This is a genomic window from Pseudomonas sp. C2.3V (assembly GCF_058536325.1).
Genome location: NZ_JBZUBN010000001.1, coordinates 3,101,008 through 3,331,693 on the forward strand (window position 1 = coordinate 3,101,008; position 230,686 = coordinate 3,331,693).

At 55.8% G+C, this 230,686-nt stretch carries 217 protein-coding genes, 2 tRNA genes, 3 rRNA genes and 3 pseudogenes (2 of these 225 running past the window's edge); 121 read left to right on the top strand and 104 right to left on the bottom strand.

Annotation, left to right across the window (positions count from 1 at the left end):
* From AC4LF3_RS14805 to yejK, 5 genes and pseudogenes are all read left to right on the top strand, one after another.
* On the top strand, positions 1–101 hold the 3' portion of the coding sequence (locus AC4LF3_RS14805) for a hypothetical protein (RefSeq protein ID WP_010795345.1). The gene continues 268 nt to the left of window position 1, outside the view; only the last 101 of its 369 coding nucleotides appear in the window; its start codon lies beyond the left edge, outside the window; it ends in the stop codon at positions 99–101.
* 94 nt (positions 102–195) lie between these two features.
* Positions 196–3,027, top strand: a complete 2,832-nt coding sequence (locus AC4LF3_RS14810; protein WP_313551212.1) for a valine--tRNA ligase — start codon at positions 196–198, stop codon at positions 3,025–3,027.
* Between the two features lie 74 nt (positions 3,028–3,101).
* Complete coding sequence (locus AC4LF3_RS14815; protein WP_010795347.1) at positions 3,102–3,398, top strand: winged helix-turn-helix domain-containing protein; 297 nt, start codon at positions 3,102–3,104, stop codon at positions 3,396–3,398.
* 112 nt (positions 3,399–3,510) lie between these two features.
* Positions 3,511–4,403 (top strand): annotated as a pseudogene (gene rlmF, locus AC4LF3_RS14820) (23S rRNA (adenine(1618)-N(6))-methyltransferase RlmF).
* Positions 4,404–4,487: 84 nt separating this feature from the next.
* Positions 4,488–5,495, top strand: coding sequence for a nucleoid-associated protein YejK (gene yejK / locus AC4LF3_RS14825; RefSeq protein ID WP_019364196.1), 1,008 nt, complete (start codon positions 4,488–4,490; stop codon positions 5,493–5,495).
* 43 nt (positions 5,496–5,538) lie between these two features.
* Here yejK and AC4LF3_RS14830 read toward each other — a convergent pair whose 3' ends face one another.
* The 6 genes from AC4LF3_RS14830 to AC4LF3_RS14855 form a co-directional block, all read right to left on the bottom strand.
* The gene (locus tag AC4LF3_RS14830; RefSeq protein WP_312508825.1) at positions 5,539–6,474 is read right to left on the bottom strand and encodes a glutathione S-transferase family protein; all 936 of its coding nucleotides are present in this window, start codon (positions 6,472–6,474) and stop codon (positions 5,539–5,541) included.
* 53 nt (positions 6,475–6,527) lie between these two features.
* Entirely contained in the window at positions 6,528–6,794 is a 267-nt protein-coding gene (locus AC4LF3_RS14835) for a GIY-YIG nuclease family protein (protein ID WP_239381564.1), read from the bottom strand.
* Positions 6,795–6,925: 131 nt separating this feature from the next.
* The gene (locus AC4LF3_RS14840; protein ID WP_010795352.1) at positions 6,926–7,693 is read right to left on the bottom strand and encodes an amino acid ABC transporter ATP-binding protein; all 768 of its coding nucleotides are present in this window, start codon (positions 7,691–7,693) and stop codon (positions 6,926–6,928) included.
* A gap of 13 nt (positions 7,694–7,706) precedes the next feature.
* Complete coding sequence (locus AC4LF3_RS14845) at positions 7,707–8,804, bottom strand: amino acid ABC transporter permease (RefSeq protein WP_491835610.1); 1,098 nt, start codon at positions 8,802–8,804, stop codon at positions 7,707–7,709.
* Positions 8,805–8,813: 9 nt separating this feature from the next.
* Positions 8,814–9,989: an amino acid ABC transporter permease gene (locus AC4LF3_RS14850; protein ID WP_010795354.1), complete on the bottom strand. Its 1,176-nt coding sequence runs from the start codon at positions 9,987–9,989 to the stop codon at positions 8,814–8,816.
* A gap of 71 nt (positions 9,990–10,060) precedes the next feature.
* Positions 10,061–11,089, bottom strand: coding sequence for an amino acid ABC transporter substrate-binding protein (locus AC4LF3_RS14855; RefSeq protein WP_491835613.1), 1,029 nt, complete (start codon positions 11,087–11,089; stop codon positions 10,061–10,063).
* Positions 11,090–11,491: 402 nt separating this feature from the next.
* On the opposite strand from AC4LF3_RS14855, the gene AC4LF3_RS14860 reads away from it, so the two are divergent.
* The 3 genes from AC4LF3_RS14860 to rhlB all read left to right on the top strand — a co-directional run bounded on the left by AC4LF3_RS14860 (position 11,492) and on the right by rhlB (position 14,852).
* Positions 11,492–12,151, top strand: coding sequence for an alpha/beta hydrolase (locus AC4LF3_RS14860; RefSeq protein ID WP_434134680.1), 660 nt, complete (start codon positions 11,492–11,494; stop codon positions 12,149–12,151).
* A gap of 205 nt (positions 12,152–12,356) precedes the next feature.
* The gene (locus tag AC4LF3_RS14865; protein ID WP_037030444.1) at positions 12,357–13,295 is read left to right on the top strand and encodes a GGDEF domain-containing protein; all 939 of its coding nucleotides are present in this window, start codon (positions 12,357–12,359) and stop codon (positions 13,293–13,295) included.
* 105 nt (positions 13,296–13,400) lie between these two features.
* Positions 13,401–14,852, top strand: a complete 1,452-nt coding sequence (rhlB, locus tag AC4LF3_RS14870) for an ATP-dependent RNA helicase RhlB (protein ID WP_010795358.1) — start codon at positions 13,401–13,403, stop codon at positions 14,850–14,852.
* A 44-nt stretch (positions 14,853–14,896) separates the two neighbouring features.
* Here rhlB and AC4LF3_RS14875 read toward each other — a convergent pair whose 3' ends face one another.
* The 5 genes from AC4LF3_RS14875 to AC4LF3_RS14895 form a co-directional block, all read right to left on the bottom strand.
* On the bottom strand, positions 14,897–15,286 hold the full coding sequence (locus AC4LF3_RS14875) for a DUF3592 domain-containing protein (protein ID WP_434154431.1): 390 nt from the start codon (positions 15,284–15,286) through the stop codon (positions 14,897–14,899).
* Between the two features lie 36 nt (positions 15,287–15,322).
* A complete protein-coding gene (gene moaE, locus AC4LF3_RS14880; RefSeq protein ID WP_150346832.1) occupies positions 15,323–15,772 on the bottom strand; it encodes a molybdopterin synthase catalytic subunit MoaE in 450 nt (149 codons plus the stop codon).
* A 2-nt stretch (positions 15,773–15,774) separates the two neighbouring features.
* Positions 15,775–16,026 carry a MoaD/ThiS family protein gene (locus tag AC4LF3_RS14885; protein ID WP_019364206.1) on the bottom strand — a complete coding sequence of 84 codons (252 nt, stop codon included), beginning with the start codon at positions 16,024–16,026 and terminating at the stop codon, positions 15,775–15,777.
* Positions 16,023–16,499, bottom strand: a complete 477-nt coding sequence (gene moaC, locus AC4LF3_RS14890; protein ID WP_010795362.1) for a cyclic pyranopterin monophosphate synthase MoaC — start codon at positions 16,497–16,499, stop codon at positions 16,023–16,025. Before moaC ends, AC4LF3_RS14885 begins: the two co-directional genes overlap by 4 nt.
* A gap of 101 nt (positions 16,500–16,600) precedes the next feature.
* Positions 16,601–17,992, bottom strand: coding sequence for a PhoH family protein (locus AC4LF3_RS14895; RefSeq protein ID WP_491835616.1), 1,392 nt, complete (start codon positions 17,990–17,992; stop codon positions 16,601–16,603).
* Positions 17,993–18,370: 378 nt separating this feature from the next.
* Here AC4LF3_RS14895 and yaaA point away from each other — a divergent pair, with 378 nt between their 5' ends.
* Both yaaA and AC4LF3_RS14905 read left to right on the top strand, forming a co-directional pair.
* The gene (gene yaaA / locus AC4LF3_RS14900; protein ID WP_010795364.1) at positions 18,371–19,147 is read left to right on the top strand and encodes a peroxide stress protein YaaA; all 777 of its coding nucleotides are present in this window, start codon (positions 18,371–18,373) and stop codon (positions 19,145–19,147) included.
* A 106-nt stretch (positions 19,148–19,253) separates the two neighbouring features.
* Complete coding sequence (locus AC4LF3_RS14905) at positions 19,254–19,928, top strand: PilZ domain-containing protein (protein ID WP_286787439.1); 675 nt, start codon at positions 19,254–19,256, stop codon at positions 19,926–19,928.
* Between the two features lie 401 nt (positions 19,929–20,329).
* Here AC4LF3_RS14905 and AC4LF3_RS14910 read toward each other — a convergent pair whose 3' ends face one another.
* A complete protein-coding gene (locus AC4LF3_RS14910; RefSeq protein WP_112297562.1) occupies positions 20,330–21,310 on the bottom strand; it encodes an IS5-like element ISPa16 family transposase in 981 nt (326 codons plus the stop codon).
* Positions 21,311–21,621: 311 nt separating this feature from the next.
* Between AC4LF3_RS14910 and AC4LF3_RS14915 the strand changes: the two genes are divergently transcribed.
* The 7 genes and pseudogenes from AC4LF3_RS14915 (at position 21,622) to AC4LF3_RS14945 (ending at position 30,626) form a co-directional block, all read left to right on the top strand.
* On the top strand, positions 21,622–23,073 hold the full coding sequence (locus tag AC4LF3_RS14915) for a mannose-1-phosphate guanylyltransferase/mannose-6-phosphate isomerase (RefSeq protein WP_074824873.1): 1,452 nt from the start codon (positions 21,622–21,624) through the stop codon (positions 23,071–23,073).
* Positions 23,074–23,247: 174 nt separating this feature from the next.
* Positions 23,248–24,123 (top strand): TIGR01459 family HAD-type hydrolase, encoded by an 876-nt coding sequence (locus AC4LF3_RS14920; RefSeq protein WP_139208748.1) that lies wholly within the window; start codon positions 23,248–23,250, stop codon positions 24,121–24,123.
* A 32-nt stretch (positions 24,124–24,155) separates the two neighbouring features.
* On the top strand, positions 24,156–25,127 hold the full coding sequence (locus AC4LF3_RS14925) for a 2-hydroxyacid dehydrogenase (protein ID WP_491835618.1): 972 nt from the start codon (positions 24,156–24,158) through the stop codon (positions 25,125–25,127).
* A 162-nt stretch (positions 25,128–25,289) separates the two neighbouring features.
* Entirely contained in the window at positions 25,290–27,908 is a 2,619-nt protein-coding gene (locus AC4LF3_RS14930) for a DEAD/DEAH box helicase (RefSeq protein WP_491835619.1), read from the top strand.
* Positions 27,909–28,065: 157 nt separating this feature from the next.
* Positions 28,066–28,875: a SirB1 family protein gene (locus tag AC4LF3_RS14935; protein WP_239381416.1), complete on the top strand. Its 810-nt coding sequence runs from the start codon at positions 28,066–28,068 to the stop codon at positions 28,873–28,875.
* A gap of 125 nt (positions 28,876–29,000) precedes the next feature.
* Positions 29,001–29,768: pseudogene (locus AC4LF3_RS14940) on the top strand (MCP four helix bundle domain-containing protein); the annotation flags it as partial.
* A gap of 129 nt (positions 29,769–29,897) precedes the next feature.
* The gene (locus AC4LF3_RS14945; RefSeq protein WP_376738960.1) at positions 29,898–30,626 is read left to right on the top strand and encodes a methyl-accepting chemotaxis protein; all 729 of its coding nucleotides are present in this window, start codon (positions 29,898–29,900) and stop codon (positions 30,624–30,626) included.
* 33 nt (positions 30,627–30,659) lie between these two features.
* Here AC4LF3_RS14945 and AC4LF3_RS14950 read toward each other — a convergent pair whose 3' ends face one another.
* Positions 30,660–31,343 carry an LrgB family protein gene (locus tag AC4LF3_RS14950; RefSeq protein ID WP_491835621.1) on the bottom strand — a complete coding sequence of 228 codons (684 nt, stop codon included), beginning with the start codon at positions 31,341–31,343 and terminating at the stop codon, positions 30,660–30,662.
* Positions 31,336–31,710 carry a CidA/LrgA family protein gene (locus AC4LF3_RS14955; RefSeq protein ID WP_010795374.1) on the bottom strand — a complete coding sequence of 125 codons (375 nt, stop codon included), beginning with the start codon at positions 31,708–31,710 and terminating at the stop codon, positions 31,336–31,338. Before AC4LF3_RS14955 ends, AC4LF3_RS14950 begins: the two co-directional genes overlap by 8 nt.
* Before the next feature lie 88 nt (positions 31,711–31,798).
* Here AC4LF3_RS14955 and AC4LF3_RS14960 point away from each other — a divergent pair, with 88 nt between their 5' ends.
* The gene (locus tag AC4LF3_RS14960; RefSeq protein ID WP_219652553.1) at positions 31,799–32,701 is read left to right on the top strand and encodes a LysR family transcriptional regulator; all 903 of its coding nucleotides are present in this window, start codon (positions 31,799–31,801) and stop codon (positions 32,699–32,701) included.
* Between the two features lie 86 nt (positions 32,702–32,787).
* On the opposite strand, the gene AC4LF3_RS14965 is transcribed toward AC4LF3_RS14960, so the two are convergent.
* A complete protein-coding gene (locus AC4LF3_RS14965; protein WP_491835624.1) occupies positions 32,788–33,240 on the bottom strand; it encodes a flavodoxin in 453 nt (150 codons plus the stop codon).
* A gap of 280 nt (positions 33,241–33,520) precedes the next feature.
* On the opposite strand from AC4LF3_RS14965, the gene AC4LF3_RS14970 reads away from it, so the two are divergent.
* From AC4LF3_RS14970 to AC4LF3_RS14990, 5 genes are all read left to right on the top strand, one after another.
* A complete protein-coding gene (locus tag AC4LF3_RS14970; protein ID WP_219652658.1) occupies positions 33,521–34,093 on the top strand; it encodes a putative antibiotic biosynthesis monooxygenase in 573 nt (190 codons plus the stop codon).
* A 95-nt stretch (positions 34,094–34,188) separates the two neighbouring features.
* Entirely contained in the window at positions 34,189–34,899 is a 711-nt protein-coding gene (folM, locus tag AC4LF3_RS14975) for a dihydromonapterin reductase (protein WP_491835626.1), read from the top strand.
* Positions 34,900–34,934: 35 nt separating this feature from the next.
* A complete protein-coding gene (locus AC4LF3_RS14980) occupies positions 34,935–35,228 on the top strand; it encodes a DUF1244 domain-containing protein (protein WP_491835627.1) in 294 nt (97 codons plus the stop codon).
* Positions 35,225–35,572 carry a HopJ type III effector protein gene (locus AC4LF3_RS14985; protein WP_404625092.1) on the top strand — a complete coding sequence of 116 codons (348 nt, stop codon included), beginning with the start codon at positions 35,225–35,227 and terminating at the stop codon, positions 35,570–35,572. The genes AC4LF3_RS14980 and AC4LF3_RS14985 overlap by 4 nt, the downstream gene beginning before the upstream one ends.
* Positions 35,573–35,739: 167 nt before the next feature.
* Entirely contained in the window at positions 35,740–36,459 is a 720-nt protein-coding gene (locus AC4LF3_RS14990; protein ID WP_010795381.1) for a 16S rRNA (uracil(1498)-N(3))-methyltransferase, read from the top strand.
* 36 nt (positions 36,460–36,495) lie between these two features.
* Here the strand turns inward: AC4LF3_RS14990 and AC4LF3_RS14995 are convergent, their stop codons facing one another.
* The 8 genes from AC4LF3_RS14995 to pilG all read right to left on the bottom strand — a co-directional run bounded on the left by AC4LF3_RS14995 (position 36,496) and on the right by pilG (position 49,621).
* Positions 36,496–36,975 (bottom strand): chemotaxis protein CheW, encoded by a 480-nt coding sequence (locus AC4LF3_RS14995; protein ID WP_010795382.1) that lies wholly within the window; start codon positions 36,973–36,975, stop codon positions 36,496–36,498.
* An 11-nt stretch (positions 36,976–36,986) separates the two neighbouring features.
* The gene (locus AC4LF3_RS15000; RefSeq protein ID WP_312508850.1) at positions 36,987–38,009 is read right to left on the bottom strand and encodes a chemotaxis protein CheB; all 1,023 of its coding nucleotides are present in this window, start codon (positions 38,007–38,009) and stop codon (positions 36,987–36,989) included.
* Positions 38,002–45,099 (bottom strand): hybrid sensor histidine kinase/response regulator, encoded by a 7,098-nt coding sequence (locus tag AC4LF3_RS15005; RefSeq protein WP_491835631.1) that lies wholly within the window; start codon positions 45,097–45,099, stop codon positions 38,002–38,004. Before AC4LF3_RS15005 ends, AC4LF3_RS15000 begins: the two co-directional genes overlap by 8 nt.
* A gap of 19 nt (positions 45,100–45,118) precedes the next feature.
* The gene (locus AC4LF3_RS15010) at positions 45,119–46,003 is read right to left on the bottom strand and encodes a CheR family methyltransferase (RefSeq protein WP_010795385.1); all 885 of its coding nucleotides are present in this window, start codon (positions 46,001–46,003) and stop codon (positions 45,119–45,121) included.
* A 30-nt stretch (positions 46,004–46,033) separates the two neighbouring features.
* Positions 46,034–48,064: a methyl-accepting chemotaxis protein gene (locus tag AC4LF3_RS15015; protein ID WP_010795386.1), complete on the bottom strand. Its 2,031-nt coding sequence runs from the start codon at positions 48,062–48,064 to the stop codon at positions 46,034–46,036.
* A gap of 183 nt (positions 48,065–48,247) precedes the next feature.
* Positions 48,248–48,784: a chemotaxis protein CheW gene (locus AC4LF3_RS15020; protein ID WP_074824906.1), complete on the bottom strand. Its 537-nt coding sequence runs from the start codon at positions 48,782–48,784 to the stop codon at positions 48,248–48,250.
* Between the two features lie 24 nt (positions 48,785–48,808).
* Entirely contained in the window at positions 48,809–49,174 is a 366-nt protein-coding gene (pilH, locus tag AC4LF3_RS15025) for a twitching motility response regulator PilH (protein ID WP_010795388.1), read from the bottom strand.
* Positions 49,175–49,213: 39 nt separating this feature from the next.
* Positions 49,214–49,621, bottom strand: coding sequence for a twitching motility response regulator PilG (gene pilG, locus AC4LF3_RS15030; protein ID WP_010795389.1), 408 nt, complete (start codon positions 49,619–49,621; stop codon positions 49,214–49,216).
* Between the two features lie 229 nt (positions 49,622–49,850).
* On the opposite strand from pilG, the gene gshB reads away from it, so the two are divergent.
* The 7 genes from gshB to AC4LF3_RS15065 all read left to right on the top strand — a co-directional run bounded on the left by gshB (position 49,851) and on the right by AC4LF3_RS15065 (position 55,696).
* Positions 49,851–50,813, top strand: a complete 963-nt coding sequence (gene gshB / locus AC4LF3_RS15035; RefSeq protein ID WP_491835635.1) for a glutathione synthase — start codon at positions 49,851–49,853, stop codon at positions 50,811–50,813.
* 108 nt (positions 50,814–50,921) lie between these two features.
* The gene (locus AC4LF3_RS15040; RefSeq protein ID WP_074824910.1) at positions 50,922–51,815 is read left to right on the top strand and encodes an energy transducer TonB; all 894 of its coding nucleotides are present in this window, start codon (positions 50,922–50,924) and stop codon (positions 51,813–51,815) included.
* 51 nt (positions 51,816–51,866) lie between these two features.
* Positions 51,867–52,436, top strand: a complete 570-nt coding sequence (locus AC4LF3_RS15045) for a YqgE/AlgH family protein (protein ID WP_010795392.1) — start codon at positions 51,867–51,869, stop codon at positions 52,434–52,436.
* A complete protein-coding gene (gene ruvX / locus AC4LF3_RS15050; RefSeq protein ID WP_491835638.1) occupies positions 52,437–52,898 on the top strand; it encodes a Holliday junction resolvase RuvX in 462 nt (153 codons plus the stop codon).
* Positions 52,895–53,407, top strand: a complete 513-nt coding sequence (pyrR, locus tag AC4LF3_RS15055; RefSeq protein ID WP_010795394.1) for a bifunctional pyr operon transcriptional regulator/uracil phosphoribosyltransferase PyrR — start codon at positions 52,895–52,897, stop codon at positions 53,405–53,407. The genes ruvX and pyrR overlap by 4 nt, the downstream gene beginning before the upstream one ends.
* Before the next feature lie 18 nt (positions 53,408–53,425).
* Positions 53,426–54,424 (top strand): aspartate carbamoyltransferase catalytic subunit, encoded by a 999-nt coding sequence (locus AC4LF3_RS15060; RefSeq protein WP_019364347.1) that lies wholly within the window; start codon positions 53,426–53,428, stop codon positions 54,422–54,424.
* Entirely contained in the window at positions 54,425–55,696 is a 1,272-nt protein-coding gene (locus AC4LF3_RS15065; protein ID WP_434140082.1) for a dihydroorotase, read from the top strand.
* A gap of 39 nt (positions 55,697–55,735) precedes the next feature.
* Here AC4LF3_RS15065 and AC4LF3_RS15070 read toward each other — a convergent pair whose 3' ends face one another.
* Positions 55,736–56,152, bottom strand: coding sequence for an NINE protein (locus tag AC4LF3_RS15070; RefSeq protein ID WP_010795397.1), 417 nt, complete (start codon positions 56,150–56,152; stop codon positions 55,736–55,738).
* A 208-nt stretch (positions 56,153–56,360) separates the two neighbouring features.
* Here AC4LF3_RS15070 and AC4LF3_RS15075 point away from each other — a divergent pair, with 208 nt between their 5' ends.
* The 3 genes from AC4LF3_RS15075 (at position 56,361) to AC4LF3_RS15085 (ending at position 59,759) form a co-directional block, all read left to right on the top strand.
* Positions 56,361–57,029 (top strand): C40 family peptidase, encoded by a 669-nt coding sequence (locus tag AC4LF3_RS15075; protein WP_491835641.1) that lies wholly within the window; start codon positions 56,361–56,363, stop codon positions 57,027–57,029.
* Between the two features lie 97 nt (positions 57,030–57,126).
* Positions 57,127–58,338, top strand: a complete 1,212-nt coding sequence (locus AC4LF3_RS15080) for a putative DNA modification/repair radical SAM protein (protein WP_491835643.1) — start codon at positions 57,127–57,129, stop codon at positions 58,336–58,338.
* Between the two features lie 2 nt (positions 58,339–58,340).
* Positions 58,341–59,759 (top strand): UdgX family uracil-DNA binding protein, encoded by a 1,419-nt coding sequence (locus tag AC4LF3_RS15085; protein ID WP_491836300.1) that lies wholly within the window; start codon positions 58,341–58,343, stop codon positions 59,757–59,759.
* A gap of 3 nt (positions 59,760–59,762) precedes the next feature.
* Here the strand turns inward: AC4LF3_RS15085 and AC4LF3_RS15090 are convergent, their stop codons facing one another.
* Positions 59,763–60,902 (bottom strand): PilT/PilU family type 4a pilus ATPase, encoded by a 1,140-nt coding sequence (locus AC4LF3_RS15090; protein WP_491835645.1) that lies wholly within the window; start codon positions 60,900–60,902, stop codon positions 59,763–59,765.
* On the bottom strand, positions 60,902–61,936 hold the full coding sequence (locus AC4LF3_RS15095) for a type IV pilus twitching motility protein PilT (RefSeq protein WP_010795402.1): 1,035 nt from the start codon (positions 61,934–61,936) through the stop codon (positions 60,902–60,904). Before AC4LF3_RS15095 ends, AC4LF3_RS15090 begins: the two co-directional genes overlap by 1 nt.
* A gap of 73 nt (positions 61,937–62,009) precedes the next feature.
* On the opposite strand from AC4LF3_RS15095, the gene AC4LF3_RS15100 reads away from it, so the two are divergent.
* The 9 genes from AC4LF3_RS15100 to AC4LF3_RS15140 all read left to right on the top strand — a co-directional run bounded on the left by AC4LF3_RS15100 (position 62,010) and on the right by AC4LF3_RS15140 (position 70,371).
* On the top strand, positions 62,010–62,714 hold the full coding sequence (locus tag AC4LF3_RS15100; protein WP_434140083.1) for a YggS family pyridoxal phosphate-dependent enzyme: 705 nt from the start codon (positions 62,010–62,012) through the stop codon (positions 62,712–62,714).
* Between the two features lie 11 nt (positions 62,715–62,725).
* Complete coding sequence (gene proC / locus AC4LF3_RS15105; RefSeq protein WP_074824936.1) at positions 62,726–63,544, top strand: pyrroline-5-carboxylate reductase; 819 nt, start codon at positions 62,726–62,728, stop codon at positions 63,542–63,544.
* Between the two features lie 9 nt (positions 63,545–63,553).
* The gene (locus AC4LF3_RS15110) at positions 63,554–64,186 is read left to right on the top strand and encodes a YggT family protein (protein ID WP_010795405.1); all 633 of its coding nucleotides are present in this window, start codon (positions 63,554–63,556) and stop codon (positions 64,184–64,186) included.
* Positions 64,187–64,344: 158 nt separating this feature from the next.
* Positions 64,345–66,300 carry a dynamin family protein gene (locus AC4LF3_RS15115; protein WP_491835648.1) on the top strand — a complete coding sequence of 652 codons (1,956 nt, stop codon included), beginning with the start codon at positions 64,345–64,347 and terminating at the stop codon, positions 66,298–66,300.
* A gap of 106 nt (positions 66,301–66,406) precedes the next feature.
* The gene (gene metX, locus AC4LF3_RS15120) at positions 66,407–67,546 is read left to right on the top strand and encodes a homoserine O-succinyltransferase MetX (protein ID WP_491835650.1); all 1,140 of its coding nucleotides are present in this window, start codon (positions 66,407–66,409) and stop codon (positions 67,544–67,546) included.
* 10 nt (positions 67,547–67,556) lie between these two features.
* Positions 67,557–68,156 carry a methionine biosynthesis protein MetW gene (gene metW / locus AC4LF3_RS15125; RefSeq protein WP_491835652.1) on the top strand — a complete coding sequence of 200 codons (600 nt, stop codon included), beginning with the start codon at positions 67,557–67,559 and terminating at the stop codon, positions 68,154–68,156.
* A gap of 130 nt (positions 68,157–68,286) precedes the next feature.
* The gene (rdgB, locus tag AC4LF3_RS15130) at positions 68,287–68,880 is read left to right on the top strand and encodes an RdgB/HAM1 family non-canonical purine NTP pyrophosphatase (protein WP_491835654.1); all 594 of its coding nucleotides are present in this window, start codon (positions 68,287–68,289) and stop codon (positions 68,878–68,880) included.
* Positions 68,877–70,034 (top strand): radical SAM family heme chaperone HemW, encoded by a 1,158-nt coding sequence (hemW, locus tag AC4LF3_RS15135; protein ID WP_491835656.1) that lies wholly within the window; start codon positions 68,877–68,879, stop codon positions 70,032–70,034. Before rdgB ends, hemW begins: the two co-directional genes overlap by 4 nt.
* Positions 70,035–70,047: 13 nt before the next feature.
* Positions 70,048–70,371: a DUF3392 family protein gene (locus tag AC4LF3_RS15140; RefSeq protein ID WP_010795411.1), complete on the top strand. Its 324-nt coding sequence runs from the start codon at positions 70,048–70,050 to the stop codon at positions 70,369–70,371.
* Positions 70,372–70,413: 42 nt separating this feature from the next.
* On the opposite strand, the gene trmB is transcribed toward AC4LF3_RS15140, so the two are convergent.
* The 4 genes from trmB to AC4LF3_RS15160 all read right to left on the bottom strand — a co-directional run bounded on the left by trmB (position 70,414) and on the right by AC4LF3_RS15160 (position 72,660).
* Entirely contained in the window at positions 70,414–71,085 is a 672-nt protein-coding gene (gene trmB, locus AC4LF3_RS15145) for a tRNA (guanosine(46)-N7)-methyltransferase TrmB (protein WP_218567940.1), read from the bottom strand.
* Between the two features lie 113 nt (positions 71,086–71,198).
* Complete coding sequence (locus AC4LF3_RS15150; protein WP_074824958.1) at positions 71,199–71,993, bottom strand: thiazole synthase; 795 nt, start codon at positions 71,991–71,993, stop codon at positions 71,199–71,201.
* Positions 71,994–72,011: 18 nt separating this feature from the next.
* Entirely contained in the window at positions 72,012–72,212 is a 201-nt protein-coding gene (gene thiS, locus AC4LF3_RS15155) for a sulfur carrier protein ThiS (protein ID WP_010795414.1), read from the bottom strand.
* Between the two features lie 76 nt (positions 72,213–72,288).
* A complete protein-coding gene (locus AC4LF3_RS15160) occupies positions 72,289–72,660 on the bottom strand; it encodes a DUF423 domain-containing protein (RefSeq protein WP_019364334.1) in 372 nt (123 codons plus the stop codon).
* A 67-nt stretch (positions 72,661–72,727) separates the two neighbouring features.
* On the opposite strand from AC4LF3_RS15160, the gene mtgA reads away from it, so the two are divergent.
* A complete protein-coding gene (mtgA, locus tag AC4LF3_RS15165) occupies positions 72,728–73,423 on the top strand; it encodes a monofunctional biosynthetic peptidoglycan transglycosylase (RefSeq protein ID WP_491835659.1) in 696 nt (231 codons plus the stop codon).
* Positions 73,424–73,458: 35 nt separating this feature from the next.
* On the opposite strand, the gene speA is transcribed toward mtgA, so the two are convergent.
* From speA to AC4LF3_RS15185, 4 genes are all read right to left on the bottom strand, one after another.
* Complete coding sequence (speA, locus tag AC4LF3_RS15170) at positions 73,459–75,372, bottom strand: arginine decarboxylase (RefSeq protein ID WP_010795417.1); 1,914 nt, start codon at positions 75,370–75,372, stop codon at positions 73,459–73,461.
* A gap of 94 nt (positions 75,373–75,466) precedes the next feature.
* Positions 75,467–75,838 (bottom strand): translation initiation factor Sui1, encoded by a 372-nt coding sequence (locus tag AC4LF3_RS15175; protein ID WP_010795418.1) that lies wholly within the window; start codon positions 75,836–75,838, stop codon positions 75,467–75,469.
* Positions 75,839–76,026: 188 nt separating this feature from the next.
* On the bottom strand, positions 76,027–77,016 hold the full coding sequence (locus AC4LF3_RS15180) for an aldo/keto reductase (RefSeq protein ID WP_019364332.1): 990 nt from the start codon (positions 77,014–77,016) through the stop codon (positions 76,027–76,029).
* 137 nt (positions 77,017–77,153) lie between these two features.
* Positions 77,154–78,209, bottom strand: coding sequence for a DUF2333 family protein (locus tag AC4LF3_RS15185; RefSeq protein WP_010795420.1), 1,056 nt, complete (start codon positions 78,207–78,209; stop codon positions 77,154–77,156).
* Between the two features lie 208 nt (positions 78,210–78,417).
* Here AC4LF3_RS15185 and AC4LF3_RS15190 point away from each other — a divergent pair, with 208 nt between their 5' ends.
* From AC4LF3_RS15190 to ureC, 23 genes are all read left to right on the top strand, one after another.
* The gene (locus tag AC4LF3_RS15190; protein ID WP_010795421.1) at positions 78,418–80,046 is read left to right on the top strand and encodes a response regulator; all 1,629 of its coding nucleotides are present in this window, start codon (positions 78,418–78,420) and stop codon (positions 80,044–80,046) included.
* Positions 80,047–80,136: 90 nt separating this feature from the next.
* On the top strand, positions 80,137–81,918 hold the full coding sequence (locus AC4LF3_RS15195; protein WP_491835661.1) for a protein-disulfide reductase DsbD: 1,782 nt from the start codon (positions 80,137–80,139) through the stop codon (positions 81,916–81,918).
* Positions 81,919–82,042: 124 nt separating this feature from the next.
* Positions 82,043–82,495, top strand: coding sequence for a type II 3-dehydroquinate dehydratase (aroQ, locus tag AC4LF3_RS15200; protein ID WP_019364328.1), 453 nt, complete (start codon positions 82,043–82,045; stop codon positions 82,493–82,495).
* A gap of 87 nt (positions 82,496–82,582) precedes the next feature.
* Positions 82,583–83,038 (top strand): acetyl-CoA carboxylase biotin carboxyl carrier protein, encoded by a 456-nt coding sequence (gene accB, locus AC4LF3_RS15205; RefSeq protein WP_010795424.1) that lies wholly within the window; start codon positions 82,583–82,585, stop codon positions 83,036–83,038.
* Positions 83,039–83,054: 16 nt separating this feature from the next.
* Positions 83,055–84,401 (top strand): acetyl-CoA carboxylase biotin carboxylase subunit, encoded by a 1,347-nt coding sequence (accC, locus tag AC4LF3_RS15210; RefSeq protein WP_019364327.1) that lies wholly within the window; start codon positions 83,055–83,057, stop codon positions 84,399–84,401.
* Positions 84,402–84,481: 80 nt separating this feature from the next.
* Entirely contained in the window at positions 84,482–85,357 is an 876-nt protein-coding gene (gene prmA / locus AC4LF3_RS15215) for a 50S ribosomal protein L11 methyltransferase (RefSeq protein ID WP_074824975.1), read from the top strand.
* Between the two features lie 105 nt (positions 85,358–85,462).
* Positions 85,463–86,740: a DUF3426 domain-containing protein gene (locus tag AC4LF3_RS15220; RefSeq protein ID WP_313551268.1), complete on the top strand. Its 1,278-nt coding sequence runs from the start codon at positions 85,463–85,465 to the stop codon at positions 86,738–86,740.
* Between the two features lie 178 nt (positions 86,741–86,918).
* Positions 86,919–87,914 carry a tRNA dihydrouridine synthase DusB gene (gene dusB / locus AC4LF3_RS15225; protein WP_122041869.1) on the top strand — a complete coding sequence of 332 codons (996 nt, stop codon included), beginning with the start codon at positions 86,919–86,921 and terminating at the stop codon, positions 87,912–87,914.
* Entirely contained in the window at positions 87,911–88,231 is a 321-nt protein-coding gene (fis, locus tag AC4LF3_RS15230; protein WP_010795429.1) for a DNA-binding transcriptional regulator Fis, read from the top strand. Before dusB ends, fis begins: the two co-directional genes overlap by 4 nt.
* Before the next feature lie 79 nt (positions 88,232–88,310).
* Complete coding sequence (gene purH, locus AC4LF3_RS15235; RefSeq protein WP_491835665.1) at positions 88,311–89,918, top strand: bifunctional phosphoribosylaminoimidazolecarboxamide formyltransferase/IMP cyclohydrolase; 1,608 nt, start codon at positions 88,311–88,313, stop codon at positions 89,916–89,918.
* Between the two features lie 123 nt (positions 89,919–90,041).
* Entirely contained in the window at positions 90,042–91,325 is a 1,284-nt protein-coding gene (purD, locus tag AC4LF3_RS15240; RefSeq protein ID WP_019364322.1) for a phosphoribosylamine--glycine ligase, read from the top strand.
* A gap of 93 nt (positions 91,326–91,418) precedes the next feature.
* Positions 91,419–94,172, top strand: coding sequence for a hybrid sensor histidine kinase/response regulator (locus tag AC4LF3_RS15245; RefSeq protein ID WP_221740647.1), 2,754 nt, complete (start codon positions 91,419–91,421; stop codon positions 94,170–94,172).
* 291 nt (positions 94,173–94,463) lie between these two features.
* Positions 94,464–95,738, top strand: a complete 1,275-nt coding sequence (gene urtA / locus AC4LF3_RS15250) for an urea ABC transporter substrate-binding protein (protein ID WP_491835668.1) — start codon at positions 94,464–94,466, stop codon at positions 95,736–95,738.
* Positions 95,739–95,846: 108 nt separating this feature from the next.
* Positions 95,847–97,421, top strand: coding sequence for an urea ABC transporter permease subunit UrtB (urtB, locus tag AC4LF3_RS15255; protein WP_491835670.1), 1,575 nt, complete (start codon positions 95,847–95,849; stop codon positions 97,419–97,421).
* On the top strand, positions 97,418–98,497 hold the full coding sequence (gene urtC / locus AC4LF3_RS15260) for an urea ABC transporter permease subunit UrtC (protein ID WP_125887781.1): 1,080 nt from the start codon (positions 97,418–97,420) through the stop codon (positions 98,495–98,497). The genes urtB and urtC overlap by 4 nt, the downstream gene beginning before the upstream one ends.
* A complete protein-coding gene (gene urtD, locus AC4LF3_RS15265) occupies positions 98,494–99,327 on the top strand; it encodes an urea ABC transporter ATP-binding protein UrtD (RefSeq protein ID WP_312271439.1) in 834 nt (277 codons plus the stop codon). The genes urtC and urtD overlap by 4 nt, the downstream gene beginning before the upstream one ends.
* Before the next feature lie 99 nt (positions 99,328–99,426).
* Positions 99,427–100,125: an urea ABC transporter ATP-binding subunit UrtE gene (gene urtE / locus AC4LF3_RS15270; protein ID WP_312271438.1), complete on the top strand. Its 699-nt coding sequence runs from the start codon at positions 99,427–99,429 to the stop codon at positions 100,123–100,125.
* Between the two features lie 90 nt (positions 100,126–100,215).
* Positions 100,216–101,055 carry an urease accessory protein UreD gene (locus AC4LF3_RS15275; protein ID WP_312271437.1) on the top strand — a complete coding sequence of 280 codons (840 nt, stop codon included), beginning with the start codon at positions 100,216–100,218 and terminating at the stop codon, positions 101,053–101,055.
* The gene (locus AC4LF3_RS15280) at positions 101,055–101,357 is read left to right on the top strand and encodes an urease subunit gamma (protein WP_010795439.1); all 303 of its coding nucleotides are present in this window, start codon (positions 101,055–101,057) and stop codon (positions 101,355–101,357) included. The genes AC4LF3_RS15275 and AC4LF3_RS15280 overlap by 1 nt, the downstream gene beginning before the upstream one ends.
* A 7-nt stretch (positions 101,358–101,364) precedes the next feature.
* Positions 101,365–101,877, top strand: a complete 513-nt coding sequence (locus AC4LF3_RS15285) for a GNAT family N-acetyltransferase (RefSeq protein WP_286787401.1) — start codon at positions 101,365–101,367, stop codon at positions 101,875–101,877.
* Positions 101,870–102,406 carry a GNAT family N-acetyltransferase gene (locus AC4LF3_RS15290; protein ID WP_491835674.1) on the top strand — a complete coding sequence of 179 codons (537 nt, stop codon included), beginning with the start codon at positions 101,870–101,872 and terminating at the stop codon, positions 102,404–102,406. Before AC4LF3_RS15285 ends, AC4LF3_RS15290 begins: the two co-directional genes overlap by 8 nt.
* Positions 102,403–102,708 carry an urease subunit beta gene (locus tag AC4LF3_RS15295; protein ID WP_010795442.1) on the top strand — a complete coding sequence of 102 codons (306 nt, stop codon included), beginning with the start codon at positions 102,403–102,405 and terminating at the stop codon, positions 102,706–102,708. The genes AC4LF3_RS15290 and AC4LF3_RS15295 overlap by 4 nt, the downstream gene beginning before the upstream one ends.
* 185 nt (positions 102,709–102,893) lie before the next feature.
* Positions 102,894–104,594 carry an urease subunit alpha gene (gene ureC / locus AC4LF3_RS15300; protein ID WP_312271436.1) on the top strand — a complete coding sequence of 567 codons (1,701 nt, stop codon included), beginning with the start codon at positions 102,894–102,896 and terminating at the stop codon, positions 104,592–104,594.
* A 71-nt stretch (positions 104,595–104,665) separates the two neighbouring features.
* Here ureC and AC4LF3_RS15305 read toward each other — a convergent pair whose 3' ends face one another.
* On the bottom strand, positions 104,666–105,475 hold the full coding sequence (locus tag AC4LF3_RS15305) for a DsbA family protein (protein WP_312271435.1): 810 nt from the start codon (positions 105,473–105,475) through the stop codon (positions 104,666–104,668).
* A gap of 235 nt (positions 105,476–105,710) precedes the next feature.
* On the opposite strand from AC4LF3_RS15305, the gene AC4LF3_RS15310 reads away from it, so the two are divergent.
* On the top strand, positions 105,711–106,307 hold the full coding sequence (locus tag AC4LF3_RS15310; RefSeq protein WP_491835677.1) for an NUDIX domain-containing protein: 597 nt from the start codon (positions 105,711–105,713) through the stop codon (positions 106,305–106,307).
* A gap of 29 nt (positions 106,308–106,336) precedes the next feature.
* On the opposite strand, the gene AC4LF3_RS15315 is transcribed toward AC4LF3_RS15310, so the two are convergent.
* Both AC4LF3_RS15315 and AC4LF3_RS15320 read right to left on the bottom strand, forming a co-directional pair.
* Positions 106,337–106,603 (bottom strand): DksA/TraR family C4-type zinc finger protein, encoded by a 267-nt coding sequence (locus tag AC4LF3_RS15315; protein ID WP_074825024.1) that lies wholly within the window; start codon positions 106,601–106,603, stop codon positions 106,337–106,339.
* A 115-nt stretch (positions 106,604–106,718) separates the two neighbouring features.
* On the bottom strand, positions 106,719–107,729 hold the full coding sequence (locus AC4LF3_RS15320; RefSeq protein ID WP_219653256.1) for an AI-2E family transporter: 1,011 nt from the start codon (positions 107,727–107,729) through the stop codon (positions 106,719–106,721).
* Positions 107,730–107,964: 235 nt separating this feature from the next.
* Here AC4LF3_RS15320 and yedE point away from each other — a divergent pair, with 235 nt between their 5' ends.
* Positions 107,965–109,200, top strand: coding sequence for a selenium metabolism membrane protein YedE/FdhT (gene yedE / locus AC4LF3_RS15325; protein WP_491835679.1), 1,236 nt, complete (start codon positions 107,965–107,967; stop codon positions 109,198–109,200).
* The gene (gene yedF / locus AC4LF3_RS15330) at positions 109,145–109,417 is read left to right on the top strand and encodes a sulfurtransferase-like selenium metabolism protein YedF (RefSeq protein ID WP_197870829.1); all 273 of its coding nucleotides are present in this window, start codon (positions 109,145–109,147) and stop codon (positions 109,415–109,417) included. Before yedE ends, yedF begins: the two co-directional genes overlap by 56 nt.
* Positions 109,418–109,448: 31 nt before the next feature.
* Here yedF and AC4LF3_RS15335 read toward each other — a convergent pair whose 3' ends face one another.
* Positions 109,449–110,249, bottom strand: coding sequence for a glycosyltransferase family 9 protein (locus AC4LF3_RS15335; RefSeq protein WP_219653254.1), 801 nt, complete (start codon positions 110,247–110,249; stop codon positions 109,449–109,451).
* Between the two features lie 251 nt (positions 110,250–110,500).
* Between AC4LF3_RS15335 and AC4LF3_RS15340 the strand changes: the two genes are divergently transcribed.
* From AC4LF3_RS15340 to AC4LF3_RS15355, 4 genes are all read left to right on the top strand, one after another.
* A complete protein-coding gene (locus AC4LF3_RS15340; RefSeq protein ID WP_010795453.1) occupies positions 110,501–110,725 on the top strand; it encodes a hypothetical protein in 225 nt (74 codons plus the stop codon).
* 135 nt (positions 110,726–110,860) lie between these two features.
* The gene (locus tag AC4LF3_RS15345; RefSeq protein ID WP_491835681.1) at positions 110,861–111,223 is read left to right on the top strand and encodes a COG4315 family predicted lipoprotein; all 363 of its coding nucleotides are present in this window, start codon (positions 110,861–110,863) and stop codon (positions 111,221–111,223) included.
* Positions 111,224–111,357: 134 nt separating this feature from the next.
* Positions 111,358–111,948, top strand: coding sequence for an NUDIX domain-containing protein (locus AC4LF3_RS15350; protein WP_491836302.1), 591 nt, complete (start codon positions 111,358–111,360; stop codon positions 111,946–111,948).
* Between the two features lie 487 nt (positions 111,949–112,435).
* Complete coding sequence (locus AC4LF3_RS15355; protein ID WP_372238907.1) at positions 112,436–113,128, top strand: TIGR04211 family SH3 domain-containing protein; 693 nt, start codon at positions 112,436–112,438, stop codon at positions 113,126–113,128.
* Positions 113,129–113,170: 42 nt separating this feature from the next.
* Here AC4LF3_RS15355 and AC4LF3_RS15360 read toward each other — a convergent pair whose 3' ends face one another.
* The 3 genes from AC4LF3_RS15360 to AC4LF3_RS15370 form a co-directional block, all read right to left on the bottom strand.
* Positions 113,171–113,476 (bottom strand): chaperone modulator CbpM, encoded by a 306-nt coding sequence (locus AC4LF3_RS15360; protein WP_125887792.1) that lies wholly within the window; start codon positions 113,474–113,476, stop codon positions 113,171–113,173.
* A gap of 1 nt (position 113,477) precedes the next feature.
* Entirely contained in the window at positions 113,478–114,428 is a 951-nt protein-coding gene (gene cbpA, locus AC4LF3_RS15365; RefSeq protein WP_312508921.1) for a curved DNA-binding protein, read from the bottom strand.
* A gap of 280 nt (positions 114,429–114,708) precedes the next feature.
* Positions 114,709–115,851 carry a hypothetical protein gene (locus AC4LF3_RS15370; protein WP_491835682.1) on the bottom strand — a complete coding sequence of 381 codons (1,143 nt, stop codon included), beginning with the start codon at positions 115,849–115,851 and terminating at the stop codon, positions 114,709–114,711.
* Positions 115,852–116,145: 294 nt separating this feature from the next.
* On the opposite strand from AC4LF3_RS15370, the gene AC4LF3_RS15375 reads away from it, so the two are divergent.
* On the top strand, positions 116,146–116,277 hold the full coding sequence (locus tag AC4LF3_RS15375) for a hypothetical protein (RefSeq protein ID WP_010795460.1): 132 nt from the start codon (positions 116,146–116,148) through the stop codon (positions 116,275–116,277).
* Positions 116,278–116,567: 290 nt separating this feature from the next.
* Here the strand turns inward: AC4LF3_RS15375 and epsC are convergent, their stop codons facing one another.
* Positions 116,568–117,515, bottom strand: a complete 948-nt coding sequence (gene epsC / locus AC4LF3_RS15380) for a serine O-acetyltransferase EpsC (RefSeq protein ID WP_010795461.1) — start codon at positions 117,513–117,515, stop codon at positions 116,568–116,570.
* 204 nt (positions 117,516–117,719) lie between these two features.
* On the opposite strand from epsC, the gene sseA reads away from it, so the two are divergent.
* Together sseA and AC4LF3_RS15390 are read left to right on the top strand one after the other, a co-directional pair.
* Complete coding sequence (gene sseA, locus AC4LF3_RS15385) at positions 117,720–118,571, top strand: 3-mercaptopyruvate sulfurtransferase (protein ID WP_312271428.1); 852 nt, start codon at positions 117,720–117,722, stop codon at positions 118,569–118,571.
* Between the two features lie 569 nt (positions 118,572–119,140).
* Complete coding sequence (locus tag AC4LF3_RS15390) at positions 119,141–120,424, top strand: OprD family porin (RefSeq protein ID WP_286787394.1); 1,284 nt, start codon at positions 119,141–119,143, stop codon at positions 120,422–120,424.
* A 56-nt stretch (positions 120,425–120,480) separates the two neighbouring features.
* Here the strand turns inward: AC4LF3_RS15390 and pcaC are convergent, their stop codons facing one another.
* The 7 genes from pcaC to AC4LF3_RS15425 all read right to left on the bottom strand — a co-directional run bounded on the left by pcaC (position 120,481) and on the right by AC4LF3_RS15425 (position 128,488).
* Positions 120,481–120,891, bottom strand: a complete 411-nt coding sequence (gene pcaC, locus AC4LF3_RS15395; RefSeq protein WP_010795464.1) for a 4-carboxymuconolactone decarboxylase — start codon at positions 120,889–120,891, stop codon at positions 120,481–120,483.
* Between the two features lie 11 nt (positions 120,892–120,902).
* Positions 120,903–121,691, bottom strand: coding sequence for a 3-oxoadipate enol-lactonase (gene pcaD, locus AC4LF3_RS15400; RefSeq protein ID WP_491835685.1), 789 nt, complete (start codon positions 121,689–121,691; stop codon positions 120,903–120,905).
* Positions 121,692–121,701: 10 nt separating this feature from the next.
* The gene (locus tag AC4LF3_RS15405) at positions 121,702–123,072 is read right to left on the bottom strand and encodes a 3-carboxy-cis,cis-muconate cycloisomerase (protein WP_491835687.1); all 1,371 of its coding nucleotides are present in this window, start codon (positions 123,070–123,072) and stop codon (positions 121,702–121,704) included.
* Positions 123,073–123,087: 15 nt separating this feature from the next.
* Positions 123,088–124,377 carry an MFS family transporter gene (locus tag AC4LF3_RS15410; protein WP_010795467.1) on the bottom strand — a complete coding sequence of 430 codons (1,290 nt, stop codon included), beginning with the start codon at positions 124,375–124,377 and terminating at the stop codon, positions 123,088–123,090.
* A 256-nt stretch (positions 124,378–124,633) separates the two neighbouring features.
* Positions 124,634–125,839, bottom strand: coding sequence for a 3-oxoadipyl-CoA thiolase (gene pcaF / locus AC4LF3_RS15415; RefSeq protein ID WP_491836304.1), 1,206 nt, complete (start codon positions 125,837–125,839; stop codon positions 124,634–124,636).
* 254 nt (positions 125,840–126,093) lie between these two features.
* Positions 126,094–127,434, bottom strand: a complete 1,341-nt coding sequence (gene pcaK, locus AC4LF3_RS15420) for a 4-hydroxybenzoate transporter PcaK (protein ID WP_475256757.1) — start codon at positions 127,432–127,434, stop codon at positions 126,094–126,096.
* A 208-nt stretch (positions 127,435–127,642) separates the two neighbouring features.
* A complete protein-coding gene (locus AC4LF3_RS15425) occupies positions 127,643–128,488 on the bottom strand; it encodes an IclR family transcriptional regulator (protein ID WP_010795470.1) in 846 nt (281 codons plus the stop codon).
* Positions 128,489–128,700: 212 nt separating this feature from the next.
* Between AC4LF3_RS15425 and AC4LF3_RS15430 the strand changes: the two genes are divergently transcribed.
* Positions 128,701–129,621, top strand: coding sequence for a dihydrodipicolinate synthase family protein (locus tag AC4LF3_RS15430; protein ID WP_404625151.1), 921 nt, complete (start codon positions 128,701–128,703; stop codon positions 129,619–129,621).
* Here the strand turns inward: AC4LF3_RS15430 and AC4LF3_RS15435 are convergent.
* The 10 genes from AC4LF3_RS15435 to pcaQ all read right to left on the bottom strand — a co-directional run bounded on the left by AC4LF3_RS15435 (position 129,618) and on the right by pcaQ (position 139,772).
* Entirely contained in the window at positions 129,618–130,379 is a 762-nt protein-coding gene (locus tag AC4LF3_RS15435) for a PAS domain-containing protein (RefSeq protein WP_491836306.1), read from the bottom strand. The two genes, AC4LF3_RS15430 and AC4LF3_RS15435, sit on opposite strands and share 4 nt — an antisense overlap.
* Before the next feature lie 99 nt (positions 130,380–130,478).
* Complete coding sequence (locus tag AC4LF3_RS15440) at positions 130,479–131,744, bottom strand: FAD-dependent oxidoreductase (RefSeq protein WP_491835690.1); 1,266 nt, start codon at positions 131,742–131,744, stop codon at positions 130,479–130,481.
* The gene (locus AC4LF3_RS15445) at positions 131,741–131,977 is read right to left on the bottom strand and encodes a (2Fe-2S)-binding protein (RefSeq protein WP_239381520.1); all 237 of its coding nucleotides are present in this window, start codon (positions 131,975–131,977) and stop codon (positions 131,741–131,743) included. The genes AC4LF3_RS15440 and AC4LF3_RS15445 overlap by 4 nt, the downstream gene beginning before the upstream one ends.
* Entirely contained in the window at positions 131,974–133,110 is a 1,137-nt protein-coding gene (locus tag AC4LF3_RS15450) for an NAD(P)/FAD-dependent oxidoreductase (RefSeq protein WP_491836307.1), read from the bottom strand. Before AC4LF3_RS15450 ends, AC4LF3_RS15445 begins: the two co-directional genes overlap by 4 nt.
* A 5-nt stretch (positions 133,111–133,115) precedes the next feature.
* Positions 133,116–134,048 (bottom strand): 4-hydroxyproline epimerase, encoded by a 933-nt coding sequence (locus AC4LF3_RS15455; RefSeq protein WP_312271421.1) that lies wholly within the window; start codon positions 134,046–134,048, stop codon positions 133,116–133,118.
* A 256-nt stretch (positions 134,049–134,304) separates the two neighbouring features.
* The gene (locus tag AC4LF3_RS15460) at positions 134,305–136,014 is read right to left on the bottom strand and encodes a subtype B tannase (RefSeq protein WP_491835693.1); all 1,710 of its coding nucleotides are present in this window, start codon (positions 136,012–136,014) and stop codon (positions 134,305–134,307) included.
* A 321-nt stretch (positions 136,015–136,335) separates the two neighbouring features.
* On the bottom strand, positions 136,336–137,394 hold the full coding sequence (zapE, locus tag AC4LF3_RS15465) for a cell division protein ZapE (RefSeq protein ID WP_312272487.1): 1,059 nt from the start codon (positions 137,392–137,394) through the stop codon (positions 136,336–136,338).
* On the bottom strand, positions 137,394–137,996 hold the full coding sequence (pcaG, locus tag AC4LF3_RS15470) for a protocatechuate 3,4-dioxygenase subunit alpha (protein WP_122041837.1): 603 nt from the start codon (positions 137,994–137,996) through the stop codon (positions 137,394–137,396). The genes zapE and pcaG overlap by 1 nt, the downstream gene beginning before the upstream one ends.
* A 10-nt stretch (positions 137,997–138,006) precedes the next feature.
* Entirely contained in the window at positions 138,007–138,729 is a 723-nt protein-coding gene (gene pcaH, locus AC4LF3_RS15475) for a protocatechuate 3,4-dioxygenase subunit beta (protein ID WP_010795480.1), read from the bottom strand.
* Between the two features lie 107 nt (positions 138,730–138,836).
* Positions 138,837–139,772, bottom strand: coding sequence for a pca operon transcription factor PcaQ (gene pcaQ, locus AC4LF3_RS15480; protein ID WP_074825094.1), 936 nt, complete (start codon positions 139,770–139,772; stop codon positions 138,837–138,839).
* 126 nt (positions 139,773–139,898) lie between these two features.
* Here pcaQ and yidD point away from each other — a divergent pair, with 126 nt between their 5' ends.
* From yidD to AC4LF3_RS15510, 6 genes are all read left to right on the top strand, one after another.
* A complete protein-coding gene (yidD, locus tag AC4LF3_RS15485; protein WP_010795482.1) occupies positions 139,899–140,153 on the top strand; it encodes a membrane protein insertion efficiency factor YidD in 255 nt (84 codons plus the stop codon).
* A 120-nt stretch (positions 140,154–140,273) separates the two neighbouring features.
* Positions 140,274–140,771: a hypothetical protein gene (locus tag AC4LF3_RS15490; protein ID WP_074825097.1), complete on the top strand. Its 498-nt coding sequence runs from the start codon at positions 140,274–140,276 to the stop codon at positions 140,769–140,771.
* Positions 140,772–141,495: 724 nt separating this feature from the next.
* On the top strand, positions 141,496–141,993 hold the full coding sequence (locus AC4LF3_RS15495) for a hypothetical protein (RefSeq protein WP_074825107.1): 498 nt from the start codon (positions 141,496–141,498) through the stop codon (positions 141,991–141,993).
* Positions 141,994–142,225: 232 nt separating this feature from the next.
* Complete coding sequence (locus tag AC4LF3_RS15500) at positions 142,226–142,729, top strand: hypothetical protein (RefSeq protein WP_434134752.1); 504 nt, start codon at positions 142,226–142,228, stop codon at positions 142,727–142,729.
* Positions 142,730–142,812: 83 nt separating this feature from the next.
* A complete protein-coding gene (locus tag AC4LF3_RS15505) occupies positions 142,813–143,955 on the top strand; it encodes a hypothetical protein (protein ID WP_491835698.1) in 1,143 nt (380 codons plus the stop codon).
* Between the two features lie 141 nt (positions 143,956–144,096).
* On the top strand, positions 144,097–144,450 hold the full coding sequence (locus tag AC4LF3_RS15510) for a hypothetical protein (RefSeq protein WP_233432137.1): 354 nt from the start codon (positions 144,097–144,099) through the stop codon (positions 144,448–144,450).
* A 14-nt stretch (positions 144,451–144,464) separates the two neighbouring features.
* Here AC4LF3_RS15510 and AC4LF3_RS15515 read toward each other — a convergent pair whose 3' ends face one another.
* The 15 genes from AC4LF3_RS15515 to AC4LF3_RS15585 all read right to left on the bottom strand — a co-directional run bounded on the left by AC4LF3_RS15515 (position 144,465) and on the right by AC4LF3_RS15585 (position 156,804).
* Positions 144,465–144,890, bottom strand: coding sequence for a DUF1810 domain-containing protein (locus tag AC4LF3_RS15515; protein ID WP_491835700.1), 426 nt, complete (start codon positions 144,888–144,890; stop codon positions 144,465–144,467).
* Positions 144,891–144,895: 5 nt separating this feature from the next.
* Positions 144,896–145,051 (bottom strand): hypothetical protein, encoded by a 156-nt coding sequence (locus tag AC4LF3_RS15520; protein ID WP_019364271.1) that lies wholly within the window; start codon positions 145,049–145,051, stop codon positions 144,896–144,898.
* 77 nt (positions 145,052–145,128) lie between these two features.
* The gene (locus tag AC4LF3_RS15525; protein WP_491835702.1) at positions 145,129–146,025 is read right to left on the bottom strand and encodes a MurR/RpiR family transcriptional regulator; all 897 of its coding nucleotides are present in this window, start codon (positions 146,023–146,025) and stop codon (positions 145,129–145,131) included.
* Between the two features lie 219 nt (positions 146,026–146,244).
* Entirely contained in the window at positions 146,245–146,778 is a 534-nt protein-coding gene (locus AC4LF3_RS15530; protein ID WP_491835704.1) for a hypothetical protein, read from the bottom strand.
* Entirely contained in the window at positions 146,744–147,538 is a 795-nt protein-coding gene (locus tag AC4LF3_RS15535) for an SDR family NAD(P)-dependent oxidoreductase (RefSeq protein WP_074825128.1), read from the bottom strand. The genes AC4LF3_RS15530 and AC4LF3_RS15535 overlap by 35 nt, the downstream gene beginning before the upstream one ends.
* A gap of 97 nt (positions 147,539–147,635) precedes the next feature.
* Positions 147,636–148,025 (bottom strand): hypothetical protein, encoded by a 390-nt coding sequence (locus AC4LF3_RS15540; protein WP_037029747.1) that lies wholly within the window; start codon positions 148,023–148,025, stop codon positions 147,636–147,638.
* A 286-nt stretch (positions 148,026–148,311) separates the two neighbouring features.
* Entirely contained in the window at positions 148,312–148,719 is a 408-nt protein-coding gene (locus AC4LF3_RS15545; RefSeq protein WP_010795495.1) for a DUF3301 domain-containing protein, read from the bottom strand.
* 253 nt (positions 148,720–148,972) lie between these two features.
* A complete protein-coding gene (locus AC4LF3_RS15550; RefSeq protein WP_491835708.1) occupies positions 148,973–149,722 on the bottom strand; it encodes a type III pantothenate kinase in 750 nt (249 codons plus the stop codon).
* Positions 149,712–150,668, bottom strand: coding sequence for a bifunctional biotin--[acetyl-CoA-carboxylase] ligase/biotin operon repressor BirA (gene birA / locus AC4LF3_RS15555; protein WP_491835710.1), 957 nt, complete (start codon positions 150,666–150,668; stop codon positions 149,712–149,714). The genes AC4LF3_RS15550 and birA overlap by 11 nt, the downstream gene beginning before the upstream one ends.
* A gap of 62 nt (positions 150,669–150,730) precedes the next feature.
* A 5S ribosomal RNA gene (rrf, locus tag AC4LF3_RS15560) occupies positions 150,731–150,846 on the bottom strand.
* Positions 150,847–150,965: 119 nt separating this feature from the next.
* Positions 150,966–153,856 (bottom strand): 23S ribosomal RNA (locus AC4LF3_RS15565).
* Positions 153,857–154,102: 246 nt separating this feature from the next.
* A tRNA-Ala gene (locus AC4LF3_RS15570) sits at positions 154,103–154,178 on the bottom strand.
* 6 nt (positions 154,179–154,184) lie between these two features.
* Positions 154,185–154,261: transfer RNA gene (locus tag AC4LF3_RS15575), tRNA-Ile, on the bottom strand.
* Positions 154,262–154,359: 98 nt separating this feature from the next.
* Positions 154,360–155,896, bottom strand: a 16S ribosomal RNA gene (locus AC4LF3_RS15580).
* The 16S, 23S and 5S rRNA genes sit together here with 2 tRNA genes alongside, the layout of an rRNA operon.
* 506 nt (positions 155,897–156,402) lie before the next feature.
* A complete protein-coding gene (locus AC4LF3_RS15585; RefSeq protein ID WP_074822575.1) occupies positions 156,403–156,804 on the bottom strand; it encodes a hypothetical protein in 402 nt (133 codons plus the stop codon).
* Between the two features lie 317 nt (positions 156,805–157,121).
* On the opposite strand from AC4LF3_RS15585, the gene AC4LF3_RS15590 reads away from it, so the two are divergent.
* The 4 genes and pseudogenes from AC4LF3_RS15590 (at position 157,122) to AC4LF3_RS15605 (ending at position 160,611) form a co-directional block, all read left to right on the top strand.
* Entirely contained in the window at positions 157,122–157,919 is a 798-nt protein-coding gene (locus tag AC4LF3_RS15590) for an outer membrane protein OmpK (RefSeq protein WP_074822572.1), read from the top strand.
* A 105-nt stretch (positions 157,920–158,024) separates the two neighbouring features.
* Positions 158,025–158,554: pseudogene (locus AC4LF3_RS15595) on the top strand (TetR family transcriptional regulator C-terminal domain-containing protein); the annotation flags it as partial.
* A complete protein-coding gene (locus AC4LF3_RS15600; protein ID WP_407362220.1) occupies positions 158,551–159,141 on the top strand; it encodes an IMPACT family protein in 591 nt (196 codons plus the stop codon). The pseudogene AC4LF3_RS15595 and the gene AC4LF3_RS15600, both read left to right, overlap by 4 nt.
* 261 nt (positions 159,142–159,402) lie before the next feature.
* Positions 159,403–160,611, top strand: coding sequence for an ammonium transporter (locus tag AC4LF3_RS15605; RefSeq protein ID WP_491835713.1), 1,209 nt, complete (start codon positions 159,403–159,405; stop codon positions 160,609–160,611).
* A gap of 381 nt (positions 160,612–160,992) precedes the next feature.
* Here the strand turns inward: AC4LF3_RS15605 and AC4LF3_RS15610 are convergent, their stop codons facing one another.
* Entirely contained in the window at positions 160,993–162,096 is a 1,104-nt protein-coding gene (locus AC4LF3_RS15610) for a calcium:cation antiporter (RefSeq protein ID WP_010795504.1), read from the bottom strand.
* 331 nt (positions 162,097–162,427) lie between these two features.
* Between AC4LF3_RS15610 and AC4LF3_RS15615 the strand changes: the two genes are divergently transcribed.
* Together AC4LF3_RS15615 and hisN are read left to right on the top strand one after the other, a co-directional pair.
* Positions 162,428–163,375, top strand: a complete 948-nt coding sequence (locus tag AC4LF3_RS15615; RefSeq protein ID WP_074822673.1) for an adenosine deaminase — start codon at positions 162,428–162,430, stop codon at positions 163,373–163,375.
* A 70-nt stretch (positions 163,376–163,445) separates the two neighbouring features.
* Positions 163,446–164,237, top strand: a complete 792-nt coding sequence (hisN, locus tag AC4LF3_RS15620; protein ID WP_404627266.1) for a histidinol-phosphatase — start codon at positions 163,446–163,448, stop codon at positions 164,235–164,237.
* A 7-nt stretch (positions 164,238–164,244) separates the two neighbouring features.
* Here hisN and AC4LF3_RS15625 read toward each other — a convergent pair whose 3' ends face one another.
* On the bottom strand, positions 164,245–165,165 hold the full coding sequence (locus AC4LF3_RS15625) for a LysR family transcriptional regulator (RefSeq protein WP_037029754.1): 921 nt from the start codon (positions 165,163–165,165) through the stop codon (positions 164,245–164,247).
* A gap of 93 nt (positions 165,166–165,258) precedes the next feature.
* Between AC4LF3_RS15625 and AC4LF3_RS15630 the strand changes: the two genes are divergently transcribed.
* The 4 genes from AC4LF3_RS15630 to AC4LF3_RS15645 all read left to right on the top strand — a co-directional run bounded on the left by AC4LF3_RS15630 (position 165,259) and on the right by AC4LF3_RS15645 (position 170,213).
* Positions 165,259–165,552, top strand: coding sequence for a putative quinol monooxygenase (locus AC4LF3_RS15630; protein WP_010795508.1), 294 nt, complete (start codon positions 165,259–165,261; stop codon positions 165,550–165,552).
* Positions 165,553–165,562: 10 nt separating this feature from the next.
* Positions 165,563–166,582: a zinc-binding alcohol dehydrogenase family protein gene (locus AC4LF3_RS15635; RefSeq protein WP_312509552.1), complete on the top strand. Its 1,020-nt coding sequence runs from the start codon at positions 165,563–165,565 to the stop codon at positions 166,580–166,582.
* A 149-nt stretch (positions 166,583–166,731) separates the two neighbouring features.
* On the top strand, positions 166,732–169,965 hold the full coding sequence (locus AC4LF3_RS15640; RefSeq protein ID WP_491835718.1) for a bifunctional diguanylate cyclase/phosphodiesterase: 3,234 nt from the start codon (positions 166,732–166,734) through the stop codon (positions 169,963–169,965).
* A 77-nt stretch (positions 169,966–170,042) separates the two neighbouring features.
* Positions 170,043–170,213 carry a hypothetical protein gene (locus AC4LF3_RS15645; RefSeq protein ID WP_010795511.1) on the top strand — a complete coding sequence of 57 codons (171 nt, stop codon included), beginning with the start codon at positions 170,043–170,045 and terminating at the stop codon, positions 170,211–170,213.
* 5 nt (positions 170,214–170,218) lie between these two features.
* On the opposite strand, the gene AC4LF3_RS15650 is transcribed toward AC4LF3_RS15645, so the two are convergent.
* Entirely contained in the window at positions 170,219–171,397 is a 1,179-nt protein-coding gene (locus tag AC4LF3_RS15650) for a Bcr/CflA family multidrug efflux MFS transporter (protein ID WP_491835721.1), read from the bottom strand.
* Between the two features lie 129 nt (positions 171,398–171,526).
* Here AC4LF3_RS15650 and AC4LF3_RS15655 point away from each other — a divergent pair, with 129 nt between their 5' ends.
* Positions 171,527–172,159: a TetR family transcriptional regulator gene (locus AC4LF3_RS15655; RefSeq protein ID WP_010795513.1), complete on the top strand. Its 633-nt coding sequence runs from the start codon at positions 171,527–171,529 to the stop codon at positions 172,157–172,159.
* On the opposite strand, the gene AC4LF3_RS15660 is transcribed toward AC4LF3_RS15655, so the two are convergent.
* Complete coding sequence (locus AC4LF3_RS15660; RefSeq protein ID WP_010795514.1) at positions 172,138–172,335, bottom strand: heavy-metal-associated domain-containing protein; 198 nt, start codon at positions 172,333–172,335, stop codon at positions 172,138–172,140. The two genes, AC4LF3_RS15655 and AC4LF3_RS15660, sit on opposite strands and share 22 nt — an antisense overlap.
* 167 nt (positions 172,336–172,502) lie before the next feature.
* Here AC4LF3_RS15660 and AC4LF3_RS15665 point away from each other — a divergent pair, with 167 nt between their 5' ends.
* The 4 genes from AC4LF3_RS15665 to cyoB all read left to right on the top strand — a co-directional run bounded on the left by AC4LF3_RS15665 (position 172,503) and on the right by cyoB (position 178,106).
* Positions 172,503–173,036, top strand: a complete 534-nt coding sequence (locus AC4LF3_RS15665; RefSeq protein ID WP_150346755.1) for a cytochrome b — start codon at positions 172,503–172,505, stop codon at positions 173,034–173,036.
* Between the two features lie 51 nt (positions 173,037–173,087).
* On the top strand, positions 173,088–175,487 hold the full coding sequence (locus AC4LF3_RS15670) for a heavy metal translocating P-type ATPase (RefSeq protein WP_491836308.1): 2,400 nt from the start codon (positions 173,088–173,090) through the stop codon (positions 175,485–175,487).
* The gene (gene cueR, locus AC4LF3_RS15675) at positions 175,484–175,894 is read left to right on the top strand and encodes a Cu(I)-responsive transcriptional regulator (protein WP_491835724.1); all 411 of its coding nucleotides are present in this window, start codon (positions 175,484–175,486) and stop codon (positions 175,892–175,894) included. The genes AC4LF3_RS15670 and cueR overlap by 4 nt, the downstream gene beginning before the upstream one ends.
* 187 nt (positions 175,895–176,081) lie before the next feature.
* A complete protein-coding gene (cyoB, locus tag AC4LF3_RS15680) occupies positions 176,082–178,106 on the top strand; it encodes a cytochrome o ubiquinol oxidase subunit I (RefSeq protein WP_074822539.1) in 2,025 nt (674 codons plus the stop codon).
* Positions 178,107–178,183: 77 nt separating this feature from the next.
* Here the strand turns inward: cyoB and AC4LF3_RS15685 are convergent, their stop codons facing one another.
* From AC4LF3_RS15685 to AC4LF3_RS15705, 5 genes are all read right to left on the bottom strand, one after another.
* Positions 178,184–179,047, bottom strand: coding sequence for an isocitrate lyase/PEP mutase family protein (locus AC4LF3_RS15685; protein WP_010795519.1), 864 nt, complete (start codon positions 179,045–179,047; stop codon positions 178,184–178,186).
* A 146-nt stretch (positions 179,048–179,193) separates the two neighbouring features.
* The gene (locus tag AC4LF3_RS15690; RefSeq protein WP_073449899.1) at positions 179,194–179,823 is read right to left on the bottom strand and encodes a phosphatase PAP2 family protein; all 630 of its coding nucleotides are present in this window, start codon (positions 179,821–179,823) and stop codon (positions 179,194–179,196) included.
* A gap of 166 nt (positions 179,824–179,989) precedes the next feature.
* Entirely contained in the window at positions 179,990–180,727 is a 738-nt protein-coding gene (locus AC4LF3_RS15695; RefSeq protein WP_491835727.1) for a substrate-binding periplasmic protein, read from the bottom strand.
* Positions 180,724–182,640: a GGDEF domain-containing protein gene (locus AC4LF3_RS15700; protein ID WP_286788183.1), complete on the bottom strand. Its 1,917-nt coding sequence runs from the start codon at positions 182,638–182,640 to the stop codon at positions 180,724–180,726. Before AC4LF3_RS15700 ends, AC4LF3_RS15695 begins: the two co-directional genes overlap by 4 nt.
* Positions 182,631–183,389, bottom strand: coding sequence for a substrate-binding periplasmic protein (locus tag AC4LF3_RS15705; RefSeq protein WP_475256792.1), 759 nt, complete (start codon positions 183,387–183,389; stop codon positions 182,631–182,633). The genes AC4LF3_RS15700 and AC4LF3_RS15705 overlap by 10 nt, the downstream gene beginning before the upstream one ends.
* Before the next feature lie 186 nt (positions 183,390–183,575).
* Between AC4LF3_RS15705 and ada the strand changes: the two genes are divergently transcribed.
* Both ada and AC4LF3_RS15715 read left to right on the top strand, forming a co-directional pair.
* Complete coding sequence (ada, locus tag AC4LF3_RS15710) at positions 183,576–184,637, top strand: bifunctional DNA-binding transcriptional regulator/O6-methylguanine-DNA methyltransferase Ada (protein ID WP_286788181.1); 1,062 nt, start codon at positions 183,576–183,578, stop codon at positions 184,635–184,637.
* 25 nt (positions 184,638–184,662) lie between these two features.
* Positions 184,663–184,902 carry a hypothetical protein gene (locus tag AC4LF3_RS15715; protein WP_010795525.1) on the top strand — a complete coding sequence of 80 codons (240 nt, stop codon included), beginning with the start codon at positions 184,663–184,665 and terminating at the stop codon, positions 184,900–184,902.
* Between the two features lie 31 nt (positions 184,903–184,933).
* Here AC4LF3_RS15715 and bfr read toward each other — a convergent pair whose 3' ends face one another.
* The 6 genes from bfr to AC4LF3_RS15745 form a co-directional block, all read right to left on the bottom strand.
* Complete coding sequence (gene bfr, locus AC4LF3_RS15720; RefSeq protein ID WP_010795526.1) at positions 184,934–185,425, bottom strand: bacterioferritin; 492 nt, start codon at positions 185,423–185,425, stop codon at positions 184,934–184,936.
* A gap of 44 nt (positions 185,426–185,469) precedes the next feature.
* Positions 185,470–186,363, bottom strand: a complete 894-nt coding sequence (locus AC4LF3_RS15725) for a PA4780 family RIO1-like protein kinase (RefSeq protein ID WP_491835729.1) — start codon at positions 186,361–186,363, stop codon at positions 185,470–185,472.
* Positions 186,364–186,457: 94 nt separating this feature from the next.
* Positions 186,458–187,411 (bottom strand): 5-oxoprolinase subunit C family protein, encoded by a 954-nt coding sequence (locus AC4LF3_RS15730; protein ID WP_491835731.1) that lies wholly within the window; start codon positions 187,409–187,411, stop codon positions 186,458–186,460.
* Positions 187,408–188,088 carry a 5-oxoprolinase subunit B family protein gene (locus AC4LF3_RS15735; RefSeq protein WP_074822518.1) on the bottom strand — a complete coding sequence of 227 codons (681 nt, stop codon included), beginning with the start codon at positions 188,086–188,088 and terminating at the stop codon, positions 187,408–187,410. The genes AC4LF3_RS15730 and AC4LF3_RS15735 overlap by 4 nt, the downstream gene beginning before the upstream one ends.
* Positions 188,085–188,831, bottom strand: a complete 747-nt coding sequence (locus AC4LF3_RS15740) for a 5-oxoprolinase subunit PxpA (RefSeq protein ID WP_074822516.1) — start codon at positions 188,829–188,831, stop codon at positions 188,085–188,087. The genes AC4LF3_RS15735 and AC4LF3_RS15740 overlap by 4 nt, the downstream gene beginning before the upstream one ends.
* A gap of 97 nt (positions 188,832–188,928) precedes the next feature.
* Complete coding sequence (locus AC4LF3_RS15745; protein ID WP_074822512.1) at positions 188,929–189,843, bottom strand: LysR family transcriptional regulator; 915 nt, start codon at positions 189,841–189,843, stop codon at positions 188,929–188,931.
* 359 nt (positions 189,844–190,202) lie between these two features.
* Between AC4LF3_RS15745 and AC4LF3_RS15750 the strand changes: the two genes are divergently transcribed.
* Genes AC4LF3_RS15750 through pcp form a run of 3 tightly spaced genes read left to right on the top strand, consistent with a single transcriptional unit; the run spans position 190,203 to position 192,539 of the window.
* The gene (locus AC4LF3_RS15750; protein ID WP_491835734.1) at positions 190,203–190,934 is read left to right on the top strand and encodes a DUF969 domain-containing protein; all 732 of its coding nucleotides are present in this window, start codon (positions 190,203–190,205) and stop codon (positions 190,932–190,934) included.
* A gap of 4 nt (positions 190,935–190,938) precedes the next feature.
* A complete protein-coding gene (locus AC4LF3_RS15755) occupies positions 190,939–191,889 on the top strand; it encodes a DUF979 domain-containing protein (RefSeq protein ID WP_074822504.1) in 951 nt (316 codons plus the stop codon).
* Positions 191,890–191,897: 8 nt separating this feature from the next.
* On the top strand, positions 191,898–192,539 hold the full coding sequence (pcp, locus tag AC4LF3_RS15760) for a pyroglutamyl-peptidase I (RefSeq protein WP_074822501.1): 642 nt from the start codon (positions 191,898–191,900) through the stop codon (positions 192,537–192,539).
* A gap of 56 nt (positions 192,540–192,595) precedes the next feature.
* On the opposite strand, the gene AC4LF3_RS15765 is transcribed toward pcp, so the two are convergent.
* Positions 192,596–193,447: an urea carboxylase-associated family protein gene (locus tag AC4LF3_RS15765; protein WP_074822498.1), complete on the bottom strand. Its 852-nt coding sequence runs from the start codon at positions 193,445–193,447 to the stop codon at positions 192,596–192,598.
* A gap of 168 nt (positions 193,448–193,615) precedes the next feature.
* Between AC4LF3_RS15765 and AC4LF3_RS15770 the strand changes: the two genes are divergently transcribed.
* From AC4LF3_RS15770 to AC4LF3_RS15795, 6 genes are all read left to right on the top strand, one after another.
* On the top strand, positions 193,616–194,977 hold the full coding sequence (locus tag AC4LF3_RS15770) for an MATE family efflux transporter (protein ID WP_074822494.1): 1,362 nt from the start codon (positions 193,616–193,618) through the stop codon (positions 194,975–194,977).
* Positions 194,978–195,151: 174 nt separating this feature from the next.
* Positions 195,152–196,204 carry a GGDEF domain-containing protein gene (locus AC4LF3_RS15775; protein WP_491835738.1) on the top strand — a complete coding sequence of 351 codons (1,053 nt, stop codon included), beginning with the start codon at positions 195,152–195,154 and terminating at the stop codon, positions 196,202–196,204.
* 53 nt (positions 196,205–196,257) lie between these two features.
* On the top strand, positions 196,258–196,398 hold the full coding sequence (locus AC4LF3_RS15780) for a hypothetical protein (RefSeq protein ID WP_162997549.1): 141 nt from the start codon (positions 196,258–196,260) through the stop codon (positions 196,396–196,398).
* Positions 196,399–196,529: 131 nt separating this feature from the next.
* Positions 196,530–197,057, top strand: coding sequence for a hypothetical protein (locus AC4LF3_RS15785; RefSeq protein WP_150346741.1), 528 nt, complete (start codon positions 196,530–196,532; stop codon positions 197,055–197,057).
* Positions 197,058–197,531: 474 nt separating this feature from the next.
* Positions 197,532–198,581: an acyltransferase family protein gene (locus AC4LF3_RS15790; protein WP_491835740.1), complete on the top strand. Its 1,050-nt coding sequence runs from the start codon at positions 197,532–197,534 to the stop codon at positions 198,579–198,581.
* Between the two features lie 114 nt (positions 198,582–198,695).
* On the top strand, positions 198,696–199,283 hold the full coding sequence (locus AC4LF3_RS15795; protein WP_491835742.1) for an O-methyltransferase: 588 nt from the start codon (positions 198,696–198,698) through the stop codon (positions 199,281–199,283).
* A gap of 47 nt (positions 199,284–199,330) precedes the next feature.
* Here AC4LF3_RS15795 and AC4LF3_RS15800 read toward each other — a convergent pair whose 3' ends face one another.
* From AC4LF3_RS15800 to AC4LF3_RS15830, 7 genes are all read right to left on the bottom strand, one after another.
* Positions 199,331–199,738 carry a hypothetical protein gene (locus AC4LF3_RS15800; protein WP_491835744.1) on the bottom strand — a complete coding sequence of 136 codons (408 nt, stop codon included), beginning with the start codon at positions 199,736–199,738 and terminating at the stop codon, positions 199,331–199,333.
* Between the two features lie 158 nt (positions 199,739–199,896).
* Complete coding sequence (locus AC4LF3_RS15805) at positions 199,897–200,907, bottom strand: class 1 fructose-bisphosphatase (protein ID WP_010795543.1); 1,011 nt, start codon at positions 200,905–200,907, stop codon at positions 199,897–199,899.
* Positions 200,908–201,030: 123 nt separating this feature from the next.
* The gene (gene glgX, locus AC4LF3_RS15810; RefSeq protein WP_491835747.1) at positions 201,031–203,130 is read right to left on the bottom strand and encodes a glycogen debranching protein GlgX; all 2,100 of its coding nucleotides are present in this window, start codon (positions 203,128–203,130) and stop codon (positions 201,031–201,033) included.
* A gap of 58 nt (positions 203,131–203,188) precedes the next feature.
* The gene (locus tag AC4LF3_RS15815) at positions 203,189–205,627 is read right to left on the bottom strand and encodes a glycogen/starch/alpha-glucan phosphorylase (RefSeq protein WP_491835749.1); all 2,439 of its coding nucleotides are present in this window, start codon (positions 205,625–205,627) and stop codon (positions 203,189–203,191) included.
* Positions 205,628–205,813: 186 nt separating this feature from the next.
* Positions 205,814–207,748, bottom strand: coding sequence for an esterase EstP (estP, locus tag AC4LF3_RS15820; protein ID WP_491835751.1), 1,935 nt, complete (start codon positions 207,746–207,748; stop codon positions 205,814–205,816).
* A 133-nt stretch (positions 207,749–207,881) separates the two neighbouring features.
* The gene (gene mutM / locus AC4LF3_RS15825; protein ID WP_491835753.1) at positions 207,882–208,694 is read right to left on the bottom strand and encodes a bifunctional DNA-formamidopyrimidine glycosylase/DNA-(apurinic or apyrimidinic site) lyase; all 813 of its coding nucleotides are present in this window, start codon (positions 208,692–208,694) and stop codon (positions 207,882–207,884) included.
* Between the two features lie 30 nt (positions 208,695–208,724).
* Positions 208,725–209,549 (bottom strand): HDOD domain-containing protein, encoded by an 825-nt coding sequence (locus AC4LF3_RS15830; RefSeq protein WP_407363404.1) that lies wholly within the window; start codon positions 209,547–209,549, stop codon positions 208,725–208,727.
* A 214-nt stretch (positions 209,550–209,763) separates the two neighbouring features.
* Between AC4LF3_RS15830 and AC4LF3_RS15835 the strand changes: the two genes are divergently transcribed.
* Together AC4LF3_RS15835 and AC4LF3_RS15840 are read left to right on the top strand one after the other, a co-directional pair.
* Entirely contained in the window at positions 209,764–210,303 is a 540-nt protein-coding gene (locus AC4LF3_RS15835) for a type 1 glutamine amidotransferase domain-containing protein (protein ID WP_010795549.1), read from the top strand.
* Between the two features lie 158 nt (positions 210,304–210,461).
* On the top strand, positions 210,462–211,655 hold the full coding sequence (locus AC4LF3_RS15840; RefSeq protein WP_491835755.1) for a class I SAM-dependent rRNA methyltransferase: 1,194 nt from the start codon (positions 210,462–210,464) through the stop codon (positions 211,653–211,655).
* Positions 211,656–211,694: 39 nt separating this feature from the next.
* On the opposite strand, the gene AC4LF3_RS15845 is transcribed toward AC4LF3_RS15840, so the two are convergent.
* Positions 211,695–212,600 carry an AEC family transporter gene (locus AC4LF3_RS15845; RefSeq protein WP_491835757.1) on the bottom strand — a complete coding sequence of 302 codons (906 nt, stop codon included), beginning with the start codon at positions 212,598–212,600 and terminating at the stop codon, positions 211,695–211,697.
* Positions 212,601–212,678: 78 nt separating this feature from the next.
* Positions 212,679–213,449 carry a CPBP family intramembrane glutamic endopeptidase gene (locus AC4LF3_RS15850; RefSeq protein WP_019364902.1) on the bottom strand — a complete coding sequence of 257 codons (771 nt, stop codon included), beginning with the start codon at positions 213,447–213,449 and terminating at the stop codon, positions 212,679–212,681.
* 129 nt (positions 213,450–213,578) lie between these two features.
* On the opposite strand from AC4LF3_RS15850, the gene AC4LF3_RS15855 reads away from it, so the two are divergent.
* Together AC4LF3_RS15855 and AC4LF3_RS15860 are read left to right on the top strand one after the other, a co-directional pair.
* Positions 213,579–214,844, top strand: a complete 1,266-nt coding sequence (locus AC4LF3_RS15855) for an Hsp70 family protein (protein ID WP_491835759.1) — start codon at positions 213,579–213,581, stop codon at positions 214,842–214,844.
* Between the two features lie 119 nt (positions 214,845–214,963).
* Positions 214,964–215,419: a GyrI-like domain-containing protein gene (locus AC4LF3_RS15860; protein WP_491835761.1), complete on the top strand. Its 456-nt coding sequence runs from the start codon at positions 214,964–214,966 to the stop codon at positions 215,417–215,419.
* Between the two features lie 9 nt (positions 215,420–215,428).
* Here the strand turns inward: AC4LF3_RS15860 and AC4LF3_RS15865 are convergent, their stop codons facing one another.
* The 3 genes from AC4LF3_RS15865 to AC4LF3_RS15875 form a co-directional block, all read right to left on the bottom strand.
* Positions 215,429–215,695, bottom strand: coding sequence for a PAAR domain-containing protein (locus tag AC4LF3_RS15865; protein ID WP_010795556.1), 267 nt, complete (start codon positions 215,693–215,695; stop codon positions 215,429–215,431).
* Between the two features lie 92 nt (positions 215,696–215,787).
* Positions 215,788–216,999 carry an N-acetylmuramoyl-L-alanine amidase gene (locus tag AC4LF3_RS15870; protein WP_010795557.1) on the bottom strand — a complete coding sequence of 404 codons (1,212 nt, stop codon included), beginning with the start codon at positions 216,997–216,999 and terminating at the stop codon, positions 215,788–215,790.
* A gap of 318 nt (positions 217,000–217,317) precedes the next feature.
* A complete protein-coding gene (locus AC4LF3_RS15875; RefSeq protein ID WP_491835763.1) occupies positions 217,318–218,202 on the bottom strand; it encodes an esterase/lipase family protein in 885 nt (294 codons plus the stop codon).
* A 183-nt stretch (positions 218,203–218,385) separates the two neighbouring features.
* Between AC4LF3_RS15875 and osmE the strand changes: the two genes are divergently transcribed.
* The 6 genes from osmE to AC4LF3_RS15905 all read left to right on the top strand — a co-directional run bounded on the left by osmE (position 218,386) and on the right by AC4LF3_RS15905 (position 226,675).
* Positions 218,386–218,718 carry an osmotically-inducible lipoprotein OsmE gene (osmE, locus tag AC4LF3_RS15880; protein ID WP_074822447.1) on the top strand — a complete coding sequence of 111 codons (333 nt, stop codon included), beginning with the start codon at positions 218,386–218,388 and terminating at the stop codon, positions 218,716–218,718.
* A gap of 70 nt (positions 218,719–218,788) precedes the next feature.
* Entirely contained in the window at positions 218,789–219,538 is a 750-nt protein-coding gene (locus AC4LF3_RS15885) for a Mut7-C RNAse domain-containing protein (protein WP_491835764.1), read from the top strand.
* Positions 219,539–219,551: 13 nt separating this feature from the next.
* Positions 219,552–220,838, top strand: a complete 1,287-nt coding sequence (locus AC4LF3_RS15890; protein WP_491835766.1) for a GDSL-type esterase/lipase family protein — start codon at positions 219,552–219,554, stop codon at positions 220,836–220,838.
* Between the two features lie 350 nt (positions 220,839–221,188).
* Complete coding sequence (gene ilvD, locus AC4LF3_RS15895) at positions 221,189–223,027, top strand: dihydroxy-acid dehydratase (protein WP_491835768.1); 1,839 nt, start codon at positions 221,189–221,191, stop codon at positions 223,025–223,027.
* 343 nt (positions 223,028–223,370) lie between these two features.
* Positions 223,371–226,022: a bifunctional diguanylate cyclase/phosphodiesterase gene (locus AC4LF3_RS15900; protein ID WP_491836310.1), complete on the top strand. Its 2,652-nt coding sequence runs from the start codon at positions 223,371–223,373 to the stop codon at positions 226,020–226,022.
* Between the two features lie 86 nt (positions 226,023–226,108).
* Positions 226,109–226,675 (top strand): hypothetical protein, encoded by a 567-nt coding sequence (locus AC4LF3_RS15905; protein WP_491835769.1) that lies wholly within the window; start codon positions 226,109–226,111, stop codon positions 226,673–226,675.
* A gap of 29 nt (positions 226,676–226,704) precedes the next feature.
* On the opposite strand, the gene AC4LF3_RS15910 is transcribed toward AC4LF3_RS15905, so the two are convergent.
* Positions 226,705–227,319, bottom strand: coding sequence for a DedA family protein (locus tag AC4LF3_RS15910; RefSeq protein ID WP_150346722.1), 615 nt, complete (start codon positions 227,317–227,319; stop codon positions 226,705–226,707).
* A 317-nt stretch (positions 227,320–227,636) separates the two neighbouring features.
* On the opposite strand from AC4LF3_RS15910, the gene AC4LF3_RS15915 reads away from it, so the two are divergent.
* Both AC4LF3_RS15915 and AC4LF3_RS15920 read left to right on the top strand, forming a co-directional pair.
* Positions 227,637–229,013: a nucleobase:cation symporter-2 family protein gene (locus tag AC4LF3_RS15915; protein ID WP_312270366.1), complete on the top strand. Its 1,377-nt coding sequence runs from the start codon at positions 227,637–227,639 to the stop codon at positions 229,011–229,013.
* A 108-nt stretch (positions 229,014–229,121) separates the two neighbouring features.
* Positions 229,122–229,604, top strand: coding sequence for a metallophosphoesterase family protein (locus tag AC4LF3_RS15920; RefSeq protein WP_010795569.1), 483 nt, complete (start codon positions 229,122–229,124; stop codon positions 229,602–229,604).
* A 9-nt stretch (positions 229,605–229,613) separates the two neighbouring features.
* Here the strand turns inward: AC4LF3_RS15920 and AC4LF3_RS15925 are convergent, their stop codons facing one another.
* Positions 229,614–230,686, bottom strand: partial view of an NCS1 family nucleobase:cation symporter-1 gene (locus AC4LF3_RS15925; RefSeq protein ID WP_312270368.1) — the 3' portion only. It continues 418 nt past the right edge of the window; 1,073 of the gene's 1,491 nt are visible here — the last part of the coding sequence; the start codon falls outside the window, past its right edge; its stop codon occupies positions 229,614–229,616.

The following is a 230,686-nucleotide window of genomic DNA, read 5'->3' on the forward strand; positions in this document are numbered from 1 at the left end:
AGGAGGTCATTGCCGAATTCGCACCTAAAGTTGAAGCCGAACTGCAAAAACGCCTGGATGCCCGCCTCGATGAACTGATCAGGCAGCGCGAGCAGGTCTGATTACAAGACGGTCAGTGTTGCGATCAATCGCACCTGACCGTTATCCCCGTTATACTCAAAGGCTTTCCCTCTTCAGACGCCTTTGCCAACGTACATGGACAAGACTTACCAGCCACACGACATCGAAACCTCTTGGTACCAGACCTGGGAATCCAAGGGATACTTCGCGCCTCAGGGCTCCGGCGAGCCCTATACCATTATGATTCCGCCGCCCAACGTCACCGGCAGCCTGCACATGGGCCATGGCTTTAACAATGCCATCATGGACGCCCTGATCCGCTTCCGCCGCATGCAGGGCCGCAATACCCTGTGGCAGCCCGGCACGGACCACGCAGGCATTGCCACCCAGATGGTGGTGGAGCGCCAATTGAGTGCGCAGGGCGTCAGCCGTCATGATCTGGGTCGCGAGAAGTTTCTAGAGAAAGTCTGGGAATGGAAAAACGAGTCTGGCGGCAACATCACTCGCCAGATTCGTCGCCTGGGCTCTTCCGTAGACTGGTCACGCGAACGCTTCACGATGGATGACGGTCTGTCTGAAGCAGTCAAGGAGGCCTTTGTCCGTCTACACGAGGACGGCCTGATTTATCGCGGCAAGCGCCTGGTCAACTGGGATACCAAGCTGCATACGGCTATCTCCGATCTGGAAGTCGAGAACCATGATGAGAAAGGCTCATTGTGGAACCTGCGCTATCCCCTGGCTGATGGTGCCAAGACGGCAGAGGGCAAGGATTACCTGATCGTTGCCACGACCCGCCCGGAAACCATGTTGGGCGACTCCGCCGTAGCGGTACATCCTGAAGATGAGCGCTACAAGGCACTGATCGGCAAATTCATCGAGCTGCCGCTGGTAGGCCGTCGCATCCCGATCGTGGGCGACGACTATTGTGATCCAGAATTTGGCACAGGTTGCGTCAAGATCACCCCTGCTCACGACTTCAATGACTATGAGGTCGGCAAGCGCCATAACCTGCCCCTGATCAATATTTTCGATAAAAACGCAGCGGTACTTGCTACAGCACAAGTATTCAACCTGGATGGCAGCGTAAACACTGAAGTCGATACAGGGATTCCGTCCGCATACGCGGGCCTGGATCGTTTCGAAGCCCGCAAGCAGATCGTAGCGGCCTTCGACTCTGCCGGTCTTCTAGAGAAAATTGAAGACCATGCGCTGAAAGTACCCAAGGGCGATCGCTCCGGCACTGTTATTGAGCCTTGGCTGACCGATCAATGGTACGTCTCCACCAAGCCTCTGGCTGAAAAAGCCATTGAGGTCGTGGAAAACGGCTCTATTCAGTTCGTACCCAAACAGTACGAGAACATGTACTTTTCCTGGATGCGTGATATTCAGGATTGGTGCATCAGCCGTCAGCTCTGGTGGGGCCACCGTATTCCGGCGTGGTATGACGAGGCTGGCAACGTCTATGTTGGTCGCGATGAAGCGGAAGTCCGCAGCAAGCACAATCTGGGCGAGATCGCGCTGCGCCAGGACGACGACGTACTCGACACCTGGTTCAGCTCGGGTCTGTGGACATTCTCTACCCTCGGCTGGCCGGAACAGACCGAATTTTTAAAGACGTTCCACCCCACCGACGTTCTGGTAACCGGCTTTGACATCATCTTCTTCTGGGTCGCCCGGATGATCATGCTGTCTACTCACCTGACTGGGCAGATTCCGTTCAAAACCGTCTACGTTCACGGTCTTGTACGCGACGGTCAGGGCCAGAAGATGTCCAAATCCAAGGGCAACGTGCTTGACCCGCTGGATATCGTTGATGGCATTGATCTGGAGAGCCTGCTGCAGAAGCGCACCAGCGGCATGATGCAGCCCAAGCTGGCGGAAAAGATTGCCAAGCAGACCCGTGCTGAATTCCCGGAAGGCATTGCCAGCTACGGTACTGATGCCCTGCGTTTCACATTCTGCTCCCTGGCCTCCACCGGCCGCGATATCAAATTCGATATGGGCCGTGTCGAAGGCTTCCGCAATTTCTGCAACAAGATCTGGAATGCGGCCAACTTCGTGCTGGAAAACACCGAAGGCAAGGACTGTGGCGTCAATGACGAACCGGTCGAATTGTCTTCTGTGGATCGCTGGATCATCTCTCAACTGCAGCGTACAGAAGCTGAAGTGACTCGCCAGCTGGAACAGTTCCGCTTCGACCTGGCTACTCAGGCACTCTATGAATTCATCTGGGATGAATACTGCGCTTGGTATCTGGAGCTAGTGAAGCCGGTATTGTGGGATGAAAACGCTTCTATCGAACGTCAGCGCGGCACACGCCGTACCTTGGTACGTGTGCTGGAAGTTGCACTGCGTCTGGCGCATCCGTTCATGCCTTTCATCACGGAAGAAATCTGGCATCGCATCGCACCGCTTGCCGGCCAACAGGGCGAAACCCTCATGCTGCAGACTTGGCCCATTGCCAATGAGGCCCGTATCGATAGCGCGGCTGAGGGTGATATCGAGTGGATCAAGGCGCTGATGCTAGGAGTGCGTCAGATTCGTGGTGAGATGAACATCTCCATGGCCAAGCGCATCGACATTCTGCTCAAGCATGCCAGCGCTGAAGATCAGCGACGCATGAGCGAAAACGAGCCCCTGCTCAAGAAGCTGGCCAAGTTCGAGTCGATCCGCATTCTGGCTGCCGATGAAGAGGCACCGCTTTCTGCTACAGCGCTTGTTGGCGAGATGGAAGTGTTGGTACCGATGGCAGGTCTGATCGACAAGGCTGCTGAACTGGGTCGTCTGGATAAGGAAATCCAGCGTCTGGAAGGCGAGGTAAAGCGCGTCGGAGGCAAGCTGAACAACGCCGGCTTCGTGGACAAGGCGCCAGCCGAGGTTATTGCCAAAGAACGCGCCAAGCTGGCCGAAGCCGAGCAGGCGCTCGCCAAGCTGGCCGAACAGCGTGGACGAATCGCCAGCCTGTAACGGTTGAATGCCACCATAGGCCCGCTTAGGCGGGCCTTTTGATTTGTTATCGATGGATGCTCAAGGATTGGACAATGGACGTAAGCAAAACCAAGACAAGCTTCTACCGCCGCCTGTACGTCGCCTGGCTGGTCGACTCTGGAGTCGCAACGAGTGTACCGGCCCTGATGGAAGCGACAGGCATGCCCAGACGTACTGCACAGGACACCCTTTCGGCGTTGAGCGATCTGGATATCGACTGTGCATTTGAGCAGACCGAAGGCGCTCGCAACCATGCAGGACATTATGTCATCCGTGATTGGGGCGCTATCGATAAGCGCTGGATCCGCTCCAACCTCCCCACCATAAAAGCCCTGCTGGGCTACCCCTAATCGTTCGAGCCTTTTCATGACTCAGCCACCCAAGCGCCCCGCTGCCCCCAACCTGAATAAAGGGGTTCTGCATCCCCGCAACCGTCACCAGGGGCGCTATGATTTTGCCAAGATGATCAAGGCCTGCCCTGAACTGGCGCCCTTCGTCATCATCAACCCCTACGGCAAGCAAAGTATCGACTTTGCCGATCCTGCCGCTGTCAAAGTCTTCAATCGCGCCCTGCTCCGGCAATATTATGGAATTGCCCACTGGGATATCCCGGAAGGCTATTTATGCCCCCCATTCCAGGCCGCGCCGACTATGTTCATTCCCTGGCAGACCTGCTGGCTGAGCGTAATGACGGTATTATTCCTCGTGGCGCTATGATCAGGGCGCTGGATATAGGGGTTGGCGCCAACTGCATCTATCCGCTGATTGGCCATCATGAGTACGGCTGGCATTTCGTTGGGGCCGATATCGACGCAACGGCGCTGGCCTCCGCCAAGACCATCCTGCAAGGCAATCAGCTGACCAAGGCCATATCGTTACGGCAGCAGACCGAGCCGAACCGCACGTTTCGAAACATCATCGCCCCAGATGATCGTTTCGATATAACCCTCTGCAATCCGCCCTTTCACACCTCTCTGGAAGAGGCGCGCAGCGGCAGTCAGCGCAAGTGGAAAAACCTTGGCAAACTGGACCCGAAGCGCAAATTGCCCGTACTCAACTTCGGCGGTCAGGGCGCTGAGCTATGGTGCAAGGGCGGTGAAGCCCGCTTTGTACGCATCTTGGCAGAAGACAGTGCCTGCTATGGTCCGCAGGTGTTCTGGTTTAGTACTCTGGTGTCCAAGGTCTCTAATGTCGACAGTCTGGTGGCTGCTCTAAAGCAGGTCCATGCGGTAGATATACGTACGATCGACATGTCCCAAGGTCAGAAACGCAGCCGGCTGGTGGCCTGGACTTTTCTTTCACCGGATGCTCAAGACCAATGGCGCCGCACACGCTGGATCAAGAATGCCGATTAAGCCCGTCGCACGGGTGCGGTACACTATCAGGCCACATCTGATTTTCGCGGCAATGTCGCCTGCGCTTCATTGATAGAGAGTCCCATGCCCATTCGCCACGCTATCGTTCACCTGATCGACAAGAAACCCGACGGTCAGCCCGCTACGCTGCATGCCCGTGAAGCCGAGCTCGAGGCATCCCAGGCCATCGAAAACCTGATGGCCGATCTCAACGAAAGCTATAACGCCAAACCCAACAAGGCCTGGGGGCTGTTCCACGAGGAGTCTGGTGCCTATCCCTTCAGTGGCTGGCTCAATGAGTATCTGGACGGCGGCAAGAACTTTGTTGCATTCAGCCAGCAGGCCGTCGAGCACCTCAAGCAGCTTATGGAAGGCTCAAACCTTTCAACAGGCGGCCATGTTCTCTTTGCCCATTATCAGCAAGGCATGACGGATTACCTTGCCATTGCCCTGCTGCATCATAGTGAAGGCGTAACCGTAACCGACACCCTGGACGTAGCGCCCGCCAAACACCTGGACCTCGGGCAGCTTCATTTGGCGGCACGCATCAATATTTCCGAATGGCGTAATAACAAGCAGTCCAAGCAATACATCTCCTTTATCAAGGGCAAGGGCGGCAAGAAGGTCTCGGATTATTTTCGTGACTTCATTGGCTGCCAGGAAGGTGTCGATGCGCCCAGCGAGACGCGCACCCTGCTCAAGGCCTTTAGCGACTATGTAGAAAGCGAAGACCTGCCTGAGGAGAAAGCCAAGGAAAAAACCGACACCCTGGTCGACTATGCCAGCACCCAGGCCCGTATTGGCGAGCCCATTGCCCTGGATGAACTGTCGGAGCTGATGAGTGAAGAGCAGCCCAAGGCCTTCTATGATTACATCCGCAACAAGGACTACGGACTTGCGCCTGAAATCCCTGCAGACAAGCGCACCCTCAACCAATTCCGCCGCTTTACGGGGCGCGCCGAGGGACTATCCATCAGCTTCGAGGCTCATCTGCTTGGCTCCAAGGTAGAGTACGACGAGTCTCAGGACGTATTGATCATCCGACAAGTCCCTACCCAGCTAAAAGATCAGATCAAGCGCCGCAAGGACTGACCGCCAGGCAGAGTGACAGCCCTGATCGCTCTGCCTGTCAGCCTCATCGCGTTTCGATATTGAATCCTATCCTGGGAAAGTGAACATGGACAATGCCGGCACGCTCGTCCTCACGTCTTAGAATTACTTCCTCTGTCCCGGCATAGAGCAATTCACCTTCTACCTCCTCCAGTCCATAATCCTGAGCTGAAACCGCTACACGATCGCCTTGAGCAAGGCCCGCCGGCAAGAACATTTCCCCTTCTGGAATAGGGGCAGGATCGGAATCATACGCAATGCGTATGGCCTCCTCTGCGCTCAGGTCGGAATAAGTGCCATGACCGAATCCCAGCACTCGGCCTAGCCAGGTGGATACTTCAGGATAAGTGTCCACCAGAGGCGCAGTCTGGCGAGCTGACTGCAAAAACCAGAGGCAATGCGCCAGCGAGAAATCTGCGATAGAGGGAGCATTGAAGAGGTATTCGCCACTGCTGCGCGCCAATTGCTCATCAAGTCGTGCCATCAGGGTAGGCCAATGTTGCGCCGCCTGCCTTGCTGTAACCCGAGGAGCATTTCCCTTTTCGAAAAGCGCCTTACGGTCCGCCATGAACGCTTGAGCCTGCTCAGGCGGAACATTGGCCATGCGCTCGGCGATGACGTCGGGCTGGAAAATCAGTGCCACGGCGTGCTGGAACACTACACTATCGGCCCAGGCTGCAAAGGCGCGACAGGCAAACTCCTGGCCCTCTGGAAAGAGCGTGGGCGTGGCCTTAGCCTGCTCCAGGCGCTGCGCGATCAGCGCCGTATCACAATAGATATCTGCCCCAACCTGAAGCACAGGCGTCTTACGATAGCCGCCGGTCAATGCGGTGAGATCCGGCTTTGGCATGACACGGGGAATAATGACGGAGCGCCAGGACAGCTGCTTGAAACCCATCAGCAGATGAACTTTTTCGGCAAACGGAGAGGTCCAGTAGTGATGCAGGATGAGATCGGTCATGCGCACGTCCTCTTATTGTAGAAGCTCAGAGTAACCGCCCCACCCTTTGAAGACTATCCTCCCTGAGCCATTGCCATGGCTTCCTTGATGCTCTTCTTCAGCTTTTTGATGGCGCGTTCACGGCGAAGCGCTGCAGATTTGTCTACACACGGCTCCGTATAGACCAGTGCCTTGGCAGGACTTGAATGAAAAAAGCGAGCCCCCTTGCCTTGCTGGTGAGCCTTGAAACGGCGTTGAGGGTCATCGCTGATGCCGCAGTAGAGTGAGCCATTTTCAGCTCTGACCAGGTAGACGAACCATGGCCGCAGCGGATGAGTCATGGTCAAGGATAAGGGTAAAGCGTCCACGTACAGCAAGCCATTCAACCAGAGAGCGTAGCTGTATTCTCCCGCCTGGCCCGGTAAAAGAACAGCCTATAAGAAAGGCGCCTTAAGGCGCCTTTCTTGATGGATCAATGAAGGATCTGACCCAGGAAGAGCTTGGTACGCTCGTTTTGAGGATTATCGAAGAACTGATCCGGCGGAGCCTGCTCCACGATTTCACCCTTGTCCATGAAAATCACACGGTTTGCTACCGTTCGGGCAAAACCCATTTCGTGAGTCACGCACAGCATGGTCATGCCATCCTGAGCAAGACCTATCATGGTATCGAGCACCTCCTTTACCATTTCCGGGTCAAGCGCTGAAGTAGGCTCGTCAAACAGCATGATCTTGGGCTTCATGCACAACGCACGGGCTATGGCCACACGCTGTTGCTGACCACCGGAGAGCTGTCCCGGATACTTGTGAGCCTGATCTGGAATGCGTACGCGCTTCAGATAATGCATCGCGACTTCTTCGGCTTCCTTCTTCGGTAGCTTACGTACCCAGATAGGGGCCAGCGTACAGTTTTCCAGTACCGTTAAATGAGGGAACAGATTGAAATGCTGGAAAACCATACCGACTTCACGGCGAATGGCCTCGATGTTTTTCAGGTCCCCATTAAGCTCTACATCATCAACGACAATATTGCCCTTCTGATGCTCTTCCAGGCGATTGATACAGCGGATCGTGGTCGACTTGCCCGACCCTGACGGGCCGCAGAGCACGATACGCTCGCCCTGTCGGACCGTCAGGTTGATGTCCTTAAGTACGTGGAACTGACCGTACCATTTGTTCACGTCTTGCATCTGGATCATGATCTTGTCACCGATGCCCAGAGTCTTGGCATTTTCACTCATGCTGATTCGCTCCTTAGCGGCGATGGCCGGTGTCGAGACGGCGTTCCAGACGCTGACTGTACTGCGACATACCGAAACAGAAAGCCCAATAAATCAATGCGCCAAAGACATAGCCTTCGGTCGACATACCCAGCCAGGCTGGATCAACGGTAGCTTGGTGCAGGCTGTTCAAGAGATCGAACAGACCAATGATGATCACCAGACTGGTATCCTTGAACAGCGCGATAAACGTGTTCACGATTCCCGGGATCACCAGCTTCAATGCCTGAGGCAATATGACCAGCCACATGGCGCGCCAGTAGCCCAGTCCCATGGCTGACGCCGCTTCGTACTGCCCTTTCGGGATCGCCTGCAAACCACCACGCACGACTTCGGCAATGTAAGCTGACTGGAACAGGATGACGCCAATCAATGCCCGCAAGAGTTTGTCGAAGCTCATACCTTCAGGCAGGAACAACGGCAGCATGACGGATGACATGAACAACACCGTGATCAACGGAATACCCCGCCAGAACTCGATAAAGGTCACGCACAACACGCGTACGGCCGGCATCTCCGAACGACGTCCCAATGCCAGGAATATACCCAGCGGTAGCGCACCGGCAATACCTACAGAGGCAATGACCAGTGTCAGCATCAGGCCGCCCCAACGGCTGGTAGGCACCGCGTCGAGCCCCAGCACGCCGCCATGCAGCAACACCCAGGCAACAACGGGATAAACGATCAGAAAAACGATGCCATAAACTACCTTTCGGGGCATCGCTTTGATGAACAGCGGTGCAGCACCCAGAACCGCGAGAACCAGCGCCACATCCACACGCCAGCGCAGTTCCGGCGGGTAAAACCCGTACATGAACTGACCAAAGCGCATCTTGATGAATACCCAGCATGCGCCTCCTGGCGTGCAGTCGGAACGCTCGGTCCCGCTGAACGTTGCATCCAGAAAAGCCCATTTGATCATGGGCGGAACCAACAGCCAGACCAGATACAGAGCAAGTAACGTAAGCAGCGTGTTGTAAACGCTGGAAAACAGATTGGCCCGCATCCAGGCCCACGCACCGATCGAGCGATTCGGCGGCGGCAGATCAGGTTTGAACGTATGTGTAGTCATGATCGCCTCTTATCGCTCACGCAAAGCCATTCGCTTGTTGTACACGTTCATTAACAGCGAAATGCTCAGGCTGATAACCAGATAGACTGACATCGTGATAGCAATGGTCTCGATCGCCTGCCCGGTCTGGTTCAGTACCGTACCGGCAAACAGCGACACCATGTCTGGATAGCCAATACCGGCAGCTAATGATGAGTTCTTGGTCAGGTTAAGGTATTGGCTGGTCAGTGGCGGGATGATGACCCGCATGGACTGGGGAATGATGACCAGGCGTAGCGTCCGACTAGGCTTCAGCCCCAGGGAATTGGCTGCCTCGGTCTGGCCATGGCTCACCGACTGGATACCCGAACGAACCGTTTCAGCAATGAATGCTGCGGTATAAACGGAGAGTGCCACCAGCAAGGCGAACAGCTCAGGAATCACCACCCAGCCGCCCTGAAAGTTAAAGCCTTTGAGCTGCGGAACGGTCCAATGGAACGGTGCACCAAATATCAGGGCTGCCAAACCTGGCAGAACGATCAGCAAAGCGATAATCGAGATCAGCAGCGGAAAGCCTCTTCCGGTCCTGTCACGCCGAACCTTTACCCAGCGCGCCAGGGCAATACTGGCCACAACAGCTAGCGCAATCGCCACCAGGAACGGTACGACACCTTCTGCCGACACGGGTGCTGGAACGTACAGTCCTCGGTTGTTCAGAAACAACGTGTCGAAGAAGCTGAGACTCTGTCGGGGTCCAGGCACCAGACGCAACACAGCGAAATACCAGAAGAATATCTGGAGCAGTGGCGGAATGTTGCGAAAGGTCTCGATATAGATCGCGGCGAGTTTACGTACCAGCCAGTTCGGCGAAAGACGAGCAATACCGATGATAAAGCCCAGCACAGTGGCCAGGATGATACCCAGGATGGATACCAGAAGCGTATTCGCCAGGCCGACCAGAAAGAGTCGGCCATAAGAATCCGATTCCTTGTAGTCGATCAGACTCTGGCTAACGCCAAAGCCTGCGCTATGCTCAAGAAAAGCAAAACCGGAGGTAATCCCCCGGTGTTCCAGGTTGGTTTGTGTGTTGTTGAATAAGTACCAGCCAAGTGCAGCGACCGCCACAATAGCCAGTATCTGAAACGCCCAGGCGCGAGCGCGCGGATCGTTGATCAACGACCCAGACGTGCCTATTGATTTAGACATGATGTTTTCCGAGATGCGATGAAACAAAACGCCGCGACCTGGCTATTAACCAGGCCGCGGCGATAGGCAAATCAGCGCACGGGAGGTGCGTACAGGATGCCGCCTTTGTTCCATTGAGCATTCAGGCCGCGCTTGATCTTGAGCGCGCTACCCATGCCGACGTTACGCTCGAAGACCTCGCCATAGTTACCAACCTGCTTGACAATCTGAACCGCCCAATCTTTGGGCAGCTTCAGGTCGTTACCAAAGTTGCCTTCGGCACCCAGCATACGAGCCACATCAGGATTCTTGGCGTTCTTGGCCATATCTTCCACGTTGGCAGAGGTAATACCTAGTTCCTCAGCGCCGATCATGGCGAATAGCGACCATTTTGCAATGGCAAACCATTCATCATCACCTCGGCGTACAGCAGGACCGAGAGGCTCCTTGGAGATCACTTCCGGCAGAACCACGTAATCGTCCGGGTTCGCCAGCTTGATACGCTGGGCATAGAGTTGAGACTGATCGGACGTCAGTACGTCACAACGTCCGGCTTCGAGGGACTTGGCGCTTTCGTCAGAACGATCATAAGTGATCGGGGTGTACTTCATGCCATTGGCACGGAAGTAGTCAGATACGTTCAGTTCGGTCGTGGTACCCGCCTGAATGCAGATCGTTGCACCATCGAGCTCTTTAGCGTTGGAAACACCTAGCTTCTTATTGACCAAAAAACCAACGCCGTCGTAGTACGTTACGCCCGTGAAATTCATACCCATGCCAGCGTCCCGTGAACTGGTCCAGGTAGTATTACGGGAGAGAATATCGATTTCGCCAGACTGCAACGCCGTGAAACGCTCCTTGGCAGTCAATGGTGAATAGCGGACTTTCTCGGCGTCACCGAATACGGCAGCAGCCACTGCCCGGCATACATCAACATCAAGACCTGCATACTTGCCACCCGCCTCTGCATAGGAGAAGCCAGGCAGACCATCACTGATACCGCACTGCACGAAGCCCTTTTTCTTCACGGCATCCAAGGTCGCACCTGCATGGGCGAAGCCACTGACACCCAATACAGCCGCAGTGGTCAGAATCGCCAGGGTGGATTTCACCATTTTCATCGATAACCTCCAGTTGTTATAAAAGTCAGCATCCGGTCCCGCTTGCCCTTTAGGGCTTGTACGCAGCCATGAGAGCAACGTATACATCGCAAGAACCATCGAGGAATTGAGAGGTTCAACCCCTTCGCTCTCGGCTCGCTGCTGGAAATATTTGTTTTTATTTGCTTGACCGAGTGGCCTTTAATACACCAGACAACATGACAACGTTGTGTTACCTGTCGGTGCATCAAAAAGCACACATTGCAGATACAGCAAAAGGCGGACCACTTATAGCGACATGGCAGAATCGAAGCGGCTTAGTAAACTTCACTGAGACTGCAAAAGAATTTATATAAATGCGACATCCTCTTAACGCACCATTTGTTACCGCTGCCGATCAGAACGCACTTTTATGGAGCACACATGCCTGAAATAACTCCGCTGATCATCGAATCCCCCCAACCCGCAGACTCATGCGTGATCTGGCTACACGGCCTGGGCGCAGATCGTTATGATTTTCAGCCGGTGGCCGAAATAGTGCAGCGCGTGCTCACGACGACCCGTTTTGTACTGCCTCAGGCCCCTTCACGCCCAGTCAGTATCAACGGCGGATGGGCCATGCCGTCCTGGTACGACATCCTGGCCATGTCACCTGCGCGCGCCATTGATCATTCACAACTGGATGAGTCGGCCCGCTATGTCGATGAGTTGATCACGCAGCAGATGGACATGGGCATTGATGCCCGACGCATTGTGCTAGCAGGCTTTTCACAAGGCGGAGCAGTCGTGTTTCATACTGCTTTCGCCATTGCCCACAAACCTCTGGGTGGCGTACTGGCTCTTTCGACCTATGCACCCGGCTTCCAGGAAACGCTTGCCAGTGAGGCTCAGCGAGACATTCCGGTGCTATGCATTCATGGCACGCTTGATGATGTCGTACCGCTGGGGTTGGGACGTGAAGCCTATGATTTTCTCGCCAAGGAGCAGGTGCCTGTTCAATGGCAGGACTACCCCATGGGCCATGAAGTAACACAGGAAGAAATCGCCTTGATCGCTAAGTGGTTACAGGACCGTTTGGCTTGAGAGTGACGGCTCAACGTCTGTTGTCGTTGAGCCTTTGTACCAGTTCATATACAAAACAAGATAACGCTCACAGTACTGAACAATGGATGAAGAACTTTCTTTACTTATCTCAGTCAAGAAGTGATCTCTATACGTCCGCTTTCTGTAGTTTTGGAGCGACCATGCCTTCTGGCGCCGTTTTCACTCTTGTAATGCCATGCTGATGATGGCTATTCCTCAGTGGCAGGAAAACCTTCAGCATATACGCCATCTACGGTTGTTCCGGGATGTTGATCTGTCGCACCTTGAAAAACTGGCCCGCACGCTGACCAAGCGTGTTCTGAATCCAGGCGAGATGCTTCTGTCACCCAGCGAACATAATCACTACCTTTATATGATTGTCCAGGGCCGCTTCAGGGTTCATCTGGAGTCGCTGGATAATCAACCTGTATCCGTTCTGAGTGAGGGCGACTGTGCAGGTGAGGTCAGCTTTCTCGACAATCACAAGCCAACGGCGTACGTGATCGCCGATGAAGTCTGCGAAGTCATAGGCCTGCATCGCAAGGATCTGTTCCAACTGATGGAGCATTCTCCTAAAACTACTCAGAACCTGCTTGAAATCCTGTGTGAGCGTGTCCGCCAGAACAATCGAATCATTCTGGATACCGAGCGCAACGCGAATGTCGACACGCTTACCGGCCTGTTCAATCGCAGGCGCCTTGAACAACTCTATGAGCGCGAAAGTACCCGCTGCGCATTCAACCAGCAGCCGCTTTGCCTGTTGATGCTCGATGTGGATCATTTCAAACGCTATAACGATACGTATGGGCATCTGGCAGGCGACTACGCACTTTGCATGGTAGCCAATACCCTGCGCTCCCAGTTAAGGCCTAAGGACAGCATGTCGCGCTACGGTGGAGAAGAATTTGTCATTCTGCTTCCTGAGCTGGATAAGCCTGAAGCTCGAATGATTGGCGAGCGTTTGCGGGAAAGCCTTGCCAGTATCGCCGACTTTTACTCTCCTGCCGGCAAATTACCAGGCGTTACCATTTCAATCGGCTTGGCTGAAATGCATAAACAGGATACGCTCGAGACTCACATAGAGCGTGCAGATAAAGCGCTTTATGAAGCCAAGCGCAACGGAAGAAATTGCCTGTTTGGCTAAAACAGGCAACACTCCCCTCCCTCCTCTCGATCAAGCCTCATTTGCCAGGCCCGTAACTTGCTTTACACTCCTGGCTTAATTTCTATTCAAATTACGAGATAAACCGTGCTCAAGGCACTAAAAAAACTATTTGGCAAAGGAGATGCGCAAGCACCTCAGCCCACCCCTGAAAAGGTTGCGCCCCTTCAGCGCGACGAAACCCCGTCACAGCCTGAACAGGCACAACCCACGACTCAGGCGAAAGCCGAGCGTCAGCCCAGGCCACCGAAGAAAGAAAGCGGGAAACCTGCAGCGACCAGATCACCAAAGCCACGACGCGAGCGCAAGGCGCCTGTCAGCAACTGGACGCTTAATGACTTTGCAGTAGAGCCTCAGGAAGGCAAGGTCCGCTTCCACGACTTTAACCTTGCACCCAGCCTGATGCATGCCATCCATGACCTGGGTTTTCCTTATTGCACGCCCATCCAGGCACAAGTGCTGGGATTTACACTGAAAGGCCAAGATGCCATAGGTCGAGCTCAAACCGGGACAGGCAAGACAGCCGCGTTTTTGATTTCGACCATTACCCAGCTGCTTACCACCCCGCCGCCTGAAGAGCGCTACATGGGTGAGCCACGTGCACTTATTATTGCGCCGACTCGAGAGCTGGTTGTACAGATTGCCAAGGATGCAGAAAATCTGACCAAGTACACGGGCCTCAATGTGATGACCTTCGTAGGCGGAATGGATTTCGACAAACAGCTCAAGCAGCTGGAGTCGCGGTTCTGCGATATCCTTGTCGCAACACCAGGGCGTTTGCTGGACTTCAACCAGCGTGGCGAGGTTCATCTGGATATGGTGGAGGTCTTGGTTCTGGACGAGGCGGATCGCATGCTCGACATGGGCTTTATCCCCCAGGTCCGCCAGATTATTCGCCAGACTCCCCACAAGAACGAACGTCAGACCTTGCTGTTCTCGGCTACCTTTACCGAGGACGTCATGAACCTTGCCAAGCAGTGGACAGTCGATCCAGCCATTGTGGAAATCGAGCCTGAAAACGTAGCCAGCGAGACCGTTGACCAACGCGTATATGCAGTGTCTTCAGATGACAAGTATCGTTTGCTATACAACCTCATCAGCCAGAACAACTGGGAACGTGTGATGGTTTTCGCCAACCGCAAGGATGAGGTGCGTCGCATTGAGGAACGTCTGACTAAAGACGGCATCAGTGCAGCGCAGATGTCAGGCGATGTTCCGCAGCATAAACGGATCCGAACGCTGGAAGGCTTCCGTGAGGGCAAGATTCGTGTCCTGGTCGCTACAGATGTCGCGGGTCGTGGCATTCATATCGACGGCATTAGCCACGTTATCAATTTCACGCTACCGGAAGATCCAGATGACTATGTACACCGGATAGGACGTACAGGTCGTGCAGGTACCAGCGGAATATCAATCAGTTTTGCAGGCGAGGACGACGCATTTGCCCTACCGCCAATCGAGACATTGCTAGGCCGCAAAATCGCATGTGATATGCCTCCGGCAGAGCTACTCAAGCCAGTCCCACGCAAGCATTCCTGACGACTCGGGGGCGGAGTCGAACACTCTGCTCCCCTTTGCGCGCCTCAAAAGCCAAAAGGTGCCAGCGGTGCCAACAGGTTCAATAACCAGACCTTAACGATACTCCTGTGTGTTGGTTTAAAGCCCACACAACAGAACGAAGGGTCGCTGGTGCAATAGTAAACCTTGATCCTATCGCCTACTGCTACCTGCTCCGCCAAGGCTTTTAGACTGGAAGACGAATACCCCATTAGCGTATCCAGGAAGTTCAGGCTGTAGCGCTGCTCTTGGACCTGATAGCTGAATGTCAGCCGATAGAGTGGGGCCTTTTCCAGAGAAACGATATACCCGTCTGTCAATGCGCTGTCTGTCAGCTTCAGCCATTGCCACAGCTGACAGAGGCTTATGACAAGTACCAGCCCAAGAACGGCTCCCATCGCACACAGCCAAACCATACCTGCCCTCCGGTTTTACGCTGTCAGAGCATGGGCCTACGTCCAGCGCTGGGCAGCGCTGACATCGCTGCTCTTGCCTTCAACCCAGCGTGGGCCTTGGGGAGTGTCTTCCTTCTTCCAGAAAGGCGCCCTTGTTTTCAAATAGTCCATGATAAATGCACAGGCTTCGAACGCCGCCTGACGATGTGCGCTTGCCGTACCTACGAAAACGATAGGCTCACCAGGCTCCAGACGCCCTACCCGATGGATGATATCCACCTTGAGTAGCGGCCAACGCGAGTTTGCCTCATGAGCGATCTTCGCCAGCGACTTTTCAGTCATGCCAGGAAAATGCTCCAGATAAAGACCAGATACATCCAGTCCGTCATTGAAATCGCGTACATAGCCTATGAAGGTTACGACAGCACCTACGCCTACATTGGCCGCATGCATTGCGCTGGTTTCGACGCCAGGATCGAACGCCTCGGCCTGCACTCGTATGGTCATGTCTAACCTCCCGTTACAGTCGGGAAGAAAGCCACTTGATCACCGTCAACCAACGGCTCATCCAATGTGCACAGCTCTTCGTTACGTGCGCACATCAGGTTTCGCTCGCTTAACACATCCGCCCACACACCACCTCTGGAGACCAGGTGAGCACGAAGATCGTTTAGTTGAGTAAATTCATCCTGCCATTGGATGCGCTCGTGCTCGCATTGCAATGCTTCACGGTAACGCGCGAAATAATGCACTTCGATCATGCGTCGTGCTCCACTTTGAAATGGCCGCTCTTGCCACCCTTTTTTTCCAGCAGACGAACCGCTTCGATACTCATACCCCGATCCACAGCCTTACACATGTCATAGATCGTCAAGGCCGCCACGCTGGCAGCAGTCAAGGCTTCCATTTCCACGCCCGTCTGGCCTGACAATTTGCACGTTGCCTGAATATGAACGCTATCGGGCTCGCAGGCAGTGAGCTCAACTTTCACGCCTGTCAGCAGAAGCGGATGACACAAGGGAATCAATTCATGGGTTTTCTTGGCCGCCTGAATACCGGCTATACGCGCCACCGCAAAGACGTCACCTTTCGGGTGGCCGCCCTGCTGAATCATTTGCAGCGTTTCAGGGAGCATGCGCACTTGTGCTTCAGCAACAGCCTCACGAAACGTTACCTGCTTGTCGGTAACGTCCACCATGTTGGCGCGGCCCTGGGAATCAAGATGGGTCAGCATGTTTGGCCTTCCGTTATACAGAGGCCCTTGATTCTACTATGGACGAACAGGATAAGCAGGAAACTGGCAATATCCTTTGCCGGTTTCCTGCCAGGAGGTCATTACATATGCGCTTCGGCGTACTCGGCCAGCACCGAGCGAGGCACGCCTTGCAACGTAATATGCACCCCGTGGGGGAAGCCCTTGAAACGCTCGCTCAGATACGTCAATCCTGAACTGGTTGCTGACAGATACGGCGTATCGATCTGCGCCAGGTTACCCAGACAGATGACTTTTGAGCCGGCACCGGCGCGGGTAATAATGGTTTTCATCTGATGCGGCGTAAGGTTTTGGCACTCATCAATAAGGATCAGACTCTGCTGGAAACTACGCCCACGAATGTAATTCAAGGATTTGAACTGAAGCGGCACCTTACTCAGGATGTAGTCGACGCTGCTATGAGGACTTTCATCATCCATATGCAGCGCTTCCAGGTTGTCGGTAATGGCGCCTAGCCATGGCTCCATCTTTTCCGCCTCGGTGCCGGGTAGGAAGCCAATATCCTCATCCAGCCCCTGAACGCTACGCGTCGCGATGATTCGACGATAACGCTTGGTAACCATGGTTTGTTCAATGGCTGCGGCCAGCGCAAGAATGGTTTTCCCCGACCCGGCGGCCCCGGTCAGGTTTACCAGGTGGATGTCAGGATCCAACAGAGCGAACAACGCTAGGCCCTGGTAAATGTCTCGAGGCCGAAGGCCCCAGGCCTCTTGATGCAGCAGAGGCTCCTGATGCATATCGAGAATGATGAGTTCATCATCTCGAACAGCCTTGACCCAACCAACGAACCCCTGCTCGTCGATAATGAAGTCATTGAGGTGCATTGGCGGCAAACTCTCAGACAGCTGTACCCGATGCCAGACGCGCCCTACATCCTGCCGTGAATCGACCTTGCTGACGCGATCCCAGAAAGAACCTTCAAGGGTGTGATAGCCACGCGACAACAGTGCAATATCATCTACCAGCTGATCGGTATGGTAATCCTCCGCATCAATCCCGCATCCCCGCGCCTTTAAACGCATGTTGATGTCTTTGGTTACCAGTACTACGCGCTCACCGGGATGGTGAGTACACAGTTCAACCAGCTGATTGATGATGCGGTTATCGTTGTGATTATCAGGCAGCCAGGTAACAGGGGCCGCCCGCTTGTTCATCAGAATGGAGAGATACCCTTTCGTCTCCCCTTTGCCGCGCGGTATGGGCACACCTTTTTCGACATCCTGAGGAGAGGCCTCAGCAAGAACGGTATCAATCAGCCGAATCGCCTGACGGCACTCGGCAGCCACGCTATGTTTCCCGGTTTTTAACTTATCGAGCTCCTCCAACACCGTCATCGGAATAGCAACGTGATGTTCTTCGAAGTTCAGTAGTGCATTAGGATCGTGAATCAGTACGTTGGTGTCGAGCACATAGAGGGTGGGCTGGGTGGGGCGGGAGCGTCCATGATCATCCATACTCGTTCACCTCATCGAGAATCCCAACGGGACTCTTGTGGCCAGTCGACGGAGGCCAATACGGCGCTCCGCAGCGAAAGGTGCCACCACACCTCGGGGCTTCAGGGCCAAGCCTGCAACTCAAGGGCAACCCCGTTCGTGCAGCGGACATCTTGGTAATACCCTAATCTTTGAGCAGGCAAAACCCCTTTTTTCTAACTGGACACCATTTTTTTCTTATTGGCTAATACCACTGGCAACGTTGCCGATGTGGTACTAAAGTTTTTACCCGCTGTTTACAGAGCCTCCTACCTTCATATGCCATATAGCTTTTTCCAACTGGAGCTACGTTTTGTGCACGGCCTACAATAAGCCGTTAATCGAAAGGAGCTCCATACTATGCTGATGGTGATTTCACCCGCCAAAACCCTTGACTACGAAACACCGCCAGCCACTCGGCGCTATACACAGCCTGAATGCCTCGACGACGCTCAAGCGTTGATCAATCAGCTCGTTACGCTTTCGCCTGCCGATATCGCAAAACTCATGGGAGTTTCAGACAAGATCGCCGGCCTTAACGCTGCACGCTTTGCCAGCTGGTCTCCAGACTTTACGCCTGAAAACGCCAAACAGGCTCTACTGGCCTTCAAGGGTGACGTCTATACCGGCTTAGCGGCTGAGGATTTCGACGACGCTGACTTTGACTTTGCCCAGACGCACTTGCGCATGCTGTCCGGCCTTTATGGCATCTTGCGTCCTCTGGACCTTATGCAGCCCTACCGGCTGGAGATGGGAACCAAGCTGGTCAACTCACGCGGCAAGGACCTTTACGCCTTCTGGGACACGCACATCACACAGCGATTAAATGATGCGTTGGAAAATCAGGGCGACGATATTCTCATCAACCTGGCCTCGAACGAATATTTCGGCTCCGTCAAACGTGCACAACTCAAGGGCCGCGTTATCGATATCGAGTTTCGGGATCTTAAAGGCGGTCAATACAAGATCATCAGCTTCTATGCAAAAAAAGCCCGCGGACTCATGACGCGTTACATTATAAAAAACCGGTTACGAGACCTTGCCGATTTAAAGTCATTTGATGTTGAAGGGTATGTTTTTAGTGAACAATCTTCTACTCAGGAAAAATTGATCTTCCTGCGAGACAATATTGTTTAAATGAACAGATAATTTCTTCATATAAGCCTTCCCTATTAATCATGCTTAGTTTCGCCTGCCTGCTTTTGTTAAAGCAGATGAAAATTTTACAATGGAGATAGATCCAATGAGCGCACCCGACACCAGTTCTACACAAAGGCAACACCTACGCGTTCAGCTACCAGCCAGGATCCGGTATCAAGGCGCCCACCGTGAAGGCATGGAGCATCAATTGCTTGAGCTTTCCATAGGCGGATTTAGCTTTATCTCAAAATCGATTACCGCCCGTACTGGCGATAACCTCAAGGGCAAACTGTTTTTTTCAATCAACTCCCTTAGTCTTGCTATTGACGTAACATTTGAAATCAAATCAGTTGACCGGGATACAGGTCGGGTGGGTTGCGCCTTTTATAACCTCGCCCCCAAAGAACTTTCTGCGCTTCAATATCTGATTGAGGCTTATCGCTTTAATGATGACGTTACCGTCAGTCATATGATCGACTCGGCATTTGCCCAGAAACGGCTAAGCAGAGGAGCCGCCGGGCTTATAAAAGAAAGCGGAACAGTACCACTCATCGAAGGGCGGTTTGAATTCGATGAGTATCGCCTTGTTCTGCCAGGCTCGTCAGTCGACTTTTATCTGTTCGATGAGCAACAGCCAAGGTCAGGGATCATTACCTCCTTAACGCTTGAGGCAGCTGGCGCCACTTACGTAGTCATTGCGACCATTGAGCCTAGAACACAAATTCCCGCGGCCTATACAGGTACCCCTGTAAAGATCTTCGCTGCCTCTCACGCCTAGCCGTACCTCCTCTCTTGCAGCTCTAAACAAGGGCTGCTTTTCTCCTTCGTGGCTTGACCCAGATCACAAAAAGAAAAGAAGCCACTTTTTTCGGTGAACGATTCACAGAAAAGAAGTCTCAGAGGAACTAGCGTTACTACAGTTGATTCCTGCCCTGGCATTTTGGAGTGCTTAGGCTTTAATGAACTTTTTTAAGAGCACTATGTCAATGAAGACCTTGATGGCACAAAGGAATCATTCGAGCCATCTTCCTAAGGAAGGTCTGAAGTAGCCCTGTATTTCCGGTCGACTTCAGCCCTCGCTGCTTTTGAAAGCGGGCCGTCGATCAAAATCGACCAGGTAACCCGCTCAGTTCTCCGTTTTTGGCCGCCGCGAGCACCTCGCAGCAGCCATTTCCCGCATTACAGGCGTACCTCTCCTGCGGTAGTCAGCAAATGTCGGCGCGCCATCCATAGGTTTGACAGCGCGAACAGCGTCACCAGCTGAGCGGTGTTCTTGGCCAGGCCACGGAAGCGCACCTTCACGTAACCGAACTGGCGCTTGATCACTCGAAACGGGTGCTCGACCTTCGCTCGCACTTGTGCCTTGGCCTTCTCGATCTTGCGCTTGGCTTTGTACAGGGCGCTGCGTTTATCGAGCTTCTTGTAGGTGCTGCGGCGTGCTGCGACCTGCCAGATCACTTCGCGGCCAGCATGTTCGGGGCGCTTTTCGACGCCGGTGTAGCCGGCATCGGCGCAGACGACGTTCTCTTCACCATGCAGTAGTTTGTCGACCTGGGTGACATCCGCCACGTTGGCTGCCGTGCCGACCACGCTGTGCACCAGCCCCGACTCGTCATCCACACCGATGTGCGCCTTCATGCCAAAGTAATACTGGTTCCCTTTCTTGCTCTGGTGCATTTCCGGGTCACGCTTGCCGTCCTGGTTCTTGGTCGAGCTGGGCGCGTGGATCAGTGTGGCATCGACGATAGTGCCCTGGCGCAGCGACAGGCCGCGATCCCCCAGGTAGCCATTGATTACGCCGAGGATGCCGGCTGCCAGCTCATGTTTCTCCAGCAAGCGACGGAAGTTGAGGATGGTGGTTTCGTCGGGAATGCGCTCCAGGCTCAGCCCGGCGAACTGACGCAGGATGGTCGTCTCGTAGAGCGCTTCTTCCATGGCCGGGTCGCTGTAGCCGAACCAGTTCTGCATCAGATGGATACGTAACATGGCCATCAGCGGATAGGCTGGACGACCACCTTCACCCTTTGGGTAGTGTGGCTCGATCAGGGCAATCAATCCCTTCCACGGCACCACCTGATCCATCTCGATCAGGAACAATTCCTTACGGGTCTGCTTGCGCTTGCTGGCGTACTCGGCGTCGGCGAAGGTCATCTGCTTCATGGAAAAACTCGGCTGGCGGGATCGGCGTATTTCACCAGATTCGGGAAGTCTTTTTCAGACCTTCCCTAAATTATCATTCTAATCAGCGGTAACGATCATCGTTTGGGTGGAGCAATTCAATGCTTATTAGCCTGGGGATGATGTACTGCCTATAAGCTGTAATTAATTTGTAACTAAAAAAGCTAACTAATTAGCCTGGCTTTTATTTTTTATTTCATAACCCTGCTCAAGCAGGAACTAGAAGCACGGACGCTTCGTCCCGCCCGAAGGGACTGCGACCTACAACTCAGCAAGCGCTGAAGGAGAATGCCATGATTCCAGTGATTCTTTCCGGGGGAAGCGGTTCACGACTCTGGCCGCTATCTCGAAAAATGTATCCAAAGCAGTTCCTAGCTTTGGCAAGCGAAAAGACCCTATTCCAGGAAACCATATCAAGACTGGCCTGCGAAGAACGCATGCAGCAGCCCTTGATTGTTTGCAATATCGAGCACCGCTATATTGTTGAGGAGCAGCTCAAGGCTGTTAAGTGCCAGCCTCAGTCCTTGATCATGGAACCGTTTGGTCGCAATACGGCTCCTGCCGTAGCGATTGCTGCCATGAAGTTGTTGGCCGATGGCAAAGATGAACTGATGCTGGTTCTGCCAGCAGACCATGTCATCGAAGATATCGATGCGTTTAAAGCATCCTTGAATTCGGCCACCGAAGCCGCTGAAAAAGGCGAAATGGTGCTGTTCGGCATTCCTGCACTGCGCCCGGAAACCGGCTACGGCTATATCAAGGCAACCCACTCAGCCAACCTGCCTGAAGGGGTCAATCGCGTCGAGCGCTTCGTAGAGAAGCCAGACGCCATTCGCGCGACCCAATACGTAGAATCTGGGGATTACTACTGGAACAGCGGTATGTTCATCTTCCGCGCCAGCCGCTTCCTGGAAGAGCTGAAGCTGCACGATCCTGATATTTACGATACCTGCCTGCTTGCGCTTGAGCGCAGCCAGGTTGATGGCGATCACATCATTATCGACCGCAACTCGTTTGCCGTCTGCCCGGACAACTCCATTGACTATGCTGTCATGGAAAAGACCACTCGCGCTTGTGTGGTTCCAATGTCTGCCGGTTGGAACGATGTAGGCTCCTGGTCAGCCATCTGGGATGTGCATGACAAGGATAGCGATGGCAACGTTACTAAAGGTGACGTGGTTCTGCACGAAGCCCGTAACTGCCTCGTTCACAGCACCAACAAGCTGGTCTCCTTGATCGGTATCGAAGATGTCGTGGTTGTAGAGACCAAAGATGCGGTCATGATCGCACACAAGGACAAGGTCCAGGACGTCAAGAAGGTGGTCAACAAGCTCGAAGCGCAAGGCCGCCAAGAGGTCAAGAGCCATCTGGAAGTGTTCCGTCCTTGGGGCTCTTACGATTCCGTCGACATGGGTCAGCGCTTCCAGGTCAAGCGCATCACTGTCAAACCAGGCGCTCAGCTGTCTCTGCAGATGCACCACCACCGCGCCGAGCACTGGATCGTGGTCTCTGGCACAGCGCAGGTCACGTGCGATGACAAGACCTTCCTGCTGACCGAAAACCAGTCCACTTACTTGCCGATGACGTCTGTACATCGCTTGGCCAATCCTGGCAAGGTACCGCTGGAAATCATTGAAGTACAATCAGGTGGCTACCTGGGCGAAGATGATATCGTTCGCTACGAAGACGTTTACGGTCGCGTCGACGCACCACAGACCAAGAGCACTAACGCTGTAGCGCGTTAATCGCTCTGAGCTGAGCCAAGAGAAAAAATAAAAATAAGAGTCCTCTTGTCTCCAGATTCAACAACACCGGCCCAGCGCCGGTGTTGTGCTTTCTAGGCCGAAGTGATCTCAATCGCTAAAGCAGGTACCCTGGCTCCTTTCAGCTTTTGCAACCTTATCAGGACGTTATTTTCCATGACGCCATCCACGCCCCTTCCTCACCTTGTCTCCCATTCTGATCTGGATGCTGTATGCGATCAGTACGATGGATTTATTCTCGACCTATGGGGGGTACTGATTGACGGCTACGACGCCTTTCCCGGTGCGCAGAACTGGCTGGCACGGCGTGCAACCGAAGGCAAACCTGTCTGGTTCCTGAGCAACGCATCCCGTGATGCCGCTTCCATGACGGATCACCTGGTTGAACTGGGTATCGCTCGAGAGCAATTTGCCGGTATAACGACCTCAGGGCAGCTGGCCATCGACGCCATTAGCCAGGAACCAGCACTGGCACAGGGGGGTATCTATCTGACCGGACCTGGCGAAGGTCAGACTGGCTGGCCCGAGCACATACGCAGCCGATTCGTGACCGACATCCAACAGGCATCCCTCATCCTAGGCGTAGGGAGCTTCCCTCAAGATGAGCTGGCGCTTCGTCAGGCCCCGCTTAAGGACTTCACACATTTACCGTTTCTCTGCGCCAACCCTGATCGCACAGTAGTCTCTGGCGGCCTACCCTACTACGCCGCCGGTAAGCTGGCCGACTACTTCGCTTCGCTGGGCGGAAGTGTGCGCTGGTACGGAAAGCCTGATCCCTATGCGTTTCTTTGTGCTCAACGAGAACTGGCAACCTTGGGCGCCACCAGGCTGCTGTTTGTGGGTGACTCACTGGTCACCGACGTACCGGGTGCAGTTTCGGCCAACATTGATTGCTTATGGCTGGCGTCAACTGGAATCCACCGCGAGGCATTGGGTGCGGAGTTCAATGAGCAACCGGAGCAAGAGCAACTTGAGCGCTTCCTGATGGATTATTCGATACGCCCTCAATATGTCGCTGCTGGTCTAGTCTAAAGAGACTAAACCCTAACGGAGATCCGTTGCCCGTGAGAAAGAATGTCGTTATCTATAATCGTCTTCCCGCTCCACTGGTTCAACAGTTGAGCGAAGCCTTTAACGTTACCGTCATTGATACTCAGGGCAATGTCGATGAGCAGTTCCAGCATGCCCTCCTTCACGCACACGGCCTGATTGGTGCCAGCAAGACACTAGGCCGCCATGAGTTGCAACATGCAGAAAACCTGGAAGTAATTTCCAGCGTTTCGGTTGGATATGACAGCTATGACGTGCCCTACCTGTCCGAGCAGGGCATTCTACTGACCAACACCCCCGATGTACTGACCCAGACCACAGCAGACCTTGGATTTGCTCTGCTGATGAGTACCGCTCGCCGCCTGCCTGAGCTGGATGCCTACACCAAGGCAGGGCAATGGACAAAAGGCGTAACGGAAGAGCATTTCGGTACGGACGTTTATGGAAAGACGCTGGGAATCGTAGGTATGGGTCGCATAGGTGCAGCCATTGCAAAGCGCGGCCACTTCGGCTTCGACATGCGGATTCTTTATCATGCAGGCAGCTGCAAGCCCGAGCTGGAGAAAGAATTCAAGGCAGAGTATCGAGACCTTGAATCTCTGCTTCAGGAATCCGATTTTGTTTGCCTGGTAGTCCCTCTGACAGAGTCCACTCGCCAGATGATCGGCGCACGTGAACTAAGGCTCATGAAGCCCAGCGGTATTCTGATCAATATTGCGCGCGGGCCAGTGGTTGATGAAGCGGCTCTAATCGAGGCGCTTTCCAACCAGCAAATTCGTGGCGCAGGCCTGGATGTTTTTGAGCAGGAACCGCTTTCATCATCGCCCCTGTTTTCGCTGAAGAATGTCGTCACCTTACCGCATATCGGTTCAGCGACTCACGAGACACGGTATGCCATGGCAGAGCGCGCTGTCTCCAATCTGACAGCCGCCTTAAGCGGCAATCGACCACAGGATTTGGTTAATCCTGAAGTATGGAAGGGTTAAATCAAGCCAATCTGAAACCAGCGCTTAACAGCAGACTCTTTAGATAAGCCATGCTGTCGTAATTAAGTGATATCTATTTGAGCAACCTGAGCGACTTCAGTACGGGGACGCTTTCGGTCTGTGGCACAATTACCCGTTTGTGCTTCGTGTTACAGGCTTCATATGCGTCTACGTTTCGACCATCTGCACTGGCAAGACTGGAAAGGCTCCTTTACTGAGCGCAACTATGAGCGTGGCCGGCGCTATGCTCAAGAAGGTTACGCCACGGTCCGGTCAGCCGCCGATGGGCTGGTCTATGCCATATGCAGCAGTCCTTCAGGATTGGATTACCGCCAATCCATCACGCTCAAGCCTGGTCCAAGAGGTTGGTTTGTTGATGGCCGATGCACATGTGGTGCTGGCAGAAACTGCAAGCATACTGCTGCCGTTCTGTTCGAGCTGGAGCGCCTTCAGCGGGCCGGCAGCCCTCCTCCACGCCGAGAAGCAGCCGAGACAGCCATCAATCTGGTCAAGCCGCCCAAGCCATTGTTGGTATTGGGTAGCCACACACAGGTTGACTATGATCGGCAAACCGCACGCATGCGCCCCGTCACCCGCCACAGGGCTGCCCTGGCGTTTCTTTATGACGGCAAAAAAGTGTTCGGCAAGCCTGTACCGGGTCGTAGTAGCGCGGCAACGCTGCCAACACGCCACAGTGAAGCCGAGCAGCGCCTGCGACAAGTCTTACAGGACGCAGGCCTCCGAGTAGCGACACGGCGAAGCGCAGCCTTGCCCGAAGATGCGGGCGAGATGTTTGAAATGCCTGATGACTCCAGTTGGCTGCGCTTTATCGAAGTCACACTTCCGCAGCTGCGTGAAGCGGGCTGGCAGATAGATATGCGTCCAGAATTCGCCTTTGAGCTGACCGAAGTGGAGAATTGGTACGGCGAAATTGAGGAGGCGCCTGATCATGAATGGTTTGATCTGGAGCTCGGCATCGTCGTACAAGGGCGGCGCGTCAGTCTGCTGCCTATCCTGATCGTTCTTATCCGGCGGGACCCCCAATTATTTGAACCAGGAGCACTGGCCAGACGCTCTGACGATGAGCGCCTGCTGCTCCGCGTGGAAAGCCCTGCTGCACGCAAGCAAGGACGCCCCGCACGTATCGCCCTGTCTCTAGGTAGACTAAAGCCCTTGCTTGCCGCACTCATGGAACTGCATGGGCATTCGTTACCTGCTAATACCAAGCAGATACGCCTGTCTCATCTGGACGCCGCACGGCTGGCTGAACTTGAAGAAAATATCCCACTGACATGGCAGGGCGGTGAGCAGCTCAGAAACTTCGCCCATCGACTACGCCATTACTCAGCTTCGCCACCGCACGTTCCGGAAAGCCTGCGTGCCGAGTTAAGACCGTATCAGCGCGATGGCCTGGCTTGGTTGCAGGCACTTCGCGAGCTGGATGTGGGCGGGATCCTGGCCGATGACATGGGTCTTGGTAAGACCTTGCAAACCCTGGCTCATATCCTGGTCGAGAAAACGGCTGGCCGGTTGACCAGCCCTGCCATGATCGTCATGCCTACCAGCCTGATACCCAACTGGCAGGACGAAGCAGCCAAGTTCACACCTGAGCTGAAAGTACTGGCCCTCCACGGTACTCAACGGCGTAACCTGTTCGAGCGGATACCTGAGCACGATATCATCCTGACTACCTACGCCCTGCTACCGCGCGATGCAGAGCAGTTGGCCAGCTTCTCCTTTCACCTCCTGGTATTGGATGAAGCACAATCCATTAAGAATGCGGCAACCAAAGCGGCGCAAGCGGCGCGGGGACTCAATACGCGACACCGTTTATGCCTGACGGGCACCCCGCTGGAAAATCATCTGGGTGAGCTTTGGTCTCAGTTCCACTTCCTGATGCCAGGCTGGTTAGGCGATATAAAAGACTTCAAGCGCGACTACCGAACGCCGATCGAAAAAAATGGCGATACCCAACGCCTCGCCCAATTAAAGGGACGAGTAAAGCCTTTCATTCTGCGTCGTACCAAACAGCGAGTAGCCAGCGAGCTGCCACCCAAGACGGAAATTGTCCAGTTGGTCGAGCTGACTCAGCCACAGCGCGATCTTTATGAAACGGTACGTGTTGCACTTGATGAGAAGGTCCGTAGCGAAATCTCCAAGAAAGGCTTGGCCAGAAGCCAAATTATCATTCTTGATGCACTGCTGAAACTCCGCCAGGTCTGCTGCGATATCCGACTGGTCAACGGCAACGAAACATCCGCCAAGTCGTCTGGAAAGCTACTCGGCTTGCTGGAACTGCTCGAAGGCCTATTGGCCAATGGTAGTCGTGTCCTGCTGTTCTCGCAGTTCACTTCCATGCTGGCGCTGATCCAGCAGGCACTGGATGAAAGACGGATCGACTACGTCACCCTTACCGGTGAAACCCAGGATCGCCGTACGCCTGTCGAACAGTTTCAGTCCGGTGAGGCTCCGGTTTTCCTGCTAAGCCTTAAAGCAGGCGGTACGGGACTCAACCTGACTGCGGCCGATACGGTGATTCACTTCGACCCCTGGTGGAACCCTGCGGCGGAGAGCCAGGCCACAGACCGTGCCTATCGCATAGGGCAAGATAAGCCGGTTTTTGTGTACAAGCTCATTGCAAGAGGCACCCTAGAAGAGAAAATCCAGCAATTGCAGCATGAGAAATCTCGCATTGCCGCAGGGATTCTTGAGGAGAACACAGCCGACTGGCGAATGTCGGAAGCGGATATCGAAGCGCTTTTCACCCCATTGGGTAAATAGACTTTCCTCCTTGGCCGTTCTGCTTGCCTGAGCAGAGCGGTGCATCACTCGAGAAGCGGTCTAAACTTGTCAAACATAATAAAGTCCATATTCCTTATGATCTGGATGCTGTTTGCCTGCGCTTACCCTACTGTGGCATGGGGTTTGGGAGATTGCGATGGAGTTACCGCGCCAAGCCTGCCTGGATGCGCTCAACCGTGAGCCACCTGCTATATTTGAGGCAGCACTCTGGATAGCCGCCGAACATGACCTGACCTTTCAGCCTGAAATGGCTCAGCATCTTCTGACGGATCTCATTCCTTCTGTCGAGGCAGCTATTGATCATCAAGGCTCGTCCGCCGAGCGCGCGCAGCAGCTCGTACGCCGGATGATCGAGCTGGGTTTTCACGCTGATGACTGGCCGCTGAAGCCTCAGGCAGCGTTGCTGCACAAGGTGCTGGCTCGTCGAAGGGGGCAGCCACTTTCCTTATCACTGATCGCGATGGAGCTGGCCCGCAGACTGGACATTCCTCTGGTTGGCGTCAACTTTCCAGGCCATTTCCTGCTACGTGTCCCTGAGGCGGATCACCTGCTTGACCCTACCAGTGGAAGACGACTTTATTCCAAGGATTGCCGCGGACTGCTCGCCTATCAGTTTGGTCCACATGCCCAGCTGCAAGCGCAGCACCTACGCACTGCTCAGCCTCGCGAACTGCTCCAGAGACTGTCTCGAAATCTTCGTCAGTTGCATGAATTTGATAACCAACTATTGGCAGCCCTGAAAGATGCGCAGCGGGTATTGGAAGTAGGGCCGCCCAGCGTCTCGGATCATCTGGCTCGTGCAGAACTGTATAGCCGGCTGGACTGCCCTCAGGCCCAGCGTTATGACCTTGAGCATGCCCTATTGTTAAGCGATGACCCAGCCGAGCAACTGCACCTAAGCCATCGCCTGGCCGCGCTGAGTGATAGTAGTCGCCGTCTTCACTGATAGGCATGGAAATATGCCTTAACAGCCAGAACCTTCTGTCTCCAGCCAGGCGGATATCAAGTCCTGCCAAGCACAGCCGATAGCCAAGCAACCTCCTTTACGCTGTACTTAGCAGGACCTAAGCAATGACCCTTCGTAACTTGAATATCGCACCTCGTGCTTTTCTGGGGTTTGCGTTCATAGCTGTACTCACACTTTTTCTAGGCATTTTCTCGCTCTATCAGATGCGTGATATCCGCCAGAACAGTATTAACTTTGAACAAAATGTGCTCCCCAGCATAACCAGCCTGGATGAAATTACATCGCTAACCCTGCGCCTGCGCGTGCTCTCCTATCGTCTGCTTATCAACCGCGAACCGGAAAATCTGCAAAAGACGTTGGCATTGTTCGATCAGCGGATCAGTCAGGTTGAAGCTGCGCGGACACGCTATGAGAAGCTGATTGCATCGGAGGCGGAGCGCGGCTTTTATAACGATTTCCAAAAGTTGTGGGGTGATTATCTTCAGCTGAAGAACCGCATGATGCAGCTCTCTTCAGCAAATCAACTTGATGAGCTTAAGGCTGTACTTAACGATGAGCTTCTGAAGAACTCTGACGCAATCAATGCGGTGTTAGGCAAACTTGTCGATATCAATGCAGACTCAACGACAAAGTCTAATCAGAGTGCTGCCCAGAGCTATTCCACCTCTGTTGCTACCGCTATTACTTTGTTGGTCATCGTTGCATTACTGACCGTACTCCTGGCCTGGCTGCTGACGCGTAGCATCGTGCAGCCGGTTGATCAGGCCCTGCGTGCGGCTGAAGAAATTGCCAGCGGTGACCTGACCAAGCACATTCAGGTTACCGGCAAGGATGAGCCCGCTCGTCTCTTGATGGCCATGCGTACCATGCAGGAAAAACTGCGTCATACGTTAGAGCGCATCTCAGGCTCCTCGAGCCAGTTGGCTGCCGCCTCTGAAGAGCTCAGCAGCATCACTGACGAGAGTGCACGTGGCCTGAATCGCCAGAATGACGAAATCCAGATGGCTGCAACGGCCGTAACGGAAATGAGCTCGGCAGTAGAAGAAGTGGCCCGCAATGCCATGACAACGTCCGAAGCCTCCAAGCACTCTGCCAGTGCGGCTCAGGAGGGTCAGGGTCGCGTACTGGAGACCGTTTCGTCCATTGAGCACATGACCTCGGAGGTTCAGACGACCGCATGTCTGGTCGGTGAACTTGCCAGTCAATCGCGCGATATTGGCAAGGTGCTTGATGTGATTCGTGGCCTGGCTGACCAGACCAACCTGCTGGCACTCAACGCCGCGATTGAAGCGGCCCGTGCGGGAGAGGCAGGTCGCGGCTTCGCTGTCGTCGCCGATGAGGTACGAGCTCTGGCGCATCGTACCCAGGAGTCGACTCGTGAAATTGAGCAAATGATCATGAGTATCCAGAATGGCACTGAGCAGGCCGTGAACTCAATGGAGTCCAGCACGACCCGAGCAGGTTCTACGCTGGAAGTGGCTCGTCGTGCCGGCGAAGCGCTGGAAGAAATCACCCGCGCCATCAGCGAGATTAACGAGCGCAACCTGGTCATTGCCAGCGCAGCCGAAGAGCAGGCCCAGGTAGCCCGCGAAGTAGACCACAATCTGGTCAATATTCGGGATCTGTCAGTCCAGAGCTCGGAAGGTGCTCGTGATACCACGGCAGCCAGCCAAGAGCTGTCGCGCCTGGCTGTTGAGCTGAATACCTTGGTATCTCATTTCAAGGTTTAAGGATGAACGTGGTGCAAGGATGCACCCCCTCCATCAAAGCACCCAGATCAGCAGTTGGGCGCCCAACAGATTGAACAAGCCGGTCAGTACCATCGTCAGTCCGGCCACTGTCCCCTCCTCAATGCCTACTTCGTAAGCGCGGCTTGTACCGGCACCATGGGCACCTACACCGAACATCGCACCTCGCGCCAGAGCAGAGCGCAACGGAAGAAAGCGCAGAAGAAGGCTACCCACCACAGCGCCAAAAACACCTGTGACCAGTACGAAAGCAGCGGTCAATTCAGGTGCCCCCCCCAGGTCCTTGGACATAGGCATGGCAAACGGTGTCGTAATCGAGCGTGGCAGCAGGGATAACATGACAGGCGCTTCCAGAGCCAGCAAATGGGCCAATAGCCAAGAGCTGAAAATTGACACAAAGCTGCCTACTACAATGCCGGCCATAAGTGCTCGCCAATAACGGACCAGAAGTCGACGCTGCTGCCAGATCGGTACGGCAAACGCGACGGTAGCCGGCCCAAGCAGGCCGATCAGCCAACCGGTGTAGTGGGAATACTGCGCATAGCTCGTGCCTGTCGGAATGGCAATTAGATAAAGAATAGTCGGCACAAAGACAATAGGAGCCAGCACATACCACTTGATGCGCTTGTAAATCATCCGGCTCAGAATATACCCACCCAACGTCAGAAGCAACCAGAACACGCCAGTCCAATCAAGCATCCTGGCGGCTCCTGCGACGAAACATCCATTCCACCGTCAAAGCGGTACTGATCATGACCAGAAGCGTGCTGAAGCACACCGCCATAAGAATACGGATGCCCTCTTCCCGGACGAGAGGCCCATAATCAAGCAAACTCATCAGCGCTGGGATGAAAAACAGCAGCATCTCACCGACCAGCACACGGGCACCGCTTTCAAGCCACTCTGGCTTTATCACTCGCAGCGCAAGAGACAGCAGAAGGATCGCCAGACCTAGAACACCTGCTGGGATAGGCAAACCGAAATACTGCCCAAGCCATCCGCCTAGCCACCAGATACCTAACAACACAGCCAACTCAACCAGCGTCCGCATGTAACGGGGAACCATAAGACATCCATTACGTTTAACTGGCTTCAAGGATACGCCCGGCCTTACTATCCCAGAAGCGAATTATTAGAATCAGAGCCATTCCAAAATGGAATTCAAACAACTCCGCATGTTTGTCGAGGTTGTACGCCAGGGCGGTTTTACTGCCAGTACACGCGTGCTTCACGCGACTCAATCGACCGTCAGCAAGCAGATTGCCCATCTGGAGCAAAGTCTGGGGTTGCGTCTGCTGGATCGGACAGGCCCCGCCCTACAATTGACCGATGCAGGACATGTTGTGCTCAAACATGCTGAGCACATATTGCGCCAACACCGCGAAATGCTGACGGAGCTGGATGATCTGGCCCGCCTGGGTCAAGGACAACTGCGCGTTGGGCTACCCATTCTGGGTGCAGAAACATTGTTTGCAGCCCCCTTTTCCCTCTACCGTAAGCGCTATCCGCAAATTACGGTTCACTTGGTGGAAGGTGGCAGCAAGCTCATGGAGGAGTTGGTCATCAAGGGTGATATAGAGATTGGTGGCTGTCTTACCCCTAATGATCCTTCTTTTGATTATCAACCTTTTTGCAATGAGCCTTTGGATGCCGTGCTGTCATGTATTCATCCATTGGCCAATAGGCCCCGACTGGCATTAGCGGAGCTGGCCGCTACGCCCTTCTTGCTATATCAGCAGAGCTATACCTTGAACGATCGACTGTTACAGGCGTGCCGCGAAGCGGGCTTTACGCCCCAAGAAGGTGGCAGAAGTGGACAGGCGGACTTTCTGATAGCATTGGCAGCAGCAGGACAAGGCGTTGTTCTCCTACCCCGAATCGTGGCCCAAAAGCTGATACGTCCCGATGTCGTACGCATTCCTCTGACCCAACCTGACCTCCGGTGGGACGCCTCCTTTATCTGGCGGCGTGGTGCATACCTTTCCCGGGCGGCAAGAGCCTGGCTCGATCTCATGCGGGAAGTCAGCCTGGAACAATTCGGCAAAATGGATACTTGAGTCTGAATATCCTGAATTAAAGTCTGCCATGACAACATAGTCATCAAGCCATTAGCGCCTGATGACTTAGCAGACTGCCGTTCCCCTCAGCGGATCAAGGCTGTTATCAGAAGATCCAGCCACGGCTCCGCGTCTGTTTCGGGAGTAACGGTTTCACTGGCATCGAGCTTTAATATAGGCAGCACTTCCTGCAGTCCAAGCTCGGCAAATAGCTCCTGCATTTGCATACAACCACCACAGTAAGTATCGCCGTAGCTGGCGTCCCCCAAACCGATCACGGCTGCGGGCCTGCCACGCCAATCCGGAAGCGTATCGCGCAGCGCATAGTAAAGCGGCTGTACGTTGTCCGGCAGCTCTCCCATTCCGGTTGTCGATGTCACGGCAAGAAACGCATCGGCATCGAAAGCCAGCAAATCGTCCAGTCCTCCACGCAAATTGAGCCAGACCTCATGCCCACCTGCCTCCAGAATCTGCTTGGCGTGCCTGGCGACCTCCTCGGCCGTGCCGTAAACGGAGCCACATAAAATGGCGACTTTCATGACACCTCCTTAATCACTGGTATGCCTAACCTTACCATGCTGCCCTTTGGTTCACACACAGCGCTTCTTGCACTGACATGACGCCTACTACTTAGGTCTAGCCAGCGCTCATCGGCATTTAACGCAAATGGAATGAACCTTGTATATGCTTGCACAGCCTGATACTCAGGCGATCGAAGCACTCCAAACCGATTCGCTTCCTGTTCTCGACCGCAGTGCCTACCCGGCGCTGTGTGATCAGACCGTCCTATCCGGATAGTTGCATGTGGAGAGTTCTATGATGCATCCCGTCACCCTGATGGTGGCTCGCCGTGTCGCCGATGGCTGTTACGATAATTTTCTCGAATGGCTCCGCGAAGGTGAGCGCTTGGCGACCTGCTATGAAGGCTATCTTGGATCGGGCGTCCTCTCCCCACCGCCAGGCGATAATGAAGTCCAGATCGTGTTTCGTTTTTCTAATGAGCAGACATTAGGTGCGTGGGAGCACTCCTCGACGCGTCAGCACTGGCTTGAGCGGGGCAAGGATCTCTTCGAGCAGCCGCAGGAGCTTCGTGCACAGGGCCTTGATACCTGGTTTGGCGATGCCCGCCGCACACCTCCTCGCTGGAAGCAAAGCATTGCTGTCTGGCTTGCGTTCTTTCCTGTATCGCTGCTATTCAATGCCTTGTTAGGCGACAGGTTGGCTGGGTTGCCACTGGTACCCAGAATATTGCTCAGCACCCTGATCCTGACCCCTACCATGGTGTGCTTCTTTATCCCCTGGGTAACTCGCCTGCTTTCCGGCTGGCTCAACAGTGATGCCTCGCAGGCTCGCCGGAGAACACTCCGGCCTGCTACGACTCGTCATTCATGATGTCACGATGGTGAAGGGTTTGCGATAATCGAAAGCTGTCTGCAGAGTATCGAATCTCTAACAGACAGCCCTTTCGTCTGTCGGAGCCCCACCCCATGCATCACACGTTTGCTGCCCCGCTGATTATCACGGGCGCCAATAAACGAGTCGGCCTTGCCTTGACCAAAACATTGAGCAGTCAGGGGTATGAGATCGTAGCCACGTACCGCAACGATCCTGGCGAGCTGGTGACGCTGGAAAATGTTTACCCTTTTCAGGTAGACCTGACCTCCGTTGAAGACAGGCAACAGTTTATCGACTATGTACTCACTTACGCCAAAAGCCTGCGCGGCATCATTCATAATGCATCGCTTTGGCTGGACGACTCGCTTCATCATTTCCAGACCATGTATCAGGTGCATCTCGAAGCGCCGTATCACCTGAACCTGGCTCTGGAGCCGCTCCTGCTTGCCAGTATGCGCGCCGATATCATCCACATTTGTGACGACAGTGCCTCCCGAGGCAGCAAGAATCACATCGCCTATGCAGCGACCAAGGCGGGGTTGAGTAACATGACACTGTCGTTCGCTGAAAAGCTCGCACCTACTGTCAGAGTGAATACCATTGCTCCCGGTCTCCTCATTTTCAAAGAAGACAGCAGTGCTGATTATCAGGAGGCTACGCTGAAAAAGGCTCTACTTCCGTATGAGCCTGGAGCCGCGCCGATCATCGAGGCTGTGACCTATCTGTTGCAGTCCACCTATACAACAGGCAGTACGGTTACGGCCAATGGTGGCCGCCACCTGCGTCATTCAAAGAATGCCTGATTGTCCCAGGCATTCATTTCTGGAGGAATCGATCCATGACCGAACAAGAGCGCATCGAGCTGGAGGCTGCGGCCTTTCGTACATTAGTAAAACATTTGCGCAAGCGTACCGATGTACAAAACATCGACCTGATGAATCTGTCAGGCTTTTGCCGGAACTGCCTATCGAAATGGTATAAGGCGGCGGCAGATGAAAAGGGCGTGGAACTGAGCATGGACGATGCACGTGAAGCCGTCTATGGAATGCCGTATGCCGAGTGGAAATCGCGTTACCAGAAGGAAGCCACACCTGAACAGGCTGCTGCTTTCAAGGAGAGTGCCAAGCCATGACTCCCCTCGAGACCTTTCGCGCTCGGCTTCGTAGTGATGAGCATCTGTTCGCCGATACTTTGGCTTTCATTGCAGAGCACTATGATTACACGCCTCAAGCCTTTGTAAATGGTTCGGTAGAAAACGCAGCTGGCCAAAATGAAGGCTCCTGCAAAACTCTAGGCCTTGCGCTGCTGGAGGGCTTCGAGACACAGGAAGCCCTGTTGGCCTTTGGGGAGCATTACCGTAGCGTTATTGCGACTCCTGAAGGTGCTGATCACGCTAACATCCGCTCGCTGATCACCCATGGTCTGGCAGGCGTCCGCTTCGCCCAGCTGCCATTGGCAGCAAAACAGTCGGTTTGATCTGTCGCTTGCGCCTTGTTCCGAAACGATCAAGGCGCAACAGTGTTGCTCATAACTTGTTCGCGTTCAGTGGCTAGGTCCTACTTACCTAATTGAATCAAGCCGTGCCTTCAGCTCATGGGTCAGTAATAATAGGCAGCGACTGCTTTCTAAACCTGTGACTGCCAATGCGCCTATCTCGCTTTTACGTCGACCTTCCCCTTTCGCTCGGGCAACAGATCCTCCCTGAAGCACAGGCTCATTATATGGGGCGTGTATTACGTCTTACCTCGGGTACAGCCGTACAACTATTCGATGGGTCTGGCTATGAATACAAGGGAGTGCTAACCGAGATCGGGAAAAAGTCGGCGCACGTGGACATACAGGAGCGCTTTTCCGGAATGGAGGAATCAACGCTTCGTGTCCATTTAGGGCAAGGTCTTTCCCGAGGGGAAAGAATGGATTGGGCTATACAAAAAGCGACAGAACTGGGCGCCGCCGAAATCACTCCTGTCATGACGGAGCGCTGCGAGGTGCGCCTGAAAGATGAGCGGGCCGACAAGCGTCTTCTACATTGGAAGCAGGTCGCTATTAGCGCCTGTGAGCAGTGCGGACGTTCAACCCTCCCTATCATCCATGCCCCCGTCACGCTAGCCGAGTGGCTTGGAAAGGTCGAGGCCGATTTGAAGCTTGTACTTCATCCCGTTGCGGAGCCGCTTACCAGCCACACGCCACCCTCTAGTCTCGCCTTTCTGATAGGCCCAGAAGGTGGTCTTACTGATAACGAGGTGGCAGAGTCCCAGAAGGCCGGTTTTGTTTCTGCACGTCTGGGACCGCGTGTACTCAGGACTGAAACAGCGCCGGTTGTGGCGCTGGCTGTAGCACAGCAGCTCTGGGGAGACTTCTAGAAGGTTAGAAAGCCTGGTCTCAACCGGGCTTTCTGATTAGATCACTCCGATTTCAGCCAGCTTTTCTTCCAGCGCAATCAGATCGGGAATCTTCACTACACTACCCTGATGCTTCACAGCTGCCAGCTCCAGAGGATCCAGAGGAACATCAGCCGACTCAAGGTCAGGTGTAACTCTCATGGAACGTGGAATACCTTGCACGAGGATGGCCAGGAAACGCACATGAGCACGCCCTCCCAAGGCGTTGATGATCGCGACCCGGGCTGACGTACTGTTACGGTCAAACTGCAACGGCGCTCCCGAGGCGGCTTCGAAGCTGAGCAGCGGGAGCCGAAGGTCTCGCCACGCTACCTGCCCCAAACACCAGTCAGGCTGATCGGCCAGCTTGGCAACCGGTCGATACGGTATCAACTCAGCCACAGCAACGTTAGGCAGCAAAAGCGTGCGGTCCGTAAGGGAAAGCAGCAGTCCTGTCAGGTTTTCAGGTGTGCTTGTGAGTGCTGGTGTTTGGCTCATAGGAACTCCTTTCAATGAGCATGCTGCTTGGCTAGGCGGTTGACCAGCGCTTCGGCCAGCCCCCGCGGATCACTCGTGAACGAAGAGAATCCTGCCTCTCGAAGTGTCTCTGGCATACTGGCGCAACTACAACTGTCGGCGCTTTGAGTCCATATCTCCGCACCTCTTCGGCGCATATAGGCTGCCGAGCTGCTACCGTCATTACCCATGCCACTAAAAATGATCATGCCGCAACGCGAACCGAAATGTTGAGCCAGATTGAGCATCATTTGGTCGACCGAAGGCGTATAGGGCTCCGGCCATTTGCGGCTCAGGACATCCAGCTTGGAATCATTACGAAAGCTCAGCTCGTTCTGTGTTGGAACGACTATGACCTCACCACACCTGACCTCAAGTCCCGGCTGCGCAATTTGTACATGCCATTGACTGTGGCGACCTACCGCCATTGGAAGTGTTGCCTCGAAATTGGCATCGATATGCTGCGCATAAAGAAAGCCAATCGGGAGTCCGCCTGGCAAAGCGTCAAGAAAAGTCTTTACTGCATCCGGTCCGCCCAGCGATGCGGCCAACAGCCATACCTCTTTGGCAGACTCCCCCATCTGCAAGGGTGTTGAGGCCAGAGACGCTGGCAAACTCAGTCGCTCCGGACGCTCGGTATCAGCCAGAAGCGCCTGAAGGCTCGGACCAACTGCCTCGGTCGTATCACCCACCAAATGCTTCAGCTTGGTAATAAGACGGCGCTCCCAGCGCGGGAAAAGATCCGAGCTGAACTCAGGTGCCTGGCCTTCTCCAAAGAGGACAGGCGTAGAGGTATGTTCAAGCAGATCCTCCAGCACGTTGGAGTCTTCCGACTCAGCCAGATCCACCAGCCAAAGATCCGTCTCACAGGCTCGCAAGGCTTCCACATCAAGCCGCATCGGATCGCTGTTGAATACCACCTGATAGCCGTTGCCAGCCAATACCTGTTGCAACACATACCGTTGCAACGAGGTATCAGCCAGAATGGCAACTCGAACTATTGCTTTCTCAGTCATTTACCTTGACCAACTGTTGGATGTGATTGAGAAGCTCATTTTCCTGGTACGGCTTGCCTAGGTAATGATTTACGCCAATAGTGAAAGCACGATCACGGTGCTTCTCGCCTGTGCGTGACGTAATCATGATGATAGGCAGGTCCTTGAGATGCTCATCGTGACGCACGAGTGAAGCCACCTCGAAGCCATCCATCCGCGGCATCTCGATATCAAGCAACAGGATATCGGGCTTGCGCTCCTGAAGTAGAGCAATCGCATCCACGCCATCCTTAGCGGTAATCACGTCCATCCCGCTCCGTTCAAGCAGACGGCTAGTCACCTTGCGAACCGTAACCGAGTCGTCAACCACCATAACCAGTGTCGGCCGCTCAACTTCGGTCTCCACGGCATAGTCGATCGCAATAGACAGGTCGGCCGGCGCGCCAACGGCACGAGCATAGCGGCTGCGAATCAAGGCCAGCAGGTCAAGAATCACGACTACTCGACCATCCCCTAGAATCGTAGCGCCAGAGATACCATGCACGCCGGTAAACTGTGGGCCCAGGCTCTTTACTACGATCTCTCGCGAACCGGCCAGGCTGTCGATCTGTATAGCCACGGCATGGTCATTCGAGCGCACCAAAATAACCGGCAAGGGAAGCGGCTGGTTGATCAGTTTAGGCCGCTGCCCATTTTCCAGCAGCTCACCCAAGTATTTCAGCTCATACGTCTGGCCTGCATACTCGAAGGAACGAGCACCGGCCTGATAGTAAGCTTCCAGCTCCGTCGCCGACACACGAACGATACCTTCGATTGTGTTCAGCGGAACTGCATACAGGTCCTCGCCAGAGTGCACCATCAGTGCCCGGTTGACCGACACCGTAAAGGGCAAACGGATCGAAAAGGTCGTTCCCTCTCCTGCAACCGAGTGAATACCCATGGTTCCACCCAATTGTTTAACCTCGGAGTGGACCACGTCCATACCAACGCCGCGTCCGGAAATCTGAGTCACCTGTGCAGCGGTGGAGAAGCCCGACTCCAGGATGAACTGCATGACTTCCTGCTCGGAAAGCTCACTGCCCTCATCCATCAGGCCGCGCTCTATGGCTTTGCGACGTACCGCAGACAAATCGATACCACGGCCATCGTCAGAAAGCGTCAGCAGAATATCACCGCCCTCACGACTCAAGGAGAGGTGGATATTGCCCGTTTCGGGCTTGCCTGTTTCCTTACGTGCTTCACTGTTTTCGATACCATGGTCTACCGCGTTACGCAGCATGTGCTCGAGCGGAGCGACAATACGCTCCAGCACATTGCGATCCATTTCGCCTTCGGGGTTGTTTACCTCAAACTCAACCTGCTTTCCCAGCTCACCCGCCACCTGCCGAACAACACGGCGCAGACGTGGAACCATACGGTCGAAAGGCACCATGCGCGTACGCATCAGGCCCTCCTGAAGTTCCGTGTTGACGCGAGCCTGCTGTAATAGCAGGGTCTCCGCATCACGGTTACGGGATGCCAGTGTGTTTTTCAGATCGAGCAAGTCAGACGCCGACTCGAACAAGGAGCGGGACAGCTGTTGCAGTTGCGAGTATCGGTCCATTTCCAATGGATCGAACTCTTCATAGCCCGCACGCTCATGCTCATCCTGGTGACGGCTGAGGATCTGGGCCTGCGTTTCGGTATCCAAGCGACGTAACTGATCGCGGACCCGCTCAATGGTCGCCTCCATCTCACTGAGCGTGGCACCGATATCACTAACCTGCTGCTCGACACGACCTCGGAAAATGGAAGTCTCACCGGCCAGATTAACCAGGTTTTCAAGCAGATCAGCCGGAACGCGTACCAATTCCTGAGGAGCTCGACGGTTACTGTCTTTGCGCGCCGCTTCCTGCGCCCGTTGTACGAAAGGCAGCACCTGAACCTGATCATTGGACTCTTGCGGTGCGGCGGCCATGACAGGGGCAAGCACCTCCAGAGGTTGCTCGGGCTCGCTCACTGGTTCAGGTTCAATCGCTACAGCCAATGCAGGCATGGGCGCTGCGGTGAAATGTTCACGCAGGTCCGCAATTCGTGCCCCTAGATCAGCCAAGCCGTCACGGGCTTTGCCTTTCAACTCAACAATACGGTCCGAGGCAACGGGCCCGTTCAATGGGCTGGCGTCCCCCAGCTCCTGTTCAAGCAAGTGGGCCTGGTCACCCAGTGCGAACTGGCCTGCGAGACGAGCACCACCTTTCAAGGTATGCAGGCAGCGCAGCAGATCATCAACGGCCTCATTCGAGCCTTCGACTTCCTCCCAACGATGGAGCGCCAACTCCATATTGGTGAGCAAGTCCTCAGCCTCCTCGATAAAGATCTCCAGAATTTCGTCTTCATCGGAGTCTTCTACTTGAGCAGGCGGCAATGTAATGCTGACAGGCTGCTCCAACTGCTGATCCGTGCTGGTACGGAAAGCATGAATGGCCTCTACCAGACGCTGGCCAGACGGTACAGGTTGGCGATTACGGACACTTTCCAGCATCTCAAGCAACAGATCGTGGCTTTGATGTAGAAGGCCAAACAAGTGCTCACTCGAACGGAGGCGTCCTGCACTCAATCCTTCGTATAGGAACTCAAGCTCATGGGCCAAATCGCTGACGGGTGTGATGTCAGCCATACGGGCACCGCCCTTGAGCGTATGCAGGTCACGCTGCAAGGCTTCCAGCTCAAAGCTGTTATGCGTATCCATCTGCCAACGTTGCAGAGAACCTGCCGCGCTTTGAAGAATATCGAAACCTTCCTCAAGGAAAATATCGATCAGTTCCTCGTCAGCCTCGTCCAGAGGCTCGAAAGGTTGTACCTCTGACGTTGACGTGTCCTCGGAATACGCAGCGTCTTCATCCTGCTCGACCTGCTGCGTCCGCTGTATACCCTGCCGATAGGCCTGAATCGCATCGACCAGGTCATCAGGCTGACTAAGCGCTTGATGATTCTGCAACTGGTCAAGCTGCTGAGCCAAGCGGTCATGACAGCGCTGGAGCAGCGGTTTTAAGTCGTCACTTGGTTGGTAACGACCGTCAACAAGCCCCTCGTATAACGTCTCAAGTTCATGGGCCAAAAGGCTGATGGGCTCGATATCAGCCATCCGCGCCCCGCCCTTGAGGGTATGTAGGTCGCGCTGCAGAATCCAGAGATTGTTATGGTTGGTCGGCTCCTTGAACCAACGCTCAAGTGCCTGCCCAGCGCTATCAAGAAGGTCGACCGCCTCTTCCAGGAAGATGGCCACCATCTCGCTGTCAAGCTCATCGTCAACTGGAATAGCAGGAGCCTGTGCAACGGGCTCGGCCGTACTGATCGCAGAGGACTCGACTACCGGATCGACATCATCAGCCGACACTGCCTCAGCCTCAGTCTCAGTCTCAGTCTCAGTCTCAGTCTCAGTCTCAGTCTCAGTCTCAGTCTCAGTCTCAGGAGCATCCAGTTCAGCAAGAAGCAATTGCAAGGCATTGATGCGCTCACCCTGAGGTGTGGCTCTAAGCCCCACGGCCAGTTGGTTAAGCATGCTGACCAAGGCTTCCTGGGAAGCCAGCACTTCCTCGAAGAACACGTCACGATGAGGAATATGCGCACTAATGCAGGATTGATAGACCTCGCAAAGAGCTGAACTCAATGCCTCCACGTCTGAAAGCCCCGCGTTAGCGGCCCGATCAGAGAAATGAGTGAACTCAGCGGACAGCGAGGCAGCATGATGAGCATCGTCACCCGTTGCTTGCCAGCCCTCTAGCAGACCATCGGCCTTGAGCAGGATATCCATGCTCTCGATAAGAAAATCGGAGAGGCGTTGACGATTGTGATGCGTATTCGACTCTGCCGCATCGATCGAAGCGGTCTGCTCGGATCTTTGCTCCAGCAGATCCTGCAATCGAGCCAACAAGGCATCATTATCGATAAGCTGAATATCAATATGGTCGTCACTCAATTGTCTGAGGCCGTCCTCTATCGAATACGCTGCATCCGCCAGTACCTGCTGCTCTTCAGAGCCAAACGGTGTATGGCTTGCCTTGTATTCCTTAACAACACGCTCCAACAACGAAGCAAGGTCAGCAATCGCTGAAATACCTGCCATATGAGCGCTACCCTTGAGGGTATGCAAGGCACGCAGCAGATTATCAGTAACCTGTTGAGGTACCTCAGGGTCCGCCTGTTCGAGGTATTCTGCAATTGTTGCAAGATGAGCCTCCGCCTCATTACGGAAGATATCCAGTAGCAACGGATCAACATTTTCACGCTCAGGCAGCTCTTCAAACACAGGCTCGCTTGTAACCTGTGCATCCAGCGACTTTTCGTCATCAGCTTCAAGGCTAAGCTCTGGCTCTGGCTCTGGCTCTGGCTCTGGCTCTGGCTCTGGCTCTGGCTCTTCAGCATGGTCTACAGACGTAACCGGAGCCTCGACGTCAGCATTTTCATCCTGAGAACTGGGCTCAACCTCAGAGGCAGGCTCTACCTGTTCAGAAGACTCAAACGCGTCTGGAATCGGAAGCCCGCGGGCCAGCGCATGAGCCGCCGCTGCAAGGTAATCGACATCGTTACGCTGACGCTGAGCATTCAGCTCGTACTCATCAATCAGCTGCGGCAGTAGCTGTAGGACCTCGTTTACTACATGCTGAATATCAGCAGAGGTTTCTACACTGTGGTCGATGACACGGTTGAGAAGGTTTTCAACCGCCCATGAGAGTTCGCCAATGATCAAGGCGCGCACCATGCGCCCGCTACCCTTCAGGGTATGGAAGGCTCGACGGCTCTCAGATAACGCTTCACGATCCGAGGCATTAGCCAACCAGCGGGGAATATACGTGTTAAGCGTTTCGAGCACTTCTTCTGCCTCTTCGATGAAGACTTCTCTCAAATCTTCATCGACAGGCTCCTCATCAACAGGAGGAGGAAGAATAGAGGGAGGAACTTCTTTTGCAGGCGGATTGATAGCCTGCACAGGGGAGGCCATGACATCCCCCAGATCCATATCAGTCTCTTCGCCATGACTGGGTGCAGGAGAGGTGTCAGTTGCTGTATCGATGTGTTCAGGCAACGCCTCAGCCTCAGCCTCAGTCGGCTGCGACGCATCCAGAGACGCGGTGGCTTCCTGCTTGTCATCCCTGGCTTCCAAGGCACCGATAGCTGCGTCGGCAGGCAGTTCTGGCTCTGTCGAGGGCTCGTGAGAAAGCGCCTCCTCCGCTGTCGGCTCAAGTGATGTAGCGTCCTGCTGTTGGCCGTCAACACCAGAAGCGGTGCTGGCTTCAGGAGAGCTGCTTTCGAGCGAATCAACCGCTCCAGCGTGGGCAGGCTCTTCAACCTCTGCATCAGCATCGCTCATAGCGCTGTCAGCGCTTGCGTCCGGCGTCGGCTCTGTAGCGATTTCCTCTATAACCAGAGGCACATCAGTCGAACTGGATACCAAGGGATAGCCCAAGGTTTCCATGCTCTCCTCTGCTACATCAAGAATCAGCTCCTGCTGTGCATTGGAGTCGTCAGCGAGACGTTCAAGGTAATATTCGACACTGGTAATAGCATCTGCCAGCGTGTCCAAGCTCTGCCAGTCTGGAACGACCTGGCGAGCCAGGAGCTCTTGCTGAATATAGCGATTACATGCCTCAACCAAGCCTGCTGCACGCTCCAGAGGAATCATGCCCAGGCCGCCTCGAACCTGGGTCAGCAACTGGGGAATCGGCAACAAATGCTCATGATTCCATTGAGAGGCTATGAATTCGATAATGGCATCTTTGGTCTGCTCAAGACCGTTACGCGCCTCTCTAATGACAAGCTGATGTACCTGGGCAACGTCTGTCGTGGGAAGATGAGACTCCTCATCATCGCCATGATCCGTCACGCCAATCATGCCCGCCAGTGTTGCCTCGACATAAAGCAACGCACCTGCGATATCCATGAGCGCAGAATCGGTACTGGGCACATCCCCAGCGGCCAGCGCCGAGACCTGATCGATCTGATCCAGAATAACGCGACGCGGCTGGCCAAAGCCCAGGACAGCCAACGTGTCTGCAATTTGCTTCAAGGGAAGCAGCAGTGCGCCCAGCTCGCTAGACTGCTGACGGTCGCTACGTACATACAAATCAAGGCTGTCCTTGATGCGCACCAGCTCTTCGCATAGAGCTGTCACCACGGAGCGCATCGCATCGCGATCCGGACCAATGCTTCCATTGTTTCCAGTATAACCCTGCCCTGAAATCTGCAGCGCTTCTTCGAGCTTGTAGAGAGCCTTTATTTCCTTGATTCGGGGCGTATCGCTTGTAGCTTGGCCCAGATAGAAAAGCAGATCGCGTGTCAGATCATAAGAAGCTGGCACATTGAGTGCCGCTGTTCCGCTTGCCAGCAGCCGCTTCAGCTCATTATCGATGCGACGCAGAAATACACGTACGCGGCTATCGTTCTCGAAGACGCCAGCGCTGAGTCCTTCAATCAGAGCAGAAGCCATCGGCCACAACTCGCCAAGCGGACTGCCTGCGCATAAATGCTCAAGACGCTCGAACACCTTCGTCAGATAATTGAGGTGACTGGCAACACCTTGGTTACGGAACAGGCTGACTTGTGCAACCTGTAAAACCTGACGGAGTTTGCGTACGACTACCGGCCAATCGGTTGCTTGTCTGCGAGCCAGCTCTTCGGGCTCGAGAAGCGGTACAAGGGGCGGAGAAGCTGGCGAGAAGAAGTTAACCTCGGATAAAGGCTTCTCGCCTCTGACTGCACGCAGTTCATTCAGAAGCGGCAGCACCATCATCGGCAGGTCGCGACGGGCACCGAGAATGCGATCCAGATAGGATGGAAGTTGCAAGATGGCTCGCATCAGAACTTCAAGCGCATCACTCTGGGCTGCTGCCGGATCGTTCTGAAGCACCTCGGCCAGCCGCTCCATTTCTTCGGCAAGCAGCGCAGCGCCATAGAATTCGACCATCTGCAGGGTGCCGTGGACCTGGTGAATGTAGGTCAGGCAGAAGCGAATCCGGGTAGTGTCCTGAGGATTCTCAACGAAAGCTTCAAGTGCATGCTGGGCTTGCTTCAGCGTTTCGGCAATCTCACCCTTCACCCACTCCAGAGCGACATAATCGTGCCGATCTGCCATATTCACTCCATTCATACCGTTAAGCTACCCTGCGGGTAAAAGCCAAAACACGCTCATCAGCGACCGGGATCAGGTCTGGATGACTCCAGCCAGTGACCTCTCCCACGCCAATTACTAAAAGTCCGCCGGGGTTCAGCTTGCTGACAAGCTGATTGAGGATGTCCTTACGAAGCCACCGACGAAAATAAATGAGCAGGTTTTGACAGAAGATGACATCCATGCCAGATATGGGTGTTCTACCAAGCTCGAGCACATTCAATCGCGCGCAACACAGGCGAGCTTTCAAAGCGGAAGCTATGGAAAACGTTCCATCTGCATGATTTGAAAAATAGCGATCAAGCAGCGAACTATCTAAATGCTTAACTTTCTCAGAGGCATATATTCCAAGACGAGCGTTGCTCAAGGCATGTGAGCTAATGTCTGTAGCAAAGACACCGTAGCGCTCGGATAAACCCGCCTTGCGGAAGGTCTCTGAGGCCGTTATTGCCATTGAGTAAGCTTCTTCTCCACTGGAGCAACCCACACTCCACAAAGACAAGGTTGCCTCGCTGTCCAATTGGATACGCTGACTCAAATAAGCCTCCAACGTCTCGAAGGAAGGAAGGTGGCGAAAAAACTGAGTGAACTGCGTGGTTAAGTGATTCAGCAGATCAGCCCATTCCCTTGCGCCCGTCACTCCCCGTGTTACATATCGATAGTAGTCTGCGTAATCGTTGATACCCAGCGCTCGCATACGGCTCGTCAAATGGGTCTGAAAAAATGGGCGCCTCGCGATGTCGATAACAATCCCGACACGACTCTCAAGCAAATGCTGCCAAGCGATGAATTCGCTTGGCAGCATTTCCATCGAGGGCTGGAAACTCCAGCCCTGGGGATGCTCGACATTCGTTGCGATAGCGTCCATACCTCTCGCCGCTCCGTACGAGCTGTGCACTTAGCTAGGAGACTGATCTTCTGGCAGCTTGAAGCCCGAAACCGAACGTCTCATTTCATTCGCCATCTTCGCCAGGTCTCCAATGCTACGAGCGGTAGCGGTAGTACCGGCAGAGGTTTGCGAAGTAATTTCCTGAATGACGTTCATAGTGTTTGAGATGTGACCTGCAGATGACGCCTGCTGACGCGCAGCATTGGAGATGTTCTGGATCAGACCTGCCAACGCTCTGGAAACCTTTTCAATTTCCTCGAGCGCCACACCCGCGTCCTGGGCCAGAGAGGCACCGCGAACTACTTCGGAGGTCGTTTGCTCCATGGAAATAACAGCCTCGTTGGTATCGGTCTGAATCGCTTTTACAAGGGCTTCGATCTGCTTGGTTGCGCCAGAGGAACGCTCAGCAAGACGTTGAACTTCATCGGCTACCACGGCGAAGCCGCGACCCGCATCACCGGCCATCGAAGCCTGGATGGCCGCATTAAGGGCCAGAATGTTTGTCTGGTCGGCAATGTCGTTAATCAAGCTAACGATGTCACCGATCTCTTGGGAGGATTCACCCAGTCGCTTGATCCGCTTGGAGGTATCCTGAATCTGCTCACGGATGTTATCCATGCCCACGATCGTATTATGTACGACCTGGTTGCCCTTGTTTGCAATGGATACAGAGCGCTCTGCTACCGCAGTCGACTCGGAGGCGTTGGCCGATACCTGGTCAATAGAAACTGCCATTTCGTTAACAGCGGCAGAAGCCCCGGCGATTTCCTGCGCCTGGTGCTCGGAAGCCTCCGCCAGATGAATAGCGGTTGACTGAGTTTCCTGAGCAGCTGCCGATACCTGAACCGCTGTCTGGTTAATGGTTTTAACCAGGTCACGCAACTGGTCGATCGAGTAGTTGATCGAGTCAGCAATCGCCCCTGTAAAGTCTTCGGTAACGGTTGCCTCTACGGTCAGGTCACCGTCGGCAAGGTCTGCAATTTCGTCAAGCAAGCGAAGAATCGCAGCCTGGTTACGCTGGTTCTTTTCATTGGTTTCAGCCAGACGCTGACGTGCTTCTTTTACAATGATAAGACCGATTGAAATAATCGATACCAACGCGATAAGGCCCAGAACGTAGTTACCGAGGACGTTGATACGTCGCTCAGCCGTTACGTTGCCATAACCTTGCGCCAGATCCGACGCTTTGGTCAAAAGCTGCTGTGAACTGGCAAAAATCTGGTTGGCTGCTTCACGCACGACAAGCAGTTCAGAAGACGTACCGAGAATTTCGTCCACGTTGCCGGAAACGAATTCAAACAGCTCGTTAACCTCATTCAAACGGCTAACAGCTTCGGGGTCAGTCACTTTTGCGATGTTCATCGAAGCGTTGCCTTCAAGCATCGCGTTCAAGACACGGCCAAACATACTGGCATCACGACCGAAACTATCGGCGGCCTGAACAGCAGACTGATCGCCAGCCAGCACCTTGTTAACCGAACCCAGAATACGCTCAGCCAGGAGTGACTGACGTTGCGCGACCGCTACTTGTTCAGCGGGTGCCTTACGCTCCAGCAGGATGTTAACGATCTCATCGTACTCTACCTGCAACTGGGGAATCGTCTGGGCAAGCGTAGTCGCAAGCTGATGCAATGATAGTACGGTCTGCTCACTGGCCGTAATGTCATCCGCACTTTTCCGGACACGATCCCATTCAGCCTGTACCGCTTCCATTTGTGGGGCAACAGACAATGAAGAAGGCGGCAAACCTGCTAGCTCATTACCGTTACGCAAGATATCCCAGCGTCTTTCGAACTCGTTACGAGCCGCCTTAAGCTGATTGAATGCCTCGGGCTTACCTGTTGCAGCCTCACTCGCGTTGGTGGAAATACGCTGTGAGAGAACACGCAACTCACCCGCATGCTCAAGATATTGCTTATCGTGGTTGGCTTGCGTACTGAGATACGCGAAGTTTGCGAAAAGCAGAACAATTGAAATGATCAGCGCGACAAAAAGGCCGGCGACCAAAGGACTCGTTTTCCCCGTACTCGTTTTCTTCATTGCTGGCCCCCGCCTGGACCGGTTTATTGCATATTCCTTTGTGATAAAGCCAATTCATTTGGCCCCACAATCCATTGCCCATGCAATTAGATGGCCAGCTTGACTGGCTCTCGTTCAGCATGGATGTGTCCGCCTGCATGTCTTATACAGAGAAGCGTGGCGATACTGATGTTACGTTGTGCGCTAAGCGGCAACGTTTAAAAACTGCTGGTGTTGAACCAGTGCGTGTGGACTGAAAACCAACCACTCCGATTCCCGGATAAAAACCCCGTGAATGAAAGCCTCTAGCTTTTCTATCGGCGCAGCGGACTTTTCACTGAAGGAAGTGATTGAAAAATGTTGCATACCAAACACTTCATCGACGATCAGTCCAGCATAAATGTCCTGGTGATCAACAACCAGAACACGGCGCTGAGCACGAACAGACGATGACTCGCCGCCCAGAAATCCATTGAGATCCATCAAGGGAAGCAAGCGTCCGCGAACATTGGCTACACCCTTCACCCAGCTTTTTACGCCAGGTAAAAGGGTATAACGAGGCTCATGGAGAATTTCGCTCACCTCCCCCATTGGAGCAACAAACAGACGGCCTCCCATACGGAACCCGACCCCGCTCCATGAGCGCACCACCTCCTGCTGAGCAGGCAATCCCGCCGCCAAGTCCCGGCATCGCTGATCGATCTGAGCGAAAAGGGTATAAGGAGTATGGCTTCCATTCATATGAAGATCCTGCCTTGAATGACCTTAAGCGCTGAGTACACCAGCCAAGGTTTTCAACAATGTGTCTTCATCAATCGGCTTCGTCAGATAATCACGCGCACCTTGACGCTTGCCCCAGACCTTGTCGGTCTCCTGATCCTTGGTCGTCACGATAACGACAGGGATCTGGCTGGTTTCGCTGTCTTTGGTTAACTGACGGGTTGCCTGAAAACCGTTCAGACCGGGCATCACGATGTCCATCAGAACGACATCGGGCTTTTCCTGACGAGCCAAGGCAACGCCATCAGCACCGTTTTCAGCCTTGAGAACCTGATGGCCGTGCTTTTCCAGCATGGCGGTCAGCTTGTACATTTCAGTCGGTGAATCATCGACTATCAAAATTCTAGCCATTTTCGAATCCTACTTGGTCAGTACCACGAACCAGACGCCTCAGGACGTATGCTCGACTGGGGTAAAATTAGGCACATGGTTTTTTATTGCGCCGATCAGCTCTTCTTTGCTGAACGGTTTGGTCAGGTATTGATCGGACCCAACGATCCGACCCTTAGCCTTGTCAAAGAGGCCGTCACGCGAAGAAAGCATGATGACCGGCGTCGATTTGAATGCGCTATTGTTCTTGATAAGCGCACAGGTCTGATAACCGTCCAAACGAGGCATCATGATATCAACGAAAATGATGTTGGGATGGTTATCCGCAATTTTTGCGAGCGCATCGAATCCATCGACGGCAGTAATAACTTCGCAGCCTACTTTCTTGAGAAGCGTCTCGGCGGTTCGACGAATCGTTTTCGAATCATCGATTACCATTACCTTCAGACCTTCGGAGTACTGTTCCATGTTTGCTTTACCACCACATAGGCGAGTTATGACGCCTTTATCAATGCATTCCAGCCCTTTTAAGCTATCGGCTGGAAATCGAATCTTTTTAGCACAGTCTACAGGGTCTATCTATTAACCACCGGACTACCGGTTTTTCTTGATAACTAAGCGCGCTATCGCCACTCTGAGCATTCATCAGTGTCGGCCGATCAGAGCCGTCAAACCGTTTGCTTTGGAGAATCGATCAATGAGCATACGCATCGGGATAGTTATGGATCCCATTGCCCATATTGCCTACAAAAAAGACAGTTCCCTTGCCATGTTGTGGGCTGCTCAGGCGCGTGGATGGACACTACATTACATGGAGATGCAGGACCTGTACCACCTTGACGGCAAATCTCGTGCGCACTGCCGTTTATTGAAGGTACATCAAAATTCTGAACACTGGTACGACCTGCATGATGAGCTGGACATTCCTCTTGCAGACTTAGACGTCATTCTGATGCGCAAGGATCCACCCTTCGACAATGAGTATGTCTATGCTACTTATATGTTGGAACAGGCAGAGCGGGAAGGATCGTTGATTGTTAACAAGCCCTCCAGCCTTCGCGACTGCAATGAGAAATTTTTTGCCACTTTATTCCCAGAATTGACACCCCCTACACTGGTCAGTCGCCGTGCCGACTTGATTCGGGAATTTGCCCAAACCCATCAGGACGTCATCCTCAAGCCGCTCGATGGAATGGGTGGCTCGTCCATCTTCAGACACCGCGAAGGCGACCCGAACCTGTCGGTCATACTGGAAACGCTGACACAGCACGGAACACAACAGATCATTGCGCAGCGCTACCTACCGGCTATCAAGAGTGGCGACAAGCGTGTACTCATGATCGATGGCGAACCCGTGGAGTACTGCCTTGCCAGAATACCGGCTCAAGGCGAAACCCGAGGCAATCTGGCGGCGGGTGGCCGGGGTGTCGCGCAGCCCTTGTCTGACAGGGACAGAGAGATCGCGGCTAAGGTAGGACCTGAGCTTCGCAAGCGTGGCCTACTATTTGTAGGACTGGATGTAATTGGCGAGCATCTGACGGAAATCAACGTGACCAGCCCTACCTGTATTCGGGAAATTGATAACGCCTACGATACCCGCATCGCTGAGCGGTTGATGGATGTCATCGAAAAGAAGGTGGCGATGAGACCTGGACGATAGACATTTGTCCCAACTCTCTTCAGACTTCCTCAAATAGTCATCAACCGGCACGACAGGATCGTCCTGCCGGTTAGCAGTTTTCTCATAGCGTAATCTCAACTACTCATCATGAATGCCGCTATCCCAAATACGCTGCCTGCCGCCTCTGCCGTTCGCCCTGCAGACCGTCTTGGCTTTACCCTCTTTATAGCGGCACTGGTTCATGTCGTTCTGATTTTGGGCTTGGGCTTTTCCATGCCGGAACCTAGTGAAGTCAGCAAGTCCCTTGAGATTACACTCGCCTCATTCAAGAGCGACAAGGCGCCGGAGAAAGCGGATTTTCTGGCCCAGGAAAATCAGCAGGGCAGCGGCACGCTTGATAAGGCACTGGCCCCCAGCACTACAGAAGAGGTGCCATTCAAGGACAGCGAGATAAAGCCTGCCGTCAAGCCGACTTCCCCTCGGCAAACCACTGAACCCAAGACCCCCAAGGCCGCCGTCACGACCAAGTCGGCACGTCAGGACAAAGCACCTACTCGGAAAGAAAAACCCGAGCCAGAAGCTGTCGCCCGAGAAACACCTCACTTTGATAACTCTCAGATCTCAAGCGAAATAGCCAGCCTTGAGGCCCAGCTTTCCCAGGAGCGTCAGCAGTATGCCAAGCGGCCAAAGATCTACCGGATCAATGCAGCCTCTACCATGAAGGACAAAGGCGCCTGGTACAAGGAAGACTGGCGCAAGAAGATCGAGCGAGTCGGCAACCTGAACTATCCAGAACAAGCCCGCCGCGAACGACTTTACGGAAGTCTTCGCCTGCTGGTTTCTATCAACCGAGACGGCTCGCTTTACGAGGTTCAAATCCTCGAGTCCTCTGGACAGACCGTGCTTGATCAGGCCGCCCTGCGCATTGTGCGCCTGGCTGCGCCATTTGCACCGTTTAGCGGAGACCTTAGCGATATCGACAGGCTTGAAATCATACGGACATGGCGCTTTGAGCGTGGAGACCGACTCGCCAGCCAATAATGTTGTTGAGTTAGGCTTGAAGCTTCCTACGTGAAGCTAGAAACTAGCAGCATGAACGCTAGCACTCCGCAATACCTCAAAAACCATCTTTTGATCGCCATGCCGCACATGGCGGACTCCAACTTTGCCCAGACGCTCATCTATCTGGTTGAGCACGGCGAGGATGGTGCTATGGGCATTATCATCAACAAGCCCAGCGCATTAAATCTGGAAGATGTTCTGGAACAGCTGCGCCCTGATGAAGCGCCGCCGCTTTCCTCGAGAAGCACTGCCATTTATAACGGCGGACCAGTGCAAGTCGAGCGCGGCTTTGTTCTTCATCCATCCGGCCCGCAATTCCAGGCAACACTGGAGCTGGGTGAGCTGGCACTTTCCACCTCTCAGGACATCTTGTTTTCCATAGCCGATGGCCACGGGCCCGAGCAGCACCTGATTGCCCTGGGCTACGCCGGGTGGGAAGCAGGCCAGCTTGAAGTCGAGCTGGCTGAAAATGCCTGGCTTACCTGCGAGGCCGATCCATCCATTCTGTTCGATGTTCCCAGTGAGCTTCGTTTGAAAGCAGCAGCGGCCCAGCTAGGTATCAACCTATCCTTATTGACCAGCCAATCGGGTCATGCCTGAATGATTTCCTCATTTAAGCTGGTACTGGGATTTGACTACGGCACGCGCCAGATAGGCGTTGCGGTGGGCCAGCCTGTAACAGGCCAAGCTCGAGAGCTATGCCTTCTCAAAGCACAAAATGGTGTGCCGGACTGGTCGAAGGTTGAGAGCCTGCTTAAAGAGTGGCAACCCGATGCGCTGGTAGTGGGCCTTCCATTGAATATGGACGGTACGTCTAGCGAGATGAGTACACGTGCGGAGAAATTCGCACGACGCCTCAATGGTCGATTCAATCTACCTGTTTACACCCACGATGAGCGCCTGACCACATACGAAGCCAAGGGTGTACGTCTTGCCCAAGGCCAGCGTGATGGTTACCGTGAACGCCCTGTCGACGCCTTGGCCGCTGCCATGCTCCTTGAAGGCTGGCTTACTGCCCAAGCCGAGACGGTCAAACCCGAGCCTCCGCAGGAGAATGCATGAGCACCCCGAATCCTACCGATCTAATTCCGCAAATGGCGGATCAATTGACTCGCCACCTTGAGCGCAAGGGTATTAGCGAACCCTGCTTGGTGGGAATCCGAACCGGAGGTGTCTGGGTTGCTCAAGCGCTACTGGATGCTCTTCAAAATGAATGGCCTCTAGGCACCCTGGATGTTTCATTCTATCGGGATGACTTTACTCAGAATGGGTTGCATCCACAGGTACAACCCTCTGCCCTCCCCTTTGAAATAGAAGGCAGGCACCTTGTTCTGGTTGACGATGTGCTTATGACCGGGCGCACCATTCGTGCGGCATTGAATGAATTGTTCGATTATGGCCGCCCAGCCAGCGTGACCCTCGTCTGCCTATTGGATCTGGAGGCGCGCGAACTTCCTATTCGCCCCGACATCGTTGGTCAAACGCTTCCCTTGGGTCCGGATGAGCGCATCAAGCTGACAGGGCCTACTCCCCTGGCCTTTGAACGAAAAGCCCTTTCTTCTGCTATTTGACACTCAAGGCTTACCGCCATGACCAACGCTACGCGTTCCTTGCAACTGAATGCCAATGGTCAGTTGCGCCATTTTCTTTCCCTGGATGACTTACCTCGCCCTCTGCTGACCGAACTGCTTGATACGGCAGATTCCTTTCTTGAGGTAGGCGCACGCGCAGTCAAGAAAGTACCCTTGTTGCGCGGCAAAACGGTATGCAATGTTTTCTTTGAAAACTCAACCCGGACTCGAACCACTTTCGAGCTGGCGGCCAAGCGGCTTTCTGCTGATGTCATCACACTGAACGTTTCGACTTCCTCGACCAGCAAAGGCGAAACACTGTTCGATACCTTACGAAACCTGGAAGCTATGGCGGCGGACATGTTCGTAGTCAGACATGCCGACTCCGGCGCTGCACATTTTATTGCTGAGCATGTTTGTCCACAGGTAGCAATCATCAATGGCGGTGACGGCCGTCATGCACACCCCACACAGGGCATGCTCGATATGCTCACCATTCGCCGTCACAAAGGTGATTTCGAAAAACTGTCTGTAGCGATTGTTGGCGACATCCTGCACTCTCGCGTGGCGCGCTCGAATATGCTGGCGCTACGGACTCTGGGATGCCAGGACATCCGCGTCGTCGCACCACGCACACTCCTGCCCATCGGCCTTGAAGATAGTTATGGCGTAAAAACATTTACGGACATGACGGCCGGACTGAAAGATGTGGATGTAGTCATCATGCTGCGTCTTCAACGCGAACGGATGCAGGGTGGGCTACTGCCCAGCGAAGGCGAGTATTACAAGCTATTCGGACTGACCACACAACGCCTGGCTCAGGCTAAACCAGACGCAATTGTCATGCACCCCGGACCGATCAACCGTGGAGTGGAAATAGAGTCGGCCGTCGCTGACGGGAGTCAATCTGTGATTCTCAATCAGGTGACCTACGGCATTGCCGTACGTATGGCTGTTCTATCCATGGCAATGAGCGGGCAAACGGCCCAGCGTCAACTTGAGCAGGAGAATATCTAAGTGACTCTGAGCATTATCAAGGCACGAGTAATAGATCCCGCCACCCGCCTCGATCAAATAACCGATATTCACGTTTCCCAAGGCAATATCATTGCCTTGGGTGAAGCCCCTGTTGGTTTCAAGGCAGAAACTGTAATTGATGCCTCTGGACTGATAGCAGCTCCCGGCCTTGTTGATCTGAATGTGTCGCTCCGCGAACCAGGCCATACCCGAAAAGGCACTATAGAAAGCGAAACGCAGGCAGCGGCAGCAGGTGGTACAACCAGCCTGTGTTGTCCGCCGTCTACCAAGCCCGTACTGGATACTACTGCGGTCACCGAACTCATTTTGGATCGTGCGCAAGCGGCAGGCAAAGCGCGTGTCTTTCCTGTTGGTGCCCTGACAAAAGGGTTGGCCGGAGAGCAACTTGCCGAACTCGTTACCTTGCACAGTGCAGGCTGTGTAGCCTTTACCAATGGGCTGGCCCCCATGGCAGGCATGCGCACGCTTCGGCGAGCACTGGAGTACGCAGCGACCTTTGATTTGAAGGTTATCTTTACGTCTCAGGATGCTGATCTAGCAGAAGGCGGGCTGGCTCATGAGGGCCCTACCGCTAGCTTCCTAGGTCTTGCTGGCATACCAGAGACAGCTGAAACCGTTGCCCTATCCCAAAACCTTCTTCTGGTTGAGCAAAGCGGCGTACGAGCACACTTTAGCCAGCTGACCAGCGCCCGTGGAATCGAGATGATCGCTGAAGCGCAGGCACGGGGGCTCCCTGTCACCGCCGATGTAGCGTTGTATCAACTGTTTCTTACTGATGAACGGCTTGAAGGGTTTTCCAGTTTTTACCATGTGCAGCCGCCTCTTCGCACTGAGCGAGACAGGCAGGCGTTGCGTGAAGCAGTACGAAGCGGCGTAGTACAGGCCATTGCCAGTCATCACCAGCCGCATGAAGAAGATGCGAAGCTTGCGCCTTTCGCAGCCACCGAGCCCGGTATCAGCAGTGCAGAATTGTTGTTACCTCTGACCTTGAAGCTTGTAGAAGAAGGGTTAGTGGATTTATCGACTGCCCTTCACAGGCTAACAAGTGGCCCTGCCTCTGTATTGGATCTGCCTGCCGGTCAGTTATCAGTAGGTACCCCAGCCGATATCGTCCTTTTCTCGCTCGAAGAGCGTACCACCGTAGGCAAGCCCTGGCTTTCACGCGGGCGCAATACGCCATTCATGGACGTAGAGCTGCCAGGAAGGGTTCGCCACACACTGGTTGCAGGCAAGACAACGTATCAGGCCTGAAACCAGCGAACCCGCTGTGTACAGCGGGTTCGCTCATCCCTACCCTAGAATACCGCCTCCTTTCTGCCGATTCTCGATGGAGACCTGATCGTTCAGCGTCCAGAAATCGTACAGCACACCCAACAGGAAAAATCCGCCGGTAAAGAAGTACAGAATGGCCGTAATCCATTTACCCATGTACAACCGATGGACGCCAAAAATGCCTAGAAACGTCAACAGTATCCACGCAATGCTGTAATTGACGCGACCGCCCTGGAACCGCATATCTGCCTCACGATCCATGCTGGGGATCAGGAACAGGTCGATCAGCCAACCAACCCCTAGAAGGCCTAGCGTAAAAAACCAAATGGTGCCGGTAACCGGCTTTCCGTAATAAAAGCGATGAGCACCCAGAAAGCCAAAAATCCACAACAGGTATCCAAGCACTTTGCTATGCGTATCGTTTTGGTACTTCATGACAACCTCAGTCACAGAGCGGTAATGTCTGCTTCATAAGCAAGATTTTTTGATTTCACTGGTCATTCTGCCAGTGATTCCAACTGGTATAGAAACCTTTTGCGACATGAACCGCTGATTTTTGATAAATATCTCGACCGGCGGAGCGGAAATAAAACTATCGATCTGATATAAAGTTGCGCGATTTTGATTATCAGGTCCGTCGACAATGCGCTCTTTACTCATTACCTGGCTATCAGCCTGTTTGGTACTGCCTGTGACGGCAGTCCAGGCCAAAGAAGCCATTAGTGCTCGCGCTGCCGCTCCGGCTCATGCCAAGTCAGCACCACGTGCCAATAAACCCAAGGCACGTACACAACATGTTTATGCTCCTGCCAAGCCCAAGGCGGGAACCATTGTGCAAGCACATGCTGCCGCTCAGCATGCTGCGGCCAAGGAAAGCACCAAAGTAGTCAACCGCGCAATCGATGTACTAGGGACACCCTACCGTTGGGGCGGCACAACACCTAAGCATGGTTTTGACTGCAGCGGACTCGTGAATTATGTATACCGTGACGTCCAGAATCTTGAGCTACCTCGTACCTCTCAGGAGCTGGCTCGCATGGATGGCATGAAGGTTGGAAAAAAGGATCTAAAACCTGGCGATTTGATCTTTTTCAAGATCCACGGCCGTAACGTTGATCACGTTGCAATCTATATGGGCCATGACCGCTTTATCCATGCACCACGTCGCGGAGAAAGCGTACGGATTGATCATCTTAGCCGCCCCTACTGGAAAACGCGTTTCGCCTCAGCCAAGCGTGTTCTTCCCCAGATGGTCGCCACGAGTGAACAGCAGGTCCGCCCACGTAGTGCGCCTAATCCCCACAAGTCCTAACGATAGCGCTACCGTAAGCCCACCGTTGAGCAGAAGCGGTTGAAGACTTTCTGCAGCCCTTTATACTGTGCACATATACAGTAAAAAGGGCTGCTTCATGGAGTTGACCGACAAACTCATCGTTTTGGCTGACGCCGCCAAATATGACGTGTCATGTGCCAGTAGTGGAGCACCCAAGCGCTCATCCAAGGGTAAGGATGGTCTAGGCGCCACAGATGGCATGGGTATTTGCCACAGCTTTACGCCCGATGGCCGTTGCGTCTCCCTGCTTAAAATCTTACTGACCAACTTTTGCCTCTACGACTGCCAATACTGTGTCAATCGTAGGTCCAGCAATGTCCCCCGCGCCCGTTTCACGCCGGAAGAAGTTGTAAAACTTACGCTCGATTTTTATCGGCGCAATACCATCAGCGGTCTCTTCTTGAGCTCAGGAATTATCCGCTCGGCAGACTATACGATGGAGCAGCTGATCCGAGTGGCTCAGTTACTGCGCGAGGAGCATCAGTTTCGAGGTTATATTCATCTAAAGACCATTCCTGATGCAGATCCCTTACTAATCGCCAAGGCAGGGCTTTATGCCGATCGTCTTTCAGTCAATATCGAACTGCCTACCGAATCGGGCCTGACATGTCTTGCTCCTGAAAAGGAGGTTCGCAGCATCAAAAAAGCCATGGGCACGATCCGTCTTGGTCTGGAGGAAACCGCCGCTGAAAAGAATGCGCCACGCTTTGCACCGGCTGGGCAGAGTACGCAGATGATCGTAGGCGCTGATGCTACTGATGACCGGACCATACTGGATACCGCGCAAACCCTGTACGGCGCCTATCAGCTGAAACGCGTGTACTATTCGGCGTTCAGCCCCATCCCGGATAGTCCGAACTCCGTACCTCTCATACCTCCGCCTTTATTGCGCGAACATCGACTTTATCAAGCAGATTTTCTTATTAGAGGTTACGGTTTTACGGCCACGGAATTACCAACGGAAGGTGGAAATCTCCCGCTGGATATTGATCCTAAGCTTGCTTGGGCTCTGAGTAACCGTGACACTTTTCCCCTCGATCTCAATCAGGCGGAGCCTGCGTTAATTGCTCGGGTTCCAGGCATTGGGATGCTGTCAGCCAAGCGCCTCGTGACATTAAGACAGCAACGGCGTATCCGCTATGCAGATCTCATTCGTCTTCGTTGCAGCCTGGAAAAAGTCAGGCCGTTCATCATTGTTCACGATTACCGTCCCAGCTCCATGCTTGCTGAGTCCTTGCACCTTCGTACTCAGCTCAGTGAAAAGCCTGCCCAATTGGCGCTCTGGTGACTATGCGCACTGTTTTCTTTGACGGCTCGTTTGCAGGCTGGCGGCGCGTAGCCAGAAAGTTGCTAGAGCAGGACATAGCGCCCCATGAAATCAGTTGGCAAACCGAGCCTCTATCAAATGATTTGTTTGCTACCGCAGATGCACAGCCATTGGAAACGGCCTCATCAACTATCCGAGTACCCAGGCAACTTGCAGACTTATTGAACTTGGCAGCCTGTTATCGACATTCCCAGCGTTGGGCACTGCTATACCGTGTCCTGTGGCGAGTCATACGGGGTGATCAAGCAGCGATGCTGGCCGGTGACGAGGATGGTAGCGAATTGCACCGTTGGGCCAAGGCAGTCAGGCGAGAAATTCATCATTTACATGCTTTCCTACGCTTTAAACAGCGGGGCGAGCATGCGGGTAACCCCCACTACGTTGCGTGGCATGAGCCGGCTCATGATGTGTTGGCGCTGGCCGCCCCACATTTCTGCAACCGGATGGGGAATACCTCCTGGCTGATCGCCACACCGGAGGCAGCCGCATTATGGGATGGAAAGACATTAACGCTCGAGGCCCCCTGCCCCACAGGACTGGAAGCGCTTGCTAAACAGCAACGTGATGATGGCGAGCGCCTCTGGATGGCTTATTACGCAAGCACATTCAATCCCGCCCGCGCCAACCCCAAGGTCATGACGGGACATATGCCCAGGCGATTCTGGAAAGACCTGCCGGAGGGACCGTTGATCCCCACACTGCTTAGCGAGGCGCGCACCGGTACGCAGCGAACGGCCCAAGCGAAAAGCGTAAGCGAACAGACAGGAAAAACGGTACCCGTATCAGCTGCTGAGGTATTACCGGTACGCGAACAACCAAGCACCCTGGAAACCTGCCGTCGCTGCCCGCTCTGGCAGCGCGCCACTCAAGCCGTTCCAGGCGAGGGGCCTCTCAATGCGAGGCTTTTCCTGATAGGCGAGCAGCCCGGCGATCAGGAAGATCTGCAAGGCCGCCCTTTCATGGGGCCGGCTGGGCAGGTGCTTGATCGAGCTATTCGAGAGGCAGGCCTGCAGCGGGAATCGCTCTATCTGACCAATGCCGTCAAGCATTTCAAGTGGACGCCACAGGGACGTCGACGTAAACATGTTACCCCTACCGTTGAGATCGCCCCGTGCCGCCATTGGCTCGAGAACGAGCTGGATACCATCAAGCCGGACGTCATTGTTGCATTAGGGGCTACCGCACTGGAGTCCCTGATGCACAGAAAACCAGGCTCATTGAGTGAGTATATGGGTCGTGTTACACAGTGGCAGGGGCGGTGGCTGATCGTCACATACCACCCATCCTATGTTCTGCGCGCACCCGAGGAAGCCAGGCAGAGACAGGCCCAAGCAGCGCTTACCGCAGCCCTGGCACAGGCCAGGCAGCTACTTGAGCCTTAAAGGTTATCGGAAACGCTTGCTTTCCTCGCCCATATCCAGGGAGAGTCCTTGAGTAATGTTCGTCAAATGATCCGCATCGGTTTCGGAGCCCAGCTTGATCATCAAGCGCAGATCGTTGGCAGAGTCTGCATGCGCTAAAGCATCCTCGTAAGTGATCTCACCGTCTCGATAAAGCTGGTAAAGCGCTTGGTCGAAGGTCTGCATACCTAATTCTGTTGAGCGCTTCATAAGCGGCTTGAGCTCATGAACCTCCCCTTTTCGAATCAGATCTGCCGCCAGCGGTGTATTGATCAGTACTTCAATAACCGCCCTACGCCCCTTTCCGTCAACCGTTGGTACCAGCTGCTGTGCAACAATGGCCTTGAGGTTAAGCGAAAGGTCCATCCATATTTGCTGATGCCGATCAGCCGGGAAAAAGTGGATGATCCGCTCCAGCGCCTGGTTTGCATTATTGGCATGCAGTGTCGCCAGACAAAGGTGACCCGTCTCGGCAAACGCCACGGCATACTCCATCGTTTCCCGGGTACGCACCTCGCCGATCATGATGACATCAGGTGCCTGACGAAGCGTGTTCTTCAGCGCGACCTCAAAAGACTCCGTATCCAGGCCCACTTCCCGCTGCGTCACAATGCAGTTCTGGTGCTGGTGAATGTATTCGATAGGGTCTTCGATCGAGATGATATGGCCAGTGGAGTTCTTGTTGCGGTGACCAATCATGGCAGCTAGCGACGTGGATTTGCCCGTGCCGGTTGCCCCGACGAACAGCACCAGGCCACGCTTGGTCATGGACAGTTTTTTCAACGCCTCGGGCAGACGCAACTGATCAAGCGTAGGGATGTTTACCTCGATACGCCGAAGCACCATGCCCACCAGGTTACGCTGATAGAACGCACTTACCCGAAAACGCCCCACCCCTCTGGAGCTGATCGCAAAATTGCATTCATGCTTTTCGGCGAACTCCGCTCTCTGCTGTTCATTCATGACGCCAAGGACCACTTCCCGAGCCTGATCAGGCGAAAGCGGCTCCTTGGTTACCGGCAGAACACGACCGTTCACCTTCATGGACGGTGGAACACCGGTTGTAATGAATAGATCGGAGCCGCCCTTTTCGACCATCAGCCGCAGCAGCTTTTCGAATTCCATCAGAAGTTCTCCGGAATCTTGGCTTTCTCACGAGCGCTGTCGCGACTGATCAACCCCTTCGCCAGCAGGTTTTTCAGGCACATATCCAGCGTTTGCATTCCAAGACCACCACCTGTCTGGATGGCAGAGTACATCTGCGCCACTTTGTCTTCACGAATGAGGTTGCGGATCGCAGGCGTCCCAATCATGATTTCATGGGCAGCCACACGGCCCCCGCCGACCTTCTTGACAAGGGTCTGAGAGATAACGGCCTGCAGCGACTCGGACAACATCGAGCGAACCATGGATTTCTCTTCGGCCGGGAAAACGTCCACGATACGGTCGATCGTTTTGGCGGCCGATGTGGTGTGCAGCGTACCAAATACCAAGTGTCCGGTTTCCGCAGCGGTCAGCGCCAGCCGGATCGTTTCAAGGTCACGCAGCTCACCGACCAGAATGATATCCGGGTCCTCACGCAGCGCAGAGCGCAATGCCTCCGAGAAGCCTAGAGTATCGCGGTGCACTTCCCGCTGGTTGACCAGGCATTTCTTGGACTCGTGAACGAATTCGATCGGGTCTTCGATAGTCAGGATATGGTGATACTTGGTGTTATTCAGGTAATCCAGCATGGCCGCCAGCGTCGTTGACTTGCCGGAGCCTGTAGGACCGGTGACCAACACTAGACCACGAGGAACATCGGTTATCTTGCGAAACACATCGCCCATTCCCAGCTCTTCCATCGAAAGCACTTTAGAGGGAATAGTACGGAATACGGCACCCGGTCCACGGTTCTGATTGAAGGCATTGACACGAAAGCGTGCAATGCCTGGCACCTCGAACGAAAAGTCGGTTTCAAGGAATTCTTCATAATCCTTGCGCTGCTTGTCATTCATGATGTCGTAGATGAGCGCATGCACCTGCTTATCGTTGAAAGCGGGCAGGTTGATGCGTCGAACATCGCCGTCGACACGGATCATGGGTGGCAAACCGGAGGAAAGGTGTAGGTCGGATGCACCCTGTCTGGCACAAAACGCCAGCAGTTCCGTGATATCCATGAAGACTCCCTTAATACAAACAAGCAGGTAGAATGCCGCCTTATCAGCAGCGGTATTTAGAGAACGAGGTTGAATGTCAACGATAGCTGAAAATATCGCAACAGTACGCACCCGTATCCAAGCCGCAGCGCAGGCTTGTGGTCGTGACCCTGAGACCGTTGGTCTACTTGCCGTCAGCAAGACCAAACCGGCATCGGATCTACGCGAAGCGTACAACTGCGGGTTACAACATTTTGGCGAGAACTACCTGCAAGAAGCGATCCAGAAGCAGGAGATGCTGAAAGATCTGCCCTTGACCTGGCATTTCATCGGCCCGATTCAATCCAATAAGACACGCTCGATCGCTAGCCATTTCGATTGGGTACATTCCGTTGATCGCCTGAAAATCGCCCAGCGGCTTTCCGAGCAACGCCCAGAGGACATGCTCCCGCTCAATATTTGCCTACAGGTCAATATCAGTGGTGAGGCCAGCAAGTCAGGATGTTTGCCAGAAGAACTGCCTGAGCTGGCCCGTGCCGTTGCTCAGCTGCCCAACCTCGTCTTACGTGGGCTGATGGCTATACCAGAAGCCGCTACGGAACCTGAGGCGCAGCATGCTGCCTTTTCATCCCTACGAAAACTCAGCGAGGCGCTGAACCTGAATCTTGATACCCTGTCCATGGGCATGAGCCACGACTTGGAAGCAGCGATTGCCGAGGGCGCGACCTGGGTTCGAATCGGTACAGCACTGTTTGGTGCCAGACATTACAGCGCAACCCCTTCGCCTGCTTCTCATTAAGGAATTTACCTATGAGCGATACCCGCATCGCCTTTATCGGCGCCGGAAATATGGCGGCCAGTCTGATTGGAGGTCTTCTCGCACAGGGACTGCCGGCCAGCTGCATTACTGCAAGCAATCCTGACGCTGCACAACGCTCAGCGCTTGAGTCTGACCATGGGATTCAGACATTCACGTCTAACCTTGAGGCTGCCCAACAGGCTGATGTAATTGTCCTGTCGGTCAAGCCACAGGTCATGAAAAGCGTCTGTGAGGAGCTCTCCAGCGCACTTACCGGCACTCAGCTGATCGTTTCTGTTGCAGCTGGAATCACCTGTGCCAGCCTGACTCAATGGCTAGGCGAGCGTGCCCTGGTGCGCTGCATGCCCAACACCCCGGCACTGCTTCGCCAGGGTGCCAGCGGCCTGTATGCCAACGAGCATGTGTCATCAACCCAGCGCGATCAGGCTGAGCAGTTACTGTCTGCCGTAGGCCTTACCGTCTGGGTAGAAGACGAAAAGCAACTGGATGCCGTAACGGCAGTATCAGGCAGCGGCCCAGCGTATTTCTTCCTGATGATGGAAGCCATGACCCAGGCCGGTGAAGCACTTGGCCTGGACAGGGAGACATCAGCACGGCTGACCCTGCAGACAGCCCTTGGCACTGCCCAGATGGCCTTGAACAGCGAGGCGTCACCGGCCGAACTGCGCCGCCGCGTCACTTCACCTGGCGGCACTACCGAACAGGCCATCAAGACCTTTCAGGAGGGCGGCTTCGAGGCCCTCGTTCAACAAGCACTTTCAGCGGCTGCACGCCGCTCGGCCGAGCTGGCGGAAGAGCTCGGTAAATAAGGAGTAGTCATGTACGGATTGAATACCGCCCTGATTCTTATTCTGCAAACGCTTGGCAGTCTTTATCTGCTCATTGTTTTGCTGCGCTTCATTCTACAACTCGTGAAGGCAGATTTTTATAATCCCCTGAGTCAATTCATCGTCAAAGCCACACAACCCTTGCTGCGCCCGCTACGCAGAGTCATTCCAGGCTTTGGCGGCATCGATCTGGCATCGCTGGCGCTTGCGGTACTGGTACAGCTGGTTCTCATGGTTCTGCTGCTCCTCCTGACCAACGTTGAAGGCATAAACGGCCTCACCCTGATCACCATGCAATATGGCGTCGGCGGAGCAATTGCCCATCTGTTCATCTGGTCGTTGATTGCCGTGGCGTCCCTGTTTCTCAAGGTCTTTTTCTTCGCCATGATCATCAGCGTGATTCTCTCCTGGGTCGCGCCGGGCAGTTACAACCCCAGCGCCCAGCTTGTAAACCAGATCTGCGAACCTGTTCTGGCACCTTTCCGTCGCCTTCTGCCCAACCTGGGCGGGCTGGATATCTCGCCCATTTTCGCGTTTATTGCGATCAAATTGATCGACATGCTGGTCATCAACAACCTGGCCATGATGTCAGGTATGCCGTCGGTCCTCGCACCGTTCCTGTAAGCGATGGCCCCATCTGTTCGGTGGGGTCTTTATCGTTAACCATTCACACACTTTGCGTGACCGCCTAGAGAATCCCGTCGGGTCTTGATTGACGCAAGACCCGCCTTACGGCACCGTACCGCCCTTTATTACGCTCATGATGATGACAGGGATGGGGTATGGAGCGTCTGTCTCAGCAAGTCGATGCCTACGCGACTTGGAAGCTTGAACTCATACAGCAGATCAATCGCTACAGCGGCTGGCTTGTTCGTAATCGCCTCAATTCGCAAAGCCTTGATGAAACCCTGGCACGCTGTGTTCAGATCTTGCGCGACGATCACATTACGCTGGCTTTCGCTGGTGAGTTTTCGCGTGGAAAAACCGAACTGATCAATGCCTTGTTCTTTGCCGACTACGGGCAGCGCATGCTGCCGTCCCAGGCTGGCAGAACAACCATGTGCCCTACCGAGCTCTTCTATGATGCCAAGGCAGAAGCCCCGTATATTCGGCTTCTACCTATCGAATCACGGCTGGATGACCTCAGTATTGCAGATCTGAGAAGCGATACGGCCCGTTGGCAACAGATTGCACTGGATTACGAACAGCCGGACCTCATGGCAGCTGCGCTCGGAAAGGTCGCCGAAACGCGCCTAGTGCCGGTTGAGCAGGCCATATCCCTTGGATTCGATGCCGAGCAGCTGGACAAGCCCAGCAAGGACGGAATGGTCGAAATCCCGACCTGGCGCCATGCGATCATCAACTTCGATCATCCCTTGCTGCGTCAGGGCCTACGCATACTCGATACGCCAGGCCTCAACGCGCTTGGCAGTGAGCCTGAACTGACACTTTCGATGCTTCCAGCCGCTCAGGCCGTACTGTTTCTGCTTGCGGCCGATACGGGGGTTACAGCCTCCGACCTTCAGCTGTGGGAGCATCACATCAAGCCAACCAGTGACGACGCGGAAGGCTCGCTGTTCGCGGTACTCAACAAGATCGATACCCTCTGGGGCGACCTGAATGGTGACGAATCCGTCGATCAGTCCATCCAGCGCATTCGTGAGGTCAGCGCTCGTCATCTGGGCATTCCCATGACGGATGTACTGCCCTTGTCTGCCAAGCAAGCCTTGCTTGCCAAGGTACGCCATGACACAGCGCTGCTTGAGCGCAGCCAGCTGGCCGCCCTCGAACGCCTGCTCTGTGACCGTATCGTTGGGCACAGAGAGCGTTTGCTACAAAGCCGAGTGGTCAATCAGGTGATTTCACTTCTGGCGAGCAGCCATGCGCTTCTGGGCGAACGCTTCGAGGATATGAAGCGGCAACATGCATTACTGGAAAATGCCGCTACCGGCTCGACGCTGGCAGAGCAGATAGAAAAAACACGTGAGGAGCATGCGCTTTATCACAAGCGGCTACTTAACCTGCGCACCACACAGCGGATGCTTCAGGGGCAGGCCGTCCTACTTAACGATGCCCTGAACCCGGCACGCCTTGAAAGGCACCTGACCGACGTACGCAATAACCTTGCAGGAAGCTGGACCACACTAGGCATCAGCGAAGCGATCCATCGCTTCTTCCAAAGCGTTGAACACGACATGTTATCCCTTTACTACGAGGGTGAACGTGCGAACAAGGTTCTTCAGTCGATTTACCAGCGTCACAACGAAGAAAATCCTGGCCATCGCCTGGATGCTCCCCGTTTGCGTGTCAAAGCGCAGATCCGTGCGCTTCGCCAGCTACAGCAGAAGTCGGATCGTTTCCGTCGTCAGATGAAAACGCTGTTTACTGAACAGCGTGTGCTGACTCGCCGGTTCTTTGCAACGCTGGTAAAGGAAGCGGTCTTCGTGCATGAGCAGGCCTGTCGGGAAGCCAAACGCTGGAACGAGGTTGCCCTGCTGCCTCTCATTCAGTTTACTCGCGAGCACAAGCAGTTGCTGGAATCCAATATGCTGGAGCTCAAGGCGCTGACCCAGCAGGCGCTGGATACCCAGCAACAGAAGAGTCGTCTGCAAACCTACTGCGAAACACTGGCAGGTCAGCTTGATGAGGCCAACGATATCTTGCGACAGTTGCGCCGCCCTGCTCCGGCCCAACGCCATGCCAAGGTCGTCGCTCTCCCCGGGGTAAGTGTCGCCTAGCCACATCGGGCCTTTATCCGATGCGGCAAGCACCCTGCTTGCAGGATGCTTGCCGCTTGCGATGGCGCTCTTTAGACTGGCGCCCTCTCACGTATAAGAGCCTTAAATGCCCAGCGTCATACCCCCTGATTCCGTAGGCCTGGTTACGCCTCAGGTCCTTCACTTCTCCGAGCCGCTCCCCTTGGCTTGCGGCAGGTCTTTGGCCGAGTACGATCTGGTCATCGAGACGTATGGAGAGCTCAACGAAAACCGTAGCAATGCTGTGCTCATTTGCCATGCCCTGTCCGGCCATCACCATGCGGCGGGCTACCACAGCATGGAGGATCGCAAGCCGGGCTGGTGGGACAGCTGTATCGGTCCAGGAAAGCCCATCGATACCCGCCGGTTCTTTGTCGTCGCACTGAACAACCTGGGCGGCTGTAACGGATCAACAGGCCCAGGCAGCGCCAATCCTGCTACAGGAAAGCCCTACGGCGCCGACTTTCCCGTCATTACCGTGGAAGACTGGGTCAATAGCCAGGCACGTCTGGCTGATGCGCTAGGCATTCAACAATGGGCGGCCGTCGTAGGCGGCAGCATGGGAGGCATGCAGGCCCTGCAATGGACCATCAGCTACCCTGATCGTGTACGTCACTGCATGGCTATCGCCTCGGCGCCCAGACTATCAGCTCAGAACATTGCATTTAATGAAGTGGCACGCCAAGCCATTCTGACTGATGAAGAATTCCATGGCGGTCGCTTCTATGAGCAGAACGTCGTACCCAAGCGGGGACTGATGCTGGCCCGCATGGTAGGTCACATCACCTATCTATCCGATGACGCAATGGGGCAGAAGTTTGGCCGCGAACTCAAGACAGACAAGTTGAACTACGACTTCCACAGTGTGGAATTTCAAGTCGAAAGCTACCTGCGCTATCAGGGCGAAGAATTTTCAGGCCGCTTCGATGCCAATACCTACCTGCTGATGACCAAAGCGCTGGATTACTTTGATCCCGCCAGTGCACACGATGGTGATCTAGCCAGAACGTTTGCAGATGCAAAGGCTGATTTCTGCATCATGTCCTTCACGACAGACTGGCGCTTCTCACCGGCCCGCTCACGCGAGATCGTGGATGCCTTGATTGCAGCGAAAAAGAATGTCAGCTATCTCGACATCGACGCGCCACAAGGGCATGACGCTTTTCTTCTACCGATCCCCCGGTACCTGGAAGCCTTCGTTAGTTATATGAATCGCATTGCTGTATGAGGGCCTGAACGTGCGTGCCGATCTGGATATCATCAAAGACTGGATTCCCGCCGGTAGCCGGGTCCTTGACCTGGGATGTGGTAATGGCGAGCTGCTTGCCTATCTGCAGACAAACAAGCAGGTCACCGGCTATGGCCTTGAGATCAACGACGAAAACATCAAGCAGTGCATTCGCAGAGGTGTAAACGTCCTTGAGCAAGACTTGGATAAGGGGCTGGGGAATTTTGCCAGCAACAGTTTTGACATTGTTGTCATGAGCCAGGCCCTGCAAGCGGTGCATTACCCTGATCGTATTCTTGGGGAAATGCTGCGCGTAGGCAGAGAATGCATCATTACCTTCCCGAATTTTGGTCACTGGCGCTGCCGCTGGTATTTGGCCCGTAACGGTCGAATGCCGGTATCGGAGTTCTTGCCTTATACCTGGTACAACACGCCGAACATCCACTTCTGTACGTTTGAGGATTTCGAGCGTCTGTGCCATGAACTCAAGGTCAAGGTGCTTGACCGGCTGGCCGTTGACCGTCAGCACCGCCACGGCATTGGTAGCCGCCTGTGGCCCAACCTCCTGGGCGAGATCGGTATTTATCGCGTGACGGGCCAGTCGTTGTAAGACAGGTTCGTCACACTGATTCAGATGACGTCATGACCCGCCATCTGAATCACGTACATCGACTTTCCAGATTTCATATCATGCGAACAGGCATTTGCCTGTCTCCGCCTCAAACCAGAGATGACACGACATGATTCAATTGTCCGAGCTGGTGCTGGCCAGCCACAACGCCGGTAAGCTCAAAGAACTTCAAGCCATGCTGGGTAACGCCGTCAAGGTGCGCTCCGTCGGTGAATTCAGTCAGGTCGAACCGGAAGAGACTGGGCTTTCCTTTATTGAAAACGCCATTCTCAAAGCGCGTAATGCAGCGCGTGTATCCGGCCTGCCCGCCCTGGCCGATGACTCCGGCCTTGCTGTCGACGCTTTGGGTGGCGCGCCCGGTATCTACTCGGCACGCTATGCAGAAGGACGCGGCGATGCCGCGAACAATGCAAAGCTGCTCAAAACTCTTGAAAACACTCCTGAAGCCGAGCGTGGCGCTCAGTTTGTCAGTGTGCTGGCCTTGGTTCGCCACGCTGATGACCCGCTTCCTATCGTTTGTGAAGGGATCTGGGAAGGGCGCATCCTCTTCGAAGCCCGAGGTGAGCATGGCTTTGGGTATGACCCTCTTTTCTGGGTGCCCGAGCGGGACTGCTCGAGTGCAGAGCTGACACCTGCGGAAAAGAACCGTATCAGCCACCGTGCCCGTGCCATGGCTATTCTTCGTGAGCGGCTCGGACTTTGATTCGATCAGCCTCGTTTGAACTGCCGCCCCTGTCGGCCTATATCCATATTCCGTGGTGCGTGCGTAAATGTCCTTATTGCGACTTCAACTCGCACGCAGCAGGGCCCGAGCTACCTGAAGAGGCCTATGTCGATGCCTTGCTGGCAGACTTGGATGCGGACCTTGTCCATGTGCATGGCCGACCACTGACCTCCATCTTTTTTGGAGGTGGCACTCCCAGTCTGTTTTCAGCCAGGGCGCTGGGGCGCTTGCTTGAAGGCGTCGAGCGCCGCGTTGCCTTTGCTTCCAATATCGAAATTACCCTTGAGGCTAACCCAGGGACATTCGAACAGGACAAGTTTGCCGCCTACCGGCAGCTCGGCATCAACCGGCTTTCAATTGGCATCCAGAGCTTTCAGGACGCCAAGTTAAAAGCCTTGGGCCGGATCCACGGGCAGGACGAAGCGGTTCGAGCCGCCGAGATGGCACGCCGGGCAGGGTTCGATAACTTCAATCTGGACCTCATGCACGGCCTGCCAGGCCAGAGCGTTGCCGATGCGATGGCGGATCTTGAACAGGCGATTGCCCTCGCGCCTACGCATATTTCCTGGTATCAGCTCACCATGGAACCCAATACCGTCTTTTGGAGCCAGCCGCCTGAGCTACCTGAAGACGATACCCTCTGGGATATTCAGGAAGCGGGACAGGCTCGACTTGCCGAAATGGGTTATCGGCAATACGAGACCTCGGCCTATGCCCAGCCTGGACGCCAGGCACGTCACAACCTGAATTACTGGACATTCGGTGATTTCCTTGGAATTGGCGCGGGCGCCCACGCCAAGCTGAGCGCACCTGATGGTCAGATTATTCGCACCTGGAAGACGCGCCTTCCCAAGGACTATCTGGATTCTGCCAAGCATTTCCAGGCCGGTGAGCGTGTACTGACGCCAGCAGAGCTGCCTTTTGAATTCATGATGAATGCCCTTCGCCTGGTAGAAGGCGTTTCAAGTGAGCAGTATCCACAGCGAACCGGCCAGCCCCTGGAAAGCCTATCTGGGGCACTGGAAGCGCTACGCGGCAAAGGTCTGCTTGAGAAGGATTCGACCAGGTTGGCCCCTACGTCCCGAGGGCAGCTTTTTTTGAATGATGTGCTGCAGCATTTTCTGTCTGACTAAGGAGACATGACGCTTGGACTACCTACTTAGCCTTATTGCAGAGGCTTCTCGCTGGTGCCGCGGTCATCTGGCCGAGATCGCCCTGGCTCTGATTTCAACCCTGCTGGTAATGTTCGGCACTGAAATCAACAACTGGATGAAGCAGCGCCTGGGCAATTTGCCTACCTTTGTACGGGTTCCGGTTCTGGCTTCGGCTTCAGTAAGTCTTTACGGCGCAGCAACTACCCACCTGACCCCCTGGGTTGTGAAAGGCTTAGGACAGTTCAACAATTACAGCCTGGCACCCGCCTTGCTGGTCGGTGCTTGTCTGCTGGGTGTTCTAGCCGAGCGACGCTGAGATACGCAGAAAAAAGGCCTGACATCTGTCAGGCCTTTTTTATTATTCGGTACGCTCGAACTTCAGATCCCAGACACCGTGCCCAAGTCGCTCACCTCTACGCTCGAACTTAGTGATGGGTCGCTCTTCGGGACGCGGAACATAGCGCTCATCTGAAGCCTGATTCCGATACCCCGGCGCGACACTCATGACTTCCAGCATGTATTCCGCATAGGGCTCCCAGTCGGTTGCCATATGCAGCACCCCACCAACCTTGAGCTTGCTACGAATCAGCTCGGCAAACTCAGGCTGAACGATACGACGCTTATGGTGGCGGGCCTTGTGCCATGGGTCTGGGAAAAACAGCAGAACCCGATCCAGACTTGCATCAGCCACGCACTGGCGAAGCACTTCCAAGGCATCGCAGCTATAGACACGCACATTGGACAACTGCTGTGTCAGAAGGCCATTCAGCAACGCGCCGACCCCAGGACGGTGGACCTCAACACCAATGAAGTCCTGCTCCGGCGCTGCGGCTGCCATTTCCAGTAGAGAGTGCCCCATACCAAAGCCGATTTCAAAGGTACGAGGCGCTTGGCGACCAAACACAGCGTCGAAATCCTGTAGCCCCGCATCCAGGTCGAGACCGAAGCGGGGCCAGCCTTGGTCATGCCCCTTTTTTTGACCTTCCGTCATGCGTCCCGCACGCATGACAAAGCTTTTGATGGTACGCATTGGGCGTGCGGGGGCGTTATCGAATTCCTGATCGCTCATGGCTATTCACAAAGACAGCACGACCCGGCCTGGAGGCCGGGTCGTTAAGGTTAAGGTGGAATGAAACGTCGTGATCAGCTGATCAGACCTTCCAGAGGTGACGAGGCGGAGGCATATAGCTTGCGTGGCATCCGACCTGCCAGATAAGCCATGCGCCCTGCCAGGATGGCGTGCTTCATGGCTTCGCCCATCAGGACAGGATCCTTGGCGTGGGCAATGGCGGTGTTCATCAGGACGGCATCACATCCCAGCTCCATTGCAATGGTGGCATCCGAAGCAGTACCTACACCGGCATCGACCAGAACCGGCACCTTGGCCTCTTCCAGAATGATGCGCAGGTTGTACGGATTGCAGATACCCAGACCGGAACCGATCAGACCGGCCAGCGGCATAACCGCAATACAGCCAATCTCCGCCAACTGACGGGCAATGATAGGGTCATCACTGGTATACACCATGACATCGAACCCATCCTTTACCAAGGTTTCGGCGGCCTTCAAGGTTTCGATGACGTTTGGGAACAACGTTTTCTGATCCGCCAGTACCTCAAGCTTGACCAGTGAGTGCCCATCAAGAAGCTCGCGCGCCAGACGGCAGGTACGCACAGCTTCAACAGCGTCATAGCAGCCAGCCGTGTTGGGCAGAATGGTATAGCGATCCGGTGGAATGACGTCCAACAGATTAGGCTCACCGGGATTCTGTCCGATATTGGTCCGGCGAACCGCAACGGTCACGATTTCGGCTCCCGACGCCTCGATGGCCAGACGGGTTTCTTCCAGGTCCTTGTATTTACCGGTGCCTACCAGCAGACGCGACTGGTAAGTGCGTCCGGCCAGGGTAAGCGGTGTATCTTGACGATTGCTGTTCATGGCAGATTCTCCGGCGGTCTAGCCGCCACCAATAGCATGAACCACTTCCAGCTGATCGCCGTCCACAAGCGTGGTATCGGCGTGCTGGCTGCGGGGTACGATATCGAGGTTTCGTTCCACGGCTACCCGTTTTCCGGTCAGTTCAAGCCGGACGAGCAAGTCCGCCACGGTGGCACCGTCAGGAAGTTCGAAAGATTCGCCGTTCAATTGAATGCGCATGGCAGAAGCGGTCTGAAATGTATGAAGGGCTGCATTCTAGCCCCTTCTGCCACGATGACCAACGTTGTATCGTCATCTAGGCCAGACGCCAGGCCACCAATCCAAGACAAACCCACCCTGCCAGGAAGGCGAGCCCGCCAAAAGGCGTGACGATGCCCAGCTTGCTGATACCTGACAATGTCAGAGTATAAAGGCTGCCAGAGAACAGAATAATCCCTATGGCGAAGAAGGCGCCGGCCAAGCTAACCAAACGCCCCTGCAGATGCGTAGCCAGCAGGGCAACGCCCAGCAATGCCAGGGCATGTATGAGCTGATATAACACGCCGGTCTGGAATACAGCCAGGTGCTCCGGCGACAGTCGCCCTTTCAAACCATGGGCGGCGAATGCACCAAGACCGACGCCAGTAAAGCCAAACACGGCGGCCAGCATGAGAAACGTACGAAGCATGGATAACCCCCAGACAGAATCGAAGCGATCGTTATAATGGACCGCTCATAACTAAAGACCAAGTCGCATGGTGCGCTCTCTTCTACGCCGTCTATTTCGCTACATACTCATCTCCATGGCTGCGAGCGTACTGCTCGTGTTGCTCTTTCGCTGGGTGCCCCCACCCGGCTCGATGGTCATGGTCGAACGAAAGATAGAATCCTGGGTCGATGGCAAGCCCATCGATCTGCAGCGGGAATGGCGGCCATGGCGTGAACTACCAGACAACCTGAAGATGTCGGTGGTGGCAGGAGAGGATCAACACTTTAGTGAGCACTGGGGCTTCGACATGGACGCCATTCGTCAGGCCTTCAGCCATAACGAAGCCGGTGGTTCCCTACGTGGAGCTAGCACGATCAGTCAGCAGGTTGCCAAGAATCTATTTCTCTGGACGGGCCGTAGCTGGGTACGTAAAGGCCTGGAAGCCTGGTTTACCGTGCTGATTGAAACCCTTTGGCCCAAGCAGCGCATCCTGGAAGTTTACCTCAACAGCGTTGAATGGGATTCTGGCATCTTCGGCGCTGAAGCCGCTGCGCAGCACCATTTCGGTATTGGCGCACCGTACTTGTCGGATCGACAAGCCAGCCTGCTGGCTGCCATCCTGCCCAACCCTAGGGAATGGAGTCCAAGTCATCCTAGCGCTTACGTTAGCCGTCGTGCCAACTGGATACGGCAGCAGGTCCGGCAGTTGGGCGGTAGTGACTACCTGTTGCACATGAAATAAAAAAGGCCCTGGTAATAACCAGGGCCTTTTTTTGATCAACCTGCGAGATAGGACGAGCGGGTCAATCCCAGACGCAAGGCATCCAGATACTGCGTACGCTCGCGTGCAGTCAGCTTTGCTCCGGCTACCTTGTCGCGGTAGTAGGTCATCAGCTCCTCTGGCGAGAGGTGCACATAGCGAAGCATGTCTTCAATGGTGTCATGAGTCTCGATGCCACCATGACGCACAGTGCCATCCGCATCCTGATAGACGTTGACCGAGTCCGTATCGCCAAACAGGTTATGCATATCGCCCAGGATTTCCTGATAGGCACCTACCAGAAATACACCCAACATGTAATCTTCATTCGGACGCACATCGTGAACCGGCAAACTGGTCTCGATACTCTGCTCATCTACGTAATGGTTGATTTTGCCGTCCGAGTCACAGGTCAGATCCTGTAACACCGCGCGGCGCATCGGCTCTTCATCCAGACGCGTCAGCGGTACGATAGGCAGGATCTGCCCTATCGCCCAGGTATCCGGCAAGCTCTGGAAAACCGAGAAGTTACAGATGTACTTGTCGGCCAGCTTGTCGTTCAGTTCGTCCAGCACCTGGCGATGCGAACGCTGGCGTGCCTTGAGCTGATTGTAGAGTCGACGGCAGATCGCAAAGTAGCATTGCTCTGCAAGCGCCTTGTCACTCAGGCTCAGGCGACCTGACGCATACTGCGCAGAGGCTTCGCTCACGTACTGGGTTGCACGCCAATAGGTCTCGGTCACCATTTCCGGATCGGTATCACCCAACAGCTCAACCAGCCACTGCACGACTTCAGGCTTGTCGGAGAAATTCTCGATATCAGGCATGGCGTCGTTGTTGCGCTCGACATCGGTTACCTGCATGACCAGCACGGCATGGTGCGCAGTCATGGCACGGCCACTTTCCGAGAAGATGTTTGGATGTGGGAGGCCCTGACGATCGCAGAACTCCTTGAGCATCCCCACGACCGTCGCGGCATAGTCATCCATGTCGTAATTGATGGAACTGGCATTACGCGAGTGCGTACCGTCGTAGTCCACACCCAGGCCACCGCCCACATCGACATGATCGACCGGCAATCCAAGCGCGCGCAGTTCGGCGTAATACCGAATGGCCTCACGGAAACCCTGACGATAATCAGCCAGATTGGCAATCTGCGAACCCATATGGAAATGCAGCAGGCGAACCCCCTGCTCGAGTCCTGCCTTGCGGAAACGCTCGATCACGGACAGCAACTGTGCCGCCGACAGGCCAAACTTGGACTTTTCGCCCCCGGTATCGGCCCATTTGCTGGAAGCCAGCGATGACAGGCGAACGCGGAGACCTACCTGCGGAGTCACCTTGAGATCGGCCGCCTCTTCAATCACCAGCGGGACTTCGGACTCCTTCTCGATCACGATGAAGACGTTGTGACCAAGCTTGAGCCCCATCAGGGCCAGGCGTATGAATTCGCGATCCTTGTAACCGTTGCAAACGATGGTGCCCCCCTTGGGCGCCAGCGCCAGCACAGCCATCAGCTCAGGTTTGGAACCAGCCTCGAGCCCGATCGACACGTTACGCGTGGCAATAATGTTCTCGACGACCGCTTCCTGCTGATTGACCTTGATCGGATACAGGGCCGTGTACTGACCACCATACTCCATTCGCTCGATATTGGCATCGAACGCACCGGTCAGTGCCCGCACGCGACCTTGCAGAATGTCAGGGAAGCGCACCAATAGAGGCAGCGAAAGGCCCGCCTCGCACAGTTGCCCCACCAGTAGATGAAGGTCGATGGGCTCTCCATCGGGACCATGAGGACGGACTTCGACATTGCCGATGTCATTGATAGCGAAGTAGCCAGCGCCCCAGTGGCGAATGCCGTACACACTACGGCTATCGGCTACGGTCCATTGGCTGCCGTCATCTTTGCGCGTACGTCGTGGGGACATCCGCCAGATTCTCCTGTTGAAAGGTAATAAGGTGTTGACCGCAGATCGCTGCGGTAAGTTTGGATAGATATGGCCTGAACGTGGAACCGTTCGTTTAACCGCCGGACTTCTTGGCTTTGAAACCGCGTTTGGTCAGCTCGTCAATCAGCAGGTCGACATGATCGCCCTGAATCTCGATGACGCCATCCTTCAACGCACCACCAGTACCGCACCGCCGCTTCAGTGTGCTCGCCAATTCTTTCAGTTCATCGGCCGTCACAGGCACACCACTGACCGTGGTCACGGTCTTGCCGCCACGACCTTTGGTTTCGCGGCGGACACGTGCAATACCGTCTCCAGCCTGCACGGGGGCCTGCTTACAGAGGCAGTCAGCGAGAGGTTTGTTACAAGCCGGGCAATGACGACCACTATCGGTGGAATACACCAGGCCGCCGAGACCGGCAAAGGAAGAGGCTTTCTTGACCACCGGGCATTCCTCACAGGGTCAGGATAGCGACAGGTTGGAGAACCAACCAAGAGCGCCCCACTCTGGCAGGGGCTGCGCATCAAAAGGTCGCGCAATTTACCAGCATTGAACGCAAATGCTAAGCACAAATTTGCGTCAATGCTGGATATTTTCATGACAGGCTCACAGAAAACCTGCTGCTGGGCTCATTACCCTTTTCGTGTCGGTGGCGCCATGAATTCCGGCCCTACCGGATCAGTCACATGTCGGGTCAGAATTTTATCGATTTCGTCTAGCTCCTCTTGGCTCAGGGACCAGCCGAATGCCTCGTCTACTCCCTCGATCTGCTCGGGCTTTCGTGCGCCCCACAGCGCAATAGTTGGGCCCTTATCAAGAATCCAGCGGATAGCCAACGCCAGGACCGTCTTGTCATGGCGAGCACGGGCGTAATCCTCCAGTGCGGCCACTGCTGCAAGGTACTGCTCAAAACGCGGTGACTGAAACTTTGGATCGACCTTGCGCAAATCGTCCCCATCAAACCGTGTCGAGGGTGACATTTTACCGGCCAGCAGGCCGCGGCACAGTGCCCCGTAAGCCAACACCGCCAGCCCGTGATCCTTGGCATAAGGCAGTACGTCCTTTTCGATATCGCGCTCGAACAGGTTATAAGGAGGCTGTACCGCTGCCAGAGGGGCTACATCGCGAAAGGCATCCATCTGCTCAGGCGAGAAGTTGCTGACGCCCAGGGCCAGCACTTTTCCTTCCTGGCGCAGCTTTTCCAACTCGCGGGCAGTCTCGTCAATGGGCGTCAAGGGGTCTGGCCAATGTACCTGGTAAAGGTCGATGTGATCGGTCTTGAGGCGACGCAGGGAATCTTCGATTTCCTGACGGATACGGGCCGGAGTAGCGTTACGGAATGGGCCGTCATCATTCCAGTCCAGTGCAACCTTGGTAGCAATCACTGCTTTATCGCGTATTCCTTCCAGCGCCTTGCCCACGATCTCTTCGGAATTGCCGAAACCATAGACGGGCGCAGTATCAATCAGATTGATACCACGCTCTACTGCACTGCGGATCGTGGCGATGGCCTTGGATTCATCACTACCGCCCCACATCCAGCCGCCAATCGCCCAGGTACCCAGGGCGATGCGGCTGACGGGACGGGATATACCTTGAATAGTCAATGTTTCAACTGACATGAGACCTCCTGTATGGCTCAGGGGTGGATAGGCTGATAACGCCTGATAAGCGCAAGACATGCGTATGGAGAGGTATTGAACAGGCCGTTCAATGAAAGTTGCCTGGCTGCAGCGCAACACTGCAGCCAGGCGAGGTATCAACCCTGCTCCATCAGCTGGCGCAAGTCGATAATTGCCGCATTGGCGCGGGAGATGTAATTGGCAATCACCAGGGAATGGTTAGCCAGAATACCGAAGCCACTGCCATTGAGAATCATCGGGCTCCAGACCGGCTGCTGAGCGGCCTCCAGCTCACGAATGATTTCGCGCACGTTTACCGTTGCGTTCTTCTTGGCCAGCACATCGGCAAAATCTACTTCGATAGCGCGCAGGATATGAGACAGCGCCCAGGCCTGCCCGCGTGCCTCGTAGAAAACGTTATCTATCTGAAGCCAGGGCGTTTTAACGATACGCTCGTGAACTTCAGGCACCTGTCCGGGGAGCAGATCCTGATTGGGATTGATGTCAGCATCCAGACGAGAGCGGCCCACACTGGCGGAGAGCCGTTGTGACAGGGACCCCAGGCGAGTCTCTACGTCGCCCAGCCAGTTACGCAGGTTATCGGCACGCGCGTAAAAGAGCGCACGCTGCTGCTCCTGCCCACCCAGACGCGCCAAGTAAAGGTCAAGGGAGCGAATACCCGCACGATATTCAGACTCCGAAGACGGCATCGCCCAGCTACGGTTGTCAAAGTTGAAGTGTGGCTCGGCCTTGGCCAAATCAACATCTTCCGTTGACTGAGACTGAGAGCGGGCAAAGTCCTTGCGCAGCGCACGGGAAAGATCACGTACCTGCACCAGGACGCCGTATTCCCAGGAAGGCATGTTGTCGAGCCAGAGACCAGGGGGCGCAACATCGTTGGACAGATAGCCGCCTGGCTTGTCGAGCAAAGTGCCCGCCACCATCTTGAGTGTCTCTACCGTGGTATAACCCAGGGCCAGTTTGCGTTGAGCGGCAGCCGCCGCTTCCTGGGCATGCTGCTGGACAGGAAAGCGGTCCGGCTCGCGGCTCCAGTACCAACTCAGGATAAACATCACGAGCAGATAAAGGCCGATGATGATAGCCACGGCGCGCAGCCAGGGGCGGCCGCCAACAGCCGAAGCGCCGTCTGTCCGCCGCCTCCAACTGCTTGTACGATTCTTCCAGTCCAGCATGATGTTATTCCTTATAGTCGACTCCAGCGTTCGACCACGTCTATGACAAGGGGTTGCCGATTAAGTACGCTCGGTAGTGTACATAAGCCGTTCAGCTCTTGGTCCTAATGTTGCTCGATCCTGAGCCGATGACCTAGCAAGGCGATGCTGGTAGGCTTTAGTGATGGCCTATCGCCACCGATCTTTACTCAGGACGAGCCGGACTACCATGAGCGAGCATGACGATCCTTCACTGGACCGTATCAAGAACCATTTTGCCCAAAGGGTCATCACCCAGGCCAGACATGTTCTGGAAATCTGGCAACGCCTGCATCGTGTGGAGTGGAGTACGGCAAGCCTGGAAGAGCTGACCGAGGCCAACAATCGCCTCCTGCGCTATGCCCAGCGATTCGATCAGCAGGAGCACAACCAGCTGGCAGAACGGATTGCTGGCTGTCTTTTGGCCGTCGAGGCCAACCGGGGACGCCTGACCAGTACAACGATTTCAGAACTGAGCCAGCTCATGCAAAGCTTGTCTCGCACTGGCTTACGCCATGGCGATCAGCTGGAAAGCACCAACCTGCCCCCGTTGCGCAAGCCTATTTATATTGCCCTGCAGGATCGGGAGCGCTCTGAGCGCCTGGCCCTGCAAATGGAGTACTTTGGCGTCACGATTCATATCTTCGAAGACGCAGTCACATTCCGCCAGGCTATTTCCGAGCGCCACCCGGCAGTGCTCATCATGGAAGTGGATTTCAACGGCCCGGGCGCAGGTCTTCAGCTGACAGCCGAAATCCAGGCGAACCTGACTATCAAGCTGCCAGTGCTGTTCTTCAGCCATGAGGAAGCCGATACCGCCATGCGTCTGGCAGCCGTACGCGCGGGTGGCCACGAGTTCTATACCGGCACCCTGGATGCATCGCACCTGCTTGAAAAGGTCGAAACACTGACCCGCGTCGCCTATTACGACCCGATCCGCGCCCTGATCGTCGACGACTCGCGCGCTCAGGCGATGCACACGGAAATGTCCCTGAATAGCGCTGGTATTGTGACGCGCACCCTGCTCAACCCGACTGCCGTGATGCCGCATCTTGCCGAGTTCAACCCGGACCTGATCATTCTGGACATGTATATGCCGGAATGCATGGGGACGGAGCTGGCCAAGGTCATCCGTCAGCATGAGCGCTATGTAAGCGTCCCGATTATCTACCTTTCGGCTGAAGGTGATCTGGACAAGCAGCTGGATGCCATGAGCGAAGGCGGCGATGATTTTTTGACCAAGCCGATCAAACCCCGCCACTTGATCGCCACCGTGCGTACACGCGCCGCCAGGGCACGTAACCTCAAAGCGCGCATCGTTCAAGACAGTCTGACGGGCCTGTATAACCATACCCACATTTTGCAGCTCCTGGAGGACGCGAGTTTTCTGGCTCGCCGACGCAGCAAAAGCCTGTCGTTTGTGATGCTCGATATCGATCACTTCAAAAAAGTGAACGATCAATATGGCCATCCTATGGGGGATCGCGTCATCAAGAGCCTGGCCCTGTTTCTGAAACAGCGCCTGCGCAAGACCGATCATATCGGCCGTTACGGTGGCGAGGAATTCGCCGTGGTGTTGCAGGACACCGATAGCCAGAATGCCCTGCGACTGATCGATGAAATCCGCAAACGGTTTTCAGAAATTTGCTATCCAGCCCAGCAGGAAAGCCTCTTCTGCACGTTCAGCGCAGGGGTTGCACAGTTGCAGCCCGACCAGGACATCAAGAGCCTGGCTAGGCAGGCTGATGAGGCGCTTTATCAGGCCAAGCGCGGTGGGCGTAACCGCGTGGAAATCTATCAGCCCCAGCCGTCAGCCTGACAATCCATCACGCATATGGAGACAATTCCTGAGGGCTAGCGGCGAACGCTTTCGGTATCATGGCCGGGAGTTTCACCTGCCGAGAGTGTCATGCGCCGCCTGTTATTTCTGCTTTTGCTGATTATCGCCCTGCCCGTCTCTGCCGGCCTGTTTGACGGTAACCGTCCTGCGTCGACTCTTGGCGCTTCAAGTAACGCCAGCGACTTTCTACCTGTTGACCAGGCGTTCCGGCTGGAGCAGCTCGAATCCACTCCTGATAAACAGGTGCTGCGTTTCATTATTGCGGACGGCTATTACCTGTATCGGCATCGCTTTCAATTCAGCACGCAACCTGAAGGCCTGACACAGGATATTGCCTTGCCGGCTGGAGAACCCAAGCATGATGAGTGGTTCGGTGATGTACAGGTTTATCATCATGTAGTGGATATCGAGGTCCCGCTGGCGCAGGCAGGCGTATCCGGACAATTGTCCATTACCTACCAGGGCTGCGCTGACAAAGGTCTGTGCTATCCACCGGAAACCAAGCAGATCGCATTGGGTGATGCCTCTGCCTTACCCGCTACCGTGCCCTCTTCAACGACAGTCGAAACCGCATGGCACTGGCGTGACATGCTCCTGTTTTTCCTGGCAGGCCTGGGGTTGACCTTTACCCCTTGCGTACTGCCCATGCTGCCTATCATGTCTTCAGTCCTGCTTCACGGTCGGGACAGAAGCTCTCATACCGCAGGCCGCGGGTTATTTCTTTCTCTGGTGTATGTCGTGCACATGGCAGGGTGCTTTGCGCTCCTGGGCTCGCTGATGGGGCTTTTTGGCGCAAGCCTCAATCTGCAGGCGCGTCTGCAATCGGCCTGGGTGCTCGTTCCCTTTGCTGCATTCTTCGTAGCCTTTGCACTGGCCATGTTTGGACTGTTCGAGCTTCGCCTGCCCGCCTTTATCCGAAACCCAGTCGACCGCCTGGCCAGTGGCGCGAAGGGCGGCTCCGTACTAGGTGCAGCCACGCTGGGCATTCTTTCCAGCCTGTTGGTATCGCCGTGTGTCTCGGCGCCACTGGCGGGTGCATTGCTCTACATCAGCAGCAGTGGTGATGCGTTAGGCGGTGGACTCAAGCTGTTTGCTCTGGGCTTGGGGATGGGTACTCCACTTATTCTCTTCGCTACAGGCGGTGGAGCTCTCCTACCCAAATCCGGTGTGTGGATGGTGGGTGTACGAAACGCCTTTGGCGTTCTGCTCCTTGGAGTAGCCGTCTGGATGCTGGAACGCCTGCTGTCCGGCCCTGTGTCATTGGCCCTATGGGGCTTGCTGGCCGGCGGAACCGGGTTGTTCCTTGGAGCCTTGGAGTTGACACCCAAGACTCCCCGTCAAAAGCTGGCTCAGCTTCTGGGACTGGCCTTGCTGGTCTATGCCGTAGCGGCATGGATTGGTGCGCTGCAAGGCCGCTCAGATCCGCTTCGCCCGCTTACAGTGACCTCATCTCCTGCCACCCTGTCTAGCAGTACCAGCGCCTCGAATTGGCAGACGGTCAGTACGCTCGCCGAACTGGATGCTGCCTTGAAGGCCGCAAAGGATGCGGGGCAACCCCTTCTGCTCGACTGGTATGCCGACTGGTGCATCAGCTGCAAGGTAATCGAGCGTGAAGTGTTCAACGATCCTGCCATCATGGCCCGACTGACTGCCTTTCGTCTGATACGCTTCGACATTACGGCCAGCAACGCACAACAGCGTGCGCTTCTGGATCGTTACCACCTCTTTGGACCGCCCACGATCCAGTTTTTCGATCGCAAGGGACAGGAAGCCCAAAACCTGAGAGTCATTGGTGAAATCGGCGCGGATGCGTTTGCCAAACACCTCGAACGCGCTCAAGAAACCTTATAACCCCCAATTAGATAAAATTTCGCCCAACGTGCTGGCATTTACAGCAAACATCGGGCGACTGGACAGTCAGCGAGCAATGCGGCATAGTCCGCGGCCATCGCTTTGCCTGTTGAGGGATGTCGTCATGGCTACGCTGCTGGTCCTGCATGGACCTAACCTGAATCTGCTGGGCACCCGCGAGCCGGGCGTCTACGGCGCGGTCACGCTGGATGAAATCAACCAGGATCTCAAGCGTCGCGCGGAAGCGGCCGGACATACACTGGACTATTTCCAGAGCAATGCCGAGCACCAATTGATCGAACGAATCCATGCCGCTCGTCATGAAGGCGTGGATTTTATTGTGATCAATCCTGCTGCCTTCACTCACACCAGCGTTGCGCTACGTGACGCATTGCTGGCTGTGAGCATCCCATTCATCGAGGTGCATCTTTCAAACGTGCACAAGCGAGAACCCTTTCGTCATCATTCCTACTTTTCAGACGTTGCCGTAGGGGTGATCTGCGGTCTCGGTGCCAGCGGTTATCGCATGGCGCTTGACGCTGCAATCGAAATGACAGGCAAGGCACAGAACGCCTAGCCGCTGCATAACCGGGCATTGAATCGACATCTCGATGTGCCCGACAAAAACTTAAACGTAACAGACCTTAGGGGAGTGCCAACGTTAATGGACATTCGTAAAGTCAAGAAGCTGATCGAACTGCTGGAAGAATCCGGAATCGACGAACTGGAGATCCGTGAAGGCGAAGAATCCGTTCGCATCAGCCGTCAGAGTCAGCGCGCTGTACAGACTGCTGTGTACGCTGCTCCGCCCGTCGCTGCCCCGGCTGCTGCACCCGCCCCGGTTGCTGCCCCGGCTGCCGAAGCACCCGCTGCGCAACAACTGACAGGCAATGTGGTTCGCTCGCCCATGGTAGGCACTTTCTATCGCGCCTCCTCTCCTACCTCTGCGCCCTTCGCCGAAGTGGGCCAGGCCGTGAAGAAAGGCGACATCGTCTGCATCGTCGAAGCCATGAAAATGATGAACCACATCGAAGCCGAAACCAGCGGTACCATCGGCGCTGTCCTGGTCGAAAACGGCCAGCCGGTTGAGTTTGACCAGCCGCTGTTCACCATTGTCTGATCGACAGGAGTCCGCGATGCTGGAAAAAGTCCTGATCGCCAACCGCGGGGAAATTGCCCTGCGTGTGGTTCGTGCCTGCAAGGAGTTGGGCATCAAGACGGTGGCCGTACACTCCACCGCTGATCGTGAGTTGATGCACTTGTCCCTGGCCGACGAATCGGTCTGCATCGGCCCCGCCCCGTCTCCTCAGTCTTACCTGAACATCCCGGCCATTATCAGCGCAGCTGAAGTTACCGGCGCCACTGCTATTCACCCTGGCTACGGCTTCCTGGCAGAAAATGCCGACTTTGCCGAGCAGGTCGAGCGCTCCGGCTTTACCTTTGTCGGTCCGACCGCAGACGTGATCCGCCTCATGGGCGACAAGGTCTCCGCGAAGGATGCGATGAAAAAGGCAGGCGTACCCACGGTTCCCGGCTCCGATGGCGCAATGCCAACCGACGAAGCCGAGTGCCTGCGTATTGCACGCGAAGTGGGCTACCCGGTCATCATCAAGGCGGCTGGCGGCGGCGGTGGCCGTGGCATGCGCGTTGTTTACGAAGAGTCCGAGCTGATCAAGTCCATCAGCATGACTCAGACCGAAGCAGGCGCTGCGTTTGGCAACTCTACGGTTTATTTGGAAAAGTTTCTGGGCAACCCGCGTCACGTGGAAGTCCAAGTTCTGTCCGATGGTCAGGGCAATGCCGTTCACCTGTTCGACCGCGACTGCTCGCTGCAACGTCGTCACCAGAAAGTCATTGAAGAAGCACCTGCCCCGCAGATCGACGAAAAGGCACGTGCCGAAGTACTTGCCCGCTGCGTTCAGGCCTGCGTTGAGATCGGTTACCGTGGTGCCGGTACGTTCGAGTTCCTCTATGAGGACGGCCGTTTCTACTTCATCGAAATGAACACGCGCGTTCAGGTGGAGCACCCGGTTACCGAGATGATTACCGGTGTTGACATCGTCAAGGAGATGCTGAGCATCGCTGCTGGCAACAAGCTGTCGATCAAACAGGAAGACATCAAAATCACCGGGCACGCTATCGAGTGCCGGATCAACGCGGAAGACCCCAAGACCTTCATGCCCTCGCCTGGCCTGGTCAAGCACTTCCACGCGCCGGGCGGCAATGGCGTACGAGTCGATTCGCACCTGTACAGCGGTTACAAGGTTCCGCCGAACTACGACTCGCTGATCGCCAAGCTGATCACCTGGGGACGTGACCGTGACGAGGCCATGGCCCGCATGCGTAACGCGCTGGATGAACTGATTGTCGATGGCATCAAAACCAATGCCGACCTGCATCGCATGCTTACACGCGATGAAGCCTTTGGCAAAGGCGGTGTGAACATCCATTATCTGGAGAAGAAGCTAGGCTTGAAACACTGATAGCCTTGCTTAAAGCCCGGGCCGCACATGCGGCCCGTTGCTTTTTAAACTACCCATTTACGTATTTGAAAGGTTTCGCCATGCCGTGGCTGCAAGTCCGACTCGCCATTACCCCTGATCAGGCAGAGCCCTATGAAGACGCCCTGCTCGGCCTGGGTGCTGTTTCCGTGACATTCATGGATGCAGAAGACCAGCCCATTTTCGAGCCGGACCTGGGCACAACGCCTCTTTGGAGCAAGACGCATCTGCTGGCCCTGTTCGAGTCAGATATCAATGAGCAGGACCTGGCGAAACACCTGACACTCATTGCAGGTACCGGCGCTGATTTTCATATCGAGCATATCGAGGATCAGGACTGGGAACGCAGCTGGATGGATAACTTCCACCCCATGCGCTTTGGCCAGCGCCTATGGATCGTACCCAGCTGGCATGAAGCGCCCGAGCCGGGTGCAGTCAACCTGCATCTGGATCCCGGGCTTGCTTTCGGTACGGGGACGCACCCCACCACTGCACTGTGCCTCGAATGGCTGGATGGACAGCCACTTGAAGGCTATCAGGTTATCGATTTTGGCTGCGGCTCGGGCATTCTGGCCATCGCGGCACTGCTGCTGGGCGCAACGCGTGCCGTAGGAACGGATATCGACGTACAGGCGCTTGAAGCCTCTCGCGACAATGCCAATCGAAACGGCATTGACCCAGCCCGCTTCCCGGTCTACCTGCCAGCCGACATGCCGGACGAACCGGCTGATGTCGTTGTTGCCAATATCCTGGCCGGCCCGCTTGTAAGCCTCGCGCCACAATTGAGCCGCCTGGTAAAATCGGGCGGCCGACTGGCCTTGTCTGGCATTCTGGCGGAGCAGGCGGAAGAGGTACGCGCCGCTTACAGTGCCGATTTCGAGCTGGACCCTACGGCCGAGCGCGAAGGCTGGATCAGAATTACAGGCATAAAACGCTAAGATGAACGACGCGCGGCAAAAAGTGGCTTCAACGAGCCACTTTTCAGCCTTGAGCGTTAGAGTAAACTAGTCGGCTTTTCCGCAGGACCAGACCAGATCGCCATAATGACTGAAACCTACGTCACTCAATGCCCGCATTGCAGTACTCGCTTTCGAGTCAAGCAGGAGCATTTGGCGATTGCCCAAGGCAACGTGCGTTGCGGCGCCTGCCTTGAAATCTTCGATGCCACTCAGCATCTCGAAGGATTGCCGACACCGCTCAAGCCCGTCATCGAGTCGACAGCCGTCGTCATTCAGCCTGCGCCCCCTATGGCTCAGTCACCTTCGACGCAGCCCCAGTCTATCAGCCATGTTTCAGATGCTGCCGAAGCAGTGCCCAAGCACCCTTCGGACACTCTATTGATCCATGATGACCTGGATCTGGACGGGCTTGACCTGGATGAAGAGCTGGCCAAGCTGGACGCCATGGAGTCGGCGCAACGCCTTCCTCCCCTGCCAACATTTGGGCAGCAGAAACCCGCCTCGAAAACTACACCGGTTTATGATGAAAGCTGGGCTGAGGCCCTGCTGCGCGAGGAAAGTGCAGAATCTGACAACGAGCAGCGCCAGGAACCGACTTTAACGCTCGACACCATCGAGGAAGATCATGCTCATGAAGAGCCCTCGCTAGGGCTACATGCCTCGCATGAGGCAGACGAGCCCGAGCTTGAATCATCCCTGAGGGCTGACGAGAAGGACAATCACGATCAGCCGATCGAAGCGGCCGAACCTCATGTGGGTGACACGGCGCCCTCTGACCGGGAAGCCACGCCTGTACGTGCCGAGCCCGCTCTGCGTAACGACACGTTGCTCGACCTTCATGACGAGCCATTGCAGCTCGACTGGCAACCGCCGAAGAAGCAGTGGGCCAAGCGGCTCGGCTGGGTGCTGTTGAATCTGGTTGCCCTGTTTGGTCTGTTTGCTCAATACGTTGGCTTTCATTTCGACGAGCTGGCGCGTCAAGACCAGTATCGTCCTTGGTTTGTTCAGTTCTGCGCGTGGGCGGACTGCAAGGTTCCGTCCAAGGTCGATGTAAAACAGATCCGTAGCAGCAACCTGGTTGTGCGCAGTCACCCAGAGTTTTCAGGCGCGCTACAGGTCGATGCGATCCTGTATAACCGGGCAACGTTCTCACAGCCCTTCCCGCTTCTGGAACTGCGCTTTGCCGACCTGAATGGGCAGCTCATTGCCAGCCGTCGGTTCAAGCCGTGGGAATACCTGGGCGGCGAATTGAAAGGACAGACCGAGATGCCACCGCAGACACCTATCCATATCTCGCTGGACATTCTTGATCCAGGCAGCCGAGCTGTAAATTACAGCCTCAGCTTTCATTCGCCCGAGTAAAAAACACTCCAATATGGCAAAGGTGTCCGGGCCAGGCTGAACTGTTCAGTTTTTGTTCAATTCAGCCTTTATCCGGACACGGCGAGCGGGTATCATTGCCGACCCTTTTCCAGTACACCCGTACCTCCAAAGCGCCTGCAGTTGCTATTGGATAAGGTAATTTCGGCCAGGGAAACTCATGTCGATGGTACGCATCGGCCCATATACATTGCCCAACCCACTGATCCTCGCGCCAATGGCCGGGGTGACTGATCGCCCATTCCGCCAGCTGTGTCGTCAGCTTGGTGCAGGTCTGGTCGTATCGGAAATGGTAACTAGCGATGTTCGTCTGTATAACAGCCGCAAGTCACGGCTACGCCTGATTCACGACGGTGAGGCCGAGCCGCGCTCGGTGCAGATTGCCGGCGGCGATCCAGCCATGCTGGCTGAAGCGGCACAGCGCAATGTCGAGCTGGGTGCACAGATCATCGACATCAATATGGGTTGCCCGGCTAAAAAGGTCTGCAACAAGGCAGCCGGTTCGGCGCTGATGAAAGATGAAGCGCTGGTAGCCGATATCCTGGATGCCGTCGTAGCCGCCGTTGACGTGCCCGTCACGCTCAAGATCCGTACAGGTTGGGACCGTGAACACCGCAATGGCGTGACGATTGCCCGCATTGCAGAGCAGGCCGGTATTGCGGCACTCTCTGTGCACGGACGGACTCGGGCCGATCTGTATACCGGGACAGCGGAATACGACACCATCGCTGAAATCAAGCAGGCGGTTTCCATTCCGATTTTTGCCAACGGTGACATCGACTCACCGGAAAAGGCTCGCTACGTGCTGGACCATACTGGTGCCGATGCCCTGTTGATTGGCCGTGCGGCGCAAGGGAGACCCTGGATCTTCCGAGAGATCGATCATTACCTGCGTACAGGCCAGCATCTGCCGGCACCGACCCTTGGCGAAGTGGAACAGATCCTGCTGGGCCATTTGTCCGAGTTGCATGGTTTCTACGGCCCCGAAATGGGCGTACGGATCGCTCGCAAGCACGTAGGCTGGTATCTTTCAGCTCTTCCTGGCGCCCAGGACTTTCGCGCTCAGTTCAACCGTCTCCAAGATATGGACGCACAACACGCCAGCATTTGCGCCTTTTTCGCGCAGTGCCCATCTGATGGGAAGGAAGTGGCATGACTTCGTTGACCGATAACTCTATGACTGGAATCACGCCTGTGAGCGACAATGCCAATCTGAAGCAGCACCTGACGGCACCGCTGCAGGAAGGCCAGACCCTGCGAGACAGCGTTGAAAAGGCGCTTCGCAACTATTTCGCTCACCTGGACGGTCAGCCGGTTACCGATGTCTACAACATGGTGTTGTGTGAAGTCGAAGCCCCCTTGCTGGAAAGCGTAATGAATTACGTCAAGGGCAACCAGACTAAGGCGTCTGAGATGCTCGGCTTGAATCGCGGCACCCTGCGCAAAAAGCTCAAGCAATACGATCTGCTCTGATTCTCATGATGTCCAGAGCCGGTCGAGCAAGGGCCGGTTCTGGACAGCCCTTCCTCTCGCCTGACCGATGGACTTTGTGATGACAGACCAAACCGCCCGCCTTCCCGTTCGCCGTGCGCTGATCAGCGTCTCCGACAAGACTGGCGTCGTTGATTTTGCCCGAGAGCTTGCAGCATTAGGTGTCGAGATTCTTTCGACTGGCGGCACCTATAAATTGCTGCGCGACAATAATGTCCCGGCAGTGGAGGTGGCGGATTACACCGGCTTTCCAGAAATGATGGACGGTCGCGTCAAGACGCTGCATCCCAAGATTCATGGTGGCATCCTGGGTCGCCGCGGTACGGATGATGGCGTCATGAGTCAGCACGGCATCCAGCCGATTGATCTGGTAGCCGTTAACCTCTACCCCTTTGAGGCAACTGTAGCCAAGCCAGACTGCGACCTGCCGACTGCCATCGAGAATATCGATATTGGTGGTCCAACCATGGTTCGCTCAGCCGCGAAAAATCATAAGGACGTTGCTATCGTCGTCAATGCCGGCGATTACGCTCAGGTCATCGAAAGCCTCAAGCATGGCGGCATGACCTACGCACAGCGTTTCGATCTGGCCCTCAAAGCCTTCGAACATACATCAGCCTATGACGGCATGATCGCCAACTACCTGGGCACGATTGACCAGACGGCTGAAGTATTATCCACCCAGGGCCGCGGCAGCTTTCCCCGTACCTTCAATACCCAGTTCATCAAGGCGCAAGAGATGCGGTACGGTGAAAACCCGCATCAGAGCGCTGCTTTCTATGTGGAAGGCAAACCCCAGGAAGCCAGTGTCGCCACGGCGACCCAGCTTCAAGGCAAGGAGCTTTCCTTCAATAACGTGGCTGATACCGATGCAGCCCTGGAGTGCGTAAAGAGCTTTGATGCTCCAGCCTGCGTTATCGTCAAACATGCCAATCCCTGTGGCGTTGCGGTAGCCTCTGAAGAGGATGGCGGCATTCGCAAGGCCTATGACTTGGCATATGCCACTGATAGCGAGTCTGCCTTTGGCGGCATCATCGCTTTCAACCGCGAGCTGGATGGCGAAACGGCCAAGGCGATTGTCGAGCGCCAGTTCGTCGAAGTCATCATTGCACCCAAGGTATCAGCTGCCGCTCGCGAGGTCGTCGCAGCCAAAGCCAATGTTCGACTGCTGGAATGCGGCGAATGGAGCACCGATCGCGTGGGCGGCTGGGACTTCAAGCGAGTAAACGGTGGCCTGCTGGTACAGAGCCGCGACATCGGTATGATCACTCAGGCCGATCTCAAAATCGTTACTCAGCGCGCGCCCAGTGAGCAGGAAATCCAAGACCTGCTGTTCGCCTGGAAAGTCGCCAAATTTGTGAAGTCCAACGCCATCGTTTATGCCAAGCATCGTCAGACCGTAGGCGTAGGAGCTGGCCAGATGAGCCGCGTCAACTCTGCCCGCATCGCTGCCATCAAGGCCGAACATGCCGGACTGGCCGTACAAGGAGCCGTCATGGCATCCGATGCCTTCTTCCCCTTCCGTGACGGCATCGACAATGCTGCCAAGGCCGGCATTACCGCCGTGATTCAACCCGGCGGCTCGATGCGTGACGCGGAAGTCATTGCGGCTGCCGATGAAGCAGGCATGGCCATGGTCTTTACCGGCATGCGTCATTTCCGTCACTAATCAAACCGGCTTTGCCGTATTGTCCGGAGCCTTGATCTGCCACTGCGCAGACGAGAGGCTCCAGACATCTTGCATCACTGCGGGCTCATGCCCTGGCCGGCATGAGCCCTAGAAGGAGCGAACATGAATGTATTGATCATTGGCAGCGGCGGACGAGAACACGCGCTGGCCTGGAAGGCGGCACAGGATCCTCGCGTTGAAAAGGTATTCGTTGCACCGGGTAATGCGGGTACGGCCATCGAAGATAAATGTGAAAACGTCGCTATTGATGTCCTGGCTCTGGAGCAACTGGCGGACTTTGCCGAGAAAAACGTTGCTCTGACAATCGTCGGACCAGAAGCCCCTCTGGTAAAAGGCGTCGTAGACCTATTTCGCTCACGTGGCCTGAAGTGCTTCGGCCCTACGGCAGGCGCTGCCCAGCTGGAAGGATCCAAGGCCTTCACCAAGGATTTCCTGGCCCGCCACCAGATTCCTACAGCGGCATACCAGAACTTTACTGAAATCGAGCCTGCCCTCGCCTACCTGCGTGAAAAGGGCGCACCTATCGTAGTCAAGGCCGACGGCCTTGCTGCAGGCAAGGGTGTGATCGTCGCCATGACGCTTGAAGAAGCTGAGGCTGCCGTACGTGACATGCTGTCAGGCAATGCCTTTGGCGATGCGGGTGCTCGTGTTGTTATCGAGGAGTTCCTGGAGGGCGAAGAGGCCAGCTTTATCGTCATGGTCGACGGCCATAATGTACTGCCCATGGCGACCAGTCAGGATCACAAGCGTGTAGGCGATGCGGACACTGGCCCAAATACCGGCGGCATGGGTGCGTACTCACCTGCTCCGGTGGTCACGGCTGATATTCACCAGCGCATCATGAAGGAAGTGATCTATCCCACCGTACAAGGTATGGCGGCTGAAGGCCATGTCTATACCGGTTTTCTGTACGCTGGCCTGATGATCGACAAGAACGGCGCTCCCAAGGTCATCGAGTTCAACTGCCGCTTTGGCGATCCTGAAACGCAGCCGATCATGCTGCGCCTGCAATCCAGTCTGGTAGCACTGGTCGAGGCAGCGCTGGCTGAGCAGCTGGATACGGCTGATGCCCAGTGGGATCCTCGACCCAGCCTGGGTGTCGTACTGGCAGCAGGTGGCTACCCTGGAGATTACGCCAAGGGAGACGTCATTTCCGGCCTGGAACAGGCAGTCACTGCCGACGGCAAGGTCTTTCATGCTGGCACAGCATTAGCCCAGGATCAGGTCGTGACCAGTGGTGGCCGCGTCCTGTGCGCCACGGCACTAGGTGACTCCGTGGCTCAGGCACAGCAGAATGCCTATGCCCTAGCCAGACAGATCAACTGGAACGGCTGCTTCTACCGCAACGACATCGGTTATCGTGCGATAGCTCGCGAACGCAGCTAATACCACTGCCGGACGTCACGAAGATGTCCGGCAGCATTTATCCCTGCTGGTCGGCTCGCTATACTTTGAATTCAACTTACGAAGGGAATTTTCGTGCGCCGGCTCAGGACCGCCATCTGTTTGTTTGCCAGCGTTATGCTGGCTTTCCTGTATGCCTCGTTTCCTGCAGCTGCCGACGAAATGGCGGCATGGTCACGCCTGGATGATCCAGAGGGTAGCCTGCAGCTGAGCGATGTGCGTGAGCGACTTTCTGAGTTCAGATCGCTCCCGGGCCAGGAAACCCATCGTCCGGCTGATGAAGGGGCAATCTGGCTCTATACTCGCCTGCCCGCCTCGGATGCCTCACGCGTTCTACGGGCCATTGCACCAAACGTGGCATATATCGATTTTTATGCCCTGAGTGATGGCAGGACCCTGTCCCTCAATCGAACCGGCATCGCGCGCCCCGGTAACTACCGTGAGCAGCCCAGCCGCGACTTTCTGTTTACCCTGCCGAGTACCGCCGGTCCGCTGGACGTTTTTGTCCGCATGGAAAGCCGAAGTCCGATTCGCGCCTTCCTGAAGATTGCACCCAATGCCGAGATCACCATCGCCTTCCGGCTGCTGATGTTCGGCACGCTGCTGGGCTGCCTGTGCATGCTCATGATCTTCAACATGATGCAGCTCTTCTACCGGCGCAGCAGTACCGGTATTGCCCTGACCATTCTGCTCGGCCTGCAGATGGTGGCCGCCTTTAACATCTTCGGCCTGGCCAGCATGATTCTGGTCGAAAAGCTCTACCTGACGCCGTTGCTGATGGATCTCTCTACCCTGGCAACGATGGCGTGTGCGCTCTATTTTACCAGCGCCTTCTTTAACGGCCAGCAGCTGCCATTACGCCTGCAGCTGGTGCTTTATGTCGAGTTCATCGCGCTTGTACTGGCGGCCGCGTTCCTGATTCTGACCAAGGACGTATACATCGGCGAGGTGCTTTACAGCCTCATCGGCCTAAGTGTTTTCACCCTTTTCGCCATCAGTGTCAAATACTGGCAACAGGGCTTCAAGCCCGCACGCTGGCTGGCACTGGCCTATCTGCTGGCCATCATTGCGGGTGGTTTGGCCCTGCCCCGCATGATGGGTTACTGGTCCTCACCAGAATGGCTGGGACGCGCACTGGTCATGGTCAGCGTGATTACCGGCTTTCTGTTTACGGTGGCCGTAGGCGAGCGCCAGCGTTATCTGCTTGAAAAGCACTTCCTGATGAGCCGTGACCAAGCCGCCAACACGGCTGAAATCAAGGGCAAGGCAGACTTCCTGGCACGCATGAGCCACGAAATACGCACCCCTATGAACGGTGTATTGGGCATGACCGAGCTGCTTTTAGGCACCGCTATGTCACCCAAGCAACGGGATTATGTCCAGACCATTCACAGCGCAGGTAATGAGCTGCTTAGCCTGATCAATGAAATTCTGGATATATCAAGGCTCGAGTCTGGCCAGATCGAACTGGAAGATGTCCAATTCGACTTCAATGCGCTGATCGAGGATAGTCTTGATATTTTCAGAGCCAAGGCCGAGCATCGACAGGTTGAACTGATCAGCTTTATCCAGCCCCAGGTGCCGCGCATGATGACGGGTGACCCGACGCGTCTGCGCCAGGTGTTGCTAAGCCTGCTGGATAATGCCTTCCAGCGGACTGAAATAGGCGAGATCCTGCTGGTGGTGGCTCTGGAAGGTCAGGGAACGCCAAACCCTCGCCTGCGTATCGCCGTTCAGGACAGCGGTACGCCCCTGGAGCCTGAGGCCCGTAACCGCCTGGTTTCCAGCACGTTGGACAGCCGGGAGTTTCTGGCAGCTGGTGTATCGGGTGCCCATCGGGGTCTTGCGATCACGCAGCGTCTGATCATGCTGATGAAGGGTGAGCTGGGTATCGAAAGCGGCGCTGAAGCTGGCTCGACCGTCTGGCTTACCCTTCCCGTTCCACAAGGCCTTCTGGATAATCCCGGCGCTGATCTCGACCGTCCCTTGCATGGTGTCCGCCTGCTGGTGGTCGACGATAACGAAACCTGCCGCAAGGTTCTCCAGCTGCAATGCAGTGCCTGGGGCATGAACGTCACCCTGGCGGCTTCCGGGCGGGAAGCCCTGGCACTCCTGCGTACCAAGGCGAACCTGCAGGAATATTTCGATGTCGTGCTGCTGGATCAGGAGATGCCAGGCATGACCGGCATGCAACTGGCCGCACGGATCAACGAAGATCCCAACCTGAGCCATGATCTGCTACTGATCATGCTGACCGGTATCACTAACGCGCCCAGCAAGATCATTGCACGCAACGCGGGTATCAAGCGTGTCCTGACCAAGCCTGTAGCAGGCTACACGCTGAAGGCCACACTGGCCGATGAACTCTCCCGACGCAGCCAGCCGCTGGGCGAGACGCCTCGAGAGACCCAGTCGGCGCCTCTGCCAAACGACCTCAAGGTTCTGGTTGCCGAGGACAACATCATCTCAACCAAGGTTATTCGCGGCATGTTGAAAAAGATTAACATCGAGCCGGATACAGCCACAAATGGCCTCGAAGCCCTGGCAGCCATGCAACAAACCCAGTATGACCTCGTATTGATGGACTGCGAGATGCCGGAAATGGACGGCTTTACGGCAACCGAACGCATGCGTGCGTGGGAGGCGCGCGAGAACCGCCCACGAACACCCATTGTGGCGCTGACGGCGCATATCCTTTCCGAACACAAGGAGCGCGCCCAGGAAGCCGGAATGGATGGTCATATGGCCAAGCCTGTGGAGTTGTCTCAATTGCGTGACCTTGTGCAGTTCTGGGCTGGCGAACGTGAGCGAGGCGAAACAAAGAAGTAAGGTGGCAGCTACGTGACTTCTTCACCATGTAGCTGCCTGACTCGTCCAATAGGCTGCTTATAATTCATCCAAATAACAACCCAAGCCAGGCGCCCCAAAAAAGGGCCGCCTGGTTTTTCGTATTCACCCAGAGCACCAAAAGAAGGCAGCACGTCTACTACGCCGCCAGCGTTTGAGTATGAAAGTCCAGTCAAATCAGAGGCTGTGGCAGTTTGGCATGGATAGTGAAATGCATCGATTAAAGCCGAAAAGGCTTACCCACAATCGAGCACGATCATCCAGGAGCCATGCATGAAGCGCCGTCCCCTACTCAAGACAACGTTGGCCGCTAGCGCCCTGCTGTTCAGCGGACTTTTCCCTTTCAGCGCTGCGCACGCCGCCGACACCATTAAGGTCGGTATTCTGCACTCCCTGTCCGGCACCATGGCGATCTCCGAAACATCGCTCAAAGACATGGCGCTGATGACCATCGATGAAATCAATGCCAAGGGCGGCGTAAACGGTAAAAAGCTTGAGCCGGTGGTGGTTGACCCTGCTTCCAACTGGCCATTGTTTGCAGAAAAAGCACGCCAACTACTGACTCAGGACAAGGTAGCCGTGGTATTTGGCTGCTGGACCTCCGTCTCTCGCAAATCCGTATTACCGGTTTTTGAAGAGCTGAACGGCATGTTGTTCTACCCCGTTCAGTATGAGGGCGAGGAAATGTCGCCCAACGTGTTCTATACCGGCGCAGCGCCCAATCAGCAGGCCATTCCGGCAGTGGAATACCTGATGAGCGAGGATGGTGGTGCCGCCAAGCGCTTTTTCCTGCTGGGCACCGATTACGTCTATCCTCGTACCACGAACAAGATCCTCCGCGCCTTCCTGCATAGCAAGGGTATAGACGACAAGGATATCGAAGAGGTCTATACCCCCTTTGGTCATAGCGACTACCAGACCATCGTTGCCAATATCAAAAAGTTCTCTGCCGGCGGCAAGACCGCTGTGGTCTCGACCATCAACGGCGATTCCAACGTGCCCTTTTACAAGGAACTGGCCAACCAGGGGTTGAAGGCAACAGACGTACCGGTAGTGGCTTTCTCGGTGGGTGAAGAAGAGCTGCGTGGTATTGATACGGCGCCACTGGTCGGTCATCTGGCAGCCTGGAACTACTTTCAGTCCGTCGAAAATCCGGTCAACGAGAAATTCGTATCCGACTGGAAGGCCTATGCCAAGGCCCATAACCTTCCCAACGCCGCTACAGCTGTCACCAATGACCCGATGGAAGCGACCTACGTAGGTATCCACATGTGGGCGCAGGCCGTCGAGAAGGCCAAATCGACCGATGTGGACAAGGTCCGTGATGCGCTGGCTGATCAGAGCTTCCAGGCTCCCTCCGGCTACACCCTGACCATGGACAAGACCAATCATCACCTCCATAAGCCGGTCATGATCGGCGAGATCCAGGATGACGGTCAGTTCAGTGTGGTCTGGCAGACCGAAGGTCCCATCCGCGCACAGCCCTGGAGCCCTTATATCACCGGCAATGACAAGAAGCCGAATCATCCAGTCAAGGGTACGTTTTAACGCATGAGTTGATAACGCGTCGCGGGCATTGGGGAACCTTTCGCTTGCCAGTGTCTGCTTCGCCACGAAGCGCCCGAGGGTGCAGCCCCTGCACACACGAGAGAAAACATGCGCCTGGTTTCCTTTTTATTGACTGCCTTGCTGCTGAGCGCTACCGGCTTGGCCTGCGCCGGCCCGGCCAGTGACTTCGCCGCCGCCAGCAGCGCCGAACAGATCAAGCTACTACAAGCCTGGTCGGCTGAGCCCAGCCCTGACCGCTTACCTTTTCTACAAGCCCTGCAGGACAACACCGTAGTCATCGACGATGAAAAGCACGTGTTCTACAAGGGCGGCAATACACTGCATGCCGCAGAAGGTGACTCTACAGTAGCGCCTGTCGGCACGCCGAAAAGCTTCCGCTTGAACAACCGGCTCCGGGTCTTGATCAGCAATGCCCTGGCGAGCCACCAGCTCCTGTCCGACGATGCTTCGGCACGTCTGCACGCCGCACAGGCATTACGGCAGGAAGCCAAGCCAGAACAGCGTATGCTGCTCGAACAGCGCCTGCATATCGAGGCAGATGAAAACGTCAAACAGGCGTTGAGCCTTGCCCTGGCCAACCTACAGTTGACCGATCCTGATCCTGCCGTGCGTTTGGCTGCGGTGCGCCTGCTGGGCGATACCGGTGAGCCCCAGGCACGCACTCGCCTGCAGGCGCTGACCAATCCCGCCAACGAGACCGACGCCAATGTACGCAAGGCCGCAGCAACCAGTCTGCAACAGGTGGAACGTCGCCTGCTGATCGGTGATCTGCTTGGACAGGCCTTTACCGGCCTTTCCCTGGGCTCGATTCTGCTATTGGCAGCCTTGGGCCTTGCCATCACGTACGGACTGCTGGGTGTGATCAATATGGCCCATGGCGAGATGCTGATGCTGGGCGCCTACTCCACGTACGTGGTTCAACTGCTATTCCAGCGTCTGGCGCCCGATTGGCTCGCGTTTTATCCACTGCTGGCTCTGCCTGTGGCATTTCTTATCACGGCGGTCATTGGCATGGCACTGGAACGTACCGTGATCCGCCATCTGTACGGTCGCCCGCTTGAAACCCTGCTGGCTACCTGGGGCATCAGCCTGATGTTGATCCAGCTAATGCGCGTCGTGTTCGGGGCCCAAAACGTGGAAGTGGCAAATCCGGCATGGCTCTCGGGCGGTATCCAGGTCTTGCCGAATCTGCTGCTGCCATATAACCGGCTGATCATCATTGGTTTTGTAATTGCGGTTCTGGTTCTCACCTGGAGTCTGCTCAATATGACCCGGCTAGGCTTGAATATCCGCGCCGTGACGCAGAACCGCAACATGGCAGCCTGCTGCGGCGTGCCGACCGGGCGCATCGACATGCTGGCATTTGGCCTAGGCTCGGGTATTGCCGGCCTGGGTGGCGTGGCGCTGTCGCAGGTTGGCAACGTCGGACCTGACCTGGGTCAGGGCTACATTATCGACTCCTTTCTGGTCGTGGTGCTTGGCGGGGTTGGCCAGCTGGCTGGAAGCGTCATGGCTGCGTTCGGCCTGGGCATTGCCAACAAGATTCTCGAACCACAGATCGGCGCAGTACTGGGCAAGATCCTGATCCTCGCGCTGATCATCCTGTTTATCCAGAAGCGCCCCCAAGGCCTCTTCGCTCTCAAAGGGAGGGTTATCGATTGAACCAGCCCCTGACCATTACGCTTGCGCAAAAAGCCGGCCCGCGCTGGACCCTGGCCCTTGGCGGATTAGCCCTGGTTGGCCTGCTTGCCTTGCCGCTTCTCTCCTTGCTACCGGCCGACAACCCATTACAGGTGTCGGCTTATACCCTGACACTGGTAGGCAAGATTCTCTGCTATGCCATCGTGGCGCTTGCTCTGGACCTGGTCTGGGGATACGCCGGACTGCTGTCGCTCGGCCACGGCCTGTTCTTCGCCCTGGGCGGCTACGCGATGGGCATGTACCTGGTACGCCAGTCTGCCGGAGAAGGCGTCCCGGCCTTCATGTCGTTTCTGTCCTGGACGGAAATCCCTTGGTTCTGGGCGGGTACGCAGCACTTTCTGTGGGCGCTGTGCCTGGTCGTGCTTGCACCTGGTGTGCTTGCCTTTGTGTTTGGTTTTTTTGCCTTTCGCTCACGCATCAAGGGTGTGTACTTTTCGATCATGACCCAGGCGTTGACCTTTGCCGGCATGCTGCTGTTCTTTCGCAACGAGACTGGTTTTGGAGGCAATAACGGATTTACCGGCTTTACTACCCTGCTCGGCTTCCCGATCGCCTCACCGGGCATGCGTGCCATGCTTTTCCTGCTGACAGTCGCCCTGCTTGTAGGCAGTCTGCTCCTGGGCTGGCAACTCGCACGCAGTAAATTCGGCCGCATTCTTACCGCCATCCGCGATGCGGAGAACCGCGTCATGTTCTGCGGCTACGATCCACGCGGCTTCAAACTGTTCGTCTGGACGCTATCGGCGGTGCTTTGTGGTCTGGCGGGTGCGCTGTACGTACCTCAGGTGGGCATTATCAACCCGAGCGAAATGGCTCCGACCAATTCCATAGAGGCTGCCATCTGGGTGGCTCTGGGCGGCCGAGGTACGCTGATTGGCCCGATTGTTGGTGCGGGCATCGTCAATGGTGCCAAGAGCTGGTTCACCGTTGCCTTTCCCGAGTACTGGCAGTTCTTTCTGGGCCTGCTGTTCATCGTAGTAACCCTCTATCTTCCCAAGGGCGTGATCGGACTGATCCGTAAGGATAAAGACCTATGAAAGCCGCTCCTGTACCTGAGCTGCTCGATGTCTCCCTAGGCAGCGAATCGAGCGGGCTGGGCCACAGTGTTACAGGCGGTCTCGACACCCGCCACGGCACGATTCTTACGCTAGAGGACATCAGTGTCAGCTTCGATGGATTCAAGGCGCTAAATGACCTGACGCTTTACATCGGCGTGGGAGAACTGCGCTGCATCATCGGGCCCAATGGTGCCGGCAAGACGACCCTGATGGACGTCATCACCGGCAAGACCCGCCCCGATACTGGCAAGGCCTACTTTGGCGAAACCCTGGACCTGACACAGATGAGCGAGGTGCAAATCGCTCAGGCAGGCATCGGTCGGAAGTTTCAGAAGCCTACGGTATTCGAAGCGCTTACCGTGTATGAAAACCTGGAGTTGGCACAAAAGGCCGACAAGTCTGTCTGGGCCAGCTTGCGAGCAACGCTTAGTGGTGAGCAGAAGGAGCGACTCGAAGACATCTTGACCACGATCCGCCTGAGCGAATCGCGTCATCGACCGGCCGGGTTGCTCTCCCATGGGCAGAAGCAGTTCCTGGAAATCGGCATGCTACTGACGCAGGAGCCCCAGTTACTCCTGCTGGACGAACCGGTAGCCGGCATGACAGATGCCGAAACCGAGTTTACGGCGGAACTGTTCAAGTCGCTGGCTCGCCAGCATTCGCTCATGGTGGTGGAGCATGACATGGGCTTTGTCGACACCATCGCTGACCATGTCACCGTGCTGCACCAAGGGCATGTTCTGGCAGAGGGCTCGCTTGCCGAAGTACAGGCCAATGAGCAGGTCATCGAGGTCTATCTAGGTCGATGAAAGCGCCCCATAGCGTGGATCAAGCCCAGCAATGCTGTGCAGCTGGCAATTGATGAGTAGGTATCGCCCTTCTCGCTCATGCGTCCATAAGGAACAACGATGCTTCAGGTTAACGAACTTCATCAGTATTACGGTGGTAGCCACATCCTGCGCGGCCTGTCCTTTGAGGCAAGAGTTGGCGAAGTCACGTGTCTGCTGGGCCGAAACGGCGTTGGCAAGACAACGCTGCTCAAGTGCCTGATAGGTCTTCTCCCCTCAAAACAGGGAAGCGTGACCTGGGAAGGCAATGTGATTACTTCGCTCAAGCCACACCAGCGGATTCATGCCGGTGTCGCCTATGTACCGCAGGGTCGTGAGATTTTCCCTAGGCTTACCGTAGAGGAAAATCTGCTGATGGGCCTGTCTCGCTTCCCGGCCGGACAAGCCAAGGAAGTCCCTGATTTTATCTATGAGCTGTTCCCTGTTCTCAAGCAGATGAAGCATCGTCGAGGGGGAGACCTCTCTGGTGGTCAGCAGCAACAGCTCGCCATTGGCCGCGCCCTGGCCAGCCAACCGCGCCTGCTGATTCTTGATGAGCCCACCGAAGGGATTCAGCCGTCCGTTATCAAGGAGATCGGTACGGTCATCAAGCGTTTGGCGGCCAAGGGCGACATGGCCATCCTGCTGGTGGAGCAATTTTATGATTTTGCCGCCGAATTGGCCGATCACTATCTTGTGATGTCTCGTGGGGAAATCATCCAGCGCGGCCAGGGTACACAGATGGAGGCCGACGGCGTACGCGGTCTGGTCGCCATTTGAAAACCGCTTGCCAGAGCACCCACGCGGCATGCCATGATCCCGCAGTTCAGCGTAATGATGCTGACGGTAAACCAAAACAGATAAGAACCGATGAACGCACCAATTACATCCGCCCTGTTTACCCCTGCCTGGCAGGCCGAGCTGGAGCTGGCCTATGCGCGCCAAGATGACTGGACGCGTCCAGTCATGCGGCGGCATGCCGGTCCACTGCGGGTGCAGAAGCATTTGCACGCGGAGGGGCCGGAGGTGTGCCAGCACATCATTGTTCACCCACCTGGCGGTATTGCTGGCGGAGATCGCCTGGCAATCAGTGCTCGTGTCGGTGAGCAGGCCTGGGCGCAACTGACCAGTCCGGGTGCCGCCAAGTGGTATTGCGCGACAGGCCCGGCTCATCAGTGTCTCACAGTCGCCGTCGAGTCCGGCGCCACGCTGGAATGGCTACCTCAGGAAACCATTGTCTTCTCGGGTGCGCAGGCCGAGCTAGCTACCCGTATCAATCTTGAAGGTGACGCCCGCCTTTTTTACTGGGACATGGTTGCCCTGGGTCGCCCCGCCAGCCAAGAGCGCTTTGCTACAGGACACTTCCAGTCTCATCTGGACATCTACCGCGACGGCCATCTGCTATGGCATGAGCGTCAGCGCATTGCCGGAGGCGACCGTTTACTGGAATCGCCTATTGGACTCGCCGGATATCCTGTCTTCTCCACGCTGATCGTGACCGGCGATATTGACGAATCCCTGCTACAGGCCTGCCGCGCCCTGCCGTGCCAGGGCCGTGGCGATCTCTCACAACTCCCTGGCCTGCTGGTAGCTCGTTGTCTTGCCCATGAGGCGTTGGCGGCACGTGCCTGGCTGATCGAACTCTGGACGCTGTTACGCCCTGCCCTGCTAGGCCGCCGCGCCGTCTCTCCTCGCATCTGGAGCACCTAATGGATTTGACACCTCGCGAAAAAGACAAACTATTGATTTTCACTGCCGGTCTTGTGGCTGAACGGCGTCTGGCCAGGGGCCTCAAGCTCAATTATCCCGAGGCCATGGCCTTTATATCGGCCGCCCTGCTCGAAGGCGCCCGGGACGGCCAGACGGTAGCCGAGCTGATGCACTACGGCACCACGCTGCTTACCCGCGAACAGGTCATGGAAGGGGTTCCGGAAATGATTCCAGACATCCAGGTGGAAGCTACCTTTCCCGACGGGACCAAGCTTGTAACCGTACACCAACCGATTGCCTGAGGCTGTTATGACGTGCTCTATCGCTCCTGCCCACGAATCCGATCTGCCTGGCATTCTGGCCATCTACAACGACGCCGTAGAAAACACCACGGCGATCTGGAACGAGACCCTGGTCGATCTGGCCAACCGCCGCGCCTGGCTGGCAGACCGCACCGCCCAGGGGTTTCCCGTACTGGTTGCCCGTGATGCTGCCGGTGAGGTAGTCGGCTATGCCAGTTATGGCACCTGGCGAACCATTGAGGGTTTCCGTCATACCGTCGAGCATTCGGTATACGTCCGCAGCGATCAGCGTGGTCAGGGCATCGGGCCCATGTTGATGAAAGCGCTGATCGAGTATGCCCGCAAGGCCAATCTACACATGATGGTAGCGGCTATCGAGAGCGGTAATACCGCGTCGATCCGCCTACATGAGCGACTGGGTTTCGTAACGACCGGCCAGATGCCGGAAGTGGGCCGCAAGTTCGATCGGTGGCTGGACCTTACATTCATGCAACTCAAACTGGAGTCCCATCATGGTTGACGTCACCCTTGAACGCGTCGGTGCAGAGGCATTTCAACACTACAGGCGGGGCTTAGGCGACCTTTTGCGTGACTGTGTTGCAGGCGGCGCCTCGATCGGGTTTCTGGCTGATCTGAGCGATGCCGAAGTTGACGCATATCTGGATAACGTTCAACAGGACATCGCAGATGGCGGCCTTCATCTCTGGGTTGCGCTGTTAGGTGACCGGACGGTGGCCGGTAGCGTGCAACTGGCGCCAGCGACCAAACGCAATGGCCTCAAGCGCGCCGAAGTACAAAAGTTGATGGTACTACGTGGCGCTCGGCGGCACGGCATCGCACATCGGCTGATGATCACGCTGGAAAGCGCTGCATTGGACATGGGGCGCACCCTGCTCTACCTCGATACGCTGGCGGGTTCAGGCGCCGAACAGCTCTATCAATACCGAGGATATCAGCGTGTCGGGGAAATCCCGGATTATGCCGCGAACCCCGACGGTACCTATCACCCGACCGCCCTTTACTACAAGCAGCTCAGGAGCCTCTCATGATCCCTGGCGAATACCAGATCAAAGACGGCGATATAGAACTCAATGCCGGTCGTCGAACCTTGAGCCTGACGGTAGCCAACACGGGGGATCGCCCTGTCCAGGTCGGCTCTCACTATCACTTCTTCGAAACCAACGATGCCCTCGCCTTTGACCGTGAGCAGGCCCGTGGCATGCGCCTGAACATTCCGGCGGGTACGGCAGTACGCTTCGAGCCGGGTCAGTCACGCGATATAGAGCTGGTGGAGCTGGCAGGCGACCGTATCGTGTATGGCTTTGCTGGCCGTGTGATGGGCCATTTATAACGCGCAGCTCCGATGCAATGAATATCAGTCTTGATGATGGGTATTGCTTCGCACCTTCCATCCCATTGCCAGGATGGTCAAGGCGCGCCGCCTGAAGGCAGTAATACCCCCTACCAACCCACACCCGAAACACAGAACGGGACCGGCGCTGCGCCCCCCTTCCCTACACGATCAGGATGAGTGATATGAAGATTTCACGCCAAGCCTATGCCGACATGTTCGGTCCCACTACGGGCGACAAGGTGCGTCTGGCGGATACGGACCTGTGGATTGAGGTCGAGCACGATCACACCGTTTACGGTGAAGAGGTCAAGTTCGGGGGCGGCAAGGTCATCCGCGACGGCATGGGCCAGAGTCAGCGCTGCGCAGCCGACGTGGTCGACACGGTGATCACCAATGCGCTGATTCTTGACCACTGGGGAATCGTGAAGGCGGACGTCGGCCTCAAGAATGGCCGTATTGCAGCCATCGGCAAGGCAGGCAACCCGGACATCCAGCCGGGAGTAACGATTGCTATTGGTGGCGCAACAGAGGTCATCGCTGGGGAAGGCATGATCCTCACAGCAGGCGGCATCGATAGTCACATTCACTTCATCTGTCCGCAGCAGATCGAAGAGGCCCTCATGAGTGGTGTGACTACCATGATCGGCGGAGGCACAGGCCCAGCGACAGGCACCAATGCGACTACCGTAACGCCCGGCCCCTGGCATATGGCGCGTATGCTGCAGGCGGCAGATGCCTTCCCGATGAACATCGGTTTTACCGGCAAAGGCAATGTGAGCGTCTCCGAACCGCTAATAGAGCAGATCAAGGCTGGTGCTATTGGCCTTAAGTTGCATGAGGACTGGGGCACGACACCGGCAGCTATCGACAACTGCCTTGCAGTGGCTGACCAGTACGATATCCAGGTTGCAATCCATACCGATACGCTGAATGAGTCTGGCTTTGTCGAGACAACCCTGGGCGCATTCAAAGACCGCACCATTCACACTTATCACACTGAAGGTGCAGGTGGTGGACACGCGCCGGATATCATCAAAGCCTGCGGTTTCCCCAATGTGCTGCCCAGTTCCACCAATCCAACCCGGCCGTTTACCAAGAACACCATTGATGAGCACCTGGACATGCTCATGGTCTGCCATCATCTCGACCCAAGCATCGCTGAAGACGTAGCCTTCGCCGAGAGCCGTATCCGCCGCGAGACCATTGCTGCCGAGGATATCCTCCATGACCTGGGCGCGTTTTCAATGATCAGCTCTGACAGCCAGGCCATGGGCCGGGTAGGCGAGGTCATAACCCGTACCTGGCAAACCGCCGACAAGATGAAGAAGCAGCGTGGCGCCTTGCCTGAAGACGGCCCCGGCAACGATAACTTCCGCGCCAAACGCTATATTGCTAAGTATACCATCAACCCAGCCATTACCCATGGCGTCAGCCATGAAGTGGGCTCCATCGAAGTGGGTAAATGGGCGGACCTGGTCTTGTGGCGCCCGGCCTTCTTTGGCGTGAAACCCTCATTGATCCTAAAAGGCGGTGCCATTGCGGCGAGCCTGATGGGTGACGCCAATGCCTCTATCCCTACCCCACAGCCGGTTCACTATCGACCTATGTTCGCAAGCTACGCCGGTGCGCGTCACGCCACAAGCCTGACCTTTATCAGTCAGGCGGCCTGTGACGCAGGTGTGCCTGCCCAGTTAGGCCTCAAGAAGCAGATTGGCGTCGTAAAGGGCTGCCGTACGGTGAAGAAAACCGACCTGATCCATAACGGCTATTTACCCACCATCGAAGTCGATCCGCAGAATTATCAAGTCAAAGCGGATGGACAGCTGTTGTGGTGCGAGCCGGCAGAAGTATTGCCCATGGCACAGCGGTATTTCCTGTTTTGATCAAGGTCTTGCGGAAGGCCCAAGGCAGCGTTACCGCTTCTGAACGATAACGCTGCCTTGGATAAACGGAATTACTTGCTGGCGGCGTCGATGGCCTTCTGCAGGTTTTCCGTATCGGTCGCGCCGGGAATAACGGTCACGTTGTCTGCAGTTGCGCCCTTGGTCGGCATGACTACGAACGTAGGCGTACCCTGGATCTGCATCTTGCTGCCTAGGTCCATGTTGGCCTGGATCTGGGACTCTAGCGCCTTCGCGTCAGCCTTGACATCGGCCAGCTTCAGATCAACGGCTTTCAGAGCCTTCTCCACGTCCTGCTCGGTCAGCTTGCCCTCGTTCTTGCCGGTTGCAAACAGACCGTTGTGGTACTTCAGGTAAGCCTCGCCGCCCTTCTTGGCATACACATACTGACCGGCTTCCGCCGCCAGGATGGACGCAGGCCAGCGAGCACCAAAGACTGGAAATTCCTTGAAGATGAAGCGAACGTTGGGGTTCGCCTTGATCAGCCTTTCGACCGTTTCGGACATGTGATAGCAATAGATGCACTGGTAATCGAAAAACTCGACGATCGCTACCTTGGCATCCTTCGGCCCTACGGCAGGCGTCTTGGCATCGTTGAGCAAGGCATCGGCGGAAGCTACGGCACCCACGGTCAGCTGACTGATCTGCTCTTCCTGTTGCTTCTGCTGCAACGCCTGGCTGACCTGAACCAGCACCTCAGGGTGCTTGATCAGATAATCCGCGGCAATCTTGCCAATCGCATCCTGCTGGCTGGCATTGAAACCGCCAACACTGCTATCGGCGTGGGCAAAGGGAGCGCAGGCCAGAACCAATGCTGCAAGAGCTGATTTGGCACGCAGCGTCCGACCTTTGAAATTCTGCATCTGTGGTTCCTTGGCTATGAACGAGGGGAAATAGCACTCCGCCGGTGGGCGGAAAGCTCATGATCGTACCGCATGCCGAGGCCTTTACAAAAACAGGTTGAATGGAACAGGCACAAACCTGAGGCATTCGGCACACCTGAAAGCAATCCAGCAGAATGCCTTGGGACAGCTGGTCGCCTTCAACTGACGTTTGCCATGAATGAGAGTCCGAATGGTTTTAGCGAGGTAAATGTAAATGACTGATCAAGCTGACTTCATCCGGATAGTGAAGAGCGAAGTGCTCTCCGAAGGCTTCTCCGTACTCAAGACAAACACCTTCGACTACCGCCGCCGTAACGGCCAATGGCAACAGCTGACCCGAGAGACCTACGATGCAGGCGACAGCACTACCGTGCTCCTCTATAACCGGGCGCAGCGGACCGTTGTGCTCACCCGGCAATTTCGCTTTCCTGCCTTCGTCAATGGCGTAACCGATGGCATGCTATTAGAGACACCCGCCGGAAAGCTGGATCAGGACTCGCCTGAGGAGCGGATCAAGGCTGAAGTTCTTGAAGAAACCGGCTATGAGATCAGACAGCCTGCTCCGCTGTTCGAGGCTTACTCGACGCCCGGTTCGGTCACTGAAAAGCTGTCATTCTTCACGGCGGAATATGATCCTGAACGCCGTCAATCTCGGGGTGGTGGTGTAGAAGATGAAGGCGAAGATATCGAAGTACTGGAGATACGCTTCGATGAAGCGCTAAGCCTGATTGAGCAAGGCCGCATCAAGGACATGAAAACGATCGTCCTGCTCTATCATGCAGCCTTGTATCTATTCAAAAGCACGGAATGAGCAGGCCTCACAGAGGACAGGCAGCACGCTCAACGTAGCTGGCTGTCCTTACTGCCGCGTCGGTTATAGCCGCTGAATCTGGCCTGCTCCTTGTCGTGCGCGGCCTGACAGTTAACGCACAAGCGCACGCCCTTTACTGCCTGGCGTCGAGCCTCGGGAATAACCGCATCGCACTCTTCGCAGTGCGTCAGGCTTTCACCACGCCCCATCTGGCTTCGAGCGCGCTGGATAGCATCTTCAATGGTGCTGTCGATCTGCTCTTGAACCGCCCCGTCGTTTGCCCAACCACTGGCCATAGGACTCTCCCATTAGCTGTGAGACATCCTGTTGATATGGGTACATCTGCACCTATAACAAGAGGCCAGCGCAACGTCATTTGCCGTAGCCGACCAATGACATCCTACGACTCGTTTACACCAGATCTGCTCGTGTCAGCTCACTTTTGAGATAGGCGTAATAAATAGGCGCAGCCACAAGTCCTGGTAGGCCGAAAGCCGATTCAAAAACCAGCATGGCTAACAGTAATTCCCAGGAGCGGGCCTTGATTTGCCCTCCGACAATGCGCGCATTAAGGAAATACTCAAGCTTGTGGATAGCGACCAGATAGCACCCTACGGATACTGCCACCCACAGCGAAACCGACAGCCCTACGATCAGAATCAGGGTATTAGAGAGCAAATTCCCGATCACGGGCAGCAGCCCCAGAATGAAGGTCGCTACGATCATTGTCTTGATCAGGGGTAAGTGGATGCCACAGAGCGGCAACACACCCGCAAGAAAGACGGCTGTTAGAATGGTATTGATAAAGGAGATCTTTACCTGGGCAAATACCACGTTGCGAAATGCCTCTGACAGCAGCGCCACACGGTCCAGCAGCGCAGTGGACAGCGGACGTTCCTGGGCTCTGCTGCGCTTGCGCTGCAAAGCAACGGCAGCGCCCAGGATCAGGCCAATTACGAGGGTGACAAACGTGTGTATGGCATCTTTGCCAATGGTCTGCAGCTCACCCAGGTGAGCACCTAGCCACTCATTGACCGAGTGACGAAAATCTTCGGCGCTGGCGGGCAGGTATTTATCGAGCGCCATCGGAAGTTGCCCACGGGCACGCTCGGTGAGCGCCATGAATTTATCGATCAGACTGCCCGGATTGCGAACTTCATGCAGTACAAAACTGATCGCGCCCGCAAAGAACACGGCCAGTACACAGACAACCAGGGTCACCAGCAGGGCTACCGCTACGATACGGGCACGATCACCGGAAATAAGCCCCTGCAGGCGAGGCTCCAGCATATTGGCCAGTTCAAAGACCAGCAGACCGGCAAACAGACTGGGGACCAATCCAAGCGGAAAAACCAACATGAGGCTGGCCAGAATAACGAACCAGCTACCCAGAAGAATCTGACGAGGCGTAAATACGGGCATGATGTCCTATGCGTTGTAAGGCAGCCTCAAGGAGGCAATCCATTCCATCAATCATTATCGTAAAACAGAGGTGACTGCGGCTCTTGCGCAAACTCTATTGTGCCCTGTTAAGGGCCCGCGCGGGAAATACCGTTCATGTCTGGGTCTTTCAAAATTCGACGGCATGACGCCTAAAGCCACTACAAAATGAAGGGTTGCTCTATACTACGCGTTTCCCTTTCAGAGGCTTTGCCACGTGTTCGCCGGTCTCGCTCATTTTCGTCAAACGTACCTTGTCCGCTTCTGGGCTCCCCTTCCGACACTGGTCGCCTTGGGTGTCCTTTCGGCGTATTACTTCACGCTCACCCATACGTTCTGGGCCGTCACCGGAGAATTTACCCGTTGGGGAGGACATGTACTGTCCTGGTTCGGCCTCCATCCTGAGGAATGGAGCTATTTCAAGCTCATCGGTTTGCAGGGCACCCCGCTGGACCGGATCGATGGCGTCATGATCGCCGGCATGTTTCTCGGTGCCTTGAGCATGGCGTTGTTCGCAGACAATGTGGGCTGGCGCTGGCCTACCAGTCGTAGGCGCCTGCTGCAGGGATTGATTGGTGGGATCGTTGCAGGCTTCGGTGCTCGCCTGGCCATGGGATGCAATCTGGCAGCCTTTTTTACCGGCATCCCTATGTTTTCCCTGCATGCGTGGGCTTTCATGCTGGCGACTGTCGCGGGAGCCTGGATAGGGGTGAAGCTCAGCCTGCTGCCCTTTCTGAGAGCGCCACTCAAGGTTGGCAAAACCCGCTCATCCCTGCCCTCCCCGGATGCGCTTGCACATCGGGCCAGAACACAGTCCCGCCTGGGCATCACCGTACTGTGTACCGCGGCACTGCTGGCCGCCTGGCGATTCGAGGCCTCCTTTGTATTGGGTATCGCCTGCGTATTCGGACTCTTGTTCGGTACCCTGATCGAGCGGGCCCAGATCTGCTTTACCAGCGCCGCCCGCGACATCTGGACGACCGGCCGCACTTGGGCTGCCCAAGGGATTCTGCTGGGCATGGCGGTTGCGTCCATTGGCACCTTTGGTGCAATTCAGCTGGGCGTTGCGCCCAAGATTTTCTGGATGGGCCCGAACGCCATCATTGGCGGCCTGCTCTTTGGTATCGGCATCGTATTGGCCGGTGGCTGCGAGACCGGCTGGATGTACCGCGCCGTAGAAGGACAGGTGCACTTCTGGGTAGTGGGCCTGGGCAATGTGATTGGCGGTACGTTGGTGGCAGTGTATTGGGACGAGCTGGGTAATGCACTGGCGCTTCCCTATCCCAAAATCGACTTACTGAAAGCCGTCGGCCCTGGCTATGGTTTGCTACTAACCTTTATCGCCCTGCTATTGGTTCAACTCAACGCTCGCCGTTTCGGCACTTCCAGGAGAGCCCATGAGCACACAACCGGATCTGTCTCTCGACCTGAGGGGCGAACACTGCCCCTATAACGCCATCGCTACACTGGAAACCCTGGAAACGATGCAGGCTGGTCAATTGCTCGAAGTCATTACCGACTGTGCGCAGTCGGTACATGGCATTCCAGAGGATACCCAACGCTATGGCTATCTGTGCCGTAGCGTCGAGCAGCATGGCTCGCTGTTCCGCTTCCTGATCGAAGTCCCTGCGGAAAAGGCAGGCCAGACGGCAGCCAGCGTCATCGTGTAGTCAGGAGGCCTCTTTAGAGGCCCCCTTCAATTTACGCCTCGGCAGCCACTCGGTGCGCCATGGCAACACCGGGCCTTATGGCTGAGCCGCCTGACATCAATTCATTCAATGCCGACACCACCTGATCGACAGTGATCGCCTGCATAGACGCCCGGCACTTCTTGCAGGGCAGCCGTGCGCCATTACCCAACGGAGTCTTGCCTTGATACAGATTGATATGGCCCAGGTAACCCGTGACCCGTGGCGAAATAAACTCTGAAAACAGCACAACGGCTGGCGTTGAAACCGCTGCAGCAGCATGGTGCATTCCGCCTTCAGCCCCAACAAAACCCCGGGCGTGAGCCAGTACGGCCGCCGCTTCGCGAAAGCTGGCCGTCACGACATGCCGTACCCCTGGAAGCAGCCGGGTTCCCTCCGGCCCCAACTGCACGAAGTCGAAGCCGCACCGAGCCAGCTGTTCCCAACGCTCCCAGAGCCAGGCCTTGTTGGAATCGGTTACCTTGGTATGGGGCTCAATGACAATCGCGCCCTGGGCATGTTGTCGACCGAACACCAACTCCTGGGCAGAGAAAAATATCTCGCCAGGCACCAGCTCAAAGACCTGCCACTCGCAGACTTTCTTGTTCTTGCGGTAGATATACGGACGGCTCTTGGGTGCGTTGCATATCGTGACGCACCCTGGCTCCGGCTGTTTGAGAATATAGGGATTGTTCTCCCAGATCTCCGACCAGCGCGGCTGCCCCTCACAATCCACGAACACCACTTTCTGCCGTGTCTTTTCATAATGCACGCGGGCCTGACCCGCAGCCATCAGCTCGTCACCCCATCCCATTCGATTTCTCCCGAATGTAATGCCGAACCCAAAATGTGCCAGGAGACTAGCAGGCTCATCCTTAAGATTTGCTTAACCAAACTGCATTCGTAAGCGTTTCGTTAAGCAGACACCTTTCAAGGGTGTAAGCGGGTATTTCCATCGGTTCTGAGCGATGCTGTCGACAGCATCGTCACAGAGTAACCACAGGGGCACACGGCTTTTCAGCCAGACGTGCGATAGTGTGGGCTGATCGGATACCGGAGCGCTTGATGTACCAGGAACTCAACGAGCTATGGCTGCTGTTCATTCAGACCTTGGCCTGGACGACTTACTATCTTCAGCTCGGGCTGCTGCTTTGCGCTGTTGGCATTGTGGCCGGCCTAGTGAAATGGGGCGTATGGTGGGGTAAGGCTCTGGTTATAGGCTCTGTCGGGATCGCCGCCCTGCTTGCGCTGGCACTGGACGCCATTGGCAAACTGGTTGCCACGTTATAGATGAGAAGCATTATACAAGGCATGTCAAAAAATCCCTGGAGCCGAACCTGTAAGGAACACTACCCGGCACCGCCGGTCCGTGTGTAGGTGACAAGGAAACTGCTTATAACAAGTTGTTTACCCATAGAGACCACCATGACTGTCAAAGCCCTGCTTGCTGTAACTGCCCTTCTGGCCTCCAGCGCTGCGCTGGCAGCCTCCCCGGCGATGGAAAAAGAAGGTGTCCTGGTCGATGACCAGGGCAGAACGCTATATACCTACGACAAGGACACTGAAGGTGTTTCCAGTTGCAATGGCAGATGCGCGGAAAACTGGCCGCCGCTCAAGGTAGAGGCTGGTAGCAAGCCTTCGGATGCCTGGACCGTGATCGAGCGCGAAGATGGCGCCATGCAGTGGACCTACAAGGGCAAGCCGCTGTATACCTTCGTCCAGGACAAAAAGGCTGGTGACAAGACTGGCGATGGCAAGGGTGGTGTCTGGCATATAGCCAAACCATAACGGCTCAGGAAACCGGCTACCGCGCCGGTTTCCCTTCTGACACACCGCTGCCAAGATGCACTGGCATGCTCATCAATACCCAGCACCTGAGCCCGGCATCAGCCCGCCTGAATACCCTCTTTCGAGAACTCTTCATGACCGACTCCTCGCCCATCCGTATCCTCGACTCACAGATTCTTGCCAATGATTGGGGCGTGCTGACCAAGTACACCCTGGATTACCAGCGGCGTGATGGATCACGACAGCAGCACACCCGTGAGACCTACGACCGCGGCAACGGCGCGACGGTACTGTTGTACAACCTAGAGCGCCGTACCATTGTGCTGATCCGACAGTTCCGCCTGCCGACCTATCTCAATGGCATTCCTGATGGCATGTTGATCGAAACGCCGGCCGGCCTGCTCGACAACGCCGCGCCTGAAGAGCGCATCCGCGCTGAAATCGAAGAGGAAACGGGATACCACCTCCATCATGTCACCAAGCTGTTCGAAGCCTACATGAGCCCGGGCTCGGTCACGGAAAAACTCTACTTCTTCGCGGCAGAATACGATAGCGATACACATAGAAGCGAAGGGGGTGGGCTGGCTGATGAAGGTGAGGACATCGAAGTAATGGAGTTTGGCTTCGATGAGTTGCTGGACATGATTCGCTCCGGACGCATTCTGGACGCCAAGACCATCATGCTGGTGCACTATGCAGCGCTCTACTTGTTCCCTAAGCGCTAGACATCGTACACATGGCTAATCCGCCTCTCGAAGCGAATATCCTGATCCAGACCTTGCGGCCTACGACCATGCTCTTCGTTGAACATGGCCAGGACGTGCTTTAACCAGATTTTCAAGCCGTTTCACACTTTTAGACCCCTCTCCTGCAAAGGCAGAAACCTCTGCGTTTGCAGGAGGTCGCACACCTCTTATCAGTTGAATCAGTGGCCAGCCAATATGCTGGCAAGCCCGTGATATGCAAGCACCGGATAGACGCATCAGGAAATAATATTCCGGCTTACTGGCCTGAAAAGGTGTGGATCGTTCAGGTTCTAGCCAGAATTTGGCATATACCCTGTTTGACGACTCCTGCGCGGCGTGCTCCATGCACAAACTCTGCATGAGGTGATTGCTGATCATAGGCCAGGCTTGTTACGGTACGGCCCTTTCCAAAAGATGGCCTTTTGTCCAGGCTCTCATACTTTTATTACATGACCATTTAATGCCTATGCCCACTTTTCTCGCAGCCCTTTTTTCTCGTACCCCGTTAGCCAAGGGCACACGCATTTTTTCCAAAGGCTCTACCTGGAGCGCCTGTTTGCTCGGAGCAGCCCTTACAGCAGGTCTGGGTCAAGTACAGGCCCAGGAAAACAAGGCGGCTGACCGTTGGGTCAGCGATACGCTGTCCACTTATGTTCGCAGCGGCCCGACCGATGGCTATCGTATCGTTGGATCACTCAAGTCCGGCCAGAAAGTCGAGCTGGTTAACACCCAAGGTGATTACAGCCAGATCCGAGGCGAAAGCGGTGATCTGGTATGGATTCGCTCCAGCGAACTGCAGGAACAGCCAGGCCCGGTAGAGCGTGTACCGCAACTGGAACAGCAGGTAAACGAGCTGAGCAGCAAGCTCAAGACGATCGATGACAGCTGGAAGTCCCGCGTTCAGGGCATGCAGGAAACCATGGACGCCCGCAAAGCACGCATAGATGAACTTGAGCAGACCCGGCGCCAGCTAGATGCTGAACTGACCGACGCACAGTCCGAACTTCGCAGCGTTAAGGCGCGCCTGGGTGATGAGAACAAAGATGCCATGATGCGCTATCTCGTTTACGGAGGCAGTATTGCCGGAGCCGGCCTGTTGGCAGGTTTGATCCTGCCGTCATTTGCGGGTCGCAGAAAGCGCAACGATCGCTGGTTCTAAAGGGCAGGCTCCAGCACAACATATGTGCCTGGAGCCCTCCTTTTACTCATCAAGCACAAAGCGGGCAAGCCGCTGCCTGAGCATGCGGTTTTCCATACGCAGGGTTTCTACCTGGGTCAGCAGGTCGAGCGCCAGTGCGATGCCCGCCCAGTCCAGCTCAAGCTCTCGTTGCAGCCGTACGGCACGACGTACCGTATGCAACGCTGGCAGGTCGAATACCCATACTTCTGGTCGCGGCCCGCGTGGCTCGACGATGCCATGCTCGACAAGCTCGACGATGTGAGTCACTGGCGTATCGACCAGCTGGCTGATCTCTTTGATGTCAAATTCCACGATTACGGTGGTCATCTCAGTCCCTCCACTCACTTCTGGGGTTGAAGCTGGCCTTGTTTGCCAATTGCTCCCATAGTTTCCGAGTAGCCTCATCATGAGTCTTGGGCATGACAATCTTGATCACGGCGTACAGGTCTCCTGCACCGCCCTTCCGGGTTCGCAACCCCTTACCCTTGAGACGTAAACGCTGCCCCGCCTGGCTGTTGGCCGGAACGGTCAATTGCAGCTTTCCGCTCAAGGTGGGAACAGTTACCTTGGCGCCCAGTGCAGCTTCCCAGGGTGCAAGCGGAACGGTCAGAAGCAGGTCATGCCCGTCGACATCGAAGAGTGGATGAGGAACCAGCCGGACAACCAGATAAAGATCGCCGTCGGGTCCGCCATTGAGCCCTGGGGCGCCCCGCCCTTTCAACCGGATTCGCTCGCCATCGGTCACGCCTGCCGGAATGCGTACGTTCAGGCTCTTGGGTACGCTCTCGTGACGCAGCCCGTTCGCACTATAGCTAGGCACCCGATAGTTGATGGTCCGCGGCTCGTCCGACAGCGTGTCTTCGAGAAACAACGGCAGTTCCATTTCCACATCCTGCCCTCTTCGTCCGGCATTACGCTCCTGGCCGCGCCCACTACCGGGTCGGGCACCAAAAACAGATTCGAAGAAATCGGAAAAATGCCGCTCGTACTGCCCGTCTCCTCCTCCGCCAAAATTGCCGTTGAACTCCCAGCCTGGCGGCGGCTCGAACTGCTGCCCGGCCCGGCCGTACTGGCGTAGTTGATCGTATTCGGCTCGTTTTTCCGGATCTCTGAGAACCTCATAGGCCTCGGAGACTTCCTTGAATTTGTTTTCCGCATCCGGCTCTTTGCTGACATCTGGATGATATTTGCGCGCTAGCTTGCGGTATGCGGTCTTGATCGCTTTTTCGTCTGCGCCCGGGTCGACGCCCAGTAGCGCATAATAATCTTTGAATTCCATCGAACCTCACCGTCTCGTCAATCGACAACAGTCAAAAGCAGACAGCTATGACAGGCCTGTCGCTGCCCGGTGATCGTGCCTGTCTATAACCATAGCCCTATCAGCCCGGTATGGCGCTGATACAGGTCAGTGCACGACACAAACACCCTTCGATAAAGATGTGGACAGTACGCCAGGAATCCAGTGCCGGTTGCGAAAAAGACACGGAAGGCAGCCGTTTGCCAAGCGGCTTCAGGCGCGCACCGCCTGTGCGAAGGCGGTGCGCGAAAGAGGATCAGTTTTACTGCTGAATCAGATTGACGCGGTTGCCTGTGCCGGATTGGCTCAGATTGACCCGTAGATCAGCACCGGTCTGCTGTAGCGTGATGTGGTTATCCGACCCGCTCAGCTGGCTGAGATACGCCACGTTACGATCGCCCTGCTGCCCGATGGTGATTTCATTGAGCGAGCCTTCGGTCGAAGCGCTCAGGATGTTGTCGCTACCCTCTTGCGTGCCGTACAGGACGTTACTGTTGCCGGTCTGGTCGGCATAGAACTCGTTACCGGTCCCGGTCTGGTTGGCGGTCGCAATGTTGTAGTCACCCACCTGGCTGAGCTGAGCGGCCTGCCAGTCACCTGCCTGGAAAGCATCGATACTGTTCGAGACACCACTCTGGGTAGTGTCTGCGTCGTTATTGCTGCCTTCCTGAGTGACCAGGGCGCCGCCATTCTGACCGTCGATACGGACAGCGGCTTGCTGCTGCGTACCGCGCTGGGTGACATAGGCCGAGGTATTCACACCACTGACCTCAAGCGTGGCCACGGAACCCTGGCTGTCCAGCTGGTAGATATTGGCGGAGGTATCGTTCCCTGTCTGAATGACCGTCGCAACGTTATTGGAGCCGTCCCGCTGCCACAGTAGAGCGGTGTGATTGTCGCCCTGTTGATTAACGGATACTTCACTGGCCACGGCCCCTTCCTGCAGCGTATGGGCCCAATGAGTATTGCCGTTTTGCGTAATCCGGGAGGTTGCCTGGGTCGTGTTTAGTTGCTCGGTTTCAGCTTCGTTGGCAGTGCCTGTCTGGCTCTGGTTGACTGAAGCCGATTCGGAAGCTTGCTGGGAGACCGACGCCTGATTGTTCCAGCCATACTGGTATTGGTTGGAATAGGCACTGGTCGAGTCGGCCTGCTCGACAGTCGCGACGTTGTAATTGCCCGCCTGTGCCTGCTGTGCAATACCGGCTTGGCTATTGGCCTGAGTCAGGCGAGCCTCATTGGCGTAACCGCTATGCGACTGCTTGGCGGCGTTACCGGAGCCGGACTGCTCGATCGTAGCCGTATTGAGCACACCGTGCTGGTCCTGTCGGGCCGTATTGTTTTCAGCGAAGGCTTGCGTGGCTAACACCGCGAGAACGGCAGCGGCGAGCGGTTTGAAGATAAACATAGCTCTCTCCATGAATGTTTATTCCACCAGAGGTACAGCAAGGCTTGGAAGGCCATTACCGCATTACCGTTGCGCAAGAACCTGCAAAGGCACCCTAGCGATTAGGCATTGTGAGTCGGGAGTCTATGTTCACTGTTTAACGCAGCGATGGGTATCAATCGAAAGATTGAAAATATGTGCGCCTTGCCTTTTGCCAAGCGATGACCGGCACCTTATGGATGGGCGGTTAGAACCTTACGACGCCCTTACGGCCTAATGGATAACGCCTGAATAAGGCCCGAACGGGAGACGAACATGAGCGACATCAAGCACCCCGAAAACCAGAACGCTGAAAACGAAGACCTCGATAATCGTGACGTCGATGACGACCAGCTAGACCAGGCCGTAGAGGAAACCTTCCCTGCCAGCGACCCGATTTCACCATGATCTGATCAGTCGATCGGATTTCTTCTACTCGGTCTTGGGGTTGAAGACTATATACCTATAGCTTCAACCCTTTTTTGTGCCTGATGTCTCCCAACGCCTGTCCATCACGGATGCGCTAACGGGTTGGCCATCAGGGGACGGATCAGAATCACCGAACGCAGCAGCGTTGAAAGCCTGGCTGCCGCCTTCGACATCCGGCGCAATCATTCCTGGATAGCAATCGTGCCCCTCATGCCTGTGGCAGTCAGGGCATGTTGCGTATTGAAGCGTTAGCCTGCCGAGCGGCACCTTTACTGATCGCTGTTGGAGCATCCTTGCAAGTTGGCCTGGGTCACGTTGCTAAACGCCGGAACACTGCGCGTCAGCCAGACATTACCGCCAATGGTGGAGCCTTTTCCGATAGTGATGCGTCCTAGAATCGTCGCGCCGGCGTAGATCACCACATCGTCCTCGACGATCGGATGGCGTGGATGCCCTTTTTGCAGATTACCGGACTCATCGGCCGGGAAGCGCTTGGCGCCTAAAGTCACAGCCTGATAGATCCGGACCCGCTCGCCAATGATAGCTGTCTCGCCGATAACCACGCCGGTACCATGATCGATAAAGAAGCTGGGGCCGATCTGCGCCCCTGGATGGATATCGATACCCGTGGCTGAATGAGCCAGCTCTGCAATCATGCGCGCCAGTAGCGGCAGGTCCGAACGATAGAGCTGATGCGCCAGACGATGGTAGATCACGGCCAGAATACCGGGATAGCACAGCAGTACCTCATCCACGCTACGCGCCGCCGGATCGCCCCGGTAGGCTGCCAGCACATCGGTATCCAAAAGACGCCGCAGATCAGGCAATGCCAAGGCAAAGTCCTGCACAATGCGCTGCGCCGGATCTTCGACCGAGCACTCAGAGGTTCCCCGCTGCCGAGCGGTATAACATAGCTCCAGCCGTACCTGCCCTAACAGAGCATTGAGTGCACGGTCCAGCACATGCCCTACGAAAAAGTCTTCGCTTTCCGCACGTAGGTCATTTGGTCCCAGACGGAGCGGAAACAAGGCGCTACAGAGCGACTCGAGGATCTCGCTCATTACCGCTCGCGACGGCAGTTCACGGCTGCTCAGTTCTCGCGTTCGGCCATGCTGGCTACGCCATTCGTTACGAGCGTCATGCAGCTCATCTACGATTCGTTCCAGTTGCCAGTTGATCCCCGGGGCTTTACCCCGCACCGCATTTGAATCGCTCATTACCACGTTCCTGGAAAAAGAACCGGCGCGGGCCGGTCCTGGGTTCGACAATAAAACGTTGCGGCTGATCGAGCGCGCCCCAACGCCTGCTCGTACCTTACCGCATCGCCTGCCCGATCGGATAGGATGGGGACAGACCTGCCAACGCCGCACCGCCTGGCGTCAAGGCAACCACGAGTGAAACATTCATACAGGAGAACTCTTATGACGTTTGGCCCTCTGGTCAGTACCGAGTGGCTTGCCAACGCATTGGGCAACAAAGACCTGGTGATATTCGATGCCAGTGTCTACCTGCCCAATGAGTCGAAACATGCACGCGCCGAGTATGAGGCTGCTCACTTACCCGGTGCTCGCTTCTTCGATATCGAAGAGATTTCAGATCAGGACACAACGCTGCCGCACATGGTGCCCTCCCAAGGTCGTTTCGCCCGGCTGGTAGGTGAGCTGGGGGTCAAAAACCAGTCCCGCGTTGTGGTTTATGACCAGAAAGGGTTGTTTTCAGCAGCGCGTGCCTGGTGGATGTTTCGCCTCTTCGGCCATGATCAGGTCGCAGTGCTCGATGGAGGCCTTCCCAAGTGGCAGAGCGAACATCGACCTGTAGAACAAGGTCCGGCACCTGTCGTACCGGCCCAGACGTTCGAAGCCACGTTCCACGCCAGAATGCTACGGGGCCTGGGCGATATCCAGGCCAACCTCGACAGCCGCCTCGAGCAGGTACTGGATGCACGCGCGGCCAATCGCTTCGAGGGGTCGGTGCCCGAGCCGCGTGCAGGCCTGGCCTCCGGGCATATTCCAGGTAGCGCCAGCCTGCCCTATACCGATCTTCTCAATGCTGACGGCACGTTCAAGGATGTCGAGACGCTCCGCGCGCGCTTTGCACATGCGGGTGCGGATGGCTCACGATCAGTGGTTACCAGTTGCGGCAGCGGCGTGACAGCTGCCGTTCTTCTCCTGGGACTGGCAGTGGCAGGCCTACCGGAAGGGGCCCTGTACGACGGCTCCTGGACAGAATGGGGCTCGCGCTCAGATACCCCCAAAGCGACAGGACAGGCTTGATCATTCCCGCGGTATCGCTCCTCTGACGGTACCGCCCCACCACGGCGGCGTAGGCTGCAAAGATTATTCTTTGGTCTAATAGACGCCTTTTCCAGGGTCTCGAACAAGACAGATCTTCTTCTCTGAGCCACGCTGTTTCAGGGCTCGGCCGCTTATGTGCTACTTAAAAGTGTTATCAGGCATACAGTTAAGCCATTGGTCTCATACGGTCTTTCAAGTGCGATAAACGAACAAATGGCTATTGCTTTAGGTAGCGAATCGATAGCATTATCGCGGCACGTCATCGTACAACCCTGGCCATAAGGCACAAGGGTGAATTCCACAATAAATTCAATAATGGAATAACCTGAATGTTGAAGATTGCACCCTGTACGGCCTTAATTTTCCCGCCCGATATTCCCCCCTCTTCCAGATTTCGCGGAGGCGTTTGCGCGTCCGCTTAGGTTCGGCTGCCTATTCAGGCCGGACATGAAATGCCCTGAGGATCAGGGCCTCTCCGCCTCTGATAAATCAATCCGTAAGAGATTGCGCTCAGGTGCGGCACCATTACTCATGGGAGTACAACAATAATGACCCTTCGCTATCTCTCTGTTCCTGCGTTTATTGGACTCACACCGCTTGCGCTGGCCTTGGCATTACCGATGGCTGCTCATGCCGAAGGTTTTCTGGAAGACGCCAAAGTCAACGTGATGACCCGCAACTATTACTTCAACCGGGATTTCCGCAACGGTACCAGCGCTCAACAGAGCAAGGTCGAAGAATGGGGCCAAGGTTTCATTATGACGGCAACCTCGGGTTACACACCGGGCGTCATAGGTTTTGGTCTGGACCTGACCGCCCTATATGGTCTCAAGCTCGACAGCAGCCCGGACCGTGCCGGTACGCAGCTGCTACCTGTAGGGAGTGATGGCCGTGCGGCAGACGACTTTGGCCGCGTGGGCGCTACCTTCAAGGCTCGCATTTCTAAGACTGATCTGTTGTTAGGCGAATTGATGCCTAACGTACCGGTGCTTCGCTTCAACGATGGTCGTCTGCTTCCTCAGACATTCCGCGGTGCGACACTAACCTCCAAGGAACTGGACGGCTTCACGTTCTATGCTGCGCAGATTCGCCAGGTGAGCCTGCGTAACTCCTCCAACATGGAGGATCTGTCCATCACGACCGGCGGTGCCCGTCAGATTCGTGCAGCCTCTTCGGATCGCTTCAATTATGTAGGGGGTGAATACACCTTCAACGAGAAGCGCACCATGGTTGGCGTATGGCACGCGCAGTTCGAAGATGTCTACAAGCAGAACTTCTTCAACCTGACCCATACCCAGAAGTTCGGGGACTGGAGCCTGGGCGCGAACCTGGGTTACTTCACCGGTGAAGAGGAAGGCCAAGCGCGCGCGGGCAACCTGGACAACAAACTCTTCACTGGACAGTTGTCCGCCGGTATTGGTGGCCACAAGTTTACCGTAGGTTATCAGCGCGTCAGCGGTGATAACGGCTGGCTGAGCGTTAACGGTTCCAGCGGCGGCAGTATCGTAAACGACATGTTTACCCAGAGCTTTGATAATGCCAAGGAACGCTCGTGGCAGCTGCGTTACGACTACAACTTTGCTGCTATGGGTATTCCGGGTCTGGCCTTCATGGCGCGTTACGGCCATGGTGACAACATCTACGTCAACGCTGCCAATGATGACGGCTCGGAATGGGAACGTAACTTCGATGTGGCCTATACCTTCCAGAGCGGCCCGCTCAAGGACCTGAACATGCGTTGGAGAAACTCTATGGTCCGCCGCGACTATGGCAGCAACAACGATGTCGACGAGAACCGCCTGATCTTCAGCTACCCGATCTCGATTCTGTAAGCGCCAGGTCAATACAAAAAGCCCGTCTTTCGACGGGCTTTTTTATAACGCCTTGCCTACTGCCCTTCATATTGAGTTTGGCGTGACTCCACGCCCAGCTCATCCCATACTGACTCGGCCAAATGGAAGGTCGCGTTGGCCGCCGGGATACCGCAATAAATGGCGCTCTGCATGATCACTTCCTTGATCTCATCGCGCGTTACACCGTTGTTGGCAGCGGCGCGCAGATGCAGCTTGAGTTCTTCGCTTCGGTTCATCCCAATCAGCATGGAAATGGTAATCAGGCTACGGGTATGCCGCGGCAGGCCCGGACGGGTCCAGATATCACCCCAGGCATGCCGGGTGATCATCTCCTGAAACTCCTCGTTGAATGGCGTGAGCTTTTCCAGGCTGCGATTCACATGGGCATCGCCCAATACCGCGCGACGGACCTCCATGCCCTTTTCATAACGTTCGCGTTCGTCCATCTCGAGATCTCCTAAGCCGTCAGGAAAGCCAGGACACGGCGACTGAATGCTTCGCCGGCCTGTACATTGGAAAGATGCGCAGCATCGAATTCCGCATACTCGGCATTCGGAATTTGAGCCTGCATGTAGTGACCGTCGGCCGGTGTGGTGACGGCATCGTGCGTACCCGCCACGATAAGCACCGGAACGGTGACGGCCTTGAGATGCTCACGAAAATCACCGTCACGCACGGCAGCACAATTGGCGGCATACCCTTCTGGCGAGGTAGCTGCGAGCATGTCGGTAATGCGCTTGACTTTGGCTGGCTCTGCCTGGGAGAACTCAGGCGTAAACCAGCGCCCAACAGAGGCATCACGCAGATTGACCATGGCCGCCTGGCCGCCCTTCAAAACCGTATCGATACGGTCATTCCAACCGTCTGCCGTTCCGATCTTAGCGGCGGTATTACAGATAACGACACGCTGGATACGGTCACTGGCGTTTACTGCCAGCCACTGCCCGGTCAGTCCACCCATGGACAGTCCACAGAAAAAGGCTTTCTGAACCTTGAGCGCATCCAGCAGCGCCAAGACGTCATGGCCCAATTGCTCAATGGTGTACGGACCGGGCGTGACGGTGGAGCCGCCATGGCCGCGTGTGTCATAGCGCAGTACGCGAAAATGCTCGGTAAAGGCGGGAATCTGGTCATCCCACATATGCAGATCAGTGCCCAGCGAGTTGGACAGTACCAGAACCGGCGCGTCTTCGCGGCCATCGAAACGGTAATTCAGTTCGCCCTCGGCGAGTTGCACAGTTGGCACAGGAATCCTCCTAGCGAGCAGACGTCAGTGAATGGTGTTCGGCACAGGCGCGTTCTACCCAGGTGCGGGCCTGTCCCAAGTAGTGCGCAGGATCGAGCAGATGATCCAGCTCATCGGCAGACAGCTCGGCGGTCACGGTCTCGTTCTGCCCGAGCGCCTCACGCAGGTGGCATTTCTGCTCGACCGCACGGCGGCAGCACTGCTCGACCAGCTGATGCGCCTGCTCACGGCCGACACGTTGGCTAAGGGTAATGCTGACAGCCTCGGCCAGTACCAGTCCGTGGGTCAGCTCCAGGTTCGTGCGCATGCGTTCGGCATCAACTTCCAGCCCTTCGGCTACCAGCAACGCCTGTTCCAGCGCACCCGAAGTGAGGCAGAAGATATCAGGCAGGGTGTCCCATTCGGCATGCCAGAGACCCAGACTGCGCTCGTGTTCCTGGGGCATGGCCGCGAACATGGTGGCGACAAGGTTGGGGATGCGGGTCGCGGCACTGATCAAGACCGCGGCGCTGACCGGATTGCGCTTGTGGGGCATGGTCGAGGAACCACCCCGCCCCTGCCCGGCCGGCTCGAAAACCTCCGCCGCTTCTGTCTGCATCAACAGGGAAAGGTCACGCCCCAGCTTGCCCAGGCTTCCGACAATCATGCCGCACACACTGGCGGCCTCTACCAAGCGGTCCCGCTGGGTATGCCAAGGTTGATCAGGCAGTGTCAGGTCAAGTTCTTTAGCCAACGCCTTGGCGACCGGCATGGCTTTGTCACCGAGCGCCGCCAGTGTGCCCGACGCACCACCAAACTGCAGCACCAGAACACGCGGCTTAAGCTCAGCCAGCCGTTGGCGATGACGGTTAATGGCGCCTAGCCAGCCGGCAATCTTCATACCCAGCGTGACGGGCGTTGCATGCTGCAGCCATGTCCGTCCGGCCAAGGGCGTGTCTACATAGCGCTGAGCCTGTTTGGCCAGGGCATCAGCCAAGGCAGCCAGACCGTCTTCCAGCAGCGCGAGGGCTGCGCGGACCTGCAGCACAAGCCCAGTATCCATGACGTCCTGACTGGTGGCGCCCATGTGCACATAGCGCTCGGCCTCGGGGCTTGTACGCTTGATTTCACGTCCCAGTGCCTTGACCAGCGGAATGGCCGAGTTGCCGCTGCTCACGATGGCCTGCTGCAACTCGGCAAGGTCATAGGCCTCGGCGCGGCAAGCCGCCTCGATCGGTGCGACGGCATCCTTGGGAATCAGGCCGACCGCGGCTTCGGCTCGCGCCAGGGCGGCTTCGAAATCCAGCATGCCCTGCAGGCGCCCGCTATCACTGAAGACATCACGCATCGCAGCCTGGGTAAAGTAGGCATCGAAGAGCTGATGGGTCGGACGCTGACTCATATGCATTTATCCTTGTTAGTGATCGTCATGCAGATAGCTGGCTCTGCGCGGCAGGCGCAGGCTTACCAGGAAGGCTACTACCAGCATGCAGGACACATAGATGTAGAAGAGATTCTCATGCCCCATGGCTTTGAAGTTCAGCGCAACGAATTCGGCCGAACCGCCAAACAAGGCATTGGCTACGGCATAGGAGAGCCCTACCCCTAGCGCACGCACCTGTGGCGGAAACATCTCGGCTTTTACCAGGCCACTGATCGAGGTGTAGAAACTTACAATGGCCAGCGCGAGGATGATCAAGCCAAAGGCAATGACCGGGCTGGTCGTGGTTTTCAGGGTCAGCAGGATGGGATAGGTACACAGTGCGCCGAGCGCACCGAACCACAACATGGAAGCGCGGCGACCAATACGGTCAGACAAGGCACCGAACAGCGGCTGCATCAGCATGTACAGGAACAGCGCACCGGTCATGATGCCGCTGGCCGTCTTGGCATGCATGCCTACGGTGTTGACCAGGTACTTCTGCATGTAAGTTGTAAAGGTATAGAAAATCAGCGAGCCACCGGCGGTATATCCCAGCACAGTGAAAAACGCCGCCTTGTGATGTTTGAACAGAGCCGACAGCGAACCCGCCTCTTTGGCAGCACGGCTTTCTGCCGTCGTGGTTTCCTCAAGCGAGCGACGCAGCAACAGCGAAATCACGGCAGCAACCGCACCCACCACAAAAGGAATACGCCAGCCCCAGGCACGCAGCTCCTCTTCGGACAGGACCTGCTGAAGGATGACCACCACCAGCACCGCCAGCAACTGCCCGCCAATCAGCGTCACGTACTGGAACGAGGCATAAAATCCGCGCTTACCCTTCAGCGCCACCTCACTCATATAGGTTGCAGTAGTGCCGTATTCACCGCCGACCGACAAGCCTTGGAAAAGTCGCGCCATGAGCAGAAGAAGCGGCGCCCAGAAGCCAATGCTGTCGTAGGTGGGCAGGCAGGCAATCACCAGTGAGCCGGCGCACATCATGAGCACGGAGATCATCATTGACGTACGCCGCCCATAACGGTCGGCCACCCCACCGAAGATCCAGCCACCGATGGGTCGCATCAGAAAGCCTGCGGCAAATACACCGGCAGTGTTAAGCAGTTGAACGGTGGGGTCGTCTGAAGGGAAAAACGCGTGAGCAAAATAGATGGAGCAAAAGGAGTAAACGTAAAAGTCGAACCACTCGACGAGGTTGCCGGACGAGGCGCCAACAATGGCGAAGATTCTTTTACGACGCTCTTCCAACGTATAGGAACTGGTAGTCATTCGATCCGCTCTTGTCATTGAAATAGGAATAATCCGGCACGCAATCGATCCTGACGTGCCGGTGAATGACCCTACAGAGGGCAGCCTTTGCCCTGTCGCAGGGTGTGCCGCCTACGCGTGACGGATTCGCAGGCCTTGGTGAGACATGTCCTTTTACAATTCTCTCCTTTGCAAAGCCGCAAATCCTTCGCGCTGGCGCAGATCACCCTTATTCCTCATCAACGCCCCGTTGTACGAGGCGCCCAAGACATTGACCTCAAACGCGCTCGACTGCCAGCGCCAGACCTTGTCCAACCCCAACACACATGGTCGCGAGCCCCAGCTGCTTGTTGGTTTTTTCCAGCCAATGCACGGTAGTCATGACCAGGCGTGCACCGCTCATTCCCAGCGGATGACCCAGTGCAATGGCGCCGCCCTGCGGATTTACTTTTTCACTGTCGTCCGGTAATCCCAAGCCTCGCACTACCGCCAGGGCCTGGCTGGCAAAGGCCTCGTTCAGCTCAACCACATCGAAGTCTTCAATGGTTCTCCCCAGACGGGTCAGCAGCTTTTGCACTGCCGGCACTGGGCCGATTCCCATGACACGTGGCGCAACGCCGCCACTTGCCATGCCGAGAATACGGGCGCGAGGCTTGAGGCCATGCTTCTGCACGGCCTCGGCCGAGGCGATGATCATGGCCGCAGCGCCGTCATTTACACCCGAGGCATTACCCGCCGTGACGGTCTTGTCGGGCCCATTGACGGGCTTTAGCTTGGCCAGCATCTCCAGCGTGGTATCAGGGCGTGGATGCTCGTCCTTGTCGACGATCGTCTCGCCTTTCTTGTGGACGATTCGCACCGGCACGATTTCTTCGGCAAAGAAGCCGCTCTCCTGGGAAGCCGCCGTGCGCTGTTGGCTGCGCAACGCAAAGGCATCCTGATCGGCCCGGGAAACATTGTGATCCTGCGCGACATTGTCTGCCGTTTCCGGCATGGAATCGGTACCGTACTTCTGTTTCATCAATGGGTTCACGAAGCGCCAGCCGATGGTGGTGTCTTCGATCTTCTGTCCGCGGGAAAACGCAGTGTCCGCCTTGCCCATCACGAACGGAGCGCGGGACATCGATTCCACACCGCCGGCAATGGCCAGCTCCATCTCACCTGTGGCAATGGCGCGGTAAGCCGTTCCTACAGCGTCCATCCCTGACGCGCAAAGGCGGTTCAAGGTAACGCCCGGTACGGTTTCCGGAAGGCCTGCTAATAGAAGCGCCATACGCGCCACGTTACGGTTATCCTCGCCCGCCTGGTTGGCGCAGCCCATGAATACCTCATCGACTTCCGCCCACTGCACTCCAGGGTTGCGCTCCATCAGCGCCTTGAGCGGAATAGCCGCCAGATCATCGGCACGGACGCTGGACAGCGCACCGCCAAAGCGTCCAATAGGTGTACGAACGGCATCGCAGATGAATACATCACGCATCATGAGTCTCCTGATACCGCTCCTGGGCGGGCCGATGGCCCATGGGTAAGGAGGCGGTGTGACGGTCATGGCAGCACCTGAAATCGAGGGTGCCAGCTACCTGGGTCGTACTCGCCCGGACGGAAGACCAGGCGAGTGATGTTGAACGGAACAGTAAGCCGCAAGGCTGCAAGCAGACAATCCGATAATCGAATCTACGGTCGATTATCGAACATGTTTATCTGTTCCCGTATGCGGTTGCGTGATTCGAAAAGGCCTTATGACGCATCTGAATGACTGACGATACCCTTGATCACTACAGCCGCCGCAGCCAGCGCAGCAGGCACCACCAGCGCAGTCAGTACCTGCTCGAAATTCCATCCCAGCCCCAGTAGAGTGGCCCCCATCCAGGCCCCCAGAATGGCACCGAAGCGTCCGATACCCAGCATCCAGGACACCCCTGTGGCACGACCCTGGGTCGGATAGAAGCGCGCCGCCAGTGAAGGCATGGCGGACTGCGCACCGTTGATGCACATCCCCGCAACCAGTACCAGCGTAGCCAGCAACGTCACGTGACCCAGGCTCTGCCCGACACAGTACGCAAAGACACCGGCGAGCAGGTAAAACGTGCCAATGACCCAGTGCGGATTGATCCGGTCCATCGCCCAGCCCACGGCTACCGCGCTAAGCACGCCACCAAACTGGAACAGGGCTCCAATGAATGCAGCCTGCTCCATACTTGCCCCGCTGTCGCGCATCAGGGTAGGCAACCAGCTTGTCAGCAGGTATACGATGACAAGTCCCATGAAGTAGGTCAGCCAGAGCAGCACCGTGCCCAGCCCACACGCCTTGGAGAAAATAACGGCAAAGACATTACGCGCCTTGACTGTGCGCTGCTCTGGTACGCTGAACTCCCTGGCCTGCTGCACGATACTTGGGCCGATGGGCAGCAAGGCCTTGCGAATCCGTGCCACGCCCCGGTTATGCACCACCAGATAACGGGCCGATTCCGGCAACCACAGCAGCAGCACCACTGCCAGAGCCATCGGTAGCAAGCCCCCGAGCAACAGCAGGCTATGCCAACCGAACGCCGGAATCAGCTTGGCGGAGATGAACCCGCCACACGCCATGCCCAAATTGAAACCACAGAACATGCTGGTTACCAGTAACGACTTGAGCCGCTCCGGGGTGTATTCAGACAGCAGTGTCGTGGCGTTCGGCATGGCGGCACCTAGGCCAAGGCCGGTCAGAAAACGCAGGATCACCAGTTGATCCACCGTACCGCTGTAGGCCGAGATCACGCTGAAAAATCCAAAGATGGAAACGGCAGCAACCAGGACGACCTTACGGCCGAAGCGGTCCGCCAACGGTCCCGAGCCCAACGCACCAAACACCATCCCAACCAGGGCAGCGCTCATGACCGGTCCAAGGCTTGCTCGATCGATACCCCAGTCCTGGGTCAACGCCGGTGCGATAAACCCCATGGCAGCAGTGTCCAGGCCATCCAGGAAAACGATCAAAAAGCACAACACCACGATTCGCCACTGATAGCGGCTCAGCGGCTGGGCATTGATAAATGTCTGAACATCAAGTGTCGTGTTCGTTGAGGCTCCCGTCATGACAAGGCCTCCATCATCCACGAATAGAAAGAAAGCGCATCGGAGCGATGCGCATGCACCATCCCGTTCACGGGAGAAATCATGCAGAACATAGGCGGACTCTGTTGTTTTTATCAGGCGTGCCGGCTGGCAACGTGCCTCTACCCTACGGAGCAGGCACGCACTGCACAATTCGATTAACGGCTAAAGGTTCGATTAACGAACAGTTTCAGTGAAAGAGCTTGGAGCTGAGTTCCTGGCTGGCCTTGAGTAAAAGGGGCAGGAAACGACGCTCCAGCTCCTGCCGGGTGATGCGGCTGGCATGGGTGCCCACGTTCATGGCAGCCATGACCTGACCGGAGGCATCCAGTACCGGTACGGCCAATGAACGGAGCCCGACCTCCAGTTCCTGGTCAACGACGCACCAGCCCTGCTGCCGGATCTGCTCGAGACAGGGCAACAGCTTTTCTGGCGTATGCAGTGTGCGACTGGTCTTGATCTGCAGGTCAGCACGCTCGAAGTAATCCTGAAGGGCAGCATCATCCAGAGCCGCCAGCAGAATACGGCCCATGGAGGTGCAGTAGGCCGGAAGCCGGCTGCCAACGCTCAGATCGACCGAAATCAGCCGCAGCGGTGTGGCGGACCGGGCGATGTACAACACCTCATCCCCCTCAAGCGTGGCGACGGAGCAGGCCTCATGCAGCTGCTCGCTCAGGCGATCCAGAATGGGTTGGGCGGTGAGCGCCATGGGCGTGGATGACAGATAGGCATGGCCCAGCGTCAGCACCTTGGGTAATAGTGAGTAGGTCCGTCCATCGGTGGTCACGTAGCCCAGCTTCATCAATGTATGCAGGCAACGGCGAACCGCCGCGCGGGGGATCTCGGTTCGGTGGCTGATCTGCGCGATGGTCAGATGCCGCTTGCGCTCCTGAAAGGCATGGATCACAGCCAAGCCACGCGCAAGGGACGTCATAAAGTTTGGATCGCCCGTAAAGGCCTCGATCCGCTTGGCCGGCGATGCAATGATAGGCGGTGCGCCAAAGCTGTGAGGGTCACGCGAATTCGAGTTATCCATGATCTCTGCCCGGCCGCTGTCTGATTTGGCCGATTATCGAAGCATCTGATCGATAATCGCAATACGACAAACGCAGTCTTGTTCGTTTATAGGCCACTTACAGATCGTCACTGTGCCGATTTCGTCCTCGCACCTGGGGAAAAATCTCAAGCCATAAGAGCGGTGGCGGTTCACCCTGTAGGCATCTGTCTATCGCTAAAGGGATAACGACCATGGGACATCAAGCGATCAACTGGCGCGGCGTCTTTCCGGCTGTCAGCACTCAGTTCAAGCCTGACTTTTCTCTGGACCTGGACGCCACTCACCGCGTGGTCAGCAATCTCGTGGCGGATGGTGTGTCCGGGCTTGTAGTGTGCGGCACCGTTGGAGAAAACACTTCGCTTACCACGACGGAAAAGGTATCGGTCATCGAGACCGCCAAAGCGGCGGCGGCCGGACGCGTACCCGTGATTGCCGGCGTAGCCGAATTTACTACTGCCTTCGCGCAGAAGATGGTTAACGAGGCGCGCTTTGCTGGCGTGGACGGTGTGATGGTTATGCCCGCGCTGGTCTACTCTGCCAAGCCCCACGAAACCGCCATGCACTTTCGCAGCGTTGCGACTTCGACCGATCTTCCGGTCATGGTCTACAACAATCCGCCGGTGTACAAGAACGACGTTACGCCGGACATCCTGGCCTCGCTCAAGGACTGCGAGAATATCGTCTGCTTCAAAGACTCCTCAGGTGACACTCGCCGCTTTATTGACCTGCGCAACGCTGTGGGTGATCGCTTCGTGCTCTTTGCCGGCCTGGATGATGTAGTGCTCGAAAGCATTGCTGTAGGGGCCGTCGGTTGGGTATCCGGCATGTCCAATGCGTTTCCCAGGGAAGGCGAAACCCTGTTCCGCCTCGCCATGCAAAAGCGTTTCGACGAAGCCCTGGCGCTCTATCAATGGTTCATGCCCCTGCTACATCTGGACGCCCGCCCTGACCTGGTCCAGTGCATCAAGCTCTGCGAAGAGATACTAGGCCGTGGTTCAGCCGTCACCCGCCCTCCTCGCCTGAGCCTCGAAGGGGCTGCCCGTGATGAAGTGAAAGCGATTGTGGACAACGCGCTGACCCAACGTCCTGCACTGCCTGACGTCGCGCTTTAAACTGCGTCGCTGGCAGCCTGCCGAAACTGCCGGGGCGTGAGTCCCGTCAGTGCCTTGAACTGGCGGCTGAAGGCGCTGTGATCGGTGTAGCCGCACTGCAAGGCAATATCGGTGATCGGCATCGTCGTCGCCAGCAATTGGGAGGCTTTTTCCAGACGCACCTTATGGATCATCTGGCGGGGCGTGAGATGAAAGATCCGCTTGCAATAGCGCTCCAACTGAGCCACGGAAAGCTCTGCGATGGCGGTCAGCTCTGCCAGTGCGATCGGACGGGTGTAATGGGCACGAATGTGTTTATCAACCGCCGCAAGCCGTCGATACGCCGGGTGGTTATCCTGCGCGGCTTGCAAGTCATAGGAAATGCCAGCCATGCCCAACACCTGCCCTGAATGCCCTTTCAAGGGCAGCTTGTAGGTCAGACACCACCCTGGCTCACGACCGTTGTAAAAATGCAGCTCAAGCTTGTCCTCGATGATCGCTCCGCGAAGCACCTCGTGGTCCTGCTCGGTATAGAGCGGTCCTAGATTCGCCGGAAAGACCTCAGCGGACGTCTTGCCCAAGAGAGGCGCAACCGTCTTGAACCCACACCGTCTCGCCAACGTCAGGTTGGCCAAGAGGTAACGTGCGTCCAGATCCTTAATAAAGAAGACCACATTGGGAATCGCATTGAGAAGCGGAGCAATTAGCGCAACGCTGTTAAGCAAGGTTTCTAAGTCTTCAGGGCGCTCTGCGGCAAGCCCCTCACACCAGGCTGTCATCTGCTCAGGAGCAAAACCTGGAGCCTGCCTGTCGCGTTCGGCTATAGGAGACATCATCTGAAGCATGAGCACCTCTTATGAGTGGTGGCGCGAATGCGCTCAGGATATATCCGTCTCTGAGCATGCCATAAGCGTCTCGACCCGTGCAGGGACCAACGGAATACGGGGCTCCGGCAAGGCCCAGCCAAACAATTCGCGAGCCGCCGTGCCACAGACACGCCCTTGGCAGGCTCCCATACCGCACCGGCTCTGAAGCTTTGCCGCATCCCATCCTTGCTCTCCCACCAGAGCAGACAGGGCGACATCCTCGCAGCGGCAAATCAGCGTATCCGCACGGGCCAGTTGCCTGACCTCAGGTCGCAATCTGAAATGCGCTTGCACATGTCGGGCAAACCGCTGCCAATGCTCGCGACGTGTGAACAGAGTCTCTGCCTGTTCAGCCTTGTCAATAGCAGCCAATCCGGCGATTTCGCCCTCGATCAACGCCAATTCACTACTACCAACGCCTGTACATTCACCGGCCGCATAGAGACCTGTCTGACTCGTCTGCTGATAGCGATCGACCGCTACAGCATCACCCTCAAGCTGACACCCCAGATGACTCGCCAGTCCAGTATTGGGCACCAGACCAAACCCACAGGCCAGACGCGTACAAGGTATGACCTTATCACGGCCACTCTGGCGAATACGCACAGCCTCCAGACGATTATCCCCCAAGGCCTCAACGACATAACTCGCCCAGCGGTAGTGAGTCGAGAGCAACCTGAATGCCTGGGTGAGCTTGTCAGGCCAGCGCAGCAACCCGGCACCGAACGATATAACTTGCTGACGGACCGCCTGTTCATAGACGCCTGTAAGCACAGCGCCGGCTGCGCTGGCCGTCCCGGCAGAAGCCAGCAATAACGGCCCGCTTCCCGCTATCACCAGCCGCTCACCGGCCACAGGCGCGCCCCCTTTGATCAAGGCCTGCAACGCTCCGGCGCCCGTCACGCCGGGTAATGTCCAGCCCGGAAACGGTAGCAGCAATTCCCGTGCGCCACAGCACAGGATCAATTGCTTATAGTCCAGCCGGCAACCTGACTGTGCATCCTCCAGTAACAAGGCCCCTGGTGCCAACGCAGCTACGATGCGCGTCCCGGCCAAGTACCGGACATTGGGCCGAGATAAAACCTTTCGATAATCCTGCGCCAATGTGGGCAGTACCACTCCTGGCCCGTCGCGCCATATCTGGCCGCCTAGCCGGGGGTTATCATCGATGACCACAATGGAGCGCTGGCTGGTGGATGCAGCCCTGGCTGCTGCCAGACCTGCCGGCCCAGCGCCTACGATAGCGATATCACAAGACAGCCTGTTCAGCCCCGTCATACCGTACGCTCTACCTGCATGCCCTCACGGCACAGCGTCTGGCAGGCCAGCTGCCGGCGACCGTCAATCGTTACCCGACATTCCTGGCAAATACCCATTCCACAAAACGGTGCACGTGGCTGACCCGTACAGGACAGCCGTGCCACCGGTGATTCGCTCAATGCCAGCAAGGCGGCAACCGTCAGACCGTCCGCAACGATTAGAGGCTGCCGGTCGAGATACACCGTGATCATGCCGTTGCCTCCCGGGTGGTGGAAGCCGCATTTGCAAAGCGCTCAGGCCGGAACGGAGTGGAATCCAGAGGAAGCGCTTCACCCAGTAACTGAGCAGCGATCATCCGTGCACTGGCCGGTGCGGTGGTAACGCCCAGCCCTTCATGGCCCAGTGCCAGCCATAGGCCCGGTTGATCGGGATATTGTCCGAGCAAAGGCAAACCATCCGGTGTTGCAACACGAAAACCTGTCCAGCTGCGAATGGCATTCAACTCGCCCAAGCCGGGTAGGTAATGCTGTGCACGTGTGAGCATACGACCAAGCACATCGAACTCGACGCGCTTATCCAAGGTATCGAATTGTCGAGATGAGCCGATCAGCAACTGTCCTGTAGGCCTTGGCTGCACATTGAACGCGACGGAGGTTCCATCACTGGCGTGAGCGCTGGCAGCATACCCAAGCTCCACCAGTTGATGGGTGACACAGGCGGGGTATCGATCTGTAATCAGTAAATGGCCTTTCTTCGGCCTTAACGGCACCTCCGGGAGTAACCGGCAGGCACCCAGGCCATTGGCAAGCAGAATAGCGGGTGCCGTCATCCAGAGACCATCGCTCAGACATAACCGATTACCCTCGACCCGGATGACCTCCTCCTCCTGAACGGTGATTCGATTGCCGTGCTGGCCGAGCAGCCAGCGCGCGGTTGCCGGAGCGTAGAGGATCCCGTCGTCACCCACCTTCAGCGCACCTGCCAAATCAGAGCGCAGCATCGGCTCTAATTGCCGTAGCGAAGAGGCAGTGACCCAACCCGACTGAACGCCATGCTCAGCCAGCCTGGCTTGCTTTGCCTCTGCTAACGCGCACTCATCATCGTTCGCCGCCAGCCACAGTGTCCCGCAGTTACGATAGGCGCATGCTTCAGGCAAGCGCTCACGCAACGCATTCCAGAGCCCTATGGAATAATGACTGAGCGCAAGCTCGGCAGGATTGTCATCCATGGCAACCAAGTGGCCCATCCCCGCGCCGGTAGCACCACCGCTTCGATTGTCGATGACCCGAACGCACAAGCCTCGGGCAGCCAGTTCATAGGCACACATAGCCCCTACGATACCGGCTCCCACGATAACGATATCTGCTGCAGCGGTGCGTGCCAGAAGGCTCACAGCCGAATTCCCCAGGCGAAGGGATCAGCCTCATCAATCAATAACGTGGCCTCGGCGCTGATATGGGCAGTGCCTCGAATAGTGGGAATGATCCGCTCCCCTTCCCACGCATAACTGGCTTCGAAAAGGCTGCCGATCACGCTGGCCTGCCGCCAGAGCTCACCCGGCTGCAGATGCCCATCCGCAGCAAGGCAGGCAAGCTTGGCGCTGGTTCCTGTCCCGCAGGGCGAGCGGTCATAGGCTTTGCCTGGGCAGAGCACAAAATTGCGGCTGTCCGCGCATTCATCGCCTCCAAACAGCTCGATGTGATCGATCACACCGCCGTTTTCGCCGCGTACGCCTTGCGCCTCAAGCGCCTGCCGTACTGCCCAGCTGTACTCGGTCAGCGCGTCGAGGTTGTCGCTGTTTACCTGCAGGCTATGATCGGCAATCAGATAAAACCAGTTGCCACCCCAGGCAATGTCACCCCTCACCATGCCCAGGCCGGGCACCTCCAACGGAACATCCTTGCAATAGCGGTACGCAGGTACATTCCGCACGCTGACGGAAAGGTCCTCATGCAGCGTTGCCTCTACTGTCCCTACAGGGGTCTCGATCCGGTGCCACCCTACATCGATCCGACCGAGATGATAAAGCGATCGCACCAGCCCAATCGTGCCGTGCCCACACATTCCTAGATAGCCGGAGTTGTTGAAAAAAATAACGCCGGCGCAGGCCTCAGGATTGACCGGCTCGCACAGGAGCGCACCCACCAACACATCGCTCCCACGGGGTTCAAGCACGCAAGTAGCCCGCCAGTCATCGTATTCATGCCGCAACAGTTTCAACCGCTCCGCCATGGAGCCTTTCCCCATATCGGGAAATCCCTCGATGACCAAACGAGTCGGCTCACCGCCCGTATGGGAGTCGATAACCTGGATACGTCTCATGGCGCCACCTCCGCAAAAGAGGCTTACAGCGTGGCGTGTCAACGCAAAATCAGCTTGGTGTTTTTCGCTCGGCGGGAGGACGAAATCAGCACAATTGACTGAGTGATATACAGGAGCGGCACGTCTGTCTTGTCTAACCGTATTAATGAACTGCTCCGCCATAAAGACGGAGCAGTTACTGCAAACAAGAGAGCTAGGCCTTTGCAAGGTAAACGTCAAACATACTCATGTAGGCTGAGCGCTTCAGAAAGCGGATCTAATTGGAAAGGCCAGCAATCCAGTCAATCATATCGGTATTGTCATAGTTGCCAGAGTGAGGTTGGTTCCAGGCAATTTTGTAATCTACGTTCAACCCTCGATTCTGCAGGGCGATTGCCAGGTTGGCCGAGACGAAGGGTGAAGAATCGCGATCATAAGAGCCCACCCGAATACGCCAGTGCTTGGCCACCGAGCTTGTTCCGTACACAGTGGCAGCATAAGGATTCACATCAATACCACCATGCCCGTTGTACCTCAGTACGTAATACATCGGGTTCATCATGGCGGCCCAACGGGCAACGTCACTGCGTACGCGGAAGTTCTTGATGCTGGTATAGCCCTCAACTTCGCTCAAGCCGGCCTTCGCAATCGCGTCCTTAAGGTTCGGGTCAAAATGATTCCAACCGTCGGCAACGGTAATATCATTCTTCAACGCGGCAGGATCGGTATTGAACAGATCCATCTCACCCGTCACGTTGTAGAACCCGTTATCGAACGCACCGACCGGCTTCATACGGTTCATGTAGACGAGAAGGTTTTTCCAACTCTTCAGGGTTGCCGTGCGGGTATTTGCATTCCACGTAATGACGCTATCGGGTGTCAGGCCCGATTTGACACCGTTTACCGTCTCGGCAGTTGCCATATAGGTTTGACCAGCCTCATTCAGGCTGCCATCTGCGCTCACATAACCGGAGTCAATAATAAAACGCGTCGCAGATGCACTGAAAAGACTGTACACGTAGTTTCGATAGGAACCGCCCGCTACCGCATCAGGGCTGTAGCTGTTCAGCTTGAGCGGTACCCCCGTATCAGGATGCTTCAGTCCTAACCGGTTGAGATAAGTTAGATACATCTGCGCCATGACCGCAGAAAGGCGCTGATCATTGTTATTGAGCGTGATTGGTGCCGTACGGCCAGGATTAGCCGTAGTAATGCCAGAGCCATAAAAAAAGTACTCATAGGCCGCATTGGCATTATCCAAGTCTGTGATCGGGCAGAATGGCGAAGCGGCATACACGCTATCACTGCTGGGTGCAGCACCGATTTCATCCAGGTACGGCTTGAAAACAGCACTGTCTCCAGTAATGCCCAACAGAGAGGTCATTGCCCCACCGCCACTGGTGCCGCTTACTACGATCTTATTGGCATTACCCAACATGACCGAATCGTTGTATTTCAGATATCGCACCGCTGCCTTCAGATCCACAAGTGCAGCCGGGCCATTACCGACCTCTGTGGTCACGCCATTGACAAGCATGGTGGTATTACGGCCCCGGCCAGCCGGAGACACTACGACAATTCCTTTGGACAGGGCCAAGGCGGCGGCAATAGCTGAGCCTGAACCACTACCTGAAGAGTTGACATTATCAGTGGTGACATCTGCGGGTGTCAGGAGATCGAGCTCCATGTAGCCGCCTGTATTAAGCGGCATGAAGATGGGGGAGCCTTGCGTAGCATTCGCAGGGATATAAATGCTCATGACCTGTTTGGCAGGATCATTGGGCTTGGCAACATAGCTCACCGTATAGGCAGTGTAGGTGACGGTCTGCCCATACACAGTGACCTGCCCCACTGTTCCGCCATTGGCCGGATTGAAGCGAAGCGATGCCTGATGACTACTTGCATGGGCAGACATAGCCGCCATTACACCAAGCATGCCGCACAAGGCCAATGTGCCAGCGCGACGCTTCAAAAAGGTACTCCGCATAGTGCTCTCCTAACGAGGTTTATTATTGTTTTCCCACAATGAGGTCTTACTGGCTGTAGCTATACAGTTGAATCGTGGGGCAACTATGTCAAAGGCTTTACAGGCATAGTGCGCCATGACCCCGGCTACAGTAGAAGCCATCCCATACGCTGTAATCCAAGCATGGGAATTGCGAGACAGGAGTACATTCGGATTGTTGAGATATGCCTTTTCCTTATCGGCATCTGCAGTAAAGCACTGCTCCAAGGGTAAAGGGCTTGGTGCTGCCTCACCTCTTCATAACATGAAACCTATTGGCCTATCCTTGTGTTGAGTCCTGATTCAAAGCCGCTCTACTCCCAGCTGCCTCAACCGGCTCAGCGTCCGGGCAAAGTCCACGGTGGCATCCCCGGCCAGCTCATCCATAGGCACTTCGCTGGACAGGATCAAAGTCACGCCCCGGTCGTAAGCGATATCCACCAGGTTTAGAAATCGCTGTCGAACGGCATCAGACTGACGCGCCAGGCAATCAAGCCCGCTGACGCCAACGTGTGAAAAATGCTCGACAATCCAGAGGTAATCCAAGGTCGAATGAGGCTGCTCACAGAGGTCGGCAAAATCCAGCCAGATCCGCTCCCCTTCATACGCGCGCACCGAAAGGGGATGATGATTGACGTCCAGGGTAGCGTCCGTCGTAGCGGCAGCAGACAGGTCCAGCAGTGTTTGCAAACGCTTCACACCGCCCGCTGACTCTGGCCAGAGGTAATACCCCCATAGGGTCTGCTCGTCGCTGCGCTGCCGATAATCGACCTTACCGTTGATGGCAAGCACATCGAAGCGCTTTTCGATCAATGCAATGATCGGCTTGAAGCGCTCTCGATACAACGGGTTTGGACACAGGCCCTCCGGCTTATAATTGGATGTCATCACTAGCCCGACACCCTCATCTACCAGCACCTTGAGCATACGACCCAACAGCATGGCATCGCCAATGTCATGCACATGAAATTCATCAAAGCACAGCAGACGTACTTCCCGAGCGATTTCCCGGGCTACCTGTGCCAGAGGATCGGCTTGGCCGGCATAGTCACGCATCCGCCGCTGTAACTCCTGCAGAAAGGAATGAAAATGCACGCGACGCTTTTCCGTAATGGGGACGGCCGTATAGAAGGCGTCCATGACAAAGCTCTTGCCTCGCCCTACGTCGCCCCAGATATAGACGCCCGCAGACGGCTTTTTAAACCAGGATTTACGATCGGCCAGAAAGCGATCAAGCCAGTCAGCCAGATGCACCAATGCCGCCTCTTGGGCGGCATCGGCCTGATAGTGACGGGCGGCCAGTTCGGCAGCGAAATGTTGCCGAATTAACTCGCCCGCGTTGAGCGGTTCAGATGTAGCCATCAGAAATCGAAAAAGACAGTTTCCTGTGGACCTTGCAGATGCATGTCGAAACGGTAAATCACTTTGCCGTTTTCTTCAAAGCGCTTGGCGATCAGAGTCGGCCTGCGAGGTGGCTCGACAAGGTTGAGCACTGGACAAATCGCATTGGCTTCCGCTTCGTCCTCAAAGTAGATACGGGTCTGCAGATGGATATTGATGCCACGGGCAAACAGCGCCAGATTGATATGCGGCGCCATGGGCCTGCCCTGGCTATCCATCACCTTACCCGGCTTTATCGTTTGCACCGACCACTCACCGGCATCAAAGGTAGTAGCCGTACGGCCAAAGCTGTTGAATGCCTTTTCCGGATGATAAACCGGATCGTAGACACCGTCGTGATTGGCTTGCCAGACCTCCAGAAAGGAGTCGCGCACCAGATTGCCGTTACCGTCAAACACCTGCCCCGTCAGCACGATGTGCTGGCCTGGCGCATCCGGCTTGGCAAGATCATTCCAGATTTCCATGTCACGCGTCGGATTACCAGCTGCGGCCAGCGCAAGACCGATGTGAACGTAAGGGCCTGCGGTTTGTGAAGGCGTCTCTGGCAGAAATGTCGTAGTCATGATCGCCTCCTCACAGGTTCTCGAAATGGGTTTGACGTGCGCCACGCGTCACAATGTCAAAACGGTAAGCCAAGCAGTCCATCGGGTTGGCCATCGTCATGTCCAGACGTGCAATAAGTGTCTGCACGGCCTCCGGGTTCGCAATCGACTTCACGATCGGACAGATCGGTATCAGCGGATCACCTTCGAAATACAGCTGCGTAATCAATCGAGTGGAAATCGAAGGTCCCATGACCGAAACATGGATATGGGCGGGCCGCCAATCATTCACCCCATTACGCCACGGATAAGGCCCCGGCTTGATGGTACGGAATACATAGTTGCCATCATTGTCGGTCAGGGTACGTCCTACACCGCCAAAGTTGGGATCGAGCGGCGCCAGGTAGACGTCGTTCTTATGGCGATACCGTCCACCAGCGTTAGCCTGCCAGATCTCTACATACGTCTTCGGTACGGGCTTACCAAACTGATCGACTACTCGTCCAAACAGGATGATTCGCTCGCCCTGTGGCAAGCCCCCATTATTGAAGTTCAGCAGCAGATCGTTATCATGCTTGCCCAACTGAAGATGAGAAAAATCCGGGCCGGTACGTTCAGAAACCGTTTGCTGAATGCTAACCAAGGCCTGTCGGGGTGAACGGGGTACAGACGACTTATAACCAGGCGTATAGGCATGGGGATGCCAGTTACGGTCACGGGCGACAAAGCGAGTGTCATTGGAATTATTATTCATGGCTTTACTCCACAAAGAGCCTTACCCATCAAAGGGGTTGCCCGGAGTGTGGCGCAATGCCGCAGGCCAGCCAATTGAAATGACGGCAATCATTCATAACCAAATGGTTATGAGGCTGATCGCTCGGCAACCAGCTCGCTGGCGACTTCCCGTAGAACCTCACAGAACCATTGCGCCGCCAGCGGAAGCGTTGCCGTATTATTGCGGCACAAGCCAATCGAGCCACCCGGCTCCTGAACGCCTAGAGACAGCTCAGCCAGCACACCAGCCTTGATGTCGGTCTCCACGGCATCCAGAGGCGCAATCCAGACGGCATCACTTAACAGTACATAGCGCCGGCTCAGCGCTGGCGAAAGCGTCTCCAACCGCTGCGACATCAGGCTGATCCCACACTGCACCAGAAAGCTTTCGGCGTACTGCCGAATTGTGGTGCCCGTCAACGGAAGAACCCAGGGATAGTCCGCCAGTCGTTGCCGGTCAATTCCAGTCGCTGCTTGCAACGGATGACCGTTTCGAACCACCAACGTCATCGACTCGCTATACAGATGCTCGAAGTTCAGGCCGCGGATTTCAGGGTTGTCTGTCATGCGCCCCACCACAATATCCAGCTCACCTACTCTCAGTTTATTGAGTAGATAGGTACTCATGCCTGTCGTAACACTGATGGTGAGCCCGCTGTAGCGTTCGTGGAGTCGCCTGATGACCTCCGGTATAACCAGACTTTCCACTGTCGAAAGTACCCCAACCCGTACTTGGCCACCCTGCATCCCGCCGCTGCGTACCGTATTGACCCCGTCTCGCAATGCCTGGACGCAGGGGCCCGCATAACGCATGAAGGCCTGACCGGCTTGCGTCAGCACTACGCCATTCTTGTCCCGCTCGAACAGGCGCGCCTCAAGAATGCCCTCAAGCTCCTTAAGGGTCTTGGAAATGGCAGGCTGAGAAACCGACACGGCATGGGCCGCCTTGGCGAAACTGCGGTGCTGAGCCACTTCAATAAAGCACAGGAGATGTCGAAATTTAATACGGGTATCGATGTTCATATCGCGCCAGCGTCAGGAGCAGACTGCCATTGTTAACCTCAACCCGTCGGCAAGTCACTCGACCCAACTGCCATACCCGGTAAAATGACCGTCCCACGCCCTGCTGCCAGATAAGCCCCTCAGCTCATGAAGAAAGTGTTGATCGTTCTGCTACGAGGTTACCAGCTCTTCATCAGCCCCATGATTGGCCCACGCTGCCGTTTCTATCCCTCCTGTTCGCATTACGCCATTGAGGCCCTACAGACCCATGGCGCCTTGCGCGGCAGCTGGCTGACCATTCGCCGCTTGCTGCGCTGCCACCCGTTTCATCCGGGCGGTATCGACCCTGTTCCTCCCTGTCATTGCAAAACCCAGGATAAACACTCGAACCGCTGCCATTAATATGAGATCAGCCTAGTTCATCTCCTATTTAAAAGGCAGGCAATTTCACCCTTTAGAGCGATACCCAAGTGGCCCGCCCTGCGCGATAACGTAGTACGAAGCGCTATTGAGGAAATAGCCATGAACGTACTGCAGCGGATCAGTTTGAGGTTTGCGTTGCTGGTTTCATGTCTCGGCTTTTCCATCGAGACGCCCAACGCGGCGGACCTGCTCAATAACTTCGATCTTTCTACGGTCTCGGATGTAGCCGCCCGGCAGGCCCAGGGTTCCCTTGGTCAATCGACTGCCGACCGCATAGCGGCCACCGTTATCCAGCAGGGCAGCGACAGCCAGGCCTTTCTCACCCAAACCGGATTAGGCAGTCAGGCACTTATCCAACAACTCGGTGGAAATCATCAGGCAGCCATGCTGCAAAATGGTACGGAGCTGACCGCTGTCATTCTGCAAAGCGGCCAGGGCCATAACGCTTCTATCATTCAGCGAGGCTCGGCTAATCAAGCCGCTATCCATCAGTATGGCGCCTATAACGAAGCGCTGATCGACCAGAACGGCACCGGTTTACAGGGCAGTATTATCCAGTTCGGAAACAACCAGAGCATCACTGTTCAACAGCGCTAGCGGCTCAATGCCGCTTGTTCATGAAGTCAAAGGAAGATGTCATGTGCAAGGTCCAATCTATTCCTGTGCTCTCTCCCGTTTCCCAGCTGGCAGAGACTTGTTTGACAAAGGCTAGAAAAAACCGCATCCCGCCCTAGCTCACTTCTACAGCTCGCTTACAGGCAATGCTCTGTAGCGTTCGGCTGTCTGCCTGTTAGAGCTGTATGGCTTTTACCTTCCCGATAACTATAAGGAGCACGTCGTGTTTATGGTGAAACCTAGCGTTGCGGCTGCTTTGTCCAGGCTTGGCCTGCCTGCTCTAGCCGTCATTAATAATGCAAGCCTCAACCAGGCAGGCAACAACGCCCTCCTTCCCGAGAATGGGAAAGCCCTATCGTAACCGCATCGACTACGGGCAATGGCAACACGCTTTCCTTGGAGCAACCCAAGCATGCTGTGTCGGTTAACACTGCCACGGTAAAAGAGCAAAGAATAACAATCAGGCCGTGCTGACTCAAAGTGGCAATTTTAACGAGTTGGTCTATCGTCAGGAAGGCAATGGCACCAGCCAGCGATCACCATGAATGGATAGGAGTTGCGCTGCTCTATAACGCAGCGCCTGCTGTTGGCCATACCAGAGAATTAAGTCTTTTTTATTTCGCTTTGATTAAAGTTTCAATCTTTAGATTGATAGCGAAGCGGGAACCCGTCAGCAAAACTTGTAAGTGCTAAACAGGAGTTAGCCATGACCATGTTGCAACGACTGCTTTCTCAAACGGCCCTGGTAGTAAGCTGCCTTGCAGCGCCACTGTATTTGCAGGCTGCTGACCTGCTCGATAACTTCGATATCGCCTCCTCATCGACAGATTTGGCTGGCACACCCGACGTACGTGCATTGGCTGCCGCCTCGGTCAATGGTCTCGTCGCTCAGGTCCAGCAGAATGGCAACAGCAACCAGGCCACCTTGAGTCAGCGAGGGCTTAACTCCCTGGCAACCATTACTCAACAGGGTAATGACCAGCAGGCTTATATTCTGCAGCAAGGTTCAGACCTGGCTGCCGTCATCAAGCAGGTAGGAGAAGCCAATAGCGCACTGATCTCCCAGACCGGGTCAGCAAATGCTGCTGTTATCAGTCAGTACGGCAATGCTAACAATGCCGCCATCGAACAGAATGGTACTGGTCAGCAAGCCAGCATTATCCAATACGGAAACAATCAGAATGCTGTCATTCGCCAATACTGAGCCCAAGGAGCCATCAATGCGTAGCAAAAGCCAGATCAGTTAACGCCTCTTGATGGTAGAGGTTGCCTAGGTATACCGTTCATCGGGCCTGGCCAGCCCTAGATCCGCCTCCTCCGGCAGCCATGGATTAATCCCTCTATGGCTTAAATGCCCCATCTTTTCAATCTTTTGGTTGATACCCAGTTTCGCCTGTACGGCCAACAATCCGCACAGCGCTATACAGGGATTAGCCATGAATTCGCTGCAAAGATTGTGCTCAGGACTTGCGCTCGCCTTCTCCGGCATGAGCCTTGTTGTACCGCCGCTCCAGGCGGCTGATCTGCTTGATAATTTCGATATCGCCACGACGACTTCAGACCTTGCCGGCACGCCTGACCCGCGCGCGCTAGCAGCTGCAGCATCGGCTGGCGGATTGGTTGCTCAAATCCAGCAGAGCGGTAACAACAACCAGGCCACCTTAAGCCAACAAGGCCTTAACTCACAGGCGCTCATCTCACAACTTGGTAACGATCAGCAGGCCTTTATCCTTCAGCAAGGGGCTGACCTCTCCGCAGTTATTACCCAGGCTGGTTATGGCAACACGGCTTCCATTACCCAGATCGGCTCGGCAAACGTCGCGCTGATCAACCAGTACGGCGCTTATAACAGCGCTTCCATTGAGCAGAACGGTACCGGTCAACAGGCCAGTATTACGCAATACGGTAATAACCAAACCGCAGTGGTACGTCAGTACTGATAACAACGGATGTTTAAACATCACGCATTAGAACGTCGACATTTTCATTTCTCGTTATTGTGATTACTACGAAGGGAATAATCATGCACAGCTTCAAGCCTCTTGCTGCCGCCATCCTGATCGCTCTCAGCTCACACGCCTTTGCTGAGATGAACTCTGCTGAAACTACTCAGGATGGAGACAACAACTCCATTACGACCGAACAAATCAACGGCACTCAAAACAGCAAGAGCATTCAGGAGCAGATCGGTAATGGTAATGCTGCAACCCTGACCCAGAGCGCTGCCCTGAATAGTACTTCCTATCAGTACCAGGACGGATCAAATAACGTTGCCAACACTGCACAGGAAGGCAGCGACAATTACTCAAGCATCTATCAGGAGGCTCAGGAGAGCAGCCAGGTAGCCGTAACACAAACTGGCGACACCAATTCGTCTACGGTTTATCAGTTGACCGGCAACGACAACCAGGCTCAGGTTATCCAGCTGGGTAACAACAACGTAGCTGAAGTCACCCAGGGTGGCGGCGCTGCTTATGGCATGTCCAGCAGCAGCGTGGCTACCATCAACCAGAATGGCAACGACAACTCCCACATCATAAACCAGGATGGCTATGCCCATCAGCTGAGCGCTACCGCGACCGGCAATGGCAACCAGGTTGAAGTAACGCAAAGCGGTATGACGGCTTCTGCAACACTGGCCCAGACAGGTGATAACAACGCCATTACCCTGACCCAGACAGGCGACGGCCAAACAGCGACCATTACTCAGGACGGCACTGCCAATACCGTGGCCATGGTCCAGGATGGGTACAGTGGCCCAGACTTCGCCACCATCTCCCAGCGCGGCGATAACAACGCCATTACCAGCTTCCAGGATGGCAAGTTCAACGAGTTGTATTTTGATCAGAACGGCACAGCCAACACGCTGAACGTGTCCCAGATTGGTCGTGGCAACAACCTGACTGGCGCCATCTCAGGCACCAACAACTCGGCTGATGTGAGCCAGAAAGGTGATAGCAACTACACCAGCGTTACTCAGGATGGCAGCGACAACATCGCTACCGTTCAACAGCTGGAATCGCAGCTGGCCGCCAATGCAGTGGTCTATCAGTCCGGTGTAGCTAACCAGGCCGCTATTACGCAGCGTGGTGAGTTTGCCATTGGCAACTCTGCAACCATCTCGCAGACGGGTACTGGCAACAGCGCTGTCATTACCCAGCAGTAAGCGCTTGCATCTGAGCAGTATCCTGGACGCCCTCATTTAGAGGGCGTCTGCACAAGGAGGTCAAAGATGCGCTACTCGGATCTCCAGCCTGTTCAAATGATCGTAACGTAGACTGACATGCCTGGACTCTTCGCCCTGCCTATGACTGCCATGTTACTTGCCGCCTCGACTCCACCTGTAGAGGCCAATCTGAACCTGAGTGCAATTTCACCACAGCAAGCCTCCATAGAGCTCTGTTTCAAAGGCAGCGGGCAAGCCGTACGGTTTGAGATGATTGTTCAGGCCAGTGGCAAAGCCGGCAATAACCGATCCCGCCAAGCTGGTGAGGTCAAGGCAAGCGAAGATGGAGCCTGCCCTGTACGTAACAAACTGGGCTTCGCCCCTCAGACAATGGTCAGTGCCCATTTGAAATGGTGGGTCGATGGAGTTGAGCAACCTGAAGTCCATAAGCAACTAGGCGACTCTCTGGAAGAAAACAAAGACACCCGCGCCTAGACACGCAGCGAGTATTATTGCTTCAGCAACCGCAACGTTTGAGCGTCCTCCTGGCCATTGAAATACTTGATCAACGCCGCCTGATAAGGGCTCTGCGCCCCTGCAACGTGTGCGAATAACGTCATTGATGAATGAAATTTCAAATCGTCAGGATGACCAAAAACCTGCGCTACCGACGCCCCTTCCAGGCTATTCACAATCTCACAACACGTTTTCAGCCGACTCCCTAGAAGCTCATGCTCAAGGTAGGCAGTAGCTTCATCCAGCCCGGATATGGCATACCGCCTCGCCATGGCGCTATGCCCAAGTCCTTGCAACTGCGGAAATACGAACCACATCCAGTGGGTACGTTTATGGCCCGAGCGGAGCTCTGCAAGCACTTGCTGCCAAACAGTCTCTTGGGCGCTCACGAAGCGTTGCAAATCATGACGATCTGACATGTAGATTACCGTGAGCGCTGCGACTGTGGATCCTCTGGCTCGTTGAATTTGGTACGGCGCTGTTCTCCTCCCTTCTCATTCTGGGACTTGTTCACCTCACCTACCTTGCTGGCTTCCTCGGGCGTTTCCGCCGTGCTGCGCTTCGCATGTTCATCGGCCATGATGCACCTCATTGATTCAGTACGTACTGCTTAGGCAATATCCTCAGCCAGTAGTGCCCAACAGTTGAAGAGCAAATTCAGTCATCGAAACCCACCTGCTCATGCATTTCATCCACTTTCATTTCCAGGCGGTAGGCCAGAGCAATGAACAGTGCCTGGCAAAGGCATAGCGTTGCGCTCAGGGAACGAAAAGCGAATGCACTGCCCTCGTTGACCAGCAACAATGCGCTGGCTCGCTTGGCCAGGGGTGACAACTGGCTGTCTGTAATGATGAGCGTCTTGGCTTGATTATGCTGAGCGATACGTACGCACTGCTGGCTTTCCTTGCCATAAGGCGTAAAGCTAATGGCTACGATGAGGTCGTTGGCTCGGACGCTACGCATCTGTTCTCGATAACTACCGCCAAGGCCAGACACAAGATGAATACGCTTGTTGGTGTGTTGCAGGTTATAAACAAGGTAGTGCGCTACCGCAAATGAACGACGAACCCCCACTACATAAATGTTCTCCGCATTGACCAGCAGGTCGACCGCTTTCTCGAAAGCCTGATCGTCCAGCTCTTCTCCCAATCTATCCAGTCCTGAACGTGTGGCACTTATGCATTCACGTGCCAAATCGCTTCCGGCAGCCGGTTGAGACTTGTTGGCAATCATTCGCCGGATACGCTGCTGATAATTCTGGACAGGTGTTGCCTTATGCGTATAAGCCTCACGAAACAGGGATTGCATGTCACTGAAGCCCTTGAAGCCGAAACGCTGAGAGAACCGTACGATTGCCGAAGGGTGTACTTCGCATTGGCGGGCAATATCGCTAATACGATCAACCATGACACGATCACTTTGCTGGCTCATGTAGGCCGCTACACGCTTGAGCTGACGAGGCAGAGACTCGTACTCTGCCGTAATCATCTGCTGCAGAGTTTCCACACTAGCAGGCGCTACAAGGGAAGAGCTTGAAGAATCAGTAGTAAGCATTTCGAATCCTTTAGATGAATCGTTACAGCAAGCACTTAACGAAACCAGACGCCAACGTAATCGAAAATGCTTTCATTCTTCAGGAATATCTGCAAAAGAAAGGAATTTAAAGGCGGCTCGCTTCGTTGTCATACGGCGGAATGTCAGCTTAGAACATAGGATTATTTTTCTAAACATAATTTTTTAGAAAAATAATTTATTGACTTATTCTGGACCAGATTATCGCTGTACAACCAGCTGAACAGGGGCCAGCCGTACTTCAAATGCTGTAAGAAAATAGAGCTGACTATAAGGCTCGCTTTGCGCAAATCTCCAAAGCTGTTTTGAAGTCGATAAAGCCAAATGCGAAACTGAATACTTAGGTTCCACCGCACGCATCAGCGCATAAGTTATGCACCGCATATCGCGCAGCACCGCATTAGAAACAGGCGCTGCTGCCTTTACAGTGATACGCGTAAGCTGCTCGCCTGTAGTCTCTACTGACATGTCAAAGCTGGACGCGCCCCGAGCGGAATATACCCACCCTGCCTCACCCTTCATTGGGTGTGGCGCTCCCAGCATCAAGGCTTTGTAGCTAGGCAGCACCGCTAAATAGGCAGGAATTCTCCGTTCGAGCTGCGCCTTGTCCAATCCAAGAGACAAAGGCGCAGCCTCACTGACCGTCGCTAAGACAATACTGCCAAGAAGCCACACCCCTAGCCAGTTTAACAATGACATATCAGGCGATAGTGTCGACAACACCACCATCAACACGCAACGCGGCACCCGTTGTCGCTGAAGCCAGAGGAGAGGCTGTGTAGACAACCAGATTAGCGACTTCCTCTGTAGTTGCTGCACGCTGGAGAATGGAGCTAGGCCGGTTTTCCCTTACAAAATCAGCGGCCACCTCCTCCAGAGTCTGACCAGTACGCTCGCTCGCCTCCTTGAGCATCTCCGCTACGCCTTCAGAAAGCGTTGGACCTGGCAGAATGGAATTAACTGTCACGCCTGTACCAGCCATCCGTTTGGCCAATCCACGCGCCACGGACAGATTGGCTGTTTTGGTAAAGCCGTAATGAATCATGTCGGCCGGAATATTGAGCGCTGATTCAGAAGAAATAAAGATTACGCGCCCCCATTGCCTCGAGACCATGCCAGGCAAATATTCCCGAGAGAGCCGAACGCCAGACATCACGTTGACCTCAAAAAACTCCGTCCAAATATCATCGCCCGTTTCAAAAAAGTCTCGAGGCCCGTATATACCCGTGTTGTTGACTAGAATATCAACCTCAGGCTCAGCAGCTTTCAATACAGCACATCCGTCAACGCTCCCGACATCCGCAACCACTCCACGTAATGTCGCATCCGGTACGTACTGCTGCAGGAGACTAACCGCCTTATCTACTGATGGAGCCGATCGACCGTTTATAACTACAGTCGCTCCTGCCTGAGCCAATCCTTTCGCAATAGCGAAACCAATACCACGAGTGGAGCCGGTTACGATTGCCGTTTTACCAGAAAGATCGATCTGCATGAAAATCTCCAGACACGTTAAAAGAGCCAATGAGCACAACGGCTAGTCCATTATTCGAATCTGACGAAAAATCCAACGCAAAGGTCCCTGGCGCCGCTCAGGCTGTTGCAGCGTTCATGGCTGCTTTGAGTAACTCACGACCCTCCAACGATCCTAAGGCTTCAACGACACCAGGAGTAAACACGATCTGAATCTCATCGTCGCTGGTCTTCCAGCGCTCTAGAACCAATAGGGTCGCCTTTGTACCGTTGCGATGCATCAATCTCAAAGAGGCCTTTTGCAAGAAACTCAGCTGGGCCTCTAGCTGCTCTTGATCTTCTAGGCTGTCAGGTTTGATCGAGACGACATTGCTGCTCAACGGTGCGATCTCCAAGTCAGAAATAGATGTGGTTGTTTGCTCCAGCACAAAGCCGAATCGTCCAGCCCAATTGAACGCAGGATAAAACTGTCCTGATTTTCGGCAGCTATAAATGGTCGCATAAGACAAAAAACAGATTCAAACACTTCGGATGCATGTCACTACACTGCTAGCTCATGAGTCTTGCCAGCTTATACACTGGCTAGCTGATTATGAGGTGCTAAAGGGTTCTACAGCAGTGATGCTAAAAGAAGCCGATAAAGAATGATGAGGCGTTTGCTGAAGTGCTGATTGCAGAACCGTTTCCAGCCTGGCGATGTTACGTTGGCTACAAGGCCTAAGCGACCCAAGAGGCTCAACAGCGGCTATTACGGTAGGAGAAGGATCATTGGTAATATGATGCAATTACAATGGATCAGTCGGCTCGGCGGCGATCCTCTTTTTCTTCACGGGCACGTCGCCATGAGGCCATATCAACCACACGCGGGTCATTGAGCATTGGCGCTTCAGGTACCGCATAAGGGGCAAATTCAATAAGCCCTAAGCGGTAACCAAACAGCACTACCTTACCTGCCAGACGCTGCTCGCCAGTAGCGGTAAACTCAAAATCATAAACGCGAGCAAACCGCTTGAAGCCTTTCGCATCCCGCATAAAAGAAAACCGGCGGAACGCTACATTCTCATCCAACAGCTCTACATCACGCTTGCGACAATGCTCTTTGGCCAAAGCGAGCGCACGCTCACGCAAACCATGGGAATGCCATAGCCAGGCGCAGGCTGAGGCCACCAGAAGAAATCCAAAAATGTTACCTAAGGTCAGCATGAACAATCACCTAAACCAAGCCGTCCCAAGCGCTTCAATACCAAGAAAGCCATTCAGCCCCTGCTAGCTTATTGCTTAGCCCCAACGCCCATCGAGGGTGCCTCAGGCTCATGTAGCAAACGTATGTTGTCACGCTCGCTCTTATACAAGCTTAGCGGAGTAATTTCCTTTGCGCGCAAAGGCGCCTGCTGTTGGTTCCACACGTAATAGAACACATTCAATGCCAACAGGAAAACGAAAAGCCATCGCATATTTATGAGTCCACAGGGCAAGCCAAGGCCAAACCGTCAAAGACCAGATCAGGCACAACACGAGAAGTGGGAATGACGTCTTTTACCAGCTCAGCATCTCCCCCTGTAAGAAAGACAGCAAAATCAGCCCCTAGCAGCTCAAGGGCTAAATCATATTGCGTCCTCACAAATCCGCGGAGCATATACACGCATCCGCCCTCAACAGCATGCATCGTATTTCTTCCAGGCAGAGGATGCCCATTAGTGGCCTCAAGTTCTGGGTTATAGCGAATTCGACGAGTATGCGTCTGCAATTCTCGACGCATGAGTGGAATCCCCGGACAGATGAAGCCACCCGCATGCTGTCCAGTCTGATCGATAAAGTCTGAAGTAACGGCGGTTCCCAGATCAATCACGACACATGCTTTGTTACCTGCCAGCTTAAAGCCGCCTAAAAGGGCAAGCCAACGATCCATCCCCAGTCGTTCGTAGTCTGAATATCCATTCTTTACACCAAGAAACGATGCTACGGGTTTTGCCTGCTGACATGAAAAACCAAACGTGCTGTCTAGCCGTTCAATTAAGCCTGTAGTTTCCAAATCGCTACGAACGCTGACAAGCCGACCATGGCTGAGGGAGAGGCTCTCATAAGATTCAAGCGTTGCGAGCAGCTCATCATCAGAATGAGCGATACCGCTGGCAACAACGCCATCAATTTTAGATAGAACGCGCCATTTGATCAGGCTGTTGCCGCAGTCAAGCTCAAGAATCATTACGCAATCTCAAACTGAGCTCACCGCCATTAAAAGACTTTTCGTAGCCATCAACATTTAATCTAAGTGATCCGTCCAATCCAACACCCAGCACCTTACCTTCGATTTGATTGGCACCGGCAGAAAGAATCACCTCTCGTCCCTGCCATAAATGATTGGCTTCCCACGAATCCTTCAATGCAGCAAAGCCATGTGACTGATGCAGTTTCAAACAATCACTTAACTCATGCAACATATTAGAAGCTAACTGGTTTCTATCAACGGGCCTACCGAGCGCCTCGTATAAGGAAATCCATGGTTGATCGATATTGTCTGCATTTCTCATATTCACATTCAAGCCAATGCCGATAATTGCTGTACAGCTATCAGCAGGATCACCTGACAACTCGATGAGAATGCCAGATAGCTTGCGCCCAAACAGGAGAATGTCGTTAGGCCACTTCAAACCAGCATCAATTAAGCTCAGCTTTTTTAGTGCTGAAACAACCGCAAGCCCTACTACCAGACTCAATCCTTCAAGTTGCTTGATACCACCATGAATGGTAACAGCTGCTGTCAGGTAGAGATTTTTTGCATATGGACTAACCCAGGCCCTTCCCCGACGCCCTCTGCCAGAGGTCTGGTGCTCAGCCAACAGCACGAAAGGCGCGTGGCCACGCTGCCCCATGACACGCCGCAGCGCCTCAGCATTCGTAGAGTCAATCGTATCCAGGATTTCTATTGGCCACTCATCAAAGTCTATCCGGCTATTTGCCAGCAGATTGAGAGGTTCAGCGAGACGGTACCCTTTTCCAGGTACTTTAAAAAAAGATAAACCTGTACGTTGCTCTATTCCTTGCAGCTGCTTCCAGACGGCACTACGGCTAACACCTAGAAGCGCCCCCAACTCTTCTCCGGAATGAAACTGACCATCAGCAAGGCATTCAAGTAGTAGGGAAACAGCCATATTTTTTATCCGCACAAAGCAAAACCCCCGGGCGGTTAGGCCTGGGGGTTTTGGGTATAGGTGCTTGACGATGACCTACTCTCACATGGGGAAACCCCACACTACCATCGGCGATGCATCGTTTCACTTCTGAGTTCGGAAAGGGATCAGGTGGTTCCAACGCTCTATGGTCGTCAAGCAATTCGGGTGGGGAACCGGTGTCTAGTCGTTTCCCCGAATGGGTATGTGATCGGTATTTTGCGGTTCAACCAAGCTTTCGGCTGGTCTTTACCAAACAACAGATTGTTTGGGTGTTATATGGTCAAGCCTCACGGGCAATTAGTATCGGTTAGCTCAACGCCTCACAGCGCTTACACACCCGACCTATCAACGTTGTAGTCTTCAACGGCCCTTCAGGAAGCTCAAGGCTCCAGTGAGATCTCATCTTGAGGCAAGTTTCCCGCTTAGATGCTTTCAGCGGTTATCTTTTCCGAACATAGCTACCCGGCAATGCCACTGGCGTGACAACCGGAACACCAGAGGTTCGTCCACTCCGGTCCTCTCGTACTAGGAGCAGCCCCTCTCAAATCTCAAACGTCCACGGCAGATAGGGACCGAACTGTCTCACGACGTTCTAAACCCAGCTCGCGTACCACTTTAAATGGCGAACAGCCATACCCTTGGGACCGGCTTCAGCCCCAGGATGTGATGAGCCGACATCGAGGTGCCAAACACCGCCGTCGATATGAACTCTTGGGCGGTATCAGCCTGTTATCCCCGGAGTACCTTTTATCCGTTGAGCGATGGCCCTTCCATACAGAACCACCGGATCACTAAGACCTACTTTCGTACCTGCTCGACGTGTCTGTCTCGCAGTCAAGCGCGCTTTTGCCTTTATACTCTGCGACCGATTTCCGACCGGTCTGAGCGCACCTTCGTACTCCTCCGTTACTCTTTAGGAGGAGACCGCCCCAGTCAAACTGCCCACCATACACTGTCCTCGATCCGGATAACGGACCAGAGTTAGAACCTCAAGCATGCCAGGGTGGTATTTCAAGGATGGCTCCACGAGAACTGGCGTCCTCGCTTCAAAGCCTCCCACCTATCCTACACAAGCAGGCTCAAAGTCCAGTGCAAAGCTACAGTAAAGGTTCACGGGGTCTTTCCGTCTAGCCGCGGATACACTGCATCTTCACAGCGATTTCAATTTCACTGAGTCTCGGGTGGAGACAGCGCCGCCATCGTTACGCCATTCGTGCAGGTCGGAACTTACCCGACAAGGAATTTCGCTACCTTAGGACCGTTATAGTTACGGCCGCCGTTTACCGGGGCTTCGATCAAGAGCTTCGCTTGCGCTAACCCCATCAATTAACCTTCCGGCACCGGGCAGGCGTCACACCCTATACGTCCACTTTCGTGTTTGCAGAGTGCTGTGTTTTTAATAAACAGTCGCAGCGGCCTGGTATCTTCGACCGGCATGAGCTTACGGAGCAAGTCCTTCACCCTCACCGGCGCACCTTCTCCCGAAGTTACGGTGCCATTTTGCCTAGTTCCTTCACCCGAGTTCTCTCAAGCGCCTTGGTATTCTCTACCCGACCACCTGTGTCGGTTTGGGGTACGATTTCTAATTACCTGAAGCTTAGAGGCTTTTCCTGGAAGCATGGCATCAACCACTTCCTCTTCATAAGAAGAGTCGTCATCAGCTCTCGGCCTTAACTGTCCGGATTTACCTAAACAGTCAGCCTACCGCCTTAAACTTGGACAACCAACGCCAAGCTGGCCTAGCCTTCTCCGTCCCCCCATCGCAGTAATTAGAAGTACAGGAATATTAACCTGTTTCCCATCGACTACGCCTTTCAGCCTCGCCTTAGGGGTCGACTCACCCTGCGTCGATTAACGTTGCGCAGGAACCCTTGGTCTTTCGGCGTGCGAGTTTTTCACTCGCATTGTCGTTACTCATGTCAGCATTCGCACTTCTGATACCTCCAGCAAGCTTCTCAACTCACCTTCACAGGCTTACAGAACGCTCCTCTACCGCTCATCTTGCGATGAACCCGTAGCTTCGGTGTGTAGTTTGAGCCCCGTTACATCTTCCGCGCAGGCCGACTCGACTAGTGAGCTATTACGCTTTCTTTAAAGGGTGGCTGCTTCTAAGCCAACCTCCTAGCTGTCTAAGCCTTCCCACATCGTTTACCACTTAACTACAACTTTGGGACCTTAGCTGACGGTCTGGGTTGTTTCCCTTTTCACGACGGACGTTAGCACCCGCCGTGTGTCTCCCATGCTTGCACTTCTGGGTATTCGGAGTTTGCATCGGTTTGGTAAGTCGGGATGACCCCCTAGCCGAAACAGTGCTCTACCCCCCAGAGTGATACATGAGGCGCTACCTAAATAGCTTTCGAGGAGAACCAGCTATCTCCGAGCTTGATTAGCCTTTCACTCCGATCCACAAGTCATCCCCTGCCTTTTCAACGGAAGTGGGTTCGGTCCTCCAGTCAGTGTTACCTAACCTTCAACCTGCTCATGGATAGATCGCCCGGTTTCGGGTCTATACCCAGCGACTAAAACGCCCTATTAAGACTCGCTTTCGCTACGCCTTCCCTATACGGTTAAGCTTGCCACTGAATATAAGTCGCTGACCCATTATACAAAAGGTACGCAGTCACCCAACAAAGTGGGCTCCCACTGCTTGTACGCATACGGTTTCAGGTTCTATTTCACTCCCCTCTCCGGGGTTCTTTTCGCCTTTCCCTCACGGTACTGGTTCACTATCGGTCAGTCAGTAGTATTTAGCCTTGGAGGATGGTCCCCCCATATTCAGACAACGTTTCACGTGCGCCGTCCTACTCGATTTCACTCAAAAGATCCTTTCACCTACGGGGCTATCACCCACTATGGCCGCACTTTCCAGAGCGTTCGGTTAAAATCAATTGAGCTTAAGGGCTAGTCCCCGTTCGCTCGCCACTACTTAGGGAATCTCGGTTGATTTCTTTTCCTCAGGGTACTTAGATGTTTCAGTTCCCCTGGTTCGCCTCTCACACCTATGGATTCAGTGTGAGATACCTGACTTATGTCAGGTGGGTTCCCCCATTCAGAGATCTCCGGATCACAGTCTATTTGCCGACTCCCCGAAGCTTATCGCAGGCTATCACGTCTTTCATCGCCTCTGACTGCCAAGGCATCCACCGTATGCGCTTATTCACTTGACCATATAACCCCAAAGAATCTGAAGTTATGTTTGGTTTGGAACACGACATTCGCCGAAAACTTGCGCTTGAACTCGCAAATTTACCTTGACCACATAGTCTGCAGTGAAACAGCCTATGTGTTCGTACTTCTATCACATACCCAAATTTTTAAAGAACAGTCTGAAAACAAAGTTCAGAAGTCAATGCTCCAACCCAACCCTTAGGGGGGGGTAAGCACTCAGTTCTGAGCTTTAACGCGGTGTTAGATGGTGGAGCCAAGGAGGATCGAACTCCTGACCTCCTGCGTGCAAAGCAGGCGCTCTCCCAGCTGAGCTATGGCCCCATCGATTGGTGGGTCTGGGCAGATTCGAACTGCCGACCTCACCCTTATCAGGGGTGCGCTCTAACCAACTGAGCTACAGACCCAATCGTCTAACGCTTGAGTCTTGACTCATCTCGCGTCTTTATTTCAGTGAATCAAGCAATTCGTGTGGGAGCTTATGCCAAAGCTGGGATCTATCGATTAAGGAGGTGATCCAGCCGCAGGTTCCCCTACGGCTACCTTGTTACGACTTCACCCCAGTCATGAATCACACCGTGGTAACCGTCCTCCCGAAGGTTAGACTAGCTACTTCTGGTGCAACCCACTCCCATGGTGTGACGGGCGGTGTGTACAAGGCCCGGGAACGTATTCACCGTGACGTTCTGATTCACGATTACTAGCGATTCCGACTTCACGCAGTCGAGTTGCAGACTGCGATCCGGACTACGATCGGTTTTATGGGATTAGCTCCACCTCGCGGTTTGGCAACCCTTTGTACCGACCATTGTAGCACGTGTGTAGCCCAGGCCGTAAGGGCCATGATGACTTGACGTCATCCCCACCTTCCTCCGGTTTGTCACCGGCAGTCTCCTTAGAGTGCCCACCATGATGTGCTGGTAACTAAGGACAAGGGTTGCGCTCGTTACGGGACTTAACCCAACATCTCACGACACGAGCTGACGACAGCCATGCAGCACCTGTGTCAGAGTTCCCGAAGGCACCAATCCATCTCTGGAAAGTTCTCTGCATGTCAAGGCCTGGTAAGGTTCTTCGCGTTGCTTCGAATTAAACCACATGCTCCACCGCTTGTGCGGGCCCCCGTCAATTCATTTGAGTTTTAACCTTGCGGCCGTACTCCCCAGGCGGTCAACTTATTGCGTTAGCTGCGCCACTAAAGTCTCAAGGACCCCAACGGCTAGTTGACATCGTTTACGGCGTGGACTACCAGGGTATCTAATCCTGTTTGCTCCCCACGCTTTCGCACCTCAGTGTCAGTATCAGTCCAGGTGGTCGCCTTCGCCACTGGTGTTCCTTCCTATATCTACGCATTTCACCGCTACACAGGAAATTCCACCACCCTCTACCGTACTCTAGCCAGGCAGTTTTGGATGCAGTTCCCAGGTTGAGCCCGGGGATTTCACATTCAACTTACCAAGCCACCTACGCGCGCTTTACGCCCAGTAATTCCGATTAACGCTTGCACCCTCTGTATTACCGCGGCTGCTGGCACAGAGTTAGCCGGTGCTTATTCTGCTGGTAACGTCAAAATTGCAACGTATTAGGTTACAACCCTTCCTCCCAGCTTAAAGTGCTTTACGACCCGAGGGCCTTCTTCACACACGCGGCATGGCTGGATCAGGCTTTCGCCCATTGTCCAATATTCCCCACTGCTGCCTCCCGTAGGAGTCTGGACCGTGTCTCAGTTCCAGTGTGACTGATCATCCTCTCAGACCAGTTACGGATCGTCGCCTTGGTGAGCCGTTACCCCACCAACTAGCTAATCCGACCTAGGCTCATCTGATAGCGTGAGGTCCGAAGATCCCCCACTTTCTCCCGTAGGACGTATGCGGTATTAGCGTTCCTTTCGAAACGTTGTCCCCCACTACCAGGCAGATTCCTAGGCATTACTCACCCGTCCGCCGCTGAATCAGAGAGCAAGCTCTCTTCATCCGCTCGACTTGCATGTGTTAGGCCTGCCGCCAGCGTTCAATCTGAGCCATGATCAAACTCTTCAGTTCAAACATATTTGGGTTTTGAGAAAACCCTAAACTTGGCTCAGCAATCGCAAATAAACTCTCGAATTCACGAGTGTTACTTGTCTTGCTGATAATCTTGTCGATCCATCAGTCTTACAGCACAAGCACCCACACGAATTGCTTGATTCAACTTGTTAAAGAGCGGTTGGTTAAGACCTTGTCTCAACCGAGGCGCGCATTCTACGCTAACCTCTTGTCCTGTCAAGCATTTTGTTCAACCGGTCTAACCCGCTGAACCGCTTGCCGGACCTGCCGGATCAGGAAACCTGTTCTGGCAGCGGGATGCGTATTCTACACAAGCCCAGGGGCTTGTCAACTACCGCTTCCCTCTTTCCGCTTCTGCCAGACCGGAGGTCTGACCCTGACTAAACAGCTAAGCCATTGATCTACAAGGCTTTTTGCCGTTCCGTTGCAGCGGAAGTGGGGCGCATTATAGGCCCCTCCGCTCACAGGTCAAGCTTTATTTGAAATATATCTGTAATCAACCTTTATCGATCTTGATAGAGATCGACAGGCGCCAGGAAGTAGCCCTGCTCACTTTGGACGACGCGGTATTGCTTTATCTCTCCGGGTGCAAGCAACAATGACTGACTCTTTATAGAAGCCATTGGAGCAGAGCAATAGCCAGCACCCAGCGAACGCAGCGTAACAGTGGTTTCGCCCGGCGGCAGGTTAAAGGATACGCTTTCGCCTGCCATCAAACGGGCAGCCAGCTCATTCTTAAGGTAAATGCCGACATCACAGGCAGATGTAGTGGCTGTATCCCCTCGCGTAATCATCAAGACTGAAGGAGAGCCGCCTGCAGCGCCCGGGCTATTAATGGTCTGGGCACAGATAAAGCTAGCGTGAAACGCCAGAATGCCTGCTAACAGCTTTAGGGGATGCCGCATGTTGGTTTCTCCTGCTCACCTGTGGTGATGATTTTCTGCTCTGCTCAAGCGTGGAACAGAGCCTTTCCTTTATATCGACAAAGCGCCCGAATTCTTATTACACGGTGCTCATTTTTTTGCACGGCGAAAAGCCTACCTGTCGGCCTTACCTACCGCTTACCTGATTGACTCAAAAAGCCCTTTCGCTTGGCTTAGACCTCTGTAGAATGCCGCCGCCCAAACCTTGGCTCTGTTCTTGCTAGACGGGGAAAAGCCTGACCGAGCGGACAGGTTTGGAGCGTTTATTACTAAAAACGACTTTTCTCTAGGAGCAGACAATGAGCCGCGCCCTTTCTTCCGTTGTATTAGCCAGCGGCCTGTTGTTAACAGGAAATGCTATGGCTGATGGCATGTTACATTGGCAGGACAATAGCCTTACCTACCTATATGGGCAAAATTACAAGGTTGATCCTGATACCCAACAAACGATCACCTTTGAACATGCCAGTGACTGGTCATGGGGCGATATCTGGTTTTTTGTCGATAACAGTTGGTACAACGGTGTCGGGCGCTCCAACGCCAATGGCCATCACAGTTACTATGGCGAATTCAGCCCTCGCTTCTCGCTGGGTAAGCTGACGGGTACCAAATTAGAGCTTGGCCCGATCACTGATGTGCTGCTGGCCACTACCTATGAGTTTGGTGAAGGTGATGTCGATAGCTACCTGATCGGCCCTGGTTTCGATCTGAAGGTGCCCGGCTTCAATTTCTTTACTCTGAACTTCTACTATCGCAAGCCTGAAGGTAGCCGGGTTCGCTCAGGCGCCTGGCAGGTTACGCCCGCATGGTCCATTACTTTGCCGGCGGGGACTTCAGATATCCTGTTTGACGGCTATATCGACTGGGTCGTTAATAATAGAAACGATAACAAAACTCCTAGTCGCAGCTATCACGCCAATTTCCACTTCAACCCACAGATCAAATATGACCTTGGCAAGGCGATGGGCTACGAAGCCAAGCATATGTATGTAGGGGTGGAGTACGATTACTGGTCTGACAAATACGGCATCAAAGACAGCCACGCTTTTCGCACGGACCAAAATACTTTTAGCGTGATAGCCAAATATCATTTCTAAGAGCTTAGGCGCAGTGCCTATTTGATGCGCTGCGCCTGCTTATGCTACTCATTTTATCAAGCGCCGCTCTCGAAACGCGGCACTCCTGAGGCCCTGACTGGCTTCATGAATACCATTGCCCAGCGGGTCAGCTTGCCCAAGGCCAACGTACATTACTGTTTCAATAACACGTTAGGCTTCATATGGCTCTGCTGGCCAATATCCTTGAGCTCTGGCAGTACATTTAACACGCTTGCGTTTAAAGAGCATCCTGCCGAAGCATTGGCTCGCTACATTCAAGCCAAAACGACGCTTTCTCGGCGTATCTTCTAGCCTCGTGTATTTTTGCCGTGGAAATTGTTGGTGACGGTACTTACCTGTATGAATATTTCGATCAGGACTACCGGTACTGGTTTAGGCAGCGGGCAGCTGTCTTTGAAGCATGGATCAAACACGGCAAAATGGATCCCGTTGACCCTGTACATCTTATTTTCGTGTTACGGGGCAGCACTTAGCACTATGCTGACTTTTCCAGCCGACTCTGCCATGTGACAGGACGCAACCAATTGACTGACCAGGATTTCGAGGCAGCGCCCCATACGTTGACTCATATCATATTCAAGGGCTGTAGCCTTCAGCTGCCGGCTCGCATATGAGCGAAACACTATTAGTTGAAGCGGTCTTTCAGGAAGAGATCCGCAAGAGTCGCTTTCAGGCTTTTGCTGCGCCTATTTCAAGTGCTGCCGATGCGCAGACTTTTATTGACCGGGTCAGCGACCCTGGCGCTACTCACAATTGTTGGGCCTGGAAGCTTGGCCAACAATATCGCTTCAACGACGACGGCGAGCCTGGCGGGACTGCCGGCCGCCCCATCCTAACGGCCATCGAAGGGCAGAACTGTGACCGTGTGGTTGTAGTGGTAACACGCTGGTTCGGTGGCATAAAGCTGGGAACAGGTGGATTGGTGCGTGCATATGGAGGCTGTGCTGCCAAATGCCTTCAACAGGCTGAGCGTGTGGAGTTGGTATCTCGAGTTCTGGTGGTCTGCCACTGCACTTATTCTGAGCTTCCCCTGCTCGAATCCAGACTACATGAGTTTGATGCTCTTCTAGACGACAAAGCATTCGGTGCCTCGGGTGTCGATATTCGCCTGGCTTTGCCGGAAGAGCGTCTTTCTCCTCTAGAGCGCTTTCTGGCAGATGTTAGCCGGGGCCGCATAGCGTTGCACCGCATCCAGGAATAAGACTACCCAAGCGAAGCGTATAGCTTCGCTCTTCACCGCTTCGAACGGCACAAGAATTGCTGCCTTATGGTGCGCAGGAGAGAGACCCTGCTCTGCAAGCGTGCAATTAAGGCTTGCGGGCTCGTCTTCTCTGCCATTTAACATCTGCACCTAACATCAAAGCATGTAAACCACGTCAGGCAAAATGCGCCATTTCAGTGCGCCGACCTTGAATACTGACTGCTTTTGGTGCCGTTATTCATTCTTGTGTAACTGCCAATCATGAACGAACTGCAAAGCGCCGTAAGCATACTAATCCACGGATCCAACACATTATTCATTCTGGTAGGCGCTGTCATGGTTCTGGCCATGCATGCTGGTTTTGCCTTTTTGGAAGTAGGCACGGTTCGCCAGAAAAACCAGGTAAATGCGCTATCAAAAATACTGGCTGACTTCGCCATTTCTACCCTAGCTTATTTTTTTATCGGGTATTGGATTGCCTATGGCGTCAACTTCTTTGGCCCGGCTGAAGCGCTAATGGCCGATAACGGCTACGCCTTGGTGAAGTTTTTCTTTCTGCTGACATTTGCAGCCGCTATTCCGGCGATTATTTCTGGCGGTATTGCTGAGCGGGCACGGTTTGCACCACAGCTCTGCGCAACGGCTCTAATCGTGGCTTTTATCTATCCGTTTTTTGAGGGAATCGTCTGGAATAACAACCACGGCGTACAAGCGTGGCTTGAAGCCTCTTTTGGCGCGAAGTTTCATGACTTTGCCGGATCGGTTGTGGTGCACGCCGTTGGGGGTTGGCTTGCATTGGGAGCCGTCCTGTTACTCGGCCGCCGTAACGGTCGTTATCGCGATGGGCGGCTGGTGGCGTTCCCTCCCTCCAATATTCCTTTCCTCGCACTTGGCTCATGGATTCTGATTATTGGCTGGTTTGGCTTTAATGTCATGAGCGCTCAGACACTGGACGGCGTGAGCGGTCTGGTTGCCGTAAATTCGTTGATGGCCATGGTAGGCGGTGTCGTGGCGTCGCTTATTTTTGGCCGAAACGATCCGGGCTTTCTACATAACGGCCCACTGGTTGGACTGGTCGCGGTTTGTGCCGGTTCGGATTTAATGCATCCTATTGGTGCATTGGCAACAGGCCTGGTTGCTGGGGGGCTCTTCGTATGGGCATTCACTGCCACCCAAGTGAAATGGAAAATCGATGACGTTCTGGGTGTCTGGCCTTTGCACGGCTTATGCGGCGTCTGGGGTGGTATCGCATGTGGCATCTTCGGGCAACCCATGCTGGAAGGCCGTGGAGGCGTAAGCCTTGTCAGCCAGCTGATTGGCACATGTATGGGCGTAGCGATTGCACTGGCAGGCGGACTAATCGTTTATGGCGTCATCAAGAAAGTGCTTGGTCTGCGTCTGACGCAAGAGGAGGAGTATTACGGAGCGGACTTATCCATCCACAGGATTTCTGCTACCAATCCAGAATAAGTGCTTGATTTCAAAGCGTGTATAGGATTAGCAGGCGCGTTGAGAGGCTCGACTTGCTCACACTTAACGTGGATGGGGCTGTGGATAAGCCAAGGATACATGTGCCAAACGCATATGTTGCGCGGCCCAGGGAAAATTGATCACTTTTTGATCACTCCATGACGGATTGCTCTTTTATCTTGCTCCCCTATAGATTTTCAGCCCTACCCTAGTGCTAATGGCCTACAGGCCTTCCCTTGCCTAGCCGTTTATTAGGAGTCTAGTAATCCCAATTGTTACTAAGAATATGGAAGGTCGAAAATAAGGTGCACTGAATTTTCAAGTTGCCACTTTCTGAACAATGCATGGAGCGGGCAAGCATTACCAAGCCCGCCCTCAGGATCAAAGACCTATGATTGTCAGCATAATAAAGGTCAGGAACAGTACAAAGTGAGTCATGCCTTCAATTGCATTGGTCTCACCGTCATTGAGATTGATGGCAGCAATGATGAGGGTGACACCCATCATGACCGTCTGCACTGGGGTCATAGCCATTTGCATAGGCTGCCCGGTATAAAGTGCAATGGCCTCAACAACCGGCACCGTTAGAATAACGGTGGAAAGCGATGCTCCCAACGCGATGTTGATAACAGACTGCATGCGGTTGGCCATAGCTGCACGCAAAGCAGTAAGAATCTCTGGACTAGCCGAGATAACAGCAACCACCAAGGCAGACACCATAGGCGGAACCGGCAGCCCTTCAAGACCAGCGTCCAGTGATTTTGACATGACTTCGGCCAATGCGCCTGTCACTACCACGCCTACAATCAGCAGACCAACCGATAACCCTGTATTCGCTGGCGCTTCGTGCTCTACGACAGTTGAGTCACCAGCAGGCTTCTTTTTCTTCTTTTCTGGATAGTTGTAGCTGAAGAAGTAACTATGGGGACCAGTCTGCATCCGCAGAAACAGGGCATACATTAAGACCATTACAATAATGGTAAAGCCGGAGTAGACATGCCAGCGCTCGACCGGGATGAATTCCGGCACCAGCATGGAGATACTCACTGCAGTCAGGATCATTACCCCATAACTACGGCTGGAATCATCATTGTAGCGCTGCTCGCCATGCTTGAGCCCTCCAAGAAGAGCGGCCAAGCCGATCAGTCCATTGATATCGAGAATAACAGCTGCGTAGATCGTGTCTCGCGCCAGGGTGGGCGAATGATCGTGCCCCATCATAATGGCTAGGATGATCACTTCTACCAGCACCGCCGAAAGCGTCAGGATCATCGTACCGTAGGGATCACCCACTTTTTCAGCAAGCACCTCTGCATGGTGAGCAACACGCATGGCAGCGCAGATGATGGCTGCGATCAGGGCCACCGCCCCGACCAAGGCAATCGTCTGGCCGCTTCCTACCAATTGATGCTCGAAGACATAGGCCAGCACGCCGGCCGCAATGGCGATCAGCAGGAATGCTTCGCCCCTCAATGTTGAAACCATGTAAGTCGTATCCTTTGAAAGACTCGCCTCATGCGGCGAAAGGCCAGCCAATTGACGGCATAGGGTTACGACATGTTTCAGCGCGTGATTTCGCCATCGGCCTGCAAAAAATCATTGCACTCCGCTAAAACGCTCTCGTGCCCCTGGGCCTCTTCCAGAAACCAGAGGTGGTTATGAGACCGCCAGACTGCAAGGCGTCGGCCTGACACTCCGCACAGGCATTAATAGCGCTTTGCCTGCTTCAATACCCCGCTCAGGCAGTAAAGACCTGCGCAGCGCCGGTGGGCATGACATAATTCCGGGCAAATCGCTGTTAATGAGTAATCCCACCATGTACGACTGGCTCAATGCCCTCCCCAAAGCCGAACTTCATCTTCATCTGGAGGGCACGCTCGAGCCCGAGCTCATGTTCAAGCTGGCTGAGCGCCATGGCATCCAGCTGCCTTTCGAGAATGTCGAGGCGCTGCGCAAAGCCTACTCCTTCAACAACCTTCAGGAATTCCTGGACCTGTATTACCAGGGCGCGAATGTTCTGCGCACTGAAGAAGACTTTTACGACCTGACGTGGGCCTATCTGCTCAAGTGCAAAGAACAAAACGTCATTCATACCGAACCATTCTTCGACCCGCAAACACATACGGACCGTGGTATTCCGTTCGAAGTAGTCCTGCGCGGTATCCAGCAGGCGCTCAAGGATGGCGAGCAGAAGCTGGGTGTAACCAGCGGCTTGATCCTGAGCTTCCTGCGTCACCTGTCTGAAGACGAAGCCCAGAAGACATTGGATCAGGCGCTTCCCTTCCGTGACGCCTTTATTGCGGTTGGCCTGGACAGTTCCGAGATGGGTCATCCACCAAGTAAGTTCAAACGTGTTTTCGACCGCGCGCGCAGCGAAGGCTTTGTTGCTGTGGCACATGCTGGCGAGGAAGGCCCGCCCGAGTACATCTGGGAAGCTCTGGATCTGCTGAATGTGGTCCGTATCGACCATGGCGTCCGTGCAGCCGAAGATGAGCGCCTGCTGCACCGCCTGATCGACCAGCAGATTCCGCTGACGGTCTGCCCGCTGTCCAACACCAAGCTGTGCGTGTTTGATGACATGAGCCAGCACAACATTCTCAAGCTGCTCGAGCGTGGACTGAAAGTGACCGTGAACTCTGACGATCCAGCCTATTTCGGCGGCTACGTGACCGAAAACTTCATGGCACTGTACGAAAGCCTGGGCATGACTCAGGATCAGGCCAAGCGCCTGGCCCAGAACAGCCTGGACGCCCGCCTGGTCTGACAGGTACTACCGGCCGCCCTCGTGCGGCCGGTTTTCATTGTGCTATCCGTAATCGCTATCGAGAACTTCAATGCCTTTGAATGCCGCTGAAACGACCCAGTATCAACAGTTCGCCGAGCGCCTGGCCGATGCCGCCGCCGTGGCTATCAAGCCGTATTTCCGCTCGCAGCTTCAGGTGGATGACAAAGGCGGTCGCCTATTCGACCCCGTCACGCTGGCCGACAAGGCCGCCGAGCGCGCCATGCGTGAGTTGATCCTGAGCGAATTTCCGGAACACGGCATTCTGGGTGAAGAAGAAGATGCTGTTACCGGAAGCAGTTCGCTGACCTGGGTGCTAGATCCTATCGATGGCACGCGCGCCTTCATTACCGGGCTACCGCTCTGGGGTACCTTGATCGCCCTGAACGATGGCTCTCGCCCCGTCATCGGCGTAATGAATCAGCCGTTCACAGGGGAGCGCTTTGTCGGAACACCAGAAGGCGCCTGGCTCAATGGTATCCCGCTAAAGACCCGCGCCTGTGCCAGCCTCTCCAAGGCCCGTGTGATGTGTACAAGCCCCCAGATCCTTGATACACCAGAGCGTCTGGCAGCGTTTGAACGCATTGCCGAACAGGCCCAGCTGGTTCGCTTCGGTGGTGACTGTTACGCCTATTGCATGCTGGCGTCGGGCTTTGTGGATGTCATTATCGAGGCGAGTCTACAACCCTATGATGTCCAGGCGCTGATTCCGATCATCGAAGGCGCTGGCGGTGTCATGACCAGTTGGAATGGTGGCGACGCGCAGAATGGCGGTGCAATCATCGCCTGTGGTGACAAGACGCTGCATGCCGAACTCATTCAGCAGCTTGCTCCCTACGCCTAATTTCTATCTATCGGCCTTGCCAGGGGGCTTTTTCCAGAAGCTTCTGGCAATGCAGCCGGATCAGATCCCTCAATTGCGTCACGGCGCTCGATAGTTGGGCGCGGTGTGGACAGAGCAGGTTAAGCGGCGTTACTTCGCCATGCCACTCCGGTAACGCTAGCTCCAGTAGCCCCGCTTCGACATCACTCGCGACATCCAGCCACGACTTATAAACAAGCCCCTGTCCGGCCACGGCCCAGCGTCGAATGACATCGGCATCATCACTTATGCGGTCTCCCTGAACGGTGACCGTTACCTGTCGCTTGCCATCATCGAATACCCATCGATCATGAGCTCTGGAGCCACGCATATAGCAGAGGCAATTATGCTGACGCAGTTCATCCGGCTGCTGAGGATGGCCTCGTCGTTGAAAGTATGCAGGCGACGCACACAATACACGTCGATTGAGCGGAGCGAGGGGCAAGGCCACCAGGGAAGAATCTTCAGGTGCGCCATACCGGATGGCAATGTCCACAGACTCACGAAACAAATCATTCAGGTGATCGGACAGGAGCAATCGAAAGCTTACCTCAGGATACAGCGCCTGAAATTCGTCCAGCCATTCTAGTAGATGATTGCGACCCAGATCCGAAGGTGCCGACAGATGCAGCACACCCCTGATCCCAGCCTTGCCGCTTTCCAGCAGGCGCTGCCCTTCCTCAAGGCTCTGCAAGGCTTGTCGGGCGTGCTCTAGATACATCTGCCCTTCAGAGGTTAGCCGAAGGCTTCGGGTCGAGCGCGCCAGCAGCCTGGTATCAAGCGCATCCTCTAGACGCTTCAGCGCCGCGCTCGCTACCGCTGCCGATAGACCTAATTCTCGCGCAGCGGCGGAAAGACTGGCGCATTCCACAGTCCTAACAAACAGTTGCAAGTCAGCCAGACGGATCATTTTCAAAATTTTATTGAAAGAGCCTTGCTTTATAACGGCTTTTATCATCCAGCGAAAGAGAACACCATTACTGCATTTCACAGGAGAAATACGATGACTACTCCCCTGACACTGGTTGCTACCCTGGTTGCCAAAGAGGGTTCCGAAGCTGAACTGGAACAAGCCCTACGTGGCCTACAGCCGCAGAGCCGTGCAGAAGATGCCTGTATCCAATATGACTTCCATCGCGATGCCGAGCAGCCACGCACGTTTCACATGATCGAACAATGGCGTGACGAAGCATCCCTGGCCCAGCACGAGGCAACACCACACTTCCAGGCCGCATTACCGGTTATCGAGCGTACCGCTGAGAAATTCAGTGTGACCAAGATGTACCGTATTTCCTGAGGAAAACAGCATGAAAGTCGTTGCACATTACAAGTGCCTGCCTGTCGACAACCCGGATAGTCTGCAGGACATTGAACTTCCCGAGCCAACCCCAGGCCCGCGTGATCTGCTGGTTGAAGTCAAAGCTGTCTCGGTGAACCCGGTAGACACCAAGGTTCGCCAGGGTTACGTACCCCATGCCGATGAATCGCAACCGCGTATTCTGGGCTGGGACGCGACCGCCATCGTCAAATCGGTAGGCCGCGATGTCACCTTGTTCAAGCCGGGCGATAAGGTTTGGTATGCCGGATCACTGATACGTCCGGGCAGCAATAGCGAGTTTCAGCTGGTTGACGAGCGCATCGTAGGCCGCATGCCTGAATCGCTGGCTTTTGCTCAGGCGGCTGCGCTGCCGTTGACATCCATTACCGCATGGGAACTACTGTTTGATCGCCTGGGTGTCACACGTGACAAGGCCGATCGTGGCGAAACCCTGCTGATCGTAGGCGCTGCAGGCGGCGTGGGCTCGATCATGACGCAACTGGCTCGCCAGTTGACCGGGCTAACAGTCATCGGTACGGCTTCTCGTCCTGAAACGCAGGCCTGGGTAACCGAACTCGGTGCGCATCATGTGATCGATCACAGCAAACCGCTCAGCGAGGAGCTCAAGCGCATCGGCATTCCGCAGGTTACCTATGTCGCGAGCCTGACCCAAACCGATCGTCATTATGAGCAGATCATCGAGTCTCTGATGCCTCAGGGCAAACTCGGTCTGATCGACGATCCTGAGTCGCTGGACGCCGTACCGCTCAAGCGCAAGAGCCTATCGCTGCACTGGGAACTGATGTATACCCGCTCGCTGTACGAGACGCCGGACATGCAGGAGCAGCATAACCTGCTCAACGAGGTGGCTCAGCTGATCGATAGCGGTGTACTGCGCACTACGTTCGGTGAGCATTACGGAAAGATCAACGCCGAGAACCTGCGTCGCGCCCATGCTCTGCTGGAAAGCGGCAAGGCCAAGGGCAAGATCGTATTGGAAGGCTTCTGATCGCCAGCAGCTCGGTAGTGAAAAGCTGCCGGGCTGCTTTCAGAGAGCTATCAAGCGTCAGGCCAATGGCATGGCAGTGAACCTCGTCACACGCTACCCTGTCCACTGTGGATATCAGCTTTCGCTTCGTGCGAACGATGGGGACACGGATGCGGACATTTCATCCATTTCGCTTGGCTGGTCTGTATGCCCTGATCGGGATTGCGTGGGTAGGGATCACTGACTACCTTCTGGATCATGCGTCATTCAACGCCAGTACGCTTAGCGCCCTGCAAACGACCAAAGGCATTCTGTTTGTCTGTGGCATTGCCGTCCTGCTCTACTTCTATGTTCGTCGAGAACACCACGCGCGCCAACAGCTGATTGATGAGTTACAGCGGCACGTAGAGCAACTGCAACAAACATTAAATACCACTGCTCAGGCTGCCGATGATCCCTCCCCGCCCCAGCCTGTTGCTCAGACGCACGCTGAAACACATCATTATCAGGACATAATCGATCATCTCCCGATTGTGGCCTTTCTGGTCGATATAGATGGGCATTGGCGCTTTCTCAGCTCTGCCTGGGAGCGGATGACCAACAAACCCATCGCTCAGACGATAGGCGTTTCGGTTTTCCAGTGTTTCCATAGCCAGGAAAGCCAGCCCATCCGCCAGATGCTCAATGAGTTTCGTGACGGTACGCGACAAGACTGCTCTGCCACGCTGCGCCTGTGTCAGGCAGATGGCTCGCATCGCTGGGTCTCGTTCAGGATTCATAAGGTCATCGATAATGGTCTTCAGGGAACTCTCACTGATATCCATCATCAGTTCCAGGCCGACGCCTTACAGCGCGCCCGCAATGCCGTGCTCGACGAGCTCCTGCTGGCGCATTCCAAACGCAGCATCCTCACGGGTATTGCTAAGCGTCTGGAGGATATATTCCCTGAAATGCGCGTTATCATTCAGCTAGCGGATTATTCTCAAAACAAACTCCGCGTCAGCGCAGCACCAAGCCTGCCGGATGCGTATATCAATGCAATGGAAGACTCGCCTATTGCTCCAGACTCAGGCACTTGTGGCGCAGCGGTCTATCGTAACGGACTGGTCATCAGCCAGGACATCGAGCACGATCCGAACTGGGAAAGTTTGCGCGAGGCTGCCCGACAGGCCGATATCCGCTCCGGCTGGTCCTTACCGATTCGTGATGAGACCGAAAGTGCTGTTGGGGTATTTGGCATCTATTACCACACGCTCACTTCACCCGAGCAGGCCACTATTGCGCTGGTCAACGAATTTACCCGCCTGGCCGCACTGGCCATCCGGCAACAGCGTCATACTCAAGAGCGGGACGAGATTGAACATCGCTTCCGCGCCACGTTCGAACATGCGGCCATCGGAATCGCTCTGGTAGGGCTTGATTACAAGTGGATGCGTGCCAATCGATACCTGTGCCAGATGGTGGGATATTCGCACGATGAATTAAGGAACCTGACGGTTCATGATGTTACCTATTCCGAGGATTTGCCTTCCGGTACCGAGCGGATTCGCGAACTGCTCGCCGGAACAATGGATAGCTATGAGCTTGAAAAACGCTATGTGCGTCGGGATGGCCAAGTCATCTGGGTCGATCTGAACGTTACCCTGATTCGAGGCACGCAGGGCGAGCCTCACTACTTCATTGCGGTCATCGAGGATATAACGCTGCGCAAGATTCAGGAGGAGTCGCTGCGTCAGGCGGCGGCTCTTTTCGAAAACAGCCGTGACAGTATTGTGGTGCTTGATCAGCGACGCCGTATCCTCATGGCTAACCCAACCTTTCAAGCCTTGTGCGCTCGCTCCATCATGGAGTTGCAGGGTCAGAAACTGCCGCTGCCGCTTAGTGGCCGCCAGGATCATCACTTCTATCGCACCCTATGGCGCACGTTACTGAAGGAAGGCCACTGGGAAGGCGAGGTCTTATGGCGCCGCCCCAACGGCATGAACTTCCCCGGCTGGCTCAACATCAGCCAGATTAGCCAGCGGGACCAGCGTCAGTTCGTCATGGTGCTGAGCGATACCAGCCAACTTAAGGAAAGCGAAGCACGGCTGGCCCATTTGGCCCATTTCGATCCACTAACTGATCTGCCCAACCGCCTGCTCGCCCGGACCCGACTGGATCATGCCTTGAAACGGCTGCAGGGAGAGGGTCAACTGGCCGTGCTGCTGCTTGATCTCGACCATTTTCGTACTGTTAACGAAAGTTATGGCCATCCCGCAGGGGATGATTTGATCAACGCAGTAGCCAATACCCTCAGATCCGGCCTGAGACCCGAGGATACGCTGGCCCGCATTGGAGGAGATGAGTTTCTGGTCATCCTTGAGCAATTCGAACGGCTCGATGAAGTGGCGACGCTGGCGCAAACGCTGCGCCAGCTGTTAGAAGCCCCGCTACGTCTGGAAGATGGCGAGGAGGTCTTTCTTAGCTTGAGCCTGGGTATCAGTGTCTACCCCAGCGATGGTAGTACTGCCGACGAGCTGATTCGCAATGCAGACGCGGCCATGCACTTGGCTAAGAACCAGGGTCGCGACACCTACCGCTTCTATACGCAGGCGTTAACAGAACAGGCTCGTCGGCGGTTAAGCTTGGAATCGCGCCTGCGCGTAGCGTTGCAACGCTGCGATTTTGTCTTGTATTACCAACCCCTGATTGATGTCGCAACGGGCCAACCCATTGGCGCAGAGGCGTTGGTGCGCTGGCGTGACCCGGAATTTGGAATGATCTCCCCAGCCGATTTTATTCCTCTGGCCGAGGAAACCGGGCTGATCGTCCCTCTGGGCTTCTGGATTCTAGAGCAAGCCTGCCACCAAATTCGAGAGTGGCTCGACAAGGGTATTGAACTCGACATCATCGCGGTCAATTTGTCTCCAAGGCAGTTTGCCCAAGCCGATCTGGCTGAGCGCATTACCAGAGCCCTGAATCGACAACATCTGCCTGCCAATAAGCTGGAGCTGGAAATCACAGAGGGAACGCTGATGGAAAATGTCGAGATGGCATTGACCAGCCTTGCGGCTCTGAAAGCGCTTGGGGTGCGCATTGCAGTCGATGACTTTGGCACTGGCTACTCGTCGCTTGCCTACCTGCGCCGTTTCCCACTGGATAAACTCAAGATCGACCAGAGCTTCATGCGCGATATCCGTACCGATAATGGTGAACATGGCAATCAGGCCATTGCGTCCGCCATTATTGCCTTGGGGCACAGCCTGCACCTGGACGTTCTGGCAGAAGGTGTTGAAACCGACGAACAGCTTGAAGTGATCCGTAAACTCGGCTGTCAGCAATGCCAGGGGTATCTGTTCAGCCCTCCACTTCCACCGGAAGCGTTCGAGAAATGGTATTACGATTACCATCGGTCACTAAGTTGATCCACGTCACGCTTCTGTAACCTAAGTAATGTCTACACTAAGCGCCCACCGACAACCGAGGGAAGGGGGAATACGCAATGAAAATTGAAGTCCGCCCGTTGACGCGCTCGCCTCAAAGTAGTTGGCAAGTTCGTCTGGATGATCAAGCCATCACCTTTAGAACCGAGGACGAAGCGCGTACATACGTCGATAAGCTCAATGCTCGATTGAAAGCCCCTCATAAGCTGCCGGAAAGCCTTCCGGCCTGATCGGATCAGTGGGGTGCTGGCCTTGTACGTGTTGTCAGCCAGGCCAGCACCGCTGCTGCCACGCCACAGATCGCAATGATTGCCGCCATTGGCCGTGCCGTACCGTCATGCAGCATTCCTACCGCTGCGGACGATAAGGCCGCGATGGAAAACTGCAGGCATCCCAACAGTGCAGACGCACTGCCTGCGTTGCTCCCCTGACCAGCCATTGCGCATGCCGAAGCGTTGGGAATGATGCCGCCTAACGAGGCGATGCAGCAGAACAGCGGCACACAGATCCACCACAACATGGCGGGCTGAAAGGCCGCGATGGCGAGCAGCACAAGGCTTGCCGCACCGTAAAACCGCGTGACTCTTGTCAGCAGCCAGGATGGGCCGTGCCGGCTCAAAAGGCGCGCATTAATCTGACTAAATAAGATGAATCCTGCCGCATTGCTACCAAACACCCAGCCGAAATGCTCTGCCGGTACACCGTACAGGTTGATGAACACAAACGGAGAGCCTGCGATATACGCAAACATGCCTGCCATGGAGATGCCGCCGATAAGCGCAAACCCCATGAAGTTCCTGTCACTCAACATTTGCCAGTATTGCCGCAGCGCGTTGCGCAACAATGGACGCGGTGCCTCGGGCGGCAGGGTTTCTGGTAGCCAGCGCGCAACCGCGCTGCCACATAGCAGGGCAAAGACCACCAAACTGATGAAAATGGCTTGCCAGCCAACATGATTGAGGAGGAAGCCTCCGCCAATTGGCGCGAGGATCGGCGCAACCCCGGTCACCAGAACGATCTGGGAAAATGCCTTGGCAGCATGAATCGGATCGCACAAGTCACGCACTACGGCACGCGAAATCACCATGCCTGCGCAACCGCCTAATGCTTGAACGAAACGCGCTGCAATCAGCCATTCCAGCGTAGGCGCCATGGCACAAGCCAATGAGGCAAGGGTGAACAGAACGATACCCGTGAGTAGCGGTATACGCCGGCCGAACCGGTCTGCCAGCGGTCCGTAGAACAGTTGTCCAATGGACAAGCCTGCGAAATACGCCGAAAGGCTCAACTGGACGTGTTCCACATCCGTTGAAAAGGCTTTTGCCAGTGACGGGAAAGACGGCAGGTACATATCGATGGCAAACGGCGCAAACGCGCTGAGCGCACCCAGTATTAACAAAATGCGAAATGTCATTGAGGAGATCCGGAGGGGGCCAGCGGCCCAAAAGCGATGAACTGCCATGCTGTTACATACAACAATGTTTGTAAATACACGGCCAACCGTTAAACTATCGTTTTAATCCTTGATTTTCATACGAACCTTATGCGCAGAACCAAAGAAGAAGCCGAGCAGACCCGACGCGACATTATTGAGGCCGCTGAACAGCTCTTTCTCGCCAATGGCGTGGCGCATACTAGCCTTGAGATGATAGCTCGTGAATGCGGAGTCACACGTGGCGCTGTGTATTGGCACTTCCAGAACAAGGCACATCTGTTCCATGAGATGCTCAACGAGGTTCGTACCCCCATGGAAGTGCTTAATCAGCAACTCTGCGGTTGTCAGGGACGAGATCCGATTATTTCCTTGAAAGATGTCTGTGTGAACGGCATGCACCGGCTGACTCAGGATGAGCGCAGTCGCCGGGTCATGACCATTCTGCTGCATCGCTGTGAATTTACCGACGAGTTGCGGGAGGCCGAGGAGCGCAATAACGCCTTTATTTCACAGTTCATAGGTTTGTGCGAGCAGCTATGGAAGCATCAGGAAAAGCGGCTGCAACCGGGCGTCACGCCTCGCATGGCTGCCTTTGCCGTGCATTCGATGTTCATTGGCCTGATCAGCGACTGGCTGCGCGACCCCGGCCTGTTTGACCCGGTCAAGGATTCGACCGCAATGTTCGATATCCTCTTCCGGGGCCTGGTGCGGGACTGGGATCAGGCGATTTCAGCGGAATAACCTTCTTCGCGAATCGCCTCCAGCAGCGGCTCGGGAGCTTCGCGACTGTCTACCGTGACTTTGCCGGTTGGCAGATCCACGTCGACCCTGGCCGATGCGTCCAATGCGGTGATCGCCTGGGTAACCGCCTTGACGCAGTGGCCACAGCTCATGCCTTGTACATTAAAGGTATGCATGGGGTATCTCCTGACGGGAAAATTTCATTCTCAACCTTCCCACGAGGTCAAGGTCAAGTCCGACAGCTTCTGTTAGCACGGTAAGTCACCTATTATTGCGGAAGGTCGCCTTGCCCTTTCGGAAGAACGGCCTATCACCACTACACCGTGCGGATAGGGACTCGCTCATGGCTACACTGCCGCGTTATTCGAATGCACAGATTCTTTTGCATTGGCTAACGGCCCCTCTGGTCATCCTCATCATTTCCCTTCCTTACTTCGAAGATTTTTTCAGTGGGCTACTGGGCAGCGGAGCCGATGTCTTCACCCTGCATAAATCGCTGGGCATTACCGTTCTGGCTCTGACCGTGATTCGTCTGATGATTCGCTTCAAACATGGCTCACCAGCCCTGTTGCCGCCGAATGCCGTGCTTCAGCAGAAACTGGCCAAGCTGGGGCATGCGGTGCTGTATGCGCTGCTTTTTCTCATGCCCATCACAGGGCTTATCTTCAGCGTTCGCCCTGTCAACTACTTCTGGTTGTTCAGCTTTGGCCCCCTGCCCTTGCCTGAAGCGCTTCGCAGTGCAGCCAAGCAGGTTCATGTCACCGTGCAGTATGCGTTTATCCTGTTGATCCTAGGACATGCCAGCATGGCGATCTGGCACTACGTGGCGCGTCGGGACCGGGTATTGCCCGGCATGTTGCCCCTGATCAAGGATTGATCGGCAGGGCTTGACCTTAACACGAGGTCAAGGTTGATCCTCTATCCTATGATGAGGAGATTAACCATGACCGAATTCGATCTACCCGTACACGGCATGACATGCGCGGCCTGCGCCGGCCGGGTGGAGCGTGTGCTCAGAAAAGTTGAAGGTGTGGAAAGCGCCAGCGTCAATCTGGCCAATGAGCGTGTCCGGGTCCACGCACCAAAGGGATCGCTTCCTATCTTGCAGCAAGCCATTACGCGCGCAGGATATAGCGTTCCTACCGAGTCGCTCGAACTTGATATCACCGGCATGACCTGCGCCAGTTGCGTCAACCGGGTCGAGCGCGCGCTGCGCAAGGTTCCGGGCGTCAATACCGTAAGCGTGAACCTGGCCTCCGAACAGGCCCATGTCGAGCTGGTACCGGGAACAGATTCGAGCCTGCTCCTGGTCGCCATCGGCAAGGCGGGGTATGAGGCCCGACTTGCTACCACCCATGATGACAAAACGGCTGGGCAGCGTTTGGCCCGGGAACGAGGTGCCCTGATACTCGCTTTGTTATTGGCCCTTCCCCTCATTGTGCCGATGCTGCTGCAACCACTGGGTATCCACGCCATGCTGCCACCTTGGGTGCAGTTTGCACTGGCAACACCCGTTCAGTTCCTGCTGGGTGCTCGCTTTTATGTGGCTGCATGGAAGGCTGTGCGGGCCCGCTCCGGCAATATGGATTTGTTGGTTGCCCTTGGCACCAGCGCAGCCTACGGCCTTAGCCTATACCAGTGGTGGAGCGCCCCGTCCAACAGCATGCCGCACCTGTATTTCGAGGCGGCTGCCGTAGTTATCGCCCTGGTCCGCCTGGGCAAATACCTGGAAAGCCGCGCCAAGCAGCAGACCGGTGATGCCATCCGGGCCCTGCAAGCCTTGCGACCGGAGCGGGCTTTTAGGTTATCCAACGACGGACTGGAGCAGGAGGTCAGTCTGGCGGAGCTCAAGATAGATGATCGGGTACGTATCCGCCCCGGTGAACGGATACCCGTAGATGGCCTTGTGGAATCTGGAGACAGCCACGCCGATGAAGCCTTGATCAGCGGAGAAAGTCGTCCAGTAGCCAAGGGGCCAGGGGATCGTGTCACAGGAGGCTCCATCAACGGCGAAGGTGTACTGACGGTTCGTGTGACCGCATTAGGCAGTGAAAGCGTTCTGTCGCGTATCATTCGTCTGGTAGAGGACGCCCAGGCCGCCAAGGCGCCCATTCAACGACTGGTCGATCGCGTCAGTGAGGTGTTCGTCCCCGTCGTGCTGGGTATCGCGTTGTTGACGCTGGTTGGCTGGCTGCTGGCAGGCGCAGGCTGGGAAACATCGCTCATCAATGCCGTCGCCGTTCTGGTGATTGCCTGCCCCTGCGCCCTGGGGTTGGCCACGCCTACGGCCATTATGGCAGGAACAGGCGTCGCGGCACGCCACGGCATCCTAATCAAGGATGCGCAGACGCTGGAAATAGCCCATGCCGTGGATACCGTTGCCTTTGACAAGACCGGTACACTGACCTCAGGGCAGCCTCGCCTGATTCATCTGGCGACAGATACCGTAAGTGAGAAAGAGGCACTGGCCCTGTCGGCCCGCCTGCAACGCGGTAGCGAACATCCTTTGGCTCAGGCCGTTCTCACTGCCTGCGAGCAGAACCTGCTGGACGCACCTGCTGCGCAGAATATCCGCGCCCTGCCGGGGCGCGGTATTCAGGGCCAGATCGGCCACCGGCAGTTGGCGTTGGCCAATGGGCGACTGCTCCAAGAACTAGCGCTCGATAAAGGTCCGCTTTTCGCTCAGGCCAACGCCTGGGAAGAGGAAGGTCGCACGCTTTCCTGGCTGATTGAGCAGCAGCCCGAACCAAGGGTGCTGGCCCTTCTGGCCTTTGGCGATGAGCTCAAGCCGGGAGCGGGTCATGCGATTGCCACGCTTGAAAAACACTATATCAGCAGCCATCTGATCACAGGTGATACCGAAGGCAGCGCAAGGGTTGTTGCACGGCAGACCGGTATTCGAGACGTTCATGCCCAAGTGCTGCCAGCCGATAAGGCCGCGGTCGTACAACAGCTCAGGTCGCAAGGTCGCTGTGTGGCAATGGTGGGTGACGGGATAAACGACGCACCCGCCCTGGCGGCCGCCGATGTGGGTATCGCCATGGGCAGCGGGACGGATGTGGCCATGCATGCCGCCGGGATTACCCTGTTGCGTGGCGACCCGGCATTGGTGCCAGGGGCGCTGGATATCTGCCGTCGTACGTATCGCAAGATTCGCCAGAATCTGTTCTGGGCCTTTATTTACAACGTCATTGGTATTCCGCTGGCGGCGTTTGGCCTGCTTGACCCGGTCTTCGCCGGGGCTGCTATGGCCTTTTCCAGCGTGAGCGTTGTCAGTAACGCTTTACTGCTCAAACGTTGGCAACCAGAGAAGATGAATCAGTCATGAACATCAGCCAAGCCGCCCGTGCAAGCGGGCTTACCCCCAAGATGCTCCGGTACTACGAAAACATCGGGTTGCTGGACCCAGCCGGGCGCAGCGCCAGTGGTTATCGACAGTACCGCACCAGTGATCTGGAGACGCTGGCCTTTATCAAGCGCTCACGAGACCTGGGATTTTCGCTTGAGGAAGTCGGCAGGCTCCTGGGGCTCTGGCGTGATCGGCACCGCTCCAGCGCCGAAGTCAAGGCCCTGGCCAGCGCCCATGTGGATGAGCTGAACCGCAAGATCGCTGAACTGGCGAGCCTGCGTGACACTCTTCAACAGTTGGTGGATCAATGCCCGGGCAACGAACATCCTGAATGCGCCATTCTGGACTTGCTGGGCAAAGCGTCCTGTCGACATTGCAGTTCTTGAGCGATACCAGGACCAGCACTGAAGGCATGCGCTCTTTTCACTTCGTGCCGCCAATATTCGTTGAGCCTCACCCTAGACACAGACCTGCAAAAAGACCTGAGGCGAGTTTGATAGGGTATTGAGTGGAACTAACGAAATCTCCAGCGTTCAGGTCATTACGCCTAGTTACATTGGAGGAGCAACGCGAATGTACGGAAGATTCAGTGTATCGGACATTCCGATTCATGAACCTATTATCATGGGCGCCATCGGCTTCATTATTCTGGTGGCCCTCTCCTCTGTGGGTGCACTCACCTATTTTCGCAAGTGGCGCTGGTTGTGGTCGGAGTGGCTGACCTCGGTCGATCACAAGCGAATCGGCGTGATGTATATCATCGTCGCCATGGTAATGCTGCTTCGGGGGTTCTCGGATGCAATCATGATGCGCGCCCAGCAGGCCATTGCGGCGGGTGGCGCAGAGGGCTACCTGCCTCCGCATCACTACGATCAGATCTTTACCGCTCACGGCGTGATCATGATCTTTTTCGTAGCCATGCCGTTGGTGGTCGGCCTGATGAACGTGGTAGTACCGCTGCAGATTGGTGCACGTGACGTGGCCTTCCCGTTCCTCAACTCGCTCAGTTTCTGGCTGTTCGTTGTCGGAGCAGTACTGGTCAACCTATCGCTCGGCCTGGGCGAGTTCGCCAAGACGGGCTGGGTCGCCTATCCGCCGCTCTCCGGGATCAAGTACAGCCCTGGCGTTGGCGTGGACTACTACATCTGGAGCTTACAGATCTCAGGCCTCGGCACGCTCCTGACCGGCCTCAATTTCTTCGTCACGATCCTGAAGATGCGTACCACCGGCATGACGTTGATGAAAATGCCGATCTTTACCTGGACGGCCTTTTGTACCAGCGTGCTGATTCTGGCCGCCTTCCCGATCCTGACCGTAACCCTGGGGCTACTGAGTCTGGACCGCTACCTGGGAATGCACTTCTTCACCAATGAACTGGGCGGTAACGCCATGATGTATGTGAACCTCATCTGGGCCTGGGGCCATCCCGAGGTGTACATCCTGATTCTGCCGGCGTTTGGCGTGTTCTCCGAAGTGACCGCGACGTTTACCCGCAAGCGCCTGTTCAGCTACAACATGATGATTTGGGCTACGGTGGCCATCACAGTGCTCTCGTTCCTCGTGTGGCTGCACCACTTCTTCACGATGGGCTCAGGAGCTAACGTCAACGCATTCTTTGGCATTGCCACCAGCATTATTGCCATTCCAACCGGCGTAAAGATCTTTACCTGGCTCTTCACCATGTACAAGGGGCGGATTCAGTTCACTACCCCGATGCTGTGGACCGTTGCCTTCATCGTAACCTTTACCATCGGTGGCATGACCGGCGTGCTGCTGGCCGTCCCGGGGGCTGATTTCGTCCTGCACAACAGCCTGTTCCTGGTGGCCCACTTTCACAACGTAATCATTGGCGGCGCCTTGTTTGGCTACTTTGCCGGCATCACCTACTGGTTTCCCAAAATGTTTGGCTTCACCCTGAACGAAAGGCTTGGCCGCTATGCCTTGTTTTTCTGGGTGGTCGGCTTCTACCTGGCCTTCATGCCGCTTTATGTGCTGGGCTTCATGGGCATGACGCGCCGCCTCAACCATTATGCCAATCCAGACTGGCATCCCTGGCTGATCGTGGCAGCTGTCGGTGCCCTGACCATCCTGTGCGGCATCATCTGCCAGATAGCCCAACTGCTCGTCAGCATTCACCAGCGCGCCCACAATAAGGATCTGACCGGCGATCCCTGGGATGCCCGTACGCTCGAATGGTCCACAGCCTCGCCTCCAGCTCCGTATAACTTTGCCGAGCTGCCGGAAGTCCATGGCATTGATGCCTATCTGGACATGAAAGAGCATGGCGTCAGGGAAAAGCACCAGGCGGATTACAAGGATATCCACATGCCGAGCAACACCGGCGCCGGGCTGATCATCGCCGGATTCAGCTTTGTGCTGGGCTTTGGTCTGATCTGGTACATCTGGTGGATGGCCATTCTGGGATTTATCGGCATGATTGCCACTGCCATCCTGCATAGCTTCAAGGACGATCACGGCTATTACATCAAGGCTGCAGATGTGGCCCGCATGGAGGAAGCGCACAAGGCGCAGCGGGAGCAGTGTACGGGGGTGAGTCAGGAGGATGCGGCATCGCCCAAGGCGTATACGATGGTTTAAGCGGCCCGCCTGCTGAGTGGAAGTTCTCCGTTCAGCAGGCAGTCGGGCTCACTGGAGTCGGGACGCGAAGAAGCGCCTTACTCTTTCACGTTCATGTAGTCACGTGCCCAGACACGGTACTCATCAAGCGTGGAATACTTCGTCGAGAGTTCGGAAGCACTCAGGTCGGAAGCATGGATGCCGCGCTGTTCACGCAGGCAGTCGTAGGTGGCCTTGATAGCGGCGAAATAGGCCGCATGGCCATTTAGAACGATACGCACGCCCAGGCTGGCCAGACGCTCGAAATCACGCAGCTCGGGATTGCCATAGGCAACCAGCATCAGCGGCACGCTCAGGTGCTGCGAAATCTGCTCTAGATGATCGAAGTCCTTGATACCCACCATGCAGATACCATCGGCGCCTGCATCCTGATAAGCGCGGGCGCGCTCGATGGTTTTTTCAACGCTCAAGACACCGGCATTGGTCCGGGCAAACACGCTCAGTGCCGGATCGATACGGGCCGCCAGTGCCGCCTGGATTTTGCCGATAGCTTCGTCCAGCGGAATCAGGTCGGTGGACTTGCGACCATACTGGGCAGGCAGCAGGGTGTCTTCGATGGTCAAGGCTGCCACACCGGCGCGCTCAAGCTCGACGATGGTACGCATGACGTTCAAGGCATTACCGTAGCCATGATCGGCGTCGGCAATGATGGGCAGTGTCGCGACACGACCGATACGGGTCGCCTGCTCGACGAATTCGCTTAAGGTAATGAGGGAAAAGTCAGGTGCAGCCAAAACCTGGAGCGACGCAACCGATCCACCCAGGATACCCATTTCGAAGCCTAGATCGGCCGCGATGCGGGCAGACATCGGATCGAATACCGAACCAACGTCATAGCACTTATTGGATTCAAGCAATGCACGAAACTGCTTTCGCAACTCATGCTGCGAAGGTGTGGCCATAAGACCTCCATTGGACAGGGCTGATGGATTCGAAGCCGATGACACACGAGCGCACCATCTATGCTTCTATGACAGCTGTACGGGAGAAGATTGCTCCATGGCAGCTGTCACTCCTCGGGATGCACCATCATACACCCTACTAAGGTCTAATCGCCTATCGGCTTAACACCTGCACGCTGATGAGCACGCGTATAGGGGTTCGCACCGTTGGCCAGCTTGGTTGCGACATCTTCCATGAAATGCTGGGTCGGTGCATTGAGTCCATAGAGCACCAGCAGAGGTGCCAAAAGGCTGGCAATGACAGCCAGGTTTGATTTCACCACGACCGCTCGATCACGCATGAGCCAGAGAAAGACGCCACTGGCTGCAAAGCCGATCGGTACCCCGGTAACCACTTCGGAAACCGAGTGAAACCCCAACTTGATTCGGGTGACCGCAATCGCGAGGGCGAAGAGCGCCCCGGCTCCGGCACAGACCCAGCGCACGACAGACCGGGCCTTGGCTGCCAACAGCCAGAACAGAACCGGTATGACACTGCAGGCCAGCATGGAGTGTCCACTAAAGCCGGTGAAGTCGTAGGCGCGGATGCCAATACCCCAGCCAAAGAAAGCCATCTTGGAAATTGCTACCAGCAGGCATGCCCCACCAAACAACGACAGCCAGAGCAGTGCCGTACGGCGTGAAGCGCCAAGCCACAGCCATAGAGCAATAATGAATGCGCACGGCAACATGACCGAGGAATCACCAAAATTGGTAATGGTTGTCAAAGCCTGCATCGCTCAATCCCTTAATTACAAAAACAATCCTCAGACACCCTAGGATAACGGCATGTCGGCGCAAGTGATTACCGGATTGCCAAGGTGTGTATTCCTGCAAATAACCGGCAATGCGTTACGGTAAAGACGAGACCTGGATCAATTCATAATGCAGCGAGCAGGTGTCTCAATGGTTGTTCGTGAGCGTACCAATGATCTTGTCGACAACACCTTCCTGCTGGAGCTGTCTGAAGGCGGTGCGGGTCCTTTCCACGACAGCATCATCCGTTGCCACGCTATAGGCCATGTACAGTTCCGCCTCAATGGTACCTAGCGCTGCAACCTGTTCCAGTTCGGTACAGTCAAAATGCTTTCGGGCGCACTCGTGGGCGGCGCTGCTTTCCGTCAGCGGTGCCAGCTGCACCTGTCCATTGATAAGCTTTTGAAAGTTCTCTTCAACCCCAGCCGATATCACCAATCGGGAAAACCCATGGTGCAGTAGATACTGATGCCGGAAATCATCACGCATCACGCCTACGCTGTATTGCCGCGCATCCTCCAGGCTCTGCGGATCAATATCCGTACGGGACTTCAGCTTGTAAAAGTAATATTGCATGCTCGTTACATGCCCTACCCATTTGAATAAGGGTTCACGCTGCGGTGTCCGGGCAACCAGATAGATAAGAACGTTTGGCTGGTTGGTCGCGATATCGTAGGCCCTTGCCCAAGGGTAAAGACCAATCCTGTAGTCCGTCTGTCCGGCCCGGCTCAGCGTGAGCTCAACGACCTCTGTTGCCGCTCCTCCAATACGCCCATTTTTGACTGTAATGAACTGGCTTTCTTCGGTAACCACCTGAATCGGCTCGGCCATGACATGATTAACAACCATCCCCGCCAGTAGTGCCATCCATTTTCCAATTTTCATAACGTCTCCCTGAATGTGGCGCTCACCACCCGATTACGACCATCCCCTTTCGCCTGGTACAAGGATCGATCAGCCAGTTCGAGCAGCTCATGAAAGGTGCTGGAAATGCCTGCTTCGAACGTGGCCAGGCCGATGCTCAGGGTGACGATGGGTGCGACAGACGATTCGTCATGGGGAATAGCCAAGTCACAGACAGCCTGACGCAATCGCTCTGCCAAGAGGTACGCCGCAGCCTTGTCTGTAGCCGGCAGCAGAACAGCGAACTCTTCCCCACCCAGGCGCGCGACCAGATCACCCGCCCGCGCAATGCTGGTCTTCATGGCCGCCGCCACCAGGCGCAGACACTCATCCCCCTGGGCATGGCCATAGGTGTCGTTGTAGCGCTTGAAGTAGTCGATGTCGCACATCAGCACGGACAGGGGTTGGCCTGAACGCTGAGCACGGCTGAACTCAACGTCCTTGACCTCATCGAAATGCCGCCGGTTGGGCAACCCCGTCAGCGGGTCGCTCCGCGAAAGTGCTTTCAACTGAGCATTGGCTTCCCGCAACGCCTCCTGGGTTTGCATGATGTCGCCCAGCTGCACGCGATGCCGGGTGCTGTGCAACAGCATTTGCGCCGTCATGGCCAACAAAGCGTGCTCATCGGGTTGCCAGACGTCGGTAACCTGCTTGCGAATGAACACCAGAAAACCCAGCTGCTCATCGCCAGCTCCTACCGGGACAAATGCAGTGGCTTCGGCATTCAATAATTGGAAGGCGACAGCACCATACGCTGACAGCACATCGGTAAGCGCCTTGCCGGAAGTGAACGTAACCGGCTCGCCCTGATCAAGAAGTACCTCCAGATGCGCCAGCTGCGCTGCGGTGATCTGGTTTTCCGGGACGGCGTGAGTTTCACAGCACCAATGCATGGCCAGACGAAAATAAATGCCCGACTCCTCACGGATATACCAAAGGGCATAACAGGCCCCCAGGCGCTGGGCCACTTCGCTCAGGCAGGACTGCTGATACAGCTCCAGCCGCTCATACGGCGCACGGATAAGCCGATTAGACAACAACAGCACCATGTGCTGCGCCTCGGTCAGGCGTTGCAACTCCGCCGTACGGGCCTGTACGCGCTCGGCCAACTGATCCCGGTGCGCGGCCAGCTCCTTTTCGTACACATGTTGCCGCCCCAGATACCCGGACAGGTTGTTCTGTAGCTGATTGATCCCCTGTACCAACAGGGTCAATTCGTCCTCGCGCCTGGCAGAACGAAAAAGCCGTAAGGGAAGGTGAAGCCGCTCGGGGCTCAACTCAGCCAAGTGAAGCGCAATACGCCGGATATGTACCGTGACCAGACGGCTGAACATAAGAATGATCAGGCCGGCCAGCAGCATGGATTGCAGGAGCTGGAACCCGACGATTGACACCACGACCGATTTCAGTTCAGACCAAAGCAGCTCTTCATTGCCATAGAGTCTCAGCGCCCCAACAGTCTCCCTACTCCCGGCGTACGGTGAAAAGACCAGAGGAACCTGGCGCATCGGAGCCAGGTTTGACTCGATCCATCCGGTACGGGAGCGCACCTGAACGATCGGCGTTTGCTGAGCGGAAAAGACGGTCAGCTGCACGCGCGCCACCGACGCGATATGAACGGCACTGTCCAGATGCGCCTCGACCGACTCCTGATCCATGTCCCAGATGGCCTTGGTCAGGGTGCGCTGGTAGACCTGCTCGATCAGCCCCAACTCAATGTCCATTTGATGGACATTCTCGTGCCACACCGCCCAGGTACGAACCCCAACGGTGATCAGCGTGAAAAAAAAACAGAACCCCAGCGTGACAACTACCAGACGCCAGCCCAGCGAGTGTCGTCCCTGCTGCCAGTGCTCCGGCAGCTCTGCATGAGTATTATCGGTATCTACAGCCATTTCTTTTTCAATGCCTCATAGATACCGTTACGCTTGATCTGCTCGAACCCTTCTCGGGCTCGGGCGACTACTTCATCGGGCGTCCGGGTGCTGAAAGCCATATACAGCCCTTCGTTGCGTCCGATATCGGTCAGTGGATAAACCTGAGTCACGGTGTCATCAAACGGTTCACCTGCCTGCCGTGCCAGATACTTGGCCATAACGGCATTGGCGACCCACAGGTCCACCCGTCCACGCTTGAGCTTCTGGTAGTTTTGCGCATAGGTATTGCTGGATTGCAGGTTCAGTCCCACGGAAAAGCCGCGGGACTGCAAATACTGTTCACCTACATCACCATGTACCGTAGCGATCTGATAGCGCCTGGCATCCTCAAGTGCATTAAGAGAAATATTTCGCGTACGGTCACTGAATAGCCCCCATTGAGCTGGAGCAATGACGCCAACCCATTTGAATAGCCCGTCCCGCTGGGGTGTACGGGCAATCGAATAAATCAGGACATTTTCATCGTGCAGCGCCGTCTCGTAGGCGCGGGCCCAGGGCATTGACTGAAAGGCCCCGTTGAGTCCGGCCTGGACCAATACAGCTTCTACAACTTCTGTACTAAAGCCGGTCAGCTTGCCGGAAATGGTCATGTTGTAAGGCGGCAGCTCTTCAGTCACGACGCGCAGCGCTACCTCGTGGGCCTGAACAGGTTGCAGACCGCCCATGAGAAGCGTCAGAAAAAACAGTGCGGTCTTGATCTGGCTCATTGCCTGGTCCCAGAAGCCCAGAGGCTAGTTTCGTGTTAACTGTGAGAGGGTATCGCTCGAGTGATACAAATCTTTATTCGTCTCGGACGGAGCGTGCCTGTACGGATTTGAAAGCGTGAATCGGATTGCCCACCGCGGCCTGGAAGCCGACAATCATCCAAACCCTGACGAGATGAGATCCCCGCCATGCTCGACATCGACCTCTGCTGGAATGCCGTCTGTACCCGCGATACGGCCCATGACGGCCGATTCGTGTTTGCGGTCCAGACCACTGGCATCTATTGCCGCCCCTCCTGCCCTGCCCGTCGTCCTCGTCAGGAACGTGTGACGTTCTACACAACGCCACGCGAGGCAGAAGCAGCCGGGTATCGCGCCTGTAAACGCTGTCAGCCGGACCGGGAAAGCCCCGTTAAGCAGCAGGACGCCTTGATTCAGGCCGCATGTGCCCTGCTCGACCAGGCCGAGCAGCCGCTCTCCCTGGATCAACTGGCCTCGCGCATTGGGCTTTCACCCTCGCATCTGGCCCGGTTGTTCAAACAGCGTACCGGGCTTACACCCCGCGCCTGGGCTGAAGCCCGTCGCCAGCAGCGTCTGCAGGCCAACCTGCCTCGAGCGGAGACTGTTCTGGAAGCTGCGCTAGCCAGTGGGTATGGCAGCAGCCGCGCTGTCTATGAACAGCCCAACGCCCTGGCGCTGGCGCAACGTCGGCGCAAGGGTGCGGGAGAACACATCCGTTATGGCATTGCTGTATGTTCACTTGGGCTGGTATTAGTCGCCAAGACCTCCCGTGGCCTCTGCGCCGTATTGTTTGGGGACGAGGCATCAGCGCTTAAACGGGAATTGGCCAAGCGCTTTGCCGCCGCCCATTGCGAGCATGACGACGCCGCCCTGGCCGATGAGCTTGCCCATGTCCATGCTCAGCTCGATAAGCCGACCCAGGTGCATGCCCTGCCGCTGGATATGCAGGGTAGTGCCTTTCAGCAACGGGTCTGGCAGGCCCTCATGCAGATCCCGCCCGGCGAGACCCGGCGCTACGGAGAGCTTGCTGTAGAACTGGACAGTCATCCACGCGCCATTGCCCGCGCCTGTGCCAGTAACACCCTGGGCCTGCTGGTGCCTTGTCATCGCGTCATCGGCGCCAGCGGAGCGTTGACCGGTTATCGCTGGGGCGTTGCGCGCAAGGAGACGCTACTCAAGCGCGAGGCCGAAATGATTGAAACGAGTAAGGCGCCGCCGCGGTCCATCTAGGTACAGGCCCTTCAAGGAGATCGTTATGCATAACCTGCACCGTTACGCCATTCACTACCGCTTTAATGGCGAGCCGCTCGAAGAACAGATGGAGAGTTTTGAACCCATCACTCAGGAGCAGGCCATCATGCAGCTACTGATCAAGCATGTCCCCGAGCCCACCGGTGTGGTGGATGCCCCTTGGGAGCTGCATGCTCAGCCTAGCATCGAGCGACGTGCCGTTGAGGTTGGGCTGAGTGATGTCTGTATTCAGGAAGTGGCCTGAGGCGCTGTATTGCGCCTCATAACCAGGCGCGCTATACCGCCTCGGAAGGCTCGCCGGCCTTCATTTGGGATTGCAGGTAATTTTCCAGCCCCAGCTTGTCAATCAGGCGCAGCTGTTGCTCCAGCCAATAGGCGTGGTCTTCCTCGGTGTCTTCAAGCTGTGCCACCAGGATTTCACGACTGACGAAATCACCCACGCTGTTACACAGCGCAACGCCTTGGGCCAGTGCCTCACGCACTTCGTATTCCAGCGCCAGATCGCTGCGCAGCATGTCCGGCACTGTATGGCCTACATTGATGTCCTTGGGGCGCATGTCCGGCTGCCCTTCCAAAAAGAGGATACGACGCAGCAGGGCATCTGCATGTTGGGTTTCCTCTTCCATTTCATGGTTGATGCGCTCGTAAAGGCGCAGATACCCCCAGTCTTCATACATACGGGAATGGATGAAGTACTGATCGCGTGCGGCCAGCTCACCACGGAGCAGGTCCTTTAGATAATCAATGACTTGCGTATGACCTTTCATGGTTACTACCTAATAAAATGATCGCACCGGGCCGAACATCAGGCTCAGCTCAGCCATGGCGGGGGTAGAGGCTCATCGCTGGACGACGGTGCCTCGGCCTCTTTACGAGCCGCTTGGCGACGTGCCTCTTCGCGCCGGGCATCTTCGATTTCGCGCATGACGGATGAAACATCGGTCTGCCCCTCGGGTTCAGCATAGATGCCCGTAAGCGGGGTGTGCGGGTATAGCTCGCCCTTCTGATAAAGCGCCCACATCTCCGGTGCATACCGGGTCTGCTTCAGCTCAGGCGCAAAACGCCCAAAATACTGGGCCATGTTTTCCACATCACGGGCGAGCATACGGAAGGCATGGTTGTTGCCCGCCGCATCGATTGCCTGAGGGAGGTCAATGATCATCGGCCCATCGGTCGCCAACAACACGTTGAATTCGGACAAGTCGCCGTGTACCAGTCCGGCACACAACATAAGCACCACCTGCCGGATCATCAGCTCATGATATTCACGGGCCTCGTCGGGCGTCAGGGTCACGTCATTCAAACGCGGAGCGGCATCCCCCCGCTCGTCCGTCACCAGATCCATCAGCAGGACGCCGTCCAGGAAGTCATGCGGTTTCGGTACGCGAACGCCGGCGCCAGCCAGCCGGTACAGGGCGGCAACCTCGGCATTCTGCCAGGCTTCCTCCCGTTCCTTTCTGCCGTATTTAGTGCTCTTGGCCATGGCGCGTGCCTGACGGCTATTACGCACCTTGCGACCCTCCTGATACTCGGACGCCTGACGAAAGCTGCGCTTGTTTGCTTCCTTGTAGACCTTGGCGCAACGGATCTCGTCGCCGCACCGAACTACATATACGGAGGCCTCCTTGCCGCTCATCAGCGGGCGCAGCACCTCATCAATCAGGCCGTCCTCGACCAGAGATTCCATGCGCTTGGGTGTTTTCATCTGTTTGTACGTTGATCACTTCTGGCCATACCTACATAACGTTATACGTCATGACGCACGGCTCAGCAAAAATCACTCGCACAAACGGCACCCTCTAGTCCGCACATAAGTTCATTTCATGGTGCTTGAAAAACCGATAGAACCGCTTGAGATCACCCTGGGCCTCCTCCAGCTCGATCGGCCTGAAGCGCACTTCATGGTGGGCAGGGCATTGCGCCAGCCGGCAGAGATCCAGCGGATGCACGAAGCCGAGGACCGGATATCCCCCCATGGTCTGACAGTCTGCCATGAGCACAATGGGCTGGCCTTCCGGCGGAACTTGAACCGCTCCGGCCAGAACCCCCAGAGACCACTGACGGACTGGCGCTGCAAGCGGTGCATCGCCCTGCAGACGAATCCCCATGCGATCGGCCTGAGGACTGATTCGCCAGGATGAACCAAAGAACCGATCCCGCTGCTCGACCGCAAAGGCTTCTCCATCGCCCCCGATGACCAGACGCAACACCGGAGACTCGCGGTAGTCGGGAATGAAGCGGCTCGCCGCACCCAGTGCCTTGTCGAAAGCCTCAAGCCCAGGGCTGCAAACCAGAATGTCATCGGCCTGCAACGCTTGACCATCGCCATTCAGGCCGCCCAGACCTTCGCGACGATGTGTGGCCACGCTACCCAGCACGGTCTTACCCCTGAAGCCACCCACTACGCCCAGGTAAGCGCGTTGCCCGGCCTGGGCAAATCCTAATTGCAGCCGCTGCCCGGCCTTCATGCAGAAGCGCGACCAGGCAGGAACCGTCTGTCCATCTACCGTCGCGCCCAGCGGCGCCCCGGTCAGCGCCAGCCAGGTATCGACCTGGGCTTCCAGCTCTACGCCACCCAGGGCAATTTCCAGGACCGGACTACCATAGGGATTTTCGAGCAGATGATTGGCCCAGGCCGCCGCCTGACGGTCCATCGGACCTGATGTGGATACGCCCAGATGACGCCACCCATAACGACCGACGTCCTGCAGCAGGCTCAGCGGCCCCGGTTTTATGACTTTCAACCCTTTCATACCTGACCTCCCGCGGCGCGATAGGCGGCCTCGTCAACCGCAACGAACCGAACCTGATCGCCCACAGCAAGCGGACATGGCGGCTCGGCCTGTGCGTCAAAGAGCGGCCAGGCACTTAGTCCAAGGATATGCCAGCCCGCGGGTGACGCCTGGGGATAGATGGCGGTCATGCGCTCGGCAATCGCCACGCTGCCAGCCTCTACCCGAGGCCGTGGTGAGGCCAGTCGAGGCAGGACAATTCGCTCATCCAGCTCGCCCATATAGGCAAAACCGGGCGCAAAGCCGATGGCACCGACCAGATAATCGCGTCCGCTATGCAAAGCAATCAATTCCGCGACCGTCAGCGAGCAGGCCTTGGCCACCGGCTCCAGGTCCGGCCCGCAGTACCAGACGGGCACTTCATGCCGGCGTGAAGTGCTCTGCACGGCTTCCGGCTCCTTGCGCCACCGCTCGACGATCGCCGTGACGCGAGCCTGAATGTCCGTCAGGTCGTAGCGCAGCAAGTCATAGTGAATGAGCAACGTATTCCAGCCCGGCACCAGATCGATCACACCGTCGCCCAGTCTGTGTTCAATCAGATCGGCTAGACGAGCAATACGTCCGGGGAGATCGGGCGTGGGTGTATCCGCCAGGGTCAACATCAGCGCCTCGGCGCCGTAGGGCTCAATCCGGATCATGCCGCATCCAGAGCCGCCCGCAGGCGACGTAACACAGCGAGTGACTCGGCGTTGTCTCCATGGACACACAGGCTGTCTGCCGTCAGGCACATGGGTTGGCCATCGAAACCGGGAAAGGCATCCCCGCGGGAAATGGCGATCGCCTGGGACAGAATACGTTCAGGATCATGATGGACCGCGCCCGCTTCCCGGCGAGGCGCCAATTGCCCGTCGGGCATGTAGGCGCGGTCGGCGAAGGCTTCACGCAGCAAGGGTACGCCGACTTTCTCCGCCAGCTGCTGCTCACGGGTATTGTCCGTCTTGGCGAGCACCATAAGCGGTAGCCCCTCACGAAACTGCAAACAGGCCTCGAGCACGGCAGTGAGCAAGGTATCGTCACGCACCAGATCGTTATACAGGGCGCCGTGAGGTTTCACATATTGCACGGTCGTTCCTGCTGCGCGGCAGAAGGCATCCAGTGCGCCGATCTGATAGAGCACCAGCGCCTTCACCTCCTCCGGCGAGCACACCATATGCCGGCGGCCAAAGCCGACCAGGTCTGGATAAGCCGGATGAGCACCGATTCGAACACCATGCCTTACGGCCAGGGCTACGGTCTTCTGCATCGTCAGCGGGTCCGAAGCATGGAAGCCACACGCGAGATTGGCCTGGTCTACCAGTGGCATGGCATGAGCATCGTCGCCCATCGTCCAGGCCCCGAAGCTTTCGCCCATATCGCAATTCAGAAGGATACGCGTGCTCATATCAGGATTCCCTTGATGCGGAAAAACCAGTCTTTGAGGAAATCATGCCGGCTGTCCAACAAAACTTTCCGGCCCCCGGCGATAAGGCTTTGTTGCTTCAGGCCGGTAATGCCTGTTCAGGCCCCACCTGCGCACAGAAGCCGCCGACTACCTGCTGGCTGAGCGTTACAATGGCCTCGTTCAACGTCAGTCCCACGCCCGTATGCCAACTGGCATACACGGCAAACGGCGGCGGCGCCTCGAAAGGCAGAAGCGCCAGGGCCCCGTGCTTCAGCGCCTCGCTAACGAGGGCCGGGGGCAACGCACCAATGCCAAATCCGTCCCTGATCAACTGGATGATGGCCGCCGCCGAGTTGACGCAAGAGACCCGGGGCGTCGAAATCCCATGCTGATGCAGAAAGTTAAGCAGGTCCTGATGGGGACGCGAATTACGCGAGAAGGTAATCAACCGCTCGCGGGCCAGCTCATCCAGACTGGTGTACGCGCGGTTGAGCGGCGAGTCGGTTGCAACCACCCAGCGGATGGGATAACTGGCCAGCTTCAGGTTACGCACGCTTTCGGCGCGCAAGAGATCGGTCTGGAATACCAGATCAAGCTGTCCCTTGAGCAGCTGGTCGCTCAAGTTGAGCGCTGTATCGGCCAGCAACTCGATTTCCACGTTTGGATGGGCGTCGGTTACACAAGTGAACAAGGCGCTCAGCCAGCTGTGGATGACCGTGTCCATGGCGCCGATGCGTATCCGTCCGCTCAGCCGGGTTTCCTGCCCAAGCACTTTGCGCAGGTCGTGCCAGGTATCGATCATCTGCTCGGCGTAACCCAAGACCTTCTGGCCATCGGCTGTCAGCGTGACGCCTCGTGGATCGCGCAGGAACAGCTGGACACCCAGCTCGCCTTCAAGCACGGCGATACGGCTGGAAATTGCCGCCTGGGTGCTGGACAGTTTTTCAGCTGTCAGCCGAAAGCTGCCCAGACGCGCCACCCAGACAAATGTTTCGAGAAAGCGAAGGTTCATGCTGGCTTACCATCCCCGTAGAGCATTTCACTCTACCCCCTTTGAACGACCTCTCACCACTGGCCGTCAGTCGCCTCGCCCCTGAAAGGCCACGCTTTTTATCAATCAGCGGTGAACACTTTTATTTGTTGGACGTTCTTCACTATCCATACAAAAAATGGGGACGCTTCGCCTTGAGCGAGCCACTGCAGGTTTCTGGTATCGCAGATTGATACCTTTGGCGCGATCGTGCCCGTTGCAGTCATAACAAGAACTGACGCCGGCTCGGGCGGCGTAAATATCAAAGGAGGCGCTCCCGATCGCCTCCACACAGCCGTCAAACCCACCTGCCTGGGCATAACCGGCGAGGGAGACTCCCTATGCAAACCACAGTCAACCTGTGGCCACTGATCGGTGTGCTGGTCATCGTCATCGGCTTTGTGCTGCGCTTCAATCCCATGCTGGTCGTAGCCCTGGCAGCCCTGGCGACCGGTTTTGCGGCATCCATGCCGTTCGAGACCATTCTTGCCACTATCGGCGCCGGGTTCGTCAAGACACGTGCCCTGCCCCTCATCATCCTCCTGCCGCTTGCCGTAATCGGTCTTCTTGAACGGCATGGCCTGCGTGAACATGCCCAGAACTGGATTGCCAAGATCCGCACCGCCACGGCGGGCCGGCTCCTGATCTTTTACCTGTTTGTACGGGAGCTGACGGCTGCGCTGGGCCTGACCAGCCTTGGAGGGCATCCGCAAATGGTACGCCCTTTGCTAGCGCCCATGGCGGAAGGTGCTGCAGAAAACCGCTACGGCAAGCTGCCGGAGAAAATTCGCTACAAACTGCTCGCCTTGTGCGCCGCTACCGATAATGTCGGCCTGTTTTTTGGCGAGGACATCTTTGTCGCCTTTGGTGCCATCGCCCTGATGCATACCTTCCTGCTCGGCTCCAATATCGATGTCGAGCCGCTGCACATTGCGGTCTGGGGCATTCCTACCGCCATTTGTGCGTTCATCATCCATGCCATTCGCCTCAAGCGCTTCAATAGCCAACTGGAGCGCGAGCTGGGCGGAAAACGTCCGGACACCGACCATACGCCTATCGGCCGTCAGGAGTGATGCCATGATCCTCTCGATTCAATACCTTTACTGGCTGGCCGGCATCATCCTGGCAATCACGGCAATCATGACCTTTGCCGATCGCGCTCATCCCAAGCGCTGGACGACAGGTTTTTTCTGGGCGCTGTTCAGCCTTGTTTTTTTGGTAGGCGATCTATTGCCGCCCGCCTGGGTAGGCGTAGGCGTGCTGGTCATGGCCGTCATTGCAGGCACAGGTGGCGTCGGACTGGGCAAGCATGGGGAATTGCCTGCTGAAAAACGCCAAGCCAGTGCGCTGCGCCTCAAGAACAAATTGTTCATTCCCGCCCTGGCCATTCCGCTGGTCACCGTTATCGGCTCGGTAGTGGTCAAGGACGTGCAGATCGGTGGTCTTCCACTGCTGGATCCTAAAAATACGACCTTTGTCTCCCTGGGGGTCGGCTGTCTGATTTCCTTGGCCCTCGCCTGCTGGCTGACGCGCGATACGCCTGTGCAATCCATGCGCGAATCACGCCGCCTGACCGAGGCCTTGGGCTGGGCCCTGGTACTGCCGCAGATGCTCGCCATGCTGGGGCTCCTGTTCAACGATGCGGGCGTCGGCAAGGCTGTCGCCCACCTCACCACCTCCTATATCAACATGGATTTCCGCTTCGTGGCGGTGGCCGTGTATGTCGTGGGGATGGCGCTGTTTACCATCATTATGGGTAACGGCTTTGCGGCTTTCCCGGTGATGACAGGCGGTGTGGGCGTTCCGGTTCTGATCGGGCAATACGATGCCAACCCGGCGGTGATGGCGGCCATAGGCATGTTTTCAGGCTACTGCGGCACGCTGATGACACCTATGGCAGCCAACTACAACATCGTGCCAGCCGCCCTGCTGAATCTGCCGGACAAGAATAGTGTCATCAAGGCACAAATCCCCACCGCCTTGAGTCTATTGGCAGTTAATATCATGCTGCTATATATCCTGATGTGAGGACCACCATGACTACCATCCTGTTGACCGGATTCGAACCGTTCGAGAACGAGCCCGTGAATCCTTCCTGGGAGGCCGTGCGCCAACTGGATGGTCTGAATCTGGGCGATGCCTACATCATCACGCGCCAGCTGCCGTGCGTCTTTGGTGCTGCCTTGGTCTCGCTGGATCACATGCTGGCAGCTCATCGGCCCGCCCTGGTGATTGGTGTAGGCCAGGCCGGGGGGCGTACGGACCTGACCCTCGAGCGCATAGCCATCAACGTGAACGATGCCCGTATTCCCGACAATAATGGTCAACAACCCATCGATACACCTGTAGTGCCAGGCGGTCCGGCGGCCTATTTCTCGACGCTACCTATTAAAGCCATTGTACGGGCACTCAGGGATGCCGGTATTCCTGCCTCGGTATCGCAGACGGCTGGCACATTTGTCTGCAACCATGTGTTCTATGGACTGATGCACCGGCTCGCCGGCACGAATGTGCGCGGCGGCTTCATTCATATCCCTTATCTGCCCGAACAAGCGGCCCGGCATCCAGGCCAGCCCTCCATGGCACTCGAGACCCTGGTAGCGGGTCTTGGAATTGCCGTGAAAGCGGCCATGATGACGCCCACCGATCTCAAGGAAACCGGTGGACAACTGAACTAGCTTTTACCGTCACACGGAACACGGCTGTACAGTGCAAGGCTCAAAAGGACAGTCCTTCACCGATCCCACGCAGGCCTCACCAGCTCCAGGCCGTGGTTTCCCTTGTAACCCGCCCGCTCCGGGGATGACCAGCCTGCCAGTAGGGTGTCATCCAGCGAATAAACCTCAACGCCCAGAGGGCGGCAGACGGACAGCGGGTCTTGCGCGTCCGGCCCCCACAGCGCAACGGACAGATCACCACCCGGGCAGGTCGACAGAGCGCACAGCACGTCGATCTCCGTGAAAAGCTCCAGGTAGTCTCCTTGCTTCGCCGGGCAGGCCTTCATGAAGTACATGTCCTCATCGTTAAGCCCGGTCACCTGAAAAATGTTCAGCACATCATGTACGTCGAACTCGGTCAGCCCGTAGGGCAATACCGCGCGGGTCAGGTTCGAATGGCAGTGATGATGGAAATCTTCTCCGGTCAGGAGCTTGTTGACGTAAGGATCGCAGCGGGTGCCCAGCAGGTCATGAACGCGCCCGCCATGTTCGTCGATGCCATAATTGGCCAGGGTGTCGTCCGTGATGGTGACCATTGGCCGCAGAAAGGGCAGGTTCGACCACAGTCGATCATAGATAGACACATGAGCGCCCTGTAGCTGACGGGTACGGGCTGCCCATAACCGCTCGCGTGGATCATGGGCATTCCAGATATTGAAGTCGCCCACTTGCGGCCCTACAGGCGTCGTCACTCGAAAGACATGCCCGGCCGGCACCCGCCACGCACGACCGGTACGGATCGGAACGTCAAAGGACTCAATAAGCGTCCGCTTATCCTTGCCCTCCCGAATACGGTCATAGAAGGCCGTATCCACCGACAGGGCCGAACCGTGGCTCGCTTGATAGGCAGCAGGGTAATGCTTATACATGTCAGCTCCTTTCCCAAAGAAAAATCACTACACACAGGTAATGCCATGCCGATGGCGCACCCTCAACACTAGCCCTGCCGCCCCTGCCCGGCCAGTACTGTTTTCTCAGCCATGAAACATGATGATCGGTAAGCCTTTACACTAGGGGTTCTGCTGACTGGAGCCCTTATGTCCACCCTGCTTGCCGATTGGCGCTACCGTCCAATGCATCGTCGTGTCTGGCTGCTGGCCGGCCCGATGATTCTGTCCAACCTGACCGTACCCCTCGTGACCCTGGTAGACAGCGCCATCGCCGGTCATCTGCCGGATGTACATGATCTGGGCGCCGTGGCGGTGGGGGGAAGCCTCTACACTACAATGGTCGCGGTGCTGGGCTTCCTACGCATGGGAACGACCGGCTTCGCTGCGCAAGCCAGCGGCCGTAAGGATGGCAGTGCGCTTCGGCAAATTCTGTTGCAAGGTCTGTTGCTGGCCTGTGTGCTGGCGCTGGGGTTGATCGGCCTTTCACTGCTAGGCCTTCCTCTGCTGCTGAACAGCATGACCTCCTCGGCAGCGTTGAGCGAGGCCACCGAGCGCTTTTTCCAGATTCGCCTGTTGGGTCTGCCTGCCGCCCTGTCGAGCTATGCCCTGATCGGCTGGCTGCTGGGCACCCAGAATGCGCGTGCGCCGCTGGCGATGCTGCTGACCACCAACATCGTCAATCTGCTGCTCGACGTGTTGTTCGTGTTCGGCTTTGGCTGGGGAATTCGCGGTATTGCAGCAGCAACCGCCATGGCCGAGTGGTTCGGCGTGGGGCTCGGCCTATGGCTGGCGCGCCAGACACTGCATCACATGGCAGGCGCGGTTCGCATCAAGCGACTCAAGCGCTGGTCCACCTGGCGCCCCCTGCTGGCGGTTAACCGCGATATCTTTATCCGCTCGCTGGCCTTGCAAGGCGTCTTCTTTCTGATCACATTTCAGGGCGCACGTTTAGGTAATGCCACGGTGGCCGCTAACGCCCTTCTCCTCAATGGCCTGATGGTGACCGCATTCGCCCTGGATGGACTTGCCCATGCGGTGGAAGCGTTGGCAGGGCACGCCATTGGGGCTCGTGATCGCAAGGCCCTCCGGCAAACCCTGGTCATTGCCGCCGGCTGGTCGCTGCTGGCCAGTCTCTTATTTGCCCTGGGATTTGCCTTGTTCGGTGCACGCTTCATCGACTTGCAAAGCGATCTTCCCGCGGTACGTGAAGCGGCTTATACATACCTCCCGTATCTGGCCGCACTGCCAGTCATTGCCATGAGCAGTTACCTGCTGGATGGGCTGTTCATCGGAGCAACCCGAGCCCGGGAAATGCGCAATGCGATGGTCATTGCCGTCCTGCTCGCCCTGCCGCTAGGCATTGCGCTCAAAGACCTGGGCAACCATGGGCTATGGTTGTCGTTTCTGGGCTTCATGGCCTTGAGAGGTATCGTCCAGAGCTTTCAGGCCTGGCAGATGACCAGACGCAACGCCTGGATACCTGATCAGCACCCTCAAGACCCTTCTTGATGCCTAGCAAAGGTTGGCACAGGTAGCCCAGCGGAGAGATGACAGCCGGGCTTCGTCTCTCGCCTCCTACACGCCGCCTATTTTCCTTGGCAACACCGCGCGTTTCCAAGGGTCATATCAAGCGGAACGCCTTCTGGAACAAGGTTATCGCACCTACCTGCCACAGGACTCACCATGCACGCTGCGCCTGCACACCCTCGTGAAGCCGAGCGCCAAAAAGCGCTGGAGTCGCTTGAAATACTGGACACCCCGGCGGATGCCTATATGAATGCCCTGGTGCGGATCGCGCGGGACCTGTTCAAGGTCGACCGAGTGCTGATCAGCTTGATCGACCGTGAACAACAGTGCATCAAGGCCCACAGTGGATCACCCTTCAGCGCTACAGCACGCAGTGTTGCCTTTTGTGCCCATGCTCTGCTCGATACCCATCGCCCGCTAATCGTACCGGACGCCTTGAGCGATGAGCGTTTTGCATCCAACCCACTGGTGATCGAGCCCCCGTACATACGGTTTTATGCCGGGCATCCCCTCGTAGCGCCATCAGGTCTGCCCATTGGCACCCTGTGCCTGATGCATTCCGAGCCCAGGCAGCTGACGGCTCAGGAGCGTGACCGCCTGAGAGACCTTGCCCAAATGGCTGACGGCTACTTGAAACTACGCAGCCTTTCAGAGCAGACCCGCTACCTGCGCACCGTTATCTCACGCGAACGCCGCAGGGCGATGCTCGATCCGCTGACACAATTATGGAATCGTGCGGCGCTGGAGCACTTCTATCCGGTCGAGCAAGCTGCCGCACGGCGCGACAACGAGCGAATCGGCGCATTGTTCATCGACCTGGATCACTTCAAGGCAGTCAACGATCAGCATGGCCATGCCGCAGGCGATCAGGTGCTTGTCGAAACCGCGCATCGGATCGCCACCACGCTTCGCCCCCATGACCTGTTACTCAGACTGGGAGGTGAAGAATTTGCCGTGATTACCCGCATCGACAAGGCGGAGCAGCTGGACGGCATAGCTGAACGCATACGCCTTGCCATTGCTGACACCCCCTTTTTGACCGTCAACGGCCCTGTTGCGGTTACCACCAGCATTGGCGGTACAGATGGGGATGCGGATGAACCTGCCGAGTCACTGTTGAAACGCGCTGATGCGGCTCTTTATCAGGCCAAGCACGAGGGCCGTAATCGAGTCGTGATGGCCTCTGAATCAGGCTCCCAAGGAACCTGACGGGCATTTATCGGCCCAAACAAGAGACCCCGTATCCACTGGAGGACGCCTGTATGCCTGAAGCTGATGACTATCCCAAGGACGATACCCAGCCTGAAACCCTGGATGACACGACGCCGGAACACAGCAAGAAAGAGAACATCGACAAGATCAAATATGACTCTGACGACATCATTCCTCCTGGCGTCTGGTAATTCACCTCTGAACGGGTAAGCCTGGGTTCCCCTCCCGGCTTACCCGGCGACTGCACCACTTCTTTCAACATCGCTGACATGAGGTATGATGCGCGTCATCATCACTCACCCTTACGTCGGAATGTCATGTAATGCGCAAGTCAGGGTATCTGCTAGGCGTTATCGCTTCGCTGCATGCAGGCCTTTCCCAAGCCGTAGACGGCTATAAGGGTTTGCACTTTGGTGATAGCAAGCAAACGGTACTGGAAAGCAAGATCTGCACCCTGACACCGCGTACTGCACCTATCGAGGGGCTGGAGTATTACAGCTGCCCCGATCTTAAGCTGGGCAAGGATAGCCTTGAGGCTGGGCTGTTCTTTATCGACAACCGCTTCTTGCGCCTTTCGATTGTCACGCCAGTTGAAAAGAGCTTTCTCATTGCTCAAGGCCTGACCGAGAAATATGGGCCACCCTCCTCGCAATCGCCGTCCGATCACTTCATTAAACTGGAAAGTCAGCCCAACAGTCATGCATTCATGGCGTTCGATAACAATACGGTGTTCTACAGGTTTTCCACCAACGCAGATATGAAGCGGCAGGCACTTCTGATCTACACCTCACCCGATTACGAGAAAATCCTCGTCAAACAGCAGCTCAAGGGCATCAATCCAGACCTCTAGATTGCCAGTGAGCACTCCAGCGTGCAGATGTCCAGCCTCAAATGCTGATTTGGCGATCTGCCAGACAGAACAGCGAAATCTTTTCAAAGCGCCACGGAACAATAGCACATCGCCATTGTCAGACCTCGTCGCTGGAGTTGTGATTGTTCCATAAACACGTTTTTATCTTGTTATAAAACCCGTTCTTTATTCAGGGTTTTATTGGCGTATTTATTTTTGCTAATAACAATAAGCGTGTGCAGGTCTGGCCAGACTTTAAAGCAAATCCCGATTGTCGGAATTATTTTTTTAGACTTTTCACTATACGTTTCACATTCTAATTTATGATGGCTTTACGATCTCGCGTTGTTATTAAAGCGGCCAAGCCTGACCAAGGAAGCGGAACTCCTCAGGCACAGGGATGAGCAGTTGGATCCCAACTTACTACCTCTAAAAAATCGTCTTAGTTTCAACCTTTGAATCAAGGATAGTTCAATGAATAACCGAAATGTGTGGGTCGATTATGCCAAGGCCATTGGTATAATCCTGGTTGTCTATGGCCATGTGCTCCGCGGGCTTTTAAATGCCGGCATCATCAAGACCGATGTCGAGACGCACATGCTTGTGGACAGCATCATCTACAGCTTTCACATGCCGTTGTTCTTCTTCCTGTCTGGCCTGTTTTTCTTCAAATCGCTAACGAGTCGCGGCGGTAAGGGCGTGTTCGTCAACAAGCTGGACACGGTTGTCTACCCTTTCCTTGTCTGGTCAATCCTGCAGGGCGTAATTGAAGCCTTCCTCTCTCGCTATACCAATGGCGATGTAACGCTGGGTGAGGTGTTCTCCCTATTGTGGCGGCCCAGAGCTCAGTTCTGGTTCCTGTATGCGCTGTTCTTTGTATTTGTTTTGTCCATCGTGCTGTACGGCAGCAAATCGAAGAAGGTTTTCCTACCCATTTTCCTGCTGTCCGCCGTGGCCTACGGGCTCCAGCAATACGCGCCGCGCCAGATGCTGGTCGACTTTCTGATTCAGAACTTCGTGTTTTTCGCCTTTGGCGTCTGGTTTACCAATATTGCTGCTGCCATCGAAGCGCAGCCAGGTCGCATAGCAGCCTTTACGCTTCTGGTTACAGCGGGGCTGGAGTATCAGTTCCATATCATCTCGCATCACACTTATACCGACCGCGGATGGATGTCGCTGATGGTGGCGCTATCGGCCATTCTGCTGGTTACGAGCCTGTCCATGCTGCTGGCCCGCAAACCTGTTCAGTGGTTCATTACCATCGGCACGCTATCCATGCCGATCTATCTCATGCACATCCTGGCCGGGAGCGGCGTGCGCGTTATCCTGAGCAAGTTTCTGCATGTCGATAACGTCTACCTACATATTTTTGCAGCGTGCCTTGTTGGCATTGTCGTACCGATTATTGCGGCCAAGATCATGCTGAAACTGCACATGGACTATATGTTCCAGGCACCAAAGTTAAACTTCCTAAAAAAGCACCCAAAGCAGCCGAGTAACGATACACCCCCGCTTGCTTCTTAAAGCGTTAACTAAAAGCCCCGCTAACTATATTGGCGGGGCTTTTTTATTCTCCAAACACTTACTATTATCCAGCAGTATTAATTCCCTAAAACAAAAACAGTGAGTGGATAATTAATGCCTTCAGATCTGGATACTTTATTAAAAGAACTGGAAACTTTTGGGGAAGTTAACGATAACCGTACCCATGAGCGGCCAAGTCGCATGCTGAACATCACACGTGATACGGGTGAGTTTCTTTATGTCATGGTTCAGGCTACCAATGCCAAGCGTGTCTTGGAAATCGGGACCTCCAATGGCTACTCCACTTTGTGGCTGGCAAAAGCAGCTCATACAGTGGGCGGAACCATTCGCACCGTGGAGCTTTCCGAAGCCAAAATCGAGCTGGCACGGCAGAACTTCAAGCGCTCCGGGCTCGAAGCGCTGATAACACAGCTTCACAGTGACGGCGGTGCCATCCTGGCTGCGCAGGACAAGTACTCACTGGACCTTGTATTTCTTGATTCCGAACGCTGCCAATATTGTGGCTGGTGGCCTGACCTCAGAAGAGTCCTGCGCCCGGGCGGCCTTCTGATCGTGGACAATGCCTTGTCCCATGCCGATGAAATGGCGGCCTTCAAGGCTCTGGTTGAGAGCGATCCGGACTTTTCGACTTGCCTTGTGCCGGTAGGCAAAGGTGAGTTTCTGGCAACCCGTCGGCCTTGAACCTGCCCTGCCGGGAGCACTACGCTCCCGTGCAGAGGTTTACGCCGTCAGATTGTCCCTTTGCCAGATGAGTACGGTGTCGACTGGTGAGCCGATGTGCTTTGCTCAAGGGACAGAACCTCGAAAGTTACAGTACCCGGCGGGTTTGTGGCCGAGACACCGGAGTAATGCCCGGAGAGGTTATGCGGCTCAATAGCCTCACCGTTGAAGCGTTGGGTTGCGATTGTATAGCGCTGACCGGAGCGCCCAAGACGCTGACTCCATGACTGACCCTGGGAAACCTCATCGCCAGTATCGGATTCTTTGACTGTTTGCAGTAAGTCACGGGTATCCATCACATCACCGCTCGTAGAGCCGACCGGGGTTTCAACAGAAGCATCGCGATCTGCTGCCAGGGCGGTGTAGCTTACGGTATTGATTACTGCAAACGCTGCCATTTTCTGAAAGAGATTCATAATGCTGTCCTCGCTGGCCATGAATGAGCAAGCAGGGTCAGAGTAGAAAAAGAGCCCTTAACAGCGTCTGAATCGCGGCTTAATACAGGCTGAACGAAGCCTGCATTAGCGAGAGAAGAGAACTGGCCAACGGTAAATGACCATTGGCCAGTCGGCCATCAGGCGTCCTGATGGTAACGGGTAACGCGCTCGACCTCTTCTTTGGAGCCAAGGAAGACGGCTACACGCTGATGCAGGCCTTCCGGCTGAACTTCCAGAATACGCTGGTAACCATTAGTGGCCGCACCGCCTGCCTGCTCGACCAGCATGGCCATCGGGTTGGCTTCGTACATCAGACGCAGCTTGCCGGGCTTTTCCGGTTCACGAGCATCACGTGGGTACATGAAGATACCGCCACGAGTGAGAATACGATGCACATCGGCCACCATGGAGGCGATCCAGCGCATGTTGTAGTTCTTCTCCAGCGGACCTTCCTTGCCAGCCAGCAGCTCGCTTACGTAACGCTGTACCGGCGGCTCCCAGTGACGCTGGTTGGACATGTTGATAGCGAACTCGGCAGTTGTCTCAGGAATGGAGATGTTTTCGTGTGTCAATACGAAGCTGCCCAGCTCACGGTCCAGGGTAAAGCCTTTGACGCCATCACCCAGGGTCAGAATGAACATGGTCTGGGGGCCATAGATGGCATAGCCTGCAGCGACCTGCTCAGTGCCCTTTTGCATGAAGGCTTCTTCAGTGGTATCACCGTAGGTGGCACCTCCATGATCCTTACGCAGAACGGAGAAGATAGTGCCAACCGACACGTTCACGTCAATGTTGGAGGAGCCGTCTAGCGGATCGAACATCAGCAGATAAGCACCCTTGGGGTACTCACCGGGGATCTGGTGAACCTGGTCCATCTCTTCGGACGCCATGCCAGCCAGGGTGCCGCCCCACTCGTTGGCTTCAAGCAGGATTTCGTTGGACAGGACGTCCAGCTTCTTCTGAACTTCGCCCTGAACGTTTTCAGTGCCCATGCTGCCCAGTACGCCACCTAGCGCACCCTTGGATACCTCATAGCTGATTCGCTTGCAGGCACGGCCTACGACTTCGATCAGAAAACGCAGATCGGCTGGGGTTTTATGACTACGGGTCTGTTCGATCAGATAGCGGCTCAGCGTAATACGGGACATGTGAGGCTCCGGTAGAAAAGGTTCGCGCAGTGTAGCGCGGATGCTCAAGCTCCGTCTCAAGCGAAGCGGCCTACAAGCCCCACCCAACGTTCTGATTGTTCGAGAGACAAGGTCTGCACGCCGCTAGGGACGCAGCAACTCCACGGCTATGCTAACACCGCGGCCGAGCGCTAGGCTTTCGGCGCTGGAGTAGACTGCATGACCGGCTTCCAGTTCAGGTCGTGCGCTATCTAGAATGAGCGACCAGTGATGGCCGTCACGAGATAGCGCTAACCGACACGTCTGAGGATGGTTAAGCGGCTGGAAACAGAGCCATAACCGCTCTGCCCTGAGGTGCCCGGCACCGTTCATGGGCGAGAGCACCAGTGCCAATGGCGCAGATTCAGGACTATTCCAACCCGCCTCGTCCAGGGGTTCACCCTCTGCATCGAGCCATTGCACACTAACCCAGTCACCGTGAGCGGGGCGCCCGATGAAGTGCTCGGCTTGCAACGCCTTGTATTGACGACGCAGCGCAGCCAGCCGGGCGACAAAATCGATCTGGCGTTTGCCGGTTGGGCTGCTGGCAAGTGCCCAGTCCAACCATGACAGCGGATTATCCTGAACATAGGCATTGTTGTTGCCATGCTGAGTGCGACCGAACTCATCGCCAGCCGTCAACATTGGCGTGCCACCTGCCAGCAGCAGCGTTGCCAGCAGGGCACGCTGATCAGCTGCACGCTGCTCATTGATGTGGGGATCGTCGGTCGGGCCCTCGGCACCGTTGTTCCAGCTGTGATTGTCTTGAGTCCCGTCGCGATTTTCTTCGCCATTGGCTTCATTATGCTTATGTGCATAAGTCACAAGGTCTGCCAGCGTGAACCCATCATGAGCCGTCACGAAGTTGATGCTGGCATCGATGTTCCGGCCGTGCCGGTCATACAGATCGGCGCTTCCTGACAATCGGGTCGCCAGTGCGCCACGCATGCCGTCGTCGCCCCGCCAGAACTTGCGAACATCGTCGCGAAAATCATCATTCCATTCAGCCCAAGGGCTACGGAACTGTCCGACCTGATAGCCGCCTGGGCCAATATCCCAAGGCTCGGCGATCAGCTTGACCTCCCGCAGAACCGGGTCCTGGGCAATAGCCAGCATCAATGGTGCATCGACGCTAAAGCCGGTCTCAAGTCGTCCAAGTGCAGGCGCCAGATCGAAACGGAAACCGTCTACACCTGCCGCCTGCACCCAATAGCGCAGCGAGTCCATTGTCAGCCTCAGCCCTGGCTCGCGTTGCAGCGCCAGGCAATTACCGCAACCTGCATCATTGATGTAAACCGAAGGATCGTCTGGGTGCAGCCGGTAATAGCCTCGGTTATCCAGTCCTCGCATACAAAAGGTCGGACCCAGCTCGTCACCTTCACCGGTGTGGTTGAACACCACATCAAGGATGACTTCGAACCCTGCCGCATGCAGCGCTGCCACGGTTTCACGTAACTCAATAATGGCGTCACGTCCTGCCAGACGGGGGTCGACAGCCATCATGGTGACGGGGTTATAGCCCCAGTAATTGCCAAGCCCAAGCTTGGGCAGATGACGATCATCCGCCCAGGCCGCAATAGGGAGCAGCTCCAGCGTAGTCACGCCAAGCTTTTGCAGATACTCGATCACGGCAGGCTGCCGAAGCCCGGCCAGTTTGCCACGCATGGTTTTAGGAACTTTGGGATGCTGCATAGTCATGCCACGCACATGCAGCTCATAGATGAGGCTTTGGCTACCCCTGTAACGCGGGCCTTCCAGCTCAAGCGGTGTTAACGGTGCCTGAACGATGGCCTTGGGAACATGAGCCGCGCTGTCGCGATGGTCCGGGCGATCATGGTGGTCTGGATCGAAGCCATAGACGCTGGGATGCAGCACGAACGGGCGGTCCACTGCTTTGGCATAAGGATCGACCAGCAGCTTGTGAGGGTTGAAGTAAAGTCCTTGAGAAGGCTGATAGGCACCATAAGCCCGCAGCCCATAACGCTGCCCCGCCTTACCTCCCGGAAAATGCCCGTGCCAGACACTGCCTGTCTTTTCGTGGAAGACGAGCCGATGGGTTTCATGCTCTCCCTTGGCATCGTACAGGCAGAGCTCTACCCGCTCGGCCTCTGGCGCCCACACGGCAAAGTTGATGCCATCGCCGACCAGTGTCGCGCCCAGTTCAGCAGGGTTTCCGGTTTCGAGATGAGTCACGTGGCGGGGCACAGAAAATCTCCGTAAAGCAGAAAAAAGCCGGCACGCGAAAGGTGCCGGCTATTGAGACTTACAAGACTTGCCAGATATCCGTGGCGTATTCACGAATAGTTCGATCGGAGGAGAACCAGCCCATGCTGGCTGTGTTGAGTACCGCTGAGCGCCACCACTCGTCCGGCTGATTCCAACGCTGTTCGACGGCCACCTGAGCATCCCAATAGGCATCAAAATCAGCACAGACCAGGAAGCGGTCGTGCCAGGTCAGCACGTCCAGCAGCCCGTTATAGCGAGAGGGATCATCCGGTGAAAACTGCCCGCTGCGAATGGCCGAAAGCACGGCCGACAGTCGTGGCGAGCTGTTGATGATGTCCGAAGAGTTGCCCCCCATGCGCTGGCGCTCTTCAACCTCGGCCGCCTTTAGGCCAAAGATGAACATATGTTCCTGACCGACAAACTCGCTCATTTCAACGTTGGCGCCATCGAGCGTGCCAATGGTAAGTGCACCGTTCAGGCCAAATTTCATATTGCTGGTGCCTGACGCCTCGAGACCCGCTGTGGAAATCTGCTCGGAAAGGTCGGCCGCCGGGATAATGACTTCAGCCAGGCTCACATTGTAGTTAGGCAGGAACACCACTTTGAGCAGGTCACGAATGGACGGGTCATTATTAACCACCTTGGCCACGTCGTTGGCCAGCTTGATGATGAGCTTGGCCTGGTGATAGCTGGCAGCTGCCTTGCCCGCAAAAATCTTTACACGAGGTGTCCATTGCCCGTTGGGGTTGTCCTTGATGGCCTGATACAGCGCAATGGTCTGCAGCAGGTTCATCAGCTGCCGCTTGTATTCATGGATGCGCTTGATCTGCACATCGAAGATGGCGTCGGTACTGAGGGAGACGTCCAGCGTCTTTTTCACCAGCTCGGCAAAACTGTTCTTGTTATGCAACCGCTGGTGGGCAAAACGCTCTCGAAAATTGGCATCGTTGGCATAGGGCTTGAGCCGGGGGAGCGATTTTTCAGGATCGTGCTGGACATCCTCGCCCAATACATCCACCAGAAGATCGGTCAACGCAGGGTTGGCCTGATAGAGCCAGCGGCGGAAGGTAATGCCGTTAGTCTTGTTGTTGATTCGATCCGGGAAGAGCCGGTGCATGGAGCGGAAGACGGTCTTGCGCATCAGCTCGGTATGCAATCCGGACACACCGTTGACCTTGTGCGAACCGATAAAGGCCAGGTTGCCCATACGTACCCGACGGCCGTGACTTTCATCGATCAGGGACACGTAAGACAGCATGGAGCCATCTGTCTCGCCCCGTGCCCGGAGCGAATCGAGGAACTGGGCATTGATCATGTAGATGATCTGCATGTGGCGCGGCAGGAGGCGCTCCATCAGATAGACCGACCAGGTTTCCAGTGCTTCCGGCAGAAGGGTGTGGTTGGTATAGGACAGCGTGTTGACGGTGGTGCTCCAGGCAGCGTCCCATGGCAGACCGTACACATCCACCAGCAAGCGCATCAACTCGGCTACGGCAATGGCTGGGTGAGTATCATTGAGCTGGATGGCCGCGTATTCGGGCAGGCTCATGATGTCGCCGTGCTGCTTGATATGGCGCCGGGTAAGATCCGCCAGCGAGGCGGCCACGAAGAAATACTCCTGGCGCAGGCGCAGCTCCTGCCCCGCCTCGGTGCTGTCGGCCGGATACAGCACCCGGGAAATGCTTTCAGCCCGGGCCTGATCGGCCACGGCCCCGACGTGGTCACCTGCGTTGAAAGTGTCCAGTTTGATGTTTTCCAGCGGGCGGGAGCGCCACAGGCGCAGCGTATTGGCCCCTTCCCCACCCCACCCCATGATGGGCGTGTCATAGGCAACCGCACGAACTTTCTCACCCGGCGTCCAGACCTGGCGCAATGAATTGCCTTCATAGGGTGTGACATGACCGCCGAACCCGATCTCGTACACGACCTCGGCACGCTCGAATTCCCACGGATTACCGAAATCAAGCCAGTTCTCCGGCTGCTCGTGCTGGAAGCCATCAGCGATGACCTGACGGAACAGGCCGTGCTCGTAGCGAATACCATACCCATGAGAAGGAATACCCAGCGTCGCCATGCTTTCCATGAAGCATGCTGCCAGACGGCCTAGACCACCATTACCCAAGGCAGCGTCCGGCTCCAGTCCGCGGATACGCTCAAGGTCGACACCCAGGTCTGCCAGTGCGCGACGGGTTTCCTCCAGTATGCCCAGATTGGACAGGCTATCGATCAGCAGGCGGCCAATGAGAAACTCCAGGGACAGGTAATAGACGCGCTTCTGGTTGGCCCGATAAGCCTCACGCGTCCGACTCATCCAGCGATCGACGATATAGTCACGCGTCGCCAGGGCAGTCGCCATGAACCAGTCATGATCCAGGGCGTGCTCGGGGTCCTTGCCTACGTCATAGGTCAGCTTGGAAAGAATGTTTGAACGCAGAGCAGCAACTTCGTTGGGCGAGATAAAACGGGCTCTCGTCATCTAGTAACAACCTCGGCATAACGAACACTGATAGGCTGACCGGCAAGCGTGTCTGGAAGGTATTGGGAGACACATCGACCGGCCCATGATTAAGGGTGCATACCTATCTTTGTAGGTCGAAACGGCAAATAGGTCCAAGGAATCGACGACTTTTTTATGCGCCGACTCCCATTTCAGACCTCTTTATTACCACTGCCACGACACGCTGAGGCCTACAGACTGCTGGGCATCGTCTTCCCGGCTCTTGCGATAGGAATAGCTCGCACGCACTGCCACATCGTCGGTCAGCTGCTGGCTAACCCCTAGCGAAGCACGGTCCAACCGATCCGATGGCGTATAGCCCTGCAACGTATAGCTGAGTCCTGGCAGGTCAACCTGAGACATCGTAAGGTCCTGCGTACTGTCCTCGAATTCCTTTTCCCGAGCTACTTCTGCGAAAACCTGCGTTCTGGTGGTCAGCTCGAACTGCCCCTGCAGACCAGCGCCCAGGCGCCGCGAGCGGCGCTTTTGCTCGTCGATGTTCAGCGCCGTTGCTCGATCACTGTTTTCCGAATAACTGTCCACGGTAATTCGCGCGTAGTCGGCACTGATGAACGGCGACAGGTGCCAGGCGCTTTGTGGCTGGGCCAGATCAAAGCCCAGCCGCCCACTTGCCGCCCACAGATGACCGTTGGTATCGCCTTTTTCGCTACGCTCAGTCGGCCCCAGGGCGAAGGTACGCTTGAGATCATGGTAATCCAGGTGTCCCCCGGTCAAGGCCAGGTCGGCCCACCAGTGATTCTGCTGATATTGCGCGAAGGCGGTAGCGAAATAACTGCGCAGGTCATAGCGAGAATCAGCAGCACCCACGTTCAGATCCTGCTTGTAAAACCCGGCGGCCACGCCCACACGCCAATAGTCATTCAGGCGGAAACTGCCTCCCAAGTCCAGGCTGTAGCCGTCGCCATCACCGCTCACGCTGCTGGACTGTCCATCAAAGTTCTGACGCAACCCGCCCGGCGATACGAAGGAATTCCATGTGCCTACTGGCTGCCAGTGATTGCGGTCACTCAGCCATTGCGAATACAGCTGTCCCTGATGGGCAGTCAGCGAACCGTAGGCCATTTCCGGCAGCAAGGTCAGCTCCCAGGGGGCCGCCAGAATTGAATAGGCATAGTCGGCGATCAGGCGCTGACCAGTAATCGTAGGATGCACACGGTCGTTGTAGAGCAACCGGGTCGGATCAGGGTTGGTGCTGTCGAGGCCGTAAACAGCGTTCTGCTGCGTGCAGTCATCGAAACAGGTAGCCGTCAGGTTCTGGTCGGCCGCCAGGCCGTAACGGGCAGGATCGGCCAACACTTCACTCAGAAGTCGTGGCACATTCAATGGAATGATTTGCGCATCAATGGTGGAAAGCTGTGACACCAGCTGATTGTTGAACACAGCACTGAGCTGGGACGCAGCCGCTTGCTGCGGGGTTCCGCTCAAGGCAGGCGTAAGGCCGATATCAGGCAGCAGCCAGACCATGATGTAGCGGGCACCGGCCTGCTGCAATGCGCTGGCACTGGCAGCCAGTTGATTGGCCGCTGTCTGGGCGGTTGCAGGCGATGTGACCACACCCTGCAGGAAGTCATTTCCCCCTCCCGTCAGGTAATACAATGCGTTGGAATCAAGGCCTTGGCCCTGATCCGCCAGATCGACCAGATAGCCATCCCGGCGGCGGAGCGTCAGACCATTGGTGGCTACAACAGAGCCATTCTCCTCGGTAATCGACGCGAGAATCTGGTCGGTTCGATAACCGCCTACCGCCCAGTTGTTGCCGTCGGGAAGTCCCAACACGGAATTGATAAGCGATGTGGATGGCCCAAGCTCCTGGCTGGAAAAGCCTAGTCGGCCGCCCAGCAGCATGACGCTGGTAGGCCCGACCGGCTCACCACTCCCCGGTTGGTACGTGGGCCCTACCCGATTGGTAAAGCGCAGCGAGGAGCCTAACGGGCCATTCAGGTCGGGAAACTGTCCCGAGTCGCTCAGGCTATCGCCAAAGACGACCAGATGACTGTAAGGGTTGGGAGCGGCATGGGCGGCGCTGGCGAAGGAAATCGCAGCGCACAGGGAGGCAAGAGCGAGACGACGGACTGACATGGCTTATCCTTGATCTTGTGGGTCAGTTCTGCTGTTTGGCAAGCGACCACAGCCTAGACCAGGATTCCGCCCTATGCAGCCCGTACGTTAACCGGCTGACTTATAAAAAGAGAAATAGCTCACGCACGTTCACTTATCGCTGGCATTTGCCGCAATAAACACTGGCGCGTTGCCCCAGCCGTATCTCACGTAGCCCTGAGCCGCAGTTCTTGCAAAACTCACCTGCCCGGCCATAGACAAACAGCTCCTGCTTGAAATAGCCCGGCTTGCCGTCGCCACCCACAAAATCCCGAAGGGTCGTGCCCCCGGACTCGATAGCCAGTGCCAGAATGCGCTTGATCTCTTGGGCTAACCGGTCGTAGCGCGCACGGGAAATGCTACCCGCCGCCCGACGCGGATCGATACCGGCCGCAAACAGGGCCTCCGTCGCGTAAATATTGCCAACGCCCACCACAACGGCGTTATCCATGATGAAGGGTTTTACCGCCATGGAGCGACCACGCGACATTGCGTAGAGTCGCCGCCCGTCAAACGCCTCGGTCAGAGGCTCCGGTCCGAGCGACTTGAGCAGCACATGCTCCAGAGGCTCATGGGACCACAGCATGGCGCCGAAGCGGCGAGGGTCGGTATAGCGCAGCGACAATCCTGACTCGAGTTCGATATCCACATGCTCGTGCTTAACCAGCGGCGTCCCGACCGGCACCATTCGCAGGCTGCCGGACATGCCCAAATGAGCAATCAGCGTACCTGCCTCGGCACGAATCAACAGGTACTTAGCGCGCCGCTCGACCGCCTCGATCCTCTGGCCGGACAGGCGAACATCCAGGTCTTCCGGAATGGGCCAGCGCAGCCGGGCATCACGAATGATGACGCGGGACACACGCTGCCCTACCAGGTGCGGCGCTATTCCACGCCGGGTCGTTTCGACTTCAGGTAATTCAGGCATTCAGCCCTCGACAGAGAAAACAATATGCTCTTAAAAATGGATGTGCCCAAGCCCCATTTCAAGGATGTTGTTCTTGAGCATATCGAAGTCATATTCGGAAAGACCGATGTAATCCAAAACCTGATTACTGACCAGATTCCACTCGGCGTCCTGAGCCTGATTGCCCAGCACGCGATAACAGCCACAGATATGCTCGGCCATTTTCAGAATGGCCAACAGGTTTTTCATCGGCACACTGCTGGCATCACCGTCGACAAAAATCCGGTGCGCATTGTGATGATTGGAAATGGCGTCGGCGACATGGGCTGGCAAACGCCATGAGCGGGCCGTGTAATAACCGACGACCGCATGGTTGGTGTTGAAGTAATGGTTTTCCGTATCCACGACACGCCTTTCAGGCCCAACCCGCCCATAGGCCTCCTCCAGCACTTCCATATAATGAGGAAACCGCCCTAGCATCAGCGGTATGCCGCAGTTGTGAAAGAGCCCAAGAGCGTATGCCTCATCCGGAGCCTGATAGCCTGTCCGCTTGGCCAGTGTCAGGCAGGTTTCCGCCACATCCTGGGCGGTGTCCCAGAAGCGGTTGAGCGTCACGATCGTCTCATCACTCATCTCGCTCTTTATGGACTGCGCATTGATGAGATTGACGACGGAATTGATCCCCAGGAGGTTGACGGCCCGCTGGATAGACGTAATCCGGTTGGCCAGCCCGAAACAGGGTGCATTGACAAGCTTGAGCAGCGCACCTGCCAAGCCGGGGTCCTGGCTGATCAGCTGCGCAATCACCTTGAGACTAGGATCCGGGGCAAGCTGCTCAAGTTGTAGATCAACCATGACCTGCGGTTGAGGCGGGATGGTGATTCCCTGAAGCGCCTGGCGAATCTGCTCGGGTTGAAGCTCTAGCGACATGGATCAGATACCTGTGAATGACCTCACATTTTAGCCCACCCTACGCTCAGCAACCACTGATCACTGGAGGAACTTGCCTGCTTTCCCGGGTTCGACTCATACAGAAGCCGTGGAAACGCATCTCCACTTAATCCTAGATCACATAGCTTACGGAGGTTCCATGATGGCATCGTTAGAAGGCAAAAAAGTAGCAATCCTGGTAACTGACGGTTTCGAGCAGGCCGAGCTGACCGGTCCCAAGGAGGCCCTCGAGAAGGTAGGCGCCAAGACTCATATCATTTCTGCCAAGTCTGGCACCGTCCAGGGTTGGAACCACACCGACCCGGCGGACACATTCAATGTCGACCTGACGTTCGATGCTGCCAACATCGGCGACTATGACGCGGTGGTTTTACCAGGCGGCGTCGTCAACTCAGACACCATTCGCACCGATGAGCGTGCGCAGACTTTGGTCAAAGAGGCCAGCAGCAGCGGCAAGCCGATCGCCGTGATCTGCCATGGTGCCTGGCTGCTGATTTCCGCCGGTCTGGTGGATGGCAAGACCATGACTAGCTGGCCTTCGCTGACCGATGACTTGAAAAATGCCGGTGCCCAGTGGGTGGATAAGGAAGTCGTTGTGGACGGAAAACTGGTCAGCAGCCGCAAGCCTGATGACATTCCCGCGTTCAATCGCGAGCTGATCAACATGATCGCTGCCTGATCTCCAACCTGCCTGATCCATGGCCCGCGCGGTATCAGCCGGGCCATTTTTCATCCGTACGTCGCGTTTCTCTCTATCTTTTAGACTGATCTTCAAGCGTGAAGGCGCCGTGCCGCCCGGGCAGGTATACTTCGCCCCTTTTTCTTGGAGTCCCTCAAATGTCCTTGCCCAGCCTGCGACTGAAAGCCAATGCCGAGCGCCGTCTGCGCGCCGGACACCTTTGGGTCTACAGTAACGAAATTGACGTGGCAGCCACTCCGCTGACCGCTTTCCAGGCCGGCGAACAAGCCGTTCTCGAAGCCGCTGGTGGCAAGCCGATCGGTATCGTTGCCCTGTCCCCACACAACCTGATCTGCGCCCGTCTGATCTCCCGCGATACCAAGCATGTACTGGACAAATCCCTGCTTGTCCATCGATTGAAAGTCGCCTTAAGCCTGCGTGAGCGCCTGTTCGACAAACCGTTCTATCGCCTCGTCTACGGCGACTCTGACCTGTTGCCCGGCCTGGTGGTGGATCGCTTTGGCGATGTCATCGTGGCTCAGCTGGCATCGGCCACCATGGAGCGTCACAAGGATGATGTGCTGGCTGCACTGCTTCAGGTGCTCAAGCCAGCGGCCGTATTGTGGAAAAATGACTCCAGTGCTCGAGAAGCCGAGGGCCTGCCCCGCTATGTCGAGTCCGCCTACGGTGACGTACCGGAATGGGCTGCCCTGGAAGAAAACGGCGTGAAATTCGAAGCGCCTATCGTTGAGGGCCAGAAGACCGGCTGGTTCTATGACCATCGCATGAACCGTGCCCGCCTGGCACCTTATGTACAAGGCAAGCGCGTTCTGGACCTGTTCAGCTACATTGGTGGCTGGGGCGTGCAGGCCGCTGTATTCGGTGCCAGCGAAGTGATGTGCGTGGATGCCTCCGGCTTTGCCCTGGATGGTGTAGAGCGCAATGCGGCCTTGAACGGCGTTGCCGAAAAGATGGTCTGCGTAGAAGGCGACGTGTTCGAGGCCCTGAAGGAGCTGAAGGCTGCTGACGAGCGCTTCGACGTGATCGTGGCCGACCCGCCCGCCTTCATCAAGCGCAAGAAGGACGTGAAAAACGGCGAGGCCGCCTATCGTCGTCTCAACGAGCAGGCCATGCGCCTCTTGAACAAGGACGGCATTCTGATCAGCGCCTCCTGCTCGATGCATCTTGTTGAAGAGAACCTGCAGGAAATCCTGCTCAGCAGTGCACGTCACCTGGATCGTCATATCCAGCTGATCGAGCGTGGTGCCCAGGGCCCTGATCATCCGGTCCACCTTGCCATCCCCGAGACCCGCTACATCAAGAGTCTGACCTGCCGTATCCTGCCCAGCTGATCCCACGCTCTGGCCGTCCGATCCTTACCGGACGGCCAGTCACCGATTCATTCCGACCAGTGCCATCCACAACGGCACGGTTACGACAGCCAGAACGGTTGAAAGAAACACCGTTGAGCTGACGACACGGTTTTCCTCAGGCGTCCGGGCAAATGCCAACACGTTTACCCCGCTCGGGCAGGCGGCCATCAGCATCAGCACACTCCGTGCTGCACCGCTCAAGCCCGGCAACCACAGGCATACCGTCCAGACCACGAAGGGAAAGACCAGCAGCTTTATTGCCGTCAACCCGACAACGGAAAGGCTCGGCCTTAGCCGGTAGCGTGAAAGGTTCACGCCCAGCACAATCAAGGCGCAAGGCAGACCGGCTTGTGCCAGCCAGGTCGCGATTTGCCATATCGGGCCCGGCAAAGTTAGCCCCGATACATTCACGGCAGCCCCCAGCAAAAGTCCGACGATCAACGGGTTTGCTAGACTCATCAGCAGCTCTGGGATGCTAACCTTTTCCGTGCCGCCAAAGGCCGTATAAAAGCTCTGCATGGCAAACAACGTCAGGCTATGCAACGCCAGAATAGCGAACACATAGACGAGATTTTCCTCCCCCATCAAATTGACGACCAGAGGAATACCGATCAGGACATTGTTCGAATAACTGGCCGTCAACCCGAACGCCGTAGGCTCACGCCGGCGCCAATGCACAAACAGATTGACCAGTAGAAACACCAGCAGGACCGGGCCGAAATATCCGAGCAGCAGTAAAGGTGACAAACCATGGCGCAAGTCTGCCTTGGCAATTCCCGTGAACAGCACAGCCGGCATGAACACCTTGAACGCCAGTTGGGTCAGCCCACCCATAGACTCTGGCGTCAACCACTGCCGCCACCCTAATACATAACCCAGCACAATCAGTCCGAATACGGGCATGATTGCGAGGACAACCACCATGTACGTCTACTCCTTGCCTTAACCATCGGGACGCCGGACTGAGGATTCAGACGCCATGAACATGCCTACCGATGCAAGCTAGGACAATCGCAGCGGATAGCTGAGCAGCAGAACATGCAGCACATTGACAGCCAAATGCAAGGCCACGGCCATACTCAGTCGCCGTCCACTCCGCTCGAATATCGCACCGTACCCCAGAGCCGCCACGGCAGCGACCAAGGCAAAACCGGCACTGAATGGCCAGTGCGCCACGCCAAACAAGACTGCCGTTACCAACAGACCTGCCCAGAACCCAAACCGATCAATCAACCCGCGCTGCAGCAGGGCTCGAAACAGCAGCTCCTCCGCCAGTACCGCAACGCCCAGATTAAGAGAAAACCAGGTCCAGAACAGTGCTGGCCATTTGGGCTGGAAGGCCACTAATCTCATTCCTAACGCTAGGGCAGGCACTACGGCAAGGGTACCGACAGCAATCAGCACGCATGGCCTGACCTGCAGCATACGCCGCGTATCGTACGGAACCGCCTTGCCAAGCCACCAGGCCAGTAGCGTCACTCCCACCAGTGCCTTATCCCAGCTTAACCTTAGCCACACTGGCCCGGCGTCCGGGCTGTATTGCAGCGGCCCGCCGAGCACATGAGGAGAAAATCCCGGCGCGACATGAATGGCGAGCGCAACACTGGACGCCAATGCCCCAAACCACCATAGCCAGGACGGCAACCGCTCCTCGCTCAGCACCCAGCCGACATAAAGTGCTCCGGTCAACAACCCCGCTTCGTCAATATCGCCCAGCCCATAGCCCAGCGCCAGCAAAAGTCCGGGAAGCAACATTTGTAGATGAAACGGCATGGCTACTCCCAAACAGAAGATGACAACGTAACATCGTGCAGCATGCTAACCGAGCCTTTTGCCTGACCGAGCGGACAGGTCCGGCAAGTCGAGATAAACTGTGCGGCTGCTTCTGGATGGACCAGCACCATGACTATCGCTTTACCCGCACGTGCCTGCGGTATCGACTTTGGCACGTCGAACTCCACTGTCGGCTGGCTGCGCCCCGACTCGGATATCCTCATACCTTTAGAAGACGGCAAGGTGACGCTTCCCTCGGTCATTTTCTTCAATGTGGAAGAGCGCCGTCCCGTCTACGGCCGTCTGGCGCTTCATGAATACCTGGAAGGCTATGAAGGACGCCTCATGCGCTCGCTCAAGAGCCTGCTCGGCTCCAAGCTGCTCAAGAGCGAAACCAGCATCCTAGGCAGCGCCCTGCCCTTCAAGGACCTGCTTGGCCTGTTTCTCGGTACGCTGAAAAGCCGCGCCGAAGCCACGGCCGGACGTGAGTTCGACAGTGTCGTGTTGGGCCGACCTGTCTACTTTGTGGATGATGATGAAACCGCCGACTGCGAAGCCCAGGACACCTTGGTTGCCGTAGCGCAAAAGCTAGGCTTCAAGGACATTTCCTTTCAATTCGAGCCTATCGCGGCAGCATTCGACTACGAGCGAACACTGAATCAGGAAGAGCTGGTGCTGATCGTCGACATTGGCGGCGGTACGTCCGACTTTTCCCTGGTACGTCTGTCACCCGAGCGCCGGCAGCTGGCGGATCGCCAATCGGATATTCTCGCCACCGGCGGGGTACACATCGGTGGTACCGACTTTGACAAGCAGCTTAGCCTGCAGGGCGTCATGCCGCTTTTCGGCTATGGCAGCCTGATGAAAAGCCAGGCACTGATGCCTACCAGCCACTTCATCAACCTGGCGACCTGGCACACCATCAATACCGTATACAGTCAGAAGGCACAGCTTGCTCTCAAGGACATGCGCTACGACGCTCAGGACACGGCCGGGATGGATCGGCTGTTCAAGCTGATCGAGCAGCGCGCCGGGCACTGGCTCGCGATTCAGGTAGAAAACAGCAAGATAGAACTGACCCATGCCGATCGGTTGAACCTGGACCTGTCGCATATCGAGAAGGACCTGTCTGCTGAACTGACCCGCCCATTGTTCGAGGAGTCGATCGCTCAGCTACTGGCGCGTATTCAGGCAAGCGTCAATCAACTGCTGGCCTCGGCAGGCGTTTCCCATGAGCAGATCAATACGGTCTTTTATACCGGCGGCTCGAGTGGTATTCCGGCGCTGCGCCACAGCATTGACCAATTGCTGCCCCAGGCGCGCAAGGCAGAAGGCGATCAGTTCGGCAGCATTGGTAGCGGTCTTGCCATCGAGGCCTTCAAGCGCTACGGCTAGGCCATACAGCAACCTGACCTATCAAGGCAGTTGAACTCGACCCATCGAAACAGGCTCAACTGGAAATATTCCTCATGGGCCTGTCCGGGCGCGACGCCTCTATCTACAAGGAGACCACCATGCCGCTCAGTATCACCGAGCTTCCAGCGTTTACCGTCGTGGGCCTGGAGTACACGGGCGATGGCCAGGGCGGCAGCATTGCACAGCTCTGGCATGACGTTACGCATCGGCTAGCCGAGCTGCAATTGCCTAGCGCCCCGCAACAGTGGTTCGGTCTGACACTCAGTCCGCCCCCCGGTGTGCTGCGCTATCTGGCCGGTATAAAGGTCGACGAGAACACACCCGTACCGGAAGGCATGCTCCGTTACACGGTGCCTGCGCAGAAATATCTGCAGTTCACCCACATCGGAACGACAGACACGCTCCCAGATACCTACGAGTATCTGTATGCCCGCGTCCTGCCTGAGCGTGGTCTGGAACCGAAGAAAGCTGTCAGCTTCGAGCGGTACGACGAGCACTTCAAGGGGCCGGATAACCCAGCCTCTGAAGTAAGCCTGTACATCCCGATCTACTAGGCCTTCCGATCAGCCTGTCAGAACATCACCGGAGCCTGTGATGATCACGCCACCATGGGCGGTGGCGCTGCCCAGGTAAGCCAGCGGCTGGCCATTGACGAATACGGTAGCACTTCCTACCGCCACGGTATCACCGCAAGCGCTGGAGTCACCGACACGCAAGGCAGGTAGGGAGTTGATCAGAACGTCGGGGGAGCCAGTCACGGTCGGGTTGGGGCCGTGGCCCGTCATGGGGCAGGCGTTGACGTCGGAGAGACGAGCAGCGGGGTTGGCCATGTGCGCTTTCCTTGTGGACATGAAAGCGCACACTTTACCGCGGATCAAGAAAAAATACCGTGCCCGTGCACAGAAACCCAAGCGTCTTTTTCTTAGCCGGTGGCCTGTTCCTTGATACTGGACAGGTAGGTTCCTGTCGGCGGACGCTCACTGAAATAATGATGGATACCGCCAAAAATGGATTGGGCTAACGCCTTCTGATGACGTGGGTTCAGAAGCTTCTGGCTGTCCCGATCATTCGACATGAAGCCGGTTTCCACCAGAATCGACGGAATATCCGGCGACTTGAGCACGGCAAAACCGGCCTGCTCGACGCGCTTCAGATGCAGACCTGTGACATTGGATAGGCTGTTCAGGACACGGTCTCCCAGATCGAGACTCGACGAGATCGTGGCATTCATGGACATATCCAGCAGTACGCCCGCCAGGACCGGATCCTTGTTTTTCAGGATCTCATTGGCACCAATCAGGTCGACATCGTTTTCCTTGTTGGCCAGCCAGCGTGCCGTTGTCGAGGTCGCCCCATGTTCGGACAGGGCATATACCGAAGCTCCTGAAGCCGTGCGGCGCGGCGCAGCATCGGCATGCACGGAGATGAACATGTCTGCGTTGTACTTGCGCGCAACATCCACACGCTTGCGCAGCGGAACGAAGAAATCATCGTTACGTACCAGCTTGGCCTTGTAGCCCTTCTGCTGATTGATCATGCGCGCAAGATTTTGCGCAATGATCAAGGCAACATCCTTCTCGCGGTCCCCGCGTTGGCTCAGTGCGCCTGGGTCCTTGCCACCGTGACCGGCATCGACGACCACAATAATGTCGCGGCCTTTGCCAGCCCTTGTCACGACGGGGGCGGATGCGAGCATTGCCTCAGGCTCCGGTACAGGGATGCTCGGTACCTGGGCAGGCTTGAGATCCAGCACCAGACGATGCCCTGCATTCTCGGCAGGCCCGAGCAGGAAGCTATCCAGGGTAACCGGCTGGGAAAGTTCGAGGACGACACGGGTATCGGATGAGCCGAACGGGGCACTTCGAATGGAGCGCACCGGGGTATTCTTGAGCGGCACATTGTTGAGTGCGGCTACCTGTTGCGTATTGGCTAGATCCAGGATGATCCGGTCAGGCGCACTAAGTCTGAACGTCTTGAATCGGACAGGGCCGCTCAGATCGAAAACCAGGCGAAATTTATCTGAATCCAACCAGGCGCGTGCGCTGGTCAGACGCTGAGGAAGCGCCAGCACTGGAAAAGCAGCGGGTAGTGTCAGGCTGGCCAGGAGCAGGTTGAGCAAGCGGCGGCGATTCATGCGACCCTCTGACGTAGCAAGTAATATTTTGAAATATTATAACGATACCAATGCAGCGCATGTTTAGATAACGCGCATGACGTCCAAATCAGTATTTCTTCCTTTTAAATCGGAAGGATAGGCACTTTTTTTAATGTCATCTATAGATAGACCAACAAGCCGACAAGGGGTCATTTCAGCGCGTAAACGGCAGACAGGACTCTTCTTGAGCAGGAGGAGGAATCAGTGTGCTGACCAACCGGCATTTCGAGTGCCAGCTTGAATAACGAGCTCAGATCGGCAAGCTGTTGAGTCTGCACGACATTTGGCCGTGCGCTGTCAAAGTCCGTCGGCTTTCAGGCGAAGCGCATGGTCGGTGTAGAGCGCTACCGGATTGACGCCATGCCCTATCGCACCGGCCAGTTGATTGATGATATCGAGGTGATCAAGCGGATAATCGGAGCGGATGACTTTCCCCAAATGTGAACTGAATCGCCCAACGAATCCATCGTTTTGATCTGCTTCCAGCTCGAAGCAACGAGACAGGCGTACACACATGCTATGGGTAGGGTCGAGCCGATTGGCACCTCGGTCCGTCAGCTCCGGCACCAGAATGCCGGACCAGGAGTAATAACGGACGTCATTGACGACAGGAGCACCTTCACCGCCCCAGGTAGCGGGAAGTCCTTGCGGGTATTTATCGTTGAATGCTGCCACGCCTTCGGTAGTAAGTGACTCATGACTGGCAATCGCGCTCTGGGGATAACCATTACTGCGATCCAGAAAGGCCATGAACTTGGCCATGCATTGAACATACTCAGCGGCCAGATGCGCCTTCAGACTACTGGTACGCATGGAGAGCTGGAGCATATCGGCCAGCTCCGACCCATGATTGGGACCTGCTACAGAGGTGACTGACGCAACCCGCTCAGGACGAATGGCGGCTGCGTAGCGCGCGGTCAGGGCACCTTGACTGTGACCGATCAGATTGACCCGCTCGGCCTTGCTGTCGCGCACGATATCCTCGATAAGCGCAAGCAGCTGTTCCCCCCGCACTTCGTTGCTATGAGCACCGGAAAGCCGTACCGGATAGACCTTGACCCCCATGGACTCCAACGCCGAAACGATGCCATACCAGTATGGATAGTCTGCAATTTCCACAAACCCCAGCAGACCATGGACCAACACTAGCGGATAGCGGGTCAGGTTTTGATGCTCGCTCATGCCACTCCCAGAATTACCCTCTGACCAGTCAACCGTTGGATCTCAATCATCACGGTTGTTTCTTCCTAGGGTACGCCTCTTTATTTGAGACCGTTTCGTTGAACATCACGAATTCAGTGAATTTCTGGGCAACGGCACGCTCAAAGAAGTGACCGGTCATCAACGACCTTATAGGAGAATCATATGTACAAGAAGACACTCGCCGTTGTTGCTCTCGCTGCCGTGGCCGCTGGTTGTAGCTCCGTCAAGGAAAACGTCGATACGGCCAAGGATCGTATTGAATACCGTGAACAACCACTGGTTCGCGACGTGAAGACAGGCATGACCAAAGAGCAGGTGCTGCAGATTGGTGGTACCCCATCCACCCAATACACACGCAAGGTCAAACCAGGCTCCTGCAATAACTACGTACTCAACAGAGACGGCAAAGAGCAGGTGTATTCGGTAGGCTTTGACAGCGCAGGTCGCGTCGATAGCAAAGGTTTCGAAACATGCGAATCGGCCGATCATTATTGATTAGCCGCTCTACGCTTTCGGTAACGACCGCTTCCGGTCGTGTCATGTCTGATACGACCGGATGGCGCGTATGAACAACGCGACATTTCGTTTCTACGCACGCCTCAATAACTTTTTACCTCCGGCTCGCCGCCAGCGTAGCTTTACGCTCAGCTGCAACCCGAACTCTACTGTCAAGCACATGATTGAGGCTCTGGGCGTTCCGCATCCAGAAGTCGAATTCATTCTGGTCAATGGTAAATCCGTAGGATTTGACTACCTGATACAACAGGATGATCGGATAGCGGTCTACCCGCCCTTTTATCGTTTGGAACTGGAGGATGCAGTCCTGTTGCGCGATCGGCTAACGGCGTTTCGCTTCATTGCCGATGCCCATATGGGCGCGCTAGCGCGGCTGCTACGACTGGCTGGATTCGATACGCTGTATTATCCGGCCATTCATGACAATGAAATTGCCAATTATTGTGCGCGAGAACCTTATATTGTCCTGACCCGGGACCGCGAACTGCTCAAGCGAAGCCAGATTGTCTACGGCTGCTACGTCCGCTCAAACAAGCCTGAGGCACAGCTGCGCGAAGTATTCGAGCGCTACAACCTGGCTGACCATGCTGCGCCCTTCAGCCGGTGCTTGGTCTGTAACGATACCCTTCATTCCGTCGATAAGAGTGTCGTCCTCAATAGCCTGCCGCCACTCGTGCGGGAACGTCATGATTATTTTTTGAAATGCTCGGGCTGTGATCGTGTCTATTGGGAAGGCACCCACTGGGAGAACCTGCAAGCCCAGCTGAAAAGCCTGCTTAATCCAACGTCCGATACCTGATCAAGGAATCCTCATGCGCCTGTTAACCCTTCTGGCTGCCGGCCTGTTTGCACTCGCGTCCAAGCCCGGACATGCCGATGATTGGAAAACAGCCTGGACAGCCCCCGTGCAGGCAGCCTACCCCAACGGTTCGCCCATCGCCCAGCCAAAGCTGGAAGGCATTATTTCGGCTAGTGGGACTCAGGATCAAAGTATCCGGCAGATCATTCGACCTAGTGTATGGGGAAGCCAGGCACGCCTGCGATTCTCGAATACCTTTGGCAACAGGCCCATTACCTTGCGCAGTGTCTATATCGGGCAACCTTTAGGGGGTGCAGCTCTGGTACCGGGCAGTAATCGCCCGGTCAGCTTTGACGGCCAGAGCGAAATTCAGCTTCAACCTGGTGAGACTCGCTGGACGGATCCGGTCCCGCTACCCAAAGCACCTTCCCACACCCTGGCGGTAAGCTTTCATCTCGCTGGGAACAGCGGCCCGCTGAGCTGGCATGCTGCAGCGCTCGCAACCTCCTATTTCAGTGTTCGCGGCACCGACCACGCCGCCGAGGAGCAGGAAAGCGCCTGGCCCTTTACTACGACCTCGACGTTCTTGCTCGACGCGGTTGATATCCAGGCACCAGACGTTGCGCGAGTCATCGTAGCCTTGGGCGATTCCATTACCGACGGTACCGGCTCAACACCCAATGGATATGACAGCTGGCCAGACATCTTGAATCGTCGCCTCGCCCAGTTGGCACCGGGACAGTACTCGGTAGTCAATGCCGGCATTTCTGGCAACGAGGTTGCAGGCCCTCTGGATGAAAGCACCCGGCAAGGCTATGGCGGCGGCCCATCTATCATGGATCGTCTGGAACGGGATGTATTAAGCCTTTCTGGTGTAATAGACGTTATTTGGATGGAAGGTATCAATGATTTTTCACCGGGTACTGGTGCGTCCGTCGAAGTCGTCGAGACAGCCATGCGCAATGCGGTTGAGCGTATGCGCAAAGCGTTGCCCGACGTACGCCTTCATGGCGCGACCCTGACCAGCAGCCTGGCGGCCAATCCTGCAAACCCGGCCTTTCAGGAGCAAGATCAGAAACGTATGGCACTTAATCGCTTCATAAAGGAAAGCGGTCTGTTCGACTCGATCATTGACTTTGATGCGGCCACGCTCGATCCCGCTACGGGCGGCCTGCGTGCAGAGTTTATTCCCAGCAGCGCAGGCGGCCCTGGCGATGGACTGCATCCCAACCGGGCAGGTTATGTGGCGATGGCAAATGCCATTGATCCAAAGATATTTGGCCTGCACGCAAACAAATGACGCCTTCTTGAACCGTGAAAGCGCAAGCCAAGACATACCCTTTGTCGTGCGCTTTCCTCTTTGAACAAATGCGGAGTAGAATCGGGAGATTCCCTCGCCATTATCCCCGGCGGGTCTGTGAGCCCAAGCCAGTCACGCGGAGATCCCGCGCTATCCGACCGGCCCAGAGCACGGCACTCGGTCCACTTCCGTTTGCTTTGCGCTCTATCCGCGCTCACGATAGCCCTGAGCCTATTCAATGCTCGCGTGCCCTAAGCCTCCACTGCTACCTTTACAGCTATACGGTGGATACGCCGCAGCGTTTGAACAGATTACCGTGATAAGCAAAGCCGCCCCGGAGAGCAGCCTCCATGCCTGATTACCGCTCGAAAACCTCCACCCACGGCCGCAATATGGCTGGTGCCCGCGCACTTTGGCGTGCCACCGGCATGAAGGACGAAGACTTCAAGAAGCCGATCATTGCGATAGCCAACTCCTTTACCCAGTTCGTGCCAGGTCATGTTCACCTAAAGGACCTGGGCCAGCTGGTCGCCCGCGAGATAGAAAAAGCCGGTGGTGTTGCAAAGGAATTCAACACTATCGCTGTGGATGACGGCATCGCCATGGGTCACGATGGCATGCTCTATTCCCTGCCGTCCCGTGAGATCATCGCTGATGCCGTAGAGTACATGGTCAATGCTCACTGCGCCGACGCGCTGGTATGCATTTCCAACTGCGACAAGATCACCCCCGGCATGCTGATGGCGGCCCTGCGCCTGAACATTCCGGTCGTATTCGTCTCCGGCGGCCCAATGGAAGCCGGCAAGACCAAGCTGGCCAGCCACGGCCTGGATTTGGTCGACGCTATGGTCATCGCCGCGGATAGCACCGCCTCTGATGAAAAAGTAGCCGAGTATGAGCGCAGCGCTTGCCCAACCTGCGGCTCTTGCTCCGGCATGTTTACGGCCAACTCCATGAACTGTCTGACCGAGGCCCTGGGCCTGGCACTGCCGGGTAATGGCTCGCTGCTGGCAACCCATGCCGACCGCAAGGAGCTATTCCTGCAAGCCGGCCGTACGGCGGTCGAGCTGTGCAAGCGCTACTATCAGGAGAATGATGCCTCTGTACTGCCACGTAACATTGCGTCCTATCAGGCATTTGAAAACGCAATGACGCTGGATATCGCGATGGGTGGCTCCACCAATACCATCCTGCACCTTCTGGCAGCGGCTCAGGAAGCCGAGGTCGACTTCGACCTGCGCGCCATTGACGCCCTGTCCCGTAAAGTACCCCAGCTGTGCAAGGTGGCGCCGAACATCCAGAAATACCATATGGAAGATGTTCACCGTGCCGGCGGGATCATGAGCATTTTGGGTGCACTGGCTCGCGGCGGTTTGCTCAATACGGATCTGCCAACCGTGCACAGCAGAACCCTGGGCGAAGCCATCGAAAAGTGGGACATCACGCTTACTCAGGACGAAGCGGTCAAGACCTTTTTCCGCGCAGGTCCGGCCGGTATCCCCACGCAGGAAGCCTTCAGTCAGGCGACTCGCTGGGACACCCTGGATGACGACCGCGCCGAAGGCTGCATCCGTAGCGTCGAGCATGCCTACTCTCAGGAAGGCGGTCTTGCCGTGCTGTATGGCAATATCGCGCTGGACGGTTGCGTGGTGAAAACGGCGGGCGTGGATGAATCCATCCATGTTTTCGAAGGCTCGGCAAAGATTTTCGAAAGTCAGGATGCCGCGGTGAAGGGCATCCTGAACGACGAAGTGAAAGCCGGCGATATCGTTATCATCCGCTACGAAGGTCCCAAGGGCGGTCCGGGCATGCAGGAAATGCTCTACCCCACCAGCTACCTGAAGTCCAAGGGACTGGGCAAGCAGTGCGCCCTGCTCACCGACGGCCGTTTCTCGGGCGGCACGTCAGGACTTTCCATCGGCCATGCTTCGCCAGAAGCGGCGGCTGGTGGTGCGATCGGCTTGGTGAAAGACGGCGACAAGGTTCTGATCGATATCCCCAATCGCAGCATCAACCTACTGGTTAGCGATGAGGAGTTGTCTCACCGCCGCATCGAACAGGACAAAAAGGGTTGGAAGCCTGCCACGCCACGTGCGCGCCGCGTGAGCACAGCGCTCAAGGCGTATGCCCTCTTGGCCACCAGTGCCGACAAGGGTGCCGTCCGTAACAAGGCGATGCTGGAAGACTGATCTGGGATCGTGTTGAGCACGCCGCCTTCGGGCGGCGTTTTTGTGTCTGTTCCGCAAAAAGCGCAGCCTCTCCACTGGTCTGGTTGGGACTCTCTTACTCTTGGCAAAAAGTCTGTTTCAGGCAAGATGGCGTCGCCTGTAGAACGTCTCCCTTTCTGCTCGATGATAGCCCTCCGACAGCATGGTAAATCGTTACCTTCGTATCTCATGGATGATTATGAATTGAGCCATTGCCCAGAACGACTACGCTTTCTATAGAGTCCTGTTTTAGACGCACCGCTGCTGTGCCGCGCCCGCAAGACGTGGCAGATCAATCGATAGTTGGAAACTTCGAGTGAACGATATGCCGGACACCAATGCCGAGCTCAGGGTAAAAAAGGATGTCAACACCACCCCCTCGCCTTCCTCCTCCGCTGCTGAACTTGAGGCACGCCTGCAGTTCGCGCTCGATGTAGCGGATCTGGGTGAATGGGAACTGGACGTCGCTAGCGGAACGCTGACCTGTCTGCTGAGAAACGGGCCGGATTTCGGTACGTCCATACAGCCGGATACATGGGCGCTCGAGGAGTTTTTCGAGCGTATCCACACGGATGACCAAAGGCGTGTACGCCGCGTCATCGAAACGGCAGCGAAACGTGCCGAGCATTGGCATTTCGACTGCAGGTTGCTGCTGTCAGACGGCCGCACTCGCTGGATCAGCGTCAAAGGCAAGGTGCTAAGCGACGCTGACAGCCTCCGGCTACGGGGCATTGCGTCAGATATCAGTGATCTGAAACGCACCGAGGCCCTGGCCAACGGTCAGCAGCAGGCACTGGCACAGGCCGTCGCGGGAGCCCCGCTCAAGCAGATTCTCGATACCCTGACCCGCTCTGCGGAAGAGCAGGCAGGTGGCAACATCTGGGCATCGGTCATGCTCATGGACACCGATGGCCTGCACCTGCGCTTTGGCTCGGCCCCCTCGCTCCCCCAATCGTTCAATCAGGCCGTAGAACGCATACCGATTGGCCCCCTCGCCGGCTCCTGTGGAGCGGCCGCGTATACCGGCACCTCGACTATCGTCAGCGATATTGAGAACGATCCGCGCTGGGTTGAAGCCAAGTCTGTGGTGCTTGGTTATGGTTTCCACGCCTGCTGGTCTCAGCCGATCCTGTCATCCTCTGGAAGAGTATTGGGCACCCTGGCCTATTATTGCAGGGAGGCGCGCGAGCCGAGCGATTCAGAGCAGGAGTCCATGCGCCTGCTGGTCAATACTGCGGCGCTGGTTATCGAGCGCGACCGGGAAACCACGGAGCGCAAAGCGGCAGAGTTGGCGCTTCAAGCCAGCGAACAACGCTTTCGCTCACTGGTAAATGCTACAGGAGCCATCGTGTGGACGGCTTCGCCTACCCTGGAAATTGTTTCTCCTCAGCCGGACTGGTGTGCCTTTACCGGCCAGACTCCGGAGGAAATGCAGGGGTTTGGCTGGATGAACGTGGTTCACCCGGACGATCAGGAGCCCACCGCTGCGCTGGGAGCCAAAATGCTGCAGGACCGCCAGCCGGTATATGCCCAGTACCGGCTGCGCCGGGCCGATGGTCAATATCGCCATGTCAGTGGTTATGCCGTTCCCATTCTTGATACGGAAGGTCAGCTTATCGAATGGGCAGGCAGCTATACGGATGTCACCGAGCAGAAGCTGGCCGAAAGTCGCCTGCACCAGCTGGCCAACCATGACATGCTGACAGGGCTGCCCAATCGGGCGTACCTGAACGAGCATTTGCAGGCTCTGATCAATTTCACGCCGCTTAACAGCTGCCTTGCCATCATGCTGATCGACCTGGACCGCTTCAAGCAGGTCAACGACTCGATGGGGCATGATGCAGGCGACACAATGCTGCGCGAAGTGGCGCAGCGATTGAGGGCAGCGGTACCTCAGGGTGATCTGGTGGCGCGCCTGGGTGGCGATGAGTTTGTCGTGGTGGCCCACGCCCCGGAAGGTGAAATCTCCGTTCAAGCGGTGGCTAACGCCATCATCCGAGCGGTTGCGGCTCCGATCGAAATCAATGGCAGCCGTGTTTTTTCCGGTGCGTCGGTAGGGATAGGACTCTACCCTGAGCACGGCCATACCAAGGAACAACTGGTCCAGCATGCAGATATTGCGATGTATCGTGCCAAGGCGGCAGGAGGCCATTGTTGCCGCATCTTCTCAGAAGAAATGAGTGTCGAAGCCAAAAACCGCATGGTGCTGGAAACGGCGTTGTACCACGCCTTGGAGCAGAATCAGTTTTCGCTTTACTACCAGCCGCGTATTCGGCTGCCTGAGGGCACCCCCCAGGGCGTTGAGGTCTTGATTCGCTGGCATCACCCGGAGCGGGGTTGGATTTCGCCTGTGGATTTCATTCCGATCGCCGAAGAGATTGGCATGATAGACGAGCTGGGGCTGTGGGTTCTGCAAAAGGCCTGTCAGGAAATTCACGACCTGTCCAGTCGACTTGGGCAGTCGCTGGAACTGTCCGTGAACCTTTCACCCCTCCAGCTCAAGTCACCACATTTGAAGGACAGGATAGAAGCGATTCTGAACACAACCAAACTGAGACCCTGTCACCTGGAACTCGAGTTGACCGAGGGGGCTTTCATTGAAGACATGGACGCCTCCAATCAGGCGCTCGGAGCGCTGAAAACGTTGGGTGTCAAACTGGCGGTAGACGACCTGGGAACCCGCTACTCCGGCCTGTCCTATCTTAGGCGTTTTCCTATTGATACCGTCAAACTCGACCGCACGCTTATTACCCATCCCGCCGAAGGGTTGGACCGCTACGTGTTCATCAAGGCCATTACCGACATGGCCCATGCCTTGAACCTTGTTGTCGTGGCGGAAGGTGTGGAAGACGAAGAGACGCTCGAACTGCTCAAGCGCGCGAGTTGCGACGAGGCGCAGGGGTATTTTCTGGCCGAGCCACTGCCTCTGGAAGGCTTGTTCGATTTTCTGTCAGCAGCGCAGCACTCCCTGGCCTAACCTTCACGGTTTTCTTCAGTAACCGTTTAGATGACCCGACCTGCAAAGTGCTAGAGTGGCATGCAGGTACGTTAGAGGGGATTGCTATGAAGTGGGCAATTCTGGCGGTTGCGGTCTCAAGCCTGGGCGGCGTCACCCATGCCCAGGCAGACACCATACTCAAATGCGTCGACAAGGCAGGCCAGATCACGTTTACACAAGGCCATTGCCCATCTGATCAATCCCTGGCCGACCGTATCGAAGTTGATAACCCTCCACCAAGAGGCAGTGGCCCGGTCACCCGTATGGCCGACCCGACGCCACTAGTAGTGGAAAAGCCCAACACTAAGCCTCGAGACGAGACGTCCCGGCCAAGCACTCGCACACCGTCAGACGCTGATCGTTATTACGATCTCGACGATGATGACTATGATGTCCCGCCACCGAGCCGGCAGGACCGCTACTATCCCTATCCAGAGCCCTATTACGATTATGGCGGACACCGTCCGCCCTGGCATCATTATCCCAGGCCAACCCCACCAACGCCCCAGCCAGCCCCCGAGCCCGCACCGCGCCCCAGCGTAACAGAGCGTGCACGCGCCGCGATCGAGCAGAAAAAGGCGCAGGTAGAAGCACAGAAAGCCGAGCGCAGGCGTCTGCTGGATCAGCGCTAGGACTCATCCCTGGCGCTATTCCAACCCGTCTAGCCTTCCCGGCAGTCTTCCCGACTGTTGGTTTTAAACAGGCGATACAGGTAAACGAGCACAATCACTGCCAGAACTATTTTGGAGGCCGGATCCAAAAGCGTCGCGACACGCTCGTATTCGGCATTCAGCAGGTAACCCGCCAGTGTCAGCACCGTTGTCCAGATCAGAGAACCCGCCAGGGTATACCCGGCGAAGCGACGAAACGGCATATGGGCAATACCGGCCGGTACAGAAATCAGGGTACGGATTGCCGGTACCAGGCGGCCAAAGAAGACAGCCTTACTGCCATGCGACCTGAACCAGAGAGAGGCCTCACTGACGTCCTTGGCCGAAAGAGTCAGCCAGCGCCCGTAACGCTGCGCCAGCTTGCGCATGCGCGCCTCTCCCCATACCGCACCAGCGTAATACCACGGTAGCGCGCCCAGAAAGGACCCCAGCGTTCCCGCCAGCACCACGCCGATGAAATTCAGCTCCCCTCTCGCCGCTAGAAACCCTGCCAGCGGCATAATGACCTCCGATGGAATAGGCGGAAACACGTTTTCCAGAAACATGAGCAAAAGAATGCCCAGGTAACCCCCCTGTTGAATCAACCCTGTGATCGCGTCAAACACGCAAAAGCCCTCGGTAAAAGAAGAAGGTATGGGCAACCTGGCTGCTGGATCTGCATGGCATGACTGCTGAAGTGCTTGCCATGAAGCCCGGCGGGATTGGAGTAGTGAATGCCAAGCGCCTGCCATCAGAATAAGGCCTAAGACCCTGGATACTGGTAAAGTTAGGCCGTGGGACTTTCGTCTTTATTACTGAACGTTAACGCCATGCCCAAGGCGCATGGCAGCAGCCTGTCCTATTGCCCGTCTCTTTTATGCGATGAAGACTGTGCGGCGCATCACCGGAACAGTACACTTGCCGCCTTTTGCGGAACCGCTACATGAGCCAGCCGGACGCCTCTCCCTCCTGCCATGAACTGGTCTACGGTCTCGACGATCGGCCTCGCCTGCCTATCGCCCTGCTCGCTGCGTTGCAGCATCTGCTGGCGATCATCGTGCCTATCGTCACTCCAGGCCTTCTAATTTGCCAGGCACTGGGTGTCTCACCACGGGATACCAATCTGATCGTGTCCATGTCCCTGGTGATTTCAGGCATTGCCACGTTCATCCAGTGTCGCCGTTTCGGCCCGTTCGGGGCAGGGCTACTAATCGTTCAGGGTACCAGCTTCAACTTTGTCGGCCCCTTGATCGCTGGCGGCGCGCTGATGGTTAAGCAAGGCACGCCGGTCGAAGCCGTAATGGCTGCCATTTTTGGCGTGGTCATGGCAGGCTCTTTCGTCGAAATGGGTATTTCCCGAATACTGCCTTTCGTTAAGCGCCTGATTACTCCGCTGGTAACCGGCATCGTGGTGCTGATGATCGGTCTTACCTTGATCAAGGTCGGACTCATCAGTATGGGCGGCGGCTTCTCAGCCATGAGCCAGGGTACCTTTGCCAACGGCGAGAATCTGCTGCTGTCCGGTGTGGTGCTGGCAATCATCGTCGTGCTCAACCGCGTTCGCGTGGTATGGGTGCGTAGCGCGGCCATCGTCATTGCGCTCCTGGTCGGCTACGGCCTGGCGGCCTATCTGGGACGTCTGGACTTTACCGGCATGCATGAAGCGCCTCTGTTCCAGGTGCCGGTTCCCCTGCATTTTGGGCTGGGTTTTTCCTGGGCACTGTTCGTTCCCATGCTGGTGATCTATCTCGTCACCTCCCTGGAAGCCATCGGTGACGTGACCGCAACCAGTAAAGTGTCCCGCCAGCCGGTAGAGGGTCCGGTCTGGATGGCCCGGATCAAGGGCGGTGTGCTGGTCAATGGAGCCAATTCCTTGTTGGCCGGACTGTTCAACAGCTTTCCCAGCTCAATCTTTGCGCAAAACAACGGCGTGATCCAACTGACGGGTATCGCCAGCCGCCACGTCGGGCTGTGGATTGCCGTCTTTCTCGTTCTGCTCGGCCTGTTTCCAGCCGTTGCTGGCATTATTCAGGCCGTACCAGAGCCAGTATTGGGTGGCGCCGCACTGGTGATGTTTGGCGCCGTTGCAGCTTCGGGGATCAACATTCTGGCCGGCATTCAGTTGGACCGCCGTGCCCTGTTGATTATTGCCGTTTCCCTGGCACTGGGTCTGGGTGTGTCCCAGGTCCCTGAGTTTCTCGCCCACATGCCAGCAGCGCTACGTGATGTGCTGAATTCAGGTGTGGCCACGGGAGGGCTTTGCGCTCTGATCATGAACTGGTTCCTGCCAGACAGCACCACAGACATAGCACAGGAATAAAGGGCGCTTGTGATCGACGCCTGCACTGGGCGTCGATCACACTCATTCAACCCTTACACACTTTATCGGTCAAAGGTTATACAGACCCAGCCTGTGTACGGGAGAACCATGCCTGCCTCCAACCATCCGATTTTTCGCATTGGCGTTATCGCCGATACGCACAACCTCCTGCGCCCCGGCGCATTGAGTGCACTTGAAGGGAGCGACCATATCATCCATGCCGGTGATATCGGCAAGCCCGAAATCCTTGAGCGACTTCGGGAAATAGCTCCCCTTACCGTCGTCCGCGGCAATAACGACACGGACGACTGGGCCCAGACCCTACCTGAAACAGCTACGCTTCGTTTTGGCGAGGTCGATCTCTACGTGATCCACATCCTCCAGGATCTGGTGATTGATCCGGCGGCCGAAGGTATTCGCGTTGTAATCTGCGGGCATTCGCATAAGCCAAAACGGGAGGAGCGCGAGGGCGTGCTCTACTTCAACCCAGGCAGCCCTGGCCCTCGCCGCTTCAAGCTGCCTGTCTCTCTGGGACGCCTGACCATACAGGGTACTGAGGTCAACGCCGAACTCATTACCCTGGAAGTCTAGTCAGGGCCTTCACAGCGAAGGCCTGGCCAGCGGCACCGGGCTGCGATGACGCTGCCCGGCACAGGCAAAGTAAATCACCCCACCAAGTGCCGAACCGGTAAACCAGCCGTAATCGTAAAACCAGGTCATGACACCCGTTGTCAACGCCATGAGCGTCAGCACGACAGGAATACCGAACGCAACGAAACCCGCCACGTTGTAGGCTGGGTAATAGTCGTCACGGTATAACCCGGCCAGATCAAGCTGCTGCTTTTTCACGATGAAGTAGTCCACCACCATGATGCCGGCGATGGGTCCCAGAAGACTGGAGTACCCCAGCAGCCAGTTCGAGTACACGCTCTCCAAGCTGACATCCGAGACAATCCAGCCTAGTTTCTTGAGCAGTTCATGGGCCATCAGCGCCAGGCCCACCAACCCAGTTATCAATACGGCTCGGGTCCGATTGATGAGCCGGGGCGCAAGATTCTGGAAATCATTCGTGGGCGAAACGATATTGGCAGCTGTATTGGTCGACAGCGTCGCAACTACGATCAAGGCCATGGCCAAGGCGACCCAAACAGGGCTCTGGATATGACCGATAAGCGAAACCGGATCAGACACCGTCTCGCCCACCAGGGCCGCCGAAGCGGCCGTCATTACCACGCCCAGGGAGGCAAACAGGAACATGGTGACCGGCAGGCCAATTACCTGCCCTATGATCTGATCCTTCTGGCTTCTGGCATAGCGACTGAAGTCTGGAATGTTTAACGAGAGAGTCGCCCAGAAACCCACCATGGCAGTCAGGCCTGCCAGAAAATATTTGGTCACCCCCTCGCCTTCCGGTCGTTTGGCTGGCTGGGACAGGAGCTCCGTCATCGACACATGGGGCATCGCCCACATCAGAAGACCGACCCCGACAAGTAACAGGAGCGGCGCAGACAAGGTCTCCAGCCACTTGATCGACTCGGCGCCTCGAATGACCACCCATAGATTGGCCGTCCAGAACACCATGAAGCCAATGACCTCACCCGTACTGCCCAAGGCCTTCCAGCCCTCGAAAAGTGACCCGAGAAACAGGTGAATCGCCAAACCGCCAAACATCG

Coding starts and splice junctions, on each gene's coding strand:
- AC4LF3_RS14810 (WP_313551212.1), top strand. CDS start 196: ATGGACAAGACTTACCAGCCACACGACATCGAAACCTCTTGGTACCAG.
- AC4LF3_RS14815 (WP_010795347.1), top strand. CDS start 3,102: ATGGACGTAAGCAAAACCAAGACAAGCTTCTACCGCCGCCTGTACGTC.
- yejK (WP_019364196.1), top strand. CDS start 4,488: ATGCCCATTCGCCACGCTATCGTTCACCTGATCGACAAGAAACCCGAC.
- AC4LF3_RS14830 (WP_312508825.1), bottom strand. CDS start 6,474: ATGACCGATCTCATCCTGCATCACTACTGGACCTCTCCGTTTGCCGAA.
- AC4LF3_RS14835 (WP_239381564.1), bottom strand. CDS start 6,794: ATGACTCATCCGCTGCGGCCATGGTTCGTCTACCTGGTCAGAGCTGAA.
- AC4LF3_RS14840 (WP_010795352.1), bottom strand. CDS start 7,693: ATGAGTGAAAATGCCAAGACTCTGGGCATCGGTGACAAGATCATGATC.
- AC4LF3_RS14845 (WP_491835610.1), bottom strand. CDS start 8,804: ATGACTACACATACGTTCAAACCTGATCTGCCGCCGCCGAATCGCTCG.
- AC4LF3_RS14850 (WP_010795354.1), bottom strand. CDS start 9,989: ATGTCTAAATCAATAGGCACGTCTGGGTCGTTGATCAACGATCCGCGC.
- AC4LF3_RS14855 (WP_491835613.1), bottom strand. CDS start 11,089: ATGAAAATGGTGAAATCCACCCTGGCGATTCTGACCACTGCGGCTGTA.
- AC4LF3_RS14860 (WP_434134680.1), top strand. CDS start 11,492: ATGCCTGAAATAACTCCGCTGATCATCGAATCCCCCCAACCCGCAGAC.
- AC4LF3_RS14865 (WP_037030444.1), top strand. CDS start 12,357: ATGGCTATTCCTCAGTGGCAGGAAAACCTTCAGCATATACGCCATCTA.
- AC4LF3_RS14875 (WP_434154431.1), bottom strand. CDS start 15,286: ATGGTTTGGCTGTGTGCGATGGGAGCCGTTCTTGGGCTGGTACTTGTC.
- moaE (WP_150346832.1), bottom strand. CDS start 15,772: ATGACCATACGAGTGCAGGCCGAGGCGTTCGATCCTGGCGTCGAAACC.
- AC4LF3_RS14885 (WP_019364206.1), bottom strand. CDS start 16,026: ATGATCGAAGTGCATTATTTCGCGCGTTACCGTGAAGCATTGCAATGC.
- moaC (WP_010795362.1), bottom strand. CDS start 16,499: ATGCTGACCCATCTTGATTCCCAGGGCCGCGCCAACATGGTGGACGTT.
- AC4LF3_RS14895 (WP_491835616.1), bottom strand. CDS start 17,992: ATGGATGATCATGGACGCTCCCGCCCCACCCAGCCCACCCTCTATGTG.
- yaaA (WP_010795364.1), top strand. CDS start 18,371: ATGCTGATGGTGATTTCACCCGCCAAAACCCTTGACTACGAAACACCG.
- AC4LF3_RS14905 (WP_286787439.1), top strand. CDS start 19,254: ATGAGCGCACCCGACACCAGTTCTACACAAAGGCAACACCTACGCGTT.
- AC4LF3_RS14910 (WP_112297562.1), bottom strand. CDS start 21,310: ATGAAGCAGATGACCTTCGCCGACGCCGAGTACGCCAGCAAGCGCAAG.
- AC4LF3_RS14915 (WP_074824873.1), top strand. CDS start 21,622: ATGATTCCAGTGATTCTTTCCGGGGGAAGCGGTTCACGACTCTGGCCG.
- AC4LF3_RS14920 (WP_139208748.1), top strand. CDS start 23,248: ATGACGCCATCCACGCCCCTTCCTCACCTTGTCTCCCATTCTGATCTG.
- AC4LF3_RS14930 (WP_491835619.1), top strand. CDS start 25,290: ATGCGTCTACGTTTCGACCATCTGCACTGGCAAGACTGGAAAGGCTCC.
- AC4LF3_RS14935 (WP_239381416.1), top strand. CDS start 28,066: ATGGAGTTACCGCGCCAAGCCTGCCTGGATGCGCTCAACCGTGAGCCA.
- AC4LF3_RS14945 (WP_376738960.1), top strand. CDS start 29,898: ATGGCTGCAACGGCCGTAACGGAAATGAGCTCGGCAGTAGAAGAAGTG.
- AC4LF3_RS14950 (WP_491835621.1), bottom strand. CDS start 31,343: ATGCTTGATTGGACTGGCGTGTTCTGGTTGCTTCTGACGTTGGGTGGG.
- AC4LF3_RS14955 (WP_010795374.1), bottom strand. CDS start 31,710: ATGGTTCCCCGTTACATGCGGACGCTGGTTGAGTTGGCTGTGTTGTTA.
- AC4LF3_RS14960 (WP_219652553.1), top strand. CDS start 31,799: ATGGAATTCAAACAACTCCGCATGTTTGTCGAGGTTGTACGCCAGGGC.
- AC4LF3_RS14965 (WP_491835624.1), bottom strand. CDS start 33,240: ATGAAAGTCGCCATTTTATGTGGCTCCGTTTACGGCACGGCCGAGGAG.
- AC4LF3_RS14970 (WP_219652658.1), top strand. CDS start 33,521: ATGCATCCCGTCACCCTGATGGTGGCTCGCCGTGTCGCCGATGGCTGT.
- folM (WP_491835626.1), top strand. CDS start 34,189: ATGCATCACACGTTTGCTGCCCCGCTGATTATCACGGGCGCCAATAAA.
- AC4LF3_RS14980 (WP_491835627.1), top strand. CDS start 34,935: ATGACCGAACAAGAGCGCATCGAGCTGGAGGCTGCGGCCTTTCGTACA.
- AC4LF3_RS14985 (WP_404625092.1), top strand. CDS start 35,225: ATGACTCCCCTCGAGACCTTTCGCGCTCGGCTTCGTAGTGATGAGCAT.
- AC4LF3_RS14990 (WP_010795381.1), top strand. CDS start 35,740: ATGCGCCTATCTCGCTTTTACGTCGACCTTCCCCTTTCGCTCGGGCAA.
- AC4LF3_RS14995 (WP_010795382.1), bottom strand. CDS start 36,975: ATGAGCCAAACACCAGCACTCACAAGCACACCTGAAAACCTGACAGGA.
- AC4LF3_RS15000 (WP_312508850.1), bottom strand. CDS start 38,009: ATGACTGAGAAAGCAATAGTTCGAGTTGCCATTCTGGCTGATACCTCG.
- AC4LF3_RS15005 (WP_491835631.1), bottom strand. CDS start 45,099: ATGGCAGATCGGCACGATTATGTCGCTCTGGAGTGGGTGAAGGGTGAG.
- AC4LF3_RS15010 (WP_010795385.1), bottom strand. CDS start 46,003: ATGGACGCTATCGCAACGAATGTCGAGCATCCCCAGGGCTGGAGTTTC.
- AC4LF3_RS15015 (WP_010795386.1), bottom strand. CDS start 48,064: ATGAAGAAAACGAGTACGGGGAAAACGAGTCCTTTGGTCGCCGGCCTT.
- AC4LF3_RS15020 (WP_074824906.1), bottom strand. CDS start 48,784: ATGAATGGAAGCCATACTCCTTATACCCTTTTCGCTCAGATCGATCAG.
- pilH (WP_010795388.1), bottom strand. CDS start 49,174: ATGGCTAGAATTTTGATAGTCGATGATTCACCGACTGAAATGTACAAG.
- pilG (WP_010795389.1), bottom strand. CDS start 49,621: ATGGAACAGTACTCCGAAGGTCTGAAGGTAATGGTAATCGATGATTCG.
- gshB (WP_491835635.1), top strand. CDS start 49,851: ATGAGCATACGCATCGGGATAGTTATGGATCCCATTGCCCATATTGCC.
- AC4LF3_RS15040 (WP_074824910.1), top strand. CDS start 50,922: ATGAATGCCGCTATCCCAAATACGCTGCCTGCCGCCTCTGCCGTTCGC.
- AC4LF3_RS15045 (WP_010795392.1), top strand. CDS start 51,867: ATGAACGCTAGCACTCCGCAATACCTCAAAAACCATCTTTTGATCGCC.
- ruvX (WP_491835638.1), top strand. CDS start 52,437: ATGATTTCCTCATTTAAGCTGGTACTGGGATTTGACTACGGCACGCGC.
- pyrR (WP_010795394.1), top strand. CDS start 52,895: ATGAGCACCCCGAATCCTACCGATCTAATTCCGCAAATGGCGGATCAA.
- AC4LF3_RS15060 (WP_019364347.1), top strand. CDS start 53,426: ATGACCAACGCTACGCGTTCCTTGCAACTGAATGCCAATGGTCAGTTG.
- AC4LF3_RS15070 (WP_010795397.1), bottom strand. CDS start 56,152: ATGAAGTACCAAAACGATACGCATAGCAAAGTGCTTGGATACCTGTTG.
- AC4LF3_RS15075 (WP_491835641.1), top strand. CDS start 56,361: ATGCGCTCTTTACTCATTACCTGGCTATCAGCCTGTTTGGTACTGCCT.
- AC4LF3_RS15080 (WP_491835643.1), top strand. CDS start 57,127: ATGGAGTTGACCGACAAACTCATCGTTTTGGCTGACGCCGCCAAATAT.
- AC4LF3_RS15085 (WP_491836300.1), top strand. CDS start 58,341: ATGCGCACTGTTTTCTTTGACGGCTCGTTTGCAGGCTGGCGGCGCGTA.
- AC4LF3_RS15090 (WP_491835645.1), bottom strand. CDS start 60,902: ATGGAATTCGAAAAGCTGCTGCGGCTGATGGTCGAAAAGGGCGGCTCC.
- AC4LF3_RS15095 (WP_010795402.1), bottom strand. CDS start 61,936: ATGGATATCACGGAACTGCTGGCGTTTTGTGCCAGACAGGGTGCATCC.
- AC4LF3_RS15100 (WP_434140083.1), top strand. CDS start 62,010: ATGTCAACGATAGCTGAAAATATCGCAACAGTACGCACCCGTATCCAA.
- proC (WP_074824936.1), top strand. CDS start 62,726: ATGAGCGATACCCGCATCGCCTTTATCGGCGCCGGAAATATGGCGGCC.
- AC4LF3_RS15110 (WP_010795405.1), top strand. CDS start 63,554: ATGTACGGATTGAATACCGCCCTGATTCTTATTCTGCAAACGCTTGGC.
- AC4LF3_RS15115 (WP_491835648.1), top strand. CDS start 64,345: ATGGAGCGTCTGTCTCAGCAAGTCGATGCCTACGCGACTTGGAAGCTT.
- metX (WP_491835650.1), top strand. CDS start 66,407: ATGCCCAGCGTCATACCCCCTGATTCCGTAGGCCTGGTTACGCCTCAG.
- rdgB (WP_491835654.1), top strand. CDS start 68,287: ATGATTCAATTGTCCGAGCTGGTGCTGGCCAGCCACAACGCCGGTAAG.
- trmB (WP_218567940.1), bottom strand. CDS start 71,085: ATGCGTACCATCAAAAGCTTTGTCATGCGTGCGGGACGCATGACGGAA.
- AC4LF3_RS15150 (WP_074824958.1), bottom strand. CDS start 71,993: ATGAACAGCAATCGTCAAGATACACCGCTTACCCTGGCCGGACGCACT.
- thiS (WP_010795414.1), bottom strand. CDS start 72,212: ATGCGCATTCAATTGAACGGCGAATCTTTCGAACTTCCTGACGGTGCC.
- AC4LF3_RS15160 (WP_019364334.1), bottom strand. CDS start 72,660: ATGCTTCGTACGTTTCTCATGCTGGCCGCCGTGTTTGGCTTTACTGGC.
- mtgA (WP_491835659.1), top strand. CDS start 72,728: ATGGTGCGCTCTCTTCTACGCCGTCTATTTCGCTACATACTCATCTCC.
- speA (WP_010795417.1), bottom strand. CDS start 75,372: ATGTCCCCACGACGTACGCGCAAAGATGACGGCAGCCAATGGACCGTA.
- AC4LF3_RS15180 (WP_019364332.1), bottom strand. CDS start 77,016: ATGTCAGTTGAAACATTGACTATTCAAGGTATATCCCGTCCCGTCAGC.
- AC4LF3_RS15185 (WP_010795420.1), bottom strand. CDS start 78,209: ATGCTGGACTGGAAGAATCGTACAAGCAGTTGGAGGCGGCGGACAGAC.
- AC4LF3_RS15190 (WP_010795421.1), top strand. CDS start 78,418: ATGAGCGAGCATGACGATCCTTCACTGGACCGTATCAAGAACCATTTT.
- AC4LF3_RS15195 (WP_491835661.1), top strand. CDS start 80,137: ATGCGCCGCCTGTTATTTCTGCTTTTGCTGATTATCGCCCTGCCCGTC.
- aroQ (WP_019364328.1), top strand. CDS start 82,043: ATGGCTACGCTGCTGGTCCTGCATGGACCTAACCTGAATCTGCTGGGC.
- accB (WP_010795424.1), top strand. CDS start 82,583: ATGGACATTCGTAAAGTCAAGAAGCTGATCGAACTGCTGGAAGAATCC.
- accC (WP_019364327.1), top strand. CDS start 83,055: ATGCTGGAAAAAGTCCTGATCGCCAACCGCGGGGAAATTGCCCTGCGT.
- prmA (WP_074824975.1), top strand. CDS start 84,482: ATGCCGTGGCTGCAAGTCCGACTCGCCATTACCCCTGATCAGGCAGAG.
- AC4LF3_RS15220 (WP_313551268.1), top strand. CDS start 85,463: ATGACTGAAACCTACGTCACTCAATGCCCGCATTGCAGTACTCGCTTT.
- dusB (WP_122041869.1), top strand. CDS start 86,919: ATGTCGATGGTACGCATCGGCCCATATACATTGCCCAACCCACTGATC.
- fis (WP_010795429.1), top strand. CDS start 87,911: ATGACTTCGTTGACCGATAACTCTATGACTGGAATCACGCCTGTGAGC.
- purH (WP_491835665.1), top strand. CDS start 88,311: ATGACAGACCAAACCGCCCGCCTTCCCGTTCGCCGTGCGCTGATCAGC.
- purD (WP_019364322.1), top strand. CDS start 90,042: ATGAATGTATTGATCATTGGCAGCGGCGGACGAGAACACGCGCTGGCC.
- urtA (WP_491835668.1), top strand. CDS start 94,464: ATGAAGCGCCGTCCCCTACTCAAGACAACGTTGGCCGCTAGCGCCCTG.
- urtB (WP_491835670.1), top strand. CDS start 95,847: ATGCGCCTGGTTTCCTTTTTATTGACTGCCTTGCTGCTGAGCGCTACC.
- urtD (WP_312271439.1), top strand. CDS start 98,494: ATGAAAGCCGCTCCTGTACCTGAGCTGCTCGATGTCTCCCTAGGCAGC.
- urtE (WP_312271438.1), top strand. CDS start 99,427: ATGCTTCAGGTTAACGAACTTCATCAGTATTACGGTGGTAGCCACATC.
- AC4LF3_RS15275 (WP_312271437.1), top strand. CDS start 100,216: ATGAACGCACCAATTACATCCGCCCTGTTTACCCCTGCCTGGCAGGCC.
- AC4LF3_RS15280 (WP_010795439.1), top strand. CDS start 101,055: ATGGATTTGACACCTCGCGAAAAAGACAAACTATTGATTTTCACTGCC.
- AC4LF3_RS15285 (WP_286787401.1), top strand. CDS start 101,365: ATGACGTGCTCTATCGCTCCTGCCCACGAATCCGATCTGCCTGGCATT.
- AC4LF3_RS15290 (WP_491835674.1), top strand. CDS start 101,870: ATGGTTGACGTCACCCTTGAACGCGTCGGTGCAGAGGCATTTCAACAC.
- AC4LF3_RS15295 (WP_010795442.1), top strand. CDS start 102,403: ATGATCCCTGGCGAATACCAGATCAAAGACGGCGATATAGAACTCAAT.
- ureC (WP_312271436.1), top strand. CDS start 102,894: ATGAAGATTTCACGCCAAGCCTATGCCGACATGTTCGGTCCCACTACG.
- AC4LF3_RS15305 (WP_312271435.1), bottom strand. CDS start 105,475: ATGCAGAATTTCAAAGGTCGGACGCTGCGTGCCAAATCAGCTCTTGCA.
- AC4LF3_RS15310 (WP_491835677.1), top strand. CDS start 105,711: ATGACTGATCAAGCTGACTTCATCCGGATAGTGAAGAGCGAAGTGCTC.
- AC4LF3_RS15315 (WP_074825024.1), bottom strand. CDS start 106,603: ATGGCCAGTGGTTGGGCAAACGACGGGGCGGTTCAAGAGCAGATCGAC.
- AC4LF3_RS15320 (WP_219653256.1), bottom strand. CDS start 107,729: ATGCCCGTATTTACGCCTCGTCAGATTCTTCTGGGTAGCTGGTTCGTT.
- yedF (WP_197870829.1), top strand. CDS start 109,145: ATGAGCACACAACCGGATCTGTCTCTCGACCTGAGGGGCGAACACTGC.
- AC4LF3_RS15335 (WP_219653254.1), bottom strand. CDS start 110,249: ATGGGATGGGGTGACGAGCTGATGGCTGCGGGTCAGGCCCGCGTGCAT.
- AC4LF3_RS15340 (WP_010795453.1), top strand. CDS start 110,501: ATGTACCAGGAACTCAACGAGCTATGGCTGCTGTTCATTCAGACCTTG.
- AC4LF3_RS15345 (WP_491835681.1), top strand. CDS start 110,861: ATGACTGTCAAAGCCCTGCTTGCTGTAACTGCCCTTCTGGCCTCCAGC.
- AC4LF3_RS15350 (WP_491836302.1), top strand. CDS start 111,358: ATGACCGACTCCTCGCCCATCCGTATCCTCGACTCACAGATTCTTGCC.
- AC4LF3_RS15355 (WP_372238907.1), top strand. CDS start 112,436: ATGCCCACTTTTCTCGCAGCCCTTTTTTCTCGTACCCCGTTAGCCAAG.
- AC4LF3_RS15360 (WP_125887792.1), bottom strand. CDS start 113,476: ATGACCACCGTAATCGTGGAATTTGACATCAAAGAGATCAGCCAGCTG.
- cbpA (WP_312508921.1), bottom strand. CDS start 114,428: ATGGAATTCAAAGATTATTATGCGCTACTGGGCGTCGACCCGGGCGCA.
- AC4LF3_RS15370 (WP_491835682.1), bottom strand. CDS start 115,851: ATGTTTATCTTCAAACCGCTCGCCGCTGCCGTTCTCGCGGTGTTAGCC.
- AC4LF3_RS15375 (WP_010795460.1), top strand. CDS start 116,146: ATGAGCGACATCAAGCACCCCGAAAACCAGAACGCTGAAAACGAAGAC.
- epsC (WP_010795461.1), bottom strand. CDS start 117,515: ATGAGCGATTCAAATGCGGTGCGGGGTAAAGCCCCGGGGATCAACTGG.
- sseA (WP_312271428.1), top strand. CDS start 117,720: ATGACGTTTGGCCCTCTGGTCAGTACCGAGTGGCTTGCCAACGCATTG.
- AC4LF3_RS15390 (WP_286787394.1), top strand. CDS start 119,141: ATGACCCTTCGCTATCTCTCTGTTCCTGCGTTTATTGGACTCACACCG.
- pcaC (WP_010795464.1), bottom strand. CDS start 120,891: ATGGACGAACGCGAACGTTATGAAAAGGGCATGGAGGTCCGTCGCGCG.
- AC4LF3_RS15405 (WP_491835687.1), bottom strand. CDS start 123,072: ATGAGTCAGCGTCCGACCCATCAGCTCTTCGATGCCTACTTTACCCAG.
- AC4LF3_RS15410 (WP_010795467.1), bottom strand. CDS start 124,377: ATGACTACCAGTTCCTATACGTTGGAAGAGCGTCGTAAAAGAATCTTC.
- pcaF (WP_491836304.1), bottom strand. CDS start 125,839: ATGATGCGTGATGTATTCATCTGCGATGCCGTTCGTACACCTATTGGA.
- pcaK (WP_475256757.1), bottom strand. CDS start 127,434: ATGACGGGAGCCTCAACGAACACGACACTTGATGTTCAGACATTTATC.
- AC4LF3_RS15425 (WP_010795470.1), bottom strand. CDS start 128,488: ATGGATAACTCGAATTCGCGTGACCCTCACAGCTTTGGCGCACCGCCT.
- AC4LF3_RS15430 (WP_404625151.1), top strand. CDS start 128,701: ATGGGACATCAAGCGATCAACTGGCGCGGCGTCTTTCCGGCTGTCAGC.
- AC4LF3_RS15435 (WP_491836306.1), bottom strand. CDS start 130,379: ATGACAGCCTGGTGTGAGGGGCTTGCCGCAGAGCGCCCTGAAGACTTA.
- AC4LF3_RS15440 (WP_491835690.1), bottom strand. CDS start 131,744: ATGACGGGGCTGAACAGGCTGTCTTGTGATATCGCTATCGTAGGCGCT.
- AC4LF3_RS15445 (WP_239381520.1), bottom strand. CDS start 131,977: ATGATCACGGTGTATCTCGACCGGCAGCCTCTAATCGTTGCGGACGGT.
- AC4LF3_RS15455 (WP_312271421.1), bottom strand. CDS start 134,048: ATGAGACGTATCCAGGTTATCGACTCCCATACGGGCGGTGAGCCGACT.
- AC4LF3_RS15460 (WP_491835693.1), bottom strand. CDS start 136,014: ATGCGGAGTACCTTTTTGAAGCGTCGCGCTGGCACATTGGCCTTGTGC.
- zapE (WP_312272487.1), bottom strand. CDS start 137,394: ATGGCTACATCTGAACCGCTCAACGCGGGCGAGTTAATTCGGCAACAT.
- pcaG (WP_122041837.1), bottom strand. CDS start 137,996: ATGACTACGACATTTCTGCCAGAGACGCCTTCACAAACCGCAGGCCCT.
- pcaH (WP_010795480.1), bottom strand. CDS start 138,729: ATGAATAATAATTCCAATGACACTCGCTTTGTCGCCCGTGACCGTAAC.
- pcaQ (WP_074825094.1), bottom strand. CDS start 139,772: ATGAACATCGATACCCGTATTAAATTTCGACATCTCCTGTGCTTTATT.
- yidD (WP_010795482.1), top strand. CDS start 139,899: ATGAAGAAAGTGTTGATCGTTCTGCTACGAGGTTACCAGCTCTTCATC.
- AC4LF3_RS15490 (WP_074825097.1), top strand. CDS start 140,274: ATGAACGTACTGCAGCGGATCAGTTTGAGGTTTGCGTTGCTGGTTTCA.
- AC4LF3_RS15495 (WP_074825107.1), top strand. CDS start 141,496: ATGACCATGTTGCAACGACTGCTTTCTCAAACGGCCCTGGTAGTAAGC.
- AC4LF3_RS15500 (WP_434134752.1), top strand. CDS start 142,226: ATGAATTCGCTGCAAAGATTGTGCTCAGGACTTGCGCTCGCCTTCTCC.
- AC4LF3_RS15505 (WP_491835698.1), top strand. CDS start 142,813: ATGCACAGCTTCAAGCCTCTTGCTGCCGCCATCCTGATCGCTCTCAGC.
- AC4LF3_RS15510 (WP_233432137.1), top strand. CDS start 144,097: ATGACTGCCATGTTACTTGCCGCCTCGACTCCACCTGTAGAGGCCAAT.
- AC4LF3_RS15515 (WP_491835700.1), bottom strand. CDS start 144,890: ATGTCAGATCGTCATGATTTGCAACGCTTCGTGAGCGCCCAAGAGACT.
- AC4LF3_RS15520 (WP_019364271.1), bottom strand. CDS start 145,051: ATGGCCGATGAACATGCGAAGCGCAGCACGGCGGAAACGCCCGAGGAA.
- AC4LF3_RS15525 (WP_491835702.1), bottom strand. CDS start 146,025: ATGCTTACTACTGATTCTTCAAGCTCTTCCCTTGTAGCGCCTGCTAGT.
- AC4LF3_RS15535 (WP_074825128.1), bottom strand. CDS start 147,538: ATGCAGATCGATCTTTCTGGTAAAACGGCAATCGTAACCGGCTCCACT.
- AC4LF3_RS15545 (WP_010795495.1), bottom strand. CDS start 148,719: ATGCTGACCTTAGGTAACATTTTTGGATTTCTTCTGGTGGCCTCAGCC.
- AC4LF3_RS15550 (WP_491835708.1), bottom strand. CDS start 149,722: ATGATTCTTGAGCTTGACTGCGGCAACAGCCTGATCAAATGGCGCGTT.
- birA (WP_491835710.1), bottom strand. CDS start 150,668: ATGGCTGTTTCCCTACTACTTGAATGCCTTGCTGATGGTCAGTTTCAT.
- AC4LF3_RS15585 (WP_074822575.1), bottom strand. CDS start 156,804: ATGCGGCATCCCCTAAAGCTGTTAGCAGGCATTCTGGCGTTTCACGCT.
- AC4LF3_RS15590 (WP_074822572.1), top strand. CDS start 157,122: ATGAGCCGCGCCCTTTCTTCCGTTGTATTAGCCAGCGGCCTGTTGTTA.
- AC4LF3_RS15600 (WP_407362220.1), top strand. CDS start 158,551: ATGAGCGAAACACTATTAGTTGAAGCGGTCTTTCAGGAAGAGATCCGC.
- AC4LF3_RS15605 (WP_491835713.1), top strand. CDS start 159,403: ATGAACGAACTGCAAAGCGCCGTAAGCATACTAATCCACGGATCCAAC.
- AC4LF3_RS15610 (WP_010795504.1), bottom strand. CDS start 162,096: ATGGTTTCAACATTGAGGGGCGAAGCATTCCTGCTGATCGCCATTGCG.
- AC4LF3_RS15615 (WP_074822673.1), top strand. CDS start 162,428: ATGTACGACTGGCTCAATGCCCTCCCCAAAGCCGAACTTCATCTTCAT.
- hisN (WP_404627266.1), top strand. CDS start 163,446: ATGCCTTTGAATGCCGCTGAAACGACCCAGTATCAACAGTTCGCCGAG.
- AC4LF3_RS15625 (WP_037029754.1), bottom strand. CDS start 165,165: ATGATCCGTCTGGCTGACTTGCAACTGTTTGTTAGGACTGTGGAATGC.
- AC4LF3_RS15630 (WP_010795508.1), top strand. CDS start 165,259: ATGACTACTCCCCTGACACTGGTTGCTACCCTGGTTGCCAAAGAGGGT.
- AC4LF3_RS15635 (WP_312509552.1), top strand. CDS start 165,563: ATGAAAGTCGTTGCACATTACAAGTGCCTGCCTGTCGACAACCCGGAT.
- AC4LF3_RS15640 (WP_491835718.1), top strand. CDS start 166,732: ATGCGGACATTTCATCCATTTCGCTTGGCTGGTCTGTATGCCCTGATC.
- AC4LF3_RS15645 (WP_010795511.1), top strand. CDS start 170,043: ATGAAAATTGAAGTCCGCCCGTTGACGCGCTCGCCTCAAAGTAGTTGG.
- AC4LF3_RS15650 (WP_491835721.1), bottom strand. CDS start 171,397: ATGACATTTCGCATTTTGTTAATACTGGGTGCGCTCAGCGCGTTTGCG.
- AC4LF3_RS15655 (WP_010795513.1), top strand. CDS start 171,527: ATGCGCAGAACCAAAGAAGAAGCCGAGCAGACCCGACGCGACATTATT.
- AC4LF3_RS15660 (WP_010795514.1), bottom strand. CDS start 172,335: ATGCATACCTTTAATGTACAAGGCATGAGCTGTGGCCACTGCGTCAAG.
- AC4LF3_RS15665 (WP_150346755.1), top strand. CDS start 172,503: ATGGCTACACTGCCGCGTTATTCGAATGCACAGATTCTTTTGCATTGG.
- AC4LF3_RS15670 (WP_491836308.1), top strand. CDS start 173,088: ATGAGGAGATTAACCATGACCGAATTCGATCTACCCGTACACGGCATG.
- cueR (WP_491835724.1), top strand. CDS start 175,484: ATGAACATCAGCCAAGCCGCCCGTGCAAGCGGGCTTACCCCCAAGATG.
- cyoB (WP_074822539.1), top strand. CDS start 176,082: ATGTACGGAAGATTCAGTGTATCGGACATTCCGATTCATGAACCTATT.
- AC4LF3_RS15685 (WP_010795519.1), bottom strand. CDS start 179,047: ATGGCCACACCTTCGCAGCATGAGTTGCGAAAGCAGTTTCGTGCATTG.
- AC4LF3_RS15690 (WP_073449899.1), bottom strand. CDS start 179,823: ATGCAGGCTTTGACAACCATTACCAATTTTGGTGATTCCTCGGTCATG.
- AC4LF3_RS15695 (WP_491835727.1), bottom strand. CDS start 180,727: ATGAAAATTGGAAAATGGATGGCACTACTGGCGGGGATGGTTGTTAAT.
- AC4LF3_RS15700 (WP_286788183.1), bottom strand. CDS start 182,640: ATGGCTGTAGATACCGATAATACTCATGCAGAGCTGCCGGAGCACTGG.
- AC4LF3_RS15705 (WP_475256792.1), bottom strand. CDS start 183,389: ATGAGCCAGATCAAGACCGCACTGTTTTTTCTGACGCTTCTCATGGGC.
- ada (WP_286788181.1), top strand. CDS start 183,576: ATGCTCGACATCGACCTCTGCTGGAATGCCGTCTGTACCCGCGATACG.
- AC4LF3_RS15715 (WP_010795525.1), top strand. CDS start 184,663: ATGCATAACCTGCACCGTTACGCCATTCACTACCGCTTTAATGGCGAG.
- bfr (WP_010795526.1), bottom strand. CDS start 185,425: ATGAAAGGTCATACGCAAGTCATTGATTATCTAAAGGACCTGCTCCGT.
- AC4LF3_RS15725 (WP_491835729.1), bottom strand. CDS start 186,363: ATGAAAACACCCAAGCGCATGGAATCTCTGGTCGAGGACGGCCTGATT.
- AC4LF3_RS15730 (WP_491835731.1), bottom strand. CDS start 187,411: ATGAAAGGGTTGAAAGTCATAAAACCGGGGCCGCTGAGCCTGCTGCAG.
- AC4LF3_RS15735 (WP_074822518.1), bottom strand. CDS start 188,088: ATGATCCGGATTGAGCCCTACGGCGCCGAGGCGCTGATGTTGACCCTG.
- AC4LF3_RS15740 (WP_074822516.1), bottom strand. CDS start 188,831: ATGAGCACGCGTATCCTTCTGAATTGCGATATGGGCGAAAGCTTCGGG.
- AC4LF3_RS15745 (WP_074822512.1), bottom strand. CDS start 189,843: ATGAACCTTCGCTTTCTCGAAACATTTGTCTGGGTGGCGCGTCTGGGC.
- AC4LF3_RS15750 (WP_491835734.1), top strand. CDS start 190,203: ATGCAAACCACAGTCAACCTGTGGCCACTGATCGGTGTGCTGGTCATC.
- AC4LF3_RS15755 (WP_074822504.1), top strand. CDS start 190,939: ATGATCCTCTCGATTCAATACCTTTACTGGCTGGCCGGCATCATCCTG.
- pcp (WP_074822501.1), top strand. CDS start 191,898: ATGACTACCATCCTGTTGACCGGATTCGAACCGTTCGAGAACGAGCCC.
- AC4LF3_RS15765 (WP_074822498.1), bottom strand. CDS start 193,447: ATGTATAAGCATTACCCTGCTGCCTATCAAGCGAGCCACGGTTCGGCC.
- AC4LF3_RS15770 (WP_074822494.1), top strand. CDS start 193,616: ATGTCCACCCTGCTTGCCGATTGGCGCTACCGTCCAATGCATCGTCGT.
- AC4LF3_RS15775 (WP_491835738.1), top strand. CDS start 195,152: ATGCACGCTGCGCCTGCACACCCTCGTGAAGCCGAGCGCCAAAAAGCG.
- AC4LF3_RS15780 (WP_162997549.1), top strand. CDS start 196,258: ATGCCTGAAGCTGATGACTATCCCAAGGACGATACCCAGCCTGAAACC.
- AC4LF3_RS15785 (WP_150346741.1), top strand. CDS start 196,530: ATGCGCAAGTCAGGGTATCTGCTAGGCGTTATCGCTTCGCTGCATGCA.
- AC4LF3_RS15790 (WP_491835740.1), top strand. CDS start 197,532: ATGAATAACCGAAATGTGTGGGTCGATTATGCCAAGGCCATTGGTATA.
- AC4LF3_RS15795 (WP_491835742.1), top strand. CDS start 198,696: ATGCCTTCAGATCTGGATACTTTATTAAAAGAACTGGAAACTTTTGGG.
- AC4LF3_RS15800 (WP_491835744.1), bottom strand. CDS start 199,738: ATGAATCTCTTTCAGAAAATGGCAGCGTTTGCAGTAATCAATACCGTA.
- AC4LF3_RS15805 (WP_010795543.1), bottom strand. CDS start 200,907: ATGTCCCGTATTACGCTGAGCCGCTATCTGATCGAACAGACCCGTAGT.
- AC4LF3_RS15815 (WP_491835749.1), bottom strand. CDS start 205,627: ATGACGAGAGCCCGTTTTATCTCGCCCAACGAAGTTGCTGCTCTGCGT.
- estP (WP_491835751.1), bottom strand. CDS start 207,748: ATGTCAGTCCGTCGTCTCGCTCTTGCCTCCCTGTGCGCTGCGATTTCC.
- mutM (WP_491835753.1), bottom strand. CDS start 208,694: ATGCCTGAATTACCTGAAGTCGAAACGACCCGGCGTGGAATAGCGCCG.
- AC4LF3_RS15835 (WP_010795549.1), top strand. CDS start 209,764: ATGATGGCATCGTTAGAAGGCAAAAAAGTAGCAATCCTGGTAACTGAC.
- AC4LF3_RS15840 (WP_491835755.1), top strand. CDS start 210,462: ATGTCCTTGCCCAGCCTGCGACTGAAAGCCAATGCCGAGCGCCGTCTG.
- AC4LF3_RS15845 (WP_491835757.1), bottom strand. CDS start 212,600: ATGGTGGTTGTCCTCGCAATCATGCCCGTATTCGGACTGATTGTGCTG.
- AC4LF3_RS15850 (WP_019364902.1), bottom strand. CDS start 213,449: ATGCCGTTTCATCTACAAATGTTGCTTCCCGGACTTTTGCTGGCGCTG.
- AC4LF3_RS15855 (WP_491835759.1), top strand. CDS start 213,579: ATGACTATCGCTTTACCCGCACGTGCCTGCGGTATCGACTTTGGCACG.
- AC4LF3_RS15860 (WP_491835761.1), top strand. CDS start 214,964: ATGCCGCTCAGTATCACCGAGCTTCCAGCGTTTACCGTCGTGGGCCTG.
- AC4LF3_RS15865 (WP_010795556.1), bottom strand. CDS start 215,695: ATGGCCAACCCCGCTGCTCGTCTCTCCGACGTCAACGCCTGCCCCATG.
- AC4LF3_RS15870 (WP_010795557.1), bottom strand. CDS start 216,999: ATGAATCGCCGCCGCTTGCTCAACCTGCTCCTGGCCAGCCTGACACTA.
- AC4LF3_RS15875 (WP_491835763.1), bottom strand. CDS start 218,202: ATGAGCGAGCATCAAAACCTGACCCGCTATCCGCTAGTGTTGGTCCAT.
- osmE (WP_074822447.1), top strand. CDS start 218,386: ATGTACAAGAAGACACTCGCCGTTGTTGCTCTCGCTGCCGTGGCCGCT.
- AC4LF3_RS15885 (WP_491835764.1), top strand. CDS start 218,789: ATGAACAACGCGACATTTCGTTTCTACGCACGCCTCAATAACTTTTTA.
- AC4LF3_RS15890 (WP_491835766.1), top strand. CDS start 219,552: ATGCGCCTGTTAACCCTTCTGGCTGCCGGCCTGTTTGCACTCGCGTCC.
- ilvD (WP_491835768.1), top strand. CDS start 221,189: ATGCCTGATTACCGCTCGAAAACCTCCACCCACGGCCGCAATATGGCT.
- AC4LF3_RS15900 (WP_491836310.1), top strand. CDS start 223,371: ATGCCGGACACCAATGCCGAGCTCAGGGTAAAAAAGGATGTCAACACC.
- AC4LF3_RS15905 (WP_491835769.1), top strand. CDS start 226,109: ATGAAGTGGGCAATTCTGGCGGTTGCGGTCTCAAGCCTGGGCGGCGTC.
- AC4LF3_RS15915 (WP_312270366.1), top strand. CDS start 227,637: ATGAGCCAGCCGGACGCCTCTCCCTCCTGCCATGAACTGGTCTACGGT.
- AC4LF3_RS15920 (WP_010795569.1), top strand. CDS start 229,122: ATGCCTGCCTCCAACCATCCGATTTTTCGCATTGGCGTTATCGCCGAT.